The 184,668-nt window shown below is 75.9% G+C and carries 112 protein-coding genes and 3 pseudogenes; 66 read left to right on the forward strand and 49 right to left on the reverse strand.

The genetic code is table 11. The features are described from left to right. From ACIRS1_RS21120 to ACIRS1_RS21135, 4 genes are all read right to left on the reverse strand, one after another. The coding region (locus ACIRS1_RS21120; protein WP_402842005.1) for a hypothetical protein at positions 1 to 1,004 on the reverse strand (1,004 nt) is incomplete at its 3' end. A gap of 121 nt (positions 1,005 to 1,125) precedes the next feature. Further along, positions 1,126 to 2,076, reverse strand: a complete 951-nt coding sequence (locus tag ACIRS1_RS21125) for a hypothetical protein (protein WP_402842008.1) — start codon at positions 2,074 to 2,076, stop codon at positions 1,126 to 1,128. Positions 2,077 to 2,170: 94 nt separating this feature from the next. Then, positions 2,171 to 2,428, reverse strand: coding sequence for a hypothetical protein (locus ACIRS1_RS21130; protein ID WP_387898940.1), 258 nt, complete (start codon positions 2,426 to 2,428; stop codon positions 2,171 to 2,173). A gap of 17 nt (positions 2,429 to 2,445) precedes the next feature. Continuing rightward, the gene (locus ACIRS1_RS21135; RefSeq protein ID WP_402842010.1) at positions 2,446 to 2,589 is read right to left on the reverse strand and encodes a hypothetical protein; all 144 of its coding nucleotides are present in this window, start codon (positions 2,587 to 2,589) and stop codon (positions 2,446 to 2,448) included. Between the two features lie 430 nt (positions 2,590 to 3,019). Between ACIRS1_RS21135 and ACIRS1_RS21140 the strand changes: the two genes are divergently transcribed. Further along, complete coding sequence (locus ACIRS1_RS21140) at positions 3,020 to 4,009, forward strand: LuxR C-terminal-related transcriptional regulator (protein WP_402842013.1); 990 nt, start codon at positions 3,020 to 3,022, stop codon at positions 4,007 to 4,009. Positions 4,010 to 4,094: 85 nt separating this feature from the next. On the opposite strand, the gene ACIRS1_RS21145 is transcribed toward ACIRS1_RS21140, so the two are convergent. The 4 genes from ACIRS1_RS21145 to ACIRS1_RS21160 all read right to left on the reverse strand — a co-directional run bounded on the left by ACIRS1_RS21145 (position 4,095) and on the right by ACIRS1_RS21160 (position 7,188). Further along, positions 4,095 to 5,342: an MAB_1171c family putative transporter gene (locus ACIRS1_RS21145; protein ID WP_402842016.1), complete on the reverse strand. Its 1,248-nt coding sequence runs from the start codon at positions 5,340 to 5,342 to the stop codon at positions 4,095 to 4,097. Then, positions 5,327 to 5,848: a regulator component gene (locus ACIRS1_RS21150; RefSeq protein WP_402842018.1), complete on the reverse strand. Its 522-nt coding sequence runs from the start codon at positions 5,846 to 5,848 to the stop codon at positions 5,327 to 5,329. Before ACIRS1_RS21150 ends, ACIRS1_RS21145 begins: the two co-directional genes overlap by 16 nt. A gap of 107 nt (positions 5,849 to 5,955) precedes the next feature. Continuing rightward, positions 5,956 to 6,525 carry a hypothetical protein gene (locus ACIRS1_RS21155; protein ID WP_360216187.1) on the reverse strand — a complete coding sequence of 190 codons (570 nt, stop codon included), beginning with the start codon at positions 6,523 to 6,525 and terminating at the stop codon, positions 5,956 to 5,958. A 57-nt stretch (positions 6,526 to 6,582) separates the two neighbouring features. Next, the gene (locus tag ACIRS1_RS21160; protein ID WP_402842020.1) at positions 6,583 to 7,188 is read right to left on the reverse strand and encodes a TetR/AcrR family transcriptional regulator; all 606 of its coding nucleotides are present in this window, start codon (positions 7,186 to 7,188) and stop codon (positions 6,583 to 6,585) included. Between the two features lie 94 nt (positions 7,189 to 7,282). Between ACIRS1_RS21160 and ACIRS1_RS21165 the strand changes: the two genes are divergently transcribed. The 3 genes from ACIRS1_RS21165 (at position 7,283) to ACIRS1_RS21175 (ending at position 9,122) form a co-directional block, all read left to right on the forward strand. After that, entirely contained in the window at positions 7,283 to 7,747 is a 465-nt protein-coding gene (locus ACIRS1_RS21165; protein ID WP_402842023.1) for a nuclear transport factor 2 family protein, read from the forward strand. Further along, a complete protein-coding gene (locus ACIRS1_RS21170; protein ID WP_402842025.1) occupies positions 7,744 to 8,682 on the forward strand; it encodes an ergot alkaloid biosynthesis protein in 939 nt (312 codons plus the stop codon). The genes ACIRS1_RS21165 and ACIRS1_RS21170 overlap by 4 nt, the downstream gene beginning before the upstream one ends. Positions 8,683 to 8,798: 116 nt before the next feature. Beyond that, complete coding sequence (locus ACIRS1_RS21175) at positions 8,799 to 9,122, forward strand: hypothetical protein (RefSeq protein WP_402842028.1); 324 nt, start codon at positions 8,799 to 8,801, stop codon at positions 9,120 to 9,122. A 59-nt stretch (positions 9,123 to 9,181) separates the two neighbouring features. On the opposite strand, the gene ACIRS1_RS21180 is transcribed toward ACIRS1_RS21175, so the two are convergent. Continuing rightward, positions 9,182 to 9,964, reverse strand: coding sequence for a VOC family protein (locus ACIRS1_RS21180; protein ID WP_402842031.1), 783 nt, complete (start codon positions 9,962 to 9,964; stop codon positions 9,182 to 9,184). 490 nt (positions 9,965 to 10,454) lie between these two features. On the opposite strand from ACIRS1_RS21180, the gene ACIRS1_RS21185 reads away from it, so the two are divergent. Further along, entirely contained in the window at positions 10,455 to 11,546 is a 1,092-nt protein-coding gene (locus tag ACIRS1_RS21185) for a substrate-binding domain-containing protein (protein ID WP_360216169.1), read from the forward strand. A gap of 68 nt (positions 11,547 to 11,614) precedes the next feature. Here ACIRS1_RS21185 and ACIRS1_RS21190 read toward each other — a convergent pair whose 3' ends face one another. Together ACIRS1_RS21190 and ACIRS1_RS21195 are read right to left on the reverse strand one after the other, a co-directional pair. Continuing rightward, on the reverse strand, positions 11,615 to 12,844 hold the full coding sequence (locus ACIRS1_RS21190; RefSeq protein ID WP_402842034.1) for a serine hydrolase domain-containing protein: 1,230 nt from the start codon (positions 12,842 to 12,844) through the stop codon (positions 11,615 to 11,617). Between the two features lie 180 nt (positions 12,845 to 13,024). Next, positions 13,025 to 13,321 (reverse strand): hypothetical protein, encoded by a 297-nt coding sequence (locus ACIRS1_RS21195; protein ID WP_402842037.1) that lies wholly within the window; start codon positions 13,319 to 13,321, stop codon positions 13,025 to 13,027. On the opposite strand from ACIRS1_RS21195, the gene ACIRS1_RS21200 reads away from it, so the two are divergent. Then, on the forward strand, positions 13,311 to 14,039 hold the full coding sequence (locus ACIRS1_RS21200) for a DUF4232 domain-containing protein (protein ID WP_360216157.1): 729 nt from the start codon (positions 13,311 to 13,313) through the stop codon (positions 14,037 to 14,039). The two genes, ACIRS1_RS21195 and ACIRS1_RS21200, sit on opposite strands and share 11 nt — an antisense overlap. A gap of 168 nt (positions 14,040 to 14,207) precedes the next feature. Here ACIRS1_RS21200 and ACIRS1_RS21205 read toward each other — a convergent pair whose 3' ends face one another. Then, positions 14,208 to 15,083 carry a hypothetical protein gene (locus tag ACIRS1_RS21205; RefSeq protein WP_360216155.1) on the reverse strand — a complete coding sequence of 292 codons (876 nt, stop codon included), beginning with the start codon at positions 15,081 to 15,083 and terminating at the stop codon, positions 14,208 to 14,210. A 145-nt stretch (positions 15,084 to 15,228) separates the two neighbouring features. On the opposite strand from ACIRS1_RS21205, the gene ACIRS1_RS21210 reads away from it, so the two are divergent. From ACIRS1_RS21210 to ACIRS1_RS21305, 20 genes are all read left to right on the forward strand, one after another. Beyond that, positions 15,229 to 15,828, forward strand: a complete 600-nt coding sequence (locus ACIRS1_RS21210; RefSeq protein WP_402842040.1) for a DUF4255 domain-containing protein — start codon at positions 15,229 to 15,231, stop codon at positions 15,826 to 15,828. Beyond that, positions 15,825 to 16,715, forward strand: coding sequence for a hypothetical protein (locus ACIRS1_RS21215; RefSeq protein ID WP_402842042.1), 891 nt, complete (start codon positions 15,825 to 15,827; stop codon positions 16,713 to 16,715). Before ACIRS1_RS21210 ends, ACIRS1_RS21215 begins: the two co-directional genes overlap by 4 nt. 66 nt (positions 16,716 to 16,781) lie before the next feature. Continuing rightward, positions 16,782 to 18,740: a phage tail sheath family protein gene (locus tag ACIRS1_RS21220; RefSeq protein ID WP_402842045.1), complete on the forward strand. Its 1,959-nt coding sequence runs from the start codon at positions 16,782 to 16,784 to the stop codon at positions 18,738 to 18,740. A 42-nt stretch (positions 18,741 to 18,782) separates the two neighbouring features. Further along, positions 18,783 to 19,238, forward strand: coding sequence for a phage tail protein (locus ACIRS1_RS21225; protein WP_360216143.1), 456 nt, complete (start codon positions 18,783 to 18,785; stop codon positions 19,236 to 19,238). Further along, positions 19,235 to 21,283 (forward strand): phage tail sheath C-terminal domain-containing protein, encoded by a 2,049-nt coding sequence (locus tag ACIRS1_RS21230; protein WP_402842047.1) that lies wholly within the window; start codon positions 19,235 to 19,237, stop codon positions 21,281 to 21,283. The genes ACIRS1_RS21225 and ACIRS1_RS21230 overlap by 4 nt, the downstream gene beginning before the upstream one ends. Positions 21,284 to 21,286: 3 nt before the next feature. Continuing rightward, the gene (locus tag ACIRS1_RS21235; RefSeq protein ID WP_402842050.1) at positions 21,287 to 21,856 is read left to right on the forward strand and encodes a phage tail protein; all 570 of its coding nucleotides are present in this window, start codon (positions 21,287 to 21,289) and stop codon (positions 21,854 to 21,856) included. Then, a complete protein-coding gene (locus tag ACIRS1_RS21240; RefSeq protein WP_402842053.1) occupies positions 21,856 to 23,223 on the forward strand; it encodes a hypothetical protein in 1,368 nt (455 codons plus the stop codon). The genes ACIRS1_RS21235 and ACIRS1_RS21240 overlap by 1 nt, the downstream gene beginning before the upstream one ends. A gap of 221 nt (positions 23,224 to 23,444) precedes the next feature. Beyond that, on the forward strand, positions 23,445 to 23,627 hold the full coding sequence (locus ACIRS1_RS21245; protein WP_402842056.1) for a hypothetical protein: 183 nt from the start codon (positions 23,445 to 23,447) through the stop codon (positions 23,625 to 23,627). Continuing rightward, the gene (locus tag ACIRS1_RS21250; protein ID WP_402842059.1) at positions 23,620 to 24,705 is read left to right on the forward strand and encodes a phage late control D family protein; all 1,086 of its coding nucleotides are present in this window, start codon (positions 23,620 to 23,622) and stop codon (positions 24,703 to 24,705) included. The genes ACIRS1_RS21245 and ACIRS1_RS21250 overlap by 8 nt, the downstream gene beginning before the upstream one ends. Continuing rightward, on the forward strand, positions 24,705 to 25,370 hold the full coding sequence (locus ACIRS1_RS21255; protein WP_360216125.1) for a phage baseplate assembly protein V: 666 nt from the start codon (positions 24,705 to 24,707) through the stop codon (positions 25,368 to 25,370). The genes ACIRS1_RS21250 and ACIRS1_RS21255 overlap by 1 nt, the downstream gene beginning before the upstream one ends. Further along, positions 25,367 to 26,941 carry a hypothetical protein gene (locus ACIRS1_RS21260; RefSeq protein WP_402842061.1) on the forward strand — a complete coding sequence of 525 codons (1,575 nt, stop codon included), beginning with the start codon at positions 25,367 to 25,369 and terminating at the stop codon, positions 26,939 to 26,941. Before ACIRS1_RS21255 ends, ACIRS1_RS21260 begins: the two co-directional genes overlap by 4 nt. Further along, entirely contained in the window at positions 26,931 to 29,759 is a 2,829-nt protein-coding gene (locus ACIRS1_RS21265; protein ID WP_402842064.1) for a hypothetical protein, read from the forward strand. Before ACIRS1_RS21260 ends, ACIRS1_RS21265 begins: the two co-directional genes overlap by 11 nt. 148 nt (positions 29,760 to 29,907) lie before the next feature. After that, positions 29,908 to 30,336, forward strand: coding sequence for a GPW/gp25 family protein (locus ACIRS1_RS21270; protein WP_387898878.1), 429 nt, complete (start codon positions 29,908 to 29,910; stop codon positions 30,334 to 30,336). A 21-nt stretch (positions 30,337 to 30,357) separates the two neighbouring features. Then, the gene (locus ACIRS1_RS21275) at positions 30,358 to 32,550 is read left to right on the forward strand and encodes a putative baseplate assembly protein (protein WP_402842067.1); all 2,193 of its coding nucleotides are present in this window, start codon (positions 30,358 to 30,360) and stop codon (positions 32,548 to 32,550) included. After that, positions 32,550 to 34,697 (forward strand): phage tail protein, encoded by a 2,148-nt coding sequence (locus ACIRS1_RS21280; RefSeq protein ID WP_402842070.1) that lies wholly within the window; start codon positions 32,550 to 32,552, stop codon positions 34,695 to 34,697. The genes ACIRS1_RS21275 and ACIRS1_RS21280 overlap by 1 nt, the downstream gene beginning before the upstream one ends. Then, positions 34,694 to 36,403: a hypothetical protein gene (locus ACIRS1_RS21285; RefSeq protein ID WP_402842073.1), complete on the forward strand. Its 1,710-nt coding sequence runs from the start codon at positions 34,694 to 34,696 to the stop codon at positions 36,401 to 36,403. Before ACIRS1_RS21280 ends, ACIRS1_RS21285 begins: the two co-directional genes overlap by 4 nt. Beyond that, positions 36,396 to 38,525, forward strand: coding sequence for an ATP-binding protein (locus ACIRS1_RS21290; protein ID WP_402842076.1), 2,130 nt, complete (start codon positions 36,396 to 36,398; stop codon positions 38,523 to 38,525). The genes ACIRS1_RS21285 and ACIRS1_RS21290 overlap by 8 nt, the downstream gene beginning before the upstream one ends. Positions 38,526 to 38,701: 176 nt before the next feature. Then, positions 38,702 to 40,033 (forward strand): hypothetical protein, encoded by a 1,332-nt coding sequence (locus tag ACIRS1_RS21295; RefSeq protein WP_402842078.1) that lies wholly within the window; start codon positions 38,702 to 38,704, stop codon positions 40,031 to 40,033. After that, positions 40,030 to 41,583 carry a hypothetical protein gene (locus ACIRS1_RS21300; RefSeq protein ID WP_402842080.1) on the forward strand — a complete coding sequence of 518 codons (1,554 nt, stop codon included), beginning with the start codon at positions 40,030 to 40,032 and terminating at the stop codon, positions 41,581 to 41,583. The genes ACIRS1_RS21295 and ACIRS1_RS21300 overlap by 4 nt, the downstream gene beginning before the upstream one ends. A 326-nt stretch (positions 41,584 to 41,909) precedes the next feature. Next, positions 41,910 to 42,707: a BTAD domain-containing putative transcriptional regulator gene (locus ACIRS1_RS21305; RefSeq protein ID WP_402842083.1), complete on the forward strand. Its 798-nt coding sequence runs from the start codon at positions 41,910 to 41,912 to the stop codon at positions 42,705 to 42,707. A 58-nt stretch (positions 42,708 to 42,765) separates the two neighbouring features. Here the strand turns inward: ACIRS1_RS21305 and ACIRS1_RS21310 are convergent, their stop codons facing one another. Then, positions 42,766 to 43,806 carry an alpha/beta fold hydrolase gene (locus tag ACIRS1_RS21310; protein WP_402842086.1) on the reverse strand — a complete coding sequence of 347 codons (1,041 nt, stop codon included), beginning with the start codon at positions 43,804 to 43,806 and terminating at the stop codon, positions 42,766 to 42,768. A gap of 525 nt (positions 43,807 to 44,331) precedes the next feature. Then, on the reverse strand, positions 44,332 to 44,961 hold the full coding sequence (locus ACIRS1_RS21315; protein ID WP_402842088.1) for a TetR/AcrR family transcriptional regulator: 630 nt from the start codon (positions 44,959 to 44,961) through the stop codon (positions 44,332 to 44,334). 108 nt (positions 44,962 to 45,069) lie between these two features. Between ACIRS1_RS21315 and ACIRS1_RS21320 the strand changes: the two genes are divergently transcribed. After that, complete coding sequence (locus ACIRS1_RS21320; protein WP_402842090.1) at positions 45,070 to 45,780, forward strand: SDR family NAD(P)-dependent oxidoreductase; 711 nt, start codon at positions 45,070 to 45,072, stop codon at positions 45,778 to 45,780. Between the two features lie 144 nt (positions 45,781 to 45,924). Continuing rightward, on the forward strand, positions 45,925 to 47,196 hold the full coding sequence (locus ACIRS1_RS21325) for a benzoate/H(+) symporter BenE family transporter (protein ID WP_402842091.1): 1,272 nt from the start codon (positions 45,925 to 45,927) through the stop codon (positions 47,194 to 47,196). Between the two features lie 145 nt (positions 47,197 to 47,341). On the opposite strand, the gene ACIRS1_RS21330 is transcribed toward ACIRS1_RS21325, so the two are convergent. The 5 genes from ACIRS1_RS21330 to ACIRS1_RS21350 form a co-directional block, all read right to left on the reverse strand. Then, a complete protein-coding gene (locus ACIRS1_RS21330) occupies positions 47,342 to 47,710 on the reverse strand; it encodes a non-heme iron oxygenase ferredoxin subunit (protein ID WP_402842093.1) in 369 nt (122 codons plus the stop codon). Between the two features lie 15 nt (positions 47,711 to 47,725). Then, on the reverse strand, positions 47,726 to 48,310 hold the full coding sequence (locus tag ACIRS1_RS21335; protein ID WP_363363803.1) for a GTP cyclohydrolase II: 585 nt from the start codon (positions 48,308 to 48,310) through the stop codon (positions 47,726 to 47,728). Between the two features lie 55 nt (positions 48,311 to 48,365). Next, complete coding sequence (locus ACIRS1_RS21340) at positions 48,366 to 49,364, reverse strand: aminotransferase class IV (RefSeq protein ID WP_402842096.1); 999 nt, start codon at positions 49,362 to 49,364, stop codon at positions 48,366 to 48,368. A gap of 65 nt (positions 49,365 to 49,429) precedes the next feature. Then, on the reverse strand, positions 49,430 to 50,914 hold the full coding sequence (locus tag ACIRS1_RS21345; RefSeq protein ID WP_360216526.1) for a cytochrome P450: 1,485 nt from the start codon (positions 50,912 to 50,914) through the stop codon (positions 49,430 to 49,432). Between the two features lie 316 nt (positions 50,915 to 51,230). Further along, positions 51,231 to 52,205, reverse strand: coding sequence for a BtpA/SgcQ family protein (locus ACIRS1_RS21350; RefSeq protein WP_402842098.1), 975 nt, complete (start codon positions 52,203 to 52,205; stop codon positions 51,231 to 51,233). Positions 52,206 to 52,363: 158 nt separating this feature from the next. On the opposite strand from ACIRS1_RS21350, the gene ACIRS1_RS21355 reads away from it, so the two are divergent. Beyond that, positions 52,364 to 52,852, forward strand: a complete 489-nt coding sequence (locus ACIRS1_RS21355; protein ID WP_402842101.1) for a MarR family winged helix-turn-helix transcriptional regulator — start codon at positions 52,364 to 52,366, stop codon at positions 52,850 to 52,852. Beyond that, a complete protein-coding gene (locus tag ACIRS1_RS21360) occupies positions 52,849 to 54,315 on the forward strand; it encodes an MFS transporter (protein ID WP_402842104.1) in 1,467 nt (488 codons plus the stop codon). Before ACIRS1_RS21355 ends, ACIRS1_RS21360 begins: the two co-directional genes overlap by 4 nt. A gap of 93 nt (positions 54,316 to 54,408) precedes the next feature. On the opposite strand, the gene ACIRS1_RS21365 is transcribed toward ACIRS1_RS21360, so the two are convergent. Beyond that, a complete protein-coding gene (locus ACIRS1_RS21365; protein WP_402842106.1) occupies positions 54,409 to 55,542 on the reverse strand; it encodes a restriction endonuclease in 1,134 nt (377 codons plus the stop codon). 365 nt (positions 55,543 to 55,907) lie between these two features. On the opposite strand from ACIRS1_RS21365, the gene ACIRS1_RS21370 reads away from it, so the two are divergent. Beyond that, positions 55,908 to 56,639, forward strand: coding sequence for a TSUP family transporter (locus ACIRS1_RS21370; protein ID WP_402842108.1), 732 nt, complete (start codon positions 55,908 to 55,910; stop codon positions 56,637 to 56,639). Positions 56,640 to 56,703: 64 nt separating this feature from the next. Here ACIRS1_RS21370 and ACIRS1_RS21375 read toward each other — a convergent pair whose 3' ends face one another. Further along, on the reverse strand, positions 56,704 to 57,906 hold the full coding sequence (locus tag ACIRS1_RS21375; RefSeq protein WP_402842110.1) for an MFS transporter: 1,203 nt from the start codon (positions 57,904 to 57,906) through the stop codon (positions 56,704 to 56,706). 122 nt (positions 57,907 to 58,028) lie between these two features. Next, the gene (locus ACIRS1_RS21380; protein WP_402842113.1) at positions 58,029 to 58,403 is read right to left on the reverse strand and encodes a VOC family protein; all 375 of its coding nucleotides are present in this window, start codon (positions 58,401 to 58,403) and stop codon (positions 58,029 to 58,031) included. 216 nt (positions 58,404 to 58,619) lie between these two features. Here ACIRS1_RS21380 and ACIRS1_RS21385 point away from each other — a divergent pair, with 216 nt between their 5' ends. The 8 genes from ACIRS1_RS21385 (at position 58,620) to ACIRS1_RS21420 (ending at position 67,802) form a co-directional block, all read left to right on the forward strand. Then, entirely contained in the window at positions 58,620 to 59,834 is a 1,215-nt protein-coding gene (locus ACIRS1_RS21385) for a permease (RefSeq protein WP_402842116.1), read from the forward strand. 60 nt (positions 59,835 to 59,894) lie between these two features. Next, positions 59,895 to 60,767 (forward strand): RNA polymerase sigma-70 factor, encoded by an 873-nt coding sequence (locus ACIRS1_RS21390; protein ID WP_402842119.1) that lies wholly within the window; start codon positions 59,895 to 59,897, stop codon positions 60,765 to 60,767. A gap of 242 nt (positions 60,768 to 61,009) precedes the next feature. After that, positions 61,010 to 61,762 carry a GntR family transcriptional regulator gene (locus tag ACIRS1_RS21395; RefSeq protein ID WP_402842122.1) on the forward strand — a complete coding sequence of 251 codons (753 nt, stop codon included), beginning with the start codon at positions 61,010 to 61,012 and terminating at the stop codon, positions 61,760 to 61,762. Positions 61,763 to 61,771: 9 nt separating this feature from the next. Next, a complete protein-coding gene (locus ACIRS1_RS21400; RefSeq protein WP_402842124.1) occupies positions 61,772 to 61,999 on the forward strand; it encodes a ferredoxin family protein in 228 nt (75 codons plus the stop codon). Between the two features lie 13 nt (positions 62,000 to 62,012). Then, a complete protein-coding gene (locus ACIRS1_RS21405; protein WP_402842127.1) occupies positions 62,013 to 63,398 on the forward strand; it encodes an ABC transporter substrate-binding protein in 1,386 nt (461 codons plus the stop codon). Beyond that, the gene (locus tag ACIRS1_RS21410; RefSeq protein WP_402842130.1) at positions 63,395 to 64,246 is read left to right on the forward strand and encodes an ABC transporter permease; all 852 of its coding nucleotides are present in this window, start codon (positions 63,395 to 63,397) and stop codon (positions 64,244 to 64,246) included. Before ACIRS1_RS21405 ends, ACIRS1_RS21410 begins: the two co-directional genes overlap by 4 nt. Next, complete coding sequence (locus ACIRS1_RS21415; RefSeq protein WP_402842132.1) at positions 64,246 to 65,091, forward strand: ABC transporter ATP-binding protein; 846 nt, start codon at positions 64,246 to 64,248, stop codon at positions 65,089 to 65,091. Before ACIRS1_RS21410 ends, ACIRS1_RS21415 begins: the two co-directional genes overlap by 1 nt. Before the next feature lie 11 nt (positions 65,092 to 65,102). Next, positions 65,103 to 67,802, forward strand: a complete 2,700-nt coding sequence (locus ACIRS1_RS21420; protein WP_402842134.1) for a fumarate reductase/succinate dehydrogenase flavoprotein subunit — start codon at positions 65,103 to 65,105, stop codon at positions 67,800 to 67,802. Positions 67,803 to 67,932: 130 nt separating this feature from the next. Here ACIRS1_RS21420 and ACIRS1_RS21425 read toward each other — a convergent pair whose 3' ends face one another. Further along, positions 67,933 to 68,205: a hypothetical protein gene (locus ACIRS1_RS21425; RefSeq protein ID WP_402842137.1), complete on the reverse strand. Its 273-nt coding sequence runs from the start codon at positions 68,203 to 68,205 to the stop codon at positions 67,933 to 67,935. Positions 68,206 to 68,346: 141 nt separating this feature from the next. Further along, positions 68,347 to 68,829, reverse strand: a complete 483-nt coding sequence (locus ACIRS1_RS21430) for a MarR family winged helix-turn-helix transcriptional regulator (RefSeq protein ID WP_402842140.1) — start codon at positions 68,827 to 68,829, stop codon at positions 68,347 to 68,349. A gap of 44 nt (positions 68,830 to 68,873) precedes the next feature. On the opposite strand from ACIRS1_RS21430, the gene ACIRS1_RS21435 reads away from it, so the two are divergent. The 3 genes from ACIRS1_RS21435 to ACIRS1_RS21445 all read left to right on the forward strand — a co-directional run bounded on the left by ACIRS1_RS21435 (position 68,874) and on the right by ACIRS1_RS21445 (position 72,293). Then, positions 68,874 to 69,827 carry an alpha/beta hydrolase gene (locus ACIRS1_RS21435; RefSeq protein WP_402842143.1) on the forward strand — a complete coding sequence of 318 codons (954 nt, stop codon included), beginning with the start codon at positions 68,874 to 68,876 and terminating at the stop codon, positions 69,825 to 69,827. Positions 69,828 to 70,039: 212 nt separating this feature from the next. Next, complete coding sequence (locus ACIRS1_RS21440; RefSeq protein WP_402842145.1) at positions 70,040 to 71,419, forward strand: SMI1/KNR4 family protein; 1,380 nt, start codon at positions 70,040 to 70,042, stop codon at positions 71,417 to 71,419. Positions 71,420 to 71,534: 115 nt separating this feature from the next. Then, positions 71,535 to 72,293, forward strand: coding sequence for a rhomboid-like protein (locus tag ACIRS1_RS21445; protein WP_402842147.1), 759 nt, complete (start codon positions 71,535 to 71,537; stop codon positions 72,291 to 72,293). On the opposite strand, the gene ACIRS1_RS21450 is transcribed toward ACIRS1_RS21445, so the two are convergent. The 3 genes from ACIRS1_RS21450 to ACIRS1_RS21460 all read right to left on the reverse strand — a co-directional run bounded on the left by ACIRS1_RS21450 (position 72,287) and on the right by ACIRS1_RS21460 (position 78,992). Continuing rightward, positions 72,287 to 76,705 (reverse strand): molybdopterin-dependent oxidoreductase, encoded by a 4,419-nt coding sequence (locus ACIRS1_RS21450; protein ID WP_402842150.1) that lies wholly within the window; start codon positions 76,703 to 76,705, stop codon positions 72,287 to 72,289. The genes ACIRS1_RS21445 and ACIRS1_RS21450 overlap by 7 nt on opposite strands. Before the next feature lie 571 nt (positions 76,706 to 77,276). Then, entirely contained in the window at positions 77,277 to 78,242 is a 966-nt protein-coding gene (locus ACIRS1_RS21455) for an ankyrin repeat domain-containing protein (protein WP_402842152.1), read from the reverse strand. 123 nt (positions 78,243 to 78,365) lie between these two features. Then, a complete protein-coding gene (locus tag ACIRS1_RS21460) occupies positions 78,366 to 78,992 on the reverse strand; it encodes a hypothetical protein (protein WP_402842155.1) in 627 nt (208 codons plus the stop codon). A 298-nt stretch (positions 78,993 to 79,290) separates the two neighbouring features. Between ACIRS1_RS21460 and ACIRS1_RS21465 the strand changes: the two genes are divergently transcribed. Next, positions 79,291 to 81,675: a hypothetical protein gene (locus ACIRS1_RS21465; RefSeq protein WP_402842158.1), complete on the forward strand. Its 2,385-nt coding sequence runs from the start codon at positions 79,291 to 79,293 to the stop codon at positions 81,673 to 81,675. Positions 81,676 to 81,882: 207 nt separating this feature from the next. On the opposite strand, the gene ACIRS1_RS21470 is transcribed toward ACIRS1_RS21465, so the two are convergent. Further along, complete coding sequence (locus ACIRS1_RS21470; protein WP_402842161.1) at positions 81,883 to 82,503, reverse strand: winged helix-turn-helix transcriptional regulator; 621 nt, start codon at positions 82,501 to 82,503, stop codon at positions 81,883 to 81,885. Between the two features lie 60 nt (positions 82,504 to 82,563). Here ACIRS1_RS21470 and ACIRS1_RS21475 point away from each other — a divergent pair, with 60 nt between their 5' ends. The 4 genes from ACIRS1_RS21475 to ACIRS1_RS21490 all read left to right on the forward strand — a co-directional run bounded on the left by ACIRS1_RS21475 (position 82,564) and on the right by ACIRS1_RS21490 (position 86,267). Further along, complete coding sequence (locus tag ACIRS1_RS21475; protein WP_402842164.1) at positions 82,564 to 84,012, forward strand: MFS transporter; 1,449 nt, start codon at positions 82,564 to 82,566, stop codon at positions 84,010 to 84,012. A 188-nt stretch (positions 84,013 to 84,200) separates the two neighbouring features. After that, a complete protein-coding gene (locus tag ACIRS1_RS21480; RefSeq protein WP_402842165.1) occupies positions 84,201 to 84,797 on the forward strand; it encodes an exonuclease domain-containing protein in 597 nt (198 codons plus the stop codon). Positions 84,798 to 84,878: 81 nt separating this feature from the next. Further along, positions 84,879 to 85,421, forward strand: a complete 543-nt coding sequence (locus tag ACIRS1_RS21485) for a hypothetical protein (RefSeq protein ID WP_402842168.1) — start codon at positions 84,879 to 84,881, stop codon at positions 85,419 to 85,421. 108 nt (positions 85,422 to 85,529) lie between these two features. Further along, on the forward strand, positions 85,530 to 86,267 hold the full coding sequence (locus tag ACIRS1_RS21490; RefSeq protein ID WP_360216437.1) for a VOC family protein: 738 nt from the start codon (positions 85,530 to 85,532) through the stop codon (positions 86,265 to 86,267). 139 nt (positions 86,268 to 86,406) lie between these two features. On the opposite strand, the pseudogene ACIRS1_RS21495 reads toward ACIRS1_RS21490, so the two are convergent. After that, positions 86,407 to 86,790, reverse strand: a pseudogene (locus tag ACIRS1_RS21495) (1,4-alpha-glucan branching protein); the annotation flags it as partial. 210 nt (positions 86,791 to 87,000) lie between these two features. Between ACIRS1_RS21495 and ACIRS1_RS21500 the strand changes: the two are divergent. After that, complete coding sequence (locus ACIRS1_RS21500) at positions 87,001 to 87,474, forward strand: helix-turn-helix transcriptional regulator (protein WP_360216428.1); 474 nt, start codon at positions 87,001 to 87,003, stop codon at positions 87,472 to 87,474. A gap of 135 nt (positions 87,475 to 87,609) precedes the next feature. Here ACIRS1_RS21500 and ACIRS1_RS21505 read toward each other — a convergent pair whose 3' ends face one another. The 3 genes from ACIRS1_RS21505 to ACIRS1_RS21515 form a co-directional block, all read right to left on the reverse strand. Next, complete coding sequence (locus ACIRS1_RS21505) at positions 87,610 to 88,212, reverse strand: ATP-dependent Clp protease proteolytic subunit (RefSeq protein ID WP_360216425.1); 603 nt, start codon at positions 88,210 to 88,212, stop codon at positions 87,610 to 87,612. Position 88,213: 1 nt separating this feature from the next. Further along, on the reverse strand, positions 88,214 to 88,852 hold the full coding sequence (locus ACIRS1_RS21510; protein WP_360216422.1) for an ATP-dependent Clp protease proteolytic subunit: 639 nt from the start codon (positions 88,850 to 88,852) through the stop codon (positions 88,214 to 88,216). Positions 88,853 to 89,057: 205 nt separating this feature from the next. Beyond that, on the reverse strand, positions 89,058 to 89,876 hold the full coding sequence (locus tag ACIRS1_RS21515; protein ID WP_402842171.1) for a LysR family transcriptional regulator: 819 nt from the start codon (positions 89,874 to 89,876) through the stop codon (positions 89,058 to 89,060). Positions 89,877 to 89,945: 69 nt separating this feature from the next. On the opposite strand from ACIRS1_RS21515, the gene ACIRS1_RS21520 reads away from it, so the two are divergent. The 3 genes from ACIRS1_RS21520 (at position 89,946) to ACIRS1_RS21530 (ending at position 93,429) form a co-directional block, all read left to right on the forward strand. After that, complete coding sequence (locus tag ACIRS1_RS21520) at positions 89,946 to 90,845, forward strand: NAD(P)H-binding protein (RefSeq protein ID WP_402842173.1); 900 nt, start codon at positions 89,946 to 89,948, stop codon at positions 90,843 to 90,845. A 734-nt stretch (positions 90,846 to 91,579) separates the two neighbouring features. Beyond that, the gene (locus tag ACIRS1_RS21525) at positions 91,580 to 92,950 is read left to right on the forward strand and encodes an NUDIX domain-containing protein (protein ID WP_402842176.1); all 1,371 of its coding nucleotides are present in this window, start codon (positions 91,580 to 91,582) and stop codon (positions 92,948 to 92,950) included. Beyond that, a complete protein-coding gene (locus ACIRS1_RS21530; RefSeq protein ID WP_402842179.1) occupies positions 92,947 to 93,429 on the forward strand; it encodes an NUDIX domain-containing protein in 483 nt (160 codons plus the stop codon). Before ACIRS1_RS21525 ends, ACIRS1_RS21530 begins: the two co-directional genes overlap by 4 nt. Positions 93,430 to 93,682: 253 nt before the next feature. Here ACIRS1_RS21530 and ACIRS1_RS21535 read toward each other — a convergent pair whose 3' ends face one another. Together ACIRS1_RS21535 and ACIRS1_RS21540 are read right to left on the reverse strand one after the other, a co-directional pair. Further along, on the reverse strand, positions 93,683 to 94,888 hold the full coding sequence (locus ACIRS1_RS21535) for a hypothetical protein (protein WP_402842182.1): 1,206 nt from the start codon (positions 94,886 to 94,888) through the stop codon (positions 93,683 to 93,685). A 173-nt stretch (positions 94,889 to 95,061) separates the two neighbouring features. Beyond that, positions 95,062 to 96,177 (reverse strand): FAD-dependent oxidoreductase, encoded by a 1,116-nt coding sequence (locus ACIRS1_RS21540; protein ID WP_402842185.1) that lies wholly within the window; start codon positions 96,175 to 96,177, stop codon positions 95,062 to 95,064. Positions 96,178 to 96,230: 53 nt separating this feature from the next. On the opposite strand from ACIRS1_RS21540, the gene ACIRS1_RS21545 reads away from it, so the two are divergent. Then, on the forward strand, positions 96,231 to 96,923 hold the full coding sequence (locus tag ACIRS1_RS21545) for a TetR/AcrR family transcriptional regulator C-terminal domain-containing protein (RefSeq protein WP_402842187.1): 693 nt from the start codon (positions 96,231 to 96,233) through the stop codon (positions 96,921 to 96,923). A 52-nt stretch (positions 96,924 to 96,975) separates the two neighbouring features. Here the strand turns inward: ACIRS1_RS21545 and ACIRS1_RS21550 are convergent, their stop codons facing one another. Together ACIRS1_RS21550 and ACIRS1_RS21555 are read right to left on the reverse strand one after the other, a co-directional pair. Beyond that, complete coding sequence (locus ACIRS1_RS21550; protein WP_402842190.1) at positions 96,976 to 98,025, reverse strand: LuxR C-terminal-related transcriptional regulator; 1,050 nt, start codon at positions 98,023 to 98,025, stop codon at positions 96,976 to 96,978. A 40-nt stretch (positions 98,026 to 98,065) separates the two neighbouring features. After that, positions 98,066 to 98,461: an ester cyclase gene (locus ACIRS1_RS21555; protein WP_402842192.1), complete on the reverse strand. Its 396-nt coding sequence runs from the start codon at positions 98,459 to 98,461 to the stop codon at positions 98,066 to 98,068. A gap of 412 nt (positions 98,462 to 98,873) precedes the next feature. Here ACIRS1_RS21555 and ACIRS1_RS21560 point away from each other — a divergent pair, with 412 nt between their 5' ends. From ACIRS1_RS21560 to ACIRS1_RS21570, 3 genes and pseudogenes are all read left to right on the forward strand, one after another. Further along, the gene (locus ACIRS1_RS21560) at positions 98,874 to 100,067 is read left to right on the forward strand and encodes an alpha/beta hydrolase family protein (protein ID WP_402842194.1); all 1,194 of its coding nucleotides are present in this window, start codon (positions 98,874 to 98,876) and stop codon (positions 100,065 to 100,067) included. 204 nt (positions 100,068 to 100,271) lie between these two features. After that, positions 100,272 to 100,556, forward strand: a pseudogene (locus ACIRS1_RS21565) (hypothetical protein); the annotation flags it as partial. Further along, positions 100,553 to 101,737: a hypothetical protein gene (locus ACIRS1_RS21570; protein WP_402842197.1), complete on the forward strand. Its 1,185-nt coding sequence runs from the start codon at positions 100,553 to 100,555 to the stop codon at positions 101,735 to 101,737. The pseudogene ACIRS1_RS21565 and the gene ACIRS1_RS21570, both read left to right, overlap by 4 nt. 332 nt (positions 101,738 to 102,069) lie before the next feature. Here ACIRS1_RS21570 and ACIRS1_RS21575 read toward each other — a convergent pair whose 3' ends face one another. After that, a complete protein-coding gene (locus tag ACIRS1_RS21575; protein WP_402842199.1) occupies positions 102,070 to 102,831 on the reverse strand; it encodes a thioesterase II family protein in 762 nt (253 codons plus the stop codon). A 297-nt stretch (positions 102,832 to 103,128) separates the two neighbouring features. On the opposite strand from ACIRS1_RS21575, the gene ACIRS1_RS21580 reads away from it, so the two are divergent. Further along, positions 103,129 to 105,249, forward strand: a complete 2,121-nt coding sequence (locus ACIRS1_RS21580; protein ID WP_402842201.1) for a BTAD domain-containing putative transcriptional regulator — start codon at positions 103,129 to 103,131, stop codon at positions 105,247 to 105,249. 162 nt (positions 105,250 to 105,411) lie between these two features. Next, positions 105,412 to 106,077 carry a class I SAM-dependent methyltransferase gene (locus ACIRS1_RS21585; protein ID WP_360216390.1) on the forward strand — a complete coding sequence of 222 codons (666 nt, stop codon included), beginning with the start codon at positions 105,412 to 105,414 and terminating at the stop codon, positions 106,075 to 106,077. A gap of 86 nt (positions 106,078 to 106,163) precedes the next feature. Here ACIRS1_RS21585 and ACIRS1_RS21590 read toward each other — a convergent pair whose 3' ends face one another. From ACIRS1_RS21590 to ACIRS1_RS21630, 9 genes are all read right to left on the reverse strand, one after another. Next, positions 106,164 to 107,372: an HAD-IIIC family phosphatase gene (locus ACIRS1_RS21590; protein ID WP_402842250.1), complete on the reverse strand. Its 1,209-nt coding sequence runs from the start codon at positions 107,370 to 107,372 to the stop codon at positions 106,164 to 106,166. An 8-nt stretch (positions 107,373 to 107,380) separates the two neighbouring features. After that, entirely contained in the window at positions 107,381 to 108,505 is a 1,125-nt protein-coding gene (locus ACIRS1_RS21595; RefSeq protein WP_402842204.1) for an acyl-CoA dehydrogenase family protein, read from the reverse strand. Then, positions 108,498 to 108,800: an acyl carrier protein gene (locus ACIRS1_RS21600; protein ID WP_360222780.1), complete on the reverse strand. Its 303-nt coding sequence runs from the start codon at positions 108,798 to 108,800 to the stop codon at positions 108,498 to 108,500. Before ACIRS1_RS21600 ends, ACIRS1_RS21595 begins: the two co-directional genes overlap by 8 nt. Then, positions 108,797 to 109,666, reverse strand: coding sequence for a 3-hydroxyacyl-CoA dehydrogenase family protein (locus ACIRS1_RS21605; RefSeq protein ID WP_402842208.1), 870 nt, complete (start codon positions 109,664 to 109,666; stop codon positions 108,797 to 108,799). The genes ACIRS1_RS21600 and ACIRS1_RS21605 overlap by 4 nt, the downstream gene beginning before the upstream one ends. After that, complete coding sequence (locus tag ACIRS1_RS21610; RefSeq protein ID WP_402842211.1) at positions 109,663 to 115,971, reverse strand: type I polyketide synthase; 6,309 nt, start codon at positions 115,969 to 115,971, stop codon at positions 109,663 to 109,665. Before ACIRS1_RS21610 ends, ACIRS1_RS21605 begins: the two co-directional genes overlap by 4 nt. 37 nt (positions 115,972 to 116,008) lie before the next feature. Then, entirely contained in the window at positions 116,009 to 130,717 is a 14,709-nt protein-coding gene (locus tag ACIRS1_RS21615) for a type I polyketide synthase (protein WP_402842214.1), read from the reverse strand. A gap of 123 nt (positions 130,718 to 130,840) precedes the next feature. After that, positions 130,841 to 142,411 (reverse strand): SDR family NAD(P)-dependent oxidoreductase, encoded by an 11,571-nt coding sequence (locus ACIRS1_RS21620; protein ID WP_402842217.1) that lies wholly within the window; start codon positions 142,409 to 142,411, stop codon positions 130,841 to 130,843. A gap of 54 nt (positions 142,412 to 142,465) precedes the next feature. Next, complete coding sequence (locus ACIRS1_RS21625; RefSeq protein ID WP_402842220.1) at positions 142,466 to 157,273, reverse strand: type I polyketide synthase; 14,808 nt, start codon at positions 157,271 to 157,273, stop codon at positions 142,466 to 142,468. A 16-nt stretch (positions 157,274 to 157,289) separates the two neighbouring features. Further along, positions 157,290 to 171,335: a type I polyketide synthase gene (locus ACIRS1_RS21630; protein ID WP_402842223.1), complete on the reverse strand. Its 14,046-nt coding sequence runs from the start codon at positions 171,333 to 171,335 to the stop codon at positions 157,290 to 157,292. A gap of 629 nt (positions 171,336 to 171,964) precedes the next feature. Between ACIRS1_RS21630 and ACIRS1_RS21635 the strand changes: the two genes are divergently transcribed. Further along, positions 171,965 to 172,933, forward strand: coding sequence for an ACP S-malonyltransferase (locus tag ACIRS1_RS21635; RefSeq protein WP_402842225.1), 969 nt, complete (start codon positions 171,965 to 171,967; stop codon positions 172,931 to 172,933). Next, complete coding sequence (locus tag ACIRS1_RS21640; RefSeq protein WP_402842228.1) at positions 172,930 to 174,051, forward strand: arylcarboxylate reductase; 1,122 nt, start codon at positions 172,930 to 172,932, stop codon at positions 174,049 to 174,051. Before ACIRS1_RS21635 ends, ACIRS1_RS21640 begins: the two co-directional genes overlap by 4 nt. Before the next feature lie 115 nt (positions 174,052 to 174,166). Here the strand turns inward: ACIRS1_RS21640 and hemA are convergent, their stop codons facing one another. Then, a complete protein-coding gene (hemA, locus tag ACIRS1_RS21645) occupies positions 174,167 to 175,399 on the reverse strand; it encodes a 5-aminolevulinate synthase (protein ID WP_402842231.1) in 1,233 nt (410 codons plus the stop codon). Positions 175,400 to 175,784: 385 nt separating this feature from the next. Between hemA and ACIRS1_RS21650 the strand changes: the two genes are divergently transcribed. The 5 genes from ACIRS1_RS21650 to ACIRS1_RS21670 all read left to right on the forward strand — a co-directional run bounded on the left by ACIRS1_RS21650 (position 175,785) and on the right by ACIRS1_RS21670 (position 181,071). Beyond that, positions 175,785 to 177,332, forward strand: a complete 1,548-nt coding sequence (locus ACIRS1_RS21650) for a class I adenylate-forming enzyme family protein (protein WP_402842232.1) — start codon at positions 175,785 to 175,787, stop codon at positions 177,330 to 177,332. A 6-nt stretch (positions 177,333 to 177,338) separates the two neighbouring features. Beyond that, positions 177,339 to 178,874 carry a long-chain fatty acid--CoA ligase gene (locus tag ACIRS1_RS21655; RefSeq protein ID WP_402842234.1) on the forward strand — a complete coding sequence of 512 codons (1,536 nt, stop codon included), beginning with the start codon at positions 177,339 to 177,341 and terminating at the stop codon, positions 178,872 to 178,874. A 96-nt stretch (positions 178,875 to 178,970) separates the two neighbouring features. Further along, positions 178,971 to 179,768 (forward strand): thymidylate synthase, encoded by a 798-nt coding sequence (locus ACIRS1_RS21660; protein ID WP_360217447.1) that lies wholly within the window; start codon positions 178,971 to 178,973, stop codon positions 179,766 to 179,768. Next, positions 179,765 to 180,274: a dihydrofolate reductase gene (locus ACIRS1_RS21665; protein ID WP_402842238.1), complete on the forward strand. Its 510-nt coding sequence runs from the start codon at positions 179,765 to 179,767 to the stop codon at positions 180,272 to 180,274. The genes ACIRS1_RS21660 and ACIRS1_RS21665 overlap by 4 nt, the downstream gene beginning before the upstream one ends. A gap of 416 nt (positions 180,275 to 180,690) precedes the next feature. Next, positions 180,691 to 181,071 carry a transglycosylase family protein gene (locus tag ACIRS1_RS21670; protein ID WP_402842241.1) on the forward strand — a complete coding sequence of 127 codons (381 nt, stop codon included), beginning with the start codon at positions 180,691 to 180,693 and terminating at the stop codon, positions 181,069 to 181,071. 222 nt (positions 181,072 to 181,293) lie between these two features. Here ACIRS1_RS21670 and ACIRS1_RS21675 read toward each other — a convergent pair whose 3' ends face one another. After that, positions 181,294 to 182,217, reverse strand: a complete 924-nt coding sequence (locus ACIRS1_RS21675) for an NAD(+)/NADH kinase (protein ID WP_402842243.1) — start codon at positions 182,215 to 182,217, stop codon at positions 181,294 to 181,296. A gap of 227 nt (positions 182,218 to 182,444) precedes the next feature. On the opposite strand from ACIRS1_RS21675, the gene ACIRS1_RS21680 reads away from it, so the two are divergent. After that, positions 182,445 to 182,804: a UBP-type zinc finger domain-containing protein gene (locus ACIRS1_RS21680; RefSeq protein ID WP_402842245.1), complete on the forward strand. Its 360-nt coding sequence runs from the start codon at positions 182,445 to 182,447 to the stop codon at positions 182,802 to 182,804. A 72-nt stretch (positions 182,805 to 182,876) separates the two neighbouring features. Here ACIRS1_RS21680 and ACIRS1_RS21685 read toward each other — a convergent pair. Continuing rightward, a pseudogene (locus ACIRS1_RS21685) lies at positions 182,877 to 183,446 on the reverse strand (DUF5996 family protein); the annotation flags it as partial. A 127-nt stretch (positions 183,447 to 183,573) separates the two neighbouring features. On the opposite strand from ACIRS1_RS21685, the gene ACIRS1_RS21690 reads away from it, so the two are divergent. Further along, entirely contained in the window at positions 183,574 to 184,260 is a 687-nt protein-coding gene (locus ACIRS1_RS21690) for an alpha/beta fold hydrolase (protein ID WP_402842248.1), read from the forward strand. The last annotated feature ends 408 nt before the right edge of the window (positions 184,261 to 184,668 follow it).

Below are 184,668 nucleotides of genomic sequence, written 5' to 3' on the forward strand. Positions count from 1 at the left end.
CCGTCGGTGTTGTAGAGGGCTCCGTCGGCGCCGAGGATGTTGAGGTGGACGGTGTTGCCGGTGGCGGTTGCGGTGAGGGCGGTGGCGCCGGCGGCACCGCCGGGGACCTCGACCCAGGTGCCGCTCCACTGGCCGGTGGTGTAGTCGGCGTCCATGGAGTAGACGCGGCCGGTGGAGCCGAGTGCGTAGACGTGCATGCTGGTGCCGATGGTGACGCTGGTGAGGGCCTTGAGGCCGGAGCCGCCCAGGGGTGACCAGGCGCCGGTCCAGTTCCCGGTGGCGTAGTCGCCCTCGGTGGCCCACATCCCGCCGTCCGAGCCGATGATGTTCAGGTGCACCCGAGTGCCCGTCGCCGACGCCGCCACCGTCGAACCCGACCCCGACACCGAGGGGGAGTCGACGATGTTCTTGTAGCGCAGCGCGGTGTAGCTGCTCATGGGGTGGGAGGAGAGCGAGGAGCCGTTGAGGTTGCCGTCGGTGTTGAAGTTCGTGGGCCTGCTGCGGCTGCTCTCCTGGTAGTAGTTGAACGTTCCGGCGTTCTTGTCGCGCCAGCCGGCGAAGATCACCACGTGTTCGCTGCTGTTGAGGATGTCGCCGGGCTGGAGGTCCCACTTGCCGATCGAGGTGGAGTAGGACGGCAGGCCGAGTGTGTTGGGGCTCTCGGGCAGCTGCCAGGCCATCGAGACGAAGCCCGAGCAGTCCTGGCGGTAGCGGCCGCCGGTCTGCCCGTCCGACCACCAGCTGTAGGGAGCCGTCAGGCCGTTGGTGCTGTACGGCACCGCCTGGTTCACCCAGGCCTGGGCCCGGGTCAGCACCTGGCCGCGGGTCACCTGGCCGCCGGGGGCGGCGCCGTTGCCGAGGGAACCGGTGGAGGAGGCCGCGTAGTAGGTGGACAGCACGCTGTCGGCGTGCGCTGCCGGGGCGGTGGCCGTGACGACGGCGGTCAGGCAGGCGGCGGCGAGCACGCCGGCGGACAGACGGGAGGCCGACTTGGAAACGGGCATGGCGAATCCTTCGAGGTGAGAGGGGTGTTGGGTCGCGGTGCCGGGCACGGATCGGCGCGGCACGCGGTGAGGTGATGTCAGTGGTGGTACGGGCAGCCGCGCGGGCGGTGCGGCCCGGGGATCAGTGCTGGGAGCCCAGCGCGGCCAGGGCGGTGAGCAGCGCGGCGTCGGTGCCGGTGTCGTGCGTCGGGCCGGGGCGCTCCGCCAGCTCGTCGAACTGGAAGAGTGTGAGGGCGGTGCCCTGCTGGAGCGCGTAGACGTGGTTGGTCTGCCGGTCGGGGGCCGACAGGCCGCCGACTCCGGTCCACTGCCGCGACCATGACGTTCCGTCGGACGTCTCGGCGGTGCGGGTGACGGCTGCGTCCTGGGTGACCCCCTGGCGGGCCTGCAGCTGCCGCGACGCGGTCTGGCAGGCGCCCATGTCGGTGACGAGCTGCTGGTAGGCGGCGTGCGCGGCCTCGGGGGTGGCGAAGCTGAACAGCTGCTGCCCGGCCGGGTTCCTGGCCGCGCTGACGTAGCCCTGCTGCTGCCAGGTGGCGGCTCCGGAGACGGCCGCGCACTCGTTGAGGGTGATCTTCCGGCCCTGGATGTCCTGGCTGCTGAGCGGGCCGTCGGGCTTCCACCCGAAGGTCGACGCGATCGGCAGCTTGGCGAGTCCGGCCGGGGCGACGGCGGCCGTCAGCGGGGTCTCCGGGGCCGCGGTGCCCGCGCCCTGCGGTGCCGCCGGGGCCGCGGGTGCCGCGGAGGCGCGGGGCGTGGGCGCACTCGTGCCGCCGCGCGCACCGGGGGCGCTGGTGGCCGGCACGGGCGCTGCCGTGGAAGCGGGCGGGGCCGCCTGGTCCGCCGGGGGCGGCGCGGTCTCGCCTGCGGTCGGCGTCGCGGAGCCGGTGGGTGGCTCAACGGGCTTGTCCGTCGGCGGAGTCGTGGTGGCCGCGGGCGTCCCGGTGGCGGGCGCGGCGGCCTTGGGGGAGTCCGCCTGCGCGGCGGCGCAGGCGGTCAGTGCGGCGGCGGACAGGACGAGGGCGGCGGCCGAGACGGCGGTGCGGGTCGAGCGGCGAGGGCGTGCGGGCATGACGGCTCCCGGGAGGGCGGCGGGTGGAGAAGGAGAGGGCTCGGTGCGAGGGCGTCGGCGTCGGCGGCGGGCGCGGCGCCGGCGGATGCGGCGCTCAGCGCCGGTCGAGCGTGAGGCCGTGCGAGGCGAGCGGTCCGTGGACCCGGGTCAGCAGCGCGTGCATCTGGGTCATCGCGGCCGCGGTGGAGGCGGCCCGGACGAAGAGGTAGAGGTCCAGCGACCGGTCCGTGGTCACGGCCCGGACGTGCTCCAGACCCTCGGAGGGCCGGGCGTGCGCCCAGATCAGGTCCTGGACGGTGGCCGGGGCCGGGTCGGGCGGTCGTGCGGTCGGGGCTTGGTTCAGACGGGCCATCACGACCCGCATCGAGCTCAGTCCCACCCGATGACCGAGGAGGCGACGCCGGTGGAGGCCGCGGGAGCCGGGGCGGTCGCGGCGGTCGCGGCCGGGGCGGCGGCGAGCAGCAGCAGGGCGGCGAGAGCGGCGGTGGCGAGCGACGAGACGGTGCGGAACATGGCGATCCCCCTGGACGGTTCGGTACTGGACTTCGGGCCGGTCCGGGGCGCTTTCCCTCGCGGCCCCTTTCCGGTGAGCACCATCCTGCTGGTCCGAACACCCCTGCGGAATGCCTCCGCCCTGGCACCAAGGAGCCCTGGCACCTTGGTGCCAGCGGCCCGGGTCCGGACCCTCGCGGAGGCGCCCGGTGGTCCGGCCGCTGCCACGGGCGCGGCGACTGCGATCGCCACTCCGATGGTCGGTCGCCTCCCCCTACCCGGGGCTGGTGCCGGTCTTTCGCCCGCGGGCTCGCTCAGAGGAGCGCTCATCGGAGCGCCGTGTCGGGCGGGCTGACGAAGAGAAAGGGAGGTTGATCTCACCGACAGGGTGGCGATTATGATCGTCATGGTTGGGGTTCGCCGACACCGACGTAACGCTGGGGGATGCACGGTGCTGGACGTTTTCGGACTGGACACTCGCACGGAGGCCGTCTACCGGGAGATGCTGGAGCGGCCTTCCGGTGGCGTCGCGGAACTCGCGGCAAGGGTCGGGACGACCGAGACGGAGGTGCGGGAGGCGCTCGACCAGCTGGTCGAACTGGGCCTGCTGACGCCGTCCCGGGAGGCCGTCGGCGGACTCCGCGCCGTCAGCCTGGAGGTCGGGCTGGCACATCTGCTGCGCCGGCAGGAGGAGGAGGAACTGGCCCGGCACCACCGGGCACTGGCGGTCGGGAAGGCCGCCGCGGCCCGGGCCATCGCCTCGTACTCGGCGCTGCAGCCGGGCACCAATCTGGAGGGAAACGAGCGCCTCCTCGGACTCGACGCCATCCAGGCCCGGCTGGAGGTCCTCACCCGGGGGCTCAGGGTGGAGTGCCTCTCGATCATTCCGGGCGGTGCCCAGTCGGAGGCCAGTCTGGAGGCCTCCCGGCCCCTGGACGAGGCGGCCCTCGATCGGGGTGTGCGGTTGCGCGCGGTCTACCAGGAGAGCGTCCGCAACGACCCGCCGACGCTCGCGTACGCGCAGTGGACCACCGACCACGGGGGTGAGGTCCGCACCAGCCACGTGCTGCCCGCCCGGCTGCTGATCTTCGACCGGACGACGGCCCTCGTCCCGATCGACCCGGACAACTCCCGGCGCGGAGCGCTGTGCACCACCTCCCCCGGGATCGTGGCCACGCTCGTCGCGCTCTTCGAGCAGACCTGGGAGGCGGCCGTTCCGCTGGGCGCCGCGCGGGTCGGCTCCGGCGAGGACGGGATCAGCGAGGGGGAGCGGGAGCTGCTGAAGCTCCTGGCCTCAGGGATGACGGACGAAGCGGCGGGCAAGCGCCTGGGGGTGTCGCTCCGCACGGTGCGCCGGCAGATGTCGGGGCTGATGGAACGGCTCCAGGCGGCCAGTAGGTTCGAGGCCGGGCTGAAGGCGGCCCAACGCGGCTGGCTGTGACGACGCGCCACCGCTCCCGCTTCGGCCACCGCTCCCGCTTCGGCCACCGCTTCCGCTTCGGCCACCGCTCCCGCGTCGCGCCGCCCTACGCCTCGGCCCCGCTCCGGCCGAGCTCCCGGTAGGCGTCCGCGACGGCGAGCACCCAGGCGATCTCCTCGGGCAGCGAGCGCCCGCCGGCGGTGGCGTCGAGCACGGCGGGCGGCGCGGGGGCGGCGAGGCCCCGGGCCCGGTGCCGGACGGCCGTCCGCAGCCAGCGGGCCTCGACGCGGGCGAGGCCCTCACCCGCGTCGAGGTGGACGTCGGCGCCCGCGGCGGCCCTGGTGTCGACGGCCGGGCCGCCCCCGGCGCCGCCGGCCGTGCCGGTCGCCGGGGATCCGCCGGTGACGGGGGAGTCCTCCCGCAGGACCAGCGCCGCGTCACGCAGGGCGAAGGCGCGGTGCGCGAGCTCGACGGAACGGTCACCGGGCGTCAGCAGACCGCGCAGCCGGCTGCCGGGGGTGCCCAGCACCACCTGCGGCACGGCCTTGGTGACGTCCGCCCAGAGCGGGTGGAGCCGCCACAGCGCGTACTGGTCGCGCAGGTAGCCGGCCAGGGATCGGGTGGGCGGGATGGTGACGCCGAGCACGAACAGGACGATCATGAGGGCAGGCAGCAGTTCGGAGACGGTGTCGGTGAGCGGGACGGGCTTCCCGTCCGCGTCGAGCCGGGTGGAGTCCCCGCTGCTGAGGACGAAGTAGACGCGGTAGACGGTGTAGACGAGTCCGGTGGCGCTGGCCGCCGCCAGGCAGCTGACCCCGGCGCGCATGGCGCCGGGCGGAACGCTCGCCCGGTTGGACCAGAACAGGACGGCGGCCTGCGCGGCCGCGACCGCGAAGACGGTGTCGAACACCCCCAGGTACAGCTCGACCCCGGGATCGCCGTAGTGCGCGTCGATGCCGAAGGCGCCGTCGTGGTCGTGCGGCAGGGCGAGGAGGAAGAGCAGGGTGAGCGCGACGGCGGCGGCACCGGTGAACAGCATGCGGGCCCGTGCGGCGCCGGGCCGCTGCGGACGGCCGCGGACTGCCTGGACGTACTCCAGCATGAAGTAGCCCGCCACCACTCCGGCGAGGTGTTTGACCAGCAGCGTGATGTCCCGGACGCCGCTCAGCTCCGCCAGGGCGTGCTCGACGGCAGCGGGCCGGACGCTGAGCCCGGCCGCGATCGCGGCGAAGCCCGCCCAGATCGAGCGCTTGGCCCGGGTGGTGAAGGCCGACGGTGTCCGCCAGAGCACGACGCTCCAGGCGAGTGTCGGCATCAGCCAGGTGAACAGCGGGCGCATCAGGAGTTCCTCCACCGGTGCGGGCGTACGGGGTGCGCGAGGCTCTCGGCCAGGCGGCCGGGGCCGGGCCCCGGGTCGGCGGCGGTGCCGATCAGGCCGGCCAGCAGGAGGGCGATCATCTCCGCCTCCTGCTCCTCGGCGGTCTCGTAGCTGGTCCGGCCCGCGCCGAGGACCTCACCGACGAGCTCCGGGGTCAGGTCGGGCAGCAGGGCGGCCAGCCGGGACAGGTCGAGGGAGCCCTGGTGCCCGCACAGGACGTGGCCGAGCTCGTGGAGCTTGATCAGGTCCTGGTGCGCGGGGCTGGTGCGTTCCTCGTAGTAGACGACGTCGATGCTGGGCAGCGCGATCCACAGGCCGCAGGGCAGGTCGGCGCCGAGGGCGGGCAGCGGTTCCAGGACGATGGGGCGCCCGCGGAGCCGTTCCAGGGCGGCCCGGAACGCCTCCACGGTGAAGGGGTCCGGCAGTCGGAGACCGGCGAGGCGCCGCTCGCATCGCCGGCGCAGGCCGCGGGGGAACGCCATGGGCAGGAGGCTCTTTCGGAGGTGGCGGGGAGGTGGTGAGGGGCGGGCTGCGCGGCGCGGGGCTCAGGCCCCGGCCGCCGCGGGGCCGGGGCGTACCCGCACCCCGGTCATGTCCCGTCGGCCGTGGGGCCGGTCGCCTTGCCGGTCGAGCCGTCCGCCGCCCCGTCAGCCGGACGCCTGGTCCGTTCCGCCGCCTGTTCCTCGACCTGGCGCAGGTTGTCGGCGAGGGCCAGGAGCACCCGCAGGCTGCCGTTCGAGAGCGAGGAGGCCCGCTGGACCAGGTTGACGACCCCGTCGTTGCCGAGCGCCTGCCGCAGCTCGCCCATGCGCTCCAGCTGCTCAAGCTGCTCGTCCACCACGGCGGCCCTGGCGTCGTCGAGGAAGTAGCTCGCGCCGGCGCTGATGCCGAACCCCCGGCCGAGCCAGTCCAACGTCTCCACCGTGGGGTTGGAGGCCTGCCCCTTCTGGTTGAGGCCCAGGTGCAGGTTGCGGACGGTGTCCCGCGAGATGACGTCCCGGCCCGCCAGGCGGTTGATGCGGTCGGCGAGTTCCCGGTACGCCGGGGGCCGTCCACCGGACCTGGCCGCCTCCCGGGCCATCAGCCGGTCCAGCCTGCCGGCGATCGCCGAGGCGCGGTCGGTCGGCTGATCAGGCCCGCCGGTCGTTGCTGCCGCCACCTCTACCCCCTCCCCGAGCCCTGTCACGATACCGGACGCCCCGAGCGCCGCGTCCGGTCACGGGAGGACCCTGGCGGTGTGGGCGGCCAGCCGGGCGCGGAGCTCCTCGCGGGGGGTGGCCAGCTCGCCGGCCAGGTGCTCGACGAGGTCGGCGCGGGTGGCAGCGAGGAGGGCGTGGGCCGTGAAGTCGGCCTCCGTCGGGGGGAGCAGCCCGGTCAGCAGGTCGCGCAGGAGGGCGTGCCAGTGGGCGTAGTGCTCGGTGCCGTAGGGGCTGTCGGCTCCGGTGCCCTCCAGGGCGAGGGCGAGGTGCCGGTGGTCGAGCTTGAAGCACAGCAGCGCGTCGAGCAGGGCGGGTACGCGTTCGGCGGGCGTGGCGGCGGGCCCCAGCGGCGGGGGGCCCTCCGCCACGGCGGCGGTCAGGGGGCCGAGCCGCTCCTGGTAGAGGGCGCGGATGAGGCTCGTGCGGTCGCCGAAGGCCCGGAAGAGCGTGCCCTTGCCGACGCCGGCGGCCGCGGCCACGTCGGACATGGTGACGTCCTCGGGCCGCCGGGAGCCGGTGAAGAGCGTGTCGGCGGCCGCGAGGACGGCCGCCCGGTTGCGCACGGCGTCCTTGCGCGGCTTGCGCTCGGGCGGAACTGCGGGATCGGGTGCGCTGACGGGCATGGGCGGGTCCACCTCCGGTTGCGATACGGACCGGCGGTCCGTATCTTTCACTGAAGCGGACCGCCGGTCCGTATCTTATGCGACGGAGACACCCATGCCCGCGAACACCCCACCGTCGGTCGACCTCCCGCCGTCGGCCGGCACTCCGCCGGTCGAGCTCTTCCGCCGCGGCCTGCGTCTGCTCCTGGAGCAGGACGTCCCCGGCTGGGTCGCGCTCTGGGCCGAGGACGGCGTCATGGAGTTCCCCTTCGCGCCGCCGGGCTGGCCGCGGAGGCTGACGGGGAGGGCGGAGATCGCCGCCTACATGCGCGACTACCCCGAGCACATCGAGCTGCACGACTTCCCGGACCTGGAGATCCACCGGACCGCGGACGCGGAGACCATCGTGGTGGAGATGCGCGGGGTGGGCCGGCTGGTGCGGACCGGCGGCCCCTTCGACATGACCTACGTCGCCGTGGTGACCGCCAGGGACGGGCGGTTCACCTCCTACCGCGACTACTGGAACCCGCTCGCCGTTCAGCAGCCCGGCCTCGGCTTCGCCGGGGGTGCGGCCCGATGAGCGACACCGGCACCACGCTCGTCATCGGGGCCACCGGCACCACCGGGAGCCGTACGGCCGCGCGGCTGCTGGCCGGCGGACACCGGGTCAGGGCCGCCGGCCGCCGCGGCGCACCGTGGGTCGACGCCCCGTCGGCCGCCGCGGAGTCGGCCGGTGCGCCCTCGTCCGCCGCGCCCTCGGTCGGTGCGGAGTCGGTCGGAACGCCCTCGGCCGCCGCGGAGTCGGTGCGCTTCGACTGGTACGACCCCGCCACCTTCGCCGACGCCGTGGCCGGGGCGGACCGTGTCTACCTCGTCCCGCCCGTCGGCGAGCCGGACCCACTGCCGGTCATGCTGCCGTTCCTGCGCCGCGCCCGTGCCGCCGGTGTGCGGCGCGCGGTGCTCCTCAGCTCCTCGGCCGTGCCCGAGGGAGGGCCCGCGGTGGGGCAGGTGCACCGGGCGCTGCCGGAGCTCTTCGAGGAGTGGGCGGTGCTGCGGCCCTCCTGGTTCATGCAGAACTTCACCGGCGAGCACCTCCACGCCCGGAGCATCCGGGAGCACGGCACCATCCTGACGGCGGCCGGGGCCGGGCGGGTCGGCTTCGTCGACGCCGAGGACATCGCCGCCGTGGCCGTGAACTCGCTGACCGACGAGCGCGCACCCGACCGCGACCTCGTGCTGACCGGGCCGGAGGCGCTCAGCCACGACGCCGTCGCCGCGGTCGTCGCGGAGGTCACCGGGCGGCCGGTGGTCCACCACCGCCTGACCCACGGGGAGCTGCGGGAGCGGCTGTCCGTGCTGATGCCGCCGGCCTTCGCCGGGCTGCTGGCGGACCTGGACCGCGCCATCGCGGCCGGCGCGGAGGACCGCACCACGGACACCGTCCGGCTGCTCACCGGGCGCGCGCCGAACGGCTTCCGGCAGTTCTTCGAACGGGAGTTGACGGCGGCTCGGTGAGCCGTGACGTCCCGCCCGGCCCCTTCCGCCCAGCTCGGGGCCGTCGGGTCACTCGGAAGGCCGCCCTCGGTCATTCACCATCTGTTCATTCCGCATCCATCATCTAGCCTTGTCGTATGCCAATCCATCGCGTTCTGTCCGAATCGGTCACCGCGACGCTGCGCGGGGCGGGGTTCCCGATCGCCGACAGCGCGGGCGGGACGGAGGGCATGATGGTGGTCAACCACGCCCACGGCGTGACGGTCTCCTGGCGGGACGGCGCGCGGTCCGCGGCCGTCGAGCCGCCCGCGTCCGCCGGGAGCCGGCCGCACAGCGGCGCCGACGTCCGCTCCCGGCCCTTCCAGCTCACCCTGCGGGTCGCGGCGCTCCTGGCCGACGTCGGCTACTGCAGCGAGCACCTGGGCAACCGCGTGCTGGTCAGCGAACGCGACGGCCGCTGACCGCCCCCGCGAGGGGACCGTCAGCGGCCGTCGGGGTGCCCGGTCCGGGTGTGCCGGGTCTACATCGGGGTCGGCCTGATCATCGCGAACGGGGCGCCCTGCGGGTCCGCGACCACCGTCATCCGGCCGGCCATCATGTCGAACGGCGGGGCCAGCACCATGCCGCCGCGCTTGACGAGGGCGTCGACGGTGGAGTCCACGTCGTCGACGGCGAAGTAGGTCAGCCAGTGGGCGGGGGTGCCGGGCGGGTCGTTCGCGAGCAGGGTGGCGCCGCCGACGGCGCGGTCGCCCACGTTCAGCGCCCAGTAGTCGACCTCGGCGTCCTCCATCCGCTTGACCTCGATGCCGAGGGCCTCGCCGTAGAAGGCGGTGGCGGCCGCGACGTCGCTGGTGTGCAGTTCGTTCCAGGTGAGCGCGCCGGCCTCGTTGACGATCCGGGCGCCGAAGAAGGTGCCGGGTTGCCAGACGCCGAAGACGGCGCCCTGCGGGTCGGCGGCGACGAGCATCCGGCCGAGGTCGCCGACGTCCGTCACCGGGACGATCAGGGTGCCGCCCGCGGCGACGATCGCGTCCTGGGTGGCCTGGGCGTCGCTGCTCGCCAGGTAGCTGGTCCAGACGGTCGGCGGCTCCGGCATGCCCTCGGGGGCCATCGCCGGGCCGATGCCGGCGACGGCCTTTCCGGCGAGCTCGCAGACCGCGTACCCGCCGAACTCGGCGGGGCCGGGCTGCCCCTGCCAGCCCAGCAGGTCGCGGTAGAAGTCCAGCGCCTGCTGCTGGTCCTTGGCCATCAGGTCGACCCAGCACGGGGTGCCGGTCGCGTACGGAGTGGTGACCTCGGGCATTCTCGCTCCTTCCACTGGCGGCCCCCGGCGGGGCCCCCTGCCGGTCACCCTCCGCCCGTGGAGTGCGGCCTGCGACCCGACACGCCGCGGGGCGGCTCGCGGACTGCGCTGCGGTGCACCGCCGGTGACGGATCGTCGGGCGCCGGGGCGTCGCGCGTCGGGCCGGCCGCCGGTCGCCCCGGGGGGCGTCCCCGCGTCCGGGGAAAGGGTGGATCGGTGGCGCGGGTGAGGGTCGGAAGCGTCCGCGACACCCTCTCGCCGGCCGGTCGCCGTCACCCCCGGCTGACGCGACGCAAGCCCAAGAGTTGACCTCATGAAAGCGAGCCCGGAACGCCACCTGCGGCGATCCGCGGGCGATCGTTCATCCATAACGAATTGGACAGCGGAAATAACGAAGACTCCTTCACTTATTGACGTGACGGCCCGGTGGCGCTTGACTCCCTCCTCTGTCGCTGCACCGGTGCGGCACAGGACAGGAGGCACCCCCCACATGAACAGACCCATGCGTCGCGCGGCCCAGGGCACGGCCGTGATGTCCCTGGCGCTCACCCTCGCCGCCTGCGGGCAGGGCGATGCGACGCAGAAGCCCCAGGCGGCCGGGAACGACCGCACCATCGGTCTGCTGCTGCCGGAGAACTCCTCCTCGACCCGCTACGAGGCGTTCGACGCGCCGCTGATCAAGGCCGGTGTGGCGGGCCTGTGCCCGGACTGCAAGGTCGAGTACGCCAACGCGGACGGCAACGCGGCCGCCCAGAAGAAGCAGTTCGACGACCTGCTGGCCAAGGGCGTCAAGGTCATCCTGCTCGACCCGGTCGACTCCAAGACCACCGCGCCGTGGGTGGAGGCCGCCGCGGCGAAGGGCGTGAAGGTCGTCGCGTACGACCGGCTGGCCGAGGGCAAGGTCGCCGCGTACGTCTCCTTCGACAACGAGCGGACCGGCGAACTCCAGGGCCAGGCCCTGCTCGACGCGCTCGGCCCGAAGGCCGCCGCCGCCAACGTGGTCATGATCAACGGTGCCGACTCGGACCCGAACGCCGCCAGTTTCAAGGCGGGCGCGCACCGGGCGCTGGACGGCAAGGTCAAGAAGATCGCCTACGAGCAGTCCGGCGAGTGGAAGCCGGACGTGGCCGCGGCGAAGATGGGCGAGGCGATCAAGAGCCTCGGCAAGGACGGCATCCAGGCCGTCTACTCGGGCAACGACGGCATGGCCGGTCCGATCATCGACACCCTGAAGTCGGCGGGCATCAAGAACGTGCCCGTCGGCGGCCAGGACGCCTCCATCGACGCGGTGCGCCGGGTCCTCACCGGCGAGCAGGCCTTCACGATCTACAAGCCGTACAAGCCCGAGACGGACGCGGCGGCCAGCATCGCCGTCCAGCTGGTCGAGGGCCTGGACATCAGCACGGTCGCGAGCTCGGACACCGTCAGCGCCGGGCAGCACATCCCCTCACTGCTGCTCACGCCGATCGTCGTGACCAAGCCGAAGGTCGCGGTCACCGTGGTCGGCGGCGGGCTCTACAAGGCCGCCGACATCTGCACCCCGCAGTACGCGGACGCCTGCGCGGCGGCCGGCGTCAAGTAGCACCGGCGGCGCGACGCGCCCGGGCCCGGTGGGGGAGGGCCCGGGGCGCGGACGGGGAGCGGGTGGGGTCAGCCGAAGTCGGGGATCGGGTGGCCCGGGGCGAGGGCCGCGGCGATCCGCTGGGCGATCGTGTGGGCCGTGTGGCCACCGGGGGCCTTCGGGCCGTTCGTGGTGGAGACGGCGATCGCCAGGTGCTCGCACGGGAGGTAGTCCTGGGAGGCGGAGTACCCGAAGAACAGCGGGTGCTGGGAGATCCAGTCGTCCAGCACCACCACACCCATGCCGTAGTGGGTGGCCTCGGTCTGCGGGATGCAGACGTCCGCCGCACACGTGTCGGTCGGGTGGCCGAGGCCCACCGTCCCCGGGTTCAGCAGCTGCCGGTAGGAGGACGGGGAGAGCAGCTCGCCCGCGCCGATGCCGACGGCCCCGCGGGCGAGGTCGCAGATGTCGGTGGTCTGCACCGCGCCGGGGGCGGTGGTCCACGACGGGTTCCAGAAGGTGGACTCCTCGTAGGTGCCGCGTTCGGAGGTGAAGGCGTGCAGGACGGGGGTCGGGATGTCCGGCGTGTAGCTGTTGCGGGTCTCGTGGAGGCCGAGCGGGTCCAGGATCTTCTGCTGCAGCAGGACGTCCAGCCGGGTGCCGGTGATCCTCTCCAGCGCGGCGCCGAGGAGGACGAAGTTGGCGTGCGAGTAGCTCCAGTCGGTGCCGGGCTCGTACAGCCGCGGCAGGCCGGTGGAGATGGCCACCAGCTCCTCGGCCGTCCACTGGCGGAACGGGTCGGCGTAGACCGCCTCGCCGAAGCCGGGGGCCTTGACGTAGTCGACCAGGCCGGTGGTGGAGGCGCCGAGCATCCGCAGGGTGATGCCGTCGCCGTGCGGCAGGTCGGGCAGCCAGCGGGAGACCGGGTCGTCGAGGCCGACCACCCCCTCGTCGACGAGCCGCAGAAGCGCGGTGCCCATGTAGCTGATCGCCACGTTGCCGTTGCGGAAGTGCATGTCGGGCCGGGCCGGAACCCCGGTCATGGACTCGCCGAGCGCGGCGGTGAGGACCTCGCGGCCGTCGGCGGTGACCCGCAGGATCACCGACGTGAGGTCCAGCTCCTCCTTGGCCTGCTCGGCGATCCGCAGCGCGTCCAGCGCCGGCCCGCGCTCGGGCGCCGGGGAACCGACGCAGGGGCGGTGGCGGTCGGTTTCACCCGTGGCGCCGGCGGCGGTGGCCGGGGCGCTGACGGCGACGAGGGCGGTGACCGCGGTGAGCGCGGCCAGGCGCAGCAGGGCTTTCGGGCGGGTGGGTGTCATGCCCGCAGTATCGGCGGGGGGTGTCGCGGCACCGGCGCGGCGGCCCGCCGCGCCGCCGGAACATCACCCGTCGGGCCCGCGCGGGCCGGGGGCGGAACCGGAGTGTTGCAGGTCCGTTGCCCACGAAGTGGTGCGGGTCACTGCCGATCGGGCCGGGTCGTGATCGCATCGGATGATGCGTCAGTTCGAGAGGTCCCCCCGGTCGCTCCCGGTGCTCCGCCCCGTCGTGGCCGCCGCGGCCCTCGCGGTGGGCGCCGCGCTGCTCACGGGCTGCGGCTCCGGGTCGGGGCTGGCCCCGGCGTCCGCCGGTGGCACCGGTCCGTGCGGCGCCTCGTCGTCCGCACCGTCCTCGCCCCCGGGGTCGTCGGCCGCCCCGGGGCCGGCGGCCTCCGCGCAGTCGGCGGACGGGCGGGCGCCGGCCACCGCGCGGATCACCGCGGCCGGCGCGTCCTGCGCGGAGTACGAGGTGACCAACACCGGTGATCCGGCCGAGGGGCCCGCCGACGTCACCGTGCTGTTCAGCCGGCTGGCGGCGGACGGGGGCGTGCTGGACACCGAGACGCGCACCGCCACCGGGCTCGCCCCGGGGGCCACCGCGACCGGCCGGATCGACCTGGACGGGCGCCCGACGTCGCGGCCGGGGGACGTCGCGACCGGGCCGCTCGGCCCGATCCGGACGACGCCCGGCGCGGCCCGGCAGGTGAAGGTCTCCAAGGTCCGCAGCGTGCCCACCGCCGAGGCCCCGCGGCCCGGCGGCCCGTGCCCGGCGTCGGGCCTGCGGCTGTACGCGGACGAGGGCGACGCCGCGATGGGCCTGCGGGTGATGGGCCTGCACCTGCGCAACTGCGGGGACTCCACGGTGACCGTGAACGGCTACCCCCGGCTGCAGCCGCTCGACCTGAAGCACCGGCCGATCGACGGGGTGCGGGTCCTGTCCGGCGGCGCCGCGATCGCGAGCGGCACCGGTGCGGACAACCCGCCGCAGGAGATCGCGCTGCGGCCCGGCGAGGGAGCCCGCACCACCCTGGTGTGGCGCAACACCGCCGAGGCCGGCAGCGACCCGGTGAACGCCACCTACCTGCGGGTGCGCGCCGGCGAGGGCGCCGCCCCCGTGATGCTCACCCCGGAACTCGACCTGGGGACCACCGGGCGCCTCGGCGTCGGAGCCTGGGCCAGGGAGGACGACCGGTCCTGACGGCGGCGCGGCCGGCCCGCCGCCGCCCCGGCCCGCGGTCACCGCAGGTGGCAGACGACCAGGACCAGGACCTGCCCGACGGCCGGCCCGGCGACGCGGTGCGCGCGTCCGGGCCGACCCGGGCCCCGCCCGGGAACCGGCCCGGCCGCCGACCGCCGTGGCGCCCCCTCAGCAGGGCTTGGGGGAGTACGGCCCGGAGGAGCCGCCGTGCGGGCCGCAGTCGCCCAGGCATTTGGCGGCCTCCGCCATCACCTCCTCGACCGTGTGCTCCCGCAGCTGCTTGCAGCGGGCCTCCCGCCCCTGGTCCTGGCACGCCCGCACGGCCCGCCACCCCTCCAGGACGGCCACCGCCTCCCAGCCCTTCAGGACGTGCAGCAGCGTCCGGCACAGGCAGTCGACGTACTCCTGGACACCCGGGAAGCCGTTCCACACGCCCTTGGCGGCCCGGTCCAGGACCAGCAGGCGCACGTACAGCTCCAGCGGGCTGCGGTTCGGGTCGGCCGCGTCCGCGGTGAGCTGGGCCGCGTCCGCCTTCAGCCGCGCGGCGCGCTGCGGCAGCGCGGTCTGCTCGGCGACCAGCTCCAGGAAGAACGCCGAGGCGGCGTCGATCTCGCTGCGGTAGTGCGCGATCAGCCCCGCGAGCTTGCCGGTCGGGTCGTCCTTGTGGCCCTCGGTGCCGAACTCGCACGGGAACTCGCGGCAGCCGGGCTCCCCGGCACAGGCCTCGATCCGGGTCTGCACCTTCTGCTCCGAACGCTCGGCGCAGTCGCGCTGCTCCTCGTCGAGCCGGCAGCGCAGCTGTTCGCGGATCGCCTTCAGTTGGGCGTCGGCCGTCTTGACGTCGTGCCCGGCGGCGGTGCGGGCGGCGCCGTAGTCCTTCTTCGCGGTGGAGAAGGCGGCCTTGAAGGGCTCCAGGGTCTTGAGGCTCTCCTGGATGACGTCGGCCCGTCGCCGGATGCCCTGCGCCTTGCAGGCGAGCGCGTCGATGGCGTCCGCGTCGCAGCAGCCGGAGTGTCCGGGAGGATGCGTGGTCTCGTAGCTCATGGCGTCTCCGCGGTGCTGGGGGAGCTCCCGGGTGGGGGAGCGGGCGGCCCGTCGAGTCTGGGCCGGGCGGTGTCACCGCACCGTCGCCCGGCCATCGCCGGCCGGCGGCAACGCTGCGGTGACGTCCGGGGCCGAGCATCGGACCATGGCTGGATACCGGGCACTCGCCGCCGTCGGACGCAGCGTGGTCGCGCTGCTGAACCGGCGTTTCGAGGAGGAGATCCCCGACGGCGCCGGGCGGCGGCCGCTCGCCGTCCTCGCCGGGCCGCTGGACTTCGAGCAGGTGGACACCGCCGGTGCGGTGATCCGCCACCCGGCCGTCTCCGTGTACTGCTACCGGCTCAGCATCGACCGGGAGACCCGGGCCGGCTGGGGCGCCGTCTCCGCGCAGGACGGTGTGCCGCGGCTGCCGCTGCGGATGCACATGATGCTCGCCGCCTGGGACCAGTTCGTCGAGGCCGAGTTGGAGTGGCTCGGCCTGGTGGCGCGGACCCTGGAGGGCGAGAGCATCCTCACCGGGCCGCTGCTCGACCCGAGCGGCGACTGGGAGCCCGGGGACATGGTCCAGGTCGTCTCGGACGAGCTCGCGATGGACTCGCTCAGCGAGGCGTTCCAGGCAATGAGCACCGACTACCGGCTCTGCCTGCCCTACCTGGCCCGGGTGGTGCGGATCGACGGCGCACGCCAGCCCCGTGCCGAGGAGGTCACCACGGTGGCCGCCCGCCTCTCCGGGAGCCCGCGGTGACGGCCGGCGCCCGCCGGCGCGACGGGGCGGCCGCCGCGGGCGCGGTCACCGCCGCGGCCGCCGCCACGATCGAGGTCGACGCCGGCCCGGTGGCGGTGCGGCACCGGCTCGCGCTGGCCGTCCGCCCGCTCGACGCACGCACCACCGCCCCCGCCGCCGGCCTCCGCGTCGGGTACGAGGCCCCGCACCCGGGCGGCGCGGTGCGGCCCCTGGAGAACCACGGAGCCTCCGGCTGGGTGCTCCGCCACGGCCCCGGCGGCATCCGCGGCCGCAGCGTCCTGCTCCGGCTGGACGACCCGGCCCGCCGCCTCGTCCCGCGCCGCCTCCGCGTGCCGCTCTGGGCGCTCGACGAGCTCACCGGCGCCGACGACCGCCCGCCCACCGCCGGCTACGTGCCGGCCGCCTCCCGGCTGCTGCGCCCCTGGCTGCTCCCCGGGGCGGCGTACCCGGTGACCGGCGGCCAGACCGGCCTGCGGTTGCGCGTCACCGTCGGCGGCCGGCCGGTGCGCTGGCCGCGGGTGGAGGCCTTCGGCGCCGGCGGGGTGCGGATCGGCTGGGCGCACGGCGACCAGTTCGGCCAGGTCCTGCTGCTGGTGGACGGCATCGGCGGGCTGCCGCACCCGCCGCCCTCCGCCCTCGACGTCGCGCTGCGCACCGCCGTCCCGGACCCGGCGCACCCGCCGCCGGTCGACCCGCGGGACCCGCTGGCCGACCTGGTGGTCGAGGAGGTCGCCCGCAGCCACGCCCCGCCCGCGCCCGGGGACCTCGACAACCCGGTGCTGCGCGGCGTCGCCGCGCCCCCGGGCTACCGGACCGCCACCCAGGACGCCGTCCGGAGCCTGGCCGTCGGCCGGGTCCTCCCCGAGACCGACCTGCCGCACGGCTGATCCCGTGACAGCCGGCCCGCGGCGCCCGCGCCGCAGCACCCGACCCGCGACCGAGGAGGCCCGTGCATGCCCGAGTACCTGACCCCAGGCGTCTACGTCGAGGAGACCAGCTTCCGCTCCCGGTCGATCGAGGGGGTGCCGACCAGCACCTTCGGCATGGCCGGGCGCACCGCCTACGGACCGGTGCCGTACCTGGCCAACGGGCGGGTCCTGGTGCCCGGCCCGACGCTCGTCACCAGCTTCACCGAGTACGAGCGCGCCTTCGGCGGGCTGACCCTGGGCGACGGCACCCCCTGCCGGCTGGCCCTGGCGGCCCGCGCCTTCTTCGCCAACGGCGGGCGCCGGCTGTACGTCTCCCGGGTGTTCTCCTTCGTCCGGACGACCGACGCCACCCCGGTGGTCGACGGCCCGGCCAACTTCGCCTCGCTGACGGTGCCGTCGACGGGCACCGCGGTGCTGCGCTGGTGGGCCCGCTGGCCCGGGCTGGCCGGAGCCGGCATCAGCGTCGCGGTGGCGTTCCGGCGGAGCAAGAACGTGCTGATCCCCGCCACCGCGAACGGCGCGGCCGCCCTCCGGCTGACCGGGGTCCAGCCGGGCGCGGCCGTCGAGGTGCTGCCGCTGGCCGGGGGCAGGCCCCCGGCGCCCGACGACCGGACGAAGCCGCGGGCCGCCGACGTCCGGATCGTGGCCCGGGCCGCCGACGGCAGCCTCGGCTACCTGGCCGCGAACGGCACCGACGTCGACCCGCCGGCCGCGGGCACGGCGGCCTTCCACATCACCCTGGCCGTCACCGTCCGCTCCGGCGCGGACCGGCTGGACGTCTACAACGAGCTCGAACTGGACGAACGGCACCCGCGCGCGGTGACCAGGGTGCTCGGTGCGAAGGAGCCGGCCGACGAGTTCTCCCTGGTCTGGCTGGCCGACCTGACGGCGGCCGCCGCAGCCGCCCCCGTGACCCCGGTGACCCCGGCGGCCCCGCCGCCGCTGGTGGGCCCGCCGGTCCCGCTGGCGGCGGCGCCGCCCACCGCCGGGGACCGGCTGACCGCCCTGCTGTCGCTCGACGCCGCGCACCCCGGCTTCCTCCTCGGCGGCGGTGACGGCCTGGACCCGGGCGTCGCGGACCTGCTGGGCGAGCCCGCCGACCCGGACGACCTCAACCGGCCCGCCACCGGCCTGGCCGCGCTCGGCGAGGTCGACGACATCGCCGTCGTCGCCGTGCCCGACACCGTCGACCAGCCCGAACCGCAGCAGCAGGAGGCGGTGGACGGCCTGATCGCCCACTGCGAGCAGCTGCGCTACCGGATGGCGATCGTCGACCCGCCGAAGGACAGCGCGATCTCCGGAGTGCGCCGCTTCCGGGCCCAGTTCGACAGCAGCTACGCGGCCCTCTACTACCCGTGGCTGCGGATCACCGACCCCACCCGGCGCCCCGACCCGGGCGCACCCGTCCCGATGCTGGACGTGCCGCCCTCCGGGTTCGTCGCCGGGATCTACGCCCGCAGCGACACCGAGCGCGGGGTGTTCAAGGCCCCGGCCAACGAAGTGGTCCACGGCATGGGCGAGTTCGTCACCAACGTCACCTACGACCGGCAGGCCGTGCTGAACCCGGAGGGCATCAACGCGCTGCGCTTCTTCGAGGGCCGGTCCCACCGGGTGTGGGGCGCGCGGACGATGAGCTCGGACCCGGAGTGGAAGTACGTCAACGTCCGCCGGCTCTTCATCTACCTCGAGCACTCCATCGACAAGTCCACGCAGTGGGCCGTGTTCGAGCCGAACAACGAGCGGCTCTGGGCGTCCGTGCGGCAGTCCGTCGAGGACTTCCTGCTCGTCACCTGGAAGAGCGGCGCGCTGATGGGCAGCAAGCCGGAGGAGGCGTTCTTCGTCCGCTGCGACCGCACCACGATGACCCAGAACGACATCGACAACGGCCGCATGATCTGCCTGATCGGGGTCGCCCCCACTTACCCGGCCGAGTTCGTGATCTTCCGGATCGGCCAGTTCACCGCCGACGCGCCGGCCGCCTGACCGGCGCCGCGCCCGCACCGACCCCCGACCGGGAGGCAGCACATGGCCGTCCGCAACAACCCGTACGGCGCCTTCAACTTCCTCGTCCGCCTCGGCGACGCCGGCGGCGAGGACCAGATCGCCGGCGGCTTCTCCGACTTCACCGGCGCGGCCAACGAGGTCAAGTTCTCCGAGTACCGCAACGGCAACGACAAGGAGAACCACGTCCGCAAGATCGCCAACACCAACATCACCGACGACGTCACCCTCAAGCGGGGCATCATCGGCGACCTCCGGCTGTTCAACTGGATCAAGGACACCCGGGAGGGCAACTTCGACCCGCGCACCGTCGTCGTGACGCTCTACGACGAGGCCCGCACCCCGGTCTGTGCCTGGACCCTGCACGCCGCCCAGCCCAAGAAGTGGATCGGGCCCACCCTGGCCGGCAAGGGCGGCGGCGAGGTCGCGATGGAGGAACTGCACCTCGTCGCCGAGCGCATCGACTTCGCCTCGCTGTGAACGGCCCCGTGCCCGGCGGCCCGTCGAACGGCCCGGCGACCGACACGTCGAACGGCCCGGCGGCCGCCCGGGCCGCCGCCCCCGGGCTGCGGCTCGGCGCCCCGGGCGTCTACCGGGACACCCGGCGCCCGGCGCCGGCCCCGCGGCCGGTCCGGCTGGACGTGGCCGGCTTCGTCGGCGTGGCGCCGCGCGGCCCGGTGGACCGGCCGGTCGCCGTCGAACGCTGGACCGACTACCGCCGGGTCTTCGGCGGCTTCGAGGGCCCCGGCCTGCTGCCCCACGCCGTCCGGGCGTTCTTCGCCCAGGGCGGCAGCCGCGCCCACGTCCTGCGGGTCTCCCCGCTGCCCCGAGCCCCCGACCCGGCCGCGCTGGCCGCCGTCGCCCGCTACACCGTCCGGCTGGCCGGCCCTGAGCCCGGCGCCGGCGCCGGCGCCGTCGAGCTCGGCCTGCGGGCCGCCGACGAGGGCAGCTGGGGCGGACGCCTCGCCGTGCGCTGGGAGTTCGACGCCGCCGGGCAGTTCACCGCCCGGGCCGACGGCACCCGGCTCCCGCTGCCCGACGCGCTCGCCCTGCCGACCGGCACGCTGCTGCGGGTCCGGGGGCCCGGACTGCCCCCGGCCGGCGAGCTGCTCCACGTCCGCACCGTCGAGGACACGCCGCCGCGCGGCCGGTCGGCCCTGCTGGACCGGCCGCCCGGCGCCGTGCCGCCCGACGCGGGCCTGACGGTGGACGTCGTCACCGCCACCGTCACCGTCACCGACGCCGACCCGGGCCTCGCCCGTGCGGAACGCCTCACCGGCCTCGGACTGGCCGCGGCGCACCCGCGCTTCGTCCGGCGGGTCCTCGCCGAGGAGTCCCGGCTGATCGCCCCCGACGGCCCCTGGCCCGAGCGGCTGGCGCCCCCGGACGCCTCCCTGCCCGCCGTCGACGCCGCCCCGGCCGGCCCCGGCGCGGACCGCTGGGCCTGCGTCACGGCGGACAGCCTCTTCGGCGACACCCCGCCCGAGCTGCTGCCCGTCGGCGGCGACCAGGGCGTCGACGAGGACGCGCCCGCGTTCGTCGGCATGGACCGGCTGGCCCTGGAACCGGAGGTCGCCCTGCTCTCCGTGCCCGACCTCTACTGGGACTACCGCGTGCCCCCCGCCACCACCGACCCCCCGGAGCCGCCCCGCCCCGGCGCCGACGGGCGCTGCCCGCCCCCGCCCGTCCCGCTGGTCTACCCGGCGCCGCCGGAACGGGCGGTGCTGCTCGACGGCCGCGACCCGGAGGCCCTCGCGGAGATCCTGCGCCGCCAGCGCCGGCTCGTCGACCTGGCGGAGCGCCAGCGCCGTTTCGTGGCCCTGCTGGACGTGCCGCCCGGACTCCCGCTGCAGCTGACCGCCCGCTGGCGCTCCGGCTTCGACAGCTCCTTCGCGGCCGCCCACCATCCGTGGCTCGGCGTCGTCGACCCGGCGGACCCGCAGCAGCGGGCCGTCCTGGTGCCGCCCTCCGCCTTCGCTGCCGGGATCACCGCCGACCGCGAACACCGGCTCGGCATCCCCTGGGGCCCGGCCAACGCCCTCGCCGCCGGCGCCGTCACCGCCGCCGACCTGCCCGTCCCCGCCGAGCGCGACGAACTCCACCTGCTCGGCGTCGACGTCTTCGCCGCCGAACCGGACGGCTTCCGGCTGGCCTCCGCCCGGACGCTCTCCCGCGATCCGGACTACGCCCAGCTGAGCGTCCGTCGCCTGATGACGATGCTCCGGCTCACCCTCGAACGCCAGGCCCGCGGCCTCGCCTTCGAACCCGACTCGCCGCAGCTGCGCACCGAGCTGACCGGCACCGTGACACGACTGCTGCGCGACCTGTTCCGGGCCGGGGCCTTCGGCGGGGCCACCGAGGCCCAGGCCTTCTTCGTCCGCTGCGACGAGGAGCTCAACCCCGCCTGGTCGCAGGGGCTGGGCCGGCTGGTGGCCGAGATCGGGGTGGCGCCCGCACGGCCGCTGGAGTACCTCGTCCTGCGGATCGCCCAGGACGCCGACGGCGACGTACGAGTGGCGGGGTGACCGATGGCCGCGCTGGTCCAGGGCTTCAACTTCCGGGTCTCGCTGCGGCTGAGCGGCACCCCGGGGCCGACGGCGACGCCGCCGCCGGCGCTGACCGGGCAGGCCGCCGGTGCGCCCCGCCCCGGCGCCGGGGCAGCGGGCCCCGCCGAGGGCCCGGCCGAGCGGCTCGGCGACGGCGGCTTCCAGGAGTGCACCGGACTGGAGCTGGAACTGGAGCTGGCCGACCACCCCGAGGGCGGCCGCAACGACGGGACGGTCCGCGGCATCGGCCGGGTCAAGCTCTCCCCGGTCGTGCTCAAGCGCGGCATGCTCGCCCCGACCCCCGGCGGCCGGGCCGACACCGCGCTGTGGGACTGGCTGCACGGCATCGCCACCGGCGAACGACGCGCCGCCCGCTACGACGGCGACATCGAGGTCCTCGACCCGACCGGGGCGCGGACCGTCGCCCACTGGCGCTTCACCCGCGGGCTGCCCGTCAAGCTCACCGGGCCGTCGCTCAACGCGCGGACCGGTGAGATCGCCCTGGAGGAACTGCACATCGCCCACGAGGGCCTGCGACTGGAGGGCTCCTGATGGCCGAACTGGCACACGCGACCCTGCAACGCCTGCGGGTGAACCGGGCCTCGGCGAAGGACGCGCCACCGCTGGTCAGCGGCGACGGACCGGCCGTCGGAGTCCAGTTCAACCCCGTCTCGCTGCGGCTCAGCCGGAACAACAACGTCGACCGGGGCGGGACCAGCACCCGCACCCAGAAGCGCCAGAACCCCGCGCAGGAGGGCGCCACCCTCGCCTTCGACCTGGCCTTCGACACCGCCGAACAGGGCGGCCCCGACGGGTACGTGGACGTCCGCGAGTGGACGGCCGTGGTCCGCCAGTTCGTCGAGCCGCCGCCCGACCGGAAGGGCGATCCGCCGCCCGTGGTCCGCTTCGTCTGGGGGACGTTCCGCTTCGACGGGATCGTCACCCAGGTCAGCGAGGAGCTGGACCTCTTCGCCCCGGACGGCACCCCGCTGCGGGCCAAGGTCGCCGTCACCGTCGCCGAGCAGGACTTCGCCTACGAGGCCAACGAGAAGGGCGCCGGTCGGCGCGACGCCCGGGCCGCGACCGACCCGGGCACGCCCCGGCCCGGCGCCACCCCCGGCACCGCAGGGACGAACCGGCCGCAGCAGGTGGTCCAGGCCCTGGCCGGGGAGAGCGCCCAGCAGTTGCTGGCCCGCCTGGGACTCGACCCGGCGGCCTGGCGCGGGGCGATGAGCGGGCTGGACAGCCCGCTCGCGCTCACCGCCGGGTTCGGCGTCCGGCTCGGCGTCGAGGTCGAGGCGGGCGGCGGCGCCGGGCTGACGGGCGGTTTCGCGGGCGCGGCCGCGGCCACCTCGGTCGCCGGGCTCGCCGGGGCCCTGGGCCTCGGCCCGGAGGGCACCCCGCCCGCCCCGGGCACCCCGCTCGCTCCGGGGGGCGGGGGGACGGCCGGGGCGGGGGCGGGCGGTCCCGACGACGCCACGGCGGCGGGCTTCGCGCTCTCCGCCGGCGGCGGGATCGCCGCCTCCGTGGCGACGGTCGTCGCCGCCCGGGCGGCCCGGGCCACCGACCAGGCCCGCGCCGCCTTCGCCGTCCCCGCCGAGCCCGGCGCGGCCGCTCCGCCGCCGGGCGCGGAGCCGGCGGACCCCGCCGCGGGCACCCCGGCGGCCGACCCGCGCGCCCTGACCTACGGCCGCGGCGTGCCACTGCGCGGCCGCGCCGACCCGGGCACCCTCGCCGAGGGCGCCATCGGCGGTGCCCGCAGCCTGGCCGGCCGCGCCCGGGCCCGGGAGACCCCACCGCCCGACGGCCCGACACCCCCGTGGGAGCGGCTGCCCGCGGACACGCCCGCCCGCACCGCGGCGGACTGCGAGCAACGCCGTCGTGACGCACCGCCCAGCACCCTGAGGTGGCGGCCCTAGGGTCGGTCTTCGCGCTCCCGGCGTCACCCGCAGACCGACCCGAGGCCGCGTCCGACGAGCCCCCGGCGGGCCCCGACGAGCCCCCGGCGGGCCCCGACGAGCCCCCGGCGGGCCCCGACGAGCCCCCGGCGGGCCGGCCGCACCCGGCGGGCCCAGACGAGCCCCCGGCGGGCCGGCCGCACCCGGCGGGAACCGGTGGAGCAGTCCCGAGGAGGCCTGCGATGAGCGTGCACATCGGCGAAGTCCACACGGACGTCGTCCCCGTCGGCGCCGCGGCGCCCGCCCCGGCCGCCGACCGGGGCGGCCCGCTCCGGGAGGCGGAGCGGGCCGGACACCTGCGCGCCGCGCTGGAACGGGCGCACTGGCTCGCCGCGCGGGTCGCCGCGGAGGGCTTCGATGACTGAGCCGGCCGTCACCGCCGTCGCGCCGGTCTTCACCGTCGGCGGCGAACTCGTCCGCGACCTCGGCCGGGACTGCGTCCGCCTGGAGGTCCGCGAGGGCGTCGAGGGCCTGCGCACCCTCCAGGCCAGCTTCCTGGCCAGCGGCATCGGCGCCAAGGGCCCCCAGGAGCGCCTGCTGCACCTGGACGGCCGCACGATCGACCTCGGCAGCGCCCTCAAGGTCGCCCTCGGCCCCGACGCCGGGCAGCGGACCGTCTTCGAGGGCACCGTCTCCGCCCTGGAGCTGGTCCTCGGCGACGGCGACCCGCCGGTGGTGGTCGCGCACGCCGAGGACGCCCTGATGCGCCTGCGGATGACCCGCCGTTCGCGCAGCTACCCGCGGGTGACCGACGGCGAGATCGCCGAGGCCCTCGCCCGCGAGCACGGCCTGAGCGCCGACGTCGACGTGCCCGGCCCGCGCTACGACGTCGTCCAGCAGCTCAACCAGAGCGACCTCGCCCTGCTGCGGGAACGCGCCCGGCTGCTCCGGGCCGAACTCTGGTGCACCGGCACCACCCTGCACCTGCGCACCCGGGAGACCAGGCCCGGCACCGCCGTCACCCTCGTCCTCGGCCGCGACCTGCTGTCCGCCCGGCTGACCGCCGACCTCGCGCACCAGCGCAGCGAGGTGGTGGTCACCGGCTACGACGCCGCACGCCGCGAACCCGTCGAGGAGCGGGCCGGGCCGGAGGCGGTCGAGGCGGAGACCACCAGTGGCCGCACCGGCGCCCGCCTGCTGGGCCGGGCGCTCGGCCCCAGCACCTCGCTGCGCGTGCGCGAGGTCGCCCTCGACGCCGCCGAGGCGGCGGCCTGGGCGCGCGCCGAGATGCTGCGCCGCGGCCGGCGGTTCGTCCTCGCCGACGGCCTGACCAACGGCACGCCCGACCTCGTCGTGGGCAGCCGGCTCACCCTGCAGGACGTCGGCGCCGCCTTCGACGGCGGCGGCTACCACGTCACCCGGCTGTGCCACGGCTTCGACCTGGAGCACGGCTTCCGCACCCGCTTCGAGGCGGAGCGGGCCACCCTGAACGAGGTGAACTGATGGCCCTGCCAAGCCCGGCCGACGGCGCCGCGCCCGGCTACCACGGCGCCTACCCCGCCCTGGTCACCGACATCGTCGACGAACAGCGGCTCGGGCGGGTCGAGGTGCGCTTCCCCTGGCTCGGCCTGGACGGCGACCGGGACGTCCGCGCCTGGGCCACGCTCTGCTCGCCGTACGCCGACCACGAGCAGGGCCTGCTCGTCCTGCCGGAGGTCGGCAGCCAGGTGGTCGTCGTCTTCGAGGCCGGCAACCTGCGCCGGCCGTACGTGCTCGGCGCCGCCTGGAACGGCCGGGAGAGCCTGCCGCACGAGCCGGAGGCGGCGAACAACGTGCGGCTGCTGCGTTCGCGCGCGGACAGCCGGCTGGAGTTCGACGACACGGCCGGCGCGGCGAAGGTGCGGATCACCATGGCCTCCGGGCACCAGGTCAGCCTCGACGACGCGGCCCAGACCGTCACCGTCCGGCACGCCGGGGGCTGCGAGATCCGGCTGACGGCCGCCTCGGTGGAGATCAGGGCCACCACGTCCGTCGACGTCACCGCGCCCGTGGTGAACGTGGACGCGCCGCTGGCCGCCTTCAGCGGCACCGTCCAGGTCGGCACCCTGGTCGCCGAGCAGATGGTGATGTCGCCGGCCTACACGCCGGGCGCCGGGAACATCTGGTGACGGCCACGCCGCACGGGTTCCGGCTGCGGGCGCCCTGGTACGTCTGCGAGCGCGGCGGCTTCGACCGCTTCGACCCGCGGGCCGACGCGCCCGCGCTCCAGAAGTACGACGCCCCCGACTTCGTCCGCCGGCTGGTCGCGGACCCGCGCGCCTCGCTCGCCTTCGACCCGGTGGAGGACGTGTACGCCTACCCGGTGGCGGTGCCCGCCGGGCAGACCGGGCGCGGCCGGCTGCGCTTCGCCACCCACACCATGGCCGTGACCCCGCTGCGCAAGCTGTACCAGCCCGCCCACCAGCGCTTCTACGCGGTGGTCGTCGAGCTGTTCTGCGACCGGCCCGGCCTGCCCCGGCCGGGGGCCGCGGCCGACGGGGTGCAGCTGCGGATGGTGCTGCGGCGCCAGGAGCGCACCGTGCCCGACGCCGGGCGGGCGGCGGTGCGCAGGCTGGCGAAACGGCTGACCACCGACCTGCTGGCCGCCCGGGGGCTGCGGCCCGGGCACCTTGCCGACCGGGACCTGCCGAACCTGCTCTGGGCCGACGACGCCTACCGCGCCCGGTTCGAGGCCGAGCACGCGGACCTGCTCGCCGGGCTCGCCCCGCCCGTCGTGCAGAGCTGGACCACCGGCCCGAAGGGGCCGCACTGGGCGCCCACCGGCACCGCCGGCCCCGACGGCCGACCGGAACCGGAGCAGGAACTGACGATGTGGCGGCTGCCGCGCCCGGGCGGGGCGTGCGACCGGGCGGCCACCCGCTCGCTCTGGTTCGGCCTCGTCCCGACCCTCTCCGGCGAGCACGACGACGAGGGCCGGCCCAAGCTGGACGACCAGCACGTCTACGAGATCCACTGCGTCGCCCGCCGGCCGCCGGAGCCCGGCCACGAGCACTGCCCGCCGCAGGAATCCTGGAGCGCGGCCACCGAACCGTTCAGCCTGGCCGCGTTCTACGACCCCGAGGGCACCAAGAACCGCAGGGTGTCGATCACCATGCCGGACCTCAGGGCCCTCGCGGCCCGCGCCGGCCGCCCGGCCGGCCCCGGCGGGGTCGCGGTCACCAGCCCGCCGGGCTCCCAGCTGCCGGTGACCGGCGAGATCCCGAAGCCCGGCAGCGGCCAGGCCGGCGGCACCGACTTCCGGATCTGTACCTTCGCCCTCGAACTGTTCACGATCGTGGCGTTCTTCCTGTTCAGCCTCTTCCTGCCGATCGTGGTGCTCGCCTTCCAGCTCTGGTGGCTGCTCGCCCTGCGCTTCTGCCTGCCCCCGGACGCCGTCGCCCTGGGCGCCCTCCAGGCCTACTTCAACGCCCCCGGCCACGACCTGGAGACGCTGCTCACCGGGCCGGGGGCGGACAACCCCGGCCCGGACGGCCTGGACCGGCTCCTCGGCCGGCCCGGAGCGACGGCGGCCGCTGCCGCCACCGCGGAGTTCCGGCCGACCGCGGCCGGGGCCGACCCCGCCGCCCAGGCCGCGGCCGCCGACCTGGTGGCCGCGCTCGACCCGACCACCGCCGTCGTCGCGGCCCCGCCGCCCGTCGAGAGCTCCCCGCCCGACCCGCTCTGCGGAGGTGACCGTTGAACCCGGACCCCACTGCCCGGGCAGCCTGCTGATGGCGGCCGCGACCGGGGCCCGCGACGTCAGGGCGCCCGCACCCGCGCCCAGGGCGGCGCCGCCCGCGCCCGCCGCGGCCCCGGCGGCCGGCGGCCTGGCCGACCGGCTCTCCGGCGTCGTCCAGCGGAGCCCGGCCACCGCGCCCGCCCCGCCCACCGCAGCCTCCGTGACCGCCGCCGAGGTGCCCGAGGACGTGCTGGAACTCCAGGGCGGCGCCCTGGCGCCCACCCCCGCGGTGACCGAGTACCTGGACCGGAAGGGCGCCGAGGGCGGCCCCGTGCGGGCCCGGCTGGGCACCCTCGCCGCCGGGACCCTGCACCTGCGCAGGACCGACGAGGGCCTCACCACCGGCCCCGGCCGGGACCACCGGACCCTGCCGCTCGCCCACCCCTTCCTGCTGCCGCTCACCCGGTACGGCATCGAGCCGGTGCTCGCCGTCCGCGTCCAGGGCGGCGTGCTGGAGGGCCACGCCTCCGCGCTGGTGAAGGGCAGACTGCTCACCGGCCCGGCCGACCTCCTCGGTCAGGTCGTCGCGCACGCCGAGCAGCTGGGCCTCGCCGGGGTGGGCGGGCTGACCCTGCCGGCGGTGGAGAACCGGTTGGACGGGCCCCGGCTGCTGGTCCGGGCGAACGGGCTGCACTTCCGGCTCGGCGGCTTCCTCGACGCCACCGGCTCGATCGGCCTCGCCGACGAGCTGGTCACCTTCGACGCGACCGCCACCGGGACGGTGCCCGGCCTCGGCGCGATCGTGCTGCCGGTCAAGCGGGAGCCGGACGGCCGGCTCTCCGGCGAGGCCAGGGTCGAGGTGGCCCTGCGGGGCTTCCAGGGCACGGTGACGGCGGCCTTCGCCGGCGGCGCCGTCGACGTCCGCGGCACCGTCCACTACACCAACGACAAATTCGACGGGGAGGTGACCCTGGTCGCCACCGACGAGCGGACCGCCGACCGGCTGACGGGCGAACAGGTCACCGCGGCGGGTGCGAAGGCGGTCGCGCCGCCCGTGGCCGCCGCCGCACCGGTCGAGGCCGACGGCGGTGCCCCGGCCCCGGCCGGACCGCAACCCGGTCCGCGGGTGGTCGCCGGCTGGGGGACCGTCCGGGTGCGACTTGCCGAGTGGTTGAGCGGCGAGGCGCTGGTGGTGGTCGACCACCACGGGGACGTCACCCTGGTCGGCAGGATCACGCCCCGGATGACCAGGCCGCTGTTCGAGCAGAAGGACTACGTCAAGGCGCTGCCCAAGCTGGAGGTCCGCGCCCTCTACGGCATCCCGTTGGTCGGCAACGTCTTCGTGTTCGCCGACATCGGCCTGGAGCTGCTCGCCAAGCTGGGCCCGGCCACCCTGGACCGGATGGAGCTCACCGGCACCTGGTCGACCAAGCCCGAGGTGCTGCGGGACTTCGGCGTCACCGGCACCCTCAACGTCTCCGCGTTCGCCGGCGTCCGGCTCGTCGCCGAGGGCGGCGCGGGCCTCGAACTCGTCGGCCACGACATCAAGGCCGGGGTCGCGCTGAACGCGCTCGCCGGGATCCGCGGCTACGTGGAGGCGACCCCGCGGATCGGCTACCGCGAGGTCGCCGACCCGAAGGCGGGCAAGCAGGGAGAGTTCTTCATCGGCGGCCACCTGGAGGTGGCCGCCCAGCCCTTCCTCGGCCTCGGCGGCGACCTCTTCGTCGCCCTGGTCAGCCCCTGGTGGTCCCCGGCGCCGAGCCACCGCTGGACCTGGCCGCTGTTCCAGTTGGAGTACCCGCTCCCCGGCGAGTTCGGGATCGGCGCCGACGTCGAGCACGTCCTCGGCTCCGGCCGGGTGCCCGAGGTCACCTTCGGCGAAGTCGCCTTCAGCGCCGACAAGTTCATGACCGACCTGCTGAACGACCAGGTCCCGAAGAAGACCGGCAGGGAGGAGCGGAAGGCCGGGTCCTGGGGCGAGGGCCCGCGCTCGGCGCCGGCCGCCGGGAGTGCCCCGGCCCGGGCCCCGGCCGCCGCCGGGAAGCCCGCAGCGGGGAAGACGGGGGCCGGAAAGCCCGGACCAGGGAGGGCAGGGGCCGGGAAGCCCGGGCCGGGCCGGGCCGCACCGGCGGCCGCGAAACCCGGGCGGGCCGGGGGCCGGGGCGCGGACGCCGGCGAAGTCCCCGACCAGGCCAAGGAGAAGCGCTGGCAGGGCGGCCTGCAGGCGATCGGCGCCCTGGCCCAGGAGTCGCTCGCCGACCCCTTCGAGGAGGAGGAACTCCAGGAGGCGCTGGCCGGGATCAGGAAGACCCACGGCTTCACCCGGCTGGCCGCCGAGCGCGAGGGCGGCGAGTGGCTGATCGACGCCCGGATGAGCCCCGAGACCAAGCGGAAGCCCCGGCTGAGGGCCACCAACCACGTCTACCGGGGCGGCCCCTACAACGAGTTGGGCAAGGCACCGGCCAAGAAGGGCGGGCGGCGGCGCGCCGTCAAGGGCACCGAACGCAACCACATGCCCGCCTGGAAGGCCATCAAGGACGCGCAGTCCTCCGGCGGCAAGGCCACCGCGGCCAGGAACAAGCTGAACGGCATCACCCGGTACACCGCCCCCGCCATCGAGATGGACACCGCCGACCACCGCAGGACCAGGAGCTGGGGCTCGGGCGCCGACGCCGCCGACTGGCGCAAGCAGCAGACCGACCTGCTCCTCGCCGGGAAGTTCCGCCAGGCCGTCACCAAGGACGTGAACGACATCCGCGGCTTCCTGCCCGCCGGTCGGAAGGACAAGTACGACGACGCCATCAAGGAGATGCGCGGCACCCTCCCGCCGGGCTGGTGACCGCCGCCCCGCAGCCCGGGCCGTCCGCGCCGTCCGGGCCGTCCGGGCTGCCGCGCCGTCGGGACCGCCGCGCCGCCGGGGGCCTCCCGCCCTCCCGCCGCCCCGGCCATAACGCGCCGGTGACGCCCCGCCGAGCATCATCGACGGCATGGCAGCAGCTGACGCTCCGGCAGGAGCACCCGCCGAGGAGTGGCTCGGCACCGGGATCCGGCTGCCCTTCCGACCGCAGGCGGGTGCCGGCGGGCCGGGCGGGGGGCTGGCGAGGGTGAGCGGGGCCGAGCTGGTCCGGCAGTCGATCGAGACGATCCTGGACACCGAGCCCGGCGAGCGCGTCATGCGGCCCGACTTCGGCTGCGGACTGCGCCGGTACCTGATGGCGCCGAACACCGCCGCCACCCGGGCCGCGCTCCGGGAGGAGATCGAGCGGGCGCTGACCCGCTGGGAGCCGCGGATCCGGGTGACCGGGGTGTCCGTCACCCCGGGGGAGGAGCCGACCATGGTCTGGATCGACATCGGCTACGCCCGCCTCCCGGACCTGCGGCCCGACAACCTCGTGTACCCGTTCTACCTGCGATGACGAACAGGGGGTGAGCCGGCCGTGGCCCTGATCGGTCCGATCCTCGACGACCGCACCTTCGCCCAGCTCCGCGACGAGCTGATCAGACGCATCCCGGTCTACAACCCCGAGTGGACCGACCACAACGCCACCGACCCCGGTGTGGCACTGCTGGAACTGTTCGCCTACCTCGGCGAGTCTCTGCTCTTCCGCTTCAACCAGATCCCCGACACGACCAAGGCCGCCTTCCTGCGGCTGCTCGGCGTCCGCCCACGGCCCGCCGCGCTCGCCCACGCCCTCCTGGTGCTGGACACCGAGCGGCCCGAGGGCGTCCAGGTCCTGCGCGGGACGGAGGCCCGCGCCGGGGCGGTGCCGTTCGAGACCGAGGGCGAGGTGGTCGCCTGGCCGCTGGAGACCCTCGCCGTCGGCAAGACCGCCGCCCCGCACGCCGAGGCCGGCAGCGCCGAGGCCCGCCGCCGGGAGGACGCCGTCGCCGCCCTCCCGGCCGGCCCGCGCAGCCTCGTCGACGCCGGCACCGCACCCGGCTTCTACGTCACCACCGCCGTCCCCGCCGACCCGTTGGCCGCCGACCAGCCGCCCCTCGACGTCTCCGGCACCCTCGACGGGTGCCTGTGGATCGCGCTGCTCGGCAAACCCGCCACCGACCCGGCCCGCCTGCGCAACCGCGCCGTCTTCCTCGGCGTCGTCCAGGACGGCGAACTCCCCAGGCCCTTCGACCTCGAGTCGCGCGACCCCGACCGCTCCCGGCTGCGCGCCGCCGACCTCACCACCGACCCGCCCGCCTTCCTCTGGGAGCTGTGGAACGGGCCCGACCGGGCCGGAAACGCCGCGACGGCCTTCACCGACCTCGCCGTCCTCGCCGACACCACCCGGGGCCTCACCGCCACCGGGGTGGTCACCCTGCAGCTGCCCGACGCCTTCCCCACCCACGCCAAGGCGCCCACCACCACCGGCGACCTGCACAGCCCGCCCCCGCTGGACGACGAGAAGGCCGCCGCCCGCGTCATCGGCTGGCTTCGGGTCCGCCGCCCGGCGACCGAGAACGACGCCATACACCGGATCCGCTGGGTCGGTGCCAACGCCGTCGGTGTCGTCCAGGCCCGCACGGCCGCCCCGGAACTGGTGGGCACCGGCACCGCCGACGCCGACCAGGCGTACCGGCTGACCAACCGTCCCGTCATCGGCGGCACCGTCCGGCTGGAGGTCGAGGAGCCGGACGGCTGGCAGCCCTGGACGGAGGTCGAGACCTTCGCCGACAGCGGCCCGCTCGACCGGCACTACACCCTCGACCCGGCCGCCGGCCTCGTCCGGTTCGGCACCCGCAGCCGGGTGCCGCAGATCGGCGAGCGGATCAGGGCGCTCTCCTACCGCTACGGCGGTGGCGCGGACGGCAACGTCCCGGCCGGGGCGATCGGCAGCCTCAGCGGCGTCGCCGGGGTCAAGGTCAGGAACGTGCTGCCCGCCGCCGGCGGCGCCGACCAGGCCTCGCTCGCCGACGCCCTGGACGCCCTCCCCGCCGAGCTCCACCGGCGCGACCGGGCCGTCACCGCCGACGACTTCCGCGCCCTGGCGCTCGAAGTCCCCGGCGTGCGGCGGGCCGAGACGCTGCCGCTGTTCCACCCCGACACCCTGAGCCGCACCGCCGCCGGGGTGGTCAGCGTCGTCGTGTTCCCCACCGAGGACCTGCGCGACCCGGGCGCACCGCTGCCCGACCTCGCGCTGCTGCGCCGGGTCGCCGCCCACCTCGACCCGCGCCGGCTGCTGACCACCGAGCTCTACGTCGTCCCGCCGACGTACCTGGACGTCGCCGTCTCGGTCGGCGCCCACGTCCGGGACGGCTACCAGGTGGACGCCGTCCGCCGCTGGGTCGAGCTGATCCTCCGCCAGTACCTGGCGCCGGTGCCCCCGTACGGGCCGGACGGCACCGGGTGGCCGCTCGGCCGGGCCGTCCGGCGCGCCGAACTGGAGGCCGTGGCCGTGCAGGTGGACGGCGTCGAGTACCTCGACGGCGAACTCGGGCTGGCCACCCGCCCCGGCCCGGCCGCGCCCTGGACGGCCGCCCCGCTCGTCCCGCTCAAGGCCTGGCAGGTGCCCCGGCTGGTCGGGATCACCGTCGTCACCGGACCGCCGCTGCCGCCCGGCACCGGCTACGGGACCACCCCGCAGCCCGGCGGCGACCCGGTCCTCGTCCCGCTGCCCCCGGAGGTGTGCTGATGGACGGCGACCGGTCGGTCACCATCCTCACCGACCCCGACCAGTGGGCCCGCTGCGCCCACGACGGCACGGCGCTGACCGACGGGGGCGGGGTGAGCCTCGCCTGGACCGCGGACCCCGGGCCGGGGCCGTCACAGGAGCCGCCGCCGGACGCCTCGCCGGGGGGAGACACCGCGGCCGGGCTGGCCTTCGACCGCTGGGGGCGCGCCTATCGCTCGTACCCCGCGCTCGGGCGGGTCGACGTCCTCGACCCGAAGGCCCCCACCGCCCCCGCCGACCACCACCCCGGCGGGCTGCGCAGCCCCCGCGGCCTCGCCGTCGACGGCGCGCAGCGCCTCTACATCGCCGAGTCCTGCGGCGCCGTGCACGTCGTCGACCTCTGGGCCGAACGGCTGCTGCGCCGGGTGCCCGTGCGCACCGCCGCCCACCGCGCCCGCCGGCCCCTGGACGCGGCCGCGTACCGCGACGGCGCCGTCGTCCTGCTGGCCGACCCGCCCGGCCTGGTGCTGCTGCGCGGGCGGCGCGGCCCCGGACGGGGCCCGGCGCTCGGCGGACCGCTGCTCGCCGCGGGCCTGCGGCCCACCCGGGTCGCCGCCCTGGCCGACCGGCTGTACCTGCTCTGGACGGCGCCGCACGGCGGCCGGGCCGTGGTCGCCCGCCCCGACGGCGGCCACCGGCTCGAGGTCGGCCCGGCGAGCGACCTCGCCCTGTCCGCCGACGGTCTGCTCACCGTCGCCGGGCGCCCCGGCGAGCCGTTCCGCCGCTACCGGCCGGACGGCGACGGCTGGACGGAGATCGAGCCCGCCCGAGCCCCCCGCTACGACGGCGGCGCCGTCGAGACCACCCCGGACGGGCGGACGGCCTACACCTCCGACGGGGGCCTCGCCCGGACGGCCGGCCCGGCGGCGCGCCACACCCCGGCCGGACGGGTCGTCAGCTACCGGCTGGACGCCGGCGCCCACCGCACCCGCTGGGGCCGGATCTTTCTCGACGCCTGCATCCCGCCGGGCACCGACGTCCGGGTGGGCTTCCTCAGCAGCGACGAGGACACCGTCCCCGACCCGCTGCCCTGGACGCCGCCCGTGCAGGGGCGGCGCGCGGTGCGCCACGGTGAGCTCACCCCGCCGCTGCCCTCGCAGCTCCGGCTGGACCGGCTCGACCGCCTCGGCGGCCTGTTCCGGCGCCCCACCGGCCGGGAGTGGCCGTGGGCGCAGATCGCCCCCGACGACGCGTTCGAGACCTACGAGGCGCCGGTCGACGCGCCGCCCGGCCGCTACCTCTGGGTCGTGCTCGACCTCAGCGGCACGGCCCGGCTCACCCCGCGGATCCGCTCGCTGCGGGTGGAACGCCCCGGCCACCGGTTGCTGGCCCAGCTGCCCCGCTCCTTCAGCCGGGACGAGGCCGACGCCGACTTCCTGCACCGCTACCTCGCCCCCGCCGAGGGCCTGCTGCACGAGCTGGACGGGCGGGCGGGGCTGCGGACCGTCCTGCTCGACCCGACCGCCACCCCGCAGGAGGCCCTCGGCTGGCTGGCCGGCCTGCTCGGGCTCGCCCTCGACCGGCGCTGGCCGGTCGCCGCCCGGCGCGCCCTCGTCGCCCAGGCCCACGAGCTGTTCCGGATCCGCGGCACCCTGACCTGCCTGGAGCGCATCCTGCGGCTCTACCTGTCCGTGCCGGTCGCCGTCGTCGAGAACTGGCGGATGCGCGGCCTCGGCGGCGCCGTCCTCGGCAGCGGGCCGGGCGGGCCCCCGGCTCCCGCGGTCGGCGGGGCCGCCGCCACGGCCACCCTCGGCCGGTTCGCCGTCGGCGGCCTCCGGCCCGGTGAGGACGGCTACACGGCGACGGCCCACCGGTTCACCGTCCTGATCGCCGCACCCCTGAAGGGCGAGCCGCTCGACGTCGTCCGCGGCATCGTCGAGGCGCACAAGCCCGCCCACACCCTGGCGGAGATCTGTCCGCTCGGCACCGGCATGCGGGTCGGCCGCGGCCTCTACCTCGACCTCACCTCGGTGGTGGGCCCCGGCGCGGCCTGGGGCCCGGCCGTGGTCGGCCGGGTCCGGATCGGCGAGGACGGCGTGGTCGGCGTCCCCTCGGCGGCCGCGCGGGTCGGCGAGTCGGCGTCGGTGGGGGCGGTGAGGGTGGGATGAGCGCTCCGACGGTGGTGATCGGACGGTTCTCCGCGACGCTGCACGACACGGCGCCCCGGCCCGACGGCGGCCCGCACCCCGGCGCCACGGCCGGCGGGTCCACGGCCGACGGGCTGCGGGAGCCACTGCAGTGCGTCCTCGACGGCGGCCTCGAACGCGCCCTGACGGGGGTGCGGCTGCCGCCGGGCCACTGGTGCGTGCGGCGGCTGCGGCTGACCGTCCCGCTCGACCTCGGCCGGCCCGGGCCGGCCGCCGGGCAGGACTGGTCCACGGCACTGGCCGCCGCGATCGAACGGACGGTCCGCGAGGGCCGCGGCGGGGTCGTCCACTACCGGGACGACGTCGAGCTGCTCGCCGACCTGCTGGCCGGGGTGGCCGCCGGCCGGACGGAGCGGCTCTGGGCCTGGCGGCAGGCGGGCGCCGTACGGCCCACCGACCCGGCGCCCACCGCCGAGCCCCGCGCCGCCGTGCTGGCGGCGCTCGGCCGCGCTCCGCGGCACGCGGCGGCCGCGCTGCTCCGCGCGGCCGGAGCCTGCGGGCTGCCCGCCCTGGACCGGCTCCTCGGCGCGCCGGGCTGGCAGGCCGTGGCCGGGCTGGCGGCGGTGGCGTCCTGGTGCGCCCCCGGCGACGGACCGCCCGGTGACGGCACCGGAAGCGACGCGGGCGCCGGCACCCCGCCGACCGCAGCGGCCCGGGACCTCGCCCGCACCCTGCTGGCCGGCTCGGCGCTGGCCGCCCTCGCCCGGTCGGCCCGGCTGCGGCCCGGACCGGCGACGCTGGCCGCCTGGGCCGTGCTGGTGGCCGCCGAGGCCGACCCCGGCTCGCTGCACCGCCGCCCGCACCCCGGGCTGCCGCACGCGCTGGCGGCGGAGCTGCGGACGCTGCTCGGGCCGGCCGCGCCCTCCTCGCACGGGCCGGCGGCCACCCCCGTGCCACCCCCGGACACGGATCCCGCGAACGGTGCCGGGCCGTCGCCCTCCACCGCCTGCTCCACCGCGGCCCGGCCGGACCGCTCGCCGGCCCCGGCCGCGGCACCGCCCGCTCCGGCGGCCGACCCGGTCGGGGCACCCGGAGACGGTGGGCCGGCTCCGGACCGCGGCAGTGGCGCACCCACCGCCTGGGCCGGACTGCTCTTCCTGCTCGCGAGTGCCGCCGACGCCGGGCTCCCGCAACGGGCCCTGGACGACGGCGCGCTGAGCGCCCGACCGCTGCGCTGGATCCTGCACCGCCTCGGGTGCGACCTGCTGCCCGAGGCGGACCCGGCCGACCCGGCCCTGCTCGCCCTGGCCGGCCTCGGCCCCGCGCGGGCCGCGGCCCTGCTCGCCGCCCCGCCGCCCACGCCGGCCGAACGCGCCCGCCTGCGGACCCTCGCCACCGGGTGGGCCGCGGCCACCGCCGCCCGCCTCGATCCGGCGGCCGGTCCGTCCGCCGATGCACCGGCTGGGCCGAGTGCCGGTCCGTCAGCCGGTCCGCCGGCTCGTCCGTCCGCCGATCCGTCCGCCGCTCCTGACGCCGCCCCGGCGGACGGCCGCGCCGCCGTCCGCGCGATCGCCCGCCGCGGCGGCGAGGTGGCGGCCGAACCCGGCTGGATCGAGGTCCGGCTCGCCGCGGCCGACACCGACCTGACGGTCCGCCGGGCCGGGCTGGACCTGGATCCGGGGTGGGTGCCCTGGCTCGGCGCGGTGGTGAGGTACGTCTATGCCTGAGCCGTCCGGAGCACCGCTCGGCACGCCCTCGGACGCCCATCCGGCGCCCGAGGCGGTCAGCCGCGAACTCACCGCCCGGGCGGCCGGCCCGGCCCGGCGGCTCGCCGGGCTGCTCGACGACACCTGCGGCACGGACTCCGGGGACTCCTCCGCCCGCTTCCTGCGGGAGTGGGCGGACGCCGCCGCAGCGGGCGGCCCGGCGGAGCACACCGGCTCGTCGCCGGTCCGCCGTCTCGTGGAACGGCTGGGCCTCACCGCGGCGGAGCTCGACCTGCTGCTGCTCGCCGGGCTCCCGGAGGAGCACGAGGGCCTGGCCAGGACCTTCCGGGCGATGCACCCGCGCGGCGACTCCCACCCGAGCGTCGGCCTCGCCGCCCTGCTGCTCGACCACGCCCACGACGACGACCACGCGCCGGACGACGATCCGGGCCGCGTCCCCGCCGTCGACCACGTCGCCGCCGTCGACCGCGCCGCGCTGCGCCGCCTCCTCCACGAGGGCGCGGCCGTCCGCACCGGCGCCCTCGTGGTCCACGGCGAGGGCACCTTCCACGACCGCAGCCTGCGGCTGGCCGACGGGCTCTGGGCGGCCCTGCACGGCTGCGCCGCCCTGCCGGGGGAGCCGGCCGAGGTCGAGGTCGGCCCGCCGGTCGCCGGACTCGACGGCTGGCTGGCGCGACCGGAGGCCGAACGGGCCGTCGCCGCACTGCGTGCCACGGCCCCGCGGACCGTCGTGGTCACCGCGCCCGACGAGACGATCGCGCTGAGCCGCTGCGCGGCCCTGGCCCGCGCCGCCGGGCTGCGACCGGTGGCCGGGCGGGTGCGCCCCGAGGACCCGGCGGGGCCGGGCCTGCTCGGCCTGCACGCGGCCGCCCGCGGCGGGGTGCCCGTCCTGGTGGTGGCGCGGCCGGAGGAGGGGGCCGGTCCGGCCCGGCTGGACCTGCGCCGGGTGGTCGGCCCGGTCCTGGTCTGCGCCGGGCCCGGCGCGGTGCGGCCGGGCCCGGAACGGTCGGTGCTCACCGTGCCGGTCGGGCCGATCGGCACCGAGGACCGCCGGGCGGCCTGGCGGGCGGCGCTGCCCGGCGAGGCCGGGCGGGCCCCGCAGCTGGCGGCCCGTCACCCGCTGGACCCGGCGCTGACCGCCCAGGTGGCCCTGGACGTGCGGAGCTGGGCGGAGCTCGCGCCGGGCGGCGCCGCGCCGGACGTCTCGGCCGCGGTCCGGGCCAGGGCGGGTGCCGCCCTCCCGCCCGGAGTGGAGCTGCTCAGCCCCCGGGCGTCCTGGGGCCGGCTGGTCGTGGCGGCCGAGTCGGACCGGCAACTGCGGGACGCCGTCTCCCGGTTGGCGCACCAGTCGGTGGTGCTGGACGACTGGGGGCTGCGCGAGGCGGCCCGCGCGGACCGCGGCGTGCGGCTGCTGTTCACCGGGGCGCCCGGCACCGGCAAGTCGCTGGCGGCCGAGGTGCTGGCCACCGCCGCCGGGACGGACCTGCTGGTGGTGGACGTCTCGCAGGTGGTCTCCAAGTGGATCGGGGAGACGGAGAAGAACCTGGCCGCCGCGTTCGACGCCGCGGAACGGCTGCAGGCGGTGCTCCTCCTCGACGAGGCGGACGCCCTGTTCGGGGCGCGGACCGAGATCTCCGGCGCCAACGACCGCTTCGCCAACCTGGAGACGGCCTACCTGCTCCAGCGGCTGGACCGCTTCGACGGCCTGGCCGTGCTGGCCACCAACCTGCGGCAGAACATCGACGCCGCGTTCATCCGCCGGATGGACTTCGTCGTCGCCTTCGACCTCCCGGGGGAGGCGGAGCGCCACCGGCTCTGGCGGCTGCACCTGCCGGCCCCGGTGCGGGAGGACGGCATCGACCTGGCCTCGCTCGCGCACCGCTACCCCGTCCCCGGCGGCTGGATCCGCAACGCCGCGATCGCCGCGGCCTTCCGGGCGGCCGAGGCCGGGGGCAGGGTCGGCCGGGGCCACCTGGTCGACGCGATGCGGCGGGAGTACGCCAAGGCGAACCGGCCGTTCCCGGCGGATCCGGCCGCCCCATCCGGCGGGGCCGCGGACGAGCGGGCGCTGCGCGCGCTCGGCGCGGCCGCCGTCCGGCCCACCAGGGAGGAGAGGACATGACGGCGTTCGGCAGCGGCGGCGCACCCTGCGGTTGCGGTGGTACGGCCGGTGGCGGCCCGGGCCAGCCGGGCGGTGCCGGGCCCCCAGGGCCCTGCGGCCCGTGCGGCCCGGGCGGTTCGACGGGCGGTTCGGCGGCGGGGCCGCCCGACGGCCCGGGCCGGGCGGACGAGCTGCCGGTGACGCCGTTCAGCGCCCTGCGGGTGGCCTTCGGCATGCTGCTCGGCGAGGACGACTTCCGGGTGCTGATGGGCAATCCGCGCGGCAAGCAGATGCTGCACTCGGCCTGGCTGCACGGGCCGGGCGTCGTCTGGGGGTACGGCGTGCGCCTCGACGCCGACGGCGACCGGCTGCGCACCGCGCCCGGCCTCGCCGTGGACGGCTGGGGCCGCGAACTCGCCCTGGAGGCCGAGGCCTGTGCGTCGCTGACCGCCTGGGCCACCCGCTGGGCCGAGGACCACCCGGCCCCCGGCGCTGCCCCGGGCCCGGCGGACGCGGCGCAGCCGCCCTGCCCCGGCGAGGGCCGGCCGGTCACGGCCTGGCTGGTGGCCGAGTTCGGGAGCTGCGCCGGCCGCCCTGTACCGGCCCTGGCCGACCCGTGCGACATCACCCGCCGGCACGACGACTACTCCCGGATCACCGAGACCGTCCGGGTGGTGGTCCGCGGCGACGAACCGCCCCGCCCCCGCCCGTACCACCGGCTGCGGGTGCTGCTCGGCCTGGACGAGGTGGCCGGCCCGGAGGACACGGCCGGCCGGCAGGCGGCCGAGGCCGCCGACCGGGTGCGGGCCGCCCCGCCCGCGCAGCGGGCCGAACGGCTGCTGGCGGAGTTCCGGCGGCTGGCCGCCCGCGACGCGGGCCAGGACACGCCCGGGCGCGAGGAGGGCGACGCCTGCCCGCAGCTCTTCCCGGTGACGGAGGACCACGCGCCGGTCGTCCTGGCGAAGCTGGACTTCGACGTGCTGACCGGCCCCGGCGGCGTCCGGGTCGCGGACGTGGTGGTGGACCAGCTGGTCCGGTCCGTGCTGCTGCCCACCGGCGCGATCCAGGACCTGCTCTGCGGCCTGGCCCCCGGACTGCTCGGGGAGGCCGTGCCCGAGGACGCCGACGGGCCCCGGCTGGATCCGGGCTCGCTGCGGTGGTCCCGCGGCAACACCTGCCTCAGCCTCTGCTTCGACCGGCCGGTGGACCGCCGCTCGCTGGAGCAGGCCGTCACGATCACCTCGCTCTCCGAGCACGGCGCGGGCTGGGCGCGCAGCCCGGTGGCCGGGGTGCGGCTGACCGACGGCGGCACCCGGGCCGTCCTCGACCTCGAACACCCGCCGGCGCACCGGCTGGCGCGGGTGCTGATCCGCGGCACCGGACCGGAGCCGTGCTACGGGACGGACCCGTGGGTGCCGTTCGCCGGCCTGCTGGACGGGCCGGCGGCGGGGCGGCACGACGGCCGCGACGCCGTTGTCACCGGGTACCTGCAGAACCACACCGCCGACGCCGGGAGGTCCGAGTCATGACCATCGCCGAGAGCGGCGCGGCCGCGGGGCCGGGCGGCACCGACGGGCCCGGGGCGGCGGCCGCGACCCCCACCGCACCGGCCGGCACGCCCGACGAGCGATCCGCCGGCACGCCGGACACCGCGGGCGGCGACATCGACCGGCTGCGCGCCTTCGACGGGCTGTTCCTGCGGGCCGAGCACCTGAACCGGATCCAGGACTACGCCCGGGAGTTCGGCTCCGCGGTCGGCCGCTCGGGCGGCCCCGGGGTGGTCGAGGGCTTCCAGGTGGCCGTCGTCCAGGGTGAGTTGAAGGTCGGCGGCGGACTGGCGATCGACGCGGCCGGGCGCCCGCTGCGCTCCCGGCACGAGGTGTCGCTGCCGCTGAAGGACCTGCGGCCCGGCAACGACGCCTTCTGGTGGGTGGAGGTGACGCGCACCGACTGGGACTACGGCGAGACGGCCGTCCAGGGGTTGCTCTGCGAGGACCCGTGCGCGGGCCCCACCACCAACCGGCAGTACACCGCCGAGGGGGTGCGGATCGGCCTGACGGCGGCCCGGATGACCGGGCTGGAGGAGCAGCTGAGCCCGAACCGCCGCAACTGGCTGGCCTCCCGGCTGTTCGAGGCCGAGCAGCGGGACGACTCGCCCTGGACGGCGGACCCGGCCGTCCTGCCGACCGCCTGGGAGCCGCCGGCCGACTACTCGCGCCCGCCCGTCCGGGTCGCGCTGGTGATCCCGGTCGGCCCGGACACCGCGCAGTGGGTGGTGGACGTCTGGGCGGCCCGCCGCGAGGTGGGTGCGCCGCCGCCGGAGCGCTGGTGGCAGGGCCGGCTGGGCATGCGGCCGTGGAGCGCGTACGCGGCGCAGATCCTCCAGTTCCAGGCACAGTCGGCGCAGTGGCGCGACACCCGCACGGACGCGGCGGCCGAACGCGCGACCGACCAGATGCTCAAGGAGGTGGAGGCCGAGATCGGCCAGCTCGTCGACCGGGCCGGGCGCGCCCGGTCGGGGATCGCCCTGGAGATGCGCCGGTCCCTGGAGCGGGCCAGGTCACGCATCCGCGACCAGCTGGCGGACGACCGGGCCGCCGTGGGGCTGCCGCTGCCCCCGCTCACCGAACGCGGCTTCGGCGAGCTGCCCCCGGCCGGCTACCTGGCCGTCCGCAGCGACCCGGACCTGCTGCAGCGCGAGGTGCGACGGCTGCTCGGCGACCGGCTGGGCCTGTCCTTCTGCTACGCCACCCGGGCCGACATCGCCGAGGCCGTGCAGCAGGCGCAGCACCGCGACCGGATCCCGCTCGACTCCGGGGCGGAGGTGGACGTGCTGGTCCCGGTGGGCGGCGCGGTGCAGGACGGTGCCTGGACGGGCGGGTGGGTGGCGTTCGTGCGCAGCCGCCGGCGCTACTGCCCGTCGCAGGGGTCGGACCGGGAGGGTTCGGAGCCGACCGCAGCCGGGCAGCACGGGGAGCCGGTCGCCGCCCCGGACGGCCCGCCGCCCGCCGGGAGGGGTGAGGAGACCGGACCGGCTCCGGACGGCCCGCCGCCCGCCGGGCCGGGCGACGACCGGTGAGACCGGTGGACGAGGCGGAGCTCCCGTCCGCCGCCGTGTGCGTGCTGCGGGTGGAGCCGCAGGCGCCGGGCCGGCTGCTGATCACCGTCACGGCGAGTACCGACCTCCGCTCCTCCTCGGCCGAGTCCCGCTGCCGGACGACGGATGCGGAAACGGTTCTGGCCCTGGTGGCGGCCTTCCTGAGGGGCTGTCGCGTCGGAAGGGGGCAGAGCTGACCAGGTGTACGGAGAGAAAGGACGGGTAGGCACGATCTGGTTGCGCACCGTGACGGTCCAGTGACGAGGTGCGCATAGCCTCTTGGCCGGGCTTTCACGGGGAGGACCGCCATGCACGCGCCGTTTCTGGAATCGCCGATCCTGATCCCTGCGCAGGGGAGCGCGCCGACGCTGCACCTGTTCGGCCATCCGCGGGTGGTGCACGCGGGCCGCCGGCTGGAGGTGCCGGAGGGCAGCAAACGGCTGCTGGCCTTCGTCGCGCTCAACGGCGGGTGGGTGGAGCGCCGCCACGCCGCGGGCACCCTCTGGCCGGAGGGCGGCGACCTGCGCGCGGCCGGCAACCTGCGCTCGGCGCTGTGGCGGCTCAAGGCGGCCGGCATCGACGTGCTCGACTCCGACAAGTGCTCGCTCTCGGTGCGCGAGCACACCGTCGTCGACCTGTACGTCCTGTGCGACTGGGCGGGGCGCCTGATCGCCGGCACCGCGACCACCGCCGACCTGTGCACCTTCCGGTGGCGCGCCGACGCGCTGGACCTGCTGCCCGGCTGGTACGACGACTGGGTGCTGATCGAGCGCGAGCGGATCAGGCAGCGGCTGCTGCACGGACTGGAGGCGCTCAGCCGCCACCTGGTGCGGGCGGGCCGCTGCGCCGAGGCGGTCGAGTCGGCGATGGTCGCGGTCGGCGTCGAACCGCTGCGGGAGAGCGCCCAACGGGTCCTGATCGAGGCCCACCTGGCGGAGGGGAACCTCGTCGAGGCGCTGCGCAGCTACGACGCCTACCGCGGGCTGACCAGCCGGGAGCTCGGCGTGGAGCCCGGCCGGGAGCTCGCCCGGCTGCTGCACGCGCACTGCGACCCGGGCCGCCGCCCGGCCGCGCGCACGCCCGACCGGCTCCCGGCCGGCGGCTGAGCGGGCCCGGCCCGCCGCCGCCGGCCCGGACAGACCGGGCGGACCGGCCCGGGCGGCCTCAGAGGCGGTCGGCGTCCACGACGGCCCGCACGAAGTCGGCCGGTGCCTCCTGCGGCAGGTTGTGGCCGACGTCGGGGAGCGTGCGGTGGAGGTAGGGGCCGGTGAAGAACTGGCGGTAGGAGGAGCCGTCGCCGGGCGCGGTGAACGGGTCGCGCCCGGGGTCGAGGGTGACGGTCGGCACACCGATCCGGGGCCGCGCGGCGAGGCGCTCCTCCAGGCGGTCGTAGCGGCGCTCGCCCTCGGCGAGGCTCAGCCGCCAGCGGTAGTTGTGGACGACGATCGCCGGGTAGTCCGGGTTGTCGAAGGCGGCGGCGGTGCGCTCGAAGACGGCGTCGTCGAACTGCCAGGTCGGGGAGACGGTGTCCCAGACGAAGCGGCACAGCTCGTGCCGCTTGGTACGGTCCGCCATGGCGCGGCGGCCGCGCTCGGTGGCGAAGTAGAACTGATACCACCAGGTGTGCTCGGCGGCGGCCGTCAGTGGCTCCTGCTGCATCGCGCGGTCGGTGATGATGTACCCGCTGACCGCGACCAGCGCCTTGACCCGCTCGGGCCACAGCGCCGCGATGATGGCGGCGGTGCGCGAGCCCCAGTCGAACCCGGCCAGGACGGCCCGGTCGATGCCCAGGGCGTCCATCAGTGCGAGGACGTCGACCGCGATCGCCGCCTGCTGGCCGTTGCGCGGCGTCCGGTCGGAGAGGAACCGGGTGCTCCCGTGCCCGCGCAGGTACGGGACGATGACCCGGTAGCCGCGCGCGGCGAGCTGCGGCGCGACGTCGACGTAGCTGTGGATGTCGTATGGCCAGCCGTGCAGGAGGAGGACCACCGGTCCGTCGGCCGGCCCGTCCTCGGCGTAGCCGACGTCCAGCACCCCGGCGCGGACCTGCCGCAGCGCGGCGAAGGGCGTGCTGCCACCGGCTGCGCCGCCTCGGGCGTCAGCGGCCGGGCGGGTGTCCGCGGCGGCCGGCCGGCCGGCCAGCGACAGGGCGGTGGCGCCCGCCCCCAGCCCGACGGCCCGGTTGAAGGTGCGCCTGTCGATCATCTCTGTTCCTCCGTCGTACGGTCGGGCCGCCCGGTGCGCGGCGCCGAGCTGGGATCGCCGCGGCCTGCCGAGGCGACGGCGTCGGCACCACCGACTGTCGACCACGGCGCCGGGCGGCTGCATCCGTCAGTTGACGCTGTCCGATGACCCAAATCCCGCCGCCGCGCCGCGCACTGGGACCGCGATCCAGGTCAACCCGGCGCCCCGGTGAGAATGGACCGGCCAGTCCGGTCCTCCGGGGGAGCGCAACGATGCCGGGTCCGCAGACCGCCAGACTGACCGCCAAGGGGGAGGCCACCCTGCCCGGGACGGGGTCGGGCAGCTCGGTCCACCGCATGACCTCGGGGCCGCCGTGGGTGGTGATCAGTACCGCGTGCACGGGGAGCCTGCTCTCTCGTCATCGGCCGCCCGGTCCGCACCGGGCCTCGACGGAGAAGGTGGGAGCCGGAAAATGGACCCTCAAGTCCAGAATCCGGGCCCTGCGCTCGGACCGGCGCTCCGTCAGGGGTGCGGCAGCGCGAGCACTCAGCCGGACCGTGGTCTGAGCAGGCCGTCGACGAGCACGTCCACCAGGCCGCGGGGGACGGACGCGCCGGTGAGGGCGCGGTAGGCGATCGGGCCGAGCAGGGCGTCGAGAATCGCGTCGGGGGCCAGGGCGGGGGCGATCTCGCCGGCCTCGACGGCGCGGGTGAGCAGCTCGCGCTCCTGGCGGCGGCGCGGGCCGAGGTGGCGCTCGTGCAGGAGTGCGGCGGTGGCGGGGTCGTGCTGCGCCTCGGCGAGGAGTGCGAGCAGGACCTTCCCGGCCGGGTCGCGGGTGAGGAACCGCGCATAGCCGCGCAGGTAGCGCCGGACGGCCTCCGCGGTGGGCTTGCCGGCGGGGATCGGCAGCTGCTTCCCGATGTCCTCGACGAGGGTGTCGAGCAGGATCTCGACCTTGGACGGCCACCAGCGGTAGATCGTCTGCTTGGAGACGCCGGCGCGGCGGGCGATCGCCTCGACGGTGAGGGCGCCGAAGCCGTGCTCGACGAGCAGGTCGTCGGCGGCGTGCAGGACGGCGAGGCGGGCGGCCTCGTCGCGGCGGCTGCCGGAGTGCGTCCGGGGGGCCGGGGGCTCGGAGCTTCGCGGCCGTGGGGGCCGGGAGGGTGTGGCAGGCATGCGGAACACGGTACCGGCTTCGGGAATCATGACCTAGTGTGGACGCGACGTCTCGTCTGGACGTGGCGTTGCGACAAATTCGAAGTCCCTTGCACTGAAGGAGAAGACGTGTCACTCACCACCCCATCACCCACCCCCCGGCGGCGGGCGCTGGTCATCGGAGCCTCGCGCGGCCTGGGGCTCGTCCTGGCGGAGGAGCTCGCCCGCCGCGGCTGGGAGGTGGTCGCCACGGCGCGCCGGAACGCGGACGCGCTCATCGCTCTGGCCGAGGCCTCCGGCGGGCGGCTGACGGTCGAGTCGCTGGAGATGACCAGCCCGGAGGAGCTGGCCGCCCTGCGCGAGCGGCTGAGCGGCCGCGCACTCGACCTGCTCTTCGTCAACGCCGCGATCGACCGCGGCGACCTGCCGATCACCGAGGTCGGCACCGAGATGTTCACCGAGGTGATGATCACCAACGCGCTGAGCCCGCTGCGCGCCGTGGAGGCCCTGCGCGACCTCGTCCCGCCCGGCGGGACGGTCGCCGTGATGTCCTCCGACCAGGGCAGCGTCTCGCGCAACACCGAGGAGGGCTACGAGCTCTACAAGGCCAGCAAGGCCGCGCTCAACCAGCTGATGCGCAGCCACGCCACCCGCTGCGCCGACGACGGACGGACCAAGCTGCTCATCGACCCGGGCCACAACCGGACCGAACTCGGCGGGCCCGACGCGCTGCTCGCCCCCGAGGAGAGCATCCCGGCCGTGGTCGACGTGCTGGAGGCCCAGGCGGGCGCGCCGGGCCTGCAGTTCCTCGACCTCCACGGGGAGACCGTCCCCTGGTAGCCGTGGGGGTCCTGGTAGCCGTGGGGGCCGGGCTGGTCCGTTCGGGTCGATTCCGCTGCCCGTTCGGGCCGCGCCGAAGGGGAGTTGACGGCCGGGGGATCGAAACGGCACCCGGGGGCGGCGCGGCTCGGTAGTGTGCCAGGGGTGGAACGAGGGCAGCCCGTCGTCACCGGCATCGCGATCGCGTTCATCGGATACACCAGCACCTTCGCGGCGGTCCTCACGGGCCTGCGCGCCGTGGGGGCGAGTCCGGCCCAGGCGGCCTCCGGGCTGGTGGCGCTCTGCGCCGCGCTCGGGGTGGCCAGCCTCTGGCTGAGCAGACGCTGCCGCATGCCGATCACCGCCGCCTGGTCCACGCCGGGTGCCGCCGTGCTGGCGAGCGCCGGGCAGGTGACCGGCGGGTGGCCGGCGGCGGTGGGCGGGTTCCTGGTCGCGGGCGCCCTGGTGGCCGTCACCGGCCTCTGGCCGCGGCTCGGCGCCAAGGTGGCGGCGATCCCGGCGTCGATCGCCCAGGCGATGCTCGCCGGCGTCCTCCTCGAACTCTGCCTCGTCCCGGTCAAGGCGCTCGGCTCGCACCCCTGGGAGGTCGCCCCGATCCTGCTGACCTGGCTGGTCGCGGTGGTGACCGCGCCGCGGTGGGCCGTCCCGGCGGCCTTCGGCGCCATGGTGCTGGTCGTCGGCGTCCTGGCCGTCCGCGGGCAGGGTCTGCACGGGCCCTGGCTCCCGCAGCTGGCCCTGACCGGGCCCCGGCTGAGCTGGGCCGCGGTGGCCGGCATCGCCCTGCCGCTCTACGTGGTGACGATGGCCGCGCAGAACGTGCCGGGCATCGCGATCATGAGCTCCTTCGGGTACCGCGTCCCGTGGCGCCCGGCGATGGTGGTCACCGGTCTGGGCAGCATGCTGGCCGCACCGTTCGGCGGGCACGCCGTCAACCTCGCGGCGATCAGCGCCGCGCTGCCCGCCTCGCCGGAGGCGCACCCGGACCCGGCCCGCCGGTGGCTCTCCTCCCAGGCGTTCGGCATCACCTACCTGGGCATCGCCGCGGGGACCACGGCCCTCATCAGCTTCCTCGCCGTCGCCCCGGCCGAGGTGGTCGGCACGGTGGCCGGGCTCGCCCTGCTGGGGACGCTCGGCCACGCGCTGTCGGCCGCGCTCGGCGGGGGAGGGGAGTCGGCCACGGGCGTCCCGGTGGCGGAGCGGACGGCGGCGACGGTCACCTTCGTGGTCGCCGCCTCGGGCACCACGCTGGCGGGCGTCAGCTCGGCCTTCTGGGCGCTGCTCGCCGGCCTGGTGGTGCGGGTGGCCTTCTCGGCGCAGACCCGGCGCTCCGACCCGGGTCCGGCCGCCGCCACGGCCCCGGGGGCCGGGCCGGGCCGGGCGGCGCGCGAGCCGGTCGCCGAGGAGGAGTCGGCCTGAGCACGGCCGAGGAGGAGTCGGCCTGAGCACGGCCGAGGAGGAGTCGGCCTGAGCACGGCCGAGGAGGAGTCGGCCTGAGCGCCGCCGGGGAGGACCCGGCCCGCGCGCGGCGCGACCCGGTCACCGACCCGGGCCGCGCCGGCCGTCAGGACCGGGCGCGGACGCCCGGCGGAAGGTTCGGCGCCTCCTGCGACAGCGTCACCCAGACCTCGCCGTCGACGACCTCGGCGGCGTGGACCCGGACGGGGGCCTTCGCGGGCGGAGCGTCCACCGCCCCGGTGCGCAGGTCGAACCGGGACATGTGCAGCGGGCACTCCACGACGCAGTCGTCGACCCACCCGTCCGACAGCGCCGCGGTCTGGTGGGTGCAGGAGTCGTCGACGACGTGCACCGCGCCGTCCCGGCCGAGGAAGACCGCGATCGGCGGCGACACCGCGGCGACCCGGTATCCCTTGTCCTCGGACAGGTCCGACACCGCGCAGACCCTGATCGGATCGATCGGCCCGTTGGTCATGCTCGTCCTCCCCGCTCAGAGTTCGATCGTGTGGTTCTGGTACCGGACCTTGTCCCGGAGCGTCTTCTCCACCAGGGGGTTGTCCGGGACGACGGTCAGCGCCTCCGTGCCGGCGACGGTGATGCCGCAGGCGCGCAGCCCGCCGGCCTTCTCCGGGTTGTTGGACATCAGCGTCACCGAGCCGACGCCGAAGAACTTCAGGATCTCGGCCGCCCCGTCGAAGGACCGGGCGTCCCGCGGGAAGCCGAGCCGCGCGTACGCCTCGGTCTGGGCGACCCCCTCGGCCTTGAGCGAGGCGGTGAGCAGTTCGGCCATCCGGCCGTTGCCCTTGCCGTCCTGGTCCAGCCACACGATGATCCCGGCGCCGGCGCGCCGGACCTTCTCCTGCGCCATCGCCATCTGCTCCCGGCAGTCGCACTCGACGCCGTTGAAGACGTGGGCGGACGTGCAGTGCGAGTGCACCCGGCAGAGCACGCCCTGCCCGCCCGCGATGTCGCCCATGACGATGGCGATCGACTCGTTGCGGCCGTCGTAGAAGAGGTACTCGGTGAAGTCGCCGTACCGGGTGTGTATCGGGCCCTGGGCCAGGAGGACTACCACGTCGATCCAATCCGTTGGGAGAGGGAGGCTTCTCTGATCCGCCGACCGGCTCGGCTCAGGCCGGGCCGCGCAGGTCGGCGCGGTGCGAACGCGCCAGGATCGGCGCGTGGGGCCCGGCCGCGGCGGTGAACCCCGCCGTCACCAGGGAGTACTGCTCGGCCACCCGCCGCCAGGCCTCCGGTGCGCTTCCGCCGAGCCGGTGGTCCGTGGAGTCCAGCCGCAGGCGGGTCACCGGCCGCAGGCCGAGCGCCGTGGAGGTGGTGAAGACGTGCAGCTGCTCGCCGCGGGCCAGGGCGGCGGACAACTCCGAGACGTGGACGTGGCGTTCGACCACCTGCTCGCCCATGCCGGCCAGCAGGTCGAGCACCGTCCGGCGGGTGACTCCGGGCAGGATCGAGCCCAGGGGCGGGGTGACCAGCCGGCCGTCCAGCTGGAGGAACACGTTCGTCGTGGTGCACTCCTGGAGGTGGCCGTCGCCGTCCAGCCAGAGCACCGTGTCACAGCCCGCGGCCACCGCCCGGCGCATCGCCAGTGCCGAACTCGTGTAGTTCCCGGCGGTCTTGACGCTCGCGAACGCCGGGAGCGTGCGTGGCGCGCCGCCCTCGACGAGGACGGCCAGGCCCTCGGCGGCCGGGTCGAAGCGCTTCACCAGGACGGCGAACACCGACGTCCGGCTCCGCAGGGGCATGAGGTCGCCGCCTGCGGCGAACACCACCGGTCTCAGGTAGAGCCGGGGCTCCCCGCCGTCCCAGTTGGCGCGCACCGCCCGCTCGACGGCCGCGATGAACACCTCGTAGGACGGACAGGGCAGTGCGAGCGCCGCGCAGGAGGCCCGCAGCCGCTCGTGGTGGTCGCGCGAGCGGAAGACCAGGAACTCCGGGGCGGCGACGAACGCGCGCATCCCCTCGAAGACCGAGAAGCCGAACTGGATGCCGTCCGCGCTGAACTCGGCCAGCCCGCCCACGTCGTTGGCGGTCAGCACCGGCGGCCCGTACCCGGCGCCGCCGCCCAGGGCGTCCCCGCCACCCTGCTCCTCGCACCGCGACACCGCCACCGAGGGCAGCCAGCCCTCCCCGGCGCCCCGCGCGGGGCGGAGTTCCGCGTCCCGTGGCGCCACGGTCAGGCCGGGAGGACGGGGCAGGAGCCGGCGGTGTCGTAGCCGTGCGCCGCGGCCGGGCCGATGGCGATCAGCAGCTGGGAGTGCGAGAGGTTGTTGAAGTGGATGTCCTTGTCCGCGAGGTTGGTGATCCGCGCCTCGGGGTGCTCGGTGACGAACCGGCTGACGAAGTTCTTCGCCATCACCATGCCGAGGTTGCGCCCGGGGCAGCTGCGCCGGCCCTTGCCGAAGGGCAGCACGTACGGCTCGGAGCCCTTGGCCTCGGGCAGGAAGCGCTCGGGCAGGAAGGCGTCGCCGTAACGGGCGTGCAGCGCGTGGATGTTGGGCATCACCCGGGTGCCCTTGCGCAGCAGGTAGCGGCGCCCCTCGACGTCCACGTCGAAGTCCTCGACGATCTTGTTGTTGATGACCGATCCGGGCGGGCTGAGCCGGAGCGACTCGCTGACGCAGGCCTCGACCAGCTCGTCCTTGCGGTCGCCGGTGCTGCCCGCGATCGCCTCGCACCAGGTGGCGTTCTCCGGCTGGAGGACGTACCAGAGGGTGGCGAGGATGGTGTTCTGGACGGTGTCCAGGCCGGCGATGGAGGCCGTCAGGAGGTCGTCCCGGGTGATCTCCAGCGGGATGTCGAGCTTCCCGTTGCCGGTGGCGACCTGCTCCCACACCGTCCCGGGCCCGGGGACGCCCTGCAGCAGCTCCGCCAGGTGGTCCTGCAGCGCCCTGATGTTGTACTGCAGGCGCCGGGCCTCCCGGGTGACCGGCCAGGTCGCCATCGGGAAGTGGACCCGGTTCCAGAAGCGGTTGGAGTAGAACCGCAGGCCGGTGAAGGTCTCGTTCAGGGAGAGCATGAAGGGCACCTGCGACACGTTTCCGCGGCCGTCCTTGTAGGACACCGTGAGCCGCATCGCGTCCTGTCCCCAGACGAACTCGCCCATGACCTCACGGGTGTAGTCGCCCGCGATGGTCTTCATGTCGAGCGGGGCCCGGGCGTCGAACGCCGCGCACGTCCCGGCGGCCCGCCGGGCCGAGAGTTCGTCGATCCGCTCCTGGTCGAAGCCCTTTCCGAGGTTGCGTTTGCGGTCGCCGAAGTGTTCGGTGGTGATCTTCTGGAACGTCATCGCCGAGGGGGACAACTGCCCGAAGGAATACAGGGCGGGCGTGTCCCGGTCGATGTACTTTCCGGTGACCGCCGGGGAGGTGAGGATCTCCGTCGCCTGCCGGTTCACCGCGTAGAGCTGGATGTCGAAACCGCGAATGCTTCCCACGAAATCCGTGGCCGGATGGTCCAGGTAGAGATAGTCCCGGGTCTTGTTCCGGCCGATCAGCCCGGATACGTCGGTCTCGGACCCGATGAGCGGGTAGGTCCGGCTGAACGCGACGCCCTGCTTCTCGTAGTACCGGCGCTCGCGCACCGTGCGTGCCGCCTTCGCGGTGAAGGCCAGCGAGGCGGCGCCGGCGGCCGCCACCGGGACGTACCGTAATAACCTCATGATCCACTCCTCGACGCTCAGGGGCGGGCCCCGGCGAACGGGCGCGCCTCGTCATTGGCTCAGGCGCTCCCGGGACGTCAGGGAGCGCTTTCCTCGAACTCGGAGCCGGAGATCCGGTCACCCCCGACCGGGCCGCACCGGGCCGCCGCACGTGCGGGCCCGTCCGATCCCCCCGTTGATCGTTCCGCGTGCGAAACCCCGTACCGTGCCGATCGTGCCGGCACGGCCGACAGGAGATGACCCGGTCAATATATGAGGCGCGAATCGGTTCGCGCAACGACGCCGTGGTGATCTCGGGAATGGCCGAATTCCCCGGTCAGTCCGACAGGTTGTCGGACGGGCCCGAATCCTCGAACCGCTTTTCCAATTCGTCCCGTGCGGCACTCAACCGCTCACAGACCCCACGGTCGATCCGGCCGTGCCAGACCCCGCCGGATTTGATGGAACTGCCGACGATGGCGCCGTCGGCGTGCGGAACGACGTCCGCCAGGTTCTCGACCCGTACGCCGGAGCCCGCCACCAGGGGCAGGTCGGTGGCCGCGCGGACCGTCTCCAGGTGGTCCGTCAGGGGCGCGTCGCCGAGCCTGGTCCCAGTGACGATCAGGGCGTCCGCGTCGAACCAGGCCGCGTCCCGGGCCTGGTCGGTCAGCGAGCGGTCCGCGGTGATCGCGTGCGAGCCGAGCTTGACCTGGACGTCGGCCCAGACCGTCACGTGCTCGGCGCCGATCGCCCGCCGGTAGCGCGTCATCAGCCCGGCCCGCCCCTCGACGAGGCCCTCGTTCGCCACGTAGGCGTTGGCCCACTGGTTGGAGCGCACGAACCGGGCGCCGGTGGCGGCGGCCACCGCGAGCGAGCGGTCGACGGCGTTGGCCAGGCAGTTGACCCCCAGCGGCACGCCCACGGCGCGCGCCACCTCGGCCGTGGCGACGGCCATCGCCGCCGGCGTCTCGGGGCCGATGTCGTCGGGCTTGAGGAACGGGATGTCCCAGCCGTTCTCGACGATCAGCCCGTCGAACCCCGCGTCGACGAGCAGCCGGGCCTCCTCCGTGGCCCGCCGGACCACCTCGGCCATCCCGCGCTCCGGGACGAACCGGGGCGAGCCGGGGAGCGGCAACAGGTGGATCATGCCGATGAGGGCGAACCGCCGCCCGAAGAGCCGCTCCAGATCCCCGCGCCCCGGGGTGCCGCCGGGGCGGTCGGTCGTTTCCCTGCCGAAGGCTGCCATGAACTCCACCGAGGTCCCGAGGAGGCGCCCGGAGCCACTGCCGGCGATGGCACGGACGTCTCGCACCGTGTGATTGGCCAAGTGAGCTGGGGAAGGCGGTTCCCAGGCTACCCGGGGTGCGGCCGCCGGCGCCGGACAACGGCGGAACCGGGACGGGGTCGGCGCCCGGAACCCTTCGCCGCAAAGTGCATAAAGGATTCATATAAAACAGCTATGCTTCGAGCATGAGTCACCAAGACCCCGCGCCCGACGCCCCCGCCGCCATCGGGTCGGCCCTCTACGGCCTGGCCACCAGGGCCGTGAGGCGCCTTCCCCGCGACATGAGCCTCACCTCCGCCGCGACCCTGGCCACCCTGGACAAGACCGGCCCGCGGCGGATCACCGATCTGGCCGCGGCCGAGGGCGTCACCCAGCCCGCGATGACCGTCCTGGTCCGCGGCATGGAGGAATCCGGCCTGGTCGAGCGGACGGGCGATCCGTCCGACAGGCGGGTCACGCTGGTGTGCCTGACCGAGGCCGGCGCGTCCTACGTCCGGACGCGGCGCCAGGCGGGCGTCGACGCGTACGCGCGGTTGGTCGAAGGGCTCACCGATGACGAGGTCGAGGCCCTGGCGGCGGCCCTTCCGGCGCTGCTGCACCTGGCGGAGCTCGAGAGTCACGCCGGGGCGGAGCCGGAGCAGTCGCCGCGGCCCAAGCGCAGGACCGGCCGATGAGCACCGCCCCGATACGTTCCGGGACACGGGCGCTGGTCCCCGCCCTGATGTTCATCGCCCTGGTCGTGGCGGCGGTCGGCAGCCTCGGGACACCGCTCATCACGAGCGTGGCGACCACGTTCCACGTCTCCCTCGACAGTGCCCAGTGGACGCTGACCATCGCGCTGCTCAGCGGTGCCGTCGCCACACCCGTCCTCGGCCGGCTCGGAGCCGGCCCGCACCGGCGGGCCACGATCCTCGCGACGCTGGCGATCGTCGTCGTGGGCAGTGCGCTCACCGTGCTGCCGCTCCCGTTCGGGTGGCTGCTCGTCGGCCGGGCGGCCCAAGGCGTCGGACTCGGCCTCACCGCGCTGTTGATGGGCGTGGCCCGCGACCACCTTCCCGCGGAGCGCAGCGCGGCCACGATCGCCCTGATCTCCGTGGTCTCCATCATCGGAGCCGGCGTCGGCTACCCGCTCGTCGCCCTGCTCGCCGAGTTCGGTGGGCTGCGAGCCGCCTACGGCCTCGGCCTGCTCGTCACCGCCCTCGCTCTCCTGACCGCCTGGCGCTCCGTGCCCGCGGCTCCCGCAGGCCGCTCCGCCCGAGTGAACGTGGCCGGCGCGATCGTCCTGGCGGGCGCGCTGTTCCTCGCCCTGTTCCTGGCCGGCGAGCGGAGTCTGTGGAGCCGTCACCTCGCCGTGGCGGTGACCCTCGCCGTCGTCGCCGTGCTCCTGCTCGGCCTGTGGACCACCTCCGAGCTGCGCAGCAGGACGCCGCTGGTCGACGTCCGGGCGGTACGGCACCCGGCGGTCGCCGGCGCGAACATCGCGATGTTCGTCGGCGGGAGCGGCATGTACCTGCTGCTCACGCTCATCACCCGCTACGCGCAGACGCCGCCCGGCGCCGGCTACGGCTTCGGGCTGACCACCTTCGCCGCGGGGCTGGTCCTCGTCCCGTTCTCCGTGCTGGGGTTCGTCGCCGGCAGGCTCACGCCGAGGGTCCGCGAACGGATCGACGGCCCGCTGCTGCTGGCCGGCAGCGCCGCCGTCGTCGGCTGCGGGTTCGTCGTGTTCGCCACGGCCCGGTCCGGCCTGGCCGAACTGCTGGTGGCCATGGGCGTGCTGGGCCTCGGCGTCGGCAGCTTCTCGGCCGCCATGCCCGGTGTCATCCTGGCCGTCACACCCACGAGCGAGACGTCGAGCGCCATGAGCTTCAACTACGTCGTCCGCAGCGTCGGTTACTCCCTGGGCAGCGCCATCGGCGGCCTGGTGCTGGCGGCCGGCACCGCCACCGGCCGCCTCTTCCCGGACGACGACGCCTACACCACCGCGGCGTTGGTGGGCATCGCCGCGATGGTGATCACGGCGATGACCGGCCTCGCTCTCGCCCGCCGCCGCACACCCGGGACCGGTCCGACCGCGGCCCCGGACGGTGTGCCGGTCGGTGCGCCGGGCCGGGGCCGGTCGAGTCGGACCGGAAGCTGAGGACGCCGGCATGCGGTTCCGGGGACCGTGGCCACCGAGCCCCGGCAGGCGCTCAGGTCGGCCTTCGACGGTTCCCCGGTGACCGCGACCGGCTCAGGCCTCGACGACCTCGACGGCCTCGTCCACCGCGTCGGCGCCGTCCGCCTCGTCGACCTCCACGCCGTAGGCCATCACGGCCTGGCGCAGGCCGCCCGGGTACCCGGCGAGGGCCGGGGTGAAGTCCCAGTCGCCCGCCTCGTCGCGGTCGAACCGGCCCAGGCGCATCGCGGTGTTGGTCTCCGCACCGTCGGCCAGGTGCACCACCGACGCGGGCTGGTCGGCGCCCGCCTCCAGGATCAGCGCCGGCCCGCCGAAGCCCGCCATGGTGGCCCCGGGGTGGTTCTCGGTGTCGGCCGCGGCGACGATGACCAACCGGTCGGCCTCGGCGGGCAGCGCGTCGAAGTCGACCATCAGACAGGCGTTGGCGTCGCCGTACCCGGTCACCAGTCGCACCGAACCGTCCGGCGTCGACCCGTTGTTGTAGAACACCAGGTGCTCGTCCGAGAGTGCGGCGTTCCCCCGGCAGACCAGCGCCGCGATGTCGTACTCCTCCTCGCCGGTCCAGTGCAGCAGCAGCCGCGCCGGCTCGGTGGCGACCTCGATCGCCGGCAGGCCGTCCGCCTCCCCGGCGCCGTCCGCGGCGCCCGCGCCGGCACCGTCCTGGGCGGCGGCGAACACCTCGTGGAAACCGTGGTGCTTGAGCAGACCGACCAGCTCGGCGCCGTTGATCAGGGTGACCGGCTTGCCCGCCACGAACTGGTGCGAACTCGGGCCGAACCTGCTGGTGGTGACGAGTACGGCCTTGGTGGCCGCCCCGTCGTGCTGCAGCGTCCCGTAGAGGTCCCGGACGGCCGTCGGGGCGACGGTGTCCCGGTACCGCTTCACCTGCACGATCACGTTCCCGCCCCGGAACGGGTCGGTGTCGAGCCCGCGGACGTCCACCCCGCCGTCCCGCGAGCGGGCCGTCAGCTCGACCTTCATGCCCATGGCCTCCATCAGCCGGGCGATCAGCCTCTCGAACTCGACCGGGTCCATCGCCAGCAGCAGCTGGAGCTCGCGCACCCGCCGCGCCATCCGGCCGCGGTCGGCGTTGGTGTCGTCGCGCAGGTGGCGGAAGAGCATCCGCTGCGCGCGGCGCTCGTCGGTGTCGGGGGTGCTGAGGCGGTGGAGCTTACGGCTCCGGGACATGTGGTGCTCCCTTGGCGGTGACGACTGCGGCAGGCGTCACCGTAGGGGATCGGATGACACCGCGTCAGCGCCGTCGCACAAACGAGACCTTTCCGGAGGGATCGGATGCCGAGCACCGCCCGCCCGAGGCGGCCTGCGCCCGGCGCGCAGCCGCTTCGTGATCGGCCCCGGACGGCCGACGACGTGGGGCTTCGACCGTGGCCCGGCGTGCCCGCCCCGCGGCCGGACGGCCGGGCAGCGGCCCGCCAGGCAGTCGCCCGGCTGACCTGGGCTCTGTTCGGCCGGGAAACGCCGTTGTCCGCACCCGTCCGCCGGGTGGACGCTGGGCGGGACCACGAACGACCAGCGCGTACGAGGAGCCGCCGGTGAGCAGTGGATGGGCCGCGGACGTCCTGCTGGGTGTCGTCGTGCTGGCGGGCGCGTCCGTGCAGCGGATGACGGGGATGGGGTTCGCGCTGGTCGCGGCGCCCGCCCTGGTGCTGCTGCTCGGCCCGGCGCAGGGCGTGGTGCTGGCGAACTGCGCGGCCGGTGCGATCAGCGCGGCCGGGCTGGTGGACGGCTGGCGGGAGGTGCGGGTGGCGGCGATGCTGCCGTTGATCGCCGCGGCCGCCTGCACCGTACCGGCCGGGGCCTGGGTGGCGGCCCGGCTGCCGGAGCCGGTCCTGCTGGCGGGCATGGGGGTGCTGGTGACGGCGGCCGTGCTGCTGGTGATGGCAGGCGCCCGGGTGCCGTCGCTGCGGGGCGCCGGGGGAGCGGTGGCCGCCGGTGCGGCGAGCGGGTTCATGAACTCCTCGGCGGGGGTCGGCGGCCCGGCCATCTCGCTCTACGCCGTCAACGCGGGCTGGTCGGTGCGGGAGTTCGTGCCGAACGCGCAGTTCTACGGGGTCGTGGTGAACGCCTTCTCCGTCACGGCCAAGGGCCTGCCCCAGCTGACCGCGCCGCTCTGGGTGCTGGTCTCGGCCGCGACGGCGCTCGGCGCGCTGGCCGGCCGGGCGCTGGCCGGTCGGATCCCGGACCGCCGGGCCCGGTCGCTGGTGCTGCTGCTGGCACTGGCCGGCGGCCTCACCACTCTGGGCAAGGGGCTGTGGGGGCTCTGAGGCCCGGGCCTGAGCTGCGGCGGACCGGGTGACCCGTCAGGTCCGGTCCGTCCGGCCCGGCCGGTCAGGCGGTGGCGCGGGAGCGGCGGAGCAGGTAGGTGCCGGAGACGGCGGCGACGACGGCCATGCAGGCGGTGAAGACGAGGCCGGCGTGGGCGAGGCCGAGGGGTTCGGAGAGCAAGCCGACGCCGATGACCGGGATCGAGATGCCGAAGTAGGCGACCACGAAGAGCGCGGAGAGGACGCCGCCGCGGTGCTCGGCGGGGGCGGCCGCGGCGACCTCCCCGACCGCGCCGCGCAGGCCCATGCCCTGGCCGGCGCCGCCCACCAGGGCGCTGAGCAGCAGGGGCGGGAGGGTGGTCCAGGCGAGTGAGGCGGCCAGCAGGGCGAGCCCGGCGATGAGCACCAGGCAGCCGAGGGGGATCGCCCGGGCGGTGCCCAGCCGCGGCACCACGAGCTGGCCGAGGGTGGAGGCGAAGAACCCGGTGAAGACGACGAGGCCGACGACGGCGCGGTTGTCGATGCCCAGGCTCTGCGCGAGGAAGGCGGGGGTGACGGAGGTGAAGACGCCGAGCAGGGAGAAGCCGGCGAAGGCGGCGAGCCCGGCGGGGACGAAGACCCCGCGGACCTCGGGCGGCAGGGTCGGCAGCTTCGGGCGGGCGGTGCGCAGCGGGCGGGCCCCGGCGACGGTCTCGGGCAGCAGCCAGAGGACGGCGAAGGACGCCGTGATCAGCGCCAGGTGGACGACGAACGGCAGGACGAGGGGGTCCGGCGCGTATTCGGCGAGCAGCCCGGAGAGCAGGGTGCCGCAGCCGAGGCCGCCCATGTTGGCGGCGGTGGCGACGAAGCCGGCCCGGGCCCGACGCCCGGGCGGGGCGAGTTCCAGGACGTACGCGGTGGCGGTGCCGGTGAACAGGCCCGCGGACAGGCCGGACAGCAGACGGCCCAGGACCAGCAGCGGCAGTCCGCCCTCGGCCAGGAAGGCGAGGGCGCTGCAGGCGGCGAAGAAGAGCCCGCAGAGCAGGACGGGGCGGCGCCCGACGGCGTCGGAGACGGTGCCGACGAGCAGCAGCACGCCGATGACGCCGAGGGCGTAGACGGCGAACACCACCGTGACGGTCTGTTCGGAGAAGCCGATCTCCTCCTGGTAGAGGCCGTACAGCGGGGTGGGCAGGGTGGTGCCCGCCATGCAGACGGCGAAGGCGGCGGCCGCCCCGAGGTAGCCGAGGCGGTCGACGACGGGCCGCGCAGTCTGATGATCGGTCATTCGCCCACGGTAGGTGCCCCCGCCTGTCGTCCCCGCGGCGCACGCGGCCCGGCTGGGCCGAACGGGTGTGCCGACGGCACGCGCGTCAGGGGGGCGGGTCGGTTCGCGGGTCGGGCCGGGGGTCAGGGCAGGGTGAGGCAGAACGGGTGCCCGGCCGGGTCCAGGAGGACCCGGACCCGGTCGCCGCCGAGCGGCTGGTGCCCGGGCCTGACCGCGCCCAGCTCCAGCAGCATCGCCTCGGCGGCGTCGAGGTCGTCCACCTCGAAGTCGAGGTGGATCTGCTGCGGCACGTCCTGGCCGGGCCACTGCGGGGTGCGGTAGCCGTCGACCCGCTGGAAGCCGATGAACAACCCGTCCCCGCGGGTGAGCCCGGAGAATTCGGCGTCCGACTTCGGATGCGGCTCGAACCCGGTGGCCTGCCGGTAGAAGGCGGCCAGCGCGACGGGGTCGGCGCAGTCGAGCGTGATCGCGGCGAGCTTCAGCGGCGGCGGGGGCATGGCGGTCTCCCTGGCGGTCGGGTGTCGGGTGTCGGGGGTCGGGGGTCGGGCTCGTGCGCGGCCTCGCGTGGTGCCGCAGCGCTGCCGCCCCACCGTAGTGATCGGCCCGCCGCCCGCGCGACCGGTTTCCGCGACACGGGCGAGATGCTCGCGCAATACCTATAGGGGGTATATCGTCCGCGCTGTGACCGCCAGTCGAGGGGGGAACCGACGCGTATGAGCGCCATCCTGCACGCGCTGTCCATCACCGGATCGATGACCTGGGAGATCACCTGGGCGCTGATCCTCGGCTTCCTGCTGTCCGCCGTGGTCCAGGCCGTCGTGCACAAGGCGACCGTCGTCCGGCTCCTCGGCGACGCGCGCCCCCGCACCCTCGCCGTCGCCGCGCTCCTCGGCGCGGCCTCCTCCTCCTGCTCCTACGCCGCGGTGGCGCTCGCCCGGTCGCTGTTCCGCAAGGGCGCCGACTTCACCGCCGCGATGGCCTTCGAGATCGCCTCCACCAACCTGGTCGTCGAACTCGGCGTCATCCTGGCCCTGCTGATGGGCTGGCAGTTCACCGCCGCGGAGTTCGTCGGCGGGCCGATCATGATCGTGGTCCTCGCCCTCCTCTTCCGCGTCCTCCTGCGCGAGCGGATGCTGCGGGAGGCCCGCGAACAGGCGGACCACGGCCGGGCCGGCTCGATGGAGGGGCACGCCGCGATGGACATGTCCGTCCGGGGGAGCGGCTCCTTCGCCCGGCGGCTGCTCTCCCCGCGCGGCTACACCGCCACCTCGCACGTCTTCGTCATGGAGTGGGCGGCCATCCTCAAGGACCTGGTGATCGGCCTGCTCATCGCCGGCGCCATCGCCGCCTGGGTGCCCGACTCCTTCTGGCAGGCCTTCTTCTTCGTCGACCACCCGCTCGCCGCCAAGGTGTGGGGCCCGCTGGTCGGCCCGCTGGTGGCGATCGCGTCCTTCGTCTGCTCGATCGGCAACGTGCCGCTGGCGGTGGTGCTCTGGAAGGGCGGCATCAGCTTCGGCGGGGTGATCGCCTTCATCTTCGCCGACCTGCTGATCCTGCCGATCCTCAACATCTACCGGAAGTACTACGGCCGCCGGACGGCCCTCTTCCTCCTCGGGACCTTCTACGTCGCCATCGTGGTGGCCGGGTACGTGGTGGAGTTCACCTTCGGCGCCCTGGGGCTGGTGCCCGACCAGAGCGACGCGGAGATCCCGATGGAGGGCGTCAGCTGGAACTACACCACCTGGCTCAACATCGCCTTCCTGCTGCTGGCCGCGGCCCTGGTGACCCGTTTCTTCCGCACCGGCGGCGCTGCGATGCTCCGGATGATGGGCGGCGGACCGGACGAGGCCCACGGGGGCGGACCGGACGAGGCCCACGGCGGCGCGGACGGTCACGGCCACCGCGGGAGCCCACCGGTCGGCCACTGACCCCGTGGACCGGATCATCACGCTTGCCGGGGGAGCGGCTCGGTGGCAGCCTGATTGACCATGATCAACACGCCCACGCAGCCACTGGACGACTTCACCGCGCACCGCCGACTCCTCTTCGCCACCGCCTACCGCCTGCTCGGCAGCGTCGCCGACGCGGAGGACGTGCTGCAGGACGCCTGGCTCAAGTGGTCCGACACCGACCACGGCGCGGTCGCCAACTCCCGGGCCTACCTGGTGCGCACGGTCACCAACCTCTCGCTGAACCGGCTCACCTCGGCCCGCGCCACCCGCGAGTCCTACGTCGGACCGTGGCTGCCCGAGCCGCTGCTCACCACACCCGACGTCGCCGAGGAGGCCGAACTGGCCGACACCGTCTCCACCGCGGTGCTCGTCCTCCTGGAGAGCCTCACCCCCGTCGAGCGGGCCGCCTTCGTGCTGCGCGAGGCCTTCGGCTACTCGTACGGCGAGATCGCCGCGATCCTCGACCGCAGCGAGGCGACGGTGCGCCAGACCGCCCACCGGGCCCGCGAACACGTCCGGGCCCGGCGCTCCCGCTTCGACAGCGACGCGGACCAGCGCCGCGAGGTCACCGGCCGCTTCCTCGCCGCCTGCGCGGGCGGGGACCTGAACGCGATGATGGAACTGCTCGCCCCCGACGTGACCGCCTGGGCCGACGGCGGCGGCAAGGTCACCGCGGCCCGCCGCCCGCTGCACGGTGCGGACGGCGTCGCCCGCTGGATGATCGGCGTCCTCGCCAAGCCCCACCTGCGGGACATCGCCCGGCAGCCGGCCGTCATCAACGGGGAGGAGGGCATCCTGTTCACCGTCGACGGCCGCCCCGTCGGCGCGCTCACCTACGACCTCACCGACGGCCGCATCCACCACCTGCGCTTCCAGGTCAACCCGGAGAAGCTCCGCGGCCTCCACTGACCGCACCGGCCCCGGCCCACCGCCGCCCCGGTCGTCGCCCGGCGGACGCGTCCCGCCGGGCGGCCGGTGGTCGGCGGTCGGTGGGCGCCGGGGTGGCGGTTCGGGCGGGCGGTCGGGCATCGGTGCAGGTCAGGCGGGCAGCGGACCGGGCGTCAGATGGCGTAATGCTGCGGCAACCCACCGGTGGGCCACCCGCCCCTAGGGTTCTGGCTGACCCCGCAGCAGTCCGCCAGGAGCAGCCGATGACCAGCGAGAACCCGACCCGGCCCGCAGTGCGCCGGCTGCGCGCCGACCGGGCCCGGCAGGTCGCGGACGTGCTGCGCCACCAGGTGCTCGGCGACGTCTACCGCGGCGGCCAGCTGCCCCACGAGGAGCAGCTGGCCGAGGAGTTCGGCGCCTCCCGCAACACCGTCCGGGAGGCCCTCGACCTGCTGCGCGCCGAGGGCCTGGTCCGCCGGGTCCCCGGTTCGGGGACGCTGGTGGTGGCGGAGAAGCTGCCGCACGGGCTCACCCGCCTGCAGGGCCTCGCCGAGACGCTGCACGAGCACGGCGAGGTGACCAACGAGGTCCGTGCCTTCGGCCCGGTCCGGGCTCCCGGCCCGGTGGCCCGGAGGCTGGGCCTGCCCGAGGGCGGCGACGTGCTGTACGTCGAGCGGCTGCGGCGCCTGGGCGGGCTGCCGCTCTCGCTGGACCTCACCTACCTCGCGCCCGACCTGGGTGAGCGGCTGGACCCGGCCGACCTCGTCGACCGGGACGTGTTCCGGCTGATCGAGGACGCCGCCGGGCAGCCGCTCGGCGCCGCCGACATCACCCTGGAGGCCGTCAACGCCGACGCGCACTCCGCCACCGTCCTCGAAGTCCCGCGCGGGGCCGCCCTGCTGATGCTGGAGCGGCTGACCACGCTGGCCGACGGGCGCCCCGTCGACCTCGAGTACGTCCGCTTCCGCGGCGACCGGATCACCATGCAGGGCCGGCTGCTGCGCGACCTTTCCTGAGGAATCCCCATGGCACTCGCCGACCACCGCTCCGACGTGCCCGTCACCATCGACGCCTCGCTGTGCATCGACGGCTGCACGCTCTGCGTCGAGGTCTGCCCGCTCGACTCGCTCGCCATCGACCCGGCCACCGGCAAGGCCTCCATGCACGTCGACGAGTGCTGGTACTGCGGCCCGTGCGCCGCCCGCTGCCCCACCGGGGCGGTCACCGTCAACATGCCCTACCTGCTGCGCTGAGGAGCCCTCCCGGATGCCCCACGACAAGATCAGACCCGTGCTCGCCGCCGCGCTCCTCGCCGCCACCGCCTGCACCGCCACCGCCTGCACCTCCCCGGCCGCGGCCGACGGCACCGTCGAGGTGGTGGTCGGCTACCAGTCCAAGACCATCAACACCGTCACCGCCGGGACGCTGCTGCGGGCCCAGGGCTACCTGGAGCAGCGGCTCGCCGAGCAGGGCCGCAAGGACGGCCGGAGCTACCGCGTCACCTGGCAGGACTACGACTCGGGCGCGCCGATCACCGCCCAGATGCTCGCCGACAAGATCGATATCGGCTCGATGGGCGACTACCCGCTGCTGATCAACGGCTCCCGCGCCCAGGAGGCCGGCGGCCCCGGCACCCGGCTGGTCTCCGTCACCGGCTACAACCTGCTCGGCGCGCTCAACAGCGTCGTCGTCCCCGCCGGATCGGGCGCCCGCACCCTGGCCGACCTCAAGGGGAAGACGGTCTCCACCTCCGTCGGCTCCGCCGCCGACGGCACCCTCGTCCAGGCCCTGCGCCGGGCCGGCGTCGTCGACTCCGACGTCCGGAAGCAGAACCAGCAGCCCGCCGTCGGCACGTCCGCCCTCAAGGCCGGCAGCGTGGACGCCCTCGCCCAGTTCGTCGCCTGGCCCGGCGCCGTCGTCTTCGGCGACGGCGCCCGGCTGCTCTACGACGGCTCCGCGCTCCAGCAGCCCACGCTGCACGGCGTGGTGGTACGGCAGAAGTACGCCACCACGCACCCCGAGGTGGTGCAGGCCTTCCTGACCGCCCAGGCCGACGCCACCCGCTACCTCAACGAGCAGCCGCTGGCCGCCGCCGGGAAGGTCGCCGCCGCGACCGGCCTGGCCCCCGAGGTGGTCTACCTCTACAACGGCCCGAACGGCATCGCCACCTTCGCCACCGCACTGCGGCCCGAGCTGCTGGACGCGCTGCGCAAGGACGTGCCCTTCCTCGCCTCCGTCGGCGTGCTCAAGGCCCTCGACCTCGACCGCTTCGTCGACCCGCGGCCGCTCGCGCGCGCCGCCCTGCCGGACGTCCCCCCGGCCAGGATCACCGGCACCGACCCGGTCTGCGGGCGGCCCGCCGACGACCCGAAGCTCGCCGGGGAGGTCTGGTACCGGGGCGAGGCCGCCACCCGGCCCGCCGCCGACCCCGGCTGCCTGCTGCGCGCGCTCAAGGCCGGCGGCGGCACCGTCCGCGCCGCCTACGTGCCCGACGCCGCCACCGGCACCCGCTGGTTCGCCGACAAGGACCACTGGGTCCAGGACGGCAGCCGGCTGCTGCCCTTCACCACCGAGGACGGCGCCGCCGCCTACCTCGGCGCCCACCCCGGCGCCCGGCCGCTCTCCTACGACCAGGCCCTGGCGGCGGCGTGACCACCGTCCTGGGCCGCCCCGCCGCGCCGCCGGCCCCGCCCGCACCGGCCCCGCGGCCGCGCGGGGGCGGCGGACGGGCCCGCCGGTGGACGCTGCGCGGCGCCGCCCTGCTCGCCTTCGTCGCCCTCTGGCAGCTGCTCACCGTGCACCGGGTGCGGCTCTGGGTGCGCTTCGACCACCTGCCCACCGCCGACCAGGTCGGGCGGGCGCTGGTCCGCCAGGTCGCCACCGGGCAGTACTGGCAGGACCTCGCCGAGAGCCTGCGGCGGATCGGCGGCGGCTTCCTGCTCGCCGCCCTCCTCGGCGTCGCCACCGGCGTGCTGCTGGCCCGCTCGCGCACCGCCGCCGACCTGCTCGGCCCCGTCCTGGAACTGGTCCGGCCGATCCCGGCGATCGCCCTCGTCCCGGTGGCGATCATGCTCTTCCCGGAGAACGAGCAGGGCATCGTCTTCATCACCTTCGCCGCGGCCTACTTCCCCGTCACCGTCGCCACCCGGCACGCCGTGCGCGCGGTGCCGCCCCGGTGGGAGGAGGCGGTGCGCACCATGGGCGCGGGCCGCGCCCGGGTGCTGTGGAGCGTGGTGCTGCCCGGCGCCCTGCCGGGCGTCGTCGGCGGGCTGTCCGTGGGCATCGGGGTGGCATGGATCTGCGTGATCTCCGCCGAGATGATCTCCGGCCAGTTCGGCGTCGGCTACCGCACCTGGCAGGCCTACACCGTGCTCGACTACCCCGGCGTGTTCGTCGGCATGGCCACCATCGGCCTGCTCGGACGCCTCACCTCCGGCGCCGTCGAACTGCTCGGCCGCCGCCTCACCCGCTGGCTGCCGCCCACCCCCGGGAGCGACTGATGCTGCGACTGACCGCCCGCGGGCTCGGCCTCGGCCACGCCGGACACCCCGTGCTGAGCGGCGTCGACCTCGACGTCGAGCCCGGTGAACTCCTGACCGTGGTCGGCGCCTCCGGCTGCGGCAAGTCCACCCTGCTGCGCGCCCTGGCCGGACTGCACCCCGCGGGCGAGGGCGAGCTGCTCGCCGACGGAGCCCCGATCACCGTGCCGTCCGCCGAACGCGCCCTGGTCTTCCAGGACGACGGCCTGCTGCCCTGGCGCACCGCCCGCCGCAACGTCGAACTGCCGCTCGCCGTCCGCCGGGTGCCCCGCGCCGAACGCCGCGCGGCGGCCGCCGACTGGCTGGCGAGGGTCGGCCTGGACGACCACCGGCACCGGCTGCCCCGGGAGCTGTCCGGCGGACAGCGCCAGCGCGTCCAACTGGCCCGGGCCCTGGTCGGCGCACCGCGCGCCGTCCTGATGGACGAGCCGTTCGGCGCCCTGGACGCCCGCACCCGCGCCGGGATGCAGCAACTCCTGCTCTCCGTACGGGCGGAGCACCAGTGCACGATCGTCTTCGTCACCCACGACGTGGACGAGGCGCTGCTGCTCGGCGACCGGGTCGCCGTCCTCGGCGGCGGTACCCTCGCCGACCTGCACGAGGTGCCCCGGCCGCGCCTGCCCGGTGCCGCCGCACTCGTCGCCACCGCCGTGACCGGCGCCGCCGCACCCGGCGTCCCCGTACCCGGCACCGGCGCGACCGCCTCGCCCGGCACGGCCGCACCCCGCGCCGCCTCCCCGGCCACCGACGGGACCGACCCGGCGCTGCTCCGGCTGCGCGAACGGATCCTCGCCCGACTCTCCTGAAAGGCACCCCCATGCACCTCCCCGACCCGGCCGGCGCCCGCAGGCTGCACTGCGACGTCCTCGTCGTCGGCGGCGGAACCGCCGGCTCGATGGCCGCGATCAGCGCCGCCGAGGCGGGAGCCGACGTCCTCCTCCTGGAGAAGGCCCACGTCCGGCACTCCGGCGCGCTCGCCATGGGCATGGACGGCGTCAACAACGCGGTCGTCCCCGGCCGAGCCGAACCCGACGACTACGTCGCCGAGATCACCCGCGCCAACGACGGCATCGTCGACCAGCGCACCGTCCGCCGCACGGCGACCCGCGGCTTCGCCATGGTCCAGCGCCTCGAGGGCTACGGCGTCAAGTTCGAGAAGGACGAGCACGGCGAGTACCAGGTCCGCCAGGTGCACCGCTCCGGCAGCTACGTCCTGCCGATGCCCGAGGGCAAGGACGTCAAGAAGGTGCTCTACCGGGTGCTGCGCCGCCGGGACATGCGCGAACGGATCCGGATCGAGAACCGGGTGATGCCGGTCCGCGTCCTCACCCGCGACGGCCGGGCCGTCGGCGCCGCCGGGTTCGACACCCGCAGCGGCGAGTTCGTCACCGTCTCGGCCGGCGCCGTGATCCTCGCCACCGGGCCCTGCGGCCGCCTCGGCCTGCCCGCCAGCGGCTACCTCTACGGCACCTACGAGAACCCGACCAACGCCGGTGACGGCTACGCGATGGCCTACCACGCCGGAGCCGAACTCAGCGGCATCGAGTGCTTCCAGATCAACCCGCTGATCAAGGACTACAACGGCCCGGCCTGCGCCTACGTCGCCAACCCCTTCGGCGGCTACCAGGTCAACCGGCACGGCGAGCGGTTCGTCGACTCCGACTACTGGTCCGGACAGATGATGACCGAGTTCGCCGCCGAACTCGCCTCCGACCGCGGCCCGGTCTACCTGCGCACCACCCACCTGCCCGAGGAGACCGTCCAGGCGCTGGAGGGCATCCTCCACACCACCGAACGCCCCACCCGCGGAACCTTCCACGCCGGGCGCGGCCACGACTACCGCACCCACGACATCGAGATGCACATCTCCGAGATCGGCCTGTGCGGCGGCCACTCCGCCAGCGGCGTCTGGGTCGACGACAACGCCGCCACCACCGTCCCGGGCCTCTACGCCGCCGGGGACCTCGCCTGCGTCCCGCACAACTACATGATCGGCGCGTTCGTCTTCGGCGACCTCGCCGGCACCCACGCCGCCGCCCACCTGCCCGCGCAGCGGGCCGAACTGCCCGCCGACCAGATCGCCGCCGCCCACGAGCTCGTCTACCGCCCGCTGCGCCACCCCGACGGCCCGACCCAGCCGCAGGTCGAGTACAAGCTGCGCCGCTTCGTCAACGACTACATCGCCCCGCCCAAGACCGACGCCAGGCTGTCCATCGCCATCGAGCACACCGAACGGATGCGCGCCGAGGTCGCCGCCATCGGCGCCCGCACCCCGCACGAGCTGATGCGCGCCGTCGAGGTCGACTTCATCCGGGACTGCGCCGAGATGGCCGCCCGATCCTCGCTCGCCCGCGCCGAGAGCCGCTGGGGCCTCTACCACCAGCGGGTCGACCGCCCCGAGCGCGACGACGCACGCTGGTTCCGCCACCTCAACCTGCGCAAGAACGCCGCCGGCGCCATGGAGTTCCTCACCCGGCCCGTCGCCCCCTACCTGGTGCCCGTCGACGGACTGGAGCCCCCGGGCGGCGAGCCCACCGTCCTCGGCGAGGTGCACCCGCTGCCGGTCGGCCGCACCGGCGCCACCCCCGGTACGCCCCGCAGCGCACCGGCCGCCGGCACCGCACCCGCCGGCTCCCCCCGACTGCTCGACCTGCTGCGGACCGCCGAACGGACGCCCACCCTGGCGGAGTTGACGCCCTACCTGGCGGATCCGGCCGCCGATGTGCGGCGCGCCGCCGTCGCCGTGCTCACCGAGGCCGCCCCCGACGGCACCGGCCCCGCCCTCACCCGGGCCCTCACCGATCCCGACGAGCTGGTCCGGGCCGCGGCCGCCGCCGGGCTGCGCGAACTGGTCGAGGTCCTGGACGCCTCGCTCGGCCCCGCCCTGCAACAGGCCGCCGGCGCCGGCGACCCGGTCGTCCGGGCCGCCGCACTGGACCTCTCCCGTTCACTGCGCACCGGCACCGCCGCGCTGTACACCGCCGGGCTCGGCGACTCGGCCGTCCCGGTCCGCCTGCAGGCCGTCCGCGGGCTGGTCGCCCTCGACGCCGCGGACCGGCTGGCCACCGCCGCCGGCGACGCGGCGCGCGAGGTCCGGGTCGCGGCCGCCGAAGGACTCGGCACCGTCGGGCAGCCGACCGTCGCCGCCGTCACGGCGCTGACCGCCCTCACCACCGACGCCGACCCGCTGGTCCGCGCCGCGGCCCTCCAGGGCGCCGCCGGCATCGGGTGCCCGCCCGTGCTGCTCACCCGCGCCCTGGCCGGCGCCACCGACGGGGCGTGGCAGGTCCGGCGGTCGGCCGCCACCGCGCTGGGCACCGCCGCGGCCCTCGGACCGCTCACCCGCCTCCTCGACGACGCCAACAACGACGTCCGCAAGTCCGCCGTCCGCGCCCTGGCCCCCCACGCCGCCGACCCCGTCGCCTCCCCCGCGCTCCGCGCCCGGCTCGCCGACTCCGACGCCGACGTCCGCGCCTACGCCCGCCTCGCCCTCCGCGCCGCCCGCGACCCCGCCTGACGGCGCGACGGCATGCCGGATGCGACGGCACGACAGCACGACGGTGCGACAGCGCGACAACACGACGGCCCCGCACGCTCCGAGGTGGAGCGGCGGGGCCCGTCGCCGTCCGCGGCTACCGGCCCAGGTCTCAGGCCCCGCGCGGGCGGGGCCCGGTGGCGGGCGGGGCGGCGTCCTCGATCGACGCCAGCAGCCGGGCGCGGACGTCCGCGGCCGCCGCCCGGGTGGCCGGGTCCCCGCTCGCCAGGAGCTCGGCGAGGAGTTCGACGGCGGCGGCCAGCACCGGCACCGGCACGGTGGCGGTGCGCAGGTGGAGCAGCTGGGAGGCGGCCCGTTCACCGGCGGTGGTGGTGGGAGCGGTGGGGATGAGGTTCTGGATGCCCCGGGGGAGCTGACTGGTCATCGGCCCATTGTCCCGGCAGGTCCCGCGGCACGTGGGGCGGCGCCGCCGACCAGCACGATGCCGGGGCCATGGCCAACGGCGTCGCCATCGTGCTCAGCACGGGTGGCGAGATCAGCTCCCACCTGTGACGCCGACGGTGCGTCAGCCGCTCGGGGTGCCGACCTGGTCGCGTTCGAGGGCGGACCGCAGGGTCGCGAGGGCCGCCGCGACCGCCGTCAGGGAGGGGCCGTCGAGGGTGCCGCCGAGCAGCTCGGCCAAGGTGCCGGTGAAAGTGCGCTGTGCCGCGTCGACGAGCCGGGTGCCGTCGGCGGTGAGGGCCAGCAGCGAGGACCGGCGATCGGCGGGGTTCGGCTGCCGGGCGGCCCACCCCAGCTTCTCCAGGCGGTCGACGCCCTTGCTGGTCGCCCCCACGCCGATCGCGAACTCGGCGGCGAGGTCCGCCACCCGGCACCCGGGGTGGTCGCGCAGGTAGCTCAGGAACTCGTACTGCGAGGTGACGATCCCGTGCTGCTCGCGGAGCCGGTCGTTGAGGGCGTTGTACAGCCGCGTCTCGCACCGGACGAGGTCGGAGAAGACGCCCGGCAGGTCGCTCGCGGCGTTCTCGCCATCCAATGTATATTCCACGGCATATAGTGTACGGGAAGCTACTTGCCCTGGGGAGAGTGCACATGAGCAGCGAACAGCGCGCACGGGTCGACGCGATCCTGCGGCAGCCGGGCCCGGAGGGCCCGCAGTCGGTCGAGCAGATCCGGGCCGGGTTCCGCGCCCTGATGGCCGGGATGACCGTGCCCCACGACCGCATCCGCACCACGCCGACCACCCTCGGGGACCGGCCCGCCCTGCGGGTCGAACCGGCCGGGGACGCAGGGGCCGCAGGGGACACAGGGGTCGTAGGGGTCGTAGGAGCGGGGGCCGGCAGCGGGACCATCCTGTACTTCCACGGCGGAGGCTGGGTCTTCGGCTCACCCGAGACCGCCCTCGGCCTGACCGGGAACCTCGTCGCAAGGACCGGACTCGGCGCCTACTCGGTCGACTACCGGCTCGCCCCCGAACACCCCTTCCCGGCCGCGATCGAGGACACCCTGAGCGCCTACCGCGCCCTCCTCGACCGCGGCGAGGACCCCTCGACGATCGTCTTCGCCGGGGACTCCGCCGGCGGCGGACTCGCCGTCACCACCTGCCTGGCCGCCCGGGACGCGGACCTTCCGCTGCCGGCCGCCCTGCTGGCCCTCTCCCCGGGCGTCGACGCGACCCGGAGCGGCGAGAGCATGGACACCAAGGAGGGCGTCGACCCGATCTTCACCCGCGCCGCCCTCGCGCACACCGGGGCCCTGTACCTCGCCGGAGCCGACCCGCACCAGCCGCTGCTCAGCCCGGCCGTCCTCGCCGACCTGACGGGCTTCCCGCCGATGCTGATCCAGGTCGGCGCCAACGAGCTGCTGCTGGACGACTCCACCCGCCTGGCCGCGCGGGCCAGGGCCGCCGGTGTGGACGTCGTCCTGGACGTCACCGCCGACGTACCGCATGTGTTCCAGGCCTTCGCGGGCGTCCTCGACGAGGCGGACGAGGCGCTGGACCGTGCCGCGCTCTTCCTGCGCCAGCGCGTCAGCGCGGGCCGGTAGGCGGCGGACGCGCTGACGGCAGCCCGGCGGCCTGGCCCCTGGCTCCTGGCTCCTGGCCCCTGGTCCGGTCCGGGCTGACCGGGCTGACCGGCGGTGACCCGAGCGGGGTCGGCCCCGGCGGCCGGGCGGATCCGGCGCATCCGGTCGAGGGCTCCGGAGGCGGGTGGCATGATCGCCACCGTCACGATTACCGGACCGACCGGAGGCCAGCGGTGTCCGCACTCCACGACTTCGCCACCTGGGAGCCGCTGCTGCGGATCCTGCGCGGGGACCACGCCGCGGCCCTCGCCGAACCGGGCGGCTACGTGGCGGGGAGCTTCGACCGGCACGGGTACAGCCTTCCCCTGCGGTGGCGGACGCCGCAGCCCGGGGGCGCCACTCCGCCGGAGAACCGGGCGCAGCTCGAAGCGGCCGAGCGGGTGCGGGGTGCGATCGCCGGGGCCGGGATCGAAGCTCTGGCGCTCGTCGCGGAGATCCCGCCGTGCGGGCGGGCGGTGCTCCGCCTGTTCGACCACGGCGCGGCCGTCGAGTCCCCCCTCGGCAACGCCCACCCGGGCGCGCTGCTGCTGGTCGAGGGCGCCGTGCCCGAACCGTGGCGCCGCCTGCCCGAGGCCGTGCCGGGGGCGGGGCCGGCCCCGTCCGCGGACCCGGCCCTGCTGGAGCGGACGCTGCGCGAGCGGATACCCGACGCCATCGGTGCCACCGAGGAGGAGATCGCCGCGGCGGAGGCCCGCCTGGGTGTCGCGCTGCCCGAGGAGGTCCGTGCGCTCTACCGGGTGACCCGCGCCCGGTGGGAGGACTGGGACGGCGACTTCGACGCCGGCCAGCGCGTCGACGACGCGGTCGGCTTCGAGCTGTTCCACCTGGACCGCCTCGCGATCGCCGACGCGTCGTCCCGGTCGTTCCGCTGGGGGACCGCGGCGACCGAGGCGGCCGGCACCGCCCCTGGGGCGGCCGTGCAGGGCCTGGTCGGCTCGCCCGGATGGATCGTCATCGGCGACACGGGCGGCGGGGGACGCGTCGCCGTGGACCTGACGCCGGGGCCGCGCGGCCACCACGGGCAGGTGATCGTGCTCGCCCCCGAGTGGAGCGTCGGAGCCGACCTGCTCGCCGAGTCCCTCACCGACCAGGTGCTGCACCCGGACCGGGACGGGTACGCGGGGCGGATGCCGGGCCGCGCGCGGGCGGTGGTGCGGCTCCACGGCGAGTGGCCCGGCGAGGTCGAGGCCGCGGCCCACCCCGACCTGGAGGTGCTGACCCTCGGCGGCTGGCGCGGCGACCGGGTCAGCCTCGCGCCCGTGGCCGGGCTGCCCCGGCTCCGCACCCTGTGCGCCGGCCCCGGGGCGCTCGCCGACCCGCTGGAGATCGCCCGGCTGACCGGTCTGGAGTTCCTGGAACTCCCGCCGGAGGAGTGGCGGGCCCTGCTCGACGCCGGGGCCGTCCCGCGCGGGCTCTCGGCGGCCGAGATCCTCGCCTACACCGACCGGGACCCGCGGGCGGTCGTGGCTCTGGCGAACGAGCTGCTCGCCCTCCGGCACCGCCCCCTGATCACCGAGACCGTGGTGGAGGGCGAGCTCGGACCGCTGCGGTAGCGGCCGCCCGGCTCCCGGGGGCGCGAGGGCCCGGGCGGGGGCGGCTGCAGGGCGGGCCCGCCGCGGTGGCGTACGGTGCCTCCGTCAGATCACCGTACGTTGTGGAGAATCCCGGATGAGGAGCACGTTTCCGCGGCAGCGGGCCGGTGCCGCCACGGCCGCCGTCACCATGTCGCCGAGCCGGCGGGTGCTGCTGGGCGTCGCCCGGTACCCGCGCCGGTCGCCCGTCACCTTCGGCTACGTCTGCCTGTTGCTGGCCGGCCACGCCTGGGTCGTCCACGGTGACGCCGCGGAGCTGCTGCAGTACCTCAGCACCAACCTGGACAACCTGGCGGACCACCCGGTGACGGCGCTGCTCGGCAGCGCGCTGTTCTTCGACGGCACGCTCACCGACCTGGGCTCGCTGTCGATCGGCTCCACCGCCATCACCCTGGGCCTCGGCGTCTGCTGCTGCCTGGCCTGGCTCGAACAGCGCCTCGGCGCGCTGCGCGCCTTCGGTGCCTTCCTCGCCGGGCACGTCCTCGCGACCCTGCTCACCGCGGTGGTGATCACCGTGGCGCTCGGGCACGGCTGGTACCCGGAGGACGTCCGCACGGCCGACGACTTCGGCGTCAGCTACGGCGCCCAGACCGTCCTGGCGCTCTGCACGGCGGCCCTGCCGCTCTGGGCCCGGGTGCCCTGGGTGGTGCTCGTCATCGGGTGGCCGCTCGGCGGCATGGACGTCACCGGTCCGCTGCCCGACTTCACCACCGTCGGCCACCTCCTCGCCGCGCTGATCGGCTTCGCCCTGGCGCTGCTGCCCGCCGTCCGGCGGCGTCTGGGCGCGCGCCGGCAGCGGCCCGAGCACGCGGGCCGGCCGGTGCGCGCTCAGTAGACGTCGCGCACGTAGCGGCGGTCGGCGGCGAGCTGCTTGAGGTGCACGGCGGCCTCGTCCTCGCCGAGGCCGCCGTGGGTGCGGGCGATCTGGCGCAGGGCCCGGTCGACGTCCCGGGCCATCCGGGAGGCGTCCCCGCAGACGTACAGGTGGGCGCCGTCCTGGAGCCACTCCCAGATTCGCAGGCCGTGCTCGCGCATCCGGTCCTGGACGTAGACCTTGTTCCGCTGGTCGCGGGAGAAGGCGAGGTCGAGCCGGTTCAGGTGCCCCGAGGCCCGGAACGCGGCGAGCTCCTCGCGGTGGTAGAAGTCGGTCCGTTCGTGCTGCTCGCCGAAGAACAGCCAGTTCGGGCCGGAGTGGCCTGCGGCCTGACGTTCCTCCAGGAAGCCGAGGAAGGGCGCGATGCCGGTGCCCGGGCCGACCATGATCATCGGCGTCGAGGGGTCGGCCGGGGGCCGGAAGTGCGCGGACGGCCGGACGAACACCGGCACCGGGCCGTCCTCGGCGCCGTCCGCCAGGTACCCGGAGCACACGCCCTTGCGGAGCCGTCCGGAGCCGGTCGGGTAGCGGACCACGGACACCGTCAGCCGGACCTCGCCCGGGTGCGCGAGCGGGCTGGAGGATATCGAGTACAGCCGGGGCTGCAGCGGCCTCAGTACGCCCACCCACTCGTCGGCGCGGGCCCGGACCGGCAGCGCACCGACCACGTCCACCGCCTGTCGGCCCCAACTCCACTTCGCCAGCTCGCCGGTGTTGTCCCGGCGCAGCAACCGCCGCAGGTCGCGGTCGCCGGAGCGTTCGGCCACGAAACGCAGCAGGTCCGGGGTGACCCGGGCGATCTCCAGCCGGCTCCGAAGCGCCTCGCCCAGCGGCAGCTCCCCGGCGCCGGGCGCGGAGCCCGGGACGACGACCGTCTCTGTCGGGTCCAGCCCGGTGACGGCCAGCCACTCCGCCACCAGCTCGGGGCAGTTCTCGGGCCAGACGCCCAGGGCGTCCCCGGCCCGGTAGTCGAGATCGCCGTGCTCGCCCCCGCGGGTGTCGAAGGCGAACTGCCGGACCTCCTTGGTCGAGCCCGGCAGGCTGAGCAGCCGGTTGCCGACCAGCAGGGCGCCGAAGGGGTCGGCCTTGGTGTAGCGCTTGGTATGGCCCGGCCGCCGTGCCGCCCGGGCGGAGGCGGCTGCGGCGGTGGTGGTGGCGGGGGCGGCCGGGGCGGTGGCGGCCGGGCCGGATGCCGGAGCGGGTGCCGGGGTGGGAGCCGGTCCGGAGGCCTCCGTCCGGTGCGCGGCCAGGGCTGCGACCACCTGGTCCAGCCACCGGCCCGCCGCGTCCCGGTAGTCCGGCTCGCAGTCGGCACGCGGGGCGAGCCGGGTGGCGCCGAGCTCCCCGAGGCGCTGGTCGAGCCGGCGACCGTGCCCGCAGAAGTCGCCGTAGCTGGAGTCGCCGAGGGCGAGGACGGCGTACCGCAGCTGCGCCGCGTCCGGCAGGCCCTCGGTGAGCAGCCGCTCCCAGAAGGCGGAACCGTTGTCCGGGGCCTCGCCGTCGCCGAAGGTGCTGGTGATCAGGAGCAGCGGGGGCCCGTCGGCCAGGGTGTCGGGCCCGACCTGGTCCATGCCGAGCAGCACCGGCTGCCAGCCCTCCGCCGCCAGCCGGTCGGCGGCCTCGGCGGCGACCTGCTCGGCGGTGCCGGTCTGCGACGCCCACAGCACGGCCACCCTGCGCGCGGGCGGTGCCGTTGCCGTTGCCGTTGCCGTTGCCGTTGCCGGAGACGGTGACGCGGCCACTGTCGCCGCCACGGGGCCGGCGGGGTGATCGGGGTGGTCGGGCCCGACGGCCGCGGTGCGGGAGAACGTCCCGGCCAGCACCCCGTTGATCCACCGGGCCCGCTCCTCGTCCACCGGAGCCTGCGCGGGGAGCACCGGCACCGGGGCGGCGGCCTGCGGGGGAGCGGAGCCCAGCCCGGTGAGGAAGCCGGACAGGTAGACGCGTTCGGCGGCGGTCAGCACGGGCGGGGCGTGGTCGGCGACGCCGAGCAGCCCGGCCAGCGCCGCGACCTGCGCCGACGGGACGCCCGCCATGGCGGGGGTCGGCGTGACGGGGGTCGGCGTGACGGGGGCCGGCGTGGCGGGGGTCGGCGTGGCGGGGGTCTCCCCGGCCTCGTGCGTTCCTCCGGCTGTGCCGGCTGTACGGGTCTCGGTGACCTCCGGGGCCGCCACCGCCCGCAGGGCGACCGCGCAGACCTTGAGCTCCGGCTGGAAGGACACCGGGTCCACCGCGTCGCTGGTGACGGCGTTGATGCTGAGGTACTCGCCGAAGAGGTCGTTCCAGTGGAACGGCGCGAAGCAGTCGCCCGGGCGGACCCGGTCGGTGACCACGACCGGCAGCACGGCCCGGCCCCGCCGGGAGGTGATCTCCAGGTGGTCGCCGTCGGTGACGTCCAGGGTCTCGGCGTCCTGCGGGTGGACCTCCACGAAGGGCCCCGGGGCGAGCCGGTTGAGCTTGGGGACCCGGCCGGTCTTGGTGAGGGTGTGCCACTGGTGCTGCAGACGGCCGGTGTTGAGCGTGAACGGGTAGTCGTCGTCCGGTAGTTCGGCGGCCGGCAGGTGCGGCCTGGCGAAGAACGAGGCCCGTCCGGTGGCGGTCGGGAAGGCCAGCCGGGGCCGGCTGCCGTCCGGCCGCTCCAGCAGGTCCTGGCTGACCCCGTCGTTGAGGTAGCGCACCGGGTTGCGGTCCGGCCCGTCGGCGTGCGCCGCAGGCCACTGCACGGGTGTCTCGCGCAGCCGACGGTACGTCACGCCCCGCAGGTCCCAGCCGGTCTTCGGGTTCCAGGCCCGCTTGATCTCCTCGAAGACCTCCTCGGCGCTCGCGTAGCCGAAGCCCTCCTCGAACCCCATGGCGCAGGCCACCCGGGCGATCAGCTGCCAGTCGGGCAGGGCCTGGCCGACCGGGTCGGCCGCCGGCTGCGCCAGGGTCAGGGTGCGCTCCGAGTTGACCAGCACCCCCTCGGACTCGGCCCACATCGCGGCGGGCAGCACCACGTCCGCGTAGGCGTTGGTCTCGGTGTCGCCGAACACGTCCTGGGTGACGACGAGTTCGGCGGCCTCCAGACCGGCGATGACGGTCTTCCGGTTGGCGACGGAGGCGACCGGATTGGTGCAGATGATCCAGCAGGCCTTGACCGTGCCCTCCGCCATCCGCTCGAACAGCTCGATCGTGCCCCGGCCCACCTCGGTGCGCAGCGTCCCGGCGGGCAGGCCCCAGAGCTCCTCGACGAAGGCCCGCTCCTCCGGCACCAGCACCGAGCGCTGGCCGGGCAGCCCGGGCCCCATGTAGCCCATCTCCCGGCCGCCCATCGCGTTGGGCTGCCCGGTGAGCGAGAACGGGCCGCTGCCGGGGCGGCAGATCGCGCCGGTCGCCAGGTGCAGGTTGACCAGGGCGTTGGTGTTCCAGGTGCCGTGCGTCGACTGGTTGAGCCCCATCGTCCAGCAGCTCATCCACTCACCGGCCTCGCCGATCAGCCGGGCCGCCCGCCTCAGGTCCTCCTCCGGGATGCCGGTGATCCCGGAGACCGTCGCAGGCGGGTAGTCCTGCAGGAAGTCGGCCACGGCGTCCCAGCCGTCGGTGAACTCCTCGATGAAGGCCGGGTCGGTGTGCCCGTTCTCCACCAGCAGGTGCAGCAGCCCGTTCAGCAGCGCGAGGTCCGTGCCGGGCCGCACCTGCAGGAAGAGGTCGGCCTTGTCGGCGGTCGCGGTGCGGCGCGGGTCCACCACGATGAGCTTGGCGCCCGCCTTCACCCGGTCCATCATCCGCAGGAACAGGATCGGGTGGCAGTCGGCCATGTTGGAGCCGATGACGAGGAAGACGTCCGCGTGGTCGAAGTCCCGGTACGAGCCGGGCGGCCCGTCCGCGCCCAGCGACAGCTTGTAGCCGCTGCCCGCACTCGCCATGCACAGACGGGAGTTGGACTCGATCTGGTTGGTGCCGACGAATCCCTTCGCGAGCTTGTTCACCAGGTACTGGGCCTCCAGCGTCAGCTGGCCCGAGACGTAGAAGGACAGCGCGTCCGGCCCGTGCTCGTCTAGGACCGCGCGCAGGCGCCGCGCGGTGGCCGCGATCGCCTCGTCCACGTCCGCGGGCACCGGTTCGGCGCCGCGCTCGGCCCGCATCAGTGCCGTGGTGAGGCGCCCGGGGGCGGCGAGCATGTCCGCGGTGGTCGCACCCTTGGTGCAGAGCCGCCCGGCGTTGGCCGGGTGCTCGCGGTCGCCGGACGCCTTCGCCACCGTGCGGCGGCCCGTCCCCGCCTCCACCGCGACGTCCAGCAGCATGCCGCAGCCGACCCCGCAGTACGAACAGACGGTCCTGACGGGCGCGACGGGCGTGACGGGTGCGACGGGCCTCGCGTTCGGTGCCGGCACCACGGTCCCCTCTCCGGTAGCGGTCCTGCGGTCCCCGCCGTCGACCCGGCCCCCTGCGGAACCGCTTCGCCCGGCGGTGCGGGACGCCCCCCCGGGGGCTCCCACGGGCAGCACCCTAGGGAGGCGGTATTAAGGAGAGATCACGTCGCCCGCGCTCCGGCGTAAACCGCAGCTCACGGGTGCGCGCGTGCCGTCGTGAGGGGCCGGGGCGCCCGCCCCGGACTCCCGGGTGGCCGAGCGGCCGAACCGCTCGGCGGTGGTGGGGCATCAGAACCCCGTCAGGGCCGCGTGAGCAGTGCGTCAAACCGGGCGGCGACGGGCGAGCGGTGGTGGAGGCTGGACCGACCTGCAGGTCCGCAGGCCGTCCCGGAGGTGAGCCGCATGTCCGTTTCCGCTGTGTTTCGTCCCGCCGTCCACGCCGCCGGCCCCCGCAGCCGCAGCCTGCGCGCCGCCCTCGCGCAGCTGCTCCACCGCCTCGCCACCAGCCCCCTCGACAGCCCCGTCCTGCACGCCCTGGGAGCCCCGGGCACGCCCACCCGCGCCGCACGGCCCCGGGCCACCTGGCACCCCGTCACCACGCCGGACGGCAGGACCACCCTCGAAGCCCACTGGGTAACCGGATCCAGTGGTCGGCGGGGCCGGTGACGGCGCGGGCGTCGGTGGGCCGGAGACCGGCGAAGGCGCAGGCGTGGGCGACGGGATGACCGGAGAAGAGGTAGGCGGCCAGGACTTCCTCAGGGCCGTCCTCGGGGCTCGGGCCGCCACCGGGGTGGAGGCCCGAGCGCTCCTCGGTGCCGTCGCGCAGGATGCGCCCCTGGTTGCCGCTCTTCGGGTTGGCGAAGAGGCCGTAGCCGACGGTGCCTGCCGTCAGGCGAACCATCGTGCCGTGGGCGGACGGCACGTAGCCCCAGGGCTGGGTGACGATGCATCCGCCGGGTACGGTCGTGACCCCTGCGATGAGCAGTCGCTCCGCCATGTCGTAGCTGTGAGGCTCGTCGAGGAAGTCCGCCATGAACTCTCCGTCCAGAGGCGTCCCGTTCAGCCGGCGGATCGCTTCGGCGCCGTCGATGCCGGCGATGCAGGCGAGACCGGTCCCGTCGACGTGGAACCGGCCCAGGCCCTCGACGAGTTGCCGGCCTCGCCGGGCGGTGGCCCGCTCGGCTGCCGTCAGACCTGGTTCATTGTCGGGGACGGAGAACAGGCCGGGGGTCGGACCGGCCAGGGAGAGCCGCCCGGGTGACCAGCCGCCGAGCTGGGGCCGCCAGGGATCGGCCCCGGCGGCCAGCAGGGCCCGGGCGTTCTCCGGTCGGTTCCCCATCACGGCTTCCCACAGCGCGGTCGTCCCGTACTCCACCGCGTCCACGTCCGAGACGCGGCCGGCCAGTTCGGCCACGACCTCGGGCGAGCCGCAGCCCGCCGCGCGGTGCAGCGGAAGCCCCCCGCCCCACCGGTCGGGGTCGGCGCCCGCGTCGAGCCGCGCACGGATGGCGTCGTGGTCACTCCAGTCGGCCCACGTCACATCAGCCCAACCCGTCATCGTGCTGCTCCGTCCTCACCGCACCGGCACGGGCGCCGGCCGCTTCGTGCACGATCGCACGTGGGTCTGACAGGCGGCGTTCGGGAGCAGGGAGCCGGCCGGGGTGGGCCCCGGCCGGCCGGGTCACATCATGCGTTCGGCCGTGGCCGCGCGGGCGCGGAGGGCGGTGGCCTCCTCGTGGGCGCCGCGGGCGTCGAGGAGGCGGGCGCGGTACTCCATGGCGTAGGCGTCGCCGAGGGCCTCGGCGCGGAGGAAGGCCCGGACGGCGCCGTCCGCGTCGCCGCTGTCGCGGAGGGCCACGCCGAGGGCGGTGACGGGGTAGGCCTCGTCCTGGGCGAGGATCAGCGGGGTCCAGTGTTCGACGGTGGCCCGGTCGCCGCGGTCGAGGGCCTGGCGGACCAGGCCGAGCATCGCGTCGGGGTCGCCGAGGGCGGCGCTGCGTTCCCAGATCACCTGGGCGCGGTCGGTGTCGCCGGACACCTCGTGCAGGGTGCCCAGGTTGAAGCCGGCGCCGGCGTTCCCGGCGTCCCAGGCCCTGGTGAGCCAGTGGAGCGCGCGGGTGCGGTCGACGGTGACCAGGGCGGCGCCGAGGTTCGCCATCGCGATGACGTCACCGGCCTCCGCCTCCCCCTGCAGCCCGGCCAGCTCGACGGGGAGGGGCTGGTGGCCCGATGCGAGCAGGACCCGGCGCGAGACGATCCCGTCGCCGCCTTCGGCGTCGCCACGTCGGCGACGGAACCAACGGAGCATCAGCGGCTCCCGGAGGGGCGGGGCCGGGCAGGCCGGTGGAGGGCGGCCTCGGTGGGGGTGAGCATGCGCCGATGGTGCCATGCGCTCGACCGGTCCCCGCAGGTGGGTGGGGGTTTCGGGGTTCCCGGGCGTCCAGGGGTGCGGTGTGTCGGTGGGGAGTGGTTGCATTCCGACCATGTCTGGTGAGCTGCACGTCGATGATGTCGGGGCCGGCGCCGGTGGGCAACCGGCCCCGGGAGGTACGGGGTTCGGGGAGGGGGCGGATCGTCCCGGGGCCGGGCCGGGGCGTCCCGCCGGTGTGCCGGCGGCCGCCGAGGCCCTGCCGACCGGCGGCTGGTGGCTGCCCGGCCGGCGGGAGGACGGCCTGCTCGCGGGCCTGGCCCGGTACTGGACCGCCGACGGGGCTCCGGAGCGGGTGGTCTACCACCGGGCCGGGCAGGAGGTCGCCCGGTTCCCCCGGGGTGAGGCGAGGGCGAACCCACTGATCGAGGCCGCCCGCGACGGTGACGCCGCGTCGGTCGAGCTGTGCCTGGCGGCCGGTCTGGGCGCCTCGCCGGGCGCGGCGTGGCACGCCGCGTACGAGGGGTTGCCGGAGCTGGCGTTGCGGCTGCTGCGGTCAGGGCGGGCCGACGGGACGGGACACGGAGGCGGGACGGGACGCGGAGGCGGGACGGGACACGGAGGCGGGACGGGACGCGCCGGCGCGGCGGAACGGGCCGACGGGACGGGACACGTCGGTGCGGTGGACCCGGCCGACGCCGTCGAGCTGGCCGAGGTGCGCAACCCGCCCGCGGCGCCCTCGCCGGGCGTGCCCGAGGACGCCGTGTGGGTGGCGGGCATGCTCGCGTTCGTCGCCGGGGGAGTGGAGCCGACGACCGGGGCGGCGGTCGGCACGTGGCGCTGGTGGACGCAGGCCTGGCACCAGACCTCCGACGCGACGGGGCCGAGCTACCACGCCCCCGACAGCTGCTACCACGGTTACGCGGAGGCGGACTTCGTCGACGGCAGGCCGGCGGAGCGCCGGGCGTACCTGAGCTCCGGCAGGCTCTACCGGGTCGAGCGGTACCGGCCGGACGGCGCGCGGCTGTCGGAGCGCAAGTACAGCGGCGGGGTGCCGGAGCAGGAGTGGGAGTGGCCGGCCGACGGCACCGTGATCCGCCGCCGGTTCCACCGCGACGGCGCCCTCCGGGTCGAGCGCACCGAGCGGGACGGCGAGCTCGTCGCCGAGCGGTGGTACGACGCGGACGGCACCCGGACGGTGGAGGTCGCGCCCACCGGGGCCACCGTCGAGGGGGAGCCGGTCGAACACTGCCGTGCGCTGGGCCCCGGCGGGGCGGTCGTCGCCGAGGGGCACGCCGACCCCGGCATGCGGGGCGGCCCGGTCGGGGTCTGGAACCTGTTCGGGGCCGACGGCGCCGCGCTGGGGGAGGTGTCCTTCGACGGGCTCGGCCTCGCCCGCGACGAGCGGATCGGCAGGTCCGCCCATGCCCTGCAGGCCTGGCGCGCGGCGCCCGTACCGAGCGAGCTGGACGGCGCCGAGGCGGTGCCGTGGGGTCGCCTCGGCACCTTCTTCGGCGACTCGGAGGAGGTGCCGTTCCTGCTCAAGGGGCTGTCCGTCGCCAACCCGGACGCGATCTCCCTGGCCCTGGCGCAGTTGTCGCACATGCTGCTCCACCAGCACACCATCGCGGAGGCCGCCGGGCCGGCGTTCCGGTACATGACCGCGCTGGCAGGGCGCCCCGTCGAGGCCGGTACAGGTACCGGTCCCGGTCCCGATCCCGATCCTGGGCCCGGGATCGGCCTGCTGGAGTTGCTGGCCGGCATCGCGACCCGAGACGGGGACCCCGACGCCGTCCGTGAGCTCAAGCGGATCCGGGCCGACCTCCCCGCCGGAGCGGCCGACCCCGGCGAGCACTACGCCCGCAGCGGCGCCGAGCCCGCCCACCACCACGTCCACACCGCCCTCACCGAGGCCGTGCCGACCTGGGGCAGGCTGGCCGCCCACCGGAGCACCGGGATCCGGCGCCCGGCCGTCGCCCTGCTCGCCGCGGCGCCGGGCGAGGCGGCGGCCCGGGCACTGCACGACCGCCTCGCCCACGAATCCGAGCCCGGGATCCGCGCGGAGATCCTGCTCGGACTGGGCCTGCACGAGCCCGACGACAACGCACTGCGGGCCCTGGAACGGCACCTCGCCGACGACGACCCGCTGCTGCGTTTCTGCGCGGCGCTGACCTGGGTACGCCGACGGCCTTCCGCCGCAGGCCCGGGCGCCCGGATTCTCGTCGAGGCGCTCCGGGGCGGCCTGGACACCGACGGCTTCGAGGGCCTCTACCTCGGCACAGGCGACCCGACCACCGACACCGTCACCACCCTGGCGCTCCTGCCGCCGGAGCAGACCGAAGGCCTGCTCGCCGGGCTGTGCGCCGCCCTGGACGAGGTCGACCCGGTCGACGCCGCGTCGGTGGCCAACGCGCTGCTCGACATCGTCTTCCCGACCGCGGCCTACGGCGAGGGCGAGCCGCTCACCGACGGCCAGCGCACCGTGATCCGCGCGATAGCCGACAGCACCAACGCCTGGGAGTTCAACGTCAACCTGTACGAGGTGCTGGACGTCAACGGCCTGCCCCGCGCCGCCGACGTGCTGCGGGCACTCGCCGACACCGCGCCGGCCGGTAGCCGGTAGCCGCCGAGCGCCGGCCCCGGACGCACCCCGGGCCGGCGCTCTCGCCATCCTCGACAGACTCGTGGTCGTGGAGTCCGCCGGGCCCGATGGCGAGTCGCGGACGACGCGCTCGCTTCGCGCCCCGTCCGAGCCGGAGCCCGCGGAGGGTCACCGTGCGCGGCCCCTGGCGGGGTGTGCCGTCCGTCCGCGGGCTGGTCGCCGCGCCCGCTAGCTCCGTTCGCGAGTGGCACGGTCGTCGGAAGGACCGGCTGCCTCAGGGCCGGGGGCGGTAGGGCCCTGGCGGTCCCAGCCCGGCGAGTGGATCTCCAGGGTGACGTCCGGGCTGCGTACCTCGACCCCGCAGGTGCGGCAGGTCCAGGACGCGTCCAACGGGTGACCGGCGTGGAGGCCGGGCCCGTCCGCGTGATCCTCTCCGTCAGGGCGCTCCGGGTGGTGGCGCAGCACCACGGGCGGCTCGGGCGACAGCCAGCGGTCGCCCCAGGCGAGCAGCGCCTGAGTGAGCGGGGCGAGGTCCCGACCTGCCTCGGTGAGGTGGTACTCGTAGCGCGGCGGGCGTTCGCTGTACGCGCGGCGTTCGACCACTCCCGCTTCCTCCAGGGCGCGCAACCGGGCGGTGAGCCGGTCGCGCGGGGCACCGGTGTTGCGGGCGATCCGGTCGAAGCGGTGATTGCCGTAGAAGAGCTCGCGCACGGCGAGCAGCGCCCACTTCTCGCCGAGGACCTGCAGCGCGGCCGCGATGGAGCAGGGGCGGCCCGGCAGCGCGGTGGCTGCGGATCGGCCGGTCGTGGAGTGTCCGGCCGTGGGCCGGGCATCGTCGTGCGGGGTCACTCCACCAGCCTGCCATAGCGGGTTGCGTATTCAAACTCACTGCCGCTAGCGTTCCCGGTCATGGAGACGGTTGGAATATCAAACCCACTACCCGCGCCGACCGAATCGGACCGGCCCCACCGCCGGGCCACCTTCCTCGTGGTCGCCGCCGCGGTCTTCGCCTCGAACCTCGACCTGTTCATCGTCAACGTCGCCGTCCCGGCGATGCAGCAGCACTTCCACGGCAGCAGCCTCGCCACCCTGTCCTGGGTGCTGAACGGCTACGCCATCGCGTTCGCCGCGCTGCTCGTCCCCGTCGGACGACTGGCGGACCGCATCGGCCACCGGAGGGTCTTCCTCGCCGGGCTGGTCGTGTTCACCGCGGCCTCGGCGCTCTGCGCACTGGCCCCGGCCGTCGTCTGGCTCGACGCCGCCCGAGTGGTCCAGGCGGCCGGCGCGGCCGCACTGATGCCGACCTCACTGGCGTTGCTGCTGGACGCCACGCCCCCGGCCGAGCGTCCCGGCGCCATCCGGGCCTGGGCCTCGATCGGCGGGATCGCCGCCGGGCTGGGACCGGTCCTCGGCGGACTCCTGGTCGAGGCTGACTGGCGCTGGGTGTTCGTCGCGAACGTCCCGGTCGGCATCGCCGCCGTCGCCGTGGGGGCCCGCGTCCTGCCCGGACGGCACGGACGGGAAGGCGGGGAGGGCGGCACGGAGGACGGACCGCTGCCGGACCTGTTCGGCGCAGTCCAGCTCACCGCCGCCATCGCCGCCCTCACCGTGTCCCTCGTCAAGGGCGGCGACTGGGGCTGGGTCTCGCCCCGGGTCCTCGGCAGTCTGCTCGCCAGCGCCCTGCTGACCGGCTGGTTCCTTCGCCGCTCGGCGCGCCACCGCGCTCCCGTCGTCGAACTGCCGCTCCTGCGGGTGCCCAGCTTCGCCGCCGCCAACGCCGCGGCCCTGCTGTTCACCCTTGCCTTCGCCGGCATGCTGCTGACCTCCGTCCTGTGGTGCCAGCAGGCCTGGGGGTACTCGGCGCTGCGCACCGGACTCGCCATCGCCCCCGGACCGCTGCTGGTGCCACCCGTCGCCCTCGGGAGCGCCGCACTGGTGCGCAGGCTCGGCCCCGGACGGCTGGCCGCGCTCGGCACCCTCCTATTCGCCGCAGGCGTCGGCTGGTGGGCCGCCGCCATCGACATCCCGCCCGGCTACGCCGCCGAACTGCTGCCCGGGTTGCTGCTCACCGGTCTGGGCGTGGGCCTCACCCTGCCTGCTCTCATCGGGTCGGCCGCGGCGGCGCTGCCGCCCACGCGCTTCGCCACCGGCTCGGCGATCACCACCATGGCCCGGCAGGTCGGGACGGTGGTGGGTGTCGCGCTGACGGTCAGTCTGATCGGTACTCCGCACGGGCCGCAGGCCGCGCTGGACGGCTTCCGGCGCGGCTGGACGGTGGTGATCGTGGCCTCGCTGCTGTCCTGTGCGGCCGCCCTGCTGCTGGCCGCCGCGCAACGCCGGACCGCCGCCGTGGAATAGGGCCGGGAACCCCGACGGGGCGCAGGCGGGCGCGGAACCGCCCCGTCGGGGTCGACGGGCCCGGACCCGCTTGGATCCGGACGTGCGCGCGGACGCGACGGGGCGGCAGTGTGGACGCGCAGGGCGGCGGCGTGGACGCGCGGAAAACGAGGTGCCGGAACCGGGGGCGAGTGCCTACCCTCGGGCCCATGCCCCGCGAATCCGCCCTGCTGAACGTCATCGACGTCGAAGCCACCTGCTGGGACGGGCAACCGCCGCCCGGTTCCGTGCACGAGATCATCGAGATCGGCCTGACCGTCGTGGACGTCCCGGCGCGGCGCCGGGTGTCCCGGCACCGGATCCTGGTCCGCCCCGTCCGGTCGGCGGTCAGCGACTTCTGCACCGAACTCACCGGACTGACACAGGCCGATGTCGAACGGGGTGTCGGCTTCGCGCAGGCGTGCCGGATCCTCGCCGAGGAGCACGGCGCCGGCGAGCGCCCCTGGGCGAGCTGGGGAGAGTACGACCGCCGGCAGTTCGCCCGGCAGAGTCAGGCCGACGGGGTGGCCTACCCGTTCGGCTATCCGACGGAGCGCACCCACACCAACGCCAAGGCCGTCTTCACCGCGGCCCACGGCCTGCGCAGGAAGCCCGGCATGGCCCAGGCCCTGCAGATCGCCGGGCTTCCCCTCGAAGGCCGCCACCACAGCGGCGAGGACGACGCCTGGAACATCGCCGCACTCGTCCTCGACCTGGCGGCCCGCGGCGCCTGGCCGGCCCCGGGCGCGGTCGGCTCACGACGGTAGGCCGGTGTCGACAGTGGATCAGTGGGGCCGGTTCGTGACGAGCGTCGGGGCAGGGGCAGGGGCAGGAGCGGGGAGGCCGCCATGATGGTCGGGTCGCGGAGCGGGTTCGGACTGGAGTTCCACGTCGAACGGGACCCGGGGCTGTTGTGCGTGGACGTCTTCGTCGGCGGGCTCCATGTGAACACCTGGGACAACGCGTTCTACCCGCCGCTGCTGGTCAAGAAGCTCGGGGACGAGCTCGGCCGCTTCCGCACGCCGACCGCGCCGCCGGCGGGGTTCACCTCGTCGTCCGAGTCCTTCCTCGCGGCCGAGCGCTGGATGCACGACGACGCCCGTCCCGGGACCGGATCCGGTCCCGAGGAGGCACTCGCGCGGTGCGTCTTCCTGGAATGGGGGGAGTGCACCGACGGGGTGACGGCGCTCGCGTTCCCCGACGGGGACCGGGTGCACCTCGCCTGTCGGGCACGCGGTGGAGGCGGTCCCGCCCGGGGCACCGAGGCCCGGCACGAGCCGACGGTGGTGTCGTTGAGCCGGACGGCGCTCGTCGAGACGCTGGAGCGCGGCCTGGTCATCGCCGAACGCGAGTGGTCCGCCCGGCGAGCCGCCGTGGACGACCGCACATGACGGTGGGCCAGGGCGCCGGCACGGGGAAGACGTCATCGGCGAGCGCCGCGTCGACGGCACCGTCCACGTGGTCCCTGTGGCCCGGTGACGGCTTCTAGGATCTGTGCCATGGCAACACGACTCGTGCAGATCAACATGAAGGCCCTGGACGACGCCGCGCTCGGGCGCTTCTGGGCGGAGGCGCTCGGCTGGGGCGTCGACAGCGAGGGGCCCGGCGTGACCAACCTCGAACCCGTGGGCTTCGCCTACCCCGACCCGGCGGCGATCTGCATCGACCTGGTCGCCCGCCCGGAGCCCAAGACGGTGAAGAACCGGGTGCACCTCGACCTGGCCACCACCTCGCCCGCGCACCAGGCGGAGTTGGTCGCGCGGCTGAAGGACCTCGGCGCGACGCTCGCCGACGTGGGCCAGGGCGACGTCCCCTGGACGGTCATGGCCGACCCGGAGGGCAACGAGTTCTGCGTCCTGGAACCCCGGCCGGAGTACCAGGGCGTCGGGCTGGTCGCCGCGGTGGTGGTCGACTGCACCGACCCGCGGGAGATGGCCCGGTTCTGGGACGCGGCGATGGACTGGACGCTGCACGAGGTCACCGACGAGTTCGCGTCGCTGCGCTCCGCGGCGGGCGTCGGCCCCTACCTGGAGTTCGTCCGCACCCCCGACGCCAAGACCGTGTGGAACCGCGTCCACCTCGACGTCCGCCCCTACCCCGGCGACGACCCGGCGGCGGAGGAGGCCCGGCTGCGCGCCCTGGGCGCCACCGACCCGGGCATCGATCAGTCCGCGATCTCCTGGACGGTCCTGGCCGACCCGGAGGGCAACGAGTTCTGCCTGCTCAGCCCGCGCTGACGTCGGGCGACGGGCCCGCGGGGCCGTGTCGCGAGGGGAGCTCAGGCCCGCCTCGCGAAACAGCCCCGCGGAACAGCCCCGCGGAACAGCCTCGCAGGGATGCAGGATCGCCGGACCGCCGGCCTGTCCGGTGATCGGGCTACCGGAGCGTCGCGAGGACGCCGCGGGCAGGCGTTCCGTCCGGCCAGGTCCACCCGGCGACGAGGCTCACGGGCGTTCCGTCAGCGGCCTCCGTCGGCCGCAGGACGCGGTTGAGGCGGACGTCGCGGCCGTCCGCGAGGCCCGTTCCGTGCACGGTGACGGTCGGGTCGGGGGTGTCGCTCTCGCGCTGGTGCTGCGGGACCGCCTCGCCGCGCAGCAGGGCGCGCAACTGCACCGTCACCACCGGGTCGTGGACGCCGTCGTAGATCCACCGGGTGCCGAGCACACCGTGCTCGGAGGTGCCGATCAGGGCCTCGCCCGGCACCCCCTCCAGCGCCGCGCCGCGGTAGCCCATCGGCACGAGGTAGGCCACCGGCTCCTGCGCGTCCGGTCGGGCGAGCTCACGGTTCCGATCGCGGCGACCTTCCCGGTCGAGCGGATCCGCGAGGCCGTGGTGATGCAGGCCGAGAGGCACGTCCACGGAAAGCTGGTCATAGCGTTGTGAACCGGCGCAGGACCGCCCGGGGAGAATCCGCTGAGAGCGTGACGAATCCACAGGGGCGGTGCGACCGGCACCACATAGGCTGGAGGGGTGAGCACTCATGCGTCGAACGAAGCCCGCGTCATCCCCCTGCGTCCGCAGGCCGCGCAGCCCGGTTCCGGTGGGGAGGGTCGTGCCCCGCAGCGCCCGGCGGGGGCCCAGGATGCGCCCGCGCCGAGGGAGCCGCTCTGGCGGGACCTGGTCGGCGACGTGCTGCGGCGCGAACGGCTCGCGCAGGAGCGCACGTTGAAGGACGTCGCGGAGGCGGCCCGGATCTCCATGCCGTACCTTTCGGAGCTGGAGCGCGGGCGCAAGGAGGCCTCCTCCGAGGTGCTCGCGGCCGCGGCGCGGGCCCTCGGCCTCGGCCTCGGTGACCTGCTCTCGCTCGCCCAGGAGGACCTGGCCCGGTACGCCCGGCCCGCCGCGGCCGCGCCCCGGGTCGGCAGGGTGGGGCAGCCGGGTCGGGCGGTCCACCGCCGTCCGTCGTCCACGACGCCGTACAACGGGCTCTGCCTCGTCGCGTGAGCGGCGTCGGTACTGCCTGACCGGCACGGCCTTATCGGCACCGCCTGACCGGGCCGCCGGACGGTACGGCGGGGACGCCTCCGCGCCCCCGCCGCACCGCCCGGCGGCCGTGTGCGGATCCGTGCCGGTCCGGACCTACGCGAACGGCAGCCGCCGGCTCAGCACCTCGTCGGCGAGCCCGTAGGCGACGGCCTCCTCGGCGGTGAGCACCTTCTCCCGGTCCATGTCCGCGCGCAGCGTCGCCGGGTCGTGCCGGGTGTGACGGGACAGCACCTCCTCCACCTGCGCGCGGATCCGGACCACCTCCTTCGCCGCGAGGCTGAGGTCGGAGACCGTCCCCTGCCGGCCGCCGCTGGCGGGCTGGCCGAGCAGCACCCGCGCGTGCTGGAGCACGAACCGCCGCCCCGGGTCCCCGCCGGCCAGCAGCACGGCCGCCGTGGACGCCGCCTGCCCGACGCAGAACGTGGAGATCGGCGATTGCACGAAGGTCATCGTGTCGTAGATCGCCATCAGCGAAGTGAACGATCCACCGGGCGAGTTGAGGTAGATCGAGATCTCCCGCTCCGGGTTCGCCGACTCCAGGTGCAGGAGCTGCGCGATGACGACGTTGGCGACGCCGTCGTCGATCTCGGTGCCGAGGAAGATGATCCGCTCGTTCAGCAGCCGGCTGAAGACGTCGTACGTCCGCTCGCCCTGCGCGGTGCGCTCGATGACGTAGGGAACCGTGTACGAGCCCATGTCACAGCCCCATCCGTCGGCGGGACGAGGCCGGGCGGATGTCGGCGACCGACTCCACCACCCGGTCCACCATCCCGTACTCCCGGGCCTGTTCGGCCGTGAACCAGCGGTCCCGGTCGCCGTCCCGGGCGATCGTCTCCTCGCTCTGCCCGGTGTGCTCGGCGGTGATCCGCTCGATCGCCTTCTTGGTGAACTGGAGGTTCTCCGCCTGGATCTCGATGTCCGCCGCGGTGCCGCCGATGCCGGCCGACGGCTGGTGCATCATGATCCGCGCGTTCGGCAGCGCGAACCGCTTGCCGGCCGCCCCCACCGTCAGCAGGAACTGGCCCATGCTGGCGGCGAAACCCATCGCCAGCGTCGAGACGTCGTTCGGGATGAGCCGCATGGTGTCGTAGATGGCGAGCCCCGCGGTGACGGAACCCCCCGGGCTGTTGATGTACAGGCTGATGTCGGTCCGCGGGTCCTCCGCGGAGAGCAGCAGCAGCTGCGCGCACACCCGGTTGGCCGACACGTCGTCGACCTGGGTGCCGAGCAGGACGATCCGCTGGGCGAGCAGCTGCGCCGCGAGGTGGTCGTCGAAGGGGCTGGGCGGGGTGTCGCCCTCCTGCGCGCGGGGCGCACGGGCGGTGAGCGGACTCATCTGGTCTCTCCTCGTCGGGGCGGGGAAGCTGTCCACTCCACTCTTGACCCCGGGAGCGGCCCGGATACCGTTCCTCTGCCCGCCGCAGATTCGCTACGGGCAGAGGGGCCGGGCGGAGCGGTGGCCCCGGGTGGAGCGGTGGCCCCGGGCCGCCCCTCCTCTACGGCCCCCGGCCCCGGCCCCGGCCCCGTCCGCTGACGACACGTCAACCGGTGTGAGCCGTCAGCACCCTTGCGGCGGTGGCGAGGAAGGCGCGCACCCGCGGCGCGGTGCGGCCGGCCGGGACGGCCAGGCAGGTGCGCACCGGTGGGGCGTCGGTGACCGGCAGGTAGACCAGGTCCGCCCGGGAGTACATCGCCGCCACACTGGCCGGCACCAGCGCGACGCCGCCGCCCAGCGCGATGACCTCGAACTTCTCGTCCAGCGAGGAGGTGCGCCGCCGGGGCTCGGCGTTGAGCAGGGTCTCCCCGGCGAGGTCGGCGGTGGTGATCGCGGCGCGGCGGGCCAGCGGGTGGGCGGCCGGGAGGCAGGCGACCCTGGTCTCCTCGCCGACCGGCAACAGCCGCAGCCCGGTGGTGTCGAAGGGCTCCCGCAGGTAGCCGACGTGGGCGCGGCCGTCGCGCAACGGCCGTTCCTGCTCCCACCACGGCACGCCGAGCGGCTCGACCTCCACCCCCGGGTGCTCGGCGGTGAAGGCCCGCACCGCCTCGGCGACCAGCAGCCCCGGCGCGAAGGCGACCACCAGCCGCTCCCCGCCGTGCGCGGCCTCGTTCACCCTGCGCACCGCGGCGTCCACCGCCCCGAACACGTCCTTGCACTCGGCCTGCAGCTGCTCGCCCGCCGGGGTGAGCTCGACGCTGCGGGTGGTGCGCCGCAGCAGCGCGCAGCCGAGTTCCTGCTCCAGCGCCCGGATCTGCCGGCTCAGCACCGGCTGCGCGATGTACAGCGCCTGCGCGGCGCGGCCGAAGTGCCGGTGCTCGGCGACCGCGGCGAAGTAGCGCAGCTTGCGCAGGTCCAGATCCATACCTCAAGGGTATCAATGAGCTGCGAAGGGTATTGGACCCCGCAGACACCCGGCGCGCAGCATCGAAGCATGATCCTCATCACCACGCCCACCGGCGACATCGGCAGCCAGCTCGTCCGGATGCTCCTCGACAGCGCCGACACGGCACTCCGCGTGATCGCCCGCGACCCCGCCCGCATCCCCGCCGGCCTGCGCGACCGCATCGACGTGGTCACCGGCTCGCACTACGACCCTGCGGTACTGGACCGCGCCCTCGACGGAGTGGACGCCCTCTTCTGGAACGCCGCGCCCAACCCGGCCGCCGCCACCCTGGACGAGGTCTACGCCGGGGCCGCCGCCACCGCCGCCGAGCTGCTGGCCGCGCACGGCACCGGCCACGTGGTGACCGTCTCCGCGCTGGGCCGCGGCACCTCGCACCAGGCCGACGCGGGCCTGGTCACCGCCTCCCTCGCCATGGACGACGCACTCTCCGCCGCCGTCCCGAACTTCCGTGCCCTGGCCAACGCCTCCTTCATGGACAACCTGCTGCGCCAGACCGCCCAGCTCCGCGACACCGGTGTCTTCTCCGGCCCCATGCCGGCGCAGTCGCGCCAACCCACCGTCGCCACCCGTGACATCGCCGCGGCGGCGGCCCGGCTCCTGCTCGACCGCGCCTGGACCGGCTCCGCCGAGGAGCGCCTGCTCGGCCCGGAGGACCTCTCCCCCGACGAGCAGGCTGCGACCGTCTCCGCCGTCCTGGGCCGTCAGGTGACCTACCGTCAGGAGCCCCTGGAATCCGTCGAGACCCGCTTCCTGGGCTTCGGCGCCTCACCGGTCTTCGCCCGCGGCATGGCCGCCATGGTCCGCGCCAAGGCCGAACAAGGCCTCGACACCGGCACCCCGCGCACCCCGGCGGCGGCCACGGCCACCCCCACCACCTTCCACCAGTGGTGCGAGCAGGTCCTCAAGCCCGCCCTGGAGCACAGCTGACCGCGCGCCCGCCCCGAACGCCCTTGCCCCTCACGGGTTCCGGCCCCGCTCCGCCCGGAGCGGGGCCGGAACCCGTCTCAGGCAGGGGGGCAGAGGTGGAGAGCCCGCCGAAGGGGCCGTGGGGGAGACCTGCCGGGAGCCGAGCCCGGCTGGGCGCGGGTCCGCGTCCTCGGCAGAGCACCGCGAGGTGCCGTTCCCGAAGGTGTTCGACGTCGCCGGTGTGCTGACACGCCCGCCGCCCGAAACTTCCTCGCACAAGCGACCAGTCGAACGGGTGAATCCGGAGACAGATGCGCCCTGCGTGACCTCCTCACCCACGAGGGTGTCCGCAGCCGCCTCGCGCCGAATCGGCGGGTGACGCTCGAACGGGCGCTCGCCGCCTGCGCACTGGACTGTGTCGTTCTGTCCGACACCCTTCGCGATCGACGGGAGGGGCCCTGGACCGTGCCGCGTACGTGCTCGAAATGTCCCTGTTCAACCCAGGATCGCCCGAAAGAAATCCACTTGAACGGCGCGCTCGAACAGCACCATCATCGGCCACCTCCCCATAGGTGAAGCCGTCCAACTCGACTGCCTGACAGTGCACTTGCTCTGCACAGGGTTGACGGGCGGTTTCGGATGCCCGAATACCTTGCGCCCGGAGGTAGCGCCGTGAACACCCAGACCTTCAGTGCCAGGATCCGGCCTCCCCGCCGACCGGCCGTGCCCACCCGTGACACCGAGGAGCCCTGCCAGTGATCGACTTCGGAACACTCACAGACCTGGCCGTCCGCGAAGGCATCGAACGGATCGGCGTCGGTGTCGTGGTGCGCGACGCATCGGGCCGGATCCTGATGATCCGCCGAGCCCCGCACGACGTCCTTTCCGGCCTCTGGGAGTACCCGGGCGGCGCCCGGGAGGCCGGGGAGAGCATCCCGGCCGGCGCGGCCCGCGAACTCACCGAGGAGACGGGGCTCACCGGGTGGCCGCTGGAGTACGCCCGGCACCTCGACTCCACCGACCAGCGCGGCAGGCGTGTGCGGCAGTTCGTCTTCACCACCGCCGTCCCGGACGGGACCCCGGTGGCCCTCTCCCAGGAGCACGACCACTACCAATGGTCGAGCACGGACGCCCTTCCTACGACCGGCGACGGGCAGCGGGAGGTCGTGGAGTGGCTCGCCCGGCGCCTGGGCATCCCCGGCTGGCGGCCGGTCGGCGGTTACATCACCACCATCGCCCGGCCCACGGCCTACGGCAGCTTCCTGATCACCGACCCGCAGGGCCGCGTCCTCGGCATGCGTTCGACCATCAACCCGGACGTGTGGAACTTTCCCGGCGGCAACGTCGAGCACGGCCGCAGCCCGTTCGCCACCGCGCTGATCGAGGCCGAGGAGGAGCTGGGCCTCGTCCTCGCCGAGGAGAACCCTGAAGTCGTCGCCCAGCGGCGCCTGGTCGCCGTCATCCACGAACAGGCCGGCACCGAGTACCCCGTGCCGGTCTGCGGCTACGTCTTCGACGGCGGTGTCCTCACCCCCGAGCAACAGGCGCGGATCCGGCTCGACCCGGCCGAACACACCGAATGGCGCTTCGAGACCGCCCACGACTGGCGCACGCTCATGGAACCGCACCGCTACCAGCGACTCCGGCAGGTCCTGCGCGCCCACCGTGCCGGTGTCCCGCTCTACTTGGAGCGCCCCGCCCCGTACGACGACGACTTCGAGGGCGTCCTGGTCTTCGTCACCGACCCCGCCGGCCGGCTGCTGATGCACCAGCGTGAAGACCGGCCTGGCATGCCGTGGCCCGGCTACTGGACCCCGATCGGCGGCTGGCGCGAGGGTACGGAGACGGACCAGGAGACGGCGACGCGCGAGGTCGCCGAGGAGGCCGGGATCATCGTCTCCGGGCTGAGACCCCTTCCCAGCCCGCACCGAGACCTCGGCCTCCCGCTCACCCGCGTCCTGCACGCCGTCTGGGACGGAGCCGAAAGCGACCTGCGGCTCGGCGACGAGGGTCTGGCGGTGCGCATGGTGCCCCTCGACGACGTCCCGCTGCTCAAGGTCCCGCCCTACATGCAGCACTACCTGCCGCTCCTCGCTGCCGATGTCCCCTCCGGGAGGACCGCGTGAACCCCTACGACCGCGCCCTGCCCCCGGCTGCCGGCGAGGACCCGCTGACACTGGTCGTCGGCGTCCACCTCGTCCTCGTCGAACACGGCGGCGTCCTGCTCGGCCTGCGCCGCAACACCAGCTACGCCGCCGGACTTTGGCACCTGCCGGCCGGGCACATGAAGACCGGCGAGACCGTGACCGGCTCGATGAGCCGCGAGGCCGCCGAGGAACTGGGCATCCGCATCGAGGTGGAGGACCTCGTCCTCGTCCACACGCTGCACCATCTCGACCCGGACGACGACCGCAGCCGCCTCCAGCTCTTCTTCCGCCCCAACCGCTACGACGGCCACGTGCACAACGCCGAGCCGCACAAGTGCGAGGAACTGCGCTGGTGGCCGCTCGACGCGCTGCCGGACGACATCGTGGCCTACACCGCCCACGCGCTCGCCGAGATCACCCGAGGCAATGCCTTGTCCACCGTCGGATGGGTCGCGTGAGCGCCGCCGCAATGCCGGCCGATATCGGCCGGCGGCTGTGCGCGACAGCGGGACGTTACGAGGTTCTGGGCGAACCATCCCCGTCCGCGCGGGCCACCAGGTCGTATGCGAGGCGGTGGCGCTCGCCCCGTGCCCGTGGTGCCGTCGGAAGCCGTTTTGGCCTGACCTGGCAAGGGCCTCCCGCAGCGCACCGGCGTGGCCGGGGAGCCGCCCGGCCCTGCGGCGAGGGTCGAGGTGTGCTGGGAGGCTGCTTTCATCGGAGTTCGACGGTGACGCCGAACGTCCCGAGGAGGTCCACGATCCCGTCGACGTACGACCGGCCGGTCCGAGGGTCGAGGATGTGCTCGGAAAGAGCCGTGCGGGCGACCTCGGCATGGTCCCAGACGGGGGTGAACGGGGGTACGACGGAGGGCCCGCCGAACAGGTGGCCCTTGACGGACTCAAGGTTGGTTCCGTAGTTGGCGCCGGGGCCGAGGAGAGCCTCGCCGAGCGCCAGGAACAGCCCGGGCCGGTCCGTGACGTGTCGCCCGTCGAGATGGTAGGTCCCGCCCGGGCGGCCGATGCCCATACCGTACGGTCCGATGCTGGTGAGGTCGAGCCACTCGGACCTGCCCGGGGTGTCGAACCGGGCCCACTGGTTGCGCTGCGTGGGAATCCCGGAGTACCAGACGTCCCAGACCTGGCGGGCTGCCATGGTGGGGCGGTCGGCGAGCCAGGGAACGCCACCGCTGGGGTCGGAGATGGTGATGTCGACCAGAGTCCCGCCGAGGACGGACGGGCGGGCGTCACCGGCGCGGAAGCGGAGGTCGTACTGGGTCATGCGGCGGCCGTTGCGGTCCAGCGCCCACAACGCGATGACCTCGTCGTCCGGCGGCCGCGGCGAGGGGAGTCCGGCCAGCAGGGGTTCGGCGGGTTCGCAGCCGATCAGATGCAGCGGCTGGGACTGCCGCCGCGGACGCGGACCGGACAGGCCGTCGATCGACAGGCAGCTGCTCTCCCCGTGGACGGTCGACAAGTCGATCTGCGGAGCCGGTTCGGGCTGTGGGCCCCAGTCGTCCTCGACACCGGCTCCGACGGTGATGTCGACCCGATCGGGGTCTCCGGGCGCGGGCCGGTGGGCCAGCACGGCCACGTCCTCCAGCGCCCAGAACCGGGGGCCGTCGCTCATGGGATCCGCGGGCTGGATGACGAGGCCCATGCGACCTAGCAGCAGGGCCGGATCCGACGACCGCGTGACCGCCTGGACCAGCCCGCTCCCGCGCGGGCAACCCCGCAGCGTCAGAACCTCACGCGGCAGCGGCGGCGGGTCCATGAACAGTCCCTCGACCTCCGCGCAGCGCCCCCAGAGCTCCCCCGCCTGCTCGTCATCGTCGTCGTAGTACTCCCGCACCAGGAGGTACCGGACCGGGAAGTCCCGCCCCCACGCAGCGTGCTCCTCGGACCGCACACTTCTCCCCACCTGCCGACGATCTTCGCTCGCACACGATACGAGTCACCGCCGCGGCTGGCTTCCGAATATCGCCCGCTCGGAACGACGCTTTCCACGAGTCGGGCCGTGGCCGGCCCCGGTGTGAGTGGGGCGGGCAGCGTGACCAGGCGCGTGGTCGGGGCTCGCCGGAGTGGGCGGGGCTGTCAGGGCTGGACCTGGGTGAAGTGGGCGAGGGCCTGGGTGGGGTCGGGGCTGAGGAGGCGGTCCAGGCCGGCGGTGGTGATCTCCGCCCATCGGTGGGCCCGGGGCCACATGCGGTCCTCGAAGGCGCGGACGGTCGCGTCGAGGTCGTCCGGGCCGGTGGCGATGGACTCGGCGAGTTCGGCGCCCTCGAGCATGGCGAGGTTCGCGCCGGCGCCCAGTGGGGGCATCAGGTGGGCGGCGTCGCCGAGGAGGGTCACGCCGGGGACGTGGGGCCAGGTGTGGTCCACGGGCAGGACGTGGAGGGGGCGGTGGACGAAGGCGGTGCCGTGGCGGAGGAGGTCGAGGACGGGGGCCGCCCAGCCGTCGAACAGGGCGAGCAGGCTTGACCGGACGGCCTCGGTGTCGGCCGGGTCCAGGTGGGCGTGCCAGTCCAGTGGTGCGCGGAACTGGGCGTACACCTTGACGTGGCCGCCGCTGTTGCGCTGGGCGACGAGCTTGCGGTTCACGCCGTACACGGCCACGGAGCCGTGGCCGACCAGCCGGGCGAGGTCGGGGTGGCGGGTGTCGACGTCGTCCAGGGAGGTCTCGACCGAGGTGATGCCCGTGTAGTGCGGCGTCACCGGCGAGACCGCTGGGCGGACCCGGGACCAGGCGCCGTCCGCGCCGACGACGAGGTCGAACTCCTCCTGCCTCCCGTCGGCGCAGTGGACCACCGCGCCGCCTCCGGTTCCCGGCACCACGCGCGTCACGCTGCGCTCCCACTGGACGTCGAGCGGGCCGAGCAGCACGTCGCGGAGTTGCCCGCGGTCGATCTCGGGATTGGCGTGGTCGTCCGGGCGGGGCCGCCAGTCGCGCAGGACGGTTCCGTCCGTGTCCAGGATGCGCATGGCCTGCCCCTCGGGTCGGGACAGCGCCTGGAACTCCGTCAGCAGCCCGGCCTTGTCGAGGGCGAGCTGGCCCATGCCTTCGTGCAGGTCCAGCGTGCCGCCCGGGGGGCGGGCGTCGGGGGAGGGGTCGCGTTCGAGGACGGTGACGGGGTGGTGGTGGCGGTGCAGGACGCGGGCGAAGGCGAGGCCGCCGGGGCCGCTCCCGACGACTGCGATGCGAGGGCTCATGGCGATACATCGTATTGGTGCGGTGCGGTGTATCGCAACGGTACGGTGAGTCCATGACTGTCTGGGACCGGCCGGAGCCGCCGACTCGCCCCGTGCCGCTCGACCGCGAGCGGATCGTCGCCGCCGCGGTCGCGCTCGCCGACGAGGGCGGGCTGGAGGCGGTGTCGCTGCGCAAGGTCGCCGGTCGGCTCGACGCCGGACCGATGCGGCTGTACGGATACATCGCCACCAAGGAGGAGCTGTTCGACCTCATGGTGGACGAGGTCCAGGCCGAGATCCTCCCCGAGGAGCCGCCCGGCGACTGGCGGGAGGCGCTGCGCGGAATCGCCCACGGCACCCGGCGGGCGGCGCTGCGCCACGAATGGCTGGCCGACCTGCTCGGCGGCCGTCCGTCCCTGGGCCCGAACGGCCTCGCCGTGACCGAGGCCAAGCTCGCCGCCCTCGACGGCCTCGCCGACGTGGACACCGTCATGCGCGCGGCGGAGACCGTCGGCGCCTACGTCACCGGTGCGCTCAGACGCGAGATCGCGAACCTGCGGGCCGAGCGCGCCACGGGCCTGTCCAAACGCGACTGGCAGCGCGCCTCCGGCCCGCACGTGACGAGGATGCTGGCCACGGGCCGCTTCCCCGCGCTGACCAGGGCCGTGCACGACGGCACGCACGTGGACGCCGAGACGTCCTTCGCGACCGGTCTGGACTGGGTCCTCGACGCCGTCGCCGCCAAACTCGCCGGGCCGTCCGCCTGATGCGCGGTGCTCCCGCAGCTGAGCGAAGGCGGGGGCGGTGCCGTGGCCCTGCCTAGCCCTGGGCGAACCCGGACAGGTCCGCCAGCATCGCGGCGACGAGCTCGCGGCGGCTGCGGACACCGAACTTGTCGAAGACTCCGGTCAGGTGTTCCTGCACGGTGTTGGCGGAGATGTGCAGCTCGTCGACCACCTGGCGGGTGGAGTAGCCCCGGATGACCAGGGCTGCGACCCGGGTCTGCGCGTCGGTGAGTCCGTGGGCGCTGAGCAGGACCGCACCGAGCTCCGCGGGCCGGGCCGGTTCCACCACCACGCCGATCTGCGGGCCCACCCGGCTGGTGTGCAGGGCGAGCCACCGGCCCGAGCGCCCGCGGACGCGGACGGTGGACGGCACCGGGCCGGAGGCGGCCGCGAGCACGCTGACCGGGAGCAGGCCCGCGTCCTGCCGGTCGCCGTCGGGGAAGTCGGCCAGCCACTGCTCGGCCTCGGGGCTCATGGACACCGTCCTGAGGGCGGAGTCGAGCAGGATCAGCCCCACCCCGTCCGGGCCGGCGGCGGCCGGGGAGTCCAGGGAGGACGGCGCGGCGGTCACCGCGGCGCGCAGGCCGGCCGCCAGCACCGGGGCGACGCGCCGGACGAGGGCGATCTCCTCGCCGGTGAAGCCCGCGGAGGACGCCTCCCGGTGCAGGCAGAGCACGCCCCAGCAGCGGTGCCCGGTGACCAGCGCGGCGCGCAGTTCGTCGCCGAGCCCGAGCGGGGCCATGATCTCCCGGTAGCGGGCGCTGTCCGCCCGGTTGCCCCGGGTGGCCCGGTCCAGGGAGCCGACCGGATCCTTCGCCCGGGCGAGGCCGGCGAACTTGTTGACGTCCGCCCGGCCGAACTCGTTGTCGAGGAACAGGGCCGTCGCGGGACCGAGCGGGTCCTCGGCGGTCGCCGAGGTGAACAGCAGCGTCACCGGATCGACGGTCGCGAACAGGGCCGCCTCCGTCGGAACCACCCGGCGCAGACGGCCCAGGGCCTCCGTGCCCAGCGCGTCGGCGTCCAGCCCGCTGCGGCACCGTCGTTCGATGTCGGCGAGCCGGCGTTCCACCGCCGCACCGGCCACGACCACCACCCTACGCCCGGCTGCCCCGGCCCACCCCCTGCTACGCCGGGCCCGGCACGAGCCCGAGCTGGCGCAGCAGCCCCAGCTCGTCGAGCCGGCCCCAGCGCTCGACGATGCGGCCGTCCCGGAGCCGGAAGATGTTGATGCCGCGGAGCGTGACGGTGCGCCCGGTGGCCGGTGCGCCGAAGATCTCGCCGCGCTGGGCGCCGCTGGCGCTGAAGTGCTCCACGACCAGGTCGTCCTCGGCGACGAGGAAGTCGGGCATCGCGTGCCAGTCCGGGAAGGCGCTGCGGAACAGGGCGGCGGCCCTGCGCATGCCCTCACGGCTGGGGTCGGAGTCGACGGGCGGGTCGTGGTTGAGGAAGTCCTCGGCGAGGTACTCGTCGACCGCGGTGAGGTCTCCCTTGGTGAACAGTGCGTCGATGAAGGCGCGCACGGTCTCCCGGTTGTCCGCGGTTCGGCTGTCGTCCGCGGTTCGGCTTTCGTCTGTGGTTCGGGTGTCGTCTGCGGTTCGGATCTTCTCGATGGCGTCCATGGCCCCAGTCTTCGACGCCGCCCGGGCCCCCGGTACCCCAAAGACCTGGGGTTTCCCGCCAAGCCACGCCACCCGGCGCGGTTGCGCACGGACCGGCCCGCGTCGACCGTTCCGGTCTCCCGGGTGTGAGTAGTCGGCGTACAGCAAGTCCCGGTGAGATGGATCCTGCTGGGCTCGGCCAGTTCGAGGGGGCGTCGGCTCTGCGCGTCGCCCCGGGGATGTACCCCGGATACGCCCCCGGGCCGAGGGCCTGGACGAGGTGACATCCGCCGGCCGACGCGGTGGACCGTGGTCCGTACCTAGCGTCGATCCCATGAAACGCAGTCTCCGTATCAGCGCTGTCACGCCCCTGGCGCTCGTCGCCCTCGTCACCGGAACCGGCGCCGGGTTCGCCGCCACGACCACGCCGCGGGCCGCACCGGTGGCCACGCACGCGTTCGACGCCGCACCAGCCGCGGCCGCAGCGGCGGCGCCCACGCGGACCTTCCAAGGCGCGCTCCCCGCGCCGACCGGCCCCTACGCCGCCGGCGAGGACGTCATCCACCTCACCGACGAGAACCGCCCCGACCCGTGGGTGCCGTCATCCGGCCCCCGCCAACTGACCGTCACGATGATCTACCCGGCCGTCCCCGGGACCGGGACCCCGGCCCCTTACATGACCCCCGCCGAGGCAGCCGGAATCATCGAGCACAGGCACCTGCCGCCGAGCACCGGCATCACCCCGCAGACCCTTTCCGGCGTCACCACCCACGCCTTCGACGGCGCGCGGCCGAAGCGCGGCACGTATCCGCTGGTGGTCCTCTCACCCGCGTACGAGAACCCGCGCATGACGCTCACCTCGCTCGCGACCGAGCTGGCCAGTCACGGCTACGTCGTCGCGCTCGTCGGCCACACCTACGAGGACTTCGGCGAGACGCTTGCGAACGGCCAGACGCCGTCGTGCGCGATCTGCAATGACCCGGCGACGATCGACTCCATCCCCGCCAGCCGTGCACTGGACGTGTCCTTCGTGATCGACCGGTTGACGCGCGGCAACACCGCGTGGCGCCTGGCACACCTCATCGACAAGCACCGGATCGGCATGGCCGGACACTCCATCGGCGGAGCGTCAGCCGCCGCCGCGATGATCGCCGACCCGCGCGTGCGCGCCGGAGTGAACATGGACGGCACCTTCAAACCGGCCCCGGCGCCCGGACAGGTCGACCGGCCGTTCCTCATGCTGGGTGAGGCCGACAGCGACGACGACAACTGGAGGCAGAGCTGGGCCGCGCTCGGCGGCTACAAGAAGTGGCTGACGGTCGTCGGCGCCGACCACTTCAGCTTCACCGACCTGGAGGTGCTTCAGAAGCAGGCCGGGTTCCCGTCGCCGCCCCTCTCCCCGGAACGCGGGGTGGTGATCACCCGCGAGTACGTGACGGCGTTCTTCGACCAGACGCTGAAGGGGATCCACCGTCCGCTGCTGGACGGCCCCTCGCGGGACAATCCGGAAGTACTCTTCCACCGCTAGGTGTCTGGCTCCGCGGTGTGACAAGCGGCCTGGTGGCCCGGGCAGGAGTCTGGTTGCACGGCCTGCCGGAACGCCGGAGGCCCCGGCCTGGATGGCCGGGGCCAGGGCGGCCGTCAGGTGTTGCGGCGTCGGAGGGTTGGGACGCCGAGGTCGTAGGCCATGGAGCCGAGAGCCAGGACGACGAGCGGCCACCCCGCCGGGGAGTCGGCGTGGGCCAACCCGGTCGAGTCGGACTTCGGGCCGCTGAGGCCGTTCACCATCGCCAACTCCAGCCACCCCAACCGCACCGCGCAGACCCGGGCCCTGCACGCCTACCTGCGCCGGCGCAGCGCCAACGCCGGCCACCGCGACGTCCTGGCCGCCGAACGCACAGAACGCGCCCGCACCCGAAGCGAGAAAGGCATCCGCTGGGGCGGACGGCCTCTCAAGAGTGCAGCTTGGTCCGACCTGGCGGACCTGTCGGGCCGCATCACTAGAGTTCGGCCATGAGTGACGACGTTCATCTGACCGCTTCGGCTTCGGATTGGTCGGGGGCGGAAGGGTGGTGGACGGACCTGCCATGGCTGGTGAACGCTGATCCGGAGCGGGTTCTGGGGTTGCTGGCTTCCGATGCGGATCCCGGTGCGCGACTGATGGCTGCCGTTTACCGGGCGTCGGTGGACGTACACCGGGACGTGCCACCGTGGGTGCGGCGGCAGCTGCTGGCCCTGGACGCGGCTCGGTACGGGGACCGGGAGTTGTCGGCACGGATTGCCGCCGTGTCAGTGGAGGATGTCGACACCGAACCGTGGCAGGTGCTGTGGTCCACCGGCGCGCAGAGTGACCCGCACGCCCAGATGAACCCGTCCGGTCACACCGGCGGTGTCGACGCGGTGGTGACAACCTTCTCGGACGGCCGCCACGTCGTGGTCACCGGCAGCAAGGACCAGACGGTCCGGGTGCGGGACCTTGAGACCGGCCAACAGGTCGGCGGGCCCATGAGCGATTTCCACGGCAGGGTGTGGGCGGTGGCGACGGAGGTCGTGGACGGTCGGCCGTGCGTCGTCACGGCCAGCGACTGGGCGGTACTCGCGTGGGACCCGGCCACCCGCCAGCAGACGGGCGAGCTGCCGGGGATCAACGGTCAGGTGTGGTGTCTGGGCACGGCTGTCGTCCAGGGGCGACCGTGTGCGCTCGCCAGCGACGACGACGTGTCGGTGCGGGTCTGGGATCTGGCCAGTGGGGAACAGGTCGGAGAACTCACCGGACACGACGACTTCCTGATGGCCATCGACACGCTGGTGATCGATGACAGGCCCCATGCGGTGGGCTGTATGAGCGGTGGCAAGGTCTGGCAGTGGGACCTGACCACCGGACAACCGGTCGGGGAGCCCCTGCCGGGCCACGACGGCGAGGCGTGGGCGGTCGCGACAGCGGTCGTCGGCGGCAGAGCCCACGCGATCACGGCAGGTCACGACGCCACCGTGCGCGTGTGGGACCTGGTCATGGGACGGGAAGTCGGCAGGCTGGTCGGCCACGAAGGCACCGTGTCCGCGGTGGTGACCGCGGTGATCGGTGGAGAACTCCGGGTCGTCACCGGTGGTTCGGACGGAACGGTGTGCCTGTGGGAGCTGGCCGCCGGGCGGCAGATCGGCCGTGAGCTGGTGTTTCCCGCGCCAGCCATGCGCTGACCGTGACCCCGGAAGGCTCGCTCGTGGTGGGCTTCGGCGGCGACGTCGCGGTCCTGTCCCTGCATGCCGACCCTGACTCCACTGGGCCGTGAGCCGTCGGTGCTGTGACCGGATGGTTGCTGGTTCCGCCCCGGCGATCAGGACAAAACCCAGCCAGCGGCTGCGCAACCCGGCGAACCTACGGTCCGTTCTGTCGGTGGAGGGCAGTTCCCGCCGGGGGCGGGGCCTCGGTGGCCTCGGGCGTTCTCCTGTACGAGGGGCGAGCGTGCGTTCGAGGCCGGTTTCGGACGGGTGCGGGGGCGGGGGCACACCCGTCCGGAACCGGGTCGGGGTCAGGGGTGGGCGGGGGTGGCGGTGATGCGGTCGCGGATGAAGGCGATCACCTCGGCGGCGCGGTCGGTGAGGTAGAAGTGGCCGCCGGGGAAGACCCGGAGGTCGAACGGGCCGGTGGTGTGGGCCTTCCACTCGGCGGTCTCGGGGACGGCCGCGCGGGGGTCCCGGTCGCCGACGAGGGCGGTGACCGGGCAGGACAGCACGGCGTCGGGGCTGCTGCGGTAGCGGCCGACGGCCAGGTAGTCGTTGCGGACGGGCTGCAGGATCATGTCGAGGAGTTCGGCGTCCTCCAGCACGCCGTTGCCGGTGCCGTCGAGGGTGCGGAGGTCGGCGACGATCTCGGCGTCGGTGAGGTCCAGGAGTTCCGTCGAGCCCAGGGAGGGCGACTTACGGCCTGAGACGAACAGATTGGCCGGAGGTCGACCGTCGCGTTCCAGCCGCAGCGCGACCTCGAAGGCCACCAGGGCGCCCATGCTGTGGCCGAAGAGGTCCAGCGGGGTGTCGTGCCACGGGTCGAGGGCCCGGACGATGCCGTCCGCGAGGCGGCCGATGTCGCCGATCCCGGGTTCGAGTCGGCGGTCCTGGCGGCCCGGGTACTGGACGGCGAGCACGTCGATGCCCGGGGCGAGTGCGGCGGAGACGGGGTGGAAGTAGACGGCCGAGCCGCCGGCGTGCGGGAAACAGACGAGCCGTCGGGTGGCCGTGGGGGAGGGGTGGTAGCGGCGGCACCACAGGCCGCTGTCCGCGACGGGGGCAGTCATCGGTGGTCCTTTCGGTTCGGGTGGGGAGGGTGTGACGGGAGCGACGACTTGTCATGTCCCGCGCTTGTCGTGGAGATGGATCAAACCTGCGGTGGATGAATTTCGGGCTTTGACTCGTTCCGGCTCATTCCTCCGGCACATGACGACTGCCTGTTGGCGAGCGGCGGGAGCGGACCATAGATTCACCGGAGATCCGGCCTGCGGCGTCGAGGGGGACGTGCCGCGGCTGTGACCGGGCCGGCGCGTCCGCCGCCCTGGCCCGTCGCCCCGTTCCGTCGCCACGAATCGAGGCCGCCCGTGCAGTTCGGAATGCTCGGCCCGCTGTCCATCCAGGTGGACGGAGCGGAGCGTGAGGTGTCCGCCCCCCGGCAGAGAGTGGTGCTCGCACTCCTCCTGGTCAACGCCAACCGCGTCGTCTCGGTCGACCGGATCGCCGCCGCCGTCTGGGACGGCGGCCCGCCGCCCAGCGCCGCGGCCACCGTCCGCACCTACGTGATGAGACTCCGTCAGGTCCTCGGCGGCCAGGCCGGAAGACGGATCCTCACCCGCGCCCCGGGCTACCAGATCGAACTGGACGAGGACGAGACCGACCTCGGGCGCTTCACCGCGCACCGCAGCCGGGCCGCCGCCCACATCAGGGCCGGAGAACTGGAACGGGCCTCGGCCGAGTACGCCACCGCGCTGTCGCTCTGGCGCGGGGAGCCGCTGGTCGACATCCCCTCCCGCACGCTGCGCGACGTCGAGGGGCGCTACCTCCACGAACTGCGGCTGCAGACGCTGGAATCCCGCCTGGACGTCGACCTCGCCCTGTGCCGGCACGCCGAGATCATGCCCGAGCTCTGGCGCGAGGTCCGGGAGAGCCCGCTGCGCGAGGCCCTGGTCAGCCGGCTGATGCTGGCCCTGTTCCGGGCCGGCCGGCAGTCCGAGGCGCTCGCCCTGTTCCAGCTGACCCGCACCGCCCTGATCGACCAGCTGGGCGCCGAACCGGGGCCCGAGCTGCGGGAGATGCAGCGACGGATCCTGGCCGCCGACGACCCGCTCGCCTCGGCCGCCCCGAAGGCCGACGCCGCCGGGCCGGAACCGCAGCGCCCCGGCGGGTACCGGGCCGAGCCGCGCTGGCCCCGGCCCGCCCAACTGCCGGCCGGCCCGCCCGCGCTGGTGGGCCGGGCCGCGGAGGAGCGCGAGCTCGCCGACCGGCTGCTGGCCGAGGTGCCGCCCGGCGCGACCGCGGCGCCCACCGTGATCACCGGCAGCGGGGGCATCGGCAAGACCGCGCTCGCCCTGCGGGTCGCGCACGGTGTCCGGGACCGGTTCGGCCACGGTCAGCTCTACGCCGACCTCGGCGGGACGGGTGACCCGGCCGAACCCGGCGAGGTGCTCGGCCGCTTCCTCGCCGACCTCGGAGTCCCTGCCGAGGAGATCCCCGCCGACCAGGAACAGGCCGCCCTGCTCTACCGCTCGCTCACCGCCGACCGCCGGGTCCTGGTGGTGCTCGACGACGCGAGCAGCGCGGCCCAGGTCCGCCCGCTGCTCCCCGGCTGTCGGGCCGGCCGGGTGGTCGTCACCAGCCGGCACCGGCTCGCCGACCTGGACGGCGCGCGCACCATCGCCCTGGCACCGCTGGACGAGCCGGCCTCCCTGGACCTGCTCGGCTCCATCGTCGGCCGCCGGCGCGTCGAGGCCGAGCCGCACGCGGCCCGCGCCGTCGTCCGCCGGTGTTCCGGCCTTCCGCTCGCCGTCCGCATCGTCGGCGCCCGCTACCTGGGCCGTCCGAACTGGGACCTCGGCCGGCTGGCCGCCCGGCTGGCCCGCTCCGCGCACCTGCTGGACGAGCTGCGGGTCGGCGACCTCGGCGTCCGGGTCGGACTGGAGAGCGGCTACCGGAGCCTGCAGGGCGACTCCCGGGACCGGCCGGCCCTGCCCGACCCGGCCGCCGTCTTCCGGATGCTGGGCGCCATCGGTGCCGAACACACCGACGCCGGCATCGTCGCGGGCCTGCTGGACTGCCAGGTCGACACCGCGGAGGCCGTCCTGGAGGCCCTCGCCGACGCCCACCTGCTGCACGACCGCGGCTGCGGCCGCTACCACCTGGACCACCTGCTGCGCGCCTACGCCCGGGAGCGGGCCGAGGCCGAGGACCCGCCCGAGCGCCGGACGGAGACCCTGCGCCGGCTGCTCAGCGGCTACCTGCGGATGGCCGAGGACTCGCTCGCCCCGCCCGGCGGCCAGGGCACGGTGGGCCGGGTGCACGGCCCGGCGCTCGGCCCCTGGGAACCGCACCCCACCACCGTGGACTGGTGGCACGCCGAGCAGGCCAACCTCAGGTCCGCGCTGGAGCTGGCCGCCACCGCCGGGCTCAACCCGGTCGGCCACCGGCTGCGGTCGATGCTCGGCCGGACCGTCGGCAGCGCGACGTAGTGCCGCCCGGTCGGCGGCCCGGTGCCGTGCCGGAGCGTCGGCACCACGGTGCGGGGCCGGACCGCGGGCAGGGCGACGCGCCCCGAGGACCAGCAGTCCGGACCCGCACGAGCACCCCAGCCAGGACGACAGCCACAACGAGCACCCCGGACAAGGAGAGCCATGGCCCAGCAGGTGACACCCACGCAGGAACTCTTCGACTACATCAGGCGGAACTCGCTCAGGGACGACCCGCTGCTGGCCGCGCTGCGGGCCGAGACCGCCGAGCTGCCGGGCGGCGAGGCCCTGCAGGTGATGGCCGAGGAAGGACAACTGCTCGCTCTCCTGGTGGGGTTGACCGGTGCCCGGGCGATCCTGGAGATCGGCACCTACACCGGTTACAGCACGCTCTGCATGGCTCGCGCCCTGCCGCCCGGCGGGGAGCTGGTGACCTGTGACATCACCGACCGCTGGCCCGACATCGGAGCCGTCTACTGGGAGCAGGCCAAGGTCGCCGACCGGATCGACCTGCGGATCGGCGACGCCGTCGAGACGCTGGCTACGCTCCGGGCCGAACGCGGACCGGAGTCCTTCGACCTGGTGTTCGTCGACGCCGACAAGGCCAACTACCTGCGCTACTACGAGGAGTCGCTGCCGCTGCTGCGGCCCGGCGGCCTGCTGGTGGTGGACAACACGCTGTACTTCGGGCGGGTCGCCGATCCGGCCGCACAGGACCAGGACACCCTCGGCGTCCGGGAGCTGAACGCCGCGCTGCACACCGACGACCGGGTGGACATCTCGCTGCTGGCCGTCGCCGACGGCATCACGCTGGTCCGCAAGAAGCCGTGAGCCCGGGGTGCCGGGCGGCGACCCCCGACGGGGCCGTCCGCCCGGCACCGCAGCGCCCGGCACCGCGCCGCCCGGCTGCACGGCGGTCAGGGCGCGGTCGCCCGGTCGCCCGCGGTGCGCACGGCGGCGAGGTCCGGCGCGATCAGGCGGACCGTCGGCGAACCGGGACGCGACGAGGGCACCAGGTGCAGCACCTGCACACCGCCCTCGGCCCCCGCGGCCGGAGCCCCCGTCGGGTCCGGAGCTCCTGCCGGGTCCGGAGCTCCTGCCGGGTCCGAAGCCCCCGCGGCCGGAGCCCCCGCCGCGTCCGGAGCCTCCCCGGCCCGCTGCGCGGCGCCCCCGGTGCATCCGCAGTCCTGCTCCTCGAACCCGGCGAAGCGGTACGCGATCTCCATCATCCGGTTGCGCTCGGTGGCCCGGAAGTCCGCCGTCAGATGGACCCCGGCGGCGGCCGCCCGGTCGATCAGCCAGTCCAGCACCGTCGTGCCCGCCCCGAAGCTGACCACCCGGCAGGAGGTGGCGAGCAGCTTGAGGTGCCAGCGGTGCGGCAGCCGCTCGACCAGCAGCACGCCGACCGCGCCGTGCGGCCCGAAGCGGTCGGCCATGCTGGCCACCAGCACCTCGTGGTCGGGATCGGTGAGCAGCTCGCGCAGCCGCCGGTCCGAGTAGTGCACACCGGTCGCGTTCATCTGGCTGGTGCGCAGGGTGAGTTCCTCGACCCGGGAGATGTCCTCCCCGGTGGCCCGGCCGATCCGCAGCTCCAGCTCCAGCGAGCGCAGGAACTCCGCGTCCGGGGCTTCGGAGTTGGCCCGTTCCTCGTCCCGGCGGAAGCCGGCCTGGTACATCTCCCGGCGCCGCCGGGCGTCCGCGGTGACCACCGCGGGGCTGAAATCCGGCAGCTCCGCCAGCTGCGCGGCCTCCTCGGCCGGGTAGCAGCGCACCTCGGGCAGGTGGAAGGCGACCTCGGCGCGCTCGGCGGCGCGGTCGTCCACGAAGGCGATGGTCCCCGGGGCGAACCGCAGCCGCTCCGCGATCCGCCGCACCGACTCCGACTTCGTCCCCCAGCCGATCTGCGGCAGCACGAAGTACTCGGCGAGGCCGAGCTGTTCGAGCTTCGCCCAGGCCAGGTCGTGGTCGTTCTTGCTGGCCACCGACTGCAGGATGCCGCGGGCGTCCAGCTCGACCACGACCCGGCGGATCCCCTCCGCCAGCTCCACCTCGCCGTCCTCCAGCAGGGTGCCCCGCCAGAGCGTGTCGTCCAGGTCCCAGACCAGGCACTTGACGGTCTCGACGATCGGTGCGCTCACCCTTCCTCCCCCCTCGGTGCGACGGCCAGCGCGTGGTCGGCCAGCAGCAGCCGGCACAGCTCGCTGCTGCCCTCGATGATCTCCATCAGCTTGGCGTCGCGGTACGCCCGCGCCGCGACCCCGCCGTCCCGGGCGCCGGCCGAGGCCAGCACCTGCACGGCGGTCGCCGCGGCCCGGGCGGACTGCTCCGAGGCGACCTGCTTGGCCAGCACGGTGGCGATGACCTGCTCGGCCGAGCCGGCGTCCCAGCAGCGCGAGGCGTGCTCGCAGACCCGGGTCGCGACCTGCTCCGCGACCAGCAGGTCGGCCAGGTGCCCGGCCACCAGCTGGTGCCGGCCGATCGGCTGCCCGAACTGCTCGCGGGTGGCGGCGTGCCGGGACGCCGCCTCCAGACAGGCCCGCAGGATCCCGACGCAGCCCCAGGCCACCGACATCCGGCCGTACGCCAGGGCGGTCGTCACCAGCAGGGGCAGCGGCAGCGCCGACCCGCCGAGCAGCCGCCCGGCGGGCAGCCGCACCCCGTCCAGCCGGACGTCGGCGTGGCCGGCCGCCCGGCAGCCCATCGGGTCGGCGACCGGCTCCACGTGCACCCCCGGCGCGTCCGCGGGCACTAGGACGGCGGCGGCGCCGTCCTCGTAGCGGCCGAACACCACCAGCAGGTCGGCGTAGCGGGCCGCGGTCATCCACCGCTTGTGCCCGTCCACCACCAGTTCGTCGCCGCTGCGCCGGACGGTGGTGGCCATCGCCGCGAGGTCGCTGCCCGCCCCGGTCTCGCTGAAGCCGACCGCCGCCAGCCGGCCCGAGGCGAGGTCGGGCAGCCAGGCGCGCTGCTGCTCGGGCAGCCCGAAGCGCTGCACCGTCCAGGCCGCCATGCCCTGTGAGGTCTGCACGCTGCGCACCGAGCTGCACAGCCGGCCGGTCCCGGCGGTGAGTTCGCCGTTCTGCAGGCTGCTCAGGCCGAGCCCGCCGAAGGCCTCAGGGAGCTGGGCGCACAGCACGCCGGCGGCGCCCAGCTCGCGCAGCAGCGGCAGCGGGAGGACTCCGGCGAGGTCCCACCCGCCGGCCCGGTCGCCGATCCGGTCGCGGACCGTGGCGGCCGCGGTGGCCAGGGCGTCAGCCATGCTGCGCCCCGGCGGCCTGCTGGAGACGGCGGACCATCGCGGTCATCACCGTGACGGTGCGGAAGTTCTCCAGGCGCAGGTTGGCGCCGCGGATGCTGATGCCGAAGGACTTCTCCAGGTGCACCACCAGCTCCATGGCGAACAGCGAGGACTGCCCGCCGTCGCCGAACAGGTCGGTGTCGGGCAGCCAGGACGTCCTGGTCCGGGACTCCAGGAAGCGCAGCAGCTCCTTCTGCACGGTCTCGTCGTCGGTGGGCCCGAGCGGGCCGGGGTTCGTGTTGGCAGCGGCGGTCATCGCATGTCCTCCTCGTAGGTGTAGAAGCCCGCGCCGCTCTTGCGGCCGAGCGTGCCCGCGCGGACCTTGTCCAGCAGCAGGTCGCAGGGGCGGCAGCTCTCGTCGCCGGTGCGTTCCAGCAGCACCAGGAGCGAGTCGACCAGGTTGTCGATGCCGATCAGGTCGGCGGTGCGCAGCGGCCCGGTCGGGTGGCCGAGACAGCCCTGCATGAGGGCGTCCACCGCCTCGACGCTCGCGGTGCCCTGCTGGACCACCCGCGCGGCCGTGTTGATCATCGGGTGCAGGATGCGGCTGGTGACGAAGCCGGGGGAGTCCCGGACCACCACCCGCTCGCGGCCGAGGGCGCCGAGCAGGTCGTCGACGGCGGCCATCGCGGCGTCCCCGGTCCGGGCGCCGCGGACCACCTCGACCGTCCTGATCAGGCTCGGCGGGTTCATGAAGTGGGTGCCGAGCAGGTCGGCCGGGCGGGCCACGGCGTCGGCCAGCTCGTCGATCGGGATGGACGAGGTGTTGGAGATCAGCAGCGTCCCCGGGCGGACGGCCGCCGAGACCTCGGCGAGCAACCGGGCCTTGAGCGCGGCGTCCTCGGTGACCGCCTCGATCACGGCGCTCGCCCCGGCGACGTGCTGCGCCGACCCGGTGGTCAGCAGGGTGCCCGGTTCGGTGTCGGCGGGCAGCCGGCCCATCAGCTGGGCCAGCCGCAGGCCGTCCGCGATCCCGTGCTCCGCCCGGGCCAGCTGGTCCGGGTCGGTGTCGACCAGGGTGACGGAGACGCCGTGGCCCAGCGCCAGGGTGCTGATGCCGGTGCCCATCACCCCCGCTCCCAGGACGACCAGCCGCTCGGTGGGCCGTGGTGTCGACGTCATGCGCCCTTCCCCTCTTCGTTGCCGGTGCCGGCGAGGACGGCGTCCAGCCAGTCCTGCACGGTCTTGCCGGTGGTCTCCACGTGTTCCTCCATCAGCGACCAGTGGTCGCCCGGGACGTCCAGCACGGTGTGCGCGCCGGGCCAGGACGCCCGCCAGTCGACGGTGCTGTCCGGCGCCGGCTCGGCCAGCGGGCTGGACGCCCGGACCAGCAGCACCGGGGCCCCGATCGCGGGCGGCCGCCAGTCGTCCAGCAGCTGGAAGTAGCGGCCCATCGCGGTCAGCCGGGCGCCGTCCATCGGCGCGGCCCGGTCCTCGCGTTCGAACATGCCGCCGACCAGGACGTCCTCGAACTGCGTCATCGCGGCGTCCCCCGACAGGTAGGTGTCCAGCAGGACGACGGCCGCCGCCGGTGTGCCCAGCTCCTCGAGCCGGGCCGCCACCGCGTGGGCCAGGGTGCCGCCGGAGGACGAGCCGAGCAGGACGGGTGGCCGGCCCCCGGCCGCCGCCAGCGCCGCCGCGGCCTGGAAGTCGACCAGCGCGGCCATCCGGTCCGGCAGCGGTTCGGCGGCCGCGAACCCGGGCGCGTCCAGGGCGCTGACGCCGTGCCGGCCGCGGAACAGCGCGGCGAAGCGGGCGTACTGGTGCGCGCCGCCGAGCGCCACGATCGAGCCGAAGCAGACCAGCTCCGGCCGGGCCGGGGGGGCCTGCGGCGGTTCGACCAGCCGCAGCGGCGCCGGGCCGTCGCCGGAGGCCAGCAGCGCCTCGCCGGAGGAGAACGCCGGGCGCAGCGCCGCGGCGGTGCCGAGCAGGGCGATCCCGGTGTCGATCCGGCCCTGTGCGCAGGCCTGCCGGAACAGCGCCGCGACCGGGTCGGTGCCGCCGGCCGTCCGGTCGGCGGAGGGCTCGTCCCCGTGCCGGGTGTCCCGCTGCGGCCCGCCGTCGGCCAGGGCGTCCAGCAGGCGCCTGGCCAGCCGCTCCGGGGTGCCCGCCTCGAAGACCAGGGTGGGGCGCAGCCGCAGGCTGGTCGCGTCGGCGAGGCGGTTGCGCAGCTCGACCGCGGTCAGCGAGTCGAAGCCCATGGCCAGGAAGGCCGTCCCGGTGGACACCGCGTCCGCGTCCGGGTGGCCGAGCACCGCGGCCGCCCGGCGCCGCACCAGGTCGAGCAGCAGGGCCGCCCGCTCCGGCCCGTCGGCCCGGGCGAGCCGTCGGCGGAGCTCTTCGCCGTCCTCGCGGCTGCCGCCCGCCGTCGTGCCCGCGCCGCCGGGTACGGGCCGCACCAGGGCCCGCAGCAGGGGCGGGACGGGACCGTCGGCGGCCGACGGCAGTTCCAGGCGCACCGGGACGGCCGTGGTGGCGGCGCCGCCCAGCGCGGCGTCGAACAGGGCGAGCGCCTCGTCGGTGGGCAGCGCGCCCGCTCCGGCGCGGGCGATCCGCTCCAGCTCGGGCCCGGCCAGGTCGGCGGTGAGCGTGCTGCGCTGCTCCCACAGGCCCCAGGCCAGCGACCGGCCGGGCAGTCCCTGCCGGCGGCGCAGGGCCATCAGTGCGTCCAGGGAGGCGTTGGCGGCCGCGTAGGAGGCCTGGCCGGGGCTGCCGAAGACGCCGGCGGCCGAGGAGAAGACGACGAAGGCGGTGAGCCCGGCGTCCGCGGTCAGCTCGTGCAGCAGGCGGGCGCCCTCCAGCTTCGGGCCGAGGACGGTGGCCAGCCGCTGCGGGGTGAGCGACTCCAGGACGCCGTCGTCCAGGACCGCGGCGGTGTGCACCACCGCGCGCAGCGGGTGGTCGTCCGGGACGCCGGCCAGCACCTCGGCCAGGCGCCGGCGGTCCGTCACGTCGCAGGCCGCCACCGTGACCTCGGCGCCCGCGGCGGTGAGTTCGGCGACCAGCTCCGGCAGGCCCGGGGCGTCGGCGCCCCGGCGGCCGAGCAGCAGCAGGTGGCGGACACCGTGTTCGGCGACGAGGTGCCGGGCGACCAGCCCGGCCAGGGTGCCGCCCCCGCCGGTGAGCAGCACCGTGCCGGCCGGGTCGAAGCGCTCGGCGGCGGGCGCCTTCGGCCCGGGGGCGGCGGCTCGCACCAGCCGGGGGGCGGACAGCACGCCGCCGCGCACGGCGAGCTGCGGCTCCGCGCCGTCGAGGGCGGTGGCCAGGGCTGCGGCCGTCCCGGCGGGCCCGTCGGTGTCCAGCAGGACGAACCGGCCCGGGTGTTCGAGCTGGGCGCTGCGCAGCAGCCCCCAGACGGCCGCGCCGGCGAGGTCCACCGGGTCGGCCGTGCCGTGGTCGACGGCGCCGCGGGTGAGCACCACCAGCGGGGCGGCGGCGGCCGGGTCGGCGAGGTGCTCCTGCACGGCGGTGAGCACCCGGCCCACCGCCGCGAGCAGCTCCGCGGGCGCGGCGTCGGGCGCCACCGGCGGGCAGGGCAGCAGCGTCAGCTGCGGTGCCGCGGCCACCGGCCCGTCCGGCAGCAGCCCGGCCGCGGTGTCGTCCACCGGCCCGGCCGCGGTGTCGTCCACCGGCCCGGCCGTCGCCCAGCGCGGGACGGGCGCGGGGGTGGCGGCGACCCGCGTCCAGGCCAGTTCGAACATCGACCGGGACGGGGTCCGCAGCGTGTCGAAGGAGGCGGTGCGCATCACCAGCGAGCCGACCTCGGCCACCGGCCGACCGGCCGGGTCGGTGATCCGCACCGACACGGCGTCCGCGCCGTCCGGGGCCAGCCGGACCCGGAGCACCGGCTCCTCGCTGCGGGTGACGCTCACCCGTTGCCAGGAGAACGGCAGCGGCACTCCGCCCGCCTCGGCGCCCGGCCGGTCCGCGCGCAGACCGACGGTCTGCAGGGCGGCGTCCAGCAGGGCCGGGTGGACGGCGAAGCCGGCCTGCGGCGCGACCGGGCCGGGCAGGGCGACCTCGGCGAACACCTCGTCCCCGCGCCGCCAGGCGGCCCGCAGCCCGCGGAACGCGGGCCCGTAGTCGATGCCCCGGGCCTCGAAGCCGCGGTAGCAGTCGTCGACGGGCAGGGCGACGGCGCCGACCGGCGGCCAGGCGCCCCGGTCCGGTTCGTCGGCCTGCGCCCGGGCCCGTTCGGTAGTCGGTCCGTCTGCCGGGTCGTCGGTCGGGTCGTCGACGGGCTCGCCGGCCGGGGCGAGCAGGCCGCCCGCGTGCCGCCGCCACGGCCCTGCGGCGCCGTCCTCGGCCCGGGAGTGCAACTCCACCGGGCGGCGCCCCTGCCCGTCCGGACCACCCACCGTGAGCCGCAGTTGCACGGCGCCGCCCTGGTCCGGCAGCACCAGCGGCGCGGCCAGCGTCAGCTCCTCCACCAGCGGGCAGCCCAGCCGGGCGCCGACCGAGGCGGCCAGCTCCAGGTAGGCGACGCCCGGCAGCAGCACGGTGCCCGAGACGGCGTGGTCGGCCAGCCACGGCTGCGTCGCCAGGGACAGCCGCCCGGTGCACAGCACCCCCTCGCCGTCGGGCTGTTCGACCAGCGCGGTGAGCAGCGGGTGCCCGAGCGCGAGCTGCCCGGCGGAGGCCGGGTCGCCGCCGGCCGGCGGCGCGTCCAGCCAGTAGCGCTGCCGCTGGAACGGGTACGTCGGCAGCGCGAGGGGTCGGGCCGGCAGGTCGGCGAAGACCGGCCGCCAGTCGACCGCCAGGCCCTGCACGTGTGCCTCGGCGAGGGCCAGCAGCAGCCGGCGGGGCCCGCCGTCGCCCTGCCGGAGGGTGGCGAGCACCACGGCCTCGTCGGCGGCCGCGTCCGCCATGGCGTCCTCGATGCCGAAGGTGAGCGTCGGGTGCGGGCTGACCTCGAGGAAGGTGCGGTGCCCGGCGGTCAGCAGCTCCTGCACGGCGGCGTGGAAGCGGACGGTGCCGCGCAGGTTGCGGAACCAGTAGTCCCGGGTGAGGTCGCCGGCCCGGACCGGGCCGCCGTCCACGGTGGAGACCATCGGGACGGTCCCGGCCCGCGGCACGATCCCGTCGAGGTCGGCGTGCAGCCCCTCCCGCAGCGCGTCCACGGCGGCCGAGTGCGAGGCGTAGTCGACGGGCATCCGCCAGGTCAGCACACCCTCCTCGCCGAGCTCCTGCTGGAGGCGGTCGACCGGCCCGGCCTCGCCCGCGACCACCGCCACCCGGGGGCCGTTCACCGCGGCGAGCGACACCGCGCCCCCGTACGGGGCCAGCCGGGCGGCCAGCTCCTCGGCGGGCAGCATCACCGTCGCCATGGCGCTGTCGCCGCCCGTCCCGGCCAGGGCCCGGCTGCGCAGCGCCACCACCCGGGCCGCGTCCTCCAGCGACAGCAGCCCGGCCACGCAGGCGGCCGCCACCTCGCCCTGGCTGTGGCCGACCACGGCGGCCGGGCGCACCCCGTGCGCGATCCACACCGCGGCCAGCGACACCATGACGGAGAACAGCACGGGCTGGAGCACCTCGACCCGTTCCAGCGGGTCCCCGGTGCGCAGCGCGGCCGTCACCGACCAGTCCAGGTACGGCTCCATGGCCCGCTCGCAGTCGGCCATCCGGGCCGCGAACTCCGGTGAGGAGTCGAGCAGTTCGGCCGCCATGCCGGGCCACTGGGCGCCCATGCCGGGGAAGACGAACACCGGGCGGCGGGAGCCCTGGGGGGCGGTGCCCCGGACGGCGGCGGGAGCGGCGTCGTCCTCGGCGAGCGCGGCCAGGGCCGCCAGCAGCTCGGCCCGGTCCTCACCCACCAGCACCGCCCGCTCGGCGAAGGCCGGGCGCCCGAGGGCCAGCGCCCGGCCGACGGCCCGCGTGCCCTCGGCGGCGCTTCCCTCGGCGGAGGTTCCGTCGGGGTCTCCGCCGAGCCGGGCGTGCAGGCGGGCGGCCTGCGCACGGAGGGCGGCCGGGGTGCGGGCCGACAGCAACCAGGCGGCCGGTCCGTCGGTCCGTGCCGGGTCAGGCCCGGTCTCCCCGTCGGCGGAGGGCGGGCAGGACTCCAGCACCACGTGGGCGTTGGTGCCGCTGGCACCGAAGGAGGAGACGCCGGCCCGCCGCGGGCGGCCGGTCTCCGGCCACGGCCGGGCCTCGGTGAGCAGTTCCACCGCCCCGTCCGACCAGTCCACCTGGGTGGAAGCCCGGTCCAGGTGCAGGCTCTTCGGCAGCACCCCGTGCGCCATCGCCAGCACCGTCTTGATCACCCCGCCGACGCCGGCGGCGGCCTGGGTGTGCGTCAGGTTGGACTTGAGCGAGCCGAGCAGCAGCGGCCGGTCGGCGGGGCGGTCCTGCCCGTAGGTGGCGAGGATCGCCTGGGCCTCGATCGGGTCGCCGAGTCGGGTGCCGGTGCCGTGCGCCTCGACGGCGTCGACGTCGGCGGCGGTGAGTCCGGCGTCGGCGAGGGCGGCCCGGATGACGCGCTGCTGGGAGGGGCCGTTGGGTGCGGTGAGCCCGTTGCTGGCGCCGTCCTGGTTGACGGCGCAGCCGCGCACCAGGGCCAGCACCGGGTGCCCGTGGCGGCGGGCGTCGGAGAGCCGCTCCAGCAGCAGCAGGCCGACGCCCTCGCCGAACCCGGCGCCGTCCGCGCTGTCCGCGAAGGACTTGCAGCGCCCGTCCGGCGCCAGCCCGCGCTGCCGGCTGAACCCCACGTACAGGCCGGGCGTCGACATCACCGTCACCCCGCCCGCCAGCGCCAGCCCGATCTCGCCGGCCCGCAGCGCCTGGCAGGCCAGGTGGATCGCCACCAGCGAGGACGAGCAGGCGGTGTCCAGGGTCACCGCCGGGCCCTCCAGGCCCAGCGTGTACGCCACCCGCCCGGAGGCGATGCTCGGGACGCTGCCGGTGCCGAGGAAGCCCTCCAGTTCCGCCGGGATGCTGGTCAGCCGGGCCGAGTACTCGTTGTACATCACGCCCGCGTACACCCCGGTGGCGCTGCCGCGCAGCGACAGCGGGTCGATGCCCGCCCGCTCCACGGCCTCCCAGGCCGTCTCCAGCAGCAGCCGCTGCTGCGGGTCCATCGCCAGTGCCTCGCGCGGCGAGATCCCGAAGAAGCCCGGGTCGAACTCGGCGGCGTCGTGCAGGAACCCGCCGTGCCGGGTGTAGAAGGTGCCGGGCGCGTCCGGGTCCGGGTCGAACAGCCCCTCGACGTCCCAGCCCCGGTCGGCCGGGAAGCCGGTCACCGCGTCCCGTCCGTCCAGCAGCAGCTCCCACAGGTCCTCCGGGGAGCGCACGCCGCCGGGGAAGCGGCAGCTCATCGCGACGATCGCGACGGGCTCCGCGGCCCGTTCGGCGAGCGCCCGGTTCTCCTCCCGCAGCCGTTCGTTGGCGAGCAGCGACGCCCGCAGGGCCTCGACCACCTGGTCGGTGTGCATGGTGCTCCGTTCGGTCTCCGGCAGGGGGCGGGGGGCGTCAGGCACGGTCGCCGTCCAGGGCCATCCGGACCAGCTCCTGGACGTCCATGGACGCGATCCCGGCGCCCGCCGAGGTTTCGGCGTCGGTGGGGCCGCCGGCGCCCGGCGCGGAGCCGGTGCCGCCCGGCCCGGCCAGTGCCAGCAGCCGGTCCAGCAGTCCGGCCTCCCGCAGCCGGCCCAGCGGGATGCCGGCCAGCAGCCGGCGCAGCTCCGGATCCCGCCCGGCGGGCGCCGCGGGCGGCTGCTCCCCGGCCGGGACCAGTCGCTCCACCAGGTACGCCGCGACGGCGACCGGGCTCGGGTGGTCGAAGACCAGCGTCGCGGGCAGCCGCAGCCCGGTGACCGCCTTCAGCCGGTTGCGCAGCTCGACCGAGGTCAGCGAGTCGAAGCCGACCTCCTTGAAGGCGCGCTCCGGGTCGACGGCCTCCGGGCCGTCGTGGCCGAGCACCTCCGCCACCCGGGCCCGCACCAGCTCCACCACGGCCGCCTCGCGGTCCTGCGCGCCCAGCAGGGCGAGGCGCCGGCGCAGCGAGTCGGCCTCGGCGGCGTCCGCCGCGGCCGCCGCCCGGCGCGGAGCACCGCGCACCAGCCGCCGGAACAGCGCCGGCACCCCGTCCGGCCCGGAGCCGGCCCGCAGCCGGGCCAGGTCCATCCGCACCGGCAGCAGCAGGGCGTCCGCCGAGCCGAGGGCGGCGTCGAACAGCGCCAGGCCCTCCTCGGCGGAGATCGCCGCGACGCCGCCCCGGTCGAGCCGGCGCAGGTCGGTGGCGTCCAGCGTGCCGGTCAGGGCGCTGCGCTGCTCCCACAGGCCCCACGCCAGCGACTGCCCGGCCAGACCGGCCGCCCGGCGCTGCTGGGCGAGCGCGTCGAGGAAGGCGTTGGCCGCCGCGTAGCCGCCCTGTCCGGCGCTGCCGAACGTCCCGGCCGCCGAGGAGAACAGCACGAAGGCGGCGAGGTCCAGATCGCGGGTCAGCTCGTGCAGGTGCAGCGCCGCGTCCACCTTGGGGCGCAGGACGGTGTCCAGCCGCTCGGGGGTGAGCGAGCCGATCACGCCGTCGTCCAGCACCCCGGCCGAGTGCACCACCGCCGTCAGCGGGTGCGCGGGCGGGACGGCGGCCAGCAGGGCCCGCACCGATTCGCGGTCGGCGACGTCGCAGGCCGCCACCGTCACCGCGGCGCCCAGCGCGCCCAGGTCGGCGGCGAGCGCGACGGCCGCCGGATCCCCGGAGCCGCGTCGGCCGGCCAGCAGCAGGTGCCGCACGCCGTGCGCGGTGACCAGGTGCCGGGCCACCAGGGAGCCCAGCACCCCGCCGGCACCGGTCACCAGCACCGTGCCGCCTTCCGCGGGCGTGAACGGCTGCGGCTCGGGGACCGGGGCCCGCACCAGCCGGGCGGCCAGGACGGCGCCGCCGCGGACGGCGAGCTGCGGTTCGCGCAGCGCGGCCAGGGACGGCGCCAGCGCGGCCAGGCCGTCCGGGTCGTCGGTGTCGACCAGCACGATCCGGTCCGGGTGCTCGGACTGCGCGGAGCGGACCAGGCCCCGCACGGCGGCCGCCACCAGGTCGGCCACCCCCTCGGACGGGCCCGTCGCGACCGCCGAGGAGGTTGCGACGAGCAGCGTCGAGTCGGCCCGGTCCTCGTCCGCCAGCCAGGTCTGGAGCAGCTGCAGGGCTTCCGCCAGCGCGGCCCGCACCGCGGCCGGACCGGACTGCCCGGCCCGCTCGCAGCGGACCAGCACGGCTGTCGAGGCGTCCCGGGGGAGCTCCTCGCCCAGCACGATGCCCGCGCAGGGCCCGTCGGTCGCCACCGGGGAGACGGGCTGCCACTCCAGGCGGAACAGCGAGTCGCCCAGCCCGCTGCCGGCGGCGCGCAGCGCGTCCAGCTCGACCGGCCGGATCACCAGCGCGTCCACCGAGGCGACCGGGCGCCCCTGCGGATCGGCGGCCTCGACCGAGACCGATCCGGTGGCGTCGTAGCCCAGCCGCACCCGCAGCGAGGTCGCACCGGAGGCATGCAACCGGACCCCGGTCCAGGAGAACGGCAGCCGGGCCTTCCCCGGCTCCTCCCGCTGCGCCGCACCGTCCCTGGGCACCAGCCACAGGCCGTGCAGGGCCGCGTCCAGCAGCGCCGGGTGCAGGCCGAACGCGGCCGCCTGGCCGTGTTGGTCCTGCGGCAGCCGCACCTCGGCGAAGACCTCGTCGCCGAGCCGCCAGGCCGCCGTCAGCCCCTGGAACGCGGGGCCGTAGCCGTAGCCGAAGGACTCGAAGCGTTCGTACAGCCCCTCGACCGGGACGGGCACCGCGCCGGCCGGCGGCCAGGGTCGGTCCGCCGACTCCGGTGCCGGAGCGGCCGGTTCGGGCGCCAGGACACCGGTGGCGTGGGGCGTCCACGGCCCGGTCGAGCCCTCCGGCCGGGAGTGGATGTCCAGCGTGCGGTGTCCGGTGGGGTCTGGGGCGGTGGTGCGGATCTGGAGGTGGACGGGGGTGGTGGGGGGGAGGAGGAGGGGGGTTTGGAGGGTGAGTTCGTGGAGGTGGGGGGTGTCGGTTTCGTCGGCGGTGCGGAGGGCGAGTTCGAGGAAGGCGGTGCCGGGCAGGAGGGTGGTGCCGTTGACGGTGTGGTCGGCGAGCCAGGGGTGGGTGTGGAGGGAGAGGCGGCCGGTGAGGAGGGTTTCGCCGGTGTCGGCGATCTCGACGGCCGCGCCCACCAGCGGGTGCCCCGTACTGCCGAGCCCCGCAGCGCTCACGTCGCCGCCGCCTCCGGGCTTCGGCTGGGCCCAGTACGTACGCCGCTGGAACGGGTACGTCGGCAGCTCCGCCCGGGCCCCCTCGCCGACGAACTCGCTCCAGTCGACGGGGAGTCCGTGGGTCCAGGCGTGGGCGAGGGAGGTGAGGTAGCGGGTGCGGTGGCCTTCGTGGCGGCGGAGGGTGGGGATGGCGGTGGCGGTGTCGAGGGTTTCCTCGATGGTGATGGTGAGGACGGGGTGGGGGGTGGTTTCGATGTAGGTGGTGTGGCCGGCTTGGTGGAGTTTCTCCAGGGCTGGTGCGAGGAGGACGGGTTGGCGGAGGTTGGTGTACCAGTAGGCGGTGTCGGGTGGGGTGGTGAGCCAGGTGCCGGTGACGGTGGAGAGCATGGGGATGCGGGGGGTGGTGGCGTCGACGGTGAGGAGTTGGTTCAACTGCTGCTGGAGTCGTTCGACTTGGGGGGAGTGGGAGGCGTAGTCGACGTCGATGGGGCGGTGGCGGATGTCGTGGGCGGTGCAGTGGGTGTGGAGGGCGGTGAGGGCTTGCACGGTGCCGGAGACCACGGTGGTGTGGGGTGAGTTGAGGGCGGCGATGGTGAGGTCGGGTGTCCAGGGGGCGATGAGGTGTTCGGTGTCGGTCTGGGGGAGGTTGATGCTGGTCATGCCGCCGTGTCCGGCGAGGGTGTTGAGGGCTTTGCTGCGGAGGGCGGCGATGCGGGCGCCGTCTTCGAGGGTGAGGGCGCCGGCGACGACGGCTGCGGCGATCTCGCCTTGGGAGTGGCCGATGACGGCGTCGGGGTGGATGCCGTGGTGCTGCCAGAGTGCGGCGAGGGAGACCATGACGGCGAAGAGGGCGGGTTGGATGACGTCGACGCGGTCCAATGGTGCCTGGCTGCGGAGGAGTTCGGTGAGGGACCAGTCGACGTGGGGGGCGAGGGCAATCTCGCAGTCGTTGATGCGTTGGGCGAAGACGGGTTCGGTGTCGAGGAGTTCGGCGGTCATGCCGGCCCATTGGGAGCCCTGGCCGGGGAAGACGAACACCGTCCGGCCGTCCCCGGCGTCCCGGCCCTCCACCCGGTGGGCGGTGCCGCCGACCAGGGCGGCGCGGAGCTGCTCCGGTCCGCCGACCAGCACCGCGCGGTGGGCGAACGCCGTCCGCCCGGCCAGGGTGCGGGCCACCGCCAGCGGGTCGGCGTCCGCGCCGTCCAGGTGCTCGCGCAGCTGCTCGGCCCGGTCGGCCAGGGCCTGCGGGGTGCGGCCGGAGAGCAGCCATGCCACCGGGCCGGCCGGCGGGGTGTCCTGGGCGGGCGGTGCGGGGGCTTCGGCGGGCGGTGCCTCCTCCAGGATGACGTGGGCGTTGGTGCCGCTCATCCCGAACGAGGACACCCCGGCGCGTGCGGGCCGGTCCAGTTCGGGCCACGGGCGGGCGTCGGTGACCAGGGACAGTGCGCCCTGCGTCCAGTCGACCTTGCCGGACGGCCGGTCGACGTGCAGGGTCGCCGGGACGGTGCGGTGGCGCAGCGCCAGCACCGCCTTCATCACCCCGGCGACGCCGGCCGCGGCCTGGGTGTGCCCGATGTTCGACTTCAACGAGCCGACCAGCAGCGGGAGGTGCTCCGGCCGGTCCTGACCGTAGGTGGCGAGCAGGGCCTGGGCCTCGATCGGGTCGCCCAGTGTCGTCCCGGTGCCGTGCGCCTCGACCACGTCGACGTCGGCGGCGGTGAGCCCGGCATCGGCCAGCGCGGCCCGGATGACCCGCTGCTGCGAGGGGCCGTTCGGGGCGGAGAGGCCGTTGCTGGCGCCGTCCTGGTTGACGGCGGAGCCGCGCAGCACGGCGAGCACCGGGTGCCCGTTGCGCCGGGCGTCGGAGAGCCGCTCGACGAGCAGGACTCCGGCGCCCTCCGACATGCCCATCCCGTCGGCGGCGTCCGCGAAGGCCTTGCAGCGGCCGTCCGCGGCGAGGCCCCGCTGCCGGGAGAACCCGACGATCGCTCCGGGCGTGGACATCACCGCGACGCCGCCGACCAGTGCCAGCGAGCAGTCCCCGGCGCGCAGCGCCCGGGCAGCTAGGTGGAGGGCCACCAGGGAGGCCGAGCAGGCGGTGTCGACGGTGATCGCCGGACCCTCCAGGCCGAGGGTGTAGGCGACCCGGCCGGAGACCACGCTGGCGGCGCTGCCGGTGAGCAGGTGGCCCTCGTTCTCGGCGGACTGTGCGACGGCCGCCGCGTAGTCCTGGTAGTTGACGCCGGTGAACACGCCGGTGCTGGTGCCGCGCAGGGCGACCGGGTCGAGGCCGGCCCGTTCGATCGCCTCCCAGGAGGTCTCCAGCAGCAGCCGCTGCTGCGGGTCCATGGCGATCGCCTCGCGCGGCGAGATGCCGAAGAACTCGGCGTCGAAGTCGCCCGCGTCGTGCAGGAAGCCGCCGTGCCGGGTGGTGGAGGTGCCGGGCCGGTCCGGGTCGGGGTCGAACAGGGTGTCGAGTGGCCAGCCGCGGTTGTCCGGGAACCCGGACACGGCGTCGCCGCGGTCGACCAGCAGCTGCCAGAGCTGCTCGGGGGTGCGGACGCCGCCGGGCAGCCGGCAGCCCATGGAGACGATGGCGACCGGTTCGTCGGGCTCGCCGGCCGTTCCGGCGCCCGCCCCGGCCGGGCCGGTGAGCTCGCCGAGCACGGCCGAGCGGATGTGCTCGGCGAGCACGCCCGCCGACGGGTAGTCGAAGACCAGGGTGGCCGGGAGCCGCAGGCCGCTCGCGGTGGTCAGCCGGTTGCGCAGCTCGACGGCGGTCAGCGAGTCGAAGCCCAGCTCCTGGAAGGCGCGCCCGGCCGGGACGGCGTCCGTGGAGCCGTGCCCGAGCACCTCGGCGGCGTGCGTGCGCACCAGGGCGAGCACGATCCGGCTCTGCTCGGCCTCCGGCAGGCCGACCAGGCGGCCGCGCAGCACGGTGGCCGCGGGGGTCGCGGCGGGCGCGGTGCCGGGGGCGGTGAGCGTCCGGACCTCGGGGATGCCGCCGAGCAGCCGGCTGGGCCGCACCGAGGTGAACACCGCGGCGAACTGCGGCCAGTCCACCTCGGCCAGGGCGATCACCGTCTCGTCGTCGTCCAGCGCGTGCTGGAGCGCGAGCACGGCGGGCTCGGGGTCGATCAGCGGCAGGCCCTGGCGCTGCACCCGGTAGAAGTCGGAGTCGTCCACGGTGTCGCGCGCCGCCCACGGGTTGGCGGCCTTCCAGACGCCCCAGTCGACGGTGGTGGCGCCGAGGCCGCGGGAGCGGCGGTGCTCGGCGAGCGCGTCCAGGTAGGCGTTGCCGGCGGAGTAGGCGGCGTGGTTGCTGCTGCCCCACACGCCCGCGATCGAGGAGAACAGCACGAAGGCGTCCAGCTCGCGGTCGAGCAGGGCGTCGAGGTGGGCGGCGCCGGCGGCCTTCGCGGCGACGACCCGTTCGAAGGAGTCCATCGGGGTGCCGTCCAGCGGGGCCAGCTCGATGTAGGCGGCGGCGTGGAAGACCGCCGTGACGGGCTCGCCGCGCTCCTCCAGCCCGGACAGCAGTGCGGCCACCTCGTCGCGGTCCGCCAGGTCGCAGCGGGGCAGGCTCAGCCGGGTGCCCAGTTCGGCCAGTTCGGCGGTGAGTTCGGCCGCTCCGGCGACGTCGGCGCCGCGGCGGCCGGGCAGCACCAGGTGCTCGGCGCCGCCGCGGGCCAGCCAGCGGGCGATGTGCGGGCCGAGTGCCCCCGTCCCGCCGGTCACCAGGACGGTGCCGCGCGGGCGCCAGGTGCGCTCGGGCACGGCCGGGCGGGGCGCCGGGACCAGCCGGCGGGCGTACAGCCCGGCCGGGCGGACCGCGAGCTGGTCCTCGCCGGTGGCCCCGGCCAGCACGGCGCGCAGCGCCGCCAGCGCCCGCCCGTCGAGCACCGGCGGCAGGTCGACCAGGCCGCCCCAGCGGGCGGAGTGCTCCAGCCCGGCGACCATGCCGGTGCCCCAGACGAGGGCCTGGTGCGGGGCGGTCAGCGGGTCGCCGAGGCCGACGGTGACCGCGCCGCCGGTGGCGCACCACAGCGGCGCCGCGACGTCCAGGTCGCCCAGGGCCTGGACCAGGGCCAGGGTGAGGGCGGCCCCGGTGGGCAGCGCGGGGTGCGCCGGGTGCGGGGCGTCGGCCAGGGCCAGCAGGGAGAGCACCCCGGCCGGGGGTTCGGCGACGGCTCCGGCCAGCAGCTCGGCCAGCACCGTGCGGTCCGCCGCCCGGTCGGGCAGCTCGACGACGCGGACGTCCGCGCCTCCCTCGGTCAGCGCCCGCACCGGGGCGAGGACCCGCTCGGACCCGGCGGAGCCGGCGGGTACGGCGACCAGCCAACGGCCGGTCGGGGCGGCGGACGCGGGCTGCGGCACCTGCTGCCACTGGACGCGGTAGCGCCAGGAGTCCAGCGCGTCGCTCTCCCGGCGCTGCCGTCGCCAGGCGCTGAGCGCGGGCAGCACCTCGCCGAGCGAGGCGGCGTCCACGGCGAGGCTGCGGGCGGTCGCGGCCAGGTCGGGTCCTTCGACGAGCTGCCAGAACGCGCTGTCGCCGCCGTCGTCCGCGCCCGGCCGGGCGCCGCCGCCGTCCAGCCAGTAGCGCTGCCGCTGGAAGGCGTAGGTGGGCAGGTCGATCCGGTGCCGGCCGCGGCCGGCGAACACCGCCGGCCAGTCCACCGGCACACCGCGCACCCAGAGTTCGCCGGCCGCGGTGAGCGCGCGGGCGAGGCCGCCCTCCTCGCGCCGCAGGGTGCCCGTGGCCAGCACGCCGGGCGCCCCGGCGGCCTCGGCCCCGTCCAGCACCGGCAGGGTCAGCACGGGGTGCGGGGAGATCTCCAGGAACACGTGGTAGCGCTCCTCGGCGAGTGCCCGCACGGCGGTGTCGAAGCGGACGGTCCGGCGCAGGTTGCGGTACCAGTAGGCGCCGTCCAGCTCCTCGCCGGTCACCCAGCGGCCGTCCACGGTGGAGAACAGCGGAAGCCGCCCGGCCACCGGGCGCAGGCCGTCCAGCAGTGCGGCCAGCTCCTCGCGGATCAGCTCGACCTGGGCCGAGTGCGAGGCGTAGTCCACCGGCACGGTGCGGGCCCGGACCTCCAGGCGGTCGCACTCGGCCAGCAGTTCGGTGAGCGCGGCCGTCTCGCCGGAGACCACCACCGCCGACGGCCCGTTGACGGCCGCCACCGACAGCCGCTCGCCCCAGGGTGCGATCAACTCCTCGACCAGGGCCGGCGGTCGGCCGACGGAGACCATGCCGCCCTGTCCTTCGATGCGGCGCAGGGCTTTGCTGCGCAGGGCGACGACGCGGGCGCCGTCTTCGAGGGTGAGTGCTCCGGCGACGACGGCGGCGGCGATCTCGCCTTGGGAGTGGCCGAGGACGGCGTCGGGGGTGATGCCCCAGGATTCCCAGAGGGTGGCGAGGGAGACCATGACGGCGAAGAGGGCGGGTTGGACGACGTCGACGCGGTCGAGGGGGTCGTGGGTGCGTAGGACGTCGGTGAGGGACCAGTCGACGTGCGCGGCGAGGGCGGCCTCGCAGTCGGCCATGGAGGCGGCGAACACCTCGCTGGAGTCCAGGAGTTCGACGGCCATCCCGGCCCACTGCGCCCCCTGCCCGGGGAACACGAACACCCGCCGCCCGCCGGCGTCGGCGACCCCGCGCAGGACGCCCGGGGACACCTCCCCGGCGGCGAGTGCGGCCAGGCCCGCCGTACGGTCGCCGCCGAGCAGCACCGCCCGCTCCTCGAACGCGCCGCGCCCGGCCAGCGTGCGGGCGACGTCGGCCTGCTCCGGCCCGGCCGTCCGCAGGTGCTCGGCGAGCCGCCCGGCCTGGGCGGCCAGCGCCTCGGCGGACTTCGCCGACAGCGGCCACGGCAGGCCGCCGTCCACCGGGGCCGGCGTGACCGACTCGGTTCCCGGTGCGACCGGCTCCGCGGCCGGGGCCTGCTCCAGCACCGCGTGCACGTTGGTGCCGCTGAAGCCGAAGGAGGAGACGCCCACCCGCCGCGGCCGCCCGGTCGGCGGCCACTCCCGGGCCTCGGTCAGCAGCTCGACCGCGCCGGAGGCCCAGTCGACGTGCGGGGTGCGGTCCTCGGCGTGCAGGGTGCGCGGCAGCACGCCGTGGCGCAGCGCCAGCACCGACTTGATCACCCCGGCCACCCCGGACGCCGCCTGGGTGTGGCCGATGTTCGACTTGAGGGAGCCGAGCCAGAGCGGCCGGTCGGCGTCGCGGTCCTGTCCGTAGGTGGCGAGCAGGGCGTCGGCCTCGATCGGGTCGCCCAGGGTGGTGCCGGTGCCGTGCGCCTCGACCGCGTCCACCTCGGCCGCCGTCAGGCCCGCGTTGGCGAGCGCCTGCCGGATGACCTGCTGCTGCGCCTGCCCGTTCGGCGCGGACAGCCCGTTGCTGGCGCCGTCCTGGTTGACGGCGCTGCCGCGCAGCACCGCCAGCACCGGGTGCCCGTTGCGCCGGGCGTCGGACAGCCGCTCCAACAGGACCACGCCCGCGCCCTCGGCCAGGCCCATCCCGTCGGCGGCCGCGCCGAAGGCCTTGCACCGGCCGTCGGCGGCCAGCCCGCGCTGGCGGGAGAACCCGACGAACACCCCGGGTGTGGCCATCACCGCGACGCCGCCGGCCAGCGCCAGCGAGCAGTCCCCGGAGCGCAGCCCCTGCGCCGCGAGGTGCAGCGCCACCAGCGAGGAGGAGCAGGCCGTGTCGACGGTGACGGCCGGGCCCTGCAGGCCCAGCGTGTAGGCGACCCGGCCGGAGACCACGCTGGCCGCCGCGCCCGCCACCAGGTGCCCCTCGGAGGCGTCCGGCGCGCCCCCGGCCGCGATCGAGCTGTAGTCCTGGTAGTTGACGCCGACGAAGACGCCCGTCCGGCTCTCGCGCAGCCCGGCCGGGTCCAGCCCGGCCCGCTCCAGGGCCTCCCAGGAGGTCTCCAGCAGCAGCCGCTGCTGCGGGTCCATCGCCACCGCCTCGCGGGGGCTGATCCCGAAGAACCCGGGGTCGAAGTCGCCCGCGCCGTACAGGAAGCCGCCCTCCTGCACGTACGAGCGGCCCGGCTGGTCCGGATCGGGGTGGTAGAGGCCCGCGAGGTCCCAGCCGCGGTCGGTGGGCATCGGCCCCACCACGTCGCCGCCGTCCAGGAGCAGCTGCCAGAGCTTGTCCGGGTCGTCGATCCCGCCGGGGAAGCGGCAGCTCATCGCGACGACCGCGATCGGCTCCGCCGGGTCGCCGGGCGCCTCGCGCAGCACGGGTGCGGCCCGGTCCGCGGCGGTGCCGAGCAGGTCGACCCGCAGGGCCTCGCCCAGCGCGTCGGCGGAGGAGTGGTCGAAGACCACGGTGGTGCGCAGCCGCAGTCCGGTCGCCGCGTTGAGCCGGTTGCGCAGCTCCACGGCGATCAGCGAGTCGAAGCCCAGCTCGCGGAAGGGGCGGTCGGCCCGCACCTGCTCGGGCGAGTCGTGGCCGAGCACGTCGGCGGCGTGCCGGCGCACCAGCTCGACCAGGGTGCGCCGGGCCTCGGCCTCGGTGCGGCCGGCGAGGTCGCGCCGCAGCGCTGCGCCGGCCTCGTCGCCGTCCGGCGGCCCGGCCTCGGCGGCGGCCGCGGCGAGGGCCCGGACCTCGGGGATCTCGGAGATCAGCGGGCTGGGCCGCACGGAGGTGAAGACCGGGACGAACCGCTCCCAGTCCACGTCGGCGACCACCACGGTGCGCTCGTCGTCGTCCAGCACCCGCTGCAGGCCGGCGACGGCGAGCCGCGGGTCCATGAACGGGATGCCGCGCTCCAGGAGTTGCTGCTCCAGCTCGCTGGTGGCGAGCCCGCCGCCGGCCGCGCTCCAGATGCCCCAGACCACCGAGGTCGCGGCCAGGCCGCGGGAGCGGCGGTGCTCGGCGAGCGCGTCCAGGTAGGCGTTGGCGGCGGCGTAGGCGCCGTGGTCGGCGCTGCCCCACACGCCGGAGACGGAGGAGAACAGCACGAAGGCGTCCAGGTCGGTGTCCCGGAACACCTCGTCCAGGTTGGCCGCGCCGAGCACCTTGGCCTCCAGGGTGCCCGCGAAGTCGCCCGGCCCGGTGTCGCGGACCTTGCCGAGCCGGACGGCCGCGGCGGTGTGCAGCACCGAGCGGACCGGGTCGCCGGCGGCGGCCAGGCCGTCCACCAGCCCGCGCACCGCGCCCGGATCGGCGAGGTCGCAGGCGGCCAGTGTCACCCGGCAGCCCAGGGCGGTCAGTTCGGCGGCCAACTCGGTTGCGCCGGGCGCCCGTTCACCGCGGCGGCTGACCAGTACCAGGTGCTCGGCGCCGCCGGCGGCGAGCCAGCGGGCCACATGGGTGCCGAGCCCGCCGGTGCCGCCGGTGACCAGGACGGTGCCGCGCGGCCGCCAGGGCCTGGGGTCGGCGGCCTTCGGCGCCCGGACCAGCCGGCGGGCGAAGAGGCCCTCCGGCCGGACGGCCAGCTGGTCCTCCGAACCGTCGCCGGCCAGCACCGCGGCCAGCCGGGCCAGTGCCCGCTCGTCGACCTCCGCCGGCAGGTCGACCAGACCGCCCCACAACGGCGGCTGTTCGAGCGCCACCACCCGGCCGAGCCCCCAGACGAGCGCCTGCACGGGCCGCTGCGGCCCGTCCGCGGCGGACACCGCGACGGCGCCGCGGGTGAGGCTCCACAGCGGGGCCGTGACGTCGAGCTCCAGCAGCGCCCGGACCAGTGCGGTGGTCAGCGCGGTGCCGGCCGGCAGGGCCGGGTGGGCGGGGTGCGGCCGCTCGTCCAGGCCCAGCAGCGAGACCACTCCGGCCAGCGGGGCCCGCCCGTCCAGGGCCGTGCGCAGCCGTGCGGCGAGGGCCGCCGGGTCGCCGTCGGCGTCGTCGGTGCCGTCCAGGGCCAGTGGGACCACCTCGGCGCCGTGCCCGGCGAGCAGGTCGGCGATCCGGTCGGCGATCCCGTCGGCCGGCCCGTCGCCCGCCGCCCGCTCCACCGTGCCCGCCGCGTCGAGCAGGAGCCAGGTGCCCTCCAGCACGCCGGCTTCGGGCTCGCCGAGCGGCTTCCAGCCGACCCGGTAGCGCCAGCCGTCCAGGACCGCCCGGTCCTGCCGGTGCCGGCGCCAGCGGGCCAGCGGCGCCAGCACCTCCTGCCAGGAGTCCGGCGCGACCCCGAGGGTGGTCGCCACCGTCTCGGCGTCCTCCCGCTCCACGGCCGCCCAGAACGCCGCGTCCGCCGGATCGGCGGTGCCCACGGCGGCGGCCGGCTCCAGCCAGAACTGCCGGTTCTGGAAGGCGTACGTGGGCAGCTCCACCGCGACGGGCCGGTGCGGGGCGAAGGCCGGGGCCCAGTCCACCGGCAGCCCCCGCACCTGCGCCTCGGCGAGGGCCCGCAGCATCGCGCCGGGCCCGCCCTCGTCGCGGCGCAGCGTGCCGAGCACCACGGTGTCGGGGTGCCCGAGGTCCTCGGCGACGGCCTGCACCGGCACCGTCAGCACCGGATGCGGGCTGACCTCGACGAACACCGCGGGGCCGGACACCAGCAGCGACCGCACGGCCGCCTCGAAGTCCACCGTCTCGCGCATGTTGCGGAACCAGTAGGCGGCGTCCAGCTCCGCCGTGTCCAGCCGCCCGCCGGTCACGGCGGAGTGGAACGGCACGCCGGAGCTGCGCGGCCGCAGCCCGGCCAGCGAGGCCAGCAGGCCCTCGCGCAGCCCGTCCATGTGCGCGGAGTGCCCGGCCACGTCGGCGGCGACCGCGCGGGTCCGGATGCCGGCGGCCGTGCACTCGGCGACCAGCTCGGCGACGGCCGCCGGGTCACCGGAGACCACCACGGAGGCCGGGCCGTTCACGGCGGCCACCGACAGCCGCCCCCGCCAGCGGCGCAGCCGCTCCCGCGCCGCGTCCGCCGACAGCTGCACGGCCGTCATCGCCCCGGTGCCGGACAGCCGCGCCTGGGCGAGGCTGCGCAGCGCGACGATCCGCGCCGCGTCCGCCAGGTCGAGGCCGCCCGCCACGTACGCGGCCGCCACCTCGCCCTGGGAGTGGCCCGTCACCGCGTCCGGGCGGACCCCGTGGGACTGCCACAGCTCGGCCAGCGACACCATCACCGCGAACAGCGCGGGCTGCACCACGTCGATCCGGTCCAGCGGTGCGGCGCCCGGCTCGTCCCGCAGCACCGCGGTCAACGACCAGTCCAGGTGGGGCTCCAGGGCCTCCGCGCAGGCCGCCACCGACCGGGCGAACACCGGGGCCGAGGCCATCAGGCCGCGGGCCATGCCCAGCCACTGCGAGCCCTGGCCGGGGAAGACGAACACCGTCCGGGCGTCCTCGCCGCCCGCCCGTCCGGTCGTCAGGGTCGGTGCGGACACGCCCTCGGCGAGCGCGCTCAGGCCCTGCAGCAGCTCGGCGGGCTCGGAGCCGACCAGCACCGCCCGGTGCTCGAACACGGAGCGGGTGGTGGCCAGCGCGAAGCCGACGTCCGCCGGGCGCAGCTCGGGGCGGGCCGAGACCCGCGCGGCCAGCCGGGCGGCCTGCGACCGCAGCGCCTCAGGGCTCTGCCCGGACAGGGCCCACGGCACCGGCGCCCCGGTGGCGGCGGGCCCGCCCGTGGCCGGGGCGGCCGGCTCCGGCTCCGGGGCCTCCTCCAGGACCACGTGCGCGTTGGTGCCGCTCATCCCGAAGGAGGAGACGCCGGCCCGGCGCGGCCGGTCCGTCCGCGGCCAGGGCCGGGCCCTGGTGAGAAGCTCCACCGAGCCGGCCGACCAGTCCACGTGCGGGGTCGGCGCGTCCACGTGCAGGGTGCGCGGCAGCACCCCGTGCGCCATCGCCAGCACCATCTTGATCACCCCGGCGACGCCGGCGGCGGCCTGGGTGTGGCCGATGTTCGACTTCAGCGAGCCGAGCCAGAGCGGCCGGTCGGCGTCGCGGTCCTGGCCGTAGGTGGCCAGCAGCGAGTCCGCCTCGATCGGGTCGCCGAGTCGGGTGCCGGTGCCGTGCGCCTCGACCGCGTCCACGTCCGCGGTGCTCAGCCCGGCGTCGGCCAGCGCCGCCTGGATGACCCGCTGCTGGGACGGCCCGTTGGGGGCGGTGAGCCCGTTGCTGGCGCCGTCCTGGTTGATCGCGCTGCCGCGCAGCACCGCCAGCACCGGGTGCCCGTTGCGCCGCGCGTCCGACAGCCGCTCCACCAGCAGGACGCCGACGCCCTCGCCCCAGCCGGTGCCGTCCGCCGCGGCCGCGAAGGGCTTGCACCGGCCGTCCGCCGCCATGCCGCCCTGCCGGGCGATCTCCAGGAACGCGCCCGGCAACGCCATCACGTTCGCCCCGCCGACCAGCGCCAGCGAGCACTCCCCGGCGCGCAGCGCCTGGGCTGCCAGGTGCAGCGCGACCAGCGAGGCCGAGCAGGCGGTGTCCACGCTCAGCGACGGCCCCTCCAGCCCCATCGCGTAGGACACCCGGCCGGACAGCACGCTGATCGCGTTGCCCGTCATCAGGAAGCCGCGGACCGCCTCGGGGGCGGTGCGGCCGAGCGTGCCGTACCCCTGGTCGACCGCCGTGACGTACACCCCGGTCGCACTGCCGCGCAGCGAGACCGGGTCGATGCCGGCCCGCTCGACCGCCTCCCAGCAGGCGAGCAGCAGCAGCCGCTGCTGCGGGTCCATCGCCAGCGCCTCACGGGGGCTGATCCCGAAGAACGCCGGGTCGAAGCCGCCCGCGTCGGACAGGAACGCGCCGCGGGCCGGGGCGCCGCTCGCGGACAGGTCGGACAGCTCCCAGCCGCGGTCCGCCGGCAGGCCCGTCATCGCGTCCCGGTCCGCGGCGAGCAGCTCCCACAGGTCCTCCGGGGTGCTGACACCGCCCGCGAAGCGGCAGCTCATCGAGACGACGGCGATCGGCTCGCGGCTGCGCGCCTCGGCGTCCCGCAGCCGCTGCTTCGTCTGCTGGAGGTCGATCGTCACGCGGTTGAGGTAGTCACGCAGCTTCTGCTCGCTCACGGGGTTCCTGCACCTTCGTTTCGGGAGGCGTCACGTTTCGGGTCGGCGTCGGGGACCGCGGGACGCCGGGGGGCGGATCGGGGGCGGGTCGGAGGTGGGATCACCCGCCCGCGCCGGGGGGACTCACGGGCCGCCCAGCTCTCGGTCGATCAGTTCGAAGATCTCGTCGTCGGTCGCGGCGACGATCCTGGTCGCCGCCTCGCTCTGCTCGCCGTTGCGGGAGAGCACCTCGCGCAGCCGCCGGTCCACCTCCAGCCGGACCGGCTCGTCCGCCGGCAGCTCCGCCACCAGCGCCTCCAGCCGCTCCAGACCGGCCAGGACGGAGGCCGCGGCGTCCCCACCGCGGCCCGAGCGGTCCGGCCCGGCGGCGGCGCCCAGGTGACGGGCCAGCGCCTCCGGCGTCGGGTAGTCGAACACCATCGCGGCGGGCAGGCGCACGCCCGTCGCGGCCACCAGCCGGTTGCGCAGCTCCACCCCGGTCAGCGAGTCGAACCCGAGGTCCTTGAACGGCCGGGCGGGCCGCACCCGCTCCGGCGTGGCGTGCCCCAGGACCGCCGCGGCGTGCCCGCGCACCAGCTCCAGCAGCAGCCGGTGGGCCTCCGGCTCCGGCAGCGCCGCCAGCCGCGACACCAGGGACTCGGCGCCCCCGGCAGGCAGACCGGCCGGGCCGCCCGCCGCATTGCGCAGCCGCGGCCGGCGCACCAGCCCGCGCAGCACCGCCGGGACGCGACCGTCCGCCCCGCCCCGCTCCAGCCGGGCGGCCAGCAGGTACGGGTCCGGGGCCGCGAGGGCGGCGTCGAACAGGGCCAGGCCCTGCGCCGTGGACAGCGCACCCGCCCCGCCTCGCGTCGCCGGGCCGGCTGCCGGGCCGCCGGCGGTGTCGGGCAGCAGGCCCGCGGTGAGCGCGCTGCGCTCCGCCCACAGCCCCCAGCCGATCGACACCCCCGGCAGGCCGGCCGCCCGCCGCCGGGCGGCCAGGGCGTCCAGCGCGGCGTTGGCGGCCGCGTAGTTGGCCTGCCCCGGCGTGCCCAGCAGCCCGGCCCCGGAGGAGAACAGCACGAAGGCCGCCAGGTCCAGACCCGCCGTCAGCTCGTCCAGCGCGATCGCCGCGTCCGCCTTCGGCCGCAGCACCCGGGCCAGCCGCTCCTCCGTCATCGACTCCGCGAGCCCGTCCGCCAGCACGCCGGCCGCGTGCACCACGGCCGTCAGCGGATGCTCCTTCTCCACCCCGGCCAGCAGCTCCGCCAGCTGCGCCCGGTCGCCCACGTCACAGGCCACCGCGGTGGCCCGCACGCCCAGCCCGGCGAGCTCGGCCACCAGTGCGTCCGCGCCCTCGGCCGCCGGCCCCCGACGGCTCGCCAGCACCAGGTGCCGCACGCCGTGCCCGGTGGCCAGGTGCCGGGCCACCAGCGCGCCCAGGGTGCCGGTGCCACCGGTGACCAGCACGGTCCCGTCCCGGTCCAGCGGCGCGGGCAGCAGCAGGACGTTCTTGCCGACGTGCCGGGCACCGGCCAGGAACCGGAACGCCTCGGTGGCCTCCCGCACGTCCCAGCAGGTCAGCGGCAGCTCGGTGAGCACCCCGCGCTCGAACAGGGCGAGGATCTCGGTCAGCATCTCGCCGATCCGCTCCGGACCGGCCTCCATCAGGTCGAACGCCCGGTACGCAACCCCCGGGTGCTCGGCGGCGACCCGCGCGGAGTCCCGGATGTCCGTCTTGCCGAGCTCCAGGAAGCGGCCCGCGCCCGTCAGCAGCCGCAGCGAGACGTCCACGAACTCGCCGGCCAGGCAGTTCAGCACCAGGTCCACGCCCCGCCCGACGGTGGCCGCCAGGAAGCGGTCCGCGAACTCCAGGGTGCGCGAGGAGGCCAGCCGGTCCCCGTCCAGCCCGGCGGCGCGCAGCGCGTCCCACTTGTGCGGGCTGGCCGTGCCGAACACCTCGGCCCCCGCGTGCCGGGCCAGCTGGACGGCGGCCATCCCGACCCCGCCCGCGGCGGCGTGCACCAGCACGGACTCGCCGCGCCGCAGCCCGCCCAGGTCGAACAGCCCGTAGTAGGCGGTCAGGAACACCACCGGCACCGACGCGGCCCGCGCGAACGACCAGCTGTCCGGGATCCGCACCACCGTCCGGTGGTCCGCCACGGCCACCGGTCCGAACGCCGAGCCGAAGATCCCCATCACCCGGTCGCCCGGGCGCAGGTCCGCGACGGCGGCGCCGACCTCCAGGACCACGCCCGCGCCCTCGCTGCCGAGACCCTGCTGGTCCGGCGTCAGCCCGAGGGTGACGGCCACGTCCCGGAAGTTCACCCCGGCCGCCCGAACCGCGATCCGCACCTCGCCCGCGCCGAGCGGCGCCGACGCGGCGGTGCCCGGCGCCGGCGTCAGGTCCTCCAGGGTGCCGGTGCCGGAGGTCTCCAGCCGCCAGCCCCCGTCCGCGGGAGGGGTCGGCAGGCCCGGGCGGGCGGCCGCCGCCAGACGCGGCACCAGCAGCTCCCCGCCGCGCAGCGCGAGCTGCGGCTCGGCCTCGACCGGGAGCGCGGCGGGCAGCGCCTCGTCGTCGGTGTCGACCAGTACGATCCGGTCCGGGTGCTCGCTCTGCACACTGCGCAGCAGCCCCCAGACCGCCGCCTGCGCGAGGTCGACCGGGCCGGGCTCGCGCCCGGTGCGGACGGCGCCCCGGGTCCGGAGCACCAGCCGGGAGGCGGCGAAGCGCTCCTCGGCCAGCCAGTCCCGGACCAGGGCGAGCGCCCGGGCGACCGTCCGGTGCAGGCGGACGGCCTCGTCGCCGTCCCCGGACCGCTCGTCGCCGCCGTCCGTCCGCTCCTCGCCGGCAGGGCAGTCGGCGAGCACGAGGGAGGGCGCCGGGTCCTGCGGGCGCAGCGCGTCCAGGGCGGCCCAGGCGGTGCCCGGCGAGGCCTCCGCCGGGCGCCAGTCCAGCCGGAACAGGCTGTCCGCACCGGCCCGGTCGCCGGCGAGCGCGTCCGCCCGCACCGGACGCAGGGTCAGCGAGTCCACGGACAGCACCGGCCGGCCCGCCAGGTCGTAGGCCGAGAGCGACACGGCCTCCGGGCCGTCGGAGCCGATCCGCACCCGCAGGGAGGTGGCGCCCGACGCGTGCGCGGTCACCCCGTTCCAGCTGAACGGCAGCCGGGCCACCCCGTCCCGGTCCGCGAGCAGCGCGCACGCCTGCAGGGCCGCGTCCAGCAGCGCCGGGTGCACCGTGCAGCCCGCCGCGTCGGCCTGCTGGGCAGCAGGAAGGACGAGCTCCGCGAAGACCTCGTCCTCACCGAGCCGCCAGGCCGCCGTCAGCCCCCGGAACGCCGGACCGTAGCCGAAACCGGCCTCGGCGAAGCGCTCGTACAGGTCGTCCAGCTCGACGGGGACCGCCCCGGTGGGCGGCCAGCCGATCAGGTCGGGGCCGGGCTGCTGCGGCGCCTCGGGGGCGAGCACGCCGGTGGCGTGCAGGGTCCACTCCTGGCCGTCCTCCGCGCGGGAGGACACCGTGAGCGTGCGGTGTCCGGTGGGGTCGGGGGCTCCTGTGCGGATCTGGAGGTGGACGGGGGTGGTGGGGGGGAGGAGGAGGGGGGTTTGGAGGGTGAGTTCGTGGAGGTGGGGGGTGTCGGTTTCGTCGGCGGTGCGGAGGGCGAGTTCGAGGAAGGCGGTGCCGGGCAGGAGGGTGGTGCCGTTGACAGTGTGGTCGGCGAGCCAGGGGTGGGTGTGGAGGGAGAGGCGGCCGGTGAGGAGGGTCTCGCCGGTGTCGGCGATCTCGACGGCCGCGCCCACCAGCGGGTGCCCCGTACTGCGCAGGCCGGACGAGACGACGTCCCGGTTGCTGGTCGGTGCGTCCAGCCAGAACCGCTGCTCCTGGAAGGGGTAGGTGGGGAGGTCGGTGTGGTGTCCGGTGAGGTGCCAGTGGACGGGGAGTCCGTGGGTCCAGGCGTGGGCGAGGGAGGTGAGGTACCGGGTGCGGTGGCCTTCGTGGCGGCGGAGGGTGGGGATGGCGGTGGCGGTGTCGAGGGTTTCCTCGATGGTGATGGTGAGGACGGGGTGGGGGGTGGTTTCGATGTAGGTGGTGTGGCCGGCTTGGTGGAGTTTCTCCAGGGCTGGTGCGAGGAGGACGGGTTGGCGGAGGTTGGTGTACCAGTAGGCGGTGTCGGGTGGGGTGGTGAGCCAGGTGCCGGTGACGGTGGAGAGCATGGGGATGCGGGGGGTGGTGGCGTCGACGGTGAGGATCTGGTTCAACTGCTTTTGGAGTCGGTCGACTTGGGGGGAGTGGGAGGCGTAGTCGACGTCGATGGGGCGGTGGCGGATGTCGTGGGCGGTGCAGTGGGTGTGGAGGGCGGCGAGTGCTTGCACGGTGCCGGAGACCACGGTGGTGTGGGGGGAGTTGAGGGCGGCGATGGTGAGGTCGGGTGTCCAGGGGGCGATGAGGTGTTCGGTGTGGGTCTGGGGGAGGTTGATGCTGGTCATGCCGCCCTGGCCTTCGAGGCTGCGCAGGGCTTGGCTGCGCAGGGCGGCGATGCGGGCGCCGTCTTCGAGGGTGAGGGCGCCGGCGACGACGGCTGCGGCGATTTCGCCTTGGGAGTGGCCGATGACGGCGTCGGGGTGGATGCCGTGGTGCTGCCAGAGCGCGGCGAGCGAGAGCATTACTGCGAAGAGGGCGGGTTGGATGACGTCGACGCGGTCCAATGGTGCGTGGCTGCGGAGGAGTTCGGTGAGGGACCAGTCGACGTGTGGGGCGAGTGCGGTCTCGCAGTCGGTGATGCGTTGGGCGAAGACGGGTTCGGTGTCGAGGAGTTCGGCGGCCATGCCGGCCCATTGGGAGCCCTGGCCGGGGAAGACGAACACCGTCCGGCCGCTGGGACCTTGGCTGGTGGCCTGGGTGAGGGCGGGGTGGGGTTCGCCGGTGGCGAGGGCGTGCAGGGCGGCGGCGCGGGTGTCGTGGTCGCCGACGACCACCGCACGGTGCTCGAAGGCCCTGCGGTTCGCCAGGGTGGCGGCCGCGTCCGCCGGATCGGCTTCCACCGCGGCGAGTTGACGGGCGGCGTCGCGCAGGGCCTCCGGTGAGCGTGCCGACAGCACCCACGGCAGCACGCCGTCGCCGGTTTCGCCCGAGCCGGAGTCCCGTTCCGCGGGGGCTTCCTCCAGGACGACGTGGGCGTTGGTGCCGCTGACGCCGAAGGAGGAGACGCCCGCCCGTCGCGGCCGTCCGTCGGTGTCCCAGCTCCGGGCCTCGGTGAGCAGTTCGACCGCCCCCGCCGACCAGTCGATGTGCGGGGACGGCGCGTCCACGTGCAGGGTCTTCGGCAGGACGCCGTTGCGCATGGCCTGCACCATCTTGATCACCCCGCCGACCCCGGCCGCCGCCGAGGTGTGGCCGAGGTTGGACTTGAGCGAGCCGAGCCACAGCGGCCGGCCCTCCGGCCGGTTCTGCCCGTAGGCGGCGAGGACGGCCTGCGCCTCGATCGGGTCGCCGAGCCGGGTGCCGGTGCCGTGGCCCTCGACGGCGTCGACCTCGGCGGCGGTGAGTCCGGCGTCGGCCAGCGCGGCCCGGATGACGCGTTGCTGGGAGGGGCCGTTGGGGGCGGTGAGCCCGTTGCTGGCGCCGTCCTGGTTGATCGCGGTGCCGCGCAGCACCGCGAGGACCGGGTGCCCGTTGCGCCGGGCGTCGGAGAGCCGCTCCAGGAGCAGGATGCCCGCGCCCTCGCCGAAGCCCGTCCCGTCGGCCGCCTCGGCGTACGGCTTGCAGCGGCCGTCGGGTGCCAGTCCGCCCTGGCGGCTGAACTCCACGAACAGTTCGGGGCTGGACATCACGGTGACGCCGCCGGCGAGGGCGAGGTCGCACTCGCCGTGCCGCAGTGCCCGGGCGGCCAGGTGGAGGGCGACGAGGGAGGAGGAGCAGGCGGTGTCGACGGTGACGGCCGGGCCCTCCAGCCCGAACACGTAGGCCAGCCGGCCGGAGACGATGCTGCCGGAGTTGCCGGTGCCGAGGAAGCCCTCGACCTCCTCGGGGATGTGCGGCAGCAGCCGGGCGGCGTAGTCCTGCTGCATCAGCCCGACGAACACACCGGCTGCCGTGCCGTGCAGTCCGGTCGGGTCGATCCCGGCCCGCTCGAAGGCCTCCCAGGCGATCTCCAGCAGCAGCCGCTGCTGCGGGTCCATGGCGATCGCCTCGCGCGGCGAGATGCCGAAGAACTCGGCGTCGAAGTCGCCCGCGGCGTCGAGGAATCCGCCTTCCCGGGCGTAGGAGGTGCCGCGGTGGTCGGGGTCGGGGTGGTAGAGCTCGTCCAGGTCCCAGCCGCGGTCCGTGGGGAACGGGGAGATGCCGTCGGCGCCGTCGGCGACCAGGCGCCACAGGTCCTGCGGGGAGCGGACGCCGCCGGGGTAGCGGCAGCCCATCGCGACGACGGCCACCGGGTCCTCTCCGGTGGCCCGGGCCACCGGTCGGGCTGCTGCGGCTGCTGCGGCGCGGTCGCCGGTCAGCTCGGTGCGCAGGAAGGCGGCGAGCACGGCCGGGGAGGGGTGGTCGAAGACGAGAGTGGCGGGCAGCCGCAGCCCGGTCGCGGTGCTCAGCCGGTTGCGCAGGTCCACCGCGGCGAGGGAGTCGAAACCGAGGTCGCGGAACGCCCGCCCGGTCTCGACGGCCTCCGGGGAGGCGTGGCCGAGGACCGCGGCGACGTGGGTGCGGATCAGGGCGAGCAGCCGGGCCGACTGCTCGGCGGCCGGGAGGGCGGCCAGCAGGCCGGCGAGCGAGCCGTCGGCGGCGGTGGCCCGCGCGGCGACCCGGCGGGCCGGTCCGCCGGCCAGTCCGCGCAGCAGGGCCGGGACGGGACCGGTCGCGGCCCGGGCGCGCAGCGCGGCGCTGTCGATCCGGATCGGGACGAGCGCCGGCAGGTCGCTGGTGAGCGCGGCGTCCAGCAGGGCCAGGCCCTGCGCGGTGGTCAGGGCGGGCAGGCCGGAGCGGGCCAGCCGCCGTTCGTCGGCGGCGTCCACCCCGCTGGTGAGGGCGCTGCGCTGCTCCCACAGCGTCCACGCCAGCGACTGCCCGGCGAGGCCGTGGGCGCGCCGGTGCTGGGCGAGGGCGTCCAGCTGGGCGTTGGCGGCCGCGTAGTTGGCCTGGCCGGGGCCGCCGAAGACGCCGGCCGCCGAGGAGAACAGCACGAACGCGGCGAGCGGCAGCTCCCGGGTCAGTTCGTGCAGGTGCTGGGCGGCTTCGGCCTTGGGGGCGAGCACGGTGTTCACCCGTTCGGGGGTGAGCGCGGTGACGACGCCGTCGTCGAGCGCACCGGCGGCGTGCACGACGGCGGTGAGCGGGCGCTCCGCGGGGACGCCGGCGAGCAGTGCGGCCACCGCGGCCCGGTCGGTGAGGTCGCAGGCCGTGACGGTCACCGTGGCGCCGAGCGCGGCGAGTTCGTGGGCGAGGTCGGCGGCGCCGGGCGCCTCCGGTCCGCGCCGGCCGGTCAGCAGCAGGTGCCGGACGCCGTGGCGGGTGACGAGGTGCCGGGCCACCAGCGCGCCGAGGGTGCCGGTGCCGCCGGTGACCAGGACGGTGCCGTCCGGGTCGAAGGCGGTCGGGTGCCCCTCGGCGGCCGTGGCGCGTACCAGCCGGGGGGCGAGCAGGGTGCCGCCGCGGACGGCCAGCTGGTCCTCGTCGGCGAGGGCGGCGGCCGCGGCGGGGAGCAGGTCGGCCTGGTCCGCGGGCAGGTCCAGCAGCCCGAACCGGCCGGGGTGTTCGGCCAGGGCCGAGCGGACCAGGCCCCAGACGCCGCTGTGGGCGAGGTCCGGCACGTCCTCCGCGGGGCCGGCGGCGACCGCGCCGTCCGTCACGAACACCAGCCGGGAGCCGGTGTACCGGTCGTCGGCGAGCCAGCGCTGCACGAGGGCGAGCGCCCGGTGCACGGCCTCCCGGGCGGTCGGCGCGCCGGCCGCCGGGACCAGGACCACCGGGGGCACCTCCTCGCCGAGCTCGGCCGGATCGGCGACGAGGAGGTGTCCGGCGGCCTCGCGGGCCGGTGGGACGGGGCTCCACTCCACCCGGTGGAGCGTGGGGTCGAAGGCCGGCGGCGCGGCGGTGTCGGGAGCCGGGCGCAGCGCCAGGGACGCCACGGTGGCCACCGGGGCTCCGGCCGGGTCGGCGAGTGCGAGGGCGAGCGTGTCGGGCCCGGTCGGGGTGATCCGCAGCCGCACGGCGGTGGCCCCGGAGGCGTGCAGGGTGACCCCGGACCAGCTGAACGGCATCCGGGCGGTGGCGTCCGGGCCGAGCCCGGTGGCGTGGAGCGCGGCATCCAGCAGCGCCGGGTGCAGCCCGAACCGGGCCGCCTGCGCGTGCTGGTCCGGCGGCAGCACGGCCTCGGCGCAGATCTCCCCGTCGGCCTGCCAGGCCGCGGTCAGGCCCTGGAAGGCGGGCCCGTAGGCGAAGCCGGCCTCGGCGAAGCGCCCGTACAGGCCGTCCAGGTCGAAGGGGACGGCGCCGGGCGGCGGCCAGGTGCCGTCCGTGGCGGCCGGTTCGGGCGCGGTGGCGGCGGTGAGCAGTCCTCCGGCGTGCCGCACCCAGGTGCCGTCCGGCTCGTCGTCGGTGCGGGAGTGCAGGCTGACCGGCCGGTCGCCGTGCCCGTCCGGGGCGCCGACGGCCAGGCGCAGCAGCACCCCGCCCTGCTCGGGCAGCACCAGCGGCGCCCCGAGGGTGAACTCCCGGACGCCGGGGAGGCCGACCTGGTCGCCGGCCCGGACGGCCAGTTCCAGGAAGGCCGTTCCCGGCAGCAGGATCCGCCCGCGCACGGCGTGGTCGGCCAGCCAGGGGTGGGTGTGGGCCGAGAGCCGGCCGGTGAACACGACCCCGTCCTGGTCGGCGAGGGTGACCATGGCGGCGAGCAGCGGGTGGTCGGCGGCCTCCAGCCCGGCGGCGGTGAGGTCGCCGGGGGCGGCCGAGGTGTCGTCCAGCCAGTAGTCCTCGCGCTGGAAGGCGTAGGTGGGCAGGTCGGTGCGGGCCGGGCGGCCGCCGAAGACGGCGTCCCAGTCGATCGCGGCGCCGCGCAGGTGCAGTTCGCCGAGCGAGGCGAGCAGCCGGGCCGGGCCGCCCTCGCCGCGGCGCAGGGTGCCGACGGCCAGGGCGTCCGCGCCGGCGGTGTCGGCGGTTTCCTGGACGGCGGGGACGAGCACCGGGTGCGGGCTGGCCTCGACGAACACCTGGTGGCCGTCGGCGAGCAGGGCCCGGGTGGCCTGTTCGAACTCCACCGTGTGTCGCAGGTTGCGGTACCAGTACCCGGCGTTCAGCTCCTCGCCGCCCAGCAGGCCGCCGGTGACGGCGGAGTAGAACGGCAGCGCGCAGGGGCGCGGGGCGATCCCGGCGAGCTCGTGGAGCAGTTCCGCCTCGATCGCGGCGACCTGTGGGCCGTGCGAGGCGTAGTCGACCTGCACCATCCGGGCCCGGCCGCCGTCGGCGGTGACCCGTTCCAGCAGGTCCGCGAGGGCCGCGGGCTCGCCGGAGACCACCACCGAGGAGGGGCCGTTCACGGCGGCGAGCGCCAGCCGCTCCCCGTACGGGGCGATCCGGGCCCGGACCAGGTCGGCGGGCAGCGAGACGGACAGCATTCCGCCGTGCCCGGCGAGCGCGCGCAGGGCCCGGCTGCGCAGGGCGACGACGCGGGCGCCGTCCTCCAGGGTGAGGGCGCCGGCGACGACCGCGGCGGCGATCTCCCCCTGGCTGTGCCCGGCGACGGCGGCCGGCACCACGCCGTAGGAGGCCCAGAGCGCGGCCAGTGACACCATGACGGTGAACAGCAGCGGCTGCACCTCGTCGACCCGCTCGGTGTCCGCGCCGGAGCGCAGCACCTCCAGCGGGGAGCGGTCCAGCCAGGGGGCGAGCGCCGCGGCGCACTCGCGCATCCGCTCGGCGAACACCGGTGCGGTGTCCAGCAGTTCGAGGGCCATGCCGGGCCACTGGGAGCCCTGGCCGGGGAAGAGCAGGGCGACGGCGCCGCCGGAGCCGGCCCGGCCGCGCAGCACGCCGGGTGCCTCGCGGCCGTCGGCGAGCGCGGCGAGGGCGTCGAGGAGGGCGTCCCGGCCGGCGCCGACCAGGACGGCGCGGTGCTCCAGCGCGGCCCGGCCGGTGGCCAGCGCGTGCCCGACCTCGGCCGGGGTCGCGTCCGGACGGTCGGTCAGGTGGGCGTGCAGCCGCGCGGCCTGGGCGCGCAGGGCGTCGGCGGTGTGGCCGGACAGCACCCACGGCAGGGTGGCCGGCGGGCCGGCCGGCCCGGTGGCCCCGGTGAGCTCGCCGTCCCCGGCGGGAGCGGCCTCGGTGGGGCCGTCCCCGGCGGGTGCGGCCTGTTCGAGCACCACGTGCCCGTTGGTGCCGCTGACCCCGAAGGAGGACACCGCGGCCCGGCGGGGGCGGCCGGTCTCCGGCCACGGGGTGGGCGAGGTCACCAGCCGGACGGCCCCGTCCGTCCAGTCCACCTGGGGGGTCGGCCGTTCGGCGTGCAGGGTGGGCGGGACGACGCCGTGCCGCATGGCCTGCACCATCTTGATCACCCCGCCGACGCCGGCGGCGGCCTGGGTGTGGCCGAGGTTGGACTTGAGCGAGCCGAGCAGCAGCGGCCGGTCCTCGGGCCGGTCCTGCCCGTAGGTGGCGAGCAGGGCCTGCGCCTCGATCGGGTCGCCGAGCGGGGTGCCGGTGCCGTGCGCCTCGACCACGTCGACGTCGGCGGTGGTCAGCCGGGCGGCGGCCAGCGCCTGCCGGATGACCCGCTGCTGGGCGGGCCCGTTGGGGGCGGTCAGCCGGCTGCTGGCGCCGTCCTGGTTGACGGCGGTGCCGCGGACCAGCGCCAGGACGGGGTGCCCGTGGCGGCGGGCGTCGGAGAGCCGCTCCAGCAGCAGCAGGCCGACGCCCTCGCCCCAGCCCGTCCCGTCGGCCTCGGCCGAGAAGGACTTGCAGCGGCCGTCGGCGGCCAGCCCGCCCTGACGGCTCATCTCCACGAACGGCACCGGCGTGGACATCACCATCGCGCCGCCGGCCAGCGCCAGCGTGCACTCCTGCTGGCGCAATGCCTGGCAGGCCAGGTGGATCGCCACCAGCGAGGAGGAGCAGGCGGTGTCGACGCTGAGCGCGGGCCCCTCCAGCCCGAAGGTGTAGGCGACCCGGCCGGAGGCGACGCTGTCGGAGCTGCCGCTGCCGAGGTAGCCGGCCACGTCGTCCGGGACCTGCCGGAGCCGTACGGCGTAGTCCTGGTACATCACGCCGGCGAAGACGCCGGTGCGGCTGCCGCGCAGGGTGGCCGGGTCGATCCCGGCCCGCTCGAACGCCTCCCAGCCGGTCTCCAGCAGCAGCCGCTGCTGCGGGTCCATGGCCAGCGCCTCGCGCGGGGAGATCCCGAAGAAGCCCGGATCGAAGGCGCCGACGCTGTCCAGGAAGCCGCCCTCGCCCGCGTAGCTGGTCCCGGGCCGCTCCCGGCTCTCGTCGACCAGCGCGGCGAGGTCCCAGCCGCGGTCGGCGGGGAAGGGCGCCACGGCGTCGGTGCCGGCGGCGACCAGCTCCCACAGCTCCTCGGGGGAGGCGACCCCGCCGGGGTAGCGGCAGCTCATCGAGACGATTGCGATCGGCTCGTGGCCGCCCGCCTCGACCTCGGCCAGCCGTCGGCGGGTGTGGTGCAGGTCGGCCGCCACCCGCTTGAGGTAGTCGCGCAGCTTGTCGTCATTCACCGGTGCAGGTCACCTTCGTCGTCGTCGGCAGGGGCCGGGGGAGCGGTGCATGCGTCACGGCATGCCGAGTTCGTTGTCGATGAAGTCGAAGAGGTCGTCGTCGGTGGCGCCCATCCGGTCCGTCAGCTCCTCGTCCGGGCCTCCCGCGGGGGCGCCGGGGCGCAACCGGGCCACCAGGGACTGCAGCCGGGCGGCCAGCTCGGGGTGCGGCTCGCCCTCGGCGAGGGCCTGTTCGAGCCGGTCGAGCTCGGTGAGCCCGGCGGGCGCGGGCACGGCCGGCCCGGGGTCGAGGTGCTCGGCGAGGTGTGCGGCGATCGCCGCGGCGGTCGGGTGGTCGAACAGCAGGGTGGCGGGCAGCCGCAGGCCGGTGGCGGCCCGCAGCCGGTTGCGCAGTTCGACGGCGGTCAGCGAGTCGAACCCGAGCTCCAGCAGGCCGCGGTCGGCCGGCACGGTGTCCTGGGCGGCGAAGCCGAGGACCAGACCGGCGTGCGAGCGGACGAGGTCCAGCAGGACGCGGGCGCGCTGCGGCCCGGCCAGGGCGGCCAGCCGGCGCTTCAGCGCCTCGGGCTCCTCCGGCCCGGCCTGCCCCGCACCGGCGGCGCGCCGGGCGGGCGGCGCGACCAGGTCGCGCAGCAGGGCGGGGACGCCGCCGGTGCCGGCCTGGGCGGCGATCGCCCGGGTGTCCAGCCGCACCGGCAGCACCGTCGCCTCGTCCAGCGCGTGCGCGGCGTCGAACAGGGCCAGACCCTCGGCCGGGGCGAAGGCCACGATGCCGCCGCGGGCGATCCGCCGCAGGTCGGCCTCGTCCAGGCCGCCGGACATGCCGCCGCCGTTCGCCCACAGGCCCCAGGCCAGCGAGCTGCCGACCAGGCCGCGGGCCCGGCGCCGGTGCGCGAGGGCGTCCAGGAAGGCGTTGCCCGCCGCGTAGTTGCCCTGCCCCATGCCGCCGAAGACCCCGGCGAGGGAGGAGAACAGGATGAACGCGGAGAGCTTGCCGCCCTCGGTGAGCTCGTGCAGGTTCACCGCGGCGTCCACCTTCGGCCGCAGCGCGGTGGCCAGCTGGTCCGGCGTCATCGACGCGACCAGCCCGTCCGCCAGCACGCCGGCCGCGTGCACCACGGCCGTCAGCGGGTGCGCCGCCGGCAGGCCGTCCAGCAGCTCGGCCAGGGCGGTGCGGTCGGCCGCGTCGCAGGCCGCCAGCTCGACCTCGGCGCCGAACGCGGCGAGCTCGGCGCGCAGTTCGGCCGCGCCCTCGGCGGCGGGCCCGCTGCGGCTGGTCAGCACCAGGTGGCGGACGCCGTGCTCGGCGACCAGGTGCCGGGCCACCAGCGCGCCGATCGCGCCGGTGCCGCCGGTGATCAGGACGGTGCCCTCCGGGTCCCAGTGCGGGGCGTCCGTCTCGGCCGCCCGCGGCACCCGGGCCAGGCGGGGCACGTAGGTGCGGCCGTCGCGCAGGGCGACCTGCGGCTCGCCGGAGGCGAGCGCCGCGCCCAGCGCGGCCCGGGAGGAGGCCAGGTCGTCCACGTCCACCAGCACGAACCGGCCCGGGTTCTCGGTCTGCGCGGAGCGCAGCAGGCCCCAGACGGCGGCCTGGGCGAGGTCCGGCACGTCGTCGCCGGGGTGGACGGGCACCGCGCCGGAGGTCAGCAGCGCCAGGGTCGAGCCGGCCAGCCGCTCCTCGGCCAGCCAGTCGCGGACCAGCGCCAGGGCCTGCCCGGTCGCCTCCCGGACGGACTCCGCGCAGTCCCCGGGCCGCTCCTGGGCGCAGCCGGCCAGCACCAGGGCGGGCACCGGCGTGCCCTCGGCCGGCACGTCGGCGGGCCGGGCGCCCGGGGGCAGCTCCGTCCAGCTCGCGCCCGCGGCGCCCGCCGCCGGCTGCGGCAGCGCCGTCCACTCGGTGCGGAAGAGTTCCTCGTGGTGCCCGGTCCGGGCGGAGCGCACCTGGTCGGCGGAGACCGGGCGCAGCACCAGCGAGCGGGCCGAGGCGACGGGGCGCCCGGCGGGGTCGGAAACCAGCACCGCGACGGAGTCCCGCCCGGTCGGGGTCAGCCGGAGCCGGACGCCGCCCGCGCCCTGGGCGTGCAGCTCGACGCCGTTCCAGGAGAACGGCAGCCAGCCCTGGCTGTCCCCCTCCGGCCCGGTGCCGGGCAGCACGTCGAAGACCAGTGCGTGCAGGGCGCTGTCCAGCAGGGCCGGGTGCAGTCCGTAGCGGGCGGCGTCGGCCCGCGGGCCCTCGGGCAGCCGGGCCTCGGCGAACACCTCGTCACCGAGCCGCCAGGCGGCGGTCAGGCCCTGGAACGCCGGGCCGTAGCCGAACCCGCCGGCGGCGAAGCGCTCGTACAGGCCGTCCACCGGCAGCGGTTCGGCGCCGGCCGGCGGCCAGGGCTCCGGGTCGTCCGCGGCGGGCCGGGCGCCGGGCGCGACCGGGGCCAGCAGGCCGGTGGCGTGCCTGGTCCAGGGCTGGCCGCCGTCCTCCGGCCGGGCGTGGAAGGCGACAGGCCGGGCCCCGGAGGGATCCGGCGCGCCCACCACCAGCTGCAGGACGGTGTCGCCGGACGGCGGCAGCACCAGCGGCGCCTCCAGGGTCAGTTCCTCGACCTGCCCGCAGCCGACCTGGTCGGCGGCCCGGACGGCCAGCTCCAGGAAGCCCGTCGCCGGGAACAGCACCCCGTCGAACACCCGGTGGTCGGCCAGCCAGGGCTGGGCCCGCAGGGAGAGCCGACTGGTGAACAGGTACCCCTCGGCGTCGGCGAGTTCGACGGCCGCGCCGAGCAGCGGGTGGTCGACGGCGAGCAGTCCGGCCGACGGCAGGTCGGCCTCGGCCGGGGTGGCCTCCAGCCAGTAGCGGCGGCGCTGGAAGGCGTAGGTCGGCAGGGCGGCGGCCTCGGCGGGCACGGCGGCGCCGAAGCGGCGGCTCCAGTCCACCGGTCGGCCGTGGACGTGCAGGGCGGCGAGGGCCGCGGTGAGCGCGGCGGGTTCGGGGCGGTCCCGGCGCAGCAGGGGCACCAGCAGGGCGTCGTCGGAGTCGTCGCCCAGGCAGTCCCGGCCGAGGCCGGCGAGGGTGCCGTCGGGGCCGAGTTCGACGTAGCCGGTGACGCCGGCCCGCTCCAGGTGGGCGATGCCCTCGTGGAAGCGGACGGTGCCGCGCAGCTGGTCCACCCAGTGCCGGGGGGAGGCGAGTTGCTCGGCGGTGGCGACGGCGCCGGTCACGTTGGAGACCACCGGGATCCGCGGCGGGTGGAACTCCACCTGCTCGGTGACCCGGCGGAAGTCCTCCAGCATCCCGTCCAGGTGCGGGGAGTGGAAGGCGTGGCCGACCCGCAGCCGTCGGGTGCGCCGGCCGAGCGCCGACCAGTGGGCGGCGATCTCCAGCACCGCGTCGGCGTCGCCGGAGACGACGGTGGCGGCGGGGCCGTTGACCGCGGCGAGGGCGACCTCGTCGGAGCGCCCGGCGAGCAGCGGGGCCAGCTCCTCGGGGGTGACGGCCAGGGCGGCCATCGCACCGCCGGCGGGCATCGCCTGCATCAGCCGGCCCCGCGCGGCGACCAGCGCCGCCGCGTCCGGCAGGGTGAGCACCCCGGCGACGTGGGCGGCGGTCAGCTCGCCGATCGAGTGGCCGAGCAGGTAGTCGGGGCGCACCCCCCAGTGCTCGGCGAGGTGGAACAGCGCGGTGCCGAGCGCGAACAGGGCGGGCTGGGTGTACTCGGTGCGGTCGAGCAGCGCGGCGTCGGCGATCGCCTCCTGCAGCGGCCGCTCCAGCAGCGGGTCGAGTTCGGCGCAGACCCGGTCGAAGGCGTCCGCGAACACGGGGTGCGCGGCGTACAGCTGGGCGCCCATCCCGGCGTGCTGGCTGCCCTGCCCGGAGAACAGGAAGGCGGTGCGTCCGCCCCGGCCCGCCGGGCCGAGCAGCAGGCCGGGGTGGCCGGCGCCGTCCGCCAGGGCCCGCAGGGCGCCGGTGCGGTCCTCGCCGACCAGGGCGGCCCGGTGCTCGAAGGAGGCGCGGGAGCCGGCCAGGGCCGGGCCCGGGTCGGCATCCGGGTGCGCGGCCAGGTGCTCCAGCAGCCGGGCGCCCTGGGCGCGCAGCGCCTCGGGGGTGCGGGCCGACAGCAGCCACGGGCCGGGCTCGACGCCCCGGCCCGCCGCGCCCGGGTCGCCGGCCGCGTCGGTGCCCGGCTCGGCGGCCGGGGCGGGGGCCGGGACGTGCTCCAGCACGGTGTGCGCGTTGGTGCCGCTGACCCCGAAGGAGGAGACCGCGGCGCGCCGCGGGTGCCCGGTGCTCGGCCAGGGGGTGTTCTCGGTGAGCAGTTCGACCGCGCCGGCCGTCCAGTCGATCTCCGGGGACGGCCGGTCGACGTGCAGGGTGCGGGGCAGCACGCCGTGCTGCATGGCCAGCACCATCTTCATGATCCCGGCGACGCCGGCGGCGGCCTGGGTGTGGCCGATGTTCGACTTGAGGGAGCCGAGCAGCAGCGGCCGGTCGGCGGGGCGGTCCTGCCCGTAGGTGGCGAGCAGGGCCTGCGCCTCGATCGGGTCGCCGAGGCGGGTGCCGGTGCCGTGCGCCTCCACGGCGTCCACCTCGGCGGGCGTCAGGCCCGCGCTCTCCAGCGCCTGGCGGATGACCCGCTGCTGGGAGGGGCCGTTGGGCGCGGTCAGCCCGTTGCTGGCGCCGTCCTGGTTGACGGCCGAGCCGCGGATCAGCGCCAGCACCGGGTGCCCGTGGCGGCGGGCGTCGGAGAGCCGCTCCAGCAGCAGCAGACCGGCGCCCTCCGCCCAGGCGGTGCCGTCGGCGGCGGCCGCGAACGGCTTGCACCGGCCGTCGGCGGCCAGGCCGCGCTGCCGGCTGAACTCCACGAACGCGCCCGGCCCGGCCATGACCGTCACCCCGCCGGCCAGCGCCAGCGTGCACTCGCCGGCCCGCAGCGCCCGGGTGGCCAGGTGCACCGCGACCAGCGCCGAGGAGCAGGCGGTGTCCACGGTCACCGCCGGGCCCTCCAGGCCGAAGGTGTAGGCGATCCGCCCGGAGGCCACGCTGCCGGCGCTGCCGATGCCGAGGTAGCCCTCGAACTCCTCGGACGGCCGGGTCACCCGCGAGCCGTAGTCACGGTAGCTGGAGCCGACGAACACGCCACCGCGGTCGCCCTTGAGGGTGTGCGGGTCGATCCCGGCGCGCTCGAACGCCTCCCAGGCGACCTCCAGCAGCAGCCGCTGCTGCGGGTCGACGGAGACCGCCTCGCGCGGCGAGATCCCGAAGAACGACGGGTCGAAGTCGCCCACGTCGTAGAGGAAGCCGCCCTCGCGGGCGTAGGTGGTGCCGACCTGCTCCGGATCCGGGTCGTACAGGCCCTCCAGGTCCCAGCCGCGGTCGGTGGGGAAGCCGCCGATCGCGTCGGTGCCCTCCACCGCCAGCCGCCACAGGTCCTCCGGGGTGCGCACCCCGCCGGGGAAGCGGCAGCCCATCGCGACGATCGCGATCGGGTCGTCCTCGGCGGCGGCCGGTCCGGCGGCGGGCGGCGCCGCCGCGGCGGGTGCCGCGGGCGCCTCGTCCGCGCCCGGCAGCTGCGGCAGCAGGTGCCCGGCCAGCGCCGCCGTCGTCGGGTAGTCGAACACCAGGGTGACGGACAGCCGCAGTCCGGTCGCCGCGGAGAGCCGGTTGCGCAGTTCGACGGCGGTCAGCGAGTCGAAGCCGATGTCCTTGAACACCCGCTCCGGTTCGATCGCCGACGGGTCCGGGTGGCCGAGCACCGCGGCCACCTCGGTGCGCACCAGCTCCGCCACCGCGGCCAGCCGCGCGGCCCGGTCCAACCCGGCCAGCCGGGCCGCGAAGGAGTCCCCGCCCGCGTCCTGCGGCGTCACCCGGGCCGCCTCGGGCAGGTCGCGCAGCAGGGCGCTCGGCCGCAGGGCGGTGTACGCCCGGACGAACCGCTCCCAGGCGAAGTCGGCGACGACCACCCGGGTGTCGTCGTGGTCCAGGGCCTGCTGCAGTGCGGCGAGCGCCGCCTGCGGCGCCATCGCGGGCAGGCCGTCGCGCACCAGCCGCTCGCCGACCGCGCCGCCGGACAGCGACTCCCCGCCCCACAGGCCCCAGGCCACCGAGGTGGCGGCGCGGCCCGCGGCCCGGCGCTGCTGCGCCAGGGCGTCCAGGAAGGCGTTGGCCGCCGCGTAGCCGCCCTGCCCGGTGCCGCCGAGGGTCCCGGCCAGCGAGGAGAACAGCACGAAGGCCTGCAGGTCCAGATCCCGGGTCAGCTCGTCCAGGTGCAGTGCCGCGTCCACCTTGGGCCGCAGCACCCCCGCGGCCCGCTCCGGGGTCAGCGAGTCCAGCACGCCGTCGTCCAGGACGCCGGCGGCGTGCACCACGGCCCGCAGCGGCCGGTCGGCCGGGACGGCGGCCAGCAGCTGCGCCAGTGCCGGGCGGTCCGCGACGTCGCAGGCCGCCACCGTGGCGCTCGCCCCCAGCTCCGCCAGTTCGGCGACCAGCTCGGCGGCGCCGGGCGCCGCCGGCCCCTGGCGGCCGGTCAGCAGCAGGTGCCGGGCTCCGGAGCGGGCCAGCCAGCGGGCGACGTGCGCCCCGAGCGCCCCCGTCCCGCCGGTGATCAGCACCGTGCCGTCCGGGTCCGGTACCCAGGCCGCCCCGCCGCCCCCGGCCGCCGCGCGCTCCAGCCGGCGGCCGTACAGACCGGACGGGCGCAGCGCCACCTGGTCCTCGCCGTCGGTGTCGGCCAGCAGGCCGGCCAGCCGGGCGCGGGCCCGGGCGTCCAGCAGCTCCGGCAGGTCGACCAGCCCGCCCCAGCGCTGCGGGTACTCCACCGCGGCCACCCCGCCCAGGCCCCAGGCCAGCGCCTGCAGCGGAGCGGCGAGCCGGTCGGAGCGGCCCACCGCGACCGCACCCCGGGTCGCGCACCACAGCGGTGCCGCCGATCCGCAGTCACCGAGCGCCTGGAGCAGGGTCACCGTGGCGGCCAGCCCGGCCGGCAGCGCCGACCCGGCGGCCTGCGGGCGCTCGTCCAGGGCGAGCAGGGAGAGCACGCCGTCCGGGCGCAGCTCCGCGAGCCGGGCGGCCAGTTCGGCCCGGCCGGTGTCCGGGACCTCCTGGACGGTGGCCCCGGCGCCGTGCTCGGTGAGCGCCCGCAGGCAGTCGGCCGTGACCGCGTCGCCGGCGGCGCCCGCCGGGACGGCCACCAGCCAGTGGCCCCGGGGGCGGCCCGTCCCGGCGGTCGGCAGGGGCCGCCACGCGACGCGGTAGCGCCAGCCGTCGACGGTGGCCAGGCCCCGGCTGTGCCGCAGCCAGGCGGCCAGCGGCGGGAGCACGGCGGCCAGCGAGCCGCGGGTGTCCTCGTCGTCGATCCGCAGCGCGTCGGCCAGCGCGGCGGAGTCCCCGCGCCCGACGGCGTCCCAGAACCGTTCGTCCGCGGGCGCCGCCGCCTCCGCCCCGCCGCTCTGCGGCTCCGCCGGGACCAGCCAGTAGTGCTGTCGCTGGAACGGGTACGTCGGCAGGCCGACCGGGCGGCCGCCGTCGGGGAACACGGTGGCCCAGTCCACCGGCACGCCCAGCACGTGCAGTTCGGACAGCGCGGTCAGGAAGCGCTCGCGGCCGCCCTCGTCGCGGCGCAGCGTGCCGACCACCGCGCCGTCGCCCCCGGCCGCCTCGACGGCCTCCTGCAGCCAGACGGTGAGCGCCGGGTGGGTGCTGGTCTCCACGAACACGTCGTAGCCGTCGGCCAGCAGGGCCCGGGCGGCCCGCCCGAACTCCACCGGGCGGCGCAGGTTGCGGTACCAGTACCCGGCGTCCAGCCGGGTGGTGTCCAGGGCGCCGCCGGTGACGGTGGAGTAGAAGGCCGTCCCGGTGCTGCGCGGCCGGACGTCGGCGAGCAGGGTGCGCAGCTCGGCCTCGATCTCCTCGACCTGCGCGGAGTGCCCGGCGAAGTCCACGCCGGGGATGGGCCAGTTCAGCACGCCGTCCGCGGACAGCTCCTCGGCCAGCTCGGCGAGGGCCTGCGGGTCGCCGGACAGCGCCACCGAGGTCGGGCCGTTGACGGCGGCGACGCCGATCCGATCGCCCCAGGCGGCCAGCCGGCCGGTGACGGCCTCCACTGCGAGCGGCACGAACAGCATGGCACCGCGGCCGGTCAGCGCGCGCAGCGCCCTGCTGCGCAGCGCGACCACCTTGGCAGCGTCCTCCAGGGTCAGCGCCCCGGCGACGCAGGCCGCCGCGATCTCGCCCTGGCTGTGGCCGACCACGGCGGCCGGTTCGATCCCGTACGAGCGCCAGAGTTCGGCCAGCGACACCATCACCGCGAACAGCACCGGCTGCACCAGGTCGACCCGCTCCAACGGGTCGCCGGAGCGCAGCAGTTCGGTCAGCGACCAGTCCACGTGCGGGGCGAGGGCCCGCTCGCAGGCGGCGATCCGCTCGGCGAAGACGGGTTCGGTGTCCAGCAGGCCGAGCGCCATCCCGGGCCACTGGGAGCCCTGGCCGGGGAAGACGAACACCGTGCGCCCCGGACGGCCGGCGAGGCCCCGGGCCACGGTGGCCGCGGTGCGCCCGGCGATCAGCTCGTCCAGGCCGCGCCGGAAGTCGTCCGGCCCGGTGCCGACCACGGCGGCCCGGTGCTCGAACGCCGTCCGCGTGCGGGCCAGCGCCCGGCCGACGTCGCGCGGGTCGTGGCCCTGGTCGGCGAGGGTGCGCAGCTGCTCGGCCCGGGCCCGCAGGGCGTCGGCGCTGCGGGCCGACAGCAGCCACGGCACGGCACGCGGCGCCGGGTCGATCCCGTCGGGTGCCTCCGGGGCGGCGGCCTCCCCGACGGGCGGCTGCTCGACGATGACGTGGGCGTTGGTGCCGCTCAGCCCGAAGGAGGAGACGCCGGCCCGGCGCGGGTGCCCGGTGGCCTCCCACGGCCGTGCTTCGGTGAGCAGTTCGACGGCGCCGGCCGTCCAGTCGACGTCCGGGGTGGGCTCGTCCAGGTGCAGGGTGCGGGGCAGCACGCCGTGCTGCATGGCCAGCACCATCTTCATGATCCCGGCGACGCCGGCGGCGGCCTGGGTGTGGCCGATGTTCGACTTGAGGGAGCCGAGCAGCAGCGGCCGGTCGGCGGGGCGGTCCTGGCCGTAGGTGGCGAGCAGGGCGTCCGCCTCGATCGGGTCGCCGAGGCGGGTGCCGGTGCCGTGCGCCTCCACGGCGTCCACCTCGGCGGTGGTCAGCCCGGCGTCGGCGAGCGCCTGCCGGATCACCTCCCGCTGGGCGAGGCCGCTGGGCGCGGTCAGCCCGTTGCTGGCGCCGTCCTGGTTGACGGCGGAGCCGCGCAGGACGGCGAGCACCGGGTGCCCGTGGCGGCGGGCGTCGGAGAGCCGCTCCAGCACCAGCAGGCCCACGCCCTCCGCCAGGCCGAAGCCGTCGGCCGCGGCGGAGAAGGACTTGCAGCGGCCGTCGGCGGCCAGGCCGCGCTGGCGGCTGAAGCCGGTCAGCGACAGCGGGGTGCCGACCACGGTGGCGCCCCCGGCGAGGGCGAGCGAGCACTCGCCGGCCCGCAGCGCCCGGGCCGCCAGGTGGACGGCGACCAGCGAGGAGGAGCAGGCGGTGTCGACGGTCACGGCAGGGCCGCGCAGCCCCAGCGTGTAGGCGATCCGGCCGGTCAGCACGCTGGTGGAGACGCCCGCGATGAACAGGCCCTCCAGTTCGTCCGGGACCCGGTCCATCGAGCCGCCGTACCCCTGGTAGGCGGCGCCGGCGAACACCCCGACCGGTTGCCCGTGCAGGGCGGCCGGGTCGATCCCGGCGCGTTCCAGCGCCTCCCAGGCCGTCTCCAGCAGCAGCCGCTGCTGCGGGTCCATGGCGAGCGCCTCGCGCGGGCTGATCCCGAAGAACGCCGGGTCGAACCAGCCGGCCCGGTGGACGAACCCGCCGGCGGCGGCGTAGCTGGTGCCGGGCCGGTCGGGGTCGGCGTCGTAGAGCCCGGCGAGGTCCCAGCCCCGGTCGGCGGGCAGTTCGGAGACGGCGTCCAGGCCGTCGGTGAGCGCCTGCCAGAGTTCCTCGGGGGAGTCGATCCCGCCGGGGTAGCGGCACCCCATGGAGACGATGACCACCGGGTCCTCCTCCGGCGCGACCGGCGCGGCCACCACCGCGGCCGACGGGCCGGCCACGGCGCCGAACAGCTCGGCGGCAAGGTGGCGGCCGAGCGCGGTGGCCGAGGAGTGGTCGAAGACGACGGTGACCGGCAGCCGCAGCCCGGTCGCCTCGTTCAGCCGGTTGCGCATCTCGACGGCCGTCAGGGAGTCGAAGCCCAGGTCGCGGAAGGCCCGGCCGGGCTCCACCGCGGCCGGGGAGTCGTGCCCCAGCACGGCCGCCGCCCGGCCCCGGACCAGCTCGGTCAGCGCCCGCTCCCGCTCGGCGGCGGGCAGCGGGCGGAGCCGCTCGCGCAGTTCGGCCGCGGCGCCGTCGGGCCGCTCGTCGGCGGGTTCGCCGGCCAGCGCGGCCCGGACCTCCGGCAGTTCCGAGATCAGCGGGCTCGGCCGGGCCGAGGTGAACACCGGCGCGAACCGCGCCCAGTCCACGTCGGCGACCACCGGCACCGGCTCGTCCAGGTCGAGCACCTGCTGCAGGGCCGTCACCGCGAGCGACGGCGGCATGAAGACGATGCCCTGGGCCCGCAGCTGCGCCTCGACCAGGTGCGCGGCCATGCCCGCGCCGCCCTCCGGGTCCCAGATGCCCCAGACCACCGAGGTCGCGGCCAGGCCGCGGGCCCGGCGCCGCTCGGCCAGTGCGTCCAGGTAGGCGTTGGAGGCGGCGTACGCGCCGTGGTCGGCGCTGCCCCACACCGAGGAGATCGAGGAGAACAGCACGAAGGCGTCCAACGCGGTGTCCCGGAACAGCTCGTCCAGGTTGGCGGCGCCGCCGACCTTCGCGTACAGCGTGTCGGCGAACTCGGCCAGGTCGGTGTCCGGCAGCGGCACCAGCAGGCCGGCGCCGGCCGCGTGCAGCACCGAGCGGACCGCGTCGCCGTCCGCGGCCAGCCCCTCCACCAGGGCGCCCAGCGCGGCCCGGTCGGCGACGTCGCAGGCGGCCAGGGTGACCCGGCAGCCCAGCGCGGTCAGCTCCTCGGCCAGCGCGGCCGCCCCCGGCGCCCGCGGCCCGGAGCGGCCCGCCAGCACCAGGTGCTCCGCGCCCGCCTCGGCCAGCCAGCGGGCGATCCGGCTGCCGACCCCGCCGGTGCCGCCGGTGATCAGCACCGTGCCTCGCGGCCGCCAGGGCCGCCCGGCGCCCGCCCGGGGGGCGGGCGAGCGGACCAGCCGGCGGCCGTACCCGGCGCCCTCGCGCAGGGCGATCTGGTCCTCGCCGCCGCGCCCGGCCAGGGCCGCGGCCAGCCGGTCGGCACCGCGTTCGTCGAGGGCCTCCGGCACGTCCAGCAGACCGCCCCAGCCGCGCGGGTACTCCAGCGCGGCGACCCGGCCCAGGCCCCAGCTCAGCTGCTGGGCGGGCGCCGGCGGCCGGTCCTGCGGGCCGACGGCGACGGCGCCGCTGCTCGCCCACCACAGGGGCGCCCGGGAACCGAGGTCGCCGAGGGCCTGCGCCAGCGCCAGGTTGAGCGCCACCCCGACCGGCACCACCGGGTGGTCGGGGTGCGGCCGCTCGTCCAGCGCCAGCAGGGACAGCACGCCGTCCGGCGCCCCGCCCGGTGCCCCGCCCAGCCGGGCGGCCAGGACCGTCCGGTCGGCGTCGGCCGCGGCCAGTTCGAGGACCGTCAGCTCGGTGCCGGCCAGCGCGCCCGCGCAGGCCGCCGCCAGCGGATGCCCGGCCAGCCCCTCCGGGACCAGCAGCAGCCAGCGCCCGGACGGCGCGGCCCGCTCCGGCCCGGCCCGCTCGGGATCGGGGAGCCGGCGCCACTCGACCCGGTAGCGCCAGGCGTCGACGGTGCCGCGCTCGCCCCGGCGCCGGTCCCAGTCGGCCAGCGCGGGCAGCACCGCGCTCAGCGGGTCCTCGGCGGCGACGCCGAGGGTGGCGGTGAGCTCCGGCAGGTCGCCGTCGCGCACGGCCGCCCAGAACCGCTCGGCGGCAGGGTCGGCCGGCTCCTCGGCCGCCCGGCCCGCCTCCAGCCAGTACCGGCGGCGCTGGAACGCGTAGGTCGGCAGGTCGACGGCCGGCCCGGGCCGCGCGCCGAACACCTGCCGCCAGTCGGGCGAGCGGCCGGCGCAGTGCGCCTCGCCGAGCGCCAGCAGGAACCGCTCCCGGCCGCCCTCCTCCCGGCGCAGCGTGCACAGCGCGGCCGCCTCGAAGTCCCCGGCCTCCGCGGTCTGCTGCACCCCGAAGGTCAGCACCGGGTGCGGGCTGGCCTCCACGAAGTAGCGGTGACCCTGCTCCAACAGGGCCCGGACGGCCGGCTCGAAGCGGACGGTCTGGCGCAGGTTGCGGTACCAGTACTCGGCGTCCAGCTCCTCGCCGGTCAGCCGGCAGCCGTCCACGGTGGAGAAGAACGGCACCCGGGCGGCCACCGGGCGCAGCCCGGCCAGCTGCTCGGCCAGCTCCTCGCGGACCTGCTCGACCTGCGCGGAGTGCGAGGCGTAGTCGACCGGGATCCGCCGGGCGTCCGGCTGCTCGGCGAGCACCAGCTCGACGGCCTCCGGGTCGCCGGACAGCACGGTCGCGGACGGCCCGTTGAGCGCCGCGACGGACAGCCGGCCCGCGCAGCGCTCCAGCAGACCGGCCAGCCGCTCGGCGGGCAGCGGCACCGAGACCATGCCGCCCTGTCCTTCGATGCGGCGCAGGGCCTTGCTGCGCAGGGCGACGACCCGGGCGCCGTCCTCCGGGGTGAGGGCGCCGGCGACGACGGCGGCGGCGATCTCTCCCTGGGAGTGGCCGAGGACGGCGTCGGGGGTGACGCCGTGGTGCTGCCAGAGGGCGGCGAGCGAGACCATGACGGCGAACAGGGCGGGCTGGACGACGTCCACGCGCTCCAGGGGCTCGCCGGAGCGCAGCACTCCGGTGAGGGACCAGTCGACGTGCGGGGCGAGGGCCTGTTCGCAGTCGGCCATGGAGGCGGCGAACACCTCGTCGGAGTCCAGGAGTTCGACGGCCATCCCGGCCCACTGGGAGCCCTGCCCGGGGAAGACGAAGGTGGTCCTGCCGGCCGGGCCCGCGGTGCCGAGCACCAGGCCGGGCGCCGTCTCGCCGCGGGACAGCGCGTCCAGGCCGGCGGCGAAGCCCGCGCGGTCGGCGGCGACCAGGGCGGCGCGGTGCTCGAAGGCGGACCGGGCGGTGGCCAGCGCCCGGCCGACGGCGGCCGGGGCGACGGCGGGGCCGCCGGCGGGTTCCGCGGTGAGGAAGCCGGCCAGGGCGGCGGCCTGGGCGCGCAGCGCCTGCGGGTCGCGGGCCGACAGCACCCACGGCAGCGGGCCGTCCGGGCCGTCCCCGGCGCCGTCCGGGCGCTCCTGCCGGTGCTCCCCGGTCTGCCGGCCCGCCTCGGCCTGCGGGTCCTCCCCGGCCTGCTGGTCCGCCTCGGCCTGTTCGACGATCACGTGCGCGTTGGTGCCGCTCACGCCGAAGCCGGAGACCCCGGCCCGGCGCGGTCGGCCGTCGGTCTCCCACGGCCGGGCCTCGGTGAGCAGTTCGACCGCGCCCGCCGACCAGTCCACGAACGGGGACGGCTCGTCCACGTGCAGGGTGCGCGGCAGCACGCCGTGCCGCATCGCCTGCACCATCTTGATGATCCCGCCGACCCCGGCGGCCGCCGAGGTGTGCCCGAGGTTGGACTTCAGCGAGCCCAGCCACAGCGGCCGGCCCGCGGGCCGGCCGCGGCCGTAGGCGGCCAGCAGGGCCTGCGCCTCGATCGGGTCGCCGAGCCGGGTGCCGGTGCCGTGCGCGTCGACGGCGTCCACCTCGGCGGGGGAGAGCCGGGCGTCGGCCAGCGCCTCGGCGATCACCCGCTGCTGGGAGGGCCCGTTGGGGGCGGTCAGCCCGTTGCTGGCGCCGTCCTGGTTCACCGCGGTGCCGCGGATCACGGCCAGCACCCGGTGCCCGTTGGCCCGGGCGTCCGACAGCCGCTCCAGCAGGAGCACGCCGACGCCCTCGGCCCAGCCGGTGCCGTCGGCGGCCGCGGCGAAGGCCTTGCAGCGGCCGTCCGCGGACAGCGCCCGCTGCCGGCTGAACGCGACGAAGGCGTCCGGGGTCGCCATCACCGACACCCCGCCGGCCAGCGCCAGCGCGCACTCCCCGGACCGCAGCGAGCGCACCGCCAGGTGCAGCGCCACCAGCGAGGAGGAGCAGGCCGTGTCCACGGTGACGGCCGGGCCCTCCAGCCCGAGGGTGTACGAGACCCGGCCGGAGACCACGCTGCCGGCCGTGCCGGTGTCCAGCAGTCCCTCCACCTCGGCGGGCTGCCGCGGACCGGAGCCGTAGCCGTTGCCGATCGCCCCGGCGAACACCCCGGTCCGGCTTCCGCGCAGCGTCGTCGGGTCGATCCCGGCCCGTTCCACCGTCTCCCAGCAGGTCTCCAGCAGCAGCCGCTGCTGCGGGTCCATGGCGAGCGCCTCGCGCGGACTGATCCCGAAGAAGCCCGCGTCGAACTCGCCCGCCGCGTACAGGAACCCGCCGCTGCGGGTGTACGAGGTACCGGTGCGCTCCGGGTCCGGGTGGTAGAGCCGGCCGACGTCCCAGCCGCGGTCGTCCGGCCAGTCGCCGATCGCGTCGCCGCCGCGCTCGACCAGCTCCCAGAGCAGCTCCGGGGTGTCGGCCCCGCCCGGGTAGCGGCAGCCCATCGCGACGATCGCCACCGGCTCGTGCCGGGCGTCCTCGGCGGCCCGCAACTCCTGCCGGGCCGTGCCGAGTTCGGCCGTGGCGCGCCTGAGGTACTCGAGGAGCTTCTCGTTGTCCTGCATCGGTCCCAGTTCTCCCTCAGGCCATTCCGAAGTCGTTGTCGAGCAGGTCGAACAGTTCGTCGGCGGTCGCGGTGCCGAGCTCCGCCGCTGCGCCGGGCCCGGCCCCCCGGTCCGGACCGGCACCGGCCCGCTCGCCCCAGGCGCGCAGCAGCTCCCGCAGCCGGCCGTCGACCGCCGAGGCGCCCGGATCGCCCGGGTCCAGGGCGGCCAACGCCGCGGCCAGCCGGTCGAGTTCGGCCTCGGCGGGCCCCCGGGGCTCCGGGCACAGCTCCCCGTGGAGGAAGGCGGCCAGCGCGGCCGGGCTCGGATGGTCGAAGACGGCCGTAGGCGGCAGCGCGAGACCGGTGGCCGTGCACAGCCGGTTGCGGAACCGCACCGCGAGCATCGAGTCGAAGCCCAGCTCGGCGAAGGCCCGCTCCGGAGGCACGTCTGCCGCCCGGCCGTACCCGAGCGCGGCGGCCGCGTGCGCGCACACCAGCTCCAGCAGCACCCGCCGCCGGTCGCCCTCGTCCAGCGGCGCCAGCCGGGCCGCCAGCTCCGCCCCCGGATCGGCCGGCGGGCCGTCCTGCGGCGCCGGGTCCGGTACGCCGGCGGGCCCCCGGTCGGGGCCGGTCGCCCAGCCGCCGCGGCCCGGCGTCGCCAGCCAGTAGCGGTCCCGCTCGAACGGGTAGGTCGGCAGCAGGTCCGGCCGGGCCGCCCGGCCGGCGGGCCAGTCGACGCCCGCCCCGCAGACCCAGGCCTCGGCCAGCGCGCGCAGCAGCCGCTCCGGCCCGCCGTCGTCCCGCCGCAGGGTGCCGACGGCCGCCGCCGGTCGCCCGGCGGCCTGCGCCGAGCTGTCCACCGCCGCGACCAGCACCGGGTGCGGGCTCACCTCGACGAACAGGCCGTGCCCGGCCTCCAGCAGCGCCCGCGTCGCGGCCGCGAAGGCCACCGGCTCGCGCAGGTTGCGGTACCAGTAGTCGGCGTCCAGCTCCGCGCCGTCCAGCGCGCCGCCCGTCACGGTCGAGTACAGCGGCACCTTCGCGGCCCGCGGCCGCACCGGCGCCAGGTCGGCCAGCAGCCGCTCCCGCACCTCCGCCACCCGCGGCGAGTGCGCCGCGTACCCGACCGGGATCAGCCGCGCCCGGACCCCGGCCCGCTCGCAGTCCGCCAGCAGCGCCGCCAGCGCCTCCGGCGCCCCGGCCACCACCACCGCCTCCGGGCTGTTCACCGCGGCCACGCACAGGGCGTCCCCGTAGCCGCGCAGCAGCTCGGCGGTCCGCTCCGGCCCCGCCGACACCGAGACCATGCCGCCCTGTCCTTCGATGCGGCGCAGGGCTTTGCTGCGCAGGGCGACGACGCGGGCGCCGTCTTCGAGGGTGAGTGCTCCGGCGACGACGGCGGCGGCGATCTCGCCTTGGGAGTGGCCGAGGACGGCGTCGGGGGTGATGCCCCAGGATTCCCAGAGGGTGGCGAGGGAGACCATGACGGCGAAGAGGGCGGGTTGGACGACGTCGACGCGGTCGAGGGGGTCGTGGGTGCGTAGGACGTCGGTGAGGGACCAGTCGACGTGCGCGGCGAGGGCGTGTTCGCAGTCGGCCATGGAGGCGGCGAACGCCTCGCTGGAGTCGAGGAGTTCGACGGCCATCCCGGCCCACTGCGCCCCCTGCCCGGGGAACACCAGCACCGTCCCGCCGCGGGCCCGGCCCTCCGCCACCCCCGCCGACGGCAGCCCGCCGGCCAGCGCGGCCAGCTCCTCCCGCAGCTGCTCCCGGCCGCCGCCGAGCAGCGCCGCCCGGTGGGGGAACACCGCCCGGCCGCCGGCCAGTGTGCGGGCCACCTCGCCGGCGTCGAGCCCCGGGTCGGCGTCGAGCCGGGCCAGCAGCCGCCCGGCCTGGCTGCGCAGCGCCGCCGGGCTGCGGGCCGACAGCAGCCACGGCAGCGCCCGGTCCGCGGGCGACGCCTCCCCGGCGGCCTCCGGCGTGCCCCCGGTGGCTTCCGGAACGCCCCCGGTGAGCGCCGGTGCCTCCTCCACGATCGCGTGCGCGTTGGTGCCGCTCATCCCGAAGGAGGACACCCCGACCCGCCGCGGCCGCCCGGTGCGCGGCCACTCCTGGGCCTGCGTCAGCAGGCGGACCGCCCCGGCGGACCAGTCGACCTTCCGGGTGGGCTCCTCGGCGTGCAGGGTGCGCGGCAGCACGCCGTGCTGCAGCGCCAGCACCGACTTGATCACCCCGGCGACGCCCGCGGCGGCCTGGGTGTGGCCGATGTTCGACTTGAGGGAGCCCAGCCAGAGCGGGCGGTCGGCGTCGCGGTCCCGGCCGTACGTGGCGAGCAGCGCTTCGGCCTCGATCGGGTCGCCCAGGGTGGTGCCGGTGCCGTGCGCCTCGACCGCGTCCACCTCCGCCGCCGTCAGGCCCGCGTTGGCCAGCGCCCGGCGGATCACCCGCTGCTGCGCCTGCCCGTTCGGCGCCGTCAGCCCGTTGCTGGCGCCGTCCTGGTTGACGGCGCTGCCGCGGACCACGGCGAGCACCGGGTGCCCGAGCCGCCGCGCCTCGGCCAACGTCTCCACCAGCAGGACGCCGGCGCCCTCGCCCCAGCCGGTGCCGTCGGCGCCGTCCCCGAACGACCGGCAGCGGCCGTCCGCGGAGAGCCCGCCCTGCCGGCTGAACTCCACGAACACGTCCGGGCTCGCCATCACCGCGGCGCCGCCGACCAGGGCGAAGGAGCACTCCCCGGCCCGCAGCGACTGGCCCGCCAGGTGCAGCGCCACCAGCGAGGACGAGCAGGCCGTCTCCACCGTCACCGCCGGGCCCTGCAGGCCCAGCGTGTACGCGATCCGGCCGGACGCCACGCTGGTGACGTTCCCGGCGAGCAGGTGCCCCTCGACGTCCGCCGCAGGGTCCTGCGGGCCGGTGCCGTAGCCCTGCGAGGCCAGGCCCAGGAACACCCCGCCCGTGCTGCCGCGCAGCGACGCCGGGTCGATGCCCGCCCGCTCCACCGCCTCCCAGGAGGTCTCCAGCAGCAGCCGCTGCTGCGGGTCCATCGCGAGCGCCTCGCGCGGTGAGATCCCGAAGAACCCGGCGTCGAAGGCGCCCGGATCCGCCAGGAACCCGCCCGCCCGGGCGTAGAACGTGCCGGGCGCGTCCCGGTCCTCGCTGACCAGCGACTCCAGCGGCCAACCGCGGTCGGTGGGCAGGGCGCCGACCGCGTCCCGGCCCTCGGAGACCAGCCGCCACAGCTCCTCGGGGGAGTCCACCCCGCCCGGGAAACGGCAGGCCATCGCGACCACCGCGAGCGGCTCCCCGGCCGGCGGCGCGTCGGCCGTCGGGTCCGTACCGGCCGACCCGGCGACGTGAAGCCCGGCGGCGGCCGCCCCGGCCGTGGCCGGCGTGGCGCCGTCCGGCGTGGCGCCGTACAGCTCGGCGTGCAGGTGCCCGGCCAGCGCGGCCGCGGTCGGGTGGTCGAAGACCACCGTCACCCCCAGCTCCCGGCCGCAGGCGGTCACCAGCCGGTTCCGCAGCTCCACGGCCGTCAGCGAGTCGAAGCCGGCCTCCCGGAAGGGCCGTTCGGCCTCCAGCTGCTGCGCGCCGGTGTGGCCGAGGACGTCCGCGGCCTCCGCCCGGACCAGCTCCACCAGCATCCGCAGCCGGGCCGGCCCGGTCAGCGGGTCCAGCCGGCGGCGCAGCCGCACGCCCGCGGACTCCTCGCCGGCCTCGGCGTCGGCGTCGTTCTCCGGCGCCGGCGGAGCGGCGGGGACCAGTCCGGCGAGCAGCGGGCTGCGCCGGGCCGACTCGAAGGCCCGCCCGAACCGCGGCCAGTCCACGGCCGCCACCACGACGTGCGTCTCGTCCAGCTCCAGGGCCAGCCGCAGCGCGTCCAGCGCCGCCTCCGGGGCCATCGGCACCAGCCCGTGCGCCCGCAGCCGTTCGCCGACCGCGCCGGCCGCCATGCCGTCACCCGCCCACGGCCCCCAGGCCACCGAGGTCGCCACCAGCCCGCGGGCGCGCCGGTCCGCGGCCAGCGCGTCCAGGTGGGCGTTGGCCGCCGCGTAGGCGCCCTGTCCGCCGCTGCCCCAGGCCGCAGACACCGAGGAGAACAGCACGAAGGCGTCCAGCTGCTGCCCGGCCGGCCGGTCGAACAGCGCGTCCAGGTGGTCCGCCCCCGCCACCTTCGCCGCCGACTCGGCGGCCAGGGCGTCCGGTGTGCAGTCCGCGAGCAGGGTCCCCGAGGTCAGGCCCGCGGCGTGCACCACCGCGTTCACCCGCTCCCCGCCGAGCCCGTCCAGCACCGCCCGGAGCGAGTCCCGGTCCGTGACGTCGCAGGCCGCCAGGGTGACCCGGACGCCGCGGGCGGTCAGCTCCGCCGCGAGCTCGGCCGCCCCGGGCGCCTGCGGCCCGCGCCGGCCGGCCAGCACCAGGTGCCCGACGCCGGAGCCGGCCAGCCGCCGGGCCAGCTGCGCGCCCAGGCCTCCGGTGCCCCCGGTGATCAGCCAGGTCCCGGATGGCCGGCCGGTGGTGGCCCGCTCCGCCGGGGCGGGGGCCGGGGCCCGGTGCAGCCGCCGGCCGAACAGGCCGCCCGCGCGCACCGCCACCTGGTCCTCGCCGTCGGCGGCCGCCAGCACCGCGCAGAGCCCGCGCCAGGCGGCGGTGTCCGGCTCGCCGGGCCCGGCCGGCAGGTCGACCAGCCCGCCCCACCGCTCCGGGTGCTCCAGTGCGGCGACCCGCCCCAGGCCCCAGAGCCGGGCCTGCTCCGGCCGGGCGCCCTCGTCCTGCCCCACGGTGACCGCACCCCGGGTCACGCACCACAGCGGCGCCCGCAGCCCCGCGTCACCGAGCGCCTGCACCAGCTCCAGCAGCCGGCCGGTGCCGCCGAGCAGCGACACCACCCCGCCCGCCGGCAGCCCCTCGCTCCCGGCCTCGTCGACGGGCCCGGCCAGCAGCCCGGCCAGCTCGGCCCGCCCCGCCCCGGCGGGCACCCGCACCGTCCGCACCCCGGCCCCGGCCGCCGCGAGCACCCGCGCGCAGCCGTCCCCGGCGTCGCCGTCCTCCGGGACCAGCAGCAGCCACTCGCCCGTCAGCCGGGCCGCCGCCGGGTCGGCCAGCGGCTGCCACCCGACCTGGTACCGCTCCGGGGCCGCCGGGTCCGCCGCCGCGGCCGGGCGCTCCGGCCAGAACCGGCGGCGCCGGAACGGGTACGTCGGCAGCTCGACCCGCTCCGCGCCCGGTCCGCCGTGCCGCCAGTCCACCGGCACGCCCCGCACGTACAGCCGGGCCAGCGCGCCGGTCAGCGCCTCCGGCTCGGGCCGGTCCTCGCGCAGCAGCGGCAGCACGGCGCCCCCGGGCGCGTCCGGGAGGCACTCCTGGACGAGCGCCGAGAGCAGTCCGCCGGTGCCCAGTTCCAGGAAGGTGCCGGCCCCCTCGGCGCGCAGCCCGCGCACCCCGTCCAGGAAGCGCACCGTGCCGCGCACGTGCTGCACCCAGTACCCGGGCGAGCACAGCAGCTCCGCCCCGGCCGGCCCGCCGGTCACGTTCGAGACCACCGACAGGACGGGAGGACGGTACGTCAGACCCTCCGCCACCGCCCGGAACTCCGCCAGCATCGGGTCCAGCAGCGCGGAGTGGAAGGCGTGGCTGACGGCCAGCCGCTTCACCCGCCGGCCGGCGGCCCGGAACCCCTCGGCGGCCCGCAGCACGGCCTCCCGCTCGCCGGACAGCACGCAGGAGCGCGGCCCGTTCACCGCCGCCAGCGAGACCGCGGGGTCGGCCAGGGCCGCCGCCAGCTCGCCCTCCTCGGCCTCCACGGCCACCATCGCGCCGTCGCCCGGGAGCGCGTCCATCAGCCGGCCGCGCGCGGCGACCAGCGCGCAGGCGTCCGCGAGGTCCAGCACCCCGGCGGCGTGCGCCGCGGAGAGCTCGCCGACGGAGTGCCCGAGCAGCAGGTCGGGCTCCACCCCGTGGTGGCGCAGCAGTGCCAGCAGCGCGGTCTGGAGGGCGAACAGGGCCGGCTGGGTGTAGCGGGTGCGCTCCAGCAGCGCCGCCCGCGCGCTGCCCGGCTGCGCGAACATCACCTCGGCCAGCGGCAGGTCCAGGTGCGGTGCGAGCGCGGCCAGCACCTCGTCCAGCGCGTCCGCGAACACCGGCTCGTCGCGGTAGAGCCCGGCCCCGGCCCCGGCCCGCTGGCTGCCCTGACCGGGGAACAGGAAGGCCGTCCGGCCCGCCGCGGTGACGGCGCCGGTGACGACCCGGGCCGACCGGGTGCCCGAGGCCAGCGCCCGCAGGCCCTCGCCGAGCTCCTCCCGGCCGGTGCCGAGCACCGCCGCGCGCCGCTCCAGCCCGGCCCGCCCGGCGGCCAGGGCCCGGCCCAGCTCCGCAGGGTCCAGCTCCGGACGCTCCGCCAGCAGGCCCGCCAGCCGCTCCGCCTGGATCCGCAGGGCGGCGTCACCGCGGGCCGACAGCAGCAGCGGCAGGCCCGCCCGCCCGGCGGGGGCCGGCTCCGCGGTCGGAGCCGGGGCCGGTTCCGGCTCGGGGGCCTGCTCGACGATCACGTGCGCGTTGGTGCCGCTGATGCCGAAGGACGAGACGCCCGCCCGCCGCGGCCGGCCGCCGGTCTCCCACGGCCGGGACTCGGTGAGCAGCTCGACCCCGCCCGCCGACCAGTCCACGTGCGGGTTCGGCGCGTCCACGTGCAGGGTGCGCGGCAGCACGCCGTGCCGCAGCGCCAGCACCGTCTTCATCACCCCGGCCACGCCCGCGGCGGCCTGGGTGTGCCCCAGGTTGGACTTGACCGACCCGAGCAGCAGCGGGCGGCCGTCCGGACGGCCCCGCCCGTACACCGCCTGCAGGGCCTGGGCCTCGATCGGGTCGCCGAGTCGGGTGCCGGTGCCGTGCGCCTCGACGGCGTCGACGTCGGCGGCGGTGAGTCCGGCGTCGGCGAGGGCGGCCCGGATGACGCGCTGCTGGGAGGGGCCGTTGGGGGCGGTGAGCCCGTTGCTGGCGCCGTCCTGGTTGACGGCCGAGCCGCGGATCACGGCGAGCACCCGGTGCCCGGCGCGGCGGGCGTCCGACAGCCGTTCCAGCACCAGCACCCCGACGCCCTCGCCCCAGCCGGTGCCGTCGGCGGCCGCCGAGAACGCCTTGCAGCGCCCGTCCGGCGCCAGCCCGCGCTGCCGGCTGAACTCCACGAACAGCTTCGGCGTGCTCATCACCGTCACCCCGGCCGCCAGCGCCCGGTCGCACTCGCCGCGGCGCAGCGCCTGGGCCGCCAGGTGGATCGCCACCAGGGAGGAGGAACAGGCGGTGTCCACGGTCAGCGCGGGCCCCTCCAGGCCGAGCGCGTAGGAGATCCGGCCGGACAGCACGCTGGCGGTGTTCCCGGTCAGGAAGTGACCCTCGGACGCTCCCGGCGCGCCCTCCAGGACGGACAGGTAGTCCTGCCCGTTGGTGCCGACGAAGACGCCCGTCCGGCTGCCCCGCAGCCCCGCCGGGTCCAGCCCCGAGTCCTCCAGCGCCTCCCAGGCGGACTCCAGCAGCAGGCGCTGCTGCGGGTCCATCGCGAGCGCCTCGCGCGGCGAGATCCCGAAGAACTCGGCGTCGAACCCGGCGGCTTCGTGCAGGAACCCGCCCTGACGGCTGTACGTGGTGCCCGGCCGGTCCGGATCCGGGTCGTACAGGCCCGCCAGGTCCCAGCCCCGGTCCGACGGCCAGTCACCCACCGCGTCCCGGCCCTCCGCCAGCAGCTGCCAGAACGCGGCCGGGTCGGCCACCCCGCCGGGGAAGCGGCAGGCCATGCCGACCACCGCGAGCGGCTCGCGGGCGGTGCCTGCGGCATCCGGCCCGGTCGCGGCCCGGTCGTCCGCGCTGCCGCGGGCGCTGCCGCTCGAACTGTCGGGTGTCCCGATGTCGCCCAGCTCCGCCAGCAGCCGGCCGGCCAGCGCCAGCGGCGTCGGATGGTCGAACAGCGCCGTCGCGGGCAGCCGCAGCCCGCTGGCCGCGCCGATCCGGTTGCGCAGCTCCACCGCGGTCAGCGAGTCGAAACCGAGCTCGGCGAACGCCCGGCCCGGGGCCAGCGCCGCGGTGTCGCCGTGGCGCAGCACCGCCGCCGCGTGGGACCGCACCAGGTCGGTCAGCACGTGCAGCCGCTCACCGGCCGGCAGCTGCGCCAGCCGACCCGCCAGGCCCCCGGCCCGCTCCGGGTCGTCCGCAGGCCGTCCGGCCGTCGCGCCCCGAGCCCCGGGCGTCGCGTCCGGCCGGCCGGCCGGGGCGGGCAGCGACTCCAGCAGGGCCGGCCGCAGCCCGCCCGCCGCGGCGAACCGGCGCCAGTCCACCTCGGCCACCACCACCAGCTCGTCACCCTCGCGCAGCGCCCGCCCCACCGCGGTGACCGCCGCGTCGGGCGCCATCGCCGGCAGCCCGCGCTCCCGCAGCCGCCCGGCGACCTCGGCGCTCAACATGCCGGCGCCGGCCCCGTCCTCCCCGGCACCGCCCCAGGCACCCCAGGCGATCGAGGTGCCCGGCAGGCCGGCCGCCCGGCGCCGCGCCACCAGCGCGTCCAGCGCCGCGTTGGCCGCCGCGTAGTTCCCCTGCCCCGCGTTGCCGACCACACCCATCAGCGAGGTGAACACCACGAACGCCGACAGCTCCAGCCCCGCCGTCGCCTCCTCCAGGTGCCGGGCGCCGGTCAGCTTCGCCCGCAGCGAGGCCGCCATCCGCTCCGGCGTCAGCGCGTCCAGCATCCCGTCGTCCAGCACCCCGGCCGCGTGCACCACCGCCCGCGGCCGGTGCTCCGCGACCACGGCCGCCAGCGCCTCCCGGTCCGCCAGATCACAACCCGCCACCACCACCGCAGGGCCCAGCTCGGCCCGCAGCTGCGCCGCACCCGGCGCCTGCGCACCGCGGCGGCTCACCAGCACCACCCGCTCGGCGCCCTGTGCGACCAGCCACCGCGCCACCCGGGCGCCCACTGAGCCCGTCCCGCCGGTCACCAGCACCGGGCCGTCCGGCCGCCAGCTCGCCGCGCCCGCGCCCGTCGCCACCGGGGCGGGCAGCAGCCGCCGCCCGTGCACACCCGTCGAGCGCACGGCCACCTGGTCCTCGTCGCCGCCCGCCGCCAGCACCGCGAACAGCCGCCCGGCCGCCCGCCCGTCCAGCACCTCCGGAACGTCGACCAGACCGCCCCAACGCTCCGGATGCTCCGACGCCACGGTCCTGGCCAGCCCCGCCACCGCGCCCTGGACGGGATCGCCCGGCCGCTCACCCCCACCCAGCACCGCCGTCCCGGTCACCAGGCACCACAGCGGGGCACCGATCCCGGCCTCGCCCAGGGCCTGGACGAGGGTCAGGGTCAGCGCCACCGCCCCCGGCAGCTCGGCGAACCCCGGATGCGCCCGGCCCTCCCGGGCCAGCAGCGACAGCACCCCGGCCACCGGAGCGCCGTCCACCGCCTCCAGCAGCCGGGCCGCCAGCGACTTCCGCCCCTCCCCGGGCCCACCGGTCGCCCGTACCACCACCGCGTCCAGCCCGGCGGCGGCCAGCGCGTCGACCAGCCCCGCGCCCTCGCCCGCCTCCGGCAGCACCGTCAGCCACCGGCCGGCCGGCGCCGCCACCGGCCGCAGCGCCAGTGACCGCCAGCCGATCCGGTAGCGCCAGCCGTCCGCCCGGGCCTCGACGGCCCGCCCGCCGCGCCACCGCGACAGCGCGGGAAGGACCTCGTCGAGGCTGTCGGCGCTGACCCGCAGCGCGGCCGACAGCTCCGTCACGTCCTGTTGCGCCAGCTCCGCCCAGAGCCCGTCATCGGTCGGGGCGGTGGCCTCGGCCGGCTCCGGCTCCAGCCAGTACCGCGCGCGTTGGAAGGGGTAGGTGGGGAGGTCGGTGTGGTGTCCGGTGAGGTGCCAGTGGACGGGGAGTCCGTGGGTCCAGGCGTGGGCGAGGGAGGTGAGGTAGCGGGTGCGGTGGCCTTCGTGGCGGCGGAGGGTGGGGATGGCGGTGGCGGTGTCGAGGGTTTCCTCGATGGTCATGGTGAGGACGGGGTGGGGGGTGGTTTCGATGTAGGTGGTGTGGCCGGCTTGGTGGAGTTTCTCCAGGGCTGGTGCGAGGAGGACGGGTTGGCGGAGGTTGGCGTACCAGTAGGCGGTGTCGGGTGGGGTGGTGAGCCAGGTGCCGGTGACGGTGGAGAGCATCGGGATGCGGGGGGTGGTGGCGTCGACGGTGAGGATCTGGTTCAACTGCTGCTGGAGTCGGTCGACTTGGGGGGAGTGGGAGGCGTAGTCGACGTCGATGGGGCGGTGGCGGATGTCGTGGGCGGTGCAGTGGGTGTGGAGGGCGGTGAGGGCTTCGACGGTGCCGGAGACCACGGTGGTGTGGGGTGAGTTGAGGGCGGCGATGGTGAGGTCGGGTGTCCAGGGGGCGATGAGGTGTTCGGTGTCGGTCTGGGGGAGGTTGATGCTGGTCATGCCGCCCTGGCCGGCGAGGCTGCGCAGGGCTTGGCTGCGGAGGGCGGCGATGCGGGCGCCGTCTTCGAGGGTGAGGGCGCCGGCGACGACGGCTGCGGCGATCTCGCCTTGGGAGTGGCCGATGACGGCGTCGGGGTGGATGCCGTGGTGCTGCCAGAGTGCGGCGAGGGAGACCATGACGGCGAAGAGGGCGGGTTGGATGACGTCGACCCGGTCCAATGGTGCCTGGCTGTGGAGGAGTTCGGTGAGGGACCAGTCGACGTGTGGGGCGAGTGCGGTCTCGCAGTCGTTGATGCGTTGGGCGAAGACGGGTTCGGTGTCGAGGAGTTCGGCGGTCATGCCGGCCCATTGGGAGCCCTGGCCGGGGAAGACGAACACCGTCCGGCCGGCGGTGCCGGTGGTGGTGGCCTGGATGAGGGCGGGGTGGGGTTCGCCGGTGGCGAGGGCGTGCAGGGCGGCGGTGCGGGTGTCGTGGTCGCCGACCACCACCGCACGGTGCTCGAACGCCCTGCGGCCGCGGGCGAGGGTGTACGCCACGTCCCTCGGGTCACGCTCCACGTCGGCCAGCTGAGCCGCCTGCTCACGCAGGGCCTCCGGTGTGCGCGCGGAGAGCACCCACGGCAGCACGCCGGCGCCGGTTTCGCCCGCGTCGGAGTCCCGTTCCGCGGGGGCTTCCTCCAGGACGACGTGGGCGTTGGTTCCGCTGACGCCGAAGGAGGAGACGCCCGCCCGTCGCGGCCGTCCGTCGGTGTCCCAGCTCCGGGCCTCGGTGAGCAGTTCGACCGCGCCCGCCGACCAGTCGATGTGCGGAGACGGCGCGTCCACGTGCAGGGTCTTCGGCAGGACGCCGTTGCGCATGGCCTGCACCATCTTGATCACCCCGCCGACCCCGGCCGCCGCCTGTGCGTGGCCGAGGTTGGACTTGAGCGAGCCGAGCCACAGCGGCCGGCCCTCCGGCCGGTCCTGCCCGTAGGCGGCGAGGATCGCCTGCGCCTCGATCGGGTCGCCCAGCGTCGTCCCGGTGCCGTGCGCCTCGACGGCGTCGACCTCGGCGGCGGTGAGCCCGGCGTTCGCGAGCGCGGCCCGGATCACCCGTTGCTGGGAGGGGCCGTTGGGTGCGGTGAGCCCGTTGCTGGCGCCGTCCTGGTTGATCGCGCTGCCGCGCAGCACCGCCAGCACCGGGTGCCCGTTGCGCCGGGCGTCGGACAGCCGCTCCAGCACCAGCATGCCCGCGCCCTCGGCGAGTCCGAAGCCGTCCGCGGACGCCGCGAAGGCCTTGCACCGGCCGTCCGGAGCCAGCCCGCCCTGGCGGCTGAACTCCATGAACATCCCGAGCGTGGACATCACGGTGACGCCGCCGGCGAGGGCGAGGTCGCACTCGCCGTCCCGCAGCGCCCGGGCCGCCAGGTGGAGGGCGACGAGGGAGGAGGAGCAGGCGGTGTCGACGGTGACGGCCGGGCCCTCCAGCCCGAACACGTAGGCCAGCCGGCCCGAGGCCACGCTGGCGGTGGTCCCGGTCAGCAGGTGGCCGGAGAGGTCGGACGCGGCGGTCAGGCCCGGGCCGTAGTCCATGGTCATCGCGCCGACGAAGACCCCGGACCGGCTGCCGCGCAGGGTGGCCGGGTCGATCCCGGCCCGCTCGAACGCCTCCCAGGCGATCTCCAGCAACAGCCGCTGCTGCGGGTCCATGGCGAGCGCCTCGCGCGGCGAGATGTCGAAGAACGCGGGGTCGAACCGGTCGGCCCCGTGCAGGAAGCCCGCCGCCCGCTGGTAGTAGCGGCCCGGTCGGCGTCCGGCCGGCCCGTCCTCCGCGGGAAGGCCCCACCCGCGGTCCGTCGGGAAGGGGGTGACGGCGTCGGCGCCCTCGGCGACCAGCTGCCAGAGCCGTTCCGGGGTGTCGGCGCCGCCCGGGTAGCGGCAGCCCATCGAGACGATCACCACCGGGTCCTCGTCGGCGGACCGGACCGCGGGTGCGGCCGCGGCGGCGGACCTGTCACCGGGCGGTCCGCCGAGCAGCTCGGCGCGCAGGTGGGCTGCCAGCGCCCGCGGGGTGGGGTGGTCGAAGACGGCGGTGGCGGGCAGCCGCAGCGAGGCGGCGGCGCCCAGCCGGTTGCGGATCTCCAGCGCGGTGACGGAGTCCAGGCCGAGGTCCAGGAAGGCGCGGTCGGCAGGGACGGGCCCGGTGCGGGCCAGCGCGTCGTTCACGGTCCGCTGGACGAGGTCGAGGAGCAGGGCGTGCTGCTCCCGTTCGGACCGGCCGGTGAGCTGCTCCACCAGCCCCTCCGCCGCCGGGGGTTCGCCCGCCCCGGGGGTGGCGGCCTGGTCCTCCGCAGGGTCCGGCAGGGTGACGTCCCGCCCGCCGGCCTCGGCGGCGAGCGCGGCGAGGTCGGGCCGGTGGCCGTCCACGAACAGCTCGCCGAGGGTGGTCAGGGCCCGGTCCGGGCCGCCCTGTTCGCGCCGGAGGGAGCCCCGGACGCGGGCGTCGGCGCCGCACTCACGGGCCGTCTCCTGCAGCGCGGAGGTGAGCACCGGGTGCGGGCTGACCTCCAGCAGCAGCCGGTGGCCGTCGGCCAGCAGGGCCTCGGCCGCCCGGGCGAAGAGGACGGTGCCCCGCAGGTTGCGGCACCAGTGGTCGGCGTCCAGCACCGGGTCGGCCAGCAGGCCGCCGGTCAGGCCGGAGTAGAACGGCAGCCGGGCGGGCCGCGGGCGCAGCGGGGCCAGGGCGTCGCGCAGCTCGGGCAGGATCGCGTCGATGTGCGGGGAGTGGGCGGCCAGGCCGACGGCGACGGTCCGGGCGTGCAGACCGACCCGGTCGAAGTGCCCGACCAGCTCGGCGGCGGCGTCCGCGTCCCCCGAGACGACCGTCGAGCCTGGGCCGTTCACGGCGGCGACGGTGAGCCGCCCGCCCCAGCGGGCCAGGAGCGGGCGCACCCGCTCGGCGGAGGCCATCACGGAGACCATCTCGCCCCGGCCGGCGAGGGTCGCCTGCAGCCGGCTCCAGTGCGCGGCGACCCGGGCGGCGTCGTCCAGGTCGAGCGCCCCGGCGACGACCGCGGAGCTGATCTCCCCCATGCTGTGCCCGAGCACCGCCGCCGGCCGGACGCCGTACGACTCCCAGAGCGCCACCAGGGCCAGCGTCACCGCGAACAGCACCGGCTGCACGACATCGGCGCGTTCCAGCGCGGGCGCGCCGGGAGCGGCGCGCAGCACGTCCGGGACCGACCAGCCGGTGAACGGCTCCAGGGCCTGCGCGCAGTCGTCCAGGCGGCTGCGGAAGGCGGGGGAGGCGGCGAGCAGCTCGACGGCCATGCCCGGCCACTGGGAGCCCTGGCCGGGGAAGACGAAGGCGGCGGTGCCGTCCGCGGCGGTGCCGGTCACCAGGCCCGGCGCGGGCCGGCCCGCGGCGAGCGCGGCCAGCCGCTCCAGCAGCCCCGCCCGGTCGGTGCCGACGAGGGCCGCCCGGTGCGGGCCGGCGGCGCGGGCGCCGAGCGCGTGCGCCACGTCCTCGGGGGTGGTCCCGGGGTGGGCCGTCAGGTGACGGTGCAGGTGCGCCGCGTCCGCCGCGAGCGCGGCCGGGGTGCCGCCGGAGAGGGCCCACAGCAACGGCGTGGCAGGGCGTGATCCGTGAGCCATGGTGTGCGTCCCCACTCCTTCTTCGCGACGCGCCGGACCGGCGGGCGTGGCGCCCGGCGGCGTGGTGCTCGGCCGGTGTCCGGCGCCCGACCGTGGTCGGCCTGTTCCCCCGGGCCCTGTTCTTCCGCGGGCCCCGTTCCGTCGGGCCCGGTTTCCCGTGCCCTGTTCGCCGGGACCCGATTTCCCCCGGGCCCGGTTTCCCGTGAGCCCGACGTCCGGCCCCGATATCCGGCACCGATTTCCCCCGGGTCTGAAAGCCGGACGGCCCGGTGAAAGGCCGTGCGACCGTAATCCGACGGCGCCGCGCATTCCGGTGCCGCCGCGCGGATCCGCCGCCGACCGCCTGCCACCCGCCGCCGGCACCCGCACCGCGCCGGAATTCACGCGGGCCGGGCCGGGCGGAAACGACCAGACAGATCTTGTCAGCCGCCGATATCGTCTCGATAGCGCGAACCGCGACAGCGCACGGTCCTGGCCTTTTCGGCCGTTTCGGCATTTCCGCGCACGGGCCCTGCTACGGTGGCGGCGCGGCGCTCCGGATGCCACGCGCACCGGCGCCGACGGCGGCCGAAAGCCCGGCGCGCGCGCCGCCCGTTCCCTTTCCGTGGAATTCCCGAAGGAGGAGCACCATGGCACTCGGTTACCTTTTCGGCGGCGGTGTCGGCACCGAGCCGCACGGCCTGGAGCTGTACCAGGCCTATCCGGCGATGCGGGAGCTGTACGCCGAGATAGCGGGCTGGACCGGCCTCACCCCCGGGCAGCTGCTCGACGAGGAGCTGCCGAAGGGCCGGGAGGAGCGGCAGAGCGCGGGCACCGTCCGGGAGACCGCCCTGGCCGTCGCGGTGCACGACATCCTGGCCGGGCACGGCCTGCGGCCCGCGGTGCTCGGCGGGCTCAGCCTCGGCGCGATGACGGCGGGCAGCCTCGCCGGCGCGGTGGACCGGCGGGCCCTGTTCGAGATGCTCGCGCACACCCGGCACGCCCCCGAGCCGTCCGCCGGCGACCCGGAGGAGGGCATGGCGCTGGCCTTCGTCCCGGCCGGGCTGGACACCGCCCCGTACGGCGGCGACGGCCGCCCGGGGGTGCACCGGGCCGGGGACTTCGGCCCCACCGCCGACGGCACGGCCCGGATCCTGATGCTGTCCGGCGAGCGGTCCGCCCTCGACGCGCTGGCCGCCGAGGTGCCGCAGGGCACGCTGGTGCCGCTGCCCGACCGGACGATCGCCGTGCACTCGCCGCTGCGCGCCCCGTTCCGCGCCTTCCTGGCCCCGTACCTGGACGCCATGGAGTTCGCCGACCCCCGGCTCCCGCTGGTCTCCTGCCTCGACCGCCGGACGCTGACCACCGGGGCCGGGGTCCGCGACCTCTTCCACCGCAACGCCACCGACCCGATCAGCCTGGTGGACGTCTACACCGGGATGGCGGAGCAGGGCGTCCGGCTCGGGCTGGTCATCGGCGGCTCGATCCCGGACGGCATCCTGCGCTTCCCGTTCCCGGTGGTCCACGTGGACCGGCCCGAGCACGTCGAGCAGGTCCTCACCAGCGTCTACGAGCTGGGCATCGACGTCCCCGCGGCCGACCCGCGGGCCGAGCGGTGACCGGCGGCGGCCCGGTCCCGGGGGAGGTCACCCGGGACCGGGCGCGCCGGGCCGCCGAGTGTGACGCGCTGACCGAGGGCTGGCTCGCCACCGACCTCGACGGCTGGACCAGGCGCGTCGTCCGCCGGCACTTCGACCCGGTGACCGGGAGCCCGTACTGGCTCCGCCGGGCCGAGGAGCTGGACTTCGACCCCCGCGACCTCACCCGCTACGGGCAGCTGACCGCGCTCGGCCCGTTCCCGCTCGACGACCTGCGCACCGGCGACCCGGCCGACCTGGTCCCGCTGGCCGTGCCGCGCCCGCTCAGCGGCCGGATCTGGGACACCGGCGGCACCACCGGCGCGCCCTGCCGGGTCTTCTACACCCCCGCCATGCTGCTGCACCGCGGCGTGTGGCGGCGCTGGTCCTTCGTCCAGGAGGGCTTCCGGCCCGAACGGACCTGGCTCCAGGCCACCCCCACCGGGCCGCACCTGATCGGCAACGGCGTCTGGGAGGCGTCCGAGCTGCACGCCGGGCAGGTGTACGCGGTCGACATGGACCCGCGCTGGGTGAAGCGGCTGATCCGGGCCGGCCGGCTCGCCGACGCCCGCGAGTACACCGACCACCTGCTGGAGCAGATCGCCGACGTGCTCTCCCGCGGCACCGTCGACTACCTGAACACGACGCCCGCCCTCCTCCAGACGCTGTGCCGCAGCCACCCCGGCCTGGTCGCGGCCCTCGACGGCGTGCGCCTCAGCGGCACCCAGATCAGCCCCGGCACGCACCGGGAGTTCCTGGCGGCCCTGGACGGCGGCCTCTGCGGCCTCAGCTACGGCAACACCTTCGGCAACGCCGCCGGCCTCGTCGCCCGTCAGGGCGCCGACCTGCTGCCGTACGTGCCCAACCACCCGCAGGTGACGATGGCGGTGGTGCGCCGGGACGACTGGACGACCCCGGTCGAGTACGGGGCCACCGGCCAGGTCCGGCTCACCGTGCTGCACGAGGACCTGCTGCTGCCCAACGTCCTGGAGCGCGACCAGGCCATCCGGTACGACTGCACGGGGCTCTGGCCGAGCGACGGGGTGGCCAACGTGCGGCCCCTGCAGGTGACCGCGACCGCCCCGGAAGGGCTCTACTGACGCGCCGCGACGGCGTCACCGACCCGCGCGGCGGCGTCACCGAAGCCTCGGAGGGCTTCCACCGACCCGCGCACGCGCCGGGGCCCGGCCGGGAACGGCCGGGCCCCGGGCCGGTCTACCGCGCGGCGGCCCCGCCCGGCACGAGCGGCAGACCCAGCTCGTCCCAGATCCGCGCCAGTGCCGCGACGAACTCCCGCACCTCGTCGGTGCCGTGCACCGCTCCCGGCGCCACCCGCAGGATCTCCTCGCCGACCCGGACGCTGGGCGCGTTGATCGCCTGCACGTAGCAGCCGTCGCGCTCCAGCAGGAGATCGGAGATCCGCTTGCACACCGTCTCGTCGCCGACCAGCACGGACACGATGTGCGACCGGTCCGACAGGAAGGGGATCCCGCGCTCCCGGAGCAGCCCGTGCATCAGCTGCGCGTTCTCCCGAAGCCGGTTGCGCTCCAGGTCCGAGCCCCGGAGGTGCCGGACGGCGGCGAGCCCGCCCGCGGCGACCGCCGGCGGCAGCGCGGTGGTGAAGATGAAGGGCCGGGAGAGCCTGCGCACCACGTCGATCACCGCGGTCGGGCCCGCGATGTACCCGCCGATCGTCCCGAACCCCTTCGCCAGCGTGCCCATGATCACGGTGAACTCGTCCGCCAGGCCCAGGCTCGCGGCGATGCCCGCACCCTGCGGCCCGTACATCCCGACCGCGTGCACCTCGTCGAGGAAGGTCATCGCCCCGTACCGCTTGGCGATGTCGGCGATCTCCGCCAGCGGCGCGAGGTCACCCGCCATCGAGTACACGGACTCCATCACGATCAGCTTGGGCCGTGCCGCCGGGGCGGCCGCGATCAGCTCCTCCAGGTGCGTGGTGTCGTTGTGCCGGAAGATGCGCTTCTCCGCGCCGCTGTGGCGCAGCCCGTCGATGATCGAGGCGTGGTTCAGCCGGTCCGAGAAGACCACGCAGTCCGTCAGGTGGGCCGGCAGCACGGACAGCGCGCCGTCGTTCGCCGTGTAGCCGGAGGTGAAGAGCAGCGCGTCCTCCTTGCCGTGCAGGTCAGCCAGCTCCTGCTCCAGCAGCACGTGGTGGTGGTTGGTCCCGGCGATGTTCCGCGACCCGCCCGCCCCGGCCCCGAAGTCGTCCAGGGCCTCGCGCATCGCGGCCAGCACCAGCGGGTGCTGGCCCATACCGAGGTAGTCGTTGCTGCACCAGACCCGGATGTCGCTGACGACGCCGTTCCGCGAGTTCCGGGCCGCCGGGAAACTCCCGGCCCGCCGCCCGATCTCGAGGAATTCCCGATGTCCCGCCGTGTTCGCGGATTCCCGGTCCCGGGGCGGGAAGAATGTGCGGTAATGGCTCATGGCGTCCACTCGCTCTCAGGAGACCGTCACGGTACGGGGCCTCGGCCCCACGGGCCGGCGGCGCACCCGGACTTTCCCGGCGGTCCGCGAGGTGCCGGCCGGCACTCCGTCCGGTCACCCGGATGTCGGCCGGTCACCCGGATATCCGTCGGTCATCGGGATATCCATCGGGAACACGGATGTCCGTGGCGTACGGCCGGCCCGTTCCGGGCCGTCGACGAGCCCGGATATTCGACGTGACGACATCGTCTCAGGGCGCCATATCATTTCGATAGCGCCATCCGCGACAACACCGGGCGCGGCAATGTTCGCGAAATCCCCGCCGAATTCCGGCGGAGCGCTGCTATGCTCGCCGAAATCCAGCAGTCAGCCGATGGGAATCGCCATGCCAGCGAACGACACCTATGTCGGCCGGATCCTCCGGGTGCTCGCCGCCGACCCGGACCGCACCGTCCTCACCTGGCAGGACGGGGTCCTCACCGCCGGCGCCTTCACCACCGCCGTGCGCACCGCCGCGCAGACCCTGCTCCGGCACGGAGGCGAGGCCGCGGACGGGGGCACCGGCGCCGTGGTGGCCATCCTCACCACCACCAACTCCCCGGCGACGCTGATCCTGCGGTACGCCGCCAACCTGATCGGCGCCACCGCCGTCCACCTGCACACCACCAACGCCGTCGACCCGGGCGACCGGCTCACCCGGGACGCCGAACTCGGCATCCTCACCGAGACCGGGGCCACCGTCCTCGCCGTCGACGCCGCGCACCTCCCGCTCGCCCGCGACCTGGCGGCCCGCCTGCCCAAGGCACCCGCCCTGGCCGCCCTCGCCGACCTCGGCCCCGACGTCCTCGACCTGAGCACCGGCGCCGACACCGACCCGCCCGAGACCCCGATCCCGCCCGACCGGGCCGCAGTGATCACCTACACCAGCGGCACCACCGGCCGGCCCAAGGGGATCGCCGTCGACTTCCGGACCCGCAACGGCTTCATCACCGCCGGACTCCAGATGGCCTGGCGCGCCGTCTACCTGGCCACCCTGCCGATGAGCCACTCCAGCGGCGCCACCGCCGACGACTCGCTCGCCTCCGGCGGCTCGGTGATCCTTCACCAGGGCTTCGACGCCGGCCGGGTGCTGCGCACCGTCGCCGAACACCGGGTCACCCGGCTGCTGATCACTCCGCCGCAGCTGTACCGGCTGATGGACCACCCGGAGTCCGCCGCCACCGACCTCTCCAGCCTCGTGATGCTCTGCTACACCGGTTCCCCCGCCTCGCCCGCCCGCCTCGCCGAGGCCGTCGAGCGCTTCGGGGACGTCCTCATCCAGATCTACGGCACCAGCGAAGCCGGCGCGATCGGCATGCTCACCCCGGCCGAGCACCGCGAGCCCGACCTGCGCGGCACCGTCGGGCGGGTCCTCGCCGGCGAGGTCCGGGTCCGCGACCCGCACGACCACCGTGACCTGCCGACCGGCGAGCTCGGCGAGATCTGCGTCCGCTCCCCGTTCGCGATGCGCGAGTACCTCGGCGACCCGGAGCTCACCGCCCGCACCGTCCGGGACGGCTGGGTCCACACCGGCGACCTCGGCCGCCTCGACGAACGCGGCTACCTCCACCTCAGCGGCCGGCTGGCCGACGTGGTCAAGACCAACGGCATCAAGATCCACCCGACCACCGTCGAGAACGCCCTGACCGCCCACCCCGGCGTGCTCCAGGCCGCCGCCTTCGGCGTCCCCGACGGCGACCTCGTCGAGCACCTGCACGCCGCCGTGGTCCTGCGCGACGGCGCCGCCACCACCGAGGCGGACCTGCGCGAGCACCTCGCCACCGCGCTCTCCCCGCAGCACGTCCCGGCCGTGCTCGCCGTCCGCCCCGACCTGCCGCTCACCCCCACCGGCAAGCCGGACCGGGCCCGGCTGGTCGCGGACACCCGGAGGTAACCGCCGATGACGCTCTCCCTGGCCGCGGTGCTCGCCGAGTCCGCGCTGCGCCGGCCCGACCACCCCGCCCTCGTCCTCGGCACCGAACGCACCACCTACCGCGAGCTGTGGGACGGCGCACGGCGCTACGCGGCGGTGCTGCGCGACCAGGGCATCGGCCCCGGCGACCGGGTCGCCCTGCTGCTCCCCAACAGCCGCCACTTCCCGCTCGCGTACTTCGGGGTGCTCGCCCTCGGCGCCGTCGCCGTCCCGGTGAACGCCCTGCTGCGGGCCGAGGAGATCGCCCACGTGCTGCGCGACGCCGGAGCCGCGGCCCTGGTCTGCGCCGAAGCCCTGCTGGCCGAGGGCGCCCGGGCCGCGGAGGCCGCCGGCACCCCCGTCCTGACGGTGGACCAGGCACGGGACGCGGGCCGCCCGCGCCTGGACGCGCTGGCCGGGCCCGCCACCCCGATCGCCGGCGCCGTCCCGCGCGAACCCGGCGACCTCGCCGTGGTGCTCTACACCTCCGGCACCACGGGCCGCCCCAAGGGGGCCATGCTCACCCACCTCAACCTGGAGATGAACACCGCCACCACGATGCTCTCCCCGTTCGACTACCGGCCCGAGGACGTGCTGCTGGGCTGCCTGCCGCTGTTCCACACCTTCGGCCAGATCTGCGGCATGGCCACCTGCTTCCGGGCCGGCGCCACCCTGGTGCTGATGCCGCGCTTCGACGGGCCGCAGGCCCTGGACCTGATGGTCCGCGAACGGTGCACGCTCGTCATGGGCGTGCCCACCATGTACCACGCCCTGCTCGCCGCCGCCCGCACCGATCCGCGCCGCCCACCGCTCGACCGGGCGTTCTGCGGCGGGGCGGCCCTGCCGGTGCCGGTCCTGGAGGACTTCCGGGAGACCTTCGGCTGCCCCGTCTACGAGGGCTACGGCCTGACCGAGACCTCCCCGGTCGTCGCCTACAACCAGCGGGCCTGGCCCCTGCGGCCCGGCACGGTGGGCCGACCCATCTGGGGCGTCGAGGTCGCCGTCGCCAGGGCCGAGGTGGAGGGCCGGATCGAGCCGCTGCCGGCCGGCGAGATCGGCGAGGTGGTGATCCGCGGGCACAACGTGATGGCCGGCTACCTGAACCTCCCGGGCGCGAGCGCCGAGGCGGTCGTCGACGGGTGGTTCCGCTCCGGGGACCTCGGGACGCTGGACGCCGACGGGTACCTGACCATCGTCGACCGCAAGAAGGACCTGGTGCTGCGCGGCGGCTACAACGTCTACCCGCGCGAGGTCGAGGAGGTGCTGGCCCGCCACCCGGCCGTCGCCCAGGTCGCCGTGGTGGGCCTGCCGGACGAGGTCCACGGCCAGGAGGTGTGCGCGGTGGTGGTGCCCCGGCCGGGGATCCGCCCGGACCGCGAGCTCGCCGCGGGGATCACCGCCTGGAGCCGGGAGCGGATGGCGGCCTACAAGTACCCGCGCCGGGTGGAGTTCACCGAGGCCTTCCCGCTCGGCGCCGGCGGCAAGGTCCTCAAACGGGAGCTGGTGGCCCGGCTCACCGGGTGACCGGGAGCCGCCAGCCCCCTCCCGACGTGCGCGGACCGCAGCCCGCCGGACCGGGGTGAACCGGGCGGACCGGACGGGCACGTACACTTGCCGCTCGTGGCGGACACCCAGTACGAAGACCTGTTGAAGCACGTGCTCACCACCGGAACGGCCAAGGCCGACCGGACGGGCACCGGCACCCGGAGCGTCTTCGGACACCAGCTGCGGTACGACCTCTCCCGGGGCTTCCCGCTGGTCACCACCAAGAAGGTGCACCTCAAGTCCGTGGTGTACGAGCTCCTGTGGTTCCTGCGCGGCGACTCCAACGTCGGCTGGCTGAACGAGCACGGCGTCACCATCTGGGACGAGTGGGCCGACGGCAACGGCGACCTCGGCCCCGTCTACGGCGTGCAGTGGCGCAGCTGGCCGACCCCCGACGGCGGGCACGTCGACCAGATCAGCCAGGTCCTCGACACCCTGCGCACCGACCCGGACTCCCGCCGGATGGTCGTCTCCGCCTGGAACGTCGCCGAACTGGACGCCATGGCGCTCGCCCCCTGCCACGCCTTCTTCCAGTTCCACGTCGCCGACGGCAGGCTCTCCTGCCAGCTCTACCAGCGCAGCGCCGACCTCTTCCTCGGCGTCCCGTTCAACATCGCGAGCTACGCCCTGCTCACCCACCTGGTCGCGCAGCAGGTCGGCCTCGCCCCGGGGGACTTCATCTGGACCGGCGGTGACTGCCACATCTACGACAACCACGTGGACCAGGTCACCGAACAGCTCTCGCGCACGCCGTACGACTTCCCCACGCTGAACCTGCGGAAGGCCGACTCGCTCTTCGACTACGCCTACTCCGACGTGGACGTCGTCGGCTACCGGCACCACCCGGCGATCAAGGCCCCGGTGGCGGTATGAGGATCGGACTGATCTGGGCCCAGGCCCGCGGCGGCGTGATCGGCGCCGACAACACGATGCCCTGGCACCTGCCCGAGGACCTCGAACACTTCAAGCGGACCACCCTCGGCCACCCCGTCGTGATGGGTCGCCGCACCTGGGAGTCGATCCCGCCGCGCTTCCGCCCGCTCCCCGGCCGCCGCAACATCGTGGTCACCCGCAACGCGCAGTGGGCCGCCGAGGGCGCCGAGCGCGCCGGCTCCCTCGCCGAGGCCCTGCGCCTCGCGGCCGCGGCAGCCGACCCGGGAACCCCCGCCGAGACCTGGATCATCGGCGGCGGGCAGCTCTACCGCACCGCCATCGACCACGCCACCACCCTCTCGGTCACCGAGATCGACCTCGCGGTCGACGGCGACACCCACGCCCCGCCCGTCGGCCCCGCCTGGACCGTCACCCGCGACGACGGCTGGCAGACCTCCACCACCGGCCTCCGCTACCGCATCCGCACCCACACCCGTCGGGCCTAGGGTCCGCCGAACACGATCCGCCGGCCAGGTCGCTGCCCCTCCTGGGGCACCGACCTGGCCGGCGGCCGTTCTGTGCTGAGCAGCGCAGCGGGGGATTGATCTGACGAATCGTCATATCGCTTTGAGGGAAGAACTTTTGGCGGTTCGAGGCGCCACCGCCAGTTTGATGCGGGAAGGGCGCCTCGTGGGGTCGTTTGAGCCCGACGCGAGGCGGCTGGACGCATCCGGTCAGGGCCGGATCCGTCCAGTCGGGCCCCTTCCACCGGTCCTGGGCTGCGGCGAGAGTAGTAGTCGCCAGCCGGGAGCACCGCCCGGGAGGCGCCGGTGACCGCGCTGCGGGGCCGGTGTCCCGCCGCTCGACCGTTCCGCCGCCGACCGACCGCTGTTCCTGCAGGGCAGCCGTACCGCCGCCGGGCGTGCACGTCCCGAAGACTTCCGCGCCGACCCCCGGTGTCCGCGCGAGCACTCCAGGACACGCGGCCTACCCGCACCAGGCGACCGAGGCGCAGCAGATCCAGATAGGCGAGAAGGTCCTCGCCGGGCAGGGCCAGGGCGCCTGGCCGGTCTGCGGGCCGAAGGCCGGCCTCGGCGCGGACCACGCCAAGCCCTCCTCCCCGGACGCATCGGCGCGTACGACCCGAGTACCCGGACCTTCTACGAGAGCAGGGACAACGGCACCGTCGCGGGCTCGGCGAAGTTCGGCAACCCGGGGTGGACGCCGCTGGCCGGGGACTGGAACGGCGACGGCGTCACCACCGTCGGCGGCTACGACCCGGCGTCCGGCACGTTCTGCCTGAGCAACGACAACAGCAGCGCCGCGGTGACCGCCAAGCTGGGCAACCCGGGCTGGATCCCCCTCAAGGGCAGCTGGTAGCGGGGGAGCCCCGCCGGTAGCGGGGGAGACCACCGCACGGCCCACCCCCCGGTGGCCCCCGCGCGCCCGGTGCCCCACCGACCACCACGGTCCGGCGGGGCACCGGGCCGCAGCAGCATTGCCGCCCCGGCCCGCCCAGCCCCGGTCAGCCGTGTTCCGCAGAGCCGGTGAGCCGGAGCTTGCGCTGGGCCCGCTGGTAGAAGGTGGTGTGCCCGAGCCGCACGACGCGCGCGGCCGCGGGCACCATGGTCACCTCGACGCTGTCGCCCGGCGAGACGTGGCCGACCAGCAGGCCGTCGGCCTCGACGGCGAGGTCGCCGCTGGGCGGCAGGACCTCCAGGTCGAGACGCTCGCCGCTGGAGAGGAACACCGAGCGGTTGAACGCGGCGTGCGGGGCCACCGGGGTGACCAGCAGCCCCTCCGCGTTGGGGGAGACGATCGGGCCGCCCGCGGAGAAGCTGTACGCGGTGGAGCCGGTCGGCGTGGCACAGACGACCGCGTCCGCGGTGTAGGACACGAAGGGCTCGCCCTGGACCCGTACGGCGACCACCGCGGACCTGTGCCCGGGGCTGCGCAGCAGCACCACGTCGTTGAGCGCCGTCTCCCGGACGTCCCCGAACCGGGCGTGGACGCCGGAGCGGGCCTCCACGGTGAACCGGTGGGCGTCGACGGCGTCCAGCGCGCCGCGCAGGTCCGGGATGTCGACCTCGGCGAGGAAGCCCAGCCGCCCGACGTTGACGCCGAGGACCGGCGCGTGGCCCCGAGTGGCGAGCCGCATGGTGCGCAGCATGGTGCCGTCCCCGCCGAGGCTGATCAGCAGGTCGGCGCCGGCGGCCATCTCCTCGTCCCCGACCGGGATGGCCTCGCAACCGATCCGCGCCACCTCCGCGGCCAGCCCCAGGACCTTGGTGCCCCGGGCCCGGCTCCAGCCGACCACGGTCTCCACGGTGGGCGCACAGGTGCGCTCGGGGTGGAGCACCAGCCCCACAGTGCCGATGAATCCCATCCGGAGCACCTCGATGTCGGCTCGACGTCGGCCGGAGCACTGCTGCTCCCTCCAGTCACGCACAGCCGCCCGTCTCCTTCAAGGCAGGTCGGCCGGGGCCGGTCCCGCCGGCCCTCCCGTCGGCCGGGGCCGGTCCCGCCGCCCCTCCCGTCGCCCGGGGCCGGTCCCGCCGCCCCTCCCGGAATCTGTGTGCGCGCCGGCCGGTTGGGAATCGGAGAGACGGTCCGAAGGCCCCGGCGCCGCCGTCCTGAACCGGTGCCCGGCCGAACCGACGTCGGGAGGCGTGTCCGATGACTGACAGCCCGATCCGGGGGATCGACCCCGCCGTGCCGCCGAGCGGGGACGGGTGCGTGGAGTGTCTGACGGGGGACGGGCCGGGGTGGTGGTTCCACCTGCGGCGGTGTGCCGAGTGCGGGCACATCGGGTGCTGCGACTCCTCGCCCTCCCAGCACGGCACGCGACACGCCCGGGAGGCCGGGCACCCGTTCCTGGCCAGTTTCGAGCCCGGTGAGGCGTGGTTCTGGAACGTCGAGACCGAGCAGTACTACGAGGGGCCGGAGCTGGCGGCGCCCGCCGCGCACCCGGAGGCCCAGCCGACCCCGGGCCCGCTCGGCAGGGTCCCCGCCGACTGGCAGTCGCACCTGCACTGACGCGGGCCGCGCGGACCGGCCCCGTGCCGCCCGGCCCCTGTCCGACCCGGCCCCGCCCCAGCCGACCCCGTCCCGACCGATCAGCGGGGTGTGGGCGAGGTCGAACGAGTGCCAGAACAGGTGGACGGGGCTGACCTTGCCCGAGAACCGGGCCGCGAACTCCTCCAGCACCAGTCCGACCTGGTTGAGGACCTGCCAGGCGCGGTTCGCCCAGACGGGGTCGTAGGCCGCGTGTTCGACGTCCTCGGCGAACGGCCGGTCGGTGTCGGGTAGCCGGTAGGGCCGGGGGTTCGCGAGCTCCACCCGGATGTCCAGGGCAGCCAGCGCCTCCAGGGTCCGCCGGTGGAAGGACGCGACGGACCGGCCGACCAGGGGGAAGGACGCCGTCCTGCCGTCCGCCCTCGTGACGACGAGCCGGTGGTCGACGAAGTCGAAGTCGATGGTGAAGACCGGGTTGCCGTCGACCTGTCCCATGGGCCGGGTGGTGAGGCCGCGCCCGGTGAGGTGGAACGGGACGTTCCACCAGTGGTTGCGCCGCACGCTCGCCGCGAGGCGGATCTTTCCCACCACCTGCGTGAAGCGGTGCAGCGTCTCCTTGGTGTCCTGCCACTCGGTGAGCGGTATCGGTGGGAACGGCTCCATGGCGGGTGCCTCCCGTCCGTCGGCGGCAGTTCCATCATGCGCGTCGCAGCCCGGAGCGGAAAGTCACAGCCTGCACACTCGGCGTAGTTCCACTCCCATCTCCCGATGTCCCACGAAAGGGGAAATCATGGCCAGCAAGGCCAGCATCGTCTTCGCCCACGGGCTCTGGGCCGACGGCTCGTGCTTCAACAAGCTCATTCCCGCGCTCCTGGCCGAAGGGCACCAGGTGCTCAGTTCGCAGCACGGCCTGGACTCGCTCGCGGGGGACGTCGCCTGCGTCACCCGCGCCATCGACCACGTGCCCGGCCCGGTGGTGCTCGTCGGCCACTCCTACGGCGGGACGCTGATCACCAAGGCCGGTGTCCACGACCGCGTGGGTGCGCTGGTCTACATCGCCGCGCTCGCCCCGGACGAGGACGAGACCTCCCAGGGCCAGCAGGAGCAGTTCCCGGGCACTCCGGTCTTCAAGCACATCGACGTCGCCGACGGCCGGATCTGGCTCCTCGAGTCGGGCATCGGCGACTTCTGCGGCGACCTGCCCGTCGCCGAGCAGCAGCTCGTCCTCGCGACGGGTGCCGTGCCCGTCCCGGACCTGTTCACCCAGCAGGTTCCGGGGACGGCCTGGCGGTCCAAGCCGAGCTGGTACATCGTCGCGAACGACGACCGCACGGTGAACCCGGACCTGGAGCGGGCCGCGGCCGAGCGCATGGGCGCGAAGACCTACGCCGTCGACAGCAGCCACGTCCCGATGCTGTCGCACCCCGACTTCGTCCTCGACGTCATCCGGGACGCGGCGAAGTCCCTCGAGGGGTAGTGCCGCCGCCGGGCGGCCCGCCGCACTCCTCGGGCCGCCCGGCGGCCAGGGCGTTCAGGGGGTGAACTCATCACGGTGCGTGACGGCGCCGGGTGGTCCGGGTGAGGGTTGTGGTGCGGGCCACCCGGGCGGCGGGGGCCGGCGGCGGTTTCCGCACCGGGTGTGGGGCGGGTGGTCACGCGCTGTCGAGGATGTGCGCGGCCTCACACGGCTCCCGGGGTGACCGGGGCCACTTTCCGGCCCGATTCGATCTTGAAAAATGGGGCATTTGGCTTCAAATCATCCCAATTCCTTGATCCTTACGACCGGTAACAGCACCCTGACGTGCCCAAACCTTCGAATCCTTGAAACCCCCACCACCACCCCCGTACCTTCGAACCCGTTGCACCGAGCACACAGCCCCCGGGC

Origin of the sequence: Kitasatospora sp. NPDC101176 (genome assembly GCF_044768035.1) — a bacterium.
Classification (GTDB): domain Bacteria; phylum Actinomycetota; class Actinomycetes; order Streptomycetales; family Streptomycetaceae; genus Kitasatospora.

Coding starts and splice junctions, on each gene's coding strand:
- ACIRS1_RS21420 (WP_402842134.1), top strand. CDS start 65,103: ATGCACCTCCCCGACCCGGCCGGCGCCCGCAGGCTGCACTGCGACGTC.
- ACIRS1_RS21375 (WP_402842110.1), bottom strand. CDS start 57,906: ATGACCGATCATCAGACTGCGCGGCCCGTCGTCGACCGCCTCGGCTAC.
- ACIRS1_RS21560 (WP_402842194.1), top strand. CDS start 98,874: ATGAAACGCAGTCTCCGTATCAGCGCTGTCACGCCCCTGGCGCTCGTC.
- ACIRS1_RS21540 (WP_402842185.1), bottom strand. CDS start 96,177: ATGAGCCCTCGCATCGCAGTCGTCGGGAGCGGCCCCGGCGGCCTCGCC.
- ACIRS1_RS21185 (WP_360216169.1), top strand. CDS start 10,455: ATGAACAGACCCATGCGTCGCGCGGCCCAGGGCACGGCCGTGATGTCC.
- ACIRS1_RS21545 (WP_402842187.1), top strand. CDS start 96,231: ATGACTGTCTGGGACCGGCCGGAGCCGCCGACTCGCCCCGTGCCGCTC.
- ACIRS1_RS21210 (WP_402842040.1), top strand. CDS start 15,229: ATGGCTGGATACCGGGCACTCGCCGCCGTCGGACGCAGCGTGGTCGCG.
- ACIRS1_RS21415 (WP_402842132.1), top strand. CDS start 64,246: ATGCTGCGACTGACCGCCCGCGGGCTCGGCCTCGGCCACGCCGGACAC.
- ACIRS1_RS21290 (WP_402842076.1), top strand. CDS start 36,396: ATGCCTGAGCCGTCCGGAGCACCGCTCGGCACGCCCTCGGACGCCCAT.
- ACIRS1_RS21205 (WP_360216155.1), bottom strand. CDS start 15,083: ATGAGCTACGAGACCACGCATCCTCCCGGACACTCCGGCTGCTGCGAC.
- ACIRS1_RS21305 (WP_402842083.1), top strand. CDS start 41,910: ATGCACGCGCCGTTTCTGGAATCGCCGATCCTGATCCCTGCGCAGGGG.
- ACIRS1_RS21595 (WP_402842204.1), bottom strand. CDS start 108,505: ATGGCTGACGCCCTGGCCACCGCGGCCGCCACGGTCCGCGACCGGATC.
- ACIRS1_RS21165 (WP_402842023.1), top strand. CDS start 7,283: ATGCCCGCGAACACCCCACCGTCGGTCGACCTCCCGCCGTCGGCCGGC.
- ACIRS1_RS21255 (WP_360216125.1), top strand. CDS start 24,705: ATGGCCCTGCCAAGCCCGGCCGACGGCGCCGCGCCCGGCTACCACGGC.
- ACIRS1_RS21300 (WP_402842080.1), top strand. CDS start 40,030: ATGACCATCGCCGAGAGCGGCGCGGCCGCGGGGCCGGGCGGCACCGAC.
- ACIRS1_RS21240 (WP_402842053.1), top strand. CDS start 21,856: ATGGCCGAACTGGCACACGCGACCCTGCAACGCCTGCGGGTGAACCGG.
- ACIRS1_RS21655 (WP_402842234.1), top strand. CDS start 177,339: ATGACGCTCTCCCTGGCCGCGGTGCTCGCCGAGTCCGCGCTGCGCCGG.
- ACIRS1_RS21270 (WP_387898878.1), top strand. CDS start 29,908: ATGGCAGCAGCTGACGCTCCGGCAGGAGCACCCGCCGAGGAGTGGCTC.
- ACIRS1_RS21405 (WP_402842127.1), top strand. CDS start 62,013: ATGCCCCACGACAAGATCAGACCCGTGCTCGCCGCCGCGCTCCTCGCC.
- ACIRS1_RS21190 (WP_402842034.1), bottom strand. CDS start 12,844: ATGACACCCACCCGCCCGAAAGCCCTGCTGCGCCTGGCCGCGCTCACC.
- ACIRS1_RS21125 (WP_402842008.1), bottom strand. CDS start 2,076: ATGCCCGCACGCCCTCGCCGCTCGACCCGCACCGCCGTCTCGGCCGCC.
- ACIRS1_RS21285 (WP_402842073.1), top strand. CDS start 34,694: ATGAGCGCTCCGACGGTGGTGATCGGACGGTTCTCCGCGACGCTGCAC.
- ACIRS1_RS21235 (WP_402842050.1), top strand. CDS start 21,287: ATGGCCGCGCTGGTCCAGGGCTTCAACTTCCGGGTCTCGCTGCGGCTG.
- ACIRS1_RS21150 (WP_402842018.1), bottom strand. CDS start 5,848: ATGGCGTTCCCCCGCGGCCTGCGCCGGCGATGCGAGCGGCGCCTCGCC.
- ACIRS1_RS21360 (WP_402842104.1), top strand. CDS start 52,849: ATGAGCACCGCCCCGATACGTTCCGGGACACGGGCGCTGGTCCCCGCC.
- ACIRS1_RS21630 (WP_402842223.1), bottom strand. CDS start 171,335: ATGGCTCACGGATCACGCCCTGCCACGCCGTTGCTGTGGGCCCTCTCC.
- ACIRS1_RS21520 (WP_402842173.1), top strand. CDS start 89,946: ATGATCCTCATCACCACGCCCACCGGCGACATCGGCAGCCAGCTCGTC.
- ACIRS1_RS21505 (WP_360216425.1), bottom strand. CDS start 88,212: ATGGGCTCGTACACGGTTCCCTACGTCATCGAGCGCACCGCGCAGGGC.
- ACIRS1_RS21380 (WP_402842113.1), bottom strand. CDS start 58,403: ATGCCCCCGCCGCCGCTGAAGCTCGCCGCGATCACGCTCGACTGCGCC.
- ACIRS1_RS21490 (WP_360216437.1), top strand. CDS start 85,530: ATGGCAACACGACTCGTGCAGATCAACATGAAGGCCCTGGACGACGCC.
- ACIRS1_RS21585 (WP_360216390.1), top strand. CDS start 105,412: ATGGCCCAGCAGGTGACACCCACGCAGGAACTCTTCGACTACATCAGG.
- ACIRS1_RS21175 (WP_402842028.1), top strand. CDS start 8,799: ATGCCAATCCATCGCGTTCTGTCCGAATCGGTCACCGCGACGCTGCGC.
- ACIRS1_RS21510 (WP_360216422.1), bottom strand. CDS start 88,852: ATGAGTCCGCTCACCGCCCGTGCGCCCCGCGCGCAGGAGGGCGACACC.
- ACIRS1_RS21690 (WP_402842248.1), top strand. CDS start 183,574: ATGGCCAGCAAGGCCAGCATCGTCTTCGCCCACGGGCTCTGGGCCGAC.
- ACIRS1_RS21635 (WP_402842225.1), top strand. CDS start 171,965: ATGGCACTCGGTTACCTTTTCGGCGGCGGTGTCGGCACCGAGCCGCAC.
- ACIRS1_RS21665 (WP_402842238.1), top strand. CDS start 179,765: ATGAGGATCGGACTGATCTGGGCCCAGGCCCGCGGCGGCGTGATCGGC.
- ACIRS1_RS21355 (WP_402842101.1), top strand. CDS start 52,364: ATGAGTCACCAAGACCCCGCGCCCGACGCCCCCGCCGCCATCGGGTCG.
- ACIRS1_RS21245 (WP_402842056.1), top strand. CDS start 23,445: ATGAGCGTGCACATCGGCGAAGTCCACACGGACGTCGTCCCCGTCGGC.
- ACIRS1_RS21395 (WP_402842122.1), top strand. CDS start 61,010: ATGACCAGCGAGAACCCGACCCGGCCCGCAGTGCGCCGGCTGCGCGCC.
- ACIRS1_RS21170 (WP_402842025.1), top strand. CDS start 7,744: ATGAGCGACACCGGCACCACGCTCGTCATCGGGGCCACCGGCACCACC.
- ACIRS1_RS21385 (WP_402842116.1), top strand. CDS start 58,620: ATGAGCGCCATCCTGCACGCGCTGTCCATCACCGGATCGATGACCTGG.
- ACIRS1_RS21310 (WP_402842086.1), bottom strand. CDS start 43,806: ATGATCGACAGGCGCACCTTCAACCGGGCCGTCGGGCTGGGGGCGGGC.
- ACIRS1_RS21460 (WP_402842155.1), bottom strand. CDS start 78,992: ATGCTCCGTTGGTTCCGTCGCCGACGTGGCGACGCCGAAGGCGGCGAC.
- ACIRS1_RS21365 (WP_402842106.1), bottom strand. CDS start 55,542: ATGTCCCGGAGCCGTAAGCTCCACCGCCTCAGCACCCCCGACACCGAC.
- ACIRS1_RS21435 (WP_402842143.1), top strand. CDS start 68,874: ATGAGCAGCGAACAGCGCGCACGGGTCGACGCGATCCTGCGGCAGCCG.
- ACIRS1_RS21345 (WP_360216526.1), bottom strand. CDS start 50,914: ATGAGGTTATTACGGTACGTCCCGGTGGCGGCCGCCGGCGCCGCCTCG.
- ACIRS1_RS21605 (WP_402842208.1), bottom strand. CDS start 109,666: ATGACGTCGACACCACGGCCCACCGAGCGGCTGGTCGTCCTGGGAGCG.
- ACIRS1_RS21390 (WP_402842119.1), top strand. CDS start 59,895: ATGATCAACACGCCCACGCAGCCACTGGACGACTTCACCGCGCACCGC.
- ACIRS1_RS21680 (WP_402842245.1), top strand. CDS start 182,445: ATGACTGACAGCCCGATCCGGGGGATCGACCCCGCCGTGCCGCCGAGC.
- ACIRS1_RS21600 (WP_360222780.1), bottom strand. CDS start 108,800: ATGACCGCCGCTGCCAACACGAACCCCGGCCCGCTCGGGCCCACCGAC.
- ACIRS1_RS21220 (WP_402842045.1), top strand. CDS start 16,782: ATGCCCGAGTACCTGACCCCAGGCGTCTACGTCGAGGAGACCAGCTTC.
- ACIRS1_RS21650 (WP_402842232.1), top strand. CDS start 175,785: ATGCCAGCGAACGACACCTATGTCGGCCGGATCCTCCGGGTGCTCGCC.
- ACIRS1_RS21135 (WP_402842010.1), bottom strand. CDS start 2,589: ATGTTCCGCACCGTCTCGTCGCTCGCCACCGCCGCTCTCGCCGCCCTG.
- ACIRS1_RS21250 (WP_402842059.1), top strand. CDS start 23,620: ATGACTGAGCCGGCCGTCACCGCCGTCGCGCCGGTCTTCACCGTCGGC.
- ACIRS1_RS21575 (WP_402842199.1), bottom strand. CDS start 102,831: ATGACTGCCCCCGTCGCGGACAGCGGCCTGTGGTGCCGCCGCTACCAC.
- ACIRS1_RS21480 (WP_402842165.1), top strand. CDS start 84,201: ATGCCCCGCGAATCCGCCCTGCTGAACGTCATCGACGTCGAAGCCACC.
- ACIRS1_RS21570 (WP_402842197.1), top strand. CDS start 100,553: ATGAGTGACGACGTTCATCTGACCGCTTCGGCTTCGGATTGGTCGGGG.
- ACIRS1_RS21485 (WP_402842168.1), top strand. CDS start 84,879: ATGATGGTCGGGTCGCGGAGCGGGTTCGGACTGGAGTTCCACGTCGAA.
- ACIRS1_RS21455 (WP_402842152.1), bottom strand. CDS start 78,242: ATGACGGGTTGGGCTGATGTGACGTGGGCCGACTGGAGTGACCACGAC.
- ACIRS1_RS21180 (WP_402842031.1), bottom strand. CDS start 9,964: ATGCCCGAGGTCACCACTCCGTACGCGACCGGCACCCCGTGCTGGGTC.
- ACIRS1_RS21400 (WP_402842124.1), top strand. CDS start 61,772: ATGGCACTCGCCGACCACCGCTCCGACGTGCCCGTCACCATCGACGCC.
- ACIRS1_RS21425 (WP_402842137.1), bottom strand. CDS start 68,205: ATGACCAGTCAGCTCCCCCGGGGCATCCAGAACCTCATCCCCACCGCT.
- ACIRS1_RS21515 (WP_402842171.1), bottom strand. CDS start 89,876: ATGGATCTGGACCTGCGCAAGCTGCGCTACTTCGCCGCGGTCGCCGAG.
- ACIRS1_RS21315 (WP_402842088.1), bottom strand. CDS start 44,961: ATGCCTGCCACACCCTCCCGGCCCCCACGGCCGCGAAGCTCCGAGCCC.
- ACIRS1_RS21610 (WP_402842211.1), bottom strand. CDS start 115,971: ATGCACACCGACCAGGTGGTCGAGGCCCTGCGGGCGTCGCTGCTCGCC.
- ACIRS1_RS21280 (WP_402842070.1), top strand. CDS start 32,550: ATGGACGGCGACCGGTCGGTCACCATCCTCACCGACCCCGACCAGTGG.
- ACIRS1_RS21130 (WP_387898940.1), bottom strand. CDS start 2,428: ATGGCCCGTCTGAACCAAGCCCCGACCGCACGACCGCCCGACCCGGCC.
- ACIRS1_RS21625 (WP_402842220.1), bottom strand. CDS start 157,273: ATGCAGGACAACGAGAAGCTCCTCGAGTACCTCAGGCGCGCCACGGCC.
- ACIRS1_RS21225 (WP_360216143.1), top strand. CDS start 18,783: ATGGCCGTCCGCAACAACCCGTACGGCGCCTTCAACTTCCTCGTCCGC.
- ACIRS1_RS21475 (WP_402842164.1), top strand. CDS start 82,564: ATGGAGACGGTTGGAATATCAAACCCACTACCCGCGCCGACCGAATCG.
- ACIRS1_RS21330 (WP_402842093.1), bottom strand. CDS start 47,710: ATGACCAACGGGCCGATCGATCCGATCAGGGTCTGCGCGGTGTCGGAC.
- ACIRS1_RS21160 (WP_402842020.1), bottom strand. CDS start 7,188: ATGCCCGTCAGCGCACCCGATCCCGCAGTTCCGCCCGAGCGCAAGCCG.
- ACIRS1_RS21445 (WP_402842147.1), top strand. CDS start 71,535: ATGAGGAGCACGTTTCCGCGGCAGCGGGCCGGTGCCGCCACGGCCGCC.
- hemA (WP_402842231.1), bottom strand. CDS start 175,399: ATGAGCCATTACCGCACATTCTTCCCGCCCCGGGACCGGGAATCCGCG.